Genomic DNA, 226,489 nt, shown 5'->3' on the forward strand with positions numbered 1-226,489 from the left:
GCGTCGGCCCGATCGACCTGGCCCGGCTCGGTGAGAAGCTCGGCCGCGCCGACTGGCCGGCCGCCGCCCGCTTCCTCCGGGAGTACGTCGCCGTGCTCGCGCTGCGCGACGTCAGCAACCGGGGCTCCATCGCGTACGACCCGGCGGAACTGGTCCGGGCGGCCACCGGGCTGCTGCGCGACGACGAGGAGTTGCTCGCCGCCGAGCGCCGCCGGCTCTCCCACGTCTACCTCGACGAGTTGGCCGACACCGACCCCGCCCAACTGGAGTTGCTCTCGGTCATCGCCGGCGGTGGCAAGTCGCTCGTCGCGTTCGCCGACCCGGACTCGTCCACGTACGCCTTCCGGGGCGCCGATCCAGCCGGCGCGGCGACGTTCCCGCACCGTTTCCGGACGGCCTCCGGTGCGCCGGCCGCGCAGGTGCTGCTGACCACGTCGTACCGGGCCGGGCCGGCTCTGCTCGCCGCGATCGCCCGACTGGGTCGCCGGCTACGAGGCCCGGCCGCGCACCGTCGGCTGCACCCCCTGCCGGACGCGCCGCCCGGCGTGGTCGAGGTGCACACGTTCCGCTCGGCGACGAGCGAGGCCGCCTGGCTGGCCCACGCGCTGCGCTCGGCCCACCTGCTCGACGGCGTGCCCTGGTCACGGATGGCGGTGCTGGTGCGGTCCACCGCGTTGCAGCTGCCCACCCTGCGCCGGGCGCTGCACGCTGCCGGCGTACCCACCGTGGTGCACGGTGAGGATCTGCCCCTGCACCTGCAACCGGCGGTCGCGCCGCTGCTGCTTCTGCTGCGCTGCGCGCTGGAGCCGGAACGACTCGACGAGGAGGCGGCCGTCGCGCTGCTGCACTCCCCGCTCGGCGGGGCCGACCCGCTGGCCGAGCGTCGGCTGCGGCAGGGCCTGCGAGCGATCGCGTTGGCCGGCGGTGACCGCCGCCCCTCCGGGGATCTGATCATCGAGGCGTTGCAGGACCCGGAGGAGCTGGGGAGCATCGACAGGCGCTGGGCGGAGCCGGCGCAGGCGGTGGCCGGGCTGCTTGCCGTCGCACGCGAAGCCGCCGCCCGGCCCGGTTCGACCGCGGAGGATGTGCTCTGGGCCGTCTGGCACGGCAGCGGTCTCGCCGAGCGGTGGGCCGGCGCGATCAACCAGGGGCGCCCGGAGGCCGGCGAGGGTGACCTGGCCCGACGACGGCGGGCCGAGGCGGCCGACCGTGACCTGGACGCCGTGCTGGTCCTCTTCGACGCGGCGGCCCGGTTCACCGATCGGTTGCCGGGCGCCCGCACCGAGGTCTTCCTCGACCACGTGCTCGCCCAGGACCTGCCGGCCGACACCATCGCCCCGACCGCCGACCGGGGCGCCGCGGTGCGCCTGCTCACCGCACACGCCGCGAAGGGCCTGGAATGGGACCTGGTCGCGGTGGCCGGCGTACAGGAGGGCATCTGGCCGGACCTGCGGCTGCGCGGCAGCCTGCTCGGCTCCGAGCGACTTGTCGACGTGCTGGCCGGCCGGTCGGTCGACGGCGCGACCGCGGCCAACGTGGTGGGTCAGACCTCGGCGTTGCTTGACGAGGAGCGCCGGCTCTTCCACGTCGCCGTCAGCCGGGCCCGGCACCGGCTGCTGGTCAGCGCCGTGGCATCGGTCGCCGTCGGTGGTGACGACCACGAGGAGCAGCCCAGCCGGTTCCTGCACGAGCTGGGCCCGAGCACCCCGCCGCCGAGCACCCCGCCGCCGAGCACCCCGCCGACGAACCCGCCGAGCACGCCGCCGACGCCGACCCCGCCGAGCCCGTCGTCGACGCCGTCCACCCCGCCGCCGACAGAGCCCGGCCCGGCGCCCGGTCCCCGTACCGGATCGGTTGGCGGCGGCACCGGGGGAGCTGTGGCGGGCGAGACCGGCGACGAGGAGCCGGACCGCCCCGGGGCGCTGCCGGTGACCCGTCCACCCCGGGCGCTCACCCTGCCGGCGTTGGTCGCGGAGCTGCGTACCGCCATCACCGACCCGGCCGCTCCGGCGGCCCGGCGGCGCGCCGCGGCGGCGGAGCTGGCCCGGCTCGCCGCCGCTGGGGTGCCCGGCGCGCACCCCGACGACTGGTGGGGCCTGCGCGTGCTCTCCGACGACCGGCCGCTCGTCGACGACGGCGACCCGGTGCGGGTCACCCCGTCGGCCATGGAGAGCGCGCTGCGGTGCAGCCTGCGGTGGCTGCTGGAGCGGCACGGCGGCAGCGGCCCGACGAGCACCGCGCAGGGTGTGGGCAATCTGGTGCACGCCGCCGCGATGCTTGCCGAGGACGCCAGCGCCGACCGGGGCGCGCTGCTCGACTACGTGGCGGCCCGGTTCGACGCGATCGAGCTGGCGGCCCGGTGGATGGCCGGGCCGGAGCGGGAACGCGCCGAGGCGATGGTCGACAAGTTGCTGCGCTGGCTGGCCACCAACCCGCGTCGGCTGCTCGCCATCGAGCACGAGTTCGCCGTCCGGCTGGACGACCCGAACCGGCCCGTCGACCTGACCGGCCGGGTCGACCGGCTGGAGGTCGACGAGGCCGGGCGACTCGTGGTGATCGACCTGAAGACCGGCAAGTCCACCGCGGTCACCGGCACCGACCTGGCGGAGCACCCGCAGCTCGGTGCCTACCAGGCGGCGGTGGAGGCGGGGGCCTTCGCCGAGTTCGGTGACGAGTCCGGGGGCGCCGCGCTGGTGCAACTCGGCACCTCCGCGAAGGACGCCCGCGAGCAGAATCAGCCGGCGGCCAGCGAGGGGCCGGCGGCCGGCTGGGCGACCGCGCTGGTCCGGCGCACCGCCGATACGATGGCAGCCGCCACGTTCGCCGCGGTGGCCAACTCGAAGTGCCGGGTCTGCCCGGTGCGTACCAGCTGCCCGGTCTCCGGGCAGGGGCGCCAGGTGGTCGAGCCGCCGGCCGTCCGTCCTCCGGAAAATCAGTGAGGGGCGAGGAGTGACCCAGCCCACCCTGTTCGGCGCTGGTCCCGCACCGACGCCCCGGCTCGCCGACTCCGGCCCCCGGTACACCCCTGTGGAGCTGGCCAAGCTGCTGCGGTTGCCGGCGCCCACCCGGGAGCAGGCCGCGATCATCGCCGCCCCGGTGGAGCCGCTGCTGGTGGTCGCGGGCGCCGGGTCGGGCAAGACCGAGACGATGGCCTCGCGGGTGGTCTGGCTGGTGGCCAACTCGTACGTGCGGCCGGAGCAGATCCTCGGGCTGACGTTCACCCGCAAGGCGGCCGGCGAGCTGGCCCACCGCGTACGGACCCGGCTCGACCAGCTGATCCGCCGCCTCGGTCGGCAGGGCCGGGACCCGCTTGGCGACCCGCTCGCGGGTGAGCCCACCGTCTCCACCTACCACTCGTACGCGGGGCGGATCGTCACCGAGCACGGGCTGCGGGCCGGCTACGAGCCGTCCACCCGGCTGCTCACCGAGGCGTCCCGCTGGCAGTTGGTCGACCTGCTGGTGCGCAACTACGACGGCGACATGTCCGAGGTGGACCGGATGCCGAGCACCATCACCGACGCGGTGCTGGCCCTCGCCGGGGAGTTGGACGAGCATCTGGTCACGCCGGACGAGCTGGCGGCCTGGACCGGTCGGTTCTTCGCCGAGGTGCAGTCCCGGCCCGGCCGGGTCTACGCCGACGTGCGCAAGGCGCTCACTCTCCAGCAGACCCGGTTGCGGCTGTTGCCCCTGGTGCGGGCGTACGCCCGGCGCAAGGAGGACTTCGAGGCGATGGACTTCGCCGACCAGCTCGCCCGGGCGGCCCGGGTGGCCCGGGATCACCCGGCGGTCGGCGTGATCGAGCGGGACCGCTTCCGGGTGGTGCTGCTCGACGAGTACCAGGACACCAGCCACGCCCAGGTGGTGTTGCTCAACGCGTTGTTCGGTGGTGGGCACCCGGTGACCGCGGTGGGCGACCCGTGCCAGTCGATCTACGGCTGGCGGGGGGCCAGCGCGGGCACCCTGGACAGGTTCCCCACCGAGTTCGCCCGCGCCGACGGTGAGCCGGCCCCGGCACTGGGGCTGACCACGAGTTGGCGCAACCGCCCGGAGATCCTCCGGGTGGCGAACGCGCTCTCCACCCCGCTGCGGGCGGCGGGTGCCCGGGTGCCCGAGCTGCGCTCCGCGCTCACCGTCCGGGACCCGATCCCGCACCGCAGCCCGGGTGGCGCGGCCGGTGGCACGGTGCACTGCGCCATGCTGACCACGTACGCCGACGAGGCCGACTGGATCGCCGACAGCGTGCTTGCCGCCTGGCGCGGGGCCGCCGGGATGCCGGGCGTCGCCCCGGAGCACATCCCGGTGGTACGGCGCCCGACGACCGCCGTGCTGGTCCGGGTCCGCAGCCAGATCCCGGCGATCGAGTCGGCGCTGCGTGCGCGCGGCCTCCCGGTCGAGGTGGTCGGGCTGGGCGGCCTGCTGGACACCCCCGAGGTCCGCGACGTCGTCTGCACGCTGCGGGTGTTGGCCGACCCGACCGACGGCGCCGCGCTGCTGCGGCTGCTCACCGGCGCCCGTTGGCGGATCGGCCCACGTGACCTGGTGGCGTTGCACCGGCGGGCCCGGGCCATCGCGAAGGCCCGGCGACAGGTGGCCGCCGACGACGACTCCGAGATCAGCCCCGACCTGTTGGACGAGGCGACCCTGGTGGAGGCACTGGCCGACCTCGGGCCGGCGCAGGCGTACTCGGCGGAGGGCTTCGCGCGGCTGCGCGCGTACGGCCGGGAGTTGGCGTTGCTGCGCTACCGACTGGACCAGGCGCTGCCGGATCTGATCGCGGACATCGAGCGCACGATCGGCCTGGACGTGGAGGTCGCGGTGCGGGCCGGCCGGGACGGCGCCGGCGACGCGGGCCTGGCCCGGGGGCATCTGGACGCGCTCGGTGACGTGGCGGCCCGGTTCAGCGGGGAGACCCCCGGCGCGACCCTGTCCGGCTTCCTGTCCTACCTGGCCGCCGCCGAGGACGAGGAGCGTGGCCTGGCGCCGGGCGAGGTCGAGGTGGTGGAGGGCGCGGTGCAGGTGGTCACCGCGCACGCGGCCAAGGGCCTGGAGTGGGACGTGGTGGCGGTGGCCGGGCTGTGCCGTGGGTCGTGGCCGGGGCCGGTCCGCAACTCCGATCACTGGCTGGGTGGGCTGGGCGTGCTGCCGTTCCCGCTGCGCGGTGACGCCGACGGGCTGCCCGACCTGGCCCTCGACGAGGCGGGGGACCAGCGGGCCGTGGCCCGGGCGGTGACCGACTTCGTCGACGCGTGGCGGGCCCACGACGAGCGGGAGGAACGCCGACTGACGTACGTGGCGGTGACCCGCCCACGCCGGCTGCTGCTCTGCTCCGGTTACTGGTGGGGGGAGGGCACCAAGCGACCGCGAGGTCCGTCGGTCTTCCTCCGTGAGGTGTACGACGCCTGCCTCGACGGCGGGCCGGGGCACCTGATCGACGCGTGGGCGCCGGAGCCGACCCCCGACGCGACGAACCCGACGGCCGAGGTGGTGCTCCGCGCGGAGTGGCCGGCCGACCCGCTGGGCGGCCGGCGGCCGGCGTTGGCCGAGGCTGCCGGGTTGGTGCGTCGCCTGATGGCCGACGGTCCGACGGCGGCGCTCCCCGGACCGGTCGGGCCGGTGCTCCCCGGGCCGGTCGGGCCGGTGCTCCCCGGACCGGTGACGGCGGTCGTGCCATCGGTGGCGTCGGAGGTCGGGTCGCCGGTTGGGTCGGAGGCCGGACCAGCCACGCCGGGTGGGCCGGTGCCGGCCGAACCGGTCAGGCCGGCGGAGGACCCGGAGGTGGCGCGCTGGCGGCGCGAGGCGGACCTGCTGCTGGCGGAGCGCGCCGAGCTGACCCGGCTCTCCGGTGCGGTCGAGGTGGCTCTGCCCGGGGCGCTGAGCGTCACCCAACTGGTTGCGCTACGGCGTGATCCGGCGGCGCTGGCCCGTACGCTGCGTCGCCCGGTGCCCGCCGAACCCAACCCGTACGCCCGTCGGGGCACCGCCTTCCACGCCTGGTTGGAGCAGCGCTTCGGCGCCGACCGGCTGTTGGACCTGGACGAGTTGCCGGGTGCGGCCGACGCCGATGCCGCACCCGACGAGGCGCTCGTCGAGCTTCAGGAACGGTTCCTGGCCAGCGAGTGGGCCGACCGGGCGCCGGTCGAGGTGGAGGTGCCGTTCGCCACGGTGATCGCTTCAGTGGTGGTGCGGGGTCGGATGGACGCGGTCTTCGCCAGGCCGGGCGGTCGGTTCGACGTGGTCGACTGGAAGACCGGCGCCCAGCCCACCGGGCCGGCGGCCGACGTGGCCGCCGTGCAGTTGGCCGTGTACCGGCTGGCCTGGGCGGAGTTGGCCGGTGTGCCGGTCGACCGGGTGGGTGCGGCGTTCCACTACGTCCGGCACGGGGTGACCGTGCGACCTGCCGACCTGCTGGATGTGACAGGCCTCACGGCCATGATCGCCCAGTTGCCCGAGGATTCTGCCCACCATTGACCTCTGCGGGGAAAACCGTGGTAGGTTGACCGGGTTGCAGTTTTGGTTACCAGAGACTCTGTGTGCGCCTGGCGGGATTGTGGCCCCAGGCGCTCTTTGTTGTGTCCGGAGTTCTCCGGGCGGGGCGACCAGAAGCGACAGGCGATTCGCGCATCCCCGCGCGGAGCGCTCCTCTTCGGGCACGCAACACGTGCGTGTCCGACGTTCCGTCAAGGAGACGAAACACATGGCTATTGGCACCGTGAAGTGGTTCAACGCTGACAAGGGCTTCGGCTTCATCACCCCCGACGGCGGCGGCGCCGACGTTTTCGCCCACTTCTCGGCGATCCAGTCCTCCGGCTACCGGAGCCTGGACGAGAACCAGCGGGTCGAGTTCGAGGTGACCCAGGGTCAGAAGGGCCCGCAGGCGGAGAACATCCGCCCGCTCTGATCTTCGGATCGGTCAGCATTACCTGTCGCGCCCTCCGGGTGTGACGGTGACGGGACCGGCCCGCCCCGCTGTCGCCTGCCTCCGCAGGCGACGGCCCGGTGGCGGGCCGGCCTGTACTCCCTTCGGTTCGTGCTTGTGAGTCCTGGCGGCCTTCTTCCGCCGGTTGACAGCGCCGACTTCGGCGCCCTCCCTCGACACGTGCCGCGTCGAGGAAGGCTTCCGCATGACCACAGTTATTCCCACTTTCGCTTCTTCCGGTCTGGCACCGGCGCTGCTCACCGCGCTGACCGCGCAGGGCATCACCGAGCCGTTCCCGATCCAGTCGGCGACGCTGCCCGACTCGCTCGCTGGCCGGGACGTGCTGGGCCGGGGTCGTACCGGCTCCGGCAAGACCCTCGCTTTCGGACTCCCGCTGCTGTCCCGCACCGCCGGCCGTAAGGCGCGGCCGGGCCGCCCGCTGGCCCTGGTGCTGGTGCCGACCCGCGAGTTGGCGCAGCAGGTCACCACCGCCCTGGCCCCGTACGCCCGTGCCGTCGGGCTGCGCTGCGCCACCGTCGTCGGTGGGCTGTCGCTGCAGCGGCAGGCGGACGCGCTGCGCGCCGGTGCCGAGGTGGTCGTCGCCACCCCCGGCCGGCTGCACGACCTGATCAACCGTGGCGACGCCCGGCTCGACCAGGTCGAGATCACCGTGCTCGACGAGGCCGACCAGATGGCCGACATGGGCTTCCTGCCGCAGGTCACCAAGCTGCTGGAGCAGGTCGCGCCGCAGGGGCAGCGGATGCTCTTCTCGGCGACCCTGGACGGCGGCGTGGACCGGCTGGTCCGCCGTTTCCTGAGCAACCCGGTCACCCACTCGGTCGACCCGGGCACCGCGACGGTCACCGCGATGACCCACCACGTGCTGCACGTCGACGCCGCAGACAAGCCCGACGCGTTGACCCGGATCGCCGCCCGTGAGGGCCGCACCATCCTGTTCATGGGCACCAAGCACCGCGCCGACCGGCTGGCCCGCCAACTGCTCGCCAAGGGGGTACGCGCGGCCGCGCTGCACGGCGGCAAGTCCCAGCCGCAGCGCACCCGGATTCTGGAGCAGTTCCGCAACGGTCAGGTGACCGCCCTGGTCGCCACCGACGTGGCGGCCCGTGGCATCCACGTGGACGGCCTGGACATGGTGGTCAACGTGGACCCGCCCACCGAGGCGAAGGACTACCTGCACCGTGGTGGCCGTACCGCCCGGGCCGGCGAGTCGGGTTCCGTGGTCACCCTGGTCCTGCCGGAGCAGCGCCGGGACGTGTCCCGGCTGATGGCCACCGCCGGCATCCGGCCCGAGTCGGTCCAGGTGCGCGCGGGTGACGGAGCGTTGGCCCGGGTGACCGGTGCCCGTGAGCCGTCCGGTGTGCCGGTGACCATCGTCGCCCCGCCGGCGCCCGCTTCCCGGGCACGTACCTCCGGCGGCGCGTCCACCGAGGGTGGCGCCCGGCCGGCGCACCGCGCGTCGGGTCGGTCCCGTCGTCCGCGTCGCCCCCGTACCGTCTGATCTTCTGCGCGTCGACCGACCCGTTCCGCTTCGGCGGGGCGGGTCGTTTCCGTCTTCCGGGCCGTTCGGCTGTCCGCGCCGCCCGATCGGTCAGCCGGCTACGCCGGGCGGCCCTCTCTGCTGAGTCGGTAATCAGCATCGGCGGGGTCGGCTGGCCGACTGTGCCCCGGGCGGTCGTGGTCGAGGCTGACCGTCGGGGGAAGTCGGGTCGGGGGGCCCGACTCGGAGGGGGTGACCATGGCGGGCGAAGCCGGCTCGGGCGCACTGCGTGAACTGCTCATGGTGGTCGCGCTCGCGCTCGCCGGGTTGTTGCTCGCCATGGTCGCGGCCTTCGCACCCTGGCACGCCACCCCGGCGGGTAACGCTCCCGCCGGTCTGGTGGAGCTGCACAGTCCTGGCGACCCGGGCCTCGGCCCGGCCACCGCACACGTGGGCTGAGCAGCGACCGGTCTACCGGCGTCGGCGGAGGGGCAGGCCCGGTCAGGATCGGTACGGTATGTGGTCGGGTCGGCGGGGCACCGACCCGACCACATCCCCCCGCGCCCCGCGCCCCCGCGCCACCCACCGCGCCGATCTTGCAGTTTCTGTTGTCGGTACGGGCCGGTATGCCCCTTATGCCGCGACAGCAAGTGCAAGATCGCGAGGCAGGGGCAGGGGCAGAGGCGGGGGCAGGGTGGGGCAGAGGCAGGGGTGGGGTGGGGTCAGCCGGGGGGTGCGGGGGTGGGGGTGACGGGGGCTTGGGTGAGCAGGTTGGTCAGGGTGGTGCTGTCGACCACCGTGGCGATCGCCCCGTGCACCGCCAGCCAGACGTCGGTGAGGCCCGCGGCCACCCCGTGATAATCGGCCCGCTCGGCCGGTAGGCCGCGCACCGTGGTGAGCGAGCCGCCGACCGCGCGCAGCACGTCTCCGACGGTGATCTCGTCGGGCGGGCGGGTCAGCGCGTACCCGCCCTCGGCGCCGCGATGGCTGTGCAGCAGGCCGGCTCGGCGCAGGTCGAGCAGGATGCCCTGGAGGAAGCTGAGCGGGATGTCCTGCATCTCGGCCAGGCTGGCCGCCTTCACCAACTCGCCGCCGTCACCACCACCCGAGGCGGCGGCGACGGCGAGCATCGCCCGGAGCGCGTAGTCGCTGCGCGCGGAGACGAACACGTCACTGACCAGCCTGGTCCAGTACGCCCCACCGCCGCCGGATCGCCTTGTCCGCGGCGCCGAACGCGGCGTCCACGACGAGGCCGACCACCAGGATGACGATCATCGTGGAGAGCAGCCAGGGCGCGTCGGACAACTCCCGCGAGTAGGTGAGTTGGGCGCCGAGCGAGGTCTGCGAGATGCCGACGACGAGCAGCTCACCGGCCATCAGGCTGCGCCAGGAGAACGCCCAACCCTGCTTGAGTCCGGCCACGATCGCCGGCAGGGCGGCCGGTGCGATGACGTATCGGTAGAGGTTGAGCCCTCGGGCACCCAGGTTGCGGCCGGCGCGCAGCAGCAGCGGCGGCACGTAGTCCACCCCGGAGATCACCCCGTTGGCGATGGACGGTGCCGCGCCGAGCACGACCACGAAGAAGATCGCCTTCTCGCTCAGCTCGAAGAGCAGGATGGCCAGCGGGAACCAGGCGATCGAGGGCATGGTCTGCAACGCGGTGATCATGGAGCCGATGGCAGCTCGCAGCACGGTGGACCGGGCCACCGCGAGGCCCAGCAACAGGCCGACGGCGACCGAGAACACGTACCCGAGGGCGGCCCGGCGCAAGGTGGTGAGCAGGCCGTCCCAGAGCTGCGGACCCTGTGCCTGGGCCACCAGCTCGCGGCCGACCTCAAGTGGCCCGGGCAGCGAGTACGGGGGCTTCCATCCGGAGAGGACCACGAGTTGCCAGGCGGCGATGGCGATGGCCAGGGCGGCGAGCTTGGGCCAGGTGGCGGCCCATATCCGGGCACCCCGGGAGACCTCCTTGTCCCGGCCGGCGATCTCCAGCGCGTCGAGGCCGGAGATCTCCGCGTCGGTACGCGCCGAACTGGTGAGGGTGTCACTGGCCATGGCGGCCCACCTCCGTACGGAGTCGCTCGGTGACCTCGGCGGCGATGGCGGCGACCTCGGGGGAGTCGATCCGACGAGGGCGCGGGATGTTCACCTCGGTGGAGTAGATGATCCGGCCGGGTCGGCTGGAGAGCAGGATGATCCGGTCGGCCAGCCGGGCCGCCTCGCGGACGTTGTGCGTCACGAAGAGCACCGAGAGGTTGCGCTCGGACCAGATGCGTTCCAGCTCGTCGTGCAGGATGTCCCGGGTCATCGCGTCCAGGGCGCCGAACGGCTCGTCCATCAGCAGCACCGGCGTGTCCAGGGCCAGCGTGCGGGCGAGTGCGACGCGCTGCCGCATGCCGCCGGAGAGTTCGTGGGGGCGCTTGCGGCCGAAGTCGGCCAGGTGCACCGTCCGCAGCAGCTCGGCCACCCGCTCGCGGCGTTGGGCCCGGGGGAGTCGGCGCAGCTTGAGGGGCACCTCCACATTGGCGTCGACGGTCAGCCACGGGAAGAGCGCCGGCTCCTGGAACATCAGGCCCGGGTTGGCGTCCCCGGCCAGGGTGATCTGCCCGCCACTGACCCGGTCCAGCCCGGCCACCAGGTTGAGCAGGGTGCTCTTGCCGCAGCCGGACGCGCCGACCAGACAGACGAACTCGCCGGGCGCGACGTCGAGCGACACACCGTCCAGGGCCAGGACGGCGTTCGCCCCGCGCCCGTACACCTTTGTCACGCCGGAGAGCGCGACCGCGGTGGTCGCGCTCTGCGGCGTCGTCGTGGTCGACGTCATGGCTGGACGACCTCGGGCTTGCCGGCGGCCTTCAGCGCGTTGTTCAGGTACTTCAGGTCGTACAGGCCCTTGAGGTCGACCGGCTCGGTCAGGCCGACGTCTACGGCGTGGTCGAGCCCGGCCTTGAGTGAGGACGGGATCGGGTCGTTGGTGAACTCCAACGTCGGCCACGCCTGCTTGATCAGCTTGAGGTCCAGCGGCTTGCCGGTGATCTTGCCGATCGCGTCCGAGATGGCCTGCTGCGCCTCGTCCGGCTTGGTGTTGACGAACTCGTTGGCGGCCACCTGGCCGTCGACGAGCCTCTGCACCACGTCCGGGTGGGCCTTGAGGAACTTCGTGCTGACCAGCAGGTTGGTGATCACGAACTTCTTGTCCGGCCACAGGTCGCGCTCGTCGACGAGGACCTTGCCGCCGGCGTTGAGCAGGCGGGAGACGAACGGCTCGGGCACCCAGGCGCCGTCGATCGCGCCGCTGTTGAACGTCTCGATCGTCTGGGCGTTCTCCTGCGGAACGATCTTGACATCACCGCCACCCTCCTTGGTGGTGGTGAGGCCCTGCTGCTTGAGCCAGTAACGGATCGCCACGTCCTGGGTGTTGCCCAGCTGCGGGGTCGCGATCTTCTTGCCCTTCAGGTCCTGCGCACCGGTGATGCCGGGCTTGACCACGAGCGCCACGCCGCCGGAGGCCGCGCCGGAGATGACCCGGACGGCCTCACCCTTGGACTTGGAGAAGGCGTTCACGGTCGGGTTCGGGCCGATGTAGGTGGCGTCCAGCGCACCGGAGAAGACCGCCTCGATGGCGGCCGGGCCGGCGTTGAAGGTCTTCGGGTCCAGCTTGACGTCGCTGCCGAGCTTCTCCGCGAAGATGCCCTTCTCCACGCCGACCACCGCCGGCGCGTGGGTGATGTTGGGGAAGTAGCCGAGTCGCAGCGTCACCGGGCCGGAGCTGCCGCCGGCGCCGTCGCTGTCGTCGCCGCACGCGGCGGTGCTGCCCAGGGTCGCCGCGCCGACCACGGCGAGGGTGGCCAGGGTGACCATCCGGCGCAGGGGGAGCCGTCTCATCGTCCATCCAATCCGCAGTATTCCTACTTAGTTGGTAGGAAGAGTGGGCCAGGCTGCGGTCAGCGTCAAGGCTCATCCACATTGCGGGATGGCGCGTCTCAGTTATGTCGGTATTTCCTACCAGCTTGCTAGGGTAATCGGCGTTCGGTCACCGGCAGAGAGGCGACTTCGCGATGACCTTCCACTGGTTCCTGCCCACCTCCGGTGACGGTGACCAGGTGGGTGCCGCCACCGTCACCGCCGGGGCCGCGAGGCACGACCGGGCCGCGACGGTGGCCTACCTGGCCGAGGTCGGCCGGGCCGCCGAGACGAACGGGTTCGCCGCGGTTCTCACGCCGGTGGGCGCCGGCTGCCCCGACCCATGGATCGTCTGCGCGGCGGTCGCCCAGCACACCGAGCGGCTCGGCATGCTCGTCGCGGTCCGGGCCGGTTTCGCGCTGCCCACCCTGATCGCTCAGCAGGCCGAGGCGTTCCAGGCCGTCTCGGGTGGCCGACTGTCGCTGAACATCGTGACCGGGGGTGACCCGGCCGAGCAGCGGGCGTACGGCGACTTCCTCGGGCACGACGACCGCTACGCGCGCACCGGCGAGTTCGTCGAGGTGCTGCGCCGCGCCTGGTCCGGTCGGCCGTTCGACTACGCCGGGGCGCACTACCGGGTCGACGGTGGGGGCCTGGCCACCCCGCTCGCCACCCCGCCGCCGGTCTACTTCGGTGGTGCGTCCCCGGCCGCCGAGACGGTGGCCGCCCGCCAGGCCGACGTGTACCTGATGTGGGGTGAACCGCCGACGTCGATCGCGGCGCGGGCCGCCCGGGTCCGGGCGCTAGCCGCCGAACAGGGCCGCACTTTGCGTACCGGCCTGCGGCTGCACGTCATCGCCCGGCCGACCAGCGCCGAGGCGTGGGCGGAGGCCGACCGGCTGCTGGCCGGAATGAGCCCGCAGCGGATCGCCGCAGCCCAGGCCCGGTTCCGCCGGATGGACTCGGTGGGTCAGGCCCGGATGGCGGCGCTGAACGCCGGCCGCACCGACGGCCTCACCGTCGCACCGAACCTCTGGGCCGGCGTCGGCCTGGTCCGCGAGGGCGCCGGCACCGCGCTGGTGGGCAGCTACGCCGAGGTCGCGGCCCGGATCGACGAGTACGCCGCGCTCGGCGTCGACGAGTTCATCCTCTCCGGCTGGCCGCACCGGGAGGAGGCCGAGCGGGTCGGCACCGAGGTGCTGCCCCGTGTCCGCCCGGCACCCGAGCGGCATCACACGGCTGGTGATGAACGGTGCGTGGGGGCGCGGTAAGCCTCGCTCGACGAGGCCGCACCGGCGTGGGTTATCCCTCGGCGGTGGGACGGCTGTGCACCACCAGCTCGTCGATCTCCAACCGGCCGACGCGCAGCTCCCGCACCACCGCCCGGCGGATCGCCAGCCGCCCGATGACCAGTGCCCCGACGGCCACGGCACCGATTGCCACCGCCCCCACGGCGAGGGCGCCGAGCGACGCCGCGCCCACAGCCTGCGCTCCGGTAGCTGCCGCGCTCGTCGCCGTCGCGCCGCTCGCGCGATCCCCGGTCAACCGCATCAGGCGTGCCTCTCGTTTCATCCCCCCATTGTCCCCGTACCGCCGGTCGCCCGCTTCCCACCGGTCCCGGACGTCACCCCACCGCCCGCGCGCGCCGTCTCACCCTCGCGGCGGCGGCAGCTCCGGGAGGTCGCGGGTGGCGGCGGTGTCGACGCGCTAGGGTCGATCCCGTGGCGGCGCGGAGATCCAGAATTCCAGCGACGAAGTATCCGGTCGAGCGGTTCACCCTCGACAACGGCCTGCGGGTGGTGCTCACCCCCGATCGCAGTGCCCCGGTGATCGGGGTGGCGGTCGTCTACGACGTCGGCATCCGTTCGGAACCGGAGGGGCGCACCGGCTTCGCCCACCTCTTCGAGCACCTGATGTTCCAGGGCTCGGAGAACCTGGAGAAGCTGGCCCACTTCCGGCACGTGCAGGGCGCGGGTGGCACCTTCAACGGCTCCACCCACCTGGACTACACCGACTACTTCGAGACGCTGCCGAGCAACGCGTTGGAACGCGCGCTGTTCCTGGAGGCGGACCGGATGCGCGGCCCCCGGCTGACCGAGGAGAACCTGCGCAACCAGGTCGACGTGGTCAAGGAGGAGATCCGGGTCAACGTCCTCAACCGGCCGTACGGCGGCTTCCCCTGGCTGACCCTGCCGCCGGTCATGTTCGACACCTTCCCGAACGCCCACGACGGCTACGGCTCCTTCGACGACCTGGAGTCGGCGACCGTCGCCGACGCCGCAGACTTCTTCCGCCGCTACTACGCCAGCGGCAACGCCGTGCTGGCCGTCAGCGGCGACATCGACGTGACCGAGGCGACCGAGCTGGTCAACCGGCACTTCGGCGACGTGCCGGCCCGACCGGCACCGCAACGGCCCGACTTCACCGAGCCCGACCTGACCACCGAACGCCGCACCTCGTACACCGACGCCCTGGCACCGCTGCCGGCGGTGGCCGGCGCCTGGCGCGTGCCCGACCCGGTCACCGACTTCGCCGGCTACCTGCCGTACGTGGTGCTGGCCGAGGTGCTCACCGACGGCGACGCGTCGCGGCTTGTCGAGCGGCTGGTGCAGCGCGACCGGATGGTGACCACCCTCGGTGGTTACCTCGGCTTCATGGGTGACCCGTTCGACGTCCGCGATCCCACCGCACTGCTGTTGCAGGCGCACCTGCCACCCGGCGGCGACGTGGACAAGGTGCTGCGCACCATCGACGAGGAGCTGGACCGGCTGGCCACCGACGGGTTGACCGACGGTGAACTGGCCCGCACCCAGGCCCGGATGGCGACGCACCTGCTGCGCGACACCGACGCGGTGCTCGGCCGGGCGTTGCGGATGGCCGTGCTGGAGCAGCAACGCGGCGAGCCGGGCCTGCTCAACGAGCTGCCCCGGCTGGTCGGCGAGGTCACCGAGGAGCAGGTCCGGGCCGCTGCGGCCACCCTGCGCCCGGAGCGCCGGGCCGCGATCGAGGTCATTGCCGGAGGCGCCAGGTGAGCGCGAGGAGTGAGCCGGTTTTGCGAGCCCCGCAGTCGCGAACGAAGGTGACACAGTGAGTATCGCTACCGCTCCTGCCCACCCGCGTGCGTTGCCGCCGCTCGGTCCGAACCGCAAGCTCAAGGTGCCCAAGCAGGCCGAGCGCACGTTGCGCAACGGTCTGACCGTGATCGCGGTACGCCGGCCCGCTGTGCCCCTTGTCGAGCTGCGGCTCTGGGTGCCGTTCGGCCGGGTGCACCTGGCCCGTGGCGCGATGCTCTCGCAGACCATGCTCTCCGGCACCGAGTCGATGAGCAGCGTGCAGATCGCGGCCGAGCTGCAGAAGGTGGGTGGCGGCCTCTCCGCGGGTGTCGACCCGGACCGGTTGATGCTCTCCGGTGCCGGCCTGGTCACCGGTCTGGACCGGATGCTGGAGCTGCTGGCCGAGGTGCTGACCGGCGCCAGCTACCCCGCCGACGAGGTGGCCACCGAACGGGACCGGCTCGTCGACCGGATCCAGGTGGCGCAGAGCCAACCGGCGCACCTGGCCCGGGAGGCGCTGCTGAAGCGGATCTACGGCCGGCACCCGTACGCGACGCAGACGCCGGAGCCCGACCAGATCCGAGCCGTCCGACCGGCGGCGCTGCGTACCCTGCACGCGGAGCGCGTCCATCCGAACGGCGCGCAGTTGGTGCTCGTCGGTGACGTACAGCCGGAGAAGGCTCTGGACGCGGCCGAGCGGGCGCTCGGCGGCTGGTCCGGTGCCGGCCGGGTGGCCGAGCTACCGGCGACCCCGCCGCTGGAGCCGGGGCCGCTGCTGCTTGTCGACCGGCCCGGTGCGGTGCAGTCCTCGCTGCGGATCGCGCTGCCGGCGGTGTCGCGTACCGACGCCGACCACGCGCCGCTGCAACTGGCCAACCTGATCTTCGGCGGCTACTTCTCCTCCCGCTGGGTGGAGAACATCCGCGAGGACAAGGGCTACACCTACGGCCCGCACTCGGTGATCGAGCACTCCGTCGCCGGGTCGGTGTTTGTCGCCGCCGCCGACGTGGCCACCGAGGTCACCGGCCCGGCGCTGCTGGAGACGACGTACGAGCTGGGTCGGTTGGCGTCGCTGCCACCCAAGCCCGAAGAGTTGGAGCAGGCCCGGCAGTATGCTCTCGGCACCCTCCAGCTCGGCATGTCCACCCAGGCCGGTCTGGCGGCGTTGACAAGCGCGTACGCGGGCAACGGTCTGCGCCTGGACTTCCTGGCCGAGTACGCGGCGAGGTTGGCGAAGGCGAGCATCGACGACGTCGCGCAGGCGGCGGCCCGGTACCTGGCGCCGGCTCGGGCGGCGGTCGTGGTGCTCGGCGACGCGGAGCGGGTCACCCCGGGGCTGGCCGCGCTGACCGCGGTTCGGGTGTGAGCGGGGAGGCGGCACCGCCGTTGGCGCGGTCCACGCTGGATCGGGCCGCGCACCGGCGGGGAGACTCGCAGTGGTTGACCGAGGCGTGGCTGCGCGCCCGGGTGCTGCTGCTCGACTCCGCCGACGATGGCCGGACGCTGGCCCGCACGGAGACGTCGCCTCCGACACTGGTGCTGTTCGGGGCGGGCGACGTGCCCGCCGGGTCCGAGTCGACGGCGATGTTCCTGGGTGTCGAGCCGGACGGGGTGCCGGTCTTCGCCGTCGACACGCCGCTGCCGGTGATCCCGGGGACCCGGGCGGTCCACCTCCGGGAGGTGGGCCACCTCCTCGCCGACCGGGAGGCAGGCATCTTCACCACCGCGTTGGCGCTTGCCAACTGGCACACCCGGCACGGTTACTCGACCAGCACCGGCGCTCCGACCGCGATGGACGAGGCCGGCTGGTCCCGGGTGGACCGCAATGGTGGGCGGATCTGGCCGCGTACCGACCCGGCGATGATCGTGCTCGTCCACGATGGTGTGGACGGCCCGGATGGCCGCTGCCTGCTCGGCAACAACGCCGGCTGGCAGGGCACCCCGGACGGTCGGCGCTACTCCTGCCTGGCCGGCTACGTGGAGCCGGGCGAGTCGGCGGAGGCGGCCGTGCTGCGCGAGGTCCGCGAGGAGGTGGGCGTCGGGGTCGAGCGGATCGGGTACGTGGGCAGCCAGGCCTGGCCGTTCCCCGGCTCGCTGATGTTGGGCTTCCTGGCCACCGCGAACCCGACCGAGCCGGTGCGGGTCGATCCGTCCGAGATCGCGTACGCCAGGTGGTTCTCCCGGCGGGAGATCGGCGCTGCCCTGGCCGGGCAGACGGTGGATGTGGGCGACGGGGCCCGGTTGATCCTGCCGCCTCCGTCGTCGATCGCGCTGTTCCTCATTCACCGCTGGCTGGACGGCTGGGTGGACGCCGACCGCTGAGCACGGTCCCGACCCGTGGCCGCCGTTGCCGCGGCGGTCACGGGCCGGGAACACGGGCCGTCGTGGTCGGTGGGTGCGAAACGCGGCGGGGGAGCCGGCCGACCACGACGGACGACCTGGAATCAGGTGCCGGCGCGGCCCGGTTTGTGGCGGAAGGCGGGCCGCGGCTCGATCAGCGGAACGACCTTGACCCGTTGCTTGCCGGCGCGGACCGCGCCGACGGCGGCCAGGGCGCGGGCCAGCAGGAGCGCGGCGTCCCGGTCTTCGGCGTGCACGATCTGCCGGCGCGGCTCGGGCGTGGTCGTCTCGTCGCGAAGCCGATGGCCGTCCGCCCAGGCGGCGGCGATGTCTCCGTCGGCGACGGCGCGGATGTCGGTGCGAACGATCAGGAACCGCATGAGGGTCTCCGGATGAACCGCGACGGATGAGCCAGTGTGGAAGTTCCACGTTCTCGGGGCCATGTTACGCCCCGTGTTCGTCTCAGCAACTGAAACGCGCCTATCGGTTTCGAGCCTCGTCCGATCGGCGGATGGCCCTTCAGCAGGGCCGACGGCTCGCACAGCGACGGGGCCGCCGGCAGTGTGCCGACGGCCCCGTACCAGCGACCGAATCAGTTCAGATCGAACTGGCCCTGCTTCGCTCCGGTGATGAAACCGAGCCACCCGGCGCGGTTGAACAGCAGCACGGGGCCGCCGCGGTCCTTGCTGTCGCGCAGGGCGACCGCCGACGGTCCGGCGGCGAGCGGGGCGACCTCCACGCAGTTGGAGGTCTGGCTGCGGGTGCTGGTACGCCACGGGGCGTCCGCCAACGAGTGGGCGGAGACGGACGGCGTGTTGCGGATGTCGTTCATGGTTCTGCTCCTGATGTGCAGCGATCCAATGGGTCGAGTGGTGCTGCACGTCCTGACGGTGGGTCCCCCGTGGATCACCGATCCGTCAGTCGCCCCGACTCCCGGCGGCGTTGGGTCGGCGCCGTTGCCGGCCCGAACGCCACTGTGGATGGGGGCGTCGCCTCGGTCAGCCGTCCCGTCGCCTCGATCAGCCAGGAGAGGGTGTCCGAAGCGTCAAGTGCCGCCGTGCATAGCCACTCGAACACCACTTTATAGCGATTTAGCGTGATTGACTCGGTCGACATGACGTCGGTGAACCCACCTTCGATGGCCAATGTCTCCGGATCGAGGGGATCGGCGAACCGATAGACGGAGAAGGCGGTCGGCGGAAGGTACCAATTTCCGACAGGCGTGTCGCGGAGCAACACGTGTAGAGCCACGTTCGGTAACAGAGCCAACTCGCAGAGTTGAAGAAGTTGTTCGTGCAGCACCTCCGGCGGCCCGGCTCGTCGGCCGAGAGCCGCCTCCTCCAAGACTGCGGTGTAGCGGGGAGGGTGCGGCTCCCGGGTCAGCAGCGACTGGCGGGCCAACCGCGCCTGCACCTCGGTCTCCGGCTCGTCGCCCGGCTCCGGCTCGCCCGCGCCCGCGTTGACCTGCCGGGCCGACATGATCCGGAGCTGGGCGTACCCGGGGGTCTGCAACAGGCCCGGCACCAGCACCGGGTTGTACTCGGAGATCTCCGCGCAGCCCGCCTCCAGTTCGGCCCAACCGCGCTGCTGCTGTGTCATCACCGGGAAGTTCTTCAACCAGCCGCGCATGTCGCCGGCCTCGTTGGTGATGCCCAGCAACTCGTCGTGCAACGCCTGGTCGGCGCCGTAGAGGTCGAGCAGGTCGCCGACGTCCTGCGGGTCGGGTCGGCTGCGGCCGTTCTCCAGGCGGGACAGTTTGGACGCGGAGGCCCAACCGATACGCTCGATGACCTGATCGCCGGTGAGGCCCGCGGCCTCGCGCAGGCGGCGTAGCTCGATGCCCAACCGGCGACGACGCAGGATCGGGCTGGGTGCGGCAGGAGGCACAGTGTCCTCTTTCCCGTCGACCGCCGCAGACGCGACGGTAACTGTATGAAATTCGCCCCCCACGGTCAGTATGGACGGCGCGACCAGTGTCGGAGGTTCCGACAAGGGCGTGTCTTGCGAAAATCGGACCACGGGAATGCCGGATGACGACGGACCCGCGGTCGCGGCCCGTCGACCTCGCCCATCTGGGCACGCCATCCGGAGGGACCCCATGCGCACGATCCTGCGCCGACCCGACTTCCGCCTGCTCTTCGTCGGCCTGCTGGCCAGCATGACCGCCGAGTCGATCCTGCTGCTCGCGCTCGCGATCTGGGTCAAGGATCTGACCGGCTCCAACGGGCTTGCCGGCGCCACCATCTTCGCCGTCATCGCGCCGATGACCCTGGCACCGCTTGTCGGCTGGTTCGTCGACCGCCACCCGCGTCGACAGTTCTTCGTGGCCGCGAACGTGGTGACCGCGGCCCTGCTCGCACCGTTGTTCACCGTCCGCGACGCGGGTGACGTCTGGATCGTCTACCTGGTCGCCGCCTTCTACGGCCTCTCGTCGATCACGCTCGGCGCGGCGCTCAGCGGGCTCATCCGCGAGTTGGTGCCGGTCGAGCTGCTGGCCGAGGCGAACGGCGTGCTGCAGACCGTACGCCAGGGGATCCGACTGATCGGCCCGCTGGTGGGCGCGGCGCTCTACGCGGCGCTCGGCGGGTGGGCGCTGGCCGCCATCGGCATGGTCGGATTTCTGACCGCGGCGGCGGTGGTGACCGCACTTCCCACCCCGCGACCACTGCCGCCGACGGTACGACTGCGGTGGCCGGCCGAACTGGGCGCTGGTCTGCGGCACCTGGCCGGCGAGCCGGCCCTGCGGCGGGCTCTGCTCGGCTACGGGCTCGGATCACTGGTGATGGGCTTCAGCGAATCGCTCATCTTCGCCTACGTCGACCAGGGGCTGCACCGGGATGCCGCATTCGTGGGCGTGCTGGTCACGGTGCAGGGCGTGGGCGGGCTGCTCGGTGGGCTCTGCTCGGCGACGCTCGTCCGCCGGCTCGGAGAGGTCGGCACGCTTGCCGCGGGTGTCGCCTTCTTCTCGCCGGCCGCGCTCGCGCTCGCGTACCCCGATCTGCGGCTCGGGTTCGCGGCGGTGCTGCTGGCCGGGGTGTCGCTCCCGCTGACGATGGTGGGGCTGCACACGCTGATCCAGCGTCGGACCCCGCCCGCGCTTGTCGGCCGGGTCGCCGCAGCCACCCAGGCGGTGATCAGCGGGCCGCAGGCGTTCTCCATCGGCGCGGGCGCCCTGCTGGTCGGCCTCCTGGACTACCGGCTGCTGTTCGTGCTGGTCGGACTGGCCACCCTGGCCGCCGGAGGCTACCTGTGGCGGGGCCGGCACCTGAGCGCGCCGACGGCCGTCCGACCGCCGACACCACCCACCCGCCCGACGCTCCCGGCACCCCGCCGACCAGCCGAGGACGCCGACCGACGAGGGCTTGCGGCACCCGCCGACCGTCGCCACCGTGACCCGTACCCGAACACGACGAGCGGCCGCCCCGGGTGGGGCGGCCGCGCACCGAGGATGAACCGACAGATCAGGCGGTGAGCGTCTCCAGGTGTTGCTTGACCTGGGTGATCGAGGGATTCGTCAGGGCGCTGCCGTCGGCGAAGCGCAGGGTCGGCACCGTCTGGTTGCCACCGTTGACGCTCATCACGAACTCCGCAGCCTTCGGGTCCTGCTCGATGTCGACCACCTCGTACCCGATGCCCTCCCGGTCGAGCTGCGACTTCAGCCGGTGGCAGTAGCCGCACCAGGGGGTGGAATACATCGTCAGCATGGTCGGATCCTCCAACTCCTCCGGCCGCGGCTTGCGGATCAAGCCGAGGCTGTTCGCTGCAACGCTGGGAGGAGCTGAGATGATTCCTGGTTGTGGTGGTTCACTCAGCGTCGGAACAGGTGCTCGCCGGGCTGGACCCGGAGCAACGCTCCGCGGTGACCGCACCCGCCGGGCCGGTCTGCATCCTGGCGGGCGCCGGCACCGGCAAGACCCGGGCGGTCACCTCCCGAATCGCCCACCGGGCGCTCTCCGGTGAGATCTCCCCCCGGCACGTGCTCGCGGTCACCTTCACCGCCCGCGCCGCCGCCGAGATGCGACACCGTCTCACCCTGCTCGGTGCACAAGGTGTCCAGGCACGGACGTTCCACGCCGCGGCGCTGCGGCAGGTGCGGTACTTCGCGCCCCGGCTGCTCGCCGGCCGGGCCATGCCCGAACTGCTGGACAGCAAGGTACGACTGGTCACCCTCGCCGCCGCCCGGGTCGGCCTGCGTGCCGACCGGGCCGCCGCCCGGGACCTGGCCGGCGAGATCGAGTGGGCGAAGTCGTCGCTTGTCGAGCCGTCGGAGTACGTGGTGGCTGCCGCCGGCGCGCTGCGCGACACCCCGCACGAGCCGGCGAAGGTGGCCGACGTCTTCACCGCGTACGAGCAGCTCAAGCGCGCGAACGGCGTGATCGACTTCGAGGACATGCTGCGCGCCGCGGTATGGGGCATCGAGGAGCACCCGGACGTCGGCGAGCAGGTCCGTGGCCAGTACCGGCACTTCGTGGTCGACGAGTACCAGGACGTCAACCCTCTTCAGCAGCGGCTGCTGGACGCCTGGCTGGGCGGTCGGGACGACCTGACCGTGGTCGGGGACGCCAGCCAGACGATCTACTCGTTCACCGGGGCGACCTCCGCGTACCTCGTCGACTTCCCCCGCCGGCACCGCCGCGCCACGGTGGTCCGGCTGGTCCGCGACTACCGCTCCACGCCGCAGGTGGTCGGGCTGGCCAACGCGGTGATCTCGCAGGCCCGGGGCACCGAGGCGCGCCTGCGGCTGGAGCTGAGCGGCCAGCGCCCACCCGGCCCCGAGCCGGACCTGCGGATCTTCACCGACGAGCCGGCCGAGGCGAACGCGGTTGCCGCGCGCTGCCGGTCGTTGATCGACGCGGGCACGCCGGCGAAGGAGATCGCCGTGCTGTTCCGGGTCAACGCGCAGTCCGAGGCGTACGAGAAGGCGCTCACCGAGGCCGCGGTGCCGTACGTCGTGCAGGGCGCGGAGCGGTTCTTCGAACGGGCCGAGGTGCGCCAGGCGATGGTCGCGCTGCGGGCCGCCACCCGGTCCATACCCGGCGAGACACCGTTGCCGGCCGCCGTCGTCGAGGCGCTCACCGCCGTCGGCTGGGCCCCGGACGCACCCCCGGCCGGTGGCGCCGCCCGCGAGCGGTGGGAGGCGCTGTCCGCGCTGGTCCAGCTCGCCGAGGAGTACGCGGCCACGCCCGAGGTCGTGCCGATCGGCGAGGCCGCCTCGGTGGAGCGCCCCGTCACCCTCACCGACTTCACCGAGGAGTTGGCGCGCCGGGCCGCCCAACAGCACGTGCCGACGGTGGACGGAGTGACGCTGGCGTCCCTGCACTCCGCCAAGGGGTTGGAGTGGGACGCCGTGTTCCTGATCGGGCTCGCCGAGGGCACCCTGCCCACCACGTACGCCAAGACCGTCGAGCAGGTCGAGGAGGAGCGGCGGCTGCTCTACGTCGGGATCACCCGCGCCCGCGAGTGGCTCTGGCTGTCGTACGCCGCGGCGCGCTCGCCGGGCGGACGGGCCCGGCGGCCGTCGCGGTTCCTGCCCCAACTGGACCGCTCCGGCGGCACCGAACGGGCGACCGGCGGCAGCGGCCCGGCCCGCCGTCCCGAGCGGCGGCGAACCCAGATCGTCTCCTGTCGGATCTGCGGCGCGACCCTGCTCGCCGGCCCGGACCGCAAACTCGGTCGCTGCCCCACCTGCCCATCCGACATCGACGATGAGCTGCACGAACGACTGCGCGAGTGGCGGCAGCGGGTGGCCGGCGCGCAGAAGGTCCCGGCGTACGTGGTCTTCACCGACGCGACGCTGATCGCGTTGGCCGAGCGGCGACCGGGCCGGTCGGAGGAGCTGATCGCCATCGCCGGTATCGGCCCTCGCAAATTGGGCCTCTACGGCGAGTCGGTGCTGGCCCTCGTGGCTGGTGCCGGGGTGGACGATGTCTGCCCGGAGAAAACTTTCGAAATCTCGTCGTAAATTCGTTTGCCCTCGCCCCGGCGCGAGGAATAGCCTCAGGACACACCACGCGAGCGGCGCCATTCCGGCTGCTCACGAGGTTGGTCCAGTCGATACGAGGAACGTGAGGGAGGTGGCACCCGTGAAGATCTTCACCTATGAGCGTCTGACGGCGATGCCGTCTGTCTGCGCTCCGCTGTCGACTGTCCGGGTGGCCCTCGCGGCTGCACGACCGTCGGTTCCGCAGGTGCACCAGGTTCAGGCCGAGCTGACCCTGACCGTCGCGCCCGCTGGAGTCGAGGGGACCAGTGGCTTCACGGGCAATGGCATCCGGGTCGCCAAGAAGCGCATGGATGTCCGCGGCGTTCCACCTCGAGGTAAACCGGTCTGACCATCAGACACCGGCTCACCTCGAGGCCGCGGAACCCGCTTACCGGGATCCGCGGCCTCAGTTTTTCGCCCGCCGTAAGTACGTCGGAATGCGATCCACGAGATCGAAGTGAGAGAGAGGTGACCGGGAGATGAGTCTGGCGTTGGCCCCCCTCGACATGAGCGTCGAGCTGGAGGCGAACCTGCCCTGCCGGAAGTTCGACCCTGACCTGTGGTTCTCCGACTCGCCCACCGAGCTCGAGCTGGCCAAGTCGCTCTGCGGGGACTGCCCGCTGCGCGTCGAGTGCCTGGCCGGAGCCGTTGAGCGAGCGGAGCCCTGGGGCGTCTGGGGCGGCGAGATCTTCGAGCGTGGCGCGGTTCTCCCGCGTAAGCGGCCCCGTGGCCGTCCGCGTAAGGAGGACGTCGCCCGTGACGCCGAGCTTCGGGTCCAGGCCGAGGCGCGTCTGGCGGCCAGTGGGCTGTCCGAGGTGCGTGGCGCGGTCCGGCTGGCAGCCTGACATGTTCCCGACCCGTTCCAACGACGCCGGTGTCACACCGGCAGTGAGTGAGAAAACGATGTTGAACATTCCGAGTGGAGCCTTCGAGATGCAACTACTCCACGAAGCGTTGACCAGGGCTCGAATGCGCCGGCCTCAGGCCGGTCGTACCACCACGAGCACTGAGGCAACCCGATCCGCCCGTACCGTCGCCATGACCGGCCGCAGCCAGGCGGCCCGCGACCTGGGCGTTCTCTAGTACCAACCCACGCAGAAGGGCGGGTGCCGACAGGCACCCGCCCTTCCCCATGCCGTCAGGCGTCCGAGCCCCAGCGTGGTCAGCCGCCCCGGCTTCGGCGCGGTCAGGCGCCCTGGCTTCGGCGCGGTCAGGCGACCGGGGCGAAGCCGGGCAGCCAGCGCTCCAGGATGCTCCGGTACGGGGCCTTCGCCTCCAACTGGCAGAGCACCCCGATCGACCCGAGCGTGACCCGGTGGATCAGCAGGTACGACGGTGGCAGGTTGAGCTGCCTGCTCAGCTGGTACGTGGGGGAGCGAGGGCTGGCCAGTCGACCAGCCTCGGCCCGGAGCCAGGCCCGGGTGAACCGGAAGCCGTCCGCAGCGATGGGCTCCAGCATGGGGCGGATGAAGTCGAGCACACCCTCGGCGTCGATCTGCTCGGCCGAGCCGATGAACCCTTCCGACCGCAGCCCTGCCACGACCTCGTCGGCATCGCCGCGCAGGGCTGTCGCGGCGATACGACCGATCGGCTCCGGGGTGCCCTCCGGCATCCGGGCCACCGCACCGAAGTCGATCACCCCGAGCCTTCCGTCGGGGAGCAACCGGAAGTTGCCCGGGTGCGGGTCGGCGTGCAGCAGCCCAGCCCGCTGTGGCGCGGAGAGGTGCAGGGTGGCCATCAACCGGCCCGCCTCGTCCCGCTCCTCCTCGGTGCCCTCGCGGATGATGTCGGCAAGCGGGGTGCCCGTCACCCATTCGGTGACCAGCACCCGGGGGGCGGAGTTGACCACCTCCGGGATGAAGATCTCCGGGTCGTCGGCGTACGCGGTGGCGAAGGCGCGCTGTGACTCGGCCTCCAACTCGTAGTCCAACTCCTCGGTGATCCGCTCGCGTAGCTCGGTGAGGAGCGGCTTGACGTCCAGGCCGGGCTGGATGGCCCGGAACATCCCGCCGAGACGGGAGAGCTGCTTGAGATCGGCGAGCAGGGCGTCGCCGGCCCCCGGATATTGGATCTTGACCGCCACGTCGCGGCTGTTCGGAGCACCCGACTCGTCGAACCCCGGCTGGCGCCACCGGGCCCGGTGCACCTGGCCGATGCTCGCGGCAGCGGCCGGAACGTCGTTGAACTCGACGAACAGGTCCCGCCAGTCGGGGCCGAGCTGCTCGGCCAGCACCTTGTGCACGCTCGCGGCCGGCAGCGGCGGCGCTGCCTCCTGCAACTTCGTCAACGCCTGCCGGTATGGCGCGGCGATCTCCTCCGGCAACGCCGCCTCGAAGACCGACAGCGCCTGGCCGAACTTCATCGCCCCGCCCTTGAGCTGGCCCAGCACGCTGAACAGTTGCTCGGCGGTGCGCTGTTGGATCTCCGCGGAGATCACGTCGGAGGCGAGCCCGGTGACGCGCTTTCCCATGCCGAGAACGGTCCGGCCGGCGAAGCCGAGCGGCAGGGCGGCGAGCTTGGCGGTGCGGGACACGGCGCGGCGCGGGATGTCGGTCACCCGGTCATTGTTACCGACCGGAGGGCCTCGGTGCTGCTGTGCGGCTGGGCTGGTGCGGACACTCGGCCCCGCGAGCACCCACACGTCGGGTGCGGCGGCCAACCCCGACGACGGAAACGACCGGCGCCGGTGACCTCCATGGCCCCACCCAGCGTGTCCGGCTGACCCCCGTCGAGCTGCGTCAGTGCCTCGGCCAGCGCGTACCCGCAGGCGGCGAGCAACGTGCCGGTCGTTCCGGCGGCTACCGGGTCGGCGGCGGCCAGTTGAGCGGCGAGCCTCGGCCAGTCCGGGTCGCGATCGGCCCGGTGCAGCTCGACGCAGTGCAGGCAGGGCCCCGCGGGCGGGCGGACCAGCGGCCCGATCACCGGTACGCCCTCGCGCAGCGTGACCAGCAGATGGGGCTGCCGGCGTTGGGTGAGGCCGGCGGCGAGCAGCGCGGGAGGCCGGTCCGTGCCGAGTTGGATCACCAGATCGATCCGCCCGGTGCGACTCGGGTGGGTGCCGGTGCCCGGTGCGACGCGGTCGACCGCGGCCCGCACCGCCGGTGCCAGCGGGCGACCCAGCTCGGTGGCGGGGATGCCCGTGCCGATCAGGTCGACGGAACGGACCGGGCCGGTGAGCTGGGGGATGACCTGCCCCACGCCGGACTGGGCCAGCGCCACAGTCAGTGGCCCGCCGAGCGCTCCAGCGCCGCTGAGCAGGACGCGGGCGGCCCGTCGCCGCCGCAGGACCTGCGCCGGCGTGCCGGGCAGTCGGGCGGCGGCCAGGGCGAGCGCGCCAGCCTCCGCCGCGAGCCGGGCACGAACCGGCCCGGTCAGGTCGCGGGGGAGCAGGCTGTGCGCGGGCACCAACAGCCCGGCGGCCCGCAGGGTATCGATCAGGGTACGTGCGTCGTCGGCGCTGACCTGGGCGGTCGCCGCCTGGGCCAGCACGGTGCGCTCACTGCGGGTGCCGTCGAGCAGGTCGAGCAGGTGAGCGGCGCGGGGGTTGGCCAACTCCAGCAGGACGGCCGGCCCGGGGCCGACGCCGAGTTGGAGGGTGTGCCGGTCCCGCCAGAGCCGGTTGAGACCGGGCAGCAGGGTGGGGCGGGGCAGTACGGTGCGGCTCATGGTCACCAATCGTGACCGCGACTTCGCTTTCGGTCGATCGTTGTCCACAGGTGGCCGAGCCGCTGTCCAGCGCTATCCACAGGATCTGGCTGGTTTTCCACAGGCTGCCGTCCGTGTTGTCGGTCACCCGACAGGCCATCGACGCTCCTGGTCGGCAACGGGGGCGGGGTGGCCACCGGCCACCCCGCCCCCGTTCACCCGTTCGGGTCAGACCTTGGCCTTGCCCAGGATGCGGTTCACTGTTGTACCGCATACCGGACACTTGCCCTTGGCCATGTTCATTCCGGTCTTCGAGACCTCGACGTGCCCCTCGAAGTCCCGCTTCTCCTTGCACTTCACGCAGTAACCGTTGTAGGTCGTCTGGGCCTGGTCGGCCACGGTGCCCTCCTCGTCTCGTCCGCCGGTCAATGCCGTCCCGGCGGGGTGCCCGGCGGCGGGCCACACGGGGCGCCGGCGCTGGGTCTCACTCCGCGGCCACCTTCGTGACCGCTGGTCCGCGGACCCTACCCAGGTCTGGGCAGTTCCATGTCAGCTGTGCATCGACACTGTGAGCAAGTCGACGTCGAGAGTGTGCATGGCGAAATAGGTCGGATAAGTCAGTTTGGCGGGGACACGCCGACCAAACCCTGACAGCCACCCGTGCGAGTGCCCCCGCGGCGGCATTCGGGACGGTGATCACCTACGGTGGGGAGGTGCCGTGCGCCGGCGCCATCGGCGTTCACGAAGGGTGACGAGGTGGCGCGATGGCGCTTCGGTCAAGAAATTTTCGGGACGCCTGGCGACCAATCACCATTTTCTGGGCGCGTGTCGTGCGGTTGACTCTTGCGGACCCCTGGTCAGTGGGCTTTAGCTTTCCTTCGTGACACGTAGTCGAGGCTGCGCGGCCCAGTGATGGCGGGGGCGCGCAAGCCGGTCGTCGAGGTGCGGCGCAGCCAGCGTCGACGACGCACGGTGTCCGCGTACCGTGACGGTGAGCGAGTGGTCGTCCTCATCCCCGACCAGTTCTCCCGCGCCGAGGAGAGCGAATGGGTCGACCGGATGCTCGCCCGGCTCGCCGCCCGAGAGGGGCGCCTCGCCCGCTCCGACGCCGAACTGGTGGCCCGCGCCAACCGGCTCATCGAGCTCTACCTCACCGGGTACGCCACGAAGGCGGTGCCCGCCAGTGTCCGATGGGTCACCAACCAGAACGGCCGGTGGGGCTCCTGCACGCCGGCGGACCGCAGCATCCGAATCTCGCACCGCGTTCAGGAGATGCCCGAATGGGTGATCGACTACGTGTTGCTCCACGAGTTGGCGCACCTCATCGTGCCCAGCCACAACGCTCGGTTCTGGTCGCTGGTCGGCCGCTACCCGAAGGCGGAACGCGCCCGCGGCTACCTCGAAGGGGTGGCCGCCGCCTCCGGCGCACCCCTGCCCACCTGATCCGTACCCTTCCGCACCCCGTCAGCGTCGGGTCGAACGCGGCCTGAGGTGCTGTTGACCTGGGTCCGGGGCTTGCGGGTGTCGGGCGCTGCCTGATCTGCGACCGGCCTAGATCCACTCGTGTTCCTGAACAACGCGCTGACAACGACCCTCGGATACCGCGACTTCAAGGAATCCGAGTGGATCATGCCGCCGCACGCCGCCGGGTGGGTCGGGCCGGGTGGGGTGACCGTACGGGGCGGGGCGCTAGGGTCGGGGGATGGCGCGACGGGTGGTGGTGGCATTACTCGGGCCGGTGCACTGGTCGCCGCCCGGCGTCGACCTGGCCGCATGGCGGGCGGCACTCGCGGAAGACGTCATCGACCTGCTCGCCACGCTCAACGAGGTGGAGGTCGCCGTCGCGGTGACCCCGGTCGACCGGGCTTTGGCCGATGCGCTGGTGTGGCCCGGCACGGCCGTGTACGAGGTGGCCGCGCCGACGCCGAACGCTGTCTTCGCCGCGCTGGAGGGGTACGACCAGGCGGCCGTGCTGGTCGGTGACGTGCCTGACCTGCCCGCCCTGACCGTCGGCAAGCTGCTCCGCCCGCTCACCACCCGGCCGGTCGCGGTGGCTCCGGTCGAGGGCGGCGGCCCAGGTCTGCTCGGGGTCGCGGTACGACTGCCCGCGCCGGACTGGCTACCCACACTGCACCTGGACTCGGCGACGCCTGTCGACGCGCGCGCCAACGCTCCGCGCCCGGGTGACGTGGCCGTCACCGCTGGCTGGCGACGACTGCGCGGCCCGGCGGACCTGGCCACGCTGGACCCGGCCTTCGAGGGTTGGGACGCGACCCGCGCCCTTCTCTCCGGGGCGGGTCGACCTGCCTGAACCGTCAGCCTGCGGCCGACGACGACCCGAGAACTGCCCGGCGATCAGTCCACCCGAAGCGGCCACCCCGCCGGCCCGGGTGACCAGGCGGGCCCGGCTACCAGCAGGCTCCGCGCCACCCGGGCAGCCCTGCACGAACGCACGCCGGGCCGGGGGACGGCTAGGCCAGGGTGCGATCAGCAGGCAGCCTTGCGGCGGCGCGGCGCGGGGCGGGCGGCGCGGGGCGGGGCGGGCGGCGCGGGGCGGGCGGCGCGGGGTACCAGGGTGCCCGTTGTCGATCATTCGGGCACCCTGGCACGACAGGCCGTGCGCGGACGTCAGGACTTGGCGTCGCCCTCAGGCTCATCCGACTGACCCGACGGACCGGACTCATCCGACGGACCCGACTGACCGGGGGCCTGCTCCTGCACACCGCCCGGGGCGGTGAAGTCGAAGCTGTCCAACTCGCTGAGGTCCATGTCGTTCATCGCGAAGGCGACCGGGTCGGCGAAGTCGTCGTCCGACGGGAGCAGGTCCGGGTGGCCCCAGACCGCGTCGCGGCCTTCGATGCCGCGGTGCTGGGTGAGCGCGGCCCAGAGCGCCGCCGCCTCGCGCAGCCGGCGGGGGCGCAGCTCCAGACCGACGAGCGCGGCGAAGGTCTGCTCGGCGGGCCCGCCGGCGGCACGCCGACGGCGGAACGCCTCGCCCAGTCGGACGACGTTTGGCAGCCGGTCGCTGGCGGCGCTGTCCACGACGTGGCACACCCACCCCTCGACCAGGGCCAGTGCGGTTTCCAGCCGGGCCAGTGAGGCCTTCTGCGCCGGGGTGTCCTCCGGAGTGAAGATGCCCTCCAGGGCGATCGCCTGCATCGACTCAGGGTCGGTCGGGTCGACCCGACCCATGGCCTCCTCGATCGCTTCCCGGTTGACCCGGATGCCGGAGGCGTACATCTCGACAGCGCTGAGCACGTGCCCGCGCAGCCACGGGACGTGCTGGAACAGCCGCTGGTGGGCGGCCTCGCGCAGCGCCACGTAGAGGCGGACCTCGTCCTCGGGGAGTTCCAGGCCCTCGCCGTACGCCCGGATGTTGGCCGGGATGAGCGCGGCCGTGCCGGCCGGGCCGAGCGGCAGCCCGATGTCGCCGGCGGAGAGCACCTCCGCGGCGAGCGAGCCGAGGGCCTGGCCGAGCTGACCGCCGAAGAGCGCGCCACCGAGGGAGGCCACCATCGACTGCATCGGGCCGAGCTGGGCGCGCGCCTCGGGTGGCACCAGGTCGCCCATCGCACCGACCATCCGGCTGGCGACGGGGTCGCAGAGCTTGCGCCACACGTCGAGCGTCTTGAAGATCCACTCGTTGCGGTTCCACGCAACGGGGTTCTGGATGCCGGTGGGCCACGCCGAGGCGGGCTCCAACCACAGGTCGGCGAGGCGCAGCGCCTCCTCGACCGCGTTGCGCTCGTACATCGACACCGCCGGGTCACCGGCGGCCGCGAGTTGGCTGGCTGCTACCTGCCGGGCCAGGTCCCAGTTGACCGGCCCGCTGCCCGGCGCCGAGAGCAGGTGCTGCAACTGCGACATGAACTGCTGCATCTGCGCGGGATCGTTGGGGTCTGGTGGCTGCCCACCCGGGAGCGCGAAACCGAACGGAATATCAGGCACGACACCTACGGTACGCGGACCGCGCCCCAGGTAGCCGCCGCTGGCGTTGCGCTGAGGGCGAAGTCGCGCGGCGCATCCGACGGGTGGCCCGCGCCCGGTCGGTACGCTCTGCGGCATGAGACGTCGTGGCCTGACGGTCCTGCTCGGTGCCCTGTTCACCGCCCTGCTGAGCATCGGGGTCCTCCGGGTGCCGATTCCGTACGTGGTGCTGGGCCCGGGGCCGACGGTCAACACCCTCGGTACCGAGGACGGTAAGGAGGTCATCCAGGTCTCCGGTCGGGAGACCTCGACCTCGGCCGGCCAGTTGCGGCTGACCACGGTGGGGGTGCAGCCCACGGTGCGGTTGCGGGGGGCGATCGCGGGCTGGTTCTCCGACGACGAGGCGGTGGTGCCACGTGAGCTGGTCTACCCGCCGGGGGAGTCGACGGAGCAGGTCGAGCAGCGCAACGCCGAGGACTTCAAGGCGTCGCAGACCAGCGCGGAGACCGCCGCGCTGCGGGAGTTGGGCTTTCCGGTGCAGGTGGTGGTCAAGACGGTGGCCGCGGACGGTCCGGCGGCCGGTGCGCTGAAGACCGGCGATCTGATCACCTCGGTCGACGGCCAGCCGGTGCCGATCGCCGCGAAGGTCACCGAGCTGGTCCGGGCCAAGCCGGCGGGCACGGCGTTGACGATCGGCTACACCCGCGACGGCGTGCCGGCCACCGCGACGGTGACCAGTCAGGAGAAGGACGGTCGACCCCGCATCGGTGTCGAGATCGATCAGCAGCAGCCGCACCCGTTCACGCTCGGCATCGACCTGGGTGACATCGGCGGGCCGAGCGCCGGTCTGATGTTCGCCCTGGGGATCGTGGACAAGCTCACCCCGGCCGATCTCACCGGCGGCCAGATCATCGCCGGCACCGGCACCATCGACGACGAGGGCGCGGTCGGCCCGATCGGCGGGATCGCCCAGAAGCTCGTCGGCGCCAAGCGCGCCGGGGCGAAGGTCTTCCTGGTGCCGGCGGACAACTGTGCCGAGGCGGTCCGCAATCCGCAGCCCGACCTGCCGCTGCTGCGGGTGGGTTCGCTGGACGAGGCGATGACCGCTCTGGAGACGTTGCGCGCGGGAGGTCAGCCGACGCGTTGCTGACCGATGTGACCGTGCCCCGCCACGCTCAGGAACACCCCGTACTCTGGGTGCCCTGGTCGGAGCTGATCATATCGAGCGTGCGGAGCCAACAGTGGTCATGCGTAGCAGCAGCCCCCTCCCGAGGATGAGCCGGCGCGGGCGCGTCACCATCGCGGTCCTGGTCGGGGTCTTCGTGCTCTTCACCCTGCTCGGCTGGGGTGTTCAGGCGTGGACCGACTGGCTCTGGTTCGACGAGGTCCGCTACACCGAGGTCTTCACCGGCGTCCTGCTCACCCGGTTGGTGCTCTTCCTCGCCATCGGTCTCGGCATGGCGGTGATCGTCGGCGGCAACCTGTGGCTGGCCTACCGGTTGCGCCCGCGACTGCGTCCGCACTCGGTGGAGCAGGCGACGCTGGAGCGCTACCGGATGGTGCTCACACCTCGTCTCGGCACCTGGATCGCGCTGACCGCCGCGGTGGTCGGGCTCTTCGCCGGTCTCTCCGCGCAGAACCGGTGGAACCAGTGGCTGCTCTTCCGCAACGGCGGTGACTTCGGCATCAAGGACCCGGAGTTCGGGGTCGACGTCGGTTTCTACGTCTTCCAGTTGCCGTTCTGGCGCTACCTGCTCGGGGTCGCCTTCACCGCCGTGGTGCTGGCCGTGATCGGGGCGCTTGCGGTGCACTACCTGTTCGGCGGGGTCCGCCTGCAGGGCGTCGGTGACCGGATGAGCAACGCCGCCCGCGCGCACCTGAGCACGCTCGTCGCGGTCTTCGTGCTGTTGAAGGCGATCGCGTACGTGTTGGACCGGCGGGCGATGCTGCTCGAGTACAACGAGGGCGCCAAGTTGTACGGCGCCGGCTACGCCGACGTCAACGCGTTGCTGCCGGCGAAGGAGATCCTCGCCTACATCTCGATCGTGGTGGCGATCGCGATCCTGGTGTTCTCCAACGCCTGGATGCGGAACCTGGTCTGGCCGGGGATCTCGCTGGCGCTGCTCGGTGTGTCCGCGGTGGCCATCGGCGGCATCTACCCCTGGGCGGTGCAGACCTTCGAGGTCAAGCCGAGCGCCAAGGACAAGGAGGCGCCGTACATCCAGCGCAGCATCGACGCGACGCGGGCGGCGTTCGGGTTGGGGGCCACCGAGACGACCCCGTACGCGGCGAACAACCTCACCCCACCGGGCAACCTGGCCACCGACACGTCCGTGGTGTCGAACGTGCGGCTGCTCGATCCGCAACTGGTGAGCGAGACGTACACCCAGCTCCAGCAGGTGCGTGGCTTCTACGACTTCGGCCCGAAGCTGGACATCGACAGGTACGGGGTGAACGGGAAGGTCTCCGACTACGTGGTCGGCGTCCGGGAGATCAACTACGGCGAGTTGACCGACCAGCAGAACACCTGGATCAACAGGCACACCGTCTACACCCACGGGTACGGGTTGGTGGCCGCCCCGGCCAACCAGGTGGTCTGCGGTGGGCAGCCGTTCTTCGTCTCCGGTTTCCTCGGTGAGAAGACGCAGGAGGCGTGCTCCTCGCAGACCGAGCAGATCCCGGCCAAGCAGCCGCGCATCTACTACGGCGAGCGGATGGCGGCCGACGACTACGCCATCGTCGGGCAGTCCGACCCGAACAAGAAGGCCGAGTTCGACAGGCCGGTCGGTGAGGGTGGCGGCGAGTCCTACACCTACACGGGTGAGGGCGGCGTGGAGATCGGCTCCTTCGCCCGGCGGCTGCTGTACGCCATCAAGGAGCAGGAGTCGAACTTCCTGCTCTCCGAGGCGATCAACGACGACTCCAAGCTGCTCTACGTGCGTAACCCGCGGGACCGGGTGGAGAAGGTCGCGCCGTTCCTCACGCTCGACGGCGACCCGTACCCGGCGGTGGTCGACGGTCGGGTGCAGTGGATCGTCGACGGCTACACCACCGCGGCGTCCTACCCGTACGCCGAGCGGGTCAACCTGCAGACCGAGACCACCGACGAGTTGACCAACCGGGGCACCTTCCAGCTGGCCCGGGAAGACGTCAACTACATGCGCAACTCGGTGAAGGCCACGGTCGACGCGTACGACGGCACGGTGAAGCTCTACGAGTACGACGACACCGACCCGGTGCTCAAGGCGTGGAACAAGGCGTTCGGCGGCGACCTGGTGCTGCCGAAGGCGGAGATCCCGGTCGAGTTGAGCGAGCACCTGCGCTACCCGGCGGACATGTTCAAGGTGCAGCGCAACCTGCTCACCAAGTTCCACGTGACCAACCCGGGTGACTTCTACTCCGCACAGGACTTCTGGCAGGTGCCCAACGTGCCGGACGCTCCGGACAGCGGTCAGAAGCAGCCTCCGTACTACCTCTTCACCCAGTTCCCGGGGCAGCAGAGCCCGCGCTTCCAGCTCACCTCGGCGGTCACCCCGAACGGCCGGCAGAACCTCGCCGCGCTGATCTCCGGGTCGTACGTCGACGGGAAGCCTCGGCTGGAGGTACTGGAGTTGCCGGATCAGACCCGGATCTCCGGCCCGGTGCAGGTGCACCAGCAGATGACCAACAACGCCAACATCCGTCAGCAGCTCAACCTGCTCTCCAGCAACCAGGCGCAGGTGCAGTACGGCAACCTGCTCTCGTTGCCCTTCGCCGACGGGATGCTCTACGTCGAGCCGGTCTACGTGAAGAGCAACCAGCAGGACGCCTACCCGCTGTTGCAGAAGGTGCTGCTCTCGTACGGTGACGGCGGTTCCTTCGTGGCGCTCGCCGACAACATCAACGACGGCATCAAGCAACTGGTCGAGCAGGGCAAGAAGGCCGGGCAGGGCACGTCGCCGCCGCCGACGACCGGGGGCAACCCGACGACCCCGACGCCGACGCCCTCGGGCACGCCCTCGGGCGCGCCGACGCCGACGCCGACCCCGAGCGCCGGCACCCCACCACCGGCCGGTGACCTGGCCGCCGCCGCGGACCGGGTGCAGACCGCGATCACCGAGGTCCGGGCCGCGCAGACGTCAGGTGACTTCGAGCGTTACGGGCGTGCGCTGAAGGCGCTGGACGAGGCGCTCACCGCGTTCCAGCAGGCGCAGCAGGCCGCCGGTGCGCCAGGTACCAGCCCGAGCGCTGGCGGCTGACCGGACGCGCCGGGAGTTCCCCGCCGAGCCCCCGTCGTTCGGACCACCTCAGGTCCGTACGGCGGGGGCTCTGCCATGTCCACGCCGACGACGCGCTGCGGGAGCTGCGGCAGGCCGTACGCGGTTGTCCCGACCAGAAACTGCCCGAGGACGGCAGGACGTGGCGACAGCGGCTGCTGACCCCGGGGGCGTACGGGGACGAGTCGGTGCTGTTCGAGATGCGCTCCCCGATGCCGGACGGGATGGGTGAGCCGGGCACGGAGGAGGTGCGGCTGGTCCGGGCGGTGCGGATCGGCGACGTGGTGACGGTGCTCTGGGAGCAGGGTTGGGAGCACACGGCGGTGGTGCGGTCCCAGGTCGATGCCGACAGCCGGCGGGCGGTCGCGGCGATCGAGACCTGGCTGGGCTGACAACGGCCCAGGTCGGAGGCGCAGCCCGTGGTCGGTATCGGAGTCGTTTTGCGGTGCCCCGGGTCGGTGCGCTACGGTTATCGAGCCGACGCGGGGTGGAGCAGCTCGGTAGCTCGCTGGGCTCATAACCCAGAGGTCGCAGGTTCAAATCCTGTCCCCGCTACGACAGAACCATCAGTTCGAAGCCCGTCTCCGGGTCACCGGAGGCGGGCTTTCGACATGTCCGGGTGTTGAGCCGCAGCGGTTGCCGACCCCCGCTGATCATCGCCGGGGCCTGTGGGTTAGTCTTAACGGGCCGACGCGGGGTGGAGCAGCTCGGTAGCTCGCTGGGCTCATAACCCAGAGGTCGCAGGTTCAAATCCTGTCCCCGCTACAACTGAAAGTGGTATGAGTCCGGCCCCCACGCTGTGGGGGCCGGATTTTTTGGTGCCGCTGCGCAACGAGGCCCGAAGGGCCGGCACCTCGTCGGCGCCGGCCCCCGCTGGTCCTACCGCAGCCCGAAGGCCCGGGTGACGGTCTGGGTGACGCCACCACCGTTGCGCTGCTTGGCGGTGACCCGGATCGACACGAACTCGGCCCGCTGCGGTGCGTTCAACGACGCCTGCCAGGTGCCCTTCTTCTCCCGCAGGTCCTGCCGCTGCCAGGTCGCCCCGTCGTCGTAGGAGATCTCCAACCGGAGTGACGACACGGCGTCCCGGGCCGCGGCGCTGCCCACCACGACCGGCGTGATCGCGAAGGTGGTTCGGCGCTTCGTCCGACCCGAGAGGTCCACGTCCGTGCCGTAGTCCAGTTGGACCAGCGGAATGGCCTGCACCTCCGTGCTGCCGCCGGACACGAAGCTCCACTCGGTGTGCGTGGCCGTCGAGTACGGGCTGAACTCCGGCTTGCCAGTGGTCTCGACGACCAGCCGGTACGGCAGTTTCTCCGGCGACAGTTCACCCGCGCCGACCTCGGGCCAGCCGTCGAACCGGGTCAACTGCTTGTCACCCTGGTAGAACGTGGCGACCTGCGACATGCTGGCCCCGCCGCTGTGTGCGGCACCCGCGTCGCCGAACCCCTGGATGTACGCGCTCATGGCGGTCTCCCCACGGAACGGGATCTCCGTGCTGAGCAGCCGGGGTCGGGTGATGGGCCCGAAGAACCGGTCCTTCTGGACACTGCCCGGTCGGTAGGCGATGGCCTCCGTGTTGGACCGCGCCCAGTCGACGACGTCGGCGTACTGCATCCACCTGACGCCGCCGCCCGCGGAGACCCAGTCGGTACGCGGCCCCGGCGCGACCGGCTCGAACGGGAACGGGCGTGCCGCCGCGTACTCGTACGGCGGGAAGTCCATCCGGGTCTCGGTGGACTGCTTCCCCGGGGGTGGGGAGAAGGTGAGGTCGATCCGGGCGAGGTTGCCCGGGTCGGTCCTGGCGGACGGGTCCTTCGGCACCCCGCCCCGGTGGTAGTCGACCAGGTCGTACAGGTACTTCGCCCGGGGGTGGGCGACCACGACCAGTCGTACCGGGTTGCGCCCGGCGGCGGCGATCTTCTGGATCAGCGCTTCGCCCTCGTCCATGGTCACCGAGGCCACCGGGATCGGGCCGGTCGTCACGGCGTCGGGGTTGCCGTACCAGTCGCTCTTGCGGCCCGCCCGGTCGTTGACCACGACGAGCATCGCGGCGCCGGCCGTGTGCGCCGCTGCCGCCTGATCGGCCGGGGTCACCGAGTCGTTGCCGCGGACGACCACGGCCCGGCCCCGGGCGGAGAGGCCGGCGTAGTCGGCGGTGCCGCCGTCGCCCGCGAAGACCGTGTCCAGCCGCGAGGTGCCGTCGGGCAGCGGCGGAGAACCGGGCTGCGCGAGCGGGTCGCTGAGCTGCCGGCCGTGGTAGCTGATCGCCAACGGCGTCTGCTCGGCGCGGATGCGGGTGGTGAAGACGAAACTGCCCTTCTTCACCTTGCCCCCGGTCGGCAGCGCCCAGAGGCTGTCGTAGAGGGCACCCGGCCAGAAGGTCTCCCGCAGCGCGCTCCAGTCGGTGGGGGTCGGTTCGCTCGCGGTGAACGAGCGGTAGACGTCGATCCTGCTGTTGACGACGGCGGTCGGCTGGGGTGTCGCCACCTTCACCTGGCGGGCCTTCGCGGCGTCGAGTTCCACCACCCGGTTGGTCGACAGGTCGACCTCGGGAGCGGTGAGCATCGCCAGCCCGAGGGAGCGGGGCCCGCGCAGACCCTGCACGTCCGCCGCGGTGACGACCGTGTAGGAGCCGGGCGCCAGGCGGGCGGTGAGCTTCCCGTCCGGCACCCACATGAAGGTGGACCCGGTCTCGGCGTTGACGACCTCGACCTCGCCGCTCATCGGCCGGCCGGCGCGGTCCTTCAGGTGGATGGTGAGGTCGTACTTCTTGGACTCGACGGCGACCCCGACGGCGGTGTGCACCTGCCCGGCCGCGAAGCGGGCCGTGACCTGGGCGGAGTGCCTGCCGGCGGGAAGGCCGGCCGGGGCGACCACCACGTCGACAGTCGCGCTCGCGCGGGCGGGCACCGTGACCCGGTCGGTGGTTGCCGTGAACGTCTGCGCGGGGGAGGTGCCGGGGTCGACCGAGAGCGCCAACGCGATCGGACTGTCCGTCGTGTTGGTGTAGGTGATCGTCCGCTTGATCGGCTGTGGGGTGCTGCCCCAGCCGACGAGGCCGGCGTCGACCGAACCGGTCGCGAGGATCTGATCCTGGTGGTAGGCGGCGGCGACGTTCAGTCGACCACTGCCGGCCTGGTAGGCGGTGTAGGCGGGCGTGCGGACGCTGGTGCCCATCAGCGCGTCCTTGATCTGCCGCGCACTCCAGGTCGGGTGCTTCTGCACCAGCAGGGCAGCCGCCCCGGCGACGTGCGGTGCCGCCATCGACGTGCCACTGTCGACGCGGTAGTAGCCCTCACCCCAGGCAATGTGCTGCGAGCGTGCCGCCAGCACGTCCACACCCGGGGCGGTCATGTCGGGCTTGAGGGCCTCGTCGTTCGTTCGGGGCCCGACACTTGAGAAGTCCGCCAGGTGGTCGGAGGTGTCCACCGCGCCGATGGTCAGCGCGGCGTCCGCGGTGCCCGGCGCACCGAGGGTGTACGGATCTGGGCCACTGTTGCCGGCGGCGACGACGAAGAGGGCGCCGGTCTCGGCGGTCAGTTGGTTGACGGCCTGGCTCAACGGGTCGTCCTGGGTGTGCCAGGCGCTCACCCCGAGGCTCATGTTGATCACTTTGGCGCGCTCGGCCCGCGCGGCCCACTCCATCCCCGCGATGATCCCCGAGATCGGCCCGCTGCCGTTGTCGTCGAGGACCTTGCCGATCACGAGGTCGGCGTCGGGGGCCACACCTCGCTCCTTGCCGCCGGAGGCGGCGCCCGTCCCGGCCACGGTGGAGGCGGTGTGGGTGCCGTGCCCGTTCCGGTCGATCACGTCCTGGCCGGGGATGAAGCTCCGGGAGGCCACCACCCGGTCGGCCAGGTCCGGGTGGGTGGTGTCCACACCGCTGTCCAGGACGGCCACCCGGACACCGCCGCCGGTGCCACCGGCGGCCCACGCCGCGGGTGCGCCGATCTGGGCGGTGGTGTCGGCCAGGGTGGCCTTCGCCAGGCTGTCGAGCCACACCCTGTCCACGCCGGCCGCGAAGGCGGGCACCGACGTGGCACCGCTGCGCGCCGACGCCGTCTGGCGTTGGGTGAGGGCGGACCAGAAGTCCGCGGCCTGCGTTCGGCGGGCACGGATCGCCTCACCACGGACGGAGGGCAGCTCCAGCCTGGTCTGCGCGCCCGGCAGGGTGGTGCCGGTCCTGAGCTTCGCCGACCCGGTCGTCCGGGTGACGATCAGGGGGAGTTCCGGGGCCCGCGCGTCGTCGTAGCCCACGGCGATGAGCCGGGTGACGTCGAAGAGCTGCTTGTCGAGTCGACCGGTGGCCAGGTAGGGCAGCGCCTCGTCCGGGTACACGTAGGTGTCCCGGCCCTCGGTGGAGATGCGCACGGAGCCGGTGGCGCCGGGCGCGCGCGTCACGTCCACCGAGGGGGTTGCGCCGTGGACGCCCGGGGTCACCGTCACCCGGTCGCCGGTGATCAGTGTGACCGTTACCGGCGTGCGGTCCGCGTTGCCGCTCGGTGCGGCCCCGTGCGGCGGAGGCGGGGGCGGTGGGGCGCCGTGCGCCGCCGTGGGGGTGAGGAGAGCGGCGACGACTGTGACGCCGACCGCTGCCGCCGCAGATCTTCGGGTACGAGAGATCCGCGGACCGTCTACAGAGTTGACCATGAGGCGATCCGATCACCTCAGGACATTCATGTAAAGATCATCATCTTTGCCGGGGCGTTGCGAGCACGTTGCGCGTCGGCCGGAGAGCCCGCAGGATCCCGTCCCGTGATTCGTCGCGGACCGACGTGCCGAGGTTGCGCCCTTCGGCGAGGATGGGCGCATGTCTTCATTCACTAAGTGGTGGGGCCGCCTGAGCGCGGTCTTCGGTGCGGTCGTCCTCGCGGTCTTCGTGCCCGTCGCGGCCTGGGCGTCCACGGGCACCGGCGAGATCGTGGTAGAGGCCGTCAAGCGGCGGGGCCGCAGCGGCTTCGGCGTGCTCCCGCTGCTCTGCTGCCTGGTCGTGGTCGCGATCGTCGTGTTCCTGGTGCTGCGTCTCATGCGCAACCGTCGGGGTGGCCCGCCGCGCTGACGAGGCCCGGAGACGCCGGAGGGTCACCAGCGGCCGGTTCCGGTCTGGCCGCCGGTGCTCACCGCCGCCAGGGCCGCGATGGCCTGGGACAGGAAGCGCGCGGTGGCCTCGCGGGTCCCGTCACGACGGACGCGGATCCGCTCGGCGGCGGCGACCAGCAGGGTGCGTACCTTTGCGTGCCCCTGAGGTGGCGGTGCCGGCGCCGGCCCGAGCAGGTCGGCGATGCTGGCGCCGAACTCTGCGGCACGTCGCTGGGCCGGGTCGGTGATGCTGCCCTCGGCGTAGCGGCGGACCGCAGAGCTGGCGTTCAGGCCACGCTCGTGACCGAGGACGGTGCCGACCTCGCCGTTGGTGGTCAGGAAGTTGATGACGTCGGCGACCACGTCCGGGTGACGGGTGCCCCGGAACGCCGCCCAGTACATCGACGCGCGGGCCCACTGCGCCCCCGGCGGGCCGGGGAAGCCGACGATGCCCAACTCGGACTCGGTGAGTCGTTGCAACTCCGGTAGCTGGTGCGACCAGGCGAAGGAGGCGGCGGTCGCCCCGCTCACCACGAGTTGTCGGGCCGGCTCGCCGCTGTCGGCCTGCTCGACCAGGGCCGCGCTCGGCGTGGCCCGCCCCCGGCGGGCCCGCTGCCACAGCTCGAACCACGCGATCAGCTCGTCCGCGCCGAAGCCGAGCTGGTTGCCTCGGTAGAACTCGCCGCCCTGCGCCCGCAACCAGAGCCAGAGCGCCCGGTAGTCACCCGACCCGTCCATGGTGCCGGCCACCCGGCCGTCGCTGGCCTCGGTGACCTGAGTGGCCCAGGAGATGTAGTCGGGCCAGGTGATCCCGGCGCGCGGCTCCGGCATCTGCAGCTCGCGCAGCAGGTCCCGGTTGAACACCACGACGGCGTGGGTCTGCCCCGCGGCCACCGCCATCGTCCGCCCCTCCACCGTCCCGTAGCGGATCAGACCCTCCGGCAGGCCCTGGAGATCCATGTGGCGGTCGGTGAGGTCGAGGAGGATTTGACGGTGGGTGTACTCGGTGAGCATGGCGTCGTCGATCTGGATCAGATCCGGTACGTTCCCGCCGCCCGCCTGGGTGGCCAGCCGGTCGTAGTAACCGTCCGCGCCCTGCCAGGTGACCCGGAAGGTGACCCGGGGGTTGCGGTCCGAGTAGAGCCGCAGCGCCTTCTCAGTCAGCTCGGCCCGCTTGGTGCCACCCCACCAGAAGACCGACAGCTCGACCGGCCCGTCCTGGTCCGAGGGGGTGGCGTCGTCACTGCACCCCGCCAGCCCGCCGGACGCGAGAAGGGGCACGCCGAGCAGCGCGCTGAGCAGTCTGCGCCGGCCCGGGTCGGCACCGAGGCGGTCGAGCGGGGGTCGAACAACGGGCACGGGGCTCTCCTGCACCTACGGGGGTGGCGGTCGGACCATTCACGCAGGCAGCGCACGAAGGTGTCAACGTCCGTCCGGTCACCCTCGGCTGGGTGGTCGAATCAGGCCCTCGCAATGTCACGTGGTGTACTAGGGCGCGTGGAACTTCTGCACTCGGGCAAGGTCCGGGACGTCTACGCCGACGGCGAGGACCTGATCCTGGTGGCCTCGGACCGCATCTCGATCTACGACGTGCCGCTGCCGACGCCGATCCCGGACAAGGGCCGCCTGCTCACCGCGCTCTCGCTCTGGTGGTTCGAGCAGCTCGCCGACCTGGTGCCGAACCACGTCATCTCGGCCACCGACGTGCCCGCCGAGTTCGCCGGGCGGGCGATCCGCTGCCGGCGGTTGGACATGGTCCCGGTCGAGTGCGTCGCCCGCGGCTACCTGACCGGCGGCGGTCTGCGGGAGTACGAGCAGACCGGCACCGTGTCCGGCGTACGTCTGCCGCGCGGGCTCGCCGAGGCGTCGATCCTGCCCGAGCCGATCTTCACGCCGTCGAGCAAGGCGCCGGCGGGTGAGCACGACGAGCCGATCACGTACGACGACGTGGTGGCCAAGGTGGGCGAGGCCACCGGCGAGCGCCTGCGGCAGATCACCCTCGACATCTACCGGCGCGGTGCCGAACTCGCCGCCGACCGGGGCATCCTGATCGCCGACACCAAGATCGAGCTGGGTTGGGCGCCGGACGGCACCCTGGTCCTCGCCGACGAACTGCTCACCTCCGACTCGTCGCGGTTCTGGCCGGCCGAGTCGTACCAGCCGGGCCGGGTGCAGTTCTCCTACGACAAGCAGTACGTGCGGGACTGGGCCACCGGCAGCGGCTGGAACAAGCAGGCCCCGGCCCCGGACGTGCCGGCCGAGGTCATCGAGGCGACCCGGGCCCGCTACGTCGACGTCTACGAGAAGCTCACCGGCAACCGCTGGGAGTGACCGCTCACTCCACCCAGTCGAGGGTGCGCTCCACGGCCTTGCGCCAGTTGTGCAGCTCCCGGTCGCGCAGGTCCGGTGCCATCGCCGACTCCCACTGCGCGTCGGAGCGCCACTGGGCCCGCAGGGTGGCCAGGTCCGGCCAGAAGCCGACCGCCAGACCTGCCGCGTAGGCGGCACCCAGGCAGGTGGTCTCGGTGATCCGGGAACGGACCACCGGCACGTCGAGGACGTCGGCGAGGAACTGCATGAGCAGCTCGTTGGCGGTCATCCCGCCGTCCACCCGGAGCCGGCGCAACGCCACGTCGGAGTCGGCGTTCATCGCGTCGACCACCTCGCGGGTCTGCCACGCGGACGCTTCCAACGCGGCCCGCGCCAGATGCCCCTTCGTGATGTAGCCGGTCAGACCGGCGATCACACCGCGGGCGTCGCTACGCCAGTGCGGGGCGAACAGCCCGGAGAACGCCGGCACCACGTAGCAGCCGCCGTTGTCGTCGACCGTCCGGGCCAGCTCCTCCACCTCGGCGGCGGTGGAAATCAGCCCGAGGTTGTCCCGCAGCCACTGCACCAGCGAACCGGTGACGGCGATCGCGCCCTCCAGGGCGTACGCCGGTGGTTGGTCCTTGATCCGATAAGCGACCGTGGTGAGCAGGCCGTGGGTCGACGGGACCGGGGTGGCGCCGGTGTTGAGCAGCAGGAAACTGCCGGTGCCGTAGGTGCACTTCGCCTCGCCCGGCTGGAAACAGGTCTGCCCGAACAGGGCGGCCTGCTGATCACCGAGCGCACTTGCCACCGGCACCCCGGCGAGCACCCCGCCGGCCGTGCCGTACACCTCGGCGGAGCAGCGGATCTCCGGCAGCATCGCCGCCGGGACGCCCATCACGTCGAGCAACTCCGGCGCCCAGTCCAGGGTCGTGAGGTCCATCAGCATGGTCCGGCTGGCATTCGTCACGTCCGTGACGTGCTCGCCGGTCAGCTTCCAGACCAGCCAGCTGTCCATGGTGCCGAACAGCACCTCGCCGCGCTCGGCACGCTCGCGCAGGCCGTCGACCTCGTCGAGCAGCCAACGCAGCTTCGGCCCGGCGAAGTAGGTGGCCAACGGCAGGCCCGTGCGGGCCCGGAACCGCTCCTCGCCGTACGCCGAGGCAAGCTCGCGCAGCAGCGGCCCGGTCCTGGTGTCCTGCCAGACGATGGCGTTGGCCAGCGGGCGGCCGGTGGCCCGGTCCCAGACGACCGTGGTCTCCCGCTGGTTGGTGATCCCGACAGCGGCCAGGCCGGACGGGTCGGTGCCGGCCGCCCGCAGCGCCTCGGCCACCACCTGCTGGACGTTGTCCCAGATCTCCTCGGCGTCGTGCTCCACCCAACCCGGTCGGGGAAAGATCTGCCGGTGCTCGCGCTGGGCCACGGCCACGATGTCCCCGGCCCGGTCGAAGACGATGCACCGCGAGGAGGTGGTGCCCTGGTCGATGGCGGCGACGTACTGGGGGGTCACCGCAGCACCGTACCCGGACTGCGGCGTGGTGCGACAGGCGTGACCGATGGGTTCCGGCCCGCCGCGGGTCGGCGTCACGGGTTCCGGCCCGCTGCCGTCGGCGGCCGTCCGCTTCGCCTACGATGTGCGAACGTGCGTGACATCGCCGTTTTCAGTGGAACCGCCCATCCCGACCTGGCCGCCGAGATCTGCGCCCACCTGGGGGTGCCCCTGCACCCGGTGCGGGTCTCCCGGTTCGCGAACGACTGTCTGGAAGTCCAGTTGCAGGCCAACTGCCGGGAGCGGGACGTCTTCCTGATCCAGCCGCTGGTGCCGCCCGTGCAGGAGCACCTGGTCGAGCTGCTGTTGATGATCGACGCCGCCCGGGGCGCCTCCGCCGGTCGGATCACGGTGGTGCTGCCGCACTACGCGTACGCCCGGTCGGACAAGAAGGACGCACCCCGGATCTCCATCGGCGCCCGGCTCGTCGCCGACCTGCTGGTCTCGGCAGGCGCGGACCGGGTGCTCGCGATGACCCTGCACTCGCCGCAGGTGCACGGCTTCTTCAGCGTCCCGGTCGACCACCTGCACGCGCTGCGGGAGTTGGCCACCCACTTCCGGCGCTACGACCTCAGCAACACCGTCGTGGTCTCGCCCGACCTGGGCAACGCCAAGGAGGCGGCGGCCTTCGCCCGGCTGCTCGGCACACCCGTCGCCGCCGGGGCGAAGCAACGGTTCAGCGACGACCTCGTCAAGATCAGCGCGGTGATCGGCGACGTGACCGACCGGGACGTCATCGTGCTCGACGACGAGATCGCCAAGGGCAGCACGGTGGTCGAGCTGATGGAACACCTACGCGGCCTCAAGGTCCGGTCGATCAGGCTCGCCTGCACGCACGGCCTCTTCTCCGGCGACGCGTTGCAGCGGCTCAGCGACCAGGACGGCGTCCTGGAGATCGTCTGCACCAACACGGTCCCCATTCCGGCCGCCAAGCGGGTGCCCAAGTTGCAGGTCCTGTCGGTTGCCCCCGCCCTGGCCGAAGCGACGCGCCGAATCCACAACGGAGAGTCCGTCTCCGCCCTCTTCGCCTGACCCACCCGCGCGGACGCCCGCGCCCCCTGCCCCCTGCCTCGCTCCTGGCTTCCGCGCTGCCTGCCCTGGCCTGCTCCCGCGCGCTGCGTGCCTGGTTTGCTCCCGCGCGCTGCGTGCCTGGTTTGCTTCCGCGCGCTGCGTGCCTGGTTTGCTTCCGCGCGCTGCGTGCCTGGTTTGCTTCCGCGCGCTGCGTGCCCTGGTTTGCTTCCGCGCGCTGCGTGCCTGGCTTGCTCCCGCGCGCTGCGTGCCCTGGCTTGCTGCGTGCCCTGGCTTGCTCCCGCGCGCTGCGTGCCTGGTTTGCTTCCGCGCGCTGCGTGCCCTGGCTTGCTCCCGCGCGCCGCGACTGCGTCGTGCCCGTCCCGGCCCTCGCCCTGCTCTGCGCCCGTCCCCGTCGATCTTGCAGTTTCGGTCGTCGATAAGCCTGGAATGCCCTTTGCGTCGGGACAGTAAGTGCAAGATCGCGGCGGACCTTGGTCGATCATGGAGTTGTGGTGCCTGGTTTGGCATTACTCGTGGACTTTGTCGCCCACCACAACTCCATGATCGACGGGGCCGGGCCGGGCCGGGCCGGGCCGGGCGGGGCTAGGCGCGGCGGGGCGTGGCGGGATGGAGCGAGGGCTGGGCTAGGCAGAGGCGGAGCTGGGCTGGGCTGGGCGGGGTGGGGTGGGATGGGGGCTGGGCTGGGCTGGGCGGGTTTGGCTTGTGGCCGCTCGCCCTGACGTGGGGCAGAGGGGGCAGGGCAGGGCAGGGGTTGGTGCGGGGTGGGGGTTAGTTTGCGGTGGGGTTCTGGCTGCTCAGAGCGGTGGTGATGCGGACGGTGGTGCCGGCGGTGCCGGTGACGACCTCCATCGCGTCGGTCAGCTCCCGGGCCAGCCAGAGGCCCCAGCCGCCGGCGGTGTCCGGGGCCGGCCGGGTGCGGTCACCGAGCCGCTGCGCGTTGATCCCGTGCCCGTGGTCGGCGATCTCGCAGACCAGCACGTCCGACTCCCGCCAGAGCCGCAGCCAACCGCGCCCGCCGCCGTGTCGTACCGCGTTGGTGATCAGTTCGTTGATCGCGAGCACGAAGTCGTCTAGCCCTTGGCCGGTGAGGCCCGAGGCGTACGCGCAGGAGGTGACCGAGTGTCGAATCTCGGTCACCTGGGCCTGGTCAAAGGCCTCGGCGATCAGGAGGGCAGGTTCGATGGGCACAACCGTACGCGGTGCGTGCGGATCTGCGTTCGTCATGGGCCCGTCCCGGCGGCGCATCTCGGAGTCTTTCGCGGCTTTTCCACCGTACGTCAGGGTTTCCCGAACCGCACTCGCTGCTCGTCGTGTGGCGTCCCGGTTGTGGCATCCTGACCGCCATGCCGTCGCCGGGTGGGTTCGAGGTGCCGCTGTGGCGTGCGCTCGCCGTGTTCCGACTGGCCTCCCTGGCGTACGTCTGCGCGCTCGCGGTGCGCGACGCCGACAGGTACGCCCACCCGTACGCCGTCGGTGCCCTGATCCTGCTGATGGTGGTCTGGACCGGGGCGACCGCGGTCTGTTACGCCCGCCCGGCCTGGCGGCGCTGGCCGCTGCTGCTGGCCGACCTCGGGGTGGTGGTGGCAATCGTGCTGGCCACTCCCTGGGTGGTCGGTCGGACGGCGCTCACCCAGGGCGTACCCACTCTGGGGGTGGCCTGGATGGCGGGCCCGGTGCTGGCCTGGGCCGTCTCCGGCGGCCGGCGGCGGGGCACGGTCGCCGCGTTGCTCGTCGCCGGCGCGGACCTGGCCACCCGGGAGCGGATCGGCCAGTCCTCGTTCACCGGGGTGATTCTGATGCTGCTCGCCGGGGTGGTGGTCGGGCACGTGGCCCGGCTGGCCGCGAGCGCCGAGGAGCGCCTGCAACGTGCGGTGGAGTTGGAGGCCGCGACCCGGGAGCGGGAGCGGCTGGCCCGCGACATCCACGACTCGGTGCTCCAGGTGCTGGCGCTCGTGCAGCGGCGCGGCGCCGACCTGCCCGGGGAGGCCGGCGAGTTGGCTCGGCTGGCCGGCGAGCAGGAGGCCGCGCTGCGGTCGCTGATCGCCGGTGGCGGCCCGGCGGCCGGCAACCTTGCGGACGGGGGCGCGGCGGTGGACCTGCGGAGCCTGCTCGGCCGGTACGCCTCGGCGGCGGTGGCGCTCTCCGCCCCGGCCACTCCCGTGCCGCTGCCCCGGCGGGTGGCCGGAGAGTTGGCCGCGGCGACCGGTGCGGCCCTGGACAACGTTGAGCGGCACGCCGGTGGGCGGGCCTGGGTGTTGATCGAGGACGAGGGGACGACGGTGACGGTGTCGATTCGCGACGAGGGGCCGGGCATCCCGGACGGCCGGCTGGCCGAGGCGGCCGCCCAGGGTCGGCTCGGTGTGACCCAGTCGATCCAGGGTCGGGTGGCCGACGTGGGCGGGTCGGTCCGGATCGTGTCCGCCCCCGAGGCGGGTACCGAGATCGAGCTGAGCGTGCCGAGGTCACCGCGGTGAACCCGGTCCGGGTGATGGTGGTGGACGACCATCCGATGTGGCGGGAGGGGGTGGCCCGGGACCTGACCGAGGCCGGCTTCCTGGTGGTGGCGACAAGCGGTGAGGGGCGACAGGCCATCCGGGTGGCCGCAGCCGCCCGGCCCGATGTCGTCGTCCTCGACCTGCAACTACCGGACATCTCCGGCGTCGAGGTGATCCTGGGCCTGCGCGCGGTGTTGCCCGCCGTACGGGTGCTGATGCTCAGCGCCAGCGGCGAACAGCAGAGCGTGCTGGACGCGGTCAAGGCTGGGGCCACCGGTTACCTGGTGAAGTCGACAGCGCCCGCCGAGTTCCTGGAGGCGGTGCACCGCACCGCGGCCGGCGACGCGGTCTTCACCCCCGGCCTGGCCGGGCTGGTGCTCGGCGAGTACCGCCGGCTGGCCGCCGGACCGGGGCGGGGGACCGGCCCGGCCGACGCTGCCGAACCGACGGCGCCGCAGCTCACCGAACGGGAGACGGAGGTGCTGCGGCTGGTGGCGAAGGGGATGTCGTACAAGCAGATCGCCCAGCGGCTCGGCCTGTCGCACCGGACCGTGCAGAACCACGTCCAGAACACCCTGGGCAAGCTGCAACTGCACAACCGGGTCGAGCTGACCCGGTACGCCATCGAACGCGGCCTGGACGACTGAGCAACCGCCAGGCTGGGCGGGCGTCAGGCTGGGCGGGCGTCAGGCTGGGCGGGCGTCAGGCTGGGCGAACGTCAGACCGAGCGCGGCGGTTCCGTCTCGTGGATGGCCAACTCCTCGGCGGTCGCGCCGCCCCCGGCCGATCCGGCGTCGTACGCCACCGAGTCGGTCTCCTGGTCGGTGTGCGACCCCTCGTCCGGCTCCACCAGTCGACCCACCGTGGCGTCGGCCACCGTGCCGAGCTGGCCGTGGTCGTAGAGGGAGACGGGCGAGTTCGGGTCCGAGGTCGGCCCGGGATCCATGACGTCGGCGTCCAACTGGGCCTCCGCCGCGGCTTCCAGGTTGTCCGCCTCGAAGGCGATCTTCGGGTCGATCGTGCCGGCCAGCGGGTCGTCCGCGGGGCGCTCGTAGACCTCACGGTCGAGCTTGTAGTCCAACGACTCACCGTCGAGCTGCTCCTCGGCGGTGGTGCCGAACCGGTCCACCGCCACCGGCGTCCGGTCGCCGGGCAGCTGGGCTGGGTCCGGGCCGTCCGCCTCACGCCCGGTGAGGACGTCGTCGTTTGCGGTCGAGTCGTCATCGGCGGTGTCGGGCAGCCCCTGCGCCTCGGTGTCGGACACGGGGGTCGGGTACTCGTTGTCGCGCATGTCTGATCACTACCCGCTGCCCTCCCGCCGTAACCGGGCGAGCCCCGGTGGCACGGCGTGGAACCGGGCGTCGAGCGCGAAAGACCCCGTCAGGCCGCTTCGTCGTCCGGGTGCAACACACACCAGACGACCTTGCCGTCCGGTACGGCGGTGCTGCCCCAGCGGCGGGTCACCGTGTCGATGAGCAGCAGGCCCCGGCCGCCGGCCAGGGTCGGCGGCGATATCCCGCCGAACGTCGGCCGGCGCGGGGAGTGGTCGCGGACCGCCAGGTGCAGGGTGTCCTCCCCGGGCGCCAGCCGTACCGTCATCGGCGTCCGGGCGTGCGCCACCACGTTGTTGACCATCTCGGTGATCGCGATGCACGCCGGGTCGGTGAGCGTCGTCATTCCCCAGCGTGCGCAGCCGGTGGTGACCAGCTCGCGCGCCTGCCGGGCGGCGCCGACAGCCGGGGCCAGGTCGGCGGTGAGCACGGCCGCCATCGGTGCGGCCGCGAGCGCGGCCAGCGCGCCGTCCACGGTCGGCCAGGTCGGTACGCCAGCCACCGTGGTCGGCCCGGCCTGCCCGGTGTCCGGGTCGGCGGGCCCGTCCACCGCCGGGTCAGCGACCAGCAGGTCGGCGGCGGGCCAGTCGGCGGTCTCCCGGCGGACGTCGGCGAAGACGCCCCGCCCGACGGGGTCGACGACCCGCAGGCCGGTCACGTCGACGACCACCGGGCCGGGCCGGGCCACCAGGCGGGCGAGCAGCGCGCCGTGTACCCCCTCGGCGGCGGCGGCGTCGAGCACACCGGTCAGCCGGACCACCGCCGACGACTCGTCGACTTCCACGAGACAGCTCGACATGATCGCCTCATTGTGCGCGCCGGTGACGGTGAGCGCATTCGGGCGCTCGACATCGGCCATCATCGGTCCGACCGGGAGCGGCGGTTGATGGCGGCCAGGGTGCCGACAGCGGTGCCGGCGGCGGCCAGACCGAAGGCTGCGGTCATCCGCACCAGCTGTCGTCGTCGACCGTGCCAGCCCCCGTCCACGCGCGCCTGGGCGTCGGCGTCGAACACGTTGCCGCTGCTGTCCACCCGGGTGCCCGGGCCGAACTGGGTGCGCTGGGCGTACCAGCCCAGGGTGCGCTCCACGAGCGCCGGCGCCAACCGCCACTGCAGGCCGAGCATCCGGGCCGCACCACCGGCGTACGCCTCGCGGCGGGGTCGGCGCAGCAGCCGGACGATGGTCTCGGCGACCACCTCCGGTGGGTAGATCGGGGGAGGTGGCACCAGCTCCCGACCGGTGTGGTTGCCGGAGTGCCGGAAGAACGGGGTGTCGATGGTGGCTGGCAGCACGGTGCAGACGGAGATCTGCCCGCGCCCGGTGACCCGCAGCTCCTGGCGGACGGTGTCGGCCAGGCCACGGATGCCGTGCTTGGTGGCGTTGTACGCCGACTGGTACGGCATCGCGACCTCGGCCAGCACCGAGGCGTTGTTGACGAGCACGCCGCCACCGGCGGCGCCCAGGTAGGGCAGGGCCGCCTTGATGCCGTGCACCGTCCCGAGCAGGTTCACCTCAAGCACCCGGCGGAACTCGGCGACCGGGATCTCGTCGAACAGACCCACGGCGCTCACCGCCGCGTTGTTCACCCAGGCGTCGATCCGGCCGAACTCGGCCGCTGCGTGATCGGCCAGCCGCCGCACCGACTCCAGCTCGGTCACGTCGGTCGGTACGACAAGTGCCCGTCCGCCCAACGCTCGGCAGTGCTCGGCGACCTGTCGCAGGGCGGGCTCACTGCGGGCGGCCAGCACGACGGCGGCACCACGGCGGGCCAACGCATACGCGGTCGCCGTGCCGATCCCGCTGGACGCGCCGGTGATGACCACTGTCGAATCGTCGAGGTTGCGGGTCAGCGGCATTCCTGAGCGGTACCCCCGGCCGGAGCTGGTCACACCGCCGACGGCCTGTCGATCATCGTCGAATCGACAGGCCGGGTGCCGCATGTGCTTGCCGTGGCGCAAGTGTCGGTGGCACTCGCGCTGACTCTTCCTGATCTGCCAGGTTTGGGCTCAGCGTGGCGGGGTTAATGGGACGCTCTGACCGGGAGGACCACCGCCGATTGAAGATCGCAGGGAGGTGACCCATGCGCGTCGGCCTCGTCTGCGCGCACGCCAGTTCCTATCGCCACGCCGACGGTCCGCCGGTCGGCACCCGACAGCACATCGCGCGGGTCGCCGCCGAGCTGGCCGAGCGAGGCCATGACGTCCGGCTCTACGACCGCCGGGACGACCCGGCGCTGCCGGCGACGACGACCGTCGACGGCTACCAGGTGCACCAGGTGCCCGCCGGCCCGCCCACCCCACTGCCCACCGCCGAGCTGATCCCGCACGTGACGGAGGTCGGCCGTTGGCTCGCCGACGAGTGGTCGGGCGCCTGGCGACCCGAGGTGGTGCACGGGCACTACTGGGTCGGTGGCCTGGCCGCCGCGCACGCCGTCCGGGAGACCGACATTCCGGTGGTGCAGACGTTCCACTCGCTCGGCGTCGAGCAACTGCGCCACCTGGGCGGCCACTACGACGGGCCGGGGCAGCGGATCACTCTTGAGCGGGCGTTGACCCGTGCGGTCGACATCGCCGTGGCGCAGTCCAACGACGAGGTCGACGAGTTGACCCGGATGGGTCTGCAACGCAGCTCCGTGGCGTTGGTGCCGGCCGGCGTCGACATCGAGCAGTTCCACCCCGACGGCGAGGCCGCACCGCGCGAGCAGCGGCCCCGCATCCTCTCGGTGGGTTCGCTCGCCGCCGGGCACGGCCAGGACGACCTGATCCGGGCGATGCGGCTCGTCGGTGACGCCGAGTTGGTGATCGCCGGTGGCCCGCCGGCCGACCAGTTGGCCAACCACGCCGAGGCGCGGCGGCTACGCGAGCTCGCCGAACAGATCGGCGTCGTCGACCAGGTACGGCTGGTCGGGGCGGTACCGCACGACCAGATGGCCACCTGGTACCGGTCGGCGGACGTGGTCGCCTGCACGCCGCACTACTCGTCCGCCGGGCGGGTCTCGCTGGAGGCGATGGCCTGCGGGGTGCCGGTGATCGGCTATGCGATGGGTGGCCTGGCCGACGCCGTCGTCGACGAGGTCACCGGCCGTCTGGTGCCGCCCGGTGACGTACGCGCCCTCGGGGTCTCGATGCGCCGGCTGCTCGCCGACAACGCCGGTCGGTTCGCGTACGGGCACGCCGCGGTGGACCGGGTGCGCAGCAGCTACACGTGGGAGCGCACGGCCGGCGCGTTGGAGCGGCTCTACGAGCGGGTGGTGAGTCGCCGCAAGCCCGTGGAGGCCTGAGCGGGGGCGGTGCCGGGCGGCGCGGCGCGTCAGCCGGGCCGGCCGGCACCCACCATGGCGGGGTCCCGGTGGCGGGCCACCGAGCGCTGCTGCTGCGGTTCGGCGTACCGGGTCAGGCCGATCACCGCGGTCAGGGTGACCAGGAAGCCGACCGCGGCCAGCCACTCCCGTCCCGGCCAGATCTTGTCGTTGAGCAGCAGCAGGCCGACGATCGCGGCCGGTACCGCGCCGGCCGCGTCCATCGCGGCGACCGCGGCGGTCGTCGAGCCGCGCTGCATGGCCAGACCGAGCAGTAGCTGGCCGACGATCGAGTGGGCGATCAGCAGGTAGAACAGCGGGTCGGCGAGGAACGCCTCGGCGGACGGCGCGGACGCCAGCGGTCGGGCGGCGACCGCGGCCGAGCTGAACGCCAACCCGGCCAGTGAACCGAGGGCCACCGAACCCGGGGCCCCGTGCAACCGGACGGCGAAGACACCGAGCACCGCGATCACGCCGAGCGCCACCAGCAGGGCGATCGAGCCGGCGGTGCCGAGCTGCTTCGACGGCGCCGGCCGGGCGGACAGCACCAGCGCGGTGATCCCCGCGAAGAGCAGCGCCAGCAGCACCACCTCCGCCGCTGGTAGCCGCCACTTCAACACCAGCACGCCGAGGATGGCGGTCACCCCGAGCCCGGCGGCCACGCTCGCCTGCACGAGGAACAGCGGCAGGTCCCGCCGGGCCAGGAAGGCGAGCACGAACCCACCGATCTGACAGCCGAGGCCGACCAGGTACGTGCGGTGCCCGGCGAGACGCAGCAGCAGGCCCGGATCGAAGGTGTGGTGCACCGTGGTGCGGGCCGCCGCCACCGACTGGAGCAGGTTGGCGAAGCCGTACGCGACGATCATCGCCGCGAGGAAGCACCAGCCGGAGGAGACCACCTGGCGAGGATAGAGGTTGCCGGGGGTCAGCGCTCGGCTGGCCGATTGAGACGGGCGAGGATGTCGTCGTGCAGCACACCGTTGGTGGCCACCACGCTGCTGTCGGTGCCCGGAGCGCCGGTCGGCGACGGTGTCCCGTCCAGATCCGTCACCGTGCCACCCGCCTCCGTGATGACCGGCACCAGCGCGGCCACGTCCCACAGCGACAACTCCGGTTCCACCATCACGTCCAGTGCGCCTTCGGCGAGCAGCATGTAACCGTAGAAGTCGCCGTACGCCCGGCTGCGCCAGCCGTCGCGCAGCAGGTCGAGCATCGCGTCGAGCCGCCCGGCCCGCTCCCACCCGGTCAGCGAGGAGTAACAGACGCTGGCGTCCGCCACCCGGCCCACCGCTGACACGCCGATCCGCTCGCCGTCGGCGGGGCCCGAACCGGCGTACGCGCCCGCGCCCGCACTTGCCCACCACCGTCGACCGAGGGCCGGGGCGGACACCACGCCGACCGCCGGCCGGTCGCCGTCGTAGAGCGCGATCAGGGTGGCCCAGACAGGTACGCCACGGACGAAGTTCTTGGTGCCGTCGATCGGGTCGATGATCCACCGCCGGCCGTTCTGGTCGGCGGAGGGCTGCGCCCCGTACTCCTCACCGAGCAGCCCGTCCGCCGGCCGGTGCTCGGCCAACAGGGCGCGGATCTCCCGCTCCACCGCGGTGTCCGCATCGGACACCGGTGTCAGGTCGGGCTTCGCCTCGACGCGCAGGTCGAGCGCGCGGAATCGGTCCGTGGCGATGGCGTCGGCCCGGTCGGCGAGCACGTGGGCGAGGGCGAGATCGGCGGCGTACCCAGTCATGCCGGCAACCTAGCCCACGCCCGACGGGTCACTCGTCGGGCCCGCGCCGGTCACCCTCGCCGGGCCCGCGCTGGTCGCTGTCACCGCGCGCGTCACCCTCCCCGGCGCGGGAGGCGAGCAACCGGCGGTACGAGGCCAGCCGGCGCGGGTCCGCCTTACCGGCGGCGACCCAGGCGTCCAGCCCGCACTCGGCCTCGTCCGCGGTGTGCGGGCAGTTGGGCGGACAGTCCACGGTGCCTTCGACCAGGTCCGGGAAGCCGTGCAGCAGGCTGTCGGCCGAGACGTGCGCCAACCCGAAGCTGCGGATCCCGGGCGTGTCGATGATCCAGCCCGGGTCGGTGTCGACCCCCGGCACCGGTGGCAGCCGTAGCGCCACCGCGCTTGTCGAGGTGTGCCGGCCCCGGCCGATCGCGCTGACCACGCCGACGGCGCGCAGCGCGTCCGGAACGAGGCGGTTGACGAGCGTCGACTTGCCCACCCCGGAGTGCCCCACCAACACCGACACCTTGCCGCTGAGCAGCGTACGGAGCGCGTCCAGGTCGGAGTCGGGGCGGTTCAGCACGTACGGCAGCTCCAACTCGGTGTAGTAGCCGAGCACCTCCTCCGGCCCGGCCAGGTCGGCCTTGGTGAGGCAGAGCAGCGGCTCGACGTCCGCGTCGTACGCCGCCACCAGGCAGCGGTCGATGAACCCGGTGCGCGGCGGCGGATCGGCCAGCGCGCTGACGATCACCAACTGGTCGGCGTTCGCCACCACCACCCGTTCCAGCCGGCCCTCGGCGGTGGTCTCGTCGTCGTCAGCGGTGCGGCGCAGCACCGAGCGGCGCTCGGCGATCCGGACGATCCGGGCGAGCGCGCCCTCCGCGCCGGACGTGTCACCGACCAGGCTCACCCGGTCGCCGACCACCACCGACTTGCGGCCCAACTCACGGGCCCGCATGGCGGTGACCGTGGGCAGCTCCGCGCCGACCACGCCGCGCTCGGCCCCGGAGATCACGCAGGTGTAGCGCCCCCGGTCGACGGCGATGACGAACCCGTCGACCGCGTCGGCGTGCTGGGGGCGGGTGCGCGTACGCGGCCGCGACGACTTTCCGGGCCGGACCCGTACGTCGTCCTCGTCGTACTCCCGCCGTCTGGTCGCCAGGACCTGTCCCCTTCTCGCGTCAGCTCTTAGTGAGCGTCCGGAAACCCCGCAACGGCTGCGGCGGGCCCAGCCGACGACCGGCGGCGTTGGAGTTTGGTCCGGATACAACACCGGTATCCGGACCAAACTCCGCCTTGCCGGATCGCCGCCTGGACTCCGCCTCGCTCGTCACGGGGTTTCCGGACGCTCACTTGCCGGTCACCATCGCTGACCATAGTGCCGGGAACTCGGGCATGGTCTTGGAGGTACACCCCACGTCATCCACCTCGATGCCCGGCACGGCCAGCCCGGCCACCGCGGCGGCGTGCGCCATCCGGTGGTCGTGGTAGGTGCGGAAGGCCCCGCCGCGCAGCGGGCGGGGGCGGATCTCCAACCCGTCAGGTGTCTCGGTGATGTCCGCCCCGAGCCCGCCGAACTCGCGGGCGAGCGCGGCGAGCCGGTCGGTCTCGTGGCCGCGGATGTGCCCGACACCGGTGAAGACCGACGGCGAGTCGGCGAGCATGGCCAGCGCGGTCAGCACCAGGGTCAACTCGCCGACGTCGGACAGGTCGGCGGTCAGACCGTGCACCACGCCGGTGCCGCGGACGGTCAGCCCGTCGGTGGAGAGGCTGACCTCGCCGCCCATCCGTTGCAGCAGCGAGCGGAGCTGCTCGACCGGCTGCCCGCTGCTGCGCGGCCAACCCTGCAGGGTCACCTCGCCGCCGGTGACGAGTGCCGCGGCGAAGAACGGCACGGCGCCGGAGAGGTCGGGCTCGATGTCCCAGCCGCGCCCGGAGAGCGGGCCGGGCTCGACGGCCCAGACGTCGGGGGTGCTGTCGTCGACCGCTGCGCCGGCGGCCCGCAGCATCCGCACCGTCATCCGAAGGTGCGGCGCGGAGGGCACCGGCGGCCCGACGTGGCGTACGACGACACCCCGGTCGAAGCGCGGAGCGGCGAGCAGCAGCCCGGAGACGAGCTGGCTGGAGGCGGACGCGTCGATCACCACCTCGCCCCCGGTGACCCGGCCGGTGCCGAGCACGGTCAGCGGGAGGCTGCCGGTGCCGGTGACGTCGATCCGGACGCCGAGCGAGCGCAGCGCGCCGACGAGCGGGCCGAGCGGCCGGGTGCGGACGTACGGGTCGCCGTCGAAGGTGACCTGCCCGTCGGCCAGGCCCGCCACCGGCGGCACGAAACGCATCACGGTGCCGGCCAGCCCCACGTCGACGTGGGCGGGCCCGACCAGCGGGTGCGGTCGGATCAGCCAGCGCTCGTCGTCACTTATCGACACGTGCGCGCCCATCGCCCGCAGGCCCGCGGCCATCAACTCGGTGTCGCGGGCGCGCAGTGGCCGGGCCAGCGTCGACGGGCCGGCGGCAAGCGCGCTGAGCACCAGGGCCCGGGCGGTCATCGATTTGGAACCGGGCAGGCGCAGCGTCGCCGCCACCGGGTCGGATGCGGTCGGTGCGGTCCACGGCTGCGGCGGCCGGGTCGCGGTCAGGTTCCCCACGGTTACATTCTGCCGTGTCGGCGGGTGGGTGGCGGCGTCCGGCGTTCGTACTCCCGGTTGGCGGGACAGCCGACGGGGCCTCCGACGCGTTAGCGTGTGCCCCATGTGCGGCAGGTACGCGACGACCCGGAGTTCCGGCGAGCTGAGCGCGCTGTTCGAGTCGTCCGACGACTCCGACGGCCTGGTCCGCACGGACCACAACGTCGCGCCGACCGACCCGGTGCCGCTGGTCCGGGTCAGCCCGGAGGGGCACCGCAGCCTCTGTGTCGGTCGGTGGGGGCTGTTGCCGCACTGGTCCCGGTCCGCCTCGGGGGCGGCCCGCATGATCAATGCGCGGGCCGAGACGGTGGCCACCAGTCGGGCGTACGCCGGCTCCTTCGCCCGTCGCCGCTGTCTGGTGCCGGCCGACGGCTGGTACGAGTGGGTCCGGCTGCCCGACGGCGGCCGGCAGGCGTACTTCATGACCCCCCGGGACGGCTCGGTCCTCGCCCTGGCCGGCATCTGGGCGGTCTGGGAGTCTGCGGCCGAGACCCGGCTGACGTTCAGCGTGTTGACCACCGCGGCGCTCGGCGACCTGACCGAGGTGCACGACCGGATGCCGGTGCTGCTGCCACCCGAGCGTTGGTCGTCGTGGCTCGCGCCCACCGACGAGCCGGAGCGGCTGCTCACCGCGGCGTCAGCGGAGCAGTTGGCGGGGTTGGAGATCCGCCCGGTGGGTGCGGCGGTGGGCGACGTTCGCAACGACGGCCCGCACCTGACCGCGCGGGTGGCGGTGGCGCCGACGGTGACTCCGCAGGAGTTGACGCTGTTCTGACGTCGCCCTGCATTGTCGGTCACCGATTTGCCAGGATTACGCGCGATTCGTCTCCTGGCTGTTCAGTCATGTTCCCGGCAGACCCTTGTCCCGGCGTCGCGAAGTGCGATAGAACACAGCGCCGGTAGTGGCTGCTGTTCCGCACGGGGCGGACGGCGTGCACAGATCTTGCCGGTCCCACGGGGGAGGTGGGTGGATGACAAGGGCACGTATGCCGCGCCCGCACGAGGTGGCAGCGGCGCGGCGAGATCCGCGACTGCTGCGGGCAGTGCGAGACCGGCAACAGGACGACGCGTGGCGCACCAGGGGCACCTGCCAGAGCGTCGATCCGGAGACATTCTTTCCGGCACCGAACGAGCCGGCGGACGCCGCCGTCGCGCTGTGCCGCAGTTGCGACGTGCAGGGGTCCTGCCTGGCCTGGGCCCTCGACGTCGGCGACTGTCACGGCGTGTGGGGCGGCACCACGCCACGGGAGAGACGGGCGATGCTCGTCGCCTGGCGTGGCGAGGTCGACCCCGATCCGGACGCCATCGACGACCCCGGTCCGCCGGTGCGCGATCGTCTGCTCGCCCTGGTCCCGCTGAGCTGATCGGCGGTCGGGTTCGCACCCGCGGCCCGCTCGGCGACGCAGAATAGGCCGGTGCCAGTCAGCAACGAGATCGACACCCCGCGCGGTCTGGCGCGGGTGGACACCGACCTGCCGGGCCGTCCGGCCACCGCCCTGCTCGTCCTCGGGCATGGTGCGGGCGGCAGCGTCGACGCGCCGGACCTGCTCGCGGTTCGGGACGCGGCGGTCGCGGCCGGCCTGGCGGTGGTTCGGGTGACCCAGCCCTACCGGGTCGCCGGTCGACGTGCGCCGGCCCCGGCAGGTCACCTCGACGAAGCCTGGGTGGCGGTGCTCGCCGCGCTGCGGGAGCGGTACGCCGACGTTACGACGGTGGTGGTGGGCGGGCGTTCAAGTGGTGCCCGGGTGGCGTGCCGGACGGCCCGTGCGGTGGGCGCGGTGGGTGTGGTCGCGTTGGCCTTTCCGCTGCACCCGCCGGGCCGTCCGGAGCGCTCACGGGCCGCCGAACTGGACACCGGCCTGCCGACACTCGTCGTCAACGGCGACCGGGACCCGTTCGGGATGCCCGAGCCGGGGGCGGCCGTGCAGGTGGTGAGCCGCGCCGGTGAGACGCACGATCTGCGCCGGGACCCGCCCGGCACCGCCGCTGCGGTGCGCGACTGGCTGCACGCCCAGGGTTGGGCGGACAACTGACCGGCTCGCCGGTGGGACCGTTTCCAGCGCGGGCACGGGTCGTTGCATCCGATGGTGCCGCCGGCCCGATCAGGGCCGGTGACACCAGTCCTCCCAGGCCCTTCCTGGTCCCAGCGCCGGCCGCCGTCGGGGCCGGGACCAGGAACGGGAGAGCCGGCCGGAATGCCCCACTGGTCATCTCGCGTTACAACCCCCGGACGACTTTTCTGCGAGGGGGGTGACCGGTGCCAACCGAGACACGAAGCCTGGAACGGGACGAACGGGACGCCCGGCAGCTGAAGCGGCTGCTGGATGGCCCGGAGTGGCCCGCTACGGCGGGACCGGGCGGGGTGGGTGCGGTGAGCACGGGCACACCGGCCGGAAGTGAATCTGCGGGCAGGTCCGTGCGCGTATCCTCGGCGGGAAAGCATCCGACGCGAGGGGATGTGCGGTTGACCACCGAGAAGACGGACGAGCGCAGGGCCCGATTCGAACGGGACGCGATGCCATTCGTCGATCAGCTCTACGCTGCTGGGCTGCGGATGACACGCAACCCGGCGGATGCCGAGGACCTGGTCCAGGAGACCTACCTGAAGGCGTACGCGGCCTTCCACCAGTTCGAGCAGGGCACGAACCTGAAGGCCTGGCTGTATCGGATCCTGACCAACACCTACATCAACTCCTACCGCAAGCGGCAGCGCCAACCGATCCAGGCGCCCACGGAGGAGATCACCGACTGGCAGTTGGCCGAGGCCGAGTCGCACACCTCGAGCGGGCTGCGCTCCGCCGAGACGGAGGCACTGGACCGGCTTCCGGACAGTGACGTCAAGGAGGCCCTCCAGCAGTTGCCGGAGGAGTTCCGCCTGGCCGTCTACCTCACCGACGTCGAGGGCTTCTCCTACAAGGAGGTCGCCGACATCATGGGCACACCGATCGGCACCGTCATGTCGCGTCTGCACCGGGGCCGTCGTAATCTGCGCAAGCTGCTCGAGCGCTACGCGGGGGAGCGGGGCTTCAGTGCGGCCCGCTCGTCGAAGGGCTCGACCGCCGCTGCCGGCCGGGAGGTGTGACGTGAGCTGTGGGGAGCCGCACGAGACGGACTGCCGCGAAGTGCTCGCGGAGGTGTATCTCTACCTGGATCTGGAGTGCGCCGACGAGCGCCGCTCACTGATCCGGCACCACCTGGACGAGTGCGGGCCGTGTCTGCGCGAGTACGGGCTGGAGCAGGAGGTGCGGGCGCTGGTGGCGCGTTGCTGTGGCAACGAGACCGCGCCGGACGAGCTGCGCGAGCGGCTGCGGGTCAAGCTCACCGAGCTGGTGGTCTTCGAGACCAGCGACTCCCGTGAGCTGGCCGACTGAGCGGCTGAGCTGGCCGACTGCGCGTCGGCGTGAGCTGGCAAGACCGGTGGCCCGGGTCGATGTCGACCCGGGCCACCGGCGTACCCGGCCTCGGCCGGCTGAGCGGCGACGGGCCGCCGGCCCGTCGATCCGGTCAGGAGTTGGGACGCTTGCCGTGGTTCGCGGCGCTCTTCTTACGAGCCTTCTTCTTCCGGGACTTCTTCGCCATGCTGACCTCCTCGTGATGGGTCGGATCCGTCCTGCGCGCGACCTCGGCGCCGATGCAGCCACCGGTGGTCCGGCGTCGGGTCCGACCCGCTGATGGTAGTGCGGTCGGCACCCGTGGCCTTCCCCAGGGCGGGCCTGCCATCCCGGCTGTGCCGCTGCGCACCCATCGCCCGTCGACCCATGATTGGATACATCGGCAGGCACGTCGCGAAGAGGGAGGGCCTGGACATGGCCGAGGAGATCCGCGCCGAGATGGTGGCCAACGTCTGGAAGGTCGTCGCCACGGCCGGTGACACGGTGGCCGAGGGTGACACCCTGGTGATCCTCGAGTCGATGAAGATGGAGATCCCGGTCATCGCCGAGTCCGATGGCGTGCTCCAGCAGCTCGCCGTGCACGAGGGCGATGTCGTGCAGGACGGTGACCTGATCGCGGTGATCGCTTGACCGGCTTACGGGTCCGGCTGGCCGAGCCGGTCGACTTCCCGGCGGTCGCCCGGCTGACGGTGGCCGCGTACGAGGCGGACGGTCAGCTCAAGGGCGAACACGGGTACGGCGAGGTGCTTGCCGACGTGTCGACCCGAGCCGCCAGTGGCGCGGTGCTGGTCGCGGTCGACGAGGTGACCGAGGCGGTCCTCGGTTCGGTCACGTTCGTGCTGCCGGGCACCCCGTACGCCGAGCTGTCCGGGCCGGGTGAGGCGGAGTTCCGGATGCTCGCGGTCGACCCCGGCGCCCAGGGGCGGGGCGTTGGCGCCACGCTTGTCGAGGCGTGTGTCGACCGGGCCACCGGGTTGGGCTGCACGGCGGTGGTGATCTGCGTCCGGGCCGGGATGGCCGATCCGGCGCATCGGCTCTACTCGCGGCGCGGGTTCGTCCGCGCGCCGGAGAAGGACTGGTCGCCGGCGGCGGGGGTCGACCTGCTCGGCCTGCGGCTGGAGCTGACGCACGGCTGAAACGCGCCGTCAGCCTGCCGTTGCGGGCTCAGCTCTCCTCGTCGGGCACCCCGATGGCGGCGAGCAACTCGTCTGCCACCTCAAGGGCGATCTTGCGGCGTTCGTCGTCGCTGATGTGCGGTGCGCGCAGCGCGAACCAGCTGCCGTGCACCGCGAACAGGGACAGGGTGGCGCGCAGTTGGGCTCTGGGGGAGTCGTCGCCCCGGCAGAGCGCGTCAGCGAGCGTCATCATCCGGCCGCGCATCTGCTGGCCGGCGACGAGACTCTTCAGCACCGTCTGGTTCTGCTCGAAGAAGCGCATCACCGAGGGCATCTCGCCGCCGAACATCGTCTCGGCGTAGCGGGCGACCAGCTCGCGCCGGGTGTCCAGGGTCGCGGGCCGCGACTCGGCCCAGGCGGTCAGCGCGTCGATCTGCTCCAGCCGGTCCTCGACGAAGCTGGCGACGATGTCGTCCTTGCTCTTGAAGTGGTAGTAGAGCGCGGCCTTGGTGACGTTGAGGCGCTCGGCGATCTCCCGGAGCGAGGTCTTCTCGTAACCCTGCTCGGTGAAGAGTTCGAGCGCGACGGCCTTGATCCGTTCCCGCGTTCCGCCGCCTGTGCTCTCGCTCACCCACACCCTCCAAATGGCTTGACCGGTTGCTCGTACCCAACTTACCGTGCGGCTAGTAAGGTGACTAGCCGGGCGGCAAGTAAGTACGACAATCCTCGGGGGGAGCTTACCCATGACTCAAACACCACAGGCCGGCACGCGACCCAACAACATACGGGTGGTGCTGTTCGGTCTGATGATCGCGATGATGCTCGCGATGCTCGACAACATGATCGTCAGCACGGCGCTACCGCGGATCGTGAACGAGTTCGGCGGCCTCAACCACTTCACCTGGGTGGTCACCGCGTACGTGCTGGGCACCACCGTCTCCACCCCCATCTGGGGCAAGCTCGGAGACCTCTACGGCCGTAAGTCGGTCTTCCTGACCTCGGTCGTCGTCTTCCTCGTCGGCTCGGCCCTCTGCGGCATGGCCGGCTCCGGCATGCTCGGTGGCCCGGAGGACGGCATGGTCCAGCTCATCGCCTTCCGGGCCGTGCAGGGCCTCGGCGCCGGTGGCCTCATGGTCGGCGTGATGGCGATCATCGGTGACCTGGTCCCGCCCCGCGAGCGTGGGCGCTACCAGGGCATGATCGCCGGCATCATGGCCATCGCCATGGTCGCCGGACCGCTTGTCGGTGGCTTCATCACCGACCACCTCTCCTGGCGCTGGGCGTTCTACGTGAACCTGCCGCTTGGCGGTGTCGCGCTGCTCGTGCTGATCACCACCATGCACCTGCCGAAGTACCGCACCGAGCACCGGATCGACTGGCTCGGCGCCGGGCTGCTCTCGATCGGCATCACCGCGATCGTGCTCGTCACCACCTGGGGCGGCAACGAGTACGACTGGACGTCCCCGCAGATCTTCGGCCTGGCCGTGCTGGCTGTCGTCGCGTTGGTGGCGTTCGGCCTCGTGGAGCGCCGGGTGCAGGAGCCGATCCTGCCGTTGGGGCTCTTCGCCAACCGCAACTTCGCGTTGATCTCGGTGATCGGCTTCCTGCTCGGCTTCGCGATGTTCGGCGCGATGAACTTCCTGCCGCTGTACCAGCAGACCGTGCAGGGCGCGTCGGCGACAAACAGTGGTCTGCTGCTGCTGCCCCTGATGTTCGGCATGCTCGTCGTCTCGCTCGTCGTCGGCCGGGCGATCACCAAGAACGGCAGGTACCGGGCGTACCCGATCATCGGTGGTGTGGTGATGGCCGGCGGCATGGTGCTGCTGTCCATGCTCGACACCAACACCAGCAAGCTGACGTCGTCGCTCTACATGGTGGTGCTCGGCGTCGGCATGGGCTTCCTCATGCAGACGTCGATGCTGATCGCGCAGAACAGCGTCGAGCAGAAGGACCTCGGCGCGGCCAGCGGTGCGGCGACGTTCTTCCGGTCCATCGGCGGATCGTTCGGCATCTCGTTGTTCGGCGCGATCTTCGCCAACCGGCTGGCCAACTCCGAGGGCGGCCGGGCCTTCGGCGGCGATTCCGGCGGCGGCGGGGTCGATCTGGACAAGCTCAAGGAGCTGCCCGCGCAGGCGCGCGAGTTGGTGCTCGGTGGTCTCGCCGACGCGATCTCGCACGTCTTCCTCTGGGCGGTGCTGTTCACGGTCGTGATCCCGGTGCTTGCCTGGTTCATCAAGGAGATCCCGCTGCGCACCGCGAACGAGGCACCGCCGCAGGCCACCCCGGAGGAGGACGCCGAGGTCGCCCTCGGCAAGGCCCCCGTCGGGTAAACCCACCTTCCCCCCGCGATCTTGCACTTTGTGCGGGTGCACAAGCCCTGTTTGCGACAAAGCGCCAACAGTAAGTGCAAGATCGCGGGGGAAGGGGTGGGGCGGGGCGGGTCAGCTGCGGCGGTTCAGGCGTTGCCAGAGGCGGCGCAGCGGGTTGCGGGGGCTGGGAAGCCTGGGTTTGTGGGCGTTCAGCAGCTCGGTGGCCAGCGTGGCCGTCGCCGGGTCCAACTGCGGAGCGGCGAGCGCCAGGTGCGCCAGCGAGACAGCGATCGGAACCGGTCGGGTCCGTGCCACGGCAGCCGCGTCGGCAAGCCGCTCCGCCACCACCCGGGCCACGTCCGGGCGCACCGCGGGATCCACCCAGGCGGCCGTGACCAGGGCGAACAGCGCCGCCTCGGTGACCCAGTCCTCGACGCCCCAGATCAGATCGAGCAGCACCCGGCGTCGGGTCGAGCCCTCCCACGGCTCGTCGGTGCGGTGGTGCAGCAGCCCGAGACAGGCCCACACCTGCACACCACGGACCCACACCGACGGGTCGTGGGCCGCCAACAGTCGACCCACCGCGTTGGCCGGCGCCGGTGGCGGATGCACAAGCAGGCCGAGCAGGTCGGCCAGGTCGAGCCCGGCCAACCCGACCGCCGCGTCGTACGCCGCCGGTGGGTGCGCCCACGCCGGGTGGGCGACCTGCCCGATCCGTTCGACGGCCGCCGCCGAGGGTGCCGCCAGCGCGGGCGTGGGGACGGCGTCCACGTAGTGCCACAATCGCTGAGCGGACGCCCGTCGGGGCTCGCGCGGGTCGGGCTCAGGTGCGCCGACGACCTCGATCCGCAGCCCGGGAGCGGTGGAGATCGCTGTCCCGACCGCGCTCGGCGGGGCGGCGGCGGGTAGGCGTACCTCGGCGCCCAGGCCGTTGTCGTCATCGGCCACCGCCTGGCGCATCGCGTCGAGCAGGGGCCCGCCGGCCGGGGTGAGCTGGCCCAGCCAGGGCCGCCCCCGGCAGCACTGGGCCAGGTCGCCGTGCTCGTGGCTGTCGTCCGGGTGGTCGCGCACGAAGTCGGCGAGCGCGACCAGGTGGGCGAGGTCGCCGTCGCGGAGGTGCCGTAGCCGGTGCGCGGTGTGCACCGCGCAGTCGAACGACGGGTCACGCGCCAGCGCCCGCTCGGTCCACTCCAACGCCTCGTCCAGCCGGCCGATCTCGGCCAGGGTGCCGGCGATGTCCGCGTAGATCGCCAGGTCGTCGGGGTCCAGCTTGACGGCCCGACCGAGGGCCGCGAGGCCGTCGCGGGTCCGGCCCGAGCTGCGGTACGCGTACCCGAGCCACACCTCGCCCATCTTCGAGGGCTGCGCGCGTACCCCCCGGGTGGCCCAGCGGACCGCCAGCTCGACCTCGCCGAGGCGCCGAGCCAGCGCGGACGCCGCGCCCAGCAGCAGGCCGTGGTCGGGGTGCACGGTGGCCGCGTTGCGGGCGAGCGTCAGGTACGGGGTCAGCGGGGCCCGGCCGACCCTCGGCACCGGGTCGGGCAGCGCGGCACACACCTGCATGAGGACGCGGGCGACGTGCTCCGGGTCCAGTCGTTCGGCCAGCTCGGGTGCGGTGACCCAGGGCACGCCGGCCCACTCGGTGCTGGGCGCGTACGCGGTCGCCGCGGCCAGCAGTTCCAGCCCTTCGGCGGGGCGGCCGGCGGTGGCCAGCAGGTGGGCGCGGGCGACGACCGCACCGACGAAGGTGTGGTGGTTGAGGGGGAAGAGGTCGAGGCCCCCACCGTTCGTCGCGGCGAGCCGGGCCAGCGCCTCGTGCACCTCGGGGAGGGTGGGAGCCTGCGCCAGGGCCCCGGCGAGGTGGCCGGCGGCGTGGTGCAGGTCGCCCTCGTCGAGGGCCAGCCGGGCCAGCGCCAGCTCCTCCGTCGCGGAGAGCGCGGGGTCGTCCGTTCCCTCGGGCACGTCGTCCTCTCGTCCGGGCTAGACCGGGTACATCGGGGAAAGCGTAGTTGATATTGAGATCAACTGGTGATCACCTGCGCAGTCCTGCTCGTTAGATTGCTGAGACACGCTTAAAAGTGCAAGACTGAGCAAGAATCGCGCGGCAACCGCGCAGGGGGAGGGGTTTCCGTGACACGTGCAGGGGCTGGAATGGCCGCCGACATCGACGAGCAGCCGGCTGGCTACGCGCGCCTGCTCTCCGCCGCAAACGCCGCCGAGATCGCCCGGGTGGCGGCGGTCATCGCCGAACGTCGGCCGCGGCACGTGGTCTTCACCGCGCGGGGCACCTCCGATCACGCGGCGCTCTACGGGGCCTACCTGACCGAGATCCGGCTCGGCCTGCCCGCCGGGCTCGCCTCGCCAAGCGTCGTCACCCTGTTCGGTGGCCGGCCCGACCTGTCCGACGCGCTCGTCGTCGGAGTCAGCCAGAGTGGCGGCTCGCCCGACCTGGCCGAGGTGCTGCGCGCCGCCCGAGCATCCGGCGCGCTGACCCTCGCGGTGACCAACGCCCCCGACTCGCCCCTGGTCGACGTGGCCGAGCTGAGCGTCGACATCGCCGCCGGGCACGAGCGCGCGGTGGCCGCCACCAAGACGTACACCGCCGAGTTGCTCGCCCTGCTGATGCTCGTGGAGGGGATCCGGGCCGGCGACGGTGTGCTGCCGAAGGCCGAACGGGAGGCGCTCGACATGCTGCCCGAGCTGGCCACCCGCACCCTGGCCGACGGCACCCCGGCCCAGCTCGCGCCCCGCTACCGCTTCGCCCGTCAGCTCGTCACCACCGGCCGGGGGTACGCGTACCCGACCGCACGGGAGGCCGCGCTCAAGCTGATGGAGACGTCGTACCTGCCGGCGCTCGCCTTCTCCGGGGCCGACCTCCTGCACGGTCCGCTCGCGATGACCGACCCGGAGGTCCCGGTGCTGGCCGTGGTCGGCTCCGGCCCCGGCGGGCGGTCGATGGGAGAGGTGCTGCCCCGCCTCGGTGAACGTCGCGCCGACGTCGTGGTGGTCGGCTCCGCCGACGTGCCGGGCGCCACCCGGCTGGCCGTCCCCGAGGTCGACGAGCGGTACGCACCGCTGCTGGACATCCTGCCGATGCAGCGGTTGGCCCTCGCCCTCGCCCTCACCCGAGGCGAGGACCCGGACGCGCCGCGCGGGTTGAAGAAGGTCACCGCGACGATGTGAGGCGCGGCGTGGCACCCTGGTCATCGTGTCCACGCTGCGCGACCTCGCCGAGGAGCACACCCATCTCCGTCCGGCCGACATCGACCACCTGCACCGGATCGCCGGCGACTGGCAACTGCTCTCCGATCTCTCCTTCGCTGACCTGCTGCTCTGGGTGCCCGTCGACGCCGACGGCACGTTCCTCTGCGTCGCCCAGGTTCGTCCGACCACCGCGCCGACCGCCTACCAGGACGACCAGGTGGGCCGGATCGTCGGCGGCTCGGAGGTCGCCCACCTCGGGGTGGCGTACTCCCAGGGCCGGATCTGGCGCGAGGGCGACCCGGTCTGGTACGGCGACGTACCGGCCCGGCACGAGGCGATCCCGGTCCGGCTGCGTACCGCCGAGGGGGAGGCCGGCGAGGTGATCGCCGTGGTGGGACGGGACACCAACCTGTCCACCGCGCGTACGCCCAGCCAACTGGAACTCAACTACCTCACCACGGCCGACGACCTGGCGCAGATGATCGCCGACGGCACCTTCCCGCCGCCGAGGCATCCCGGCGAGACCACCTCCGCGCCCCGGGTAGGTGACGGTCTGGTCCGGCTCGATGCCGGCGGCAAGGTCACCTACGCGAGCCCGAACGCGCAGTCCGCGTACCGCCGACTGGGGTACGCCTCCCACCTCGTGGGGGAGGACCTGGCCGCGCTGCACCGCCGGCTGGCCGGCGATCCGTTGGAGGGCACCGAGGCGGCGAACGGCATCCTGGCCGCGCTGCGTGGCGAGGGACCGCCGCGACGGGAGATCGACGCGCGGGGCGCCACGATGCTCACCCGGGCGCTGCCGTTGATGCCGGCCGGGGTGCCGATCGGAGCGCTGGTGCTGGTACGGGACATCACCGAGGTCCGCCGCCGGGACCGGGCCCTGATCACCAAGGACGCCACGATCCGGGAGATCCACCACCGGGTGAAGAACAACCTCCAGACGGTGGCCGCGCTGCTGCGTTTGCAGGCCCGCCGGGTGGCGATGCCGGAAGCGCGGGTCGCGCTCGAGGAGTCGGTCCGTCGGGTCGCCTCGATCGCCCTGGTGCACGAGACACTCTCGATGTCCAGCGACGAGGCGGTGGAGTTCGACGGCATCGTCGACCGGGTGGCCAGCGCGGCGACCGAGGTCGCGGCCACCGAGGTGAGCGTCGGCATGCGGCGGCGGGGCAGCTTCGGGGTGCTGCCGGCGGAGATCGCCACCTCACTGGTGATGGTCCTCAACGAGTTGCTGCTCAACGCCGTCGAGCACGGCTTCCCGCCGGCCGACGAGGCGGATGAGCTACCCGTGCCCGCGCCCTCCGGCATGGTGCCGGTCGCCGCTCCCGAGGTCGACCCGTCGTTGCGACCCGAGGTGGTGGTCTCGGCGCACCGGTTCCGCAAGATGCTGCACGTCTCGGTGACCGACAACGGGCGTGGCCTACCCGCCGACTTCGACGCCGAACGCGGCAGCCGGCTCGGCCTCCAGATCGTCCGAGCCCTGATCACCGGAGAGCTGCGCGGCACCATCGAACTGCGCGCCGGCGCCAACGGCGGCACCGAGGCCGTGCTTGCCGTCCCGCTGGCCCGCACCGCTCAGGACGGTCGCTCCCAACCCTGACCCGCCCTGCCGCCTCCGATGGGACGGGGTCCGCAGCGAGAGCGAATGTCGGGATGGGCGTGATGCCTCTCAGTCATCAGGATGACTGAGAGGCATCAGGCGCATCGAGGTGGGCGGGCCCGGTCGCCGGCCGGCACCCCGGGGTCGGGTCAGCGGTCGGGGCGGCTGGTCAGCAGGGCGACGGTCAGGCCGGGGCGCTGCCAGACCTGGGTGACGGTGAAGTCCGCACGCAGCGCGTCGCCCTTGGCATCGGGCACGGTGGCCAGGGGCTGGGCGTGTCGACCGGAGACGACGAGCCACACCCGTGTCGTACCGGCGAGGCACTGTGCCGGCTGCGGGCACTCGGCGGCCCACAGGTCGCCGCGACGCACCTCGTCCTCGGTGACCAGCACGTCGCGCGGCGGGTCGTCGAGGTGGTACTCGATGCCGAGGTCGAGAAAGAGCCAGCTGTGCCGGGGTGAGTAGACCACCGCGTCCCCCGGGCGCTGACCGTCGGCGATCACCCGCGCCGCCCCGGCGTAGTCCACCGGCGCGCTGCGCGGCCACTCGTGGGTCCGTCGCAGCGCGGCCTGGTCGGGTAGGCCGAGCAGGCCGGCCAGGACCACCACGACGAGGGCGGCCGGCGCGGCCACCGCGGCCAGCGCCGCGCCCGCCAGCAGGCACGCGAAGGGCACCACGAACACCAGGTATCGGGGCACCCACAGGGGTACCACGGTGCCGGCGACGAAGAGCAGCAGTACGGGCAGCAGCACCGCGCTGACCGGCAGCAGGGCGCGACGCCCGAGCCGGGCCGCGCCCAGCGCGGCGACCCCGACCAGCAGGCCACCGACCACACCGCTCTGGGTGACGCCGCCGGGCAGCGCGGTCAGGTCGTCCAATCGGGCCAAGTGCACCCAGTTCAACTGCCGGGACTGCTGGGTCCGGGCCTTGACCAGCAGCGGGCCGGCAAGCAGCGCGACCGGCACCACCGCGACCAGCCACCGCCACACCCGCCGGTCCCGTGCACCCGTGGGATCGGCCGCAGCCGGGCCGCGCCACCAGGCGATGACGACGACAAGTGCGTGGGCGGCGAGCAGGGTGAGCGCGATCAGGTGGATGAGCCCGAGGGCGGCGACGGCGGCGGCGTAACCGGCCCAACGGGCCCAGCTCGGGCGACGCAGCGCGGTCACCAGCAGCACCGTGGCGAGCACGGCGAGCATGGTGGCCAGCGCGTACGGGCGAGCCTCCTGCCCGTACCGGGAGGTGCCGGGGAGCACCGCGAACAGCAGCCCGGCGAAGAGACCGGCACGCCGGTCGGCGAGTTGGGCACCGAGCACGGCGAGCAGCCCGGCGGCCACGGTCATCGCGACCACCGCCGGTGCGCGCAGGGCGATCGTGGAGTCGCCGACGAGAGTGGTCCAGCCGTGCATGAGCAGGTAGTACGGCCCGGTGGCGGCGTCGATGGTGCCGGCCAGCCGGGCCAGGTCACCGGGCGACCGGGTGGCCGCGCTCCACGTCGCCAGCTCGTCGCGCCAGAGCTGGGCCGAGCCCAGCCCGGTCACTGTCACCACCAGGGTCACCAGCGCCGGGGGCAGCCAGACCGGCAGGCGGCGCAGGTTCTCCCACACCGCCCCGCCCGACCTCTCGGACAATTGCCCCACGGTCCGAGCCTGCCACGGCCACCCCCTCCATGGGCGTCAGCCGGCGACCGCGTCGCACCACCTCACCACGCTGCGGGACAACGGCCTGATCGCCGGCGTCCGACAGGGGCGGGTGGTGCGTTACGCCCGAACTGTCCTCGGTGACCAACTGGTTGGCTGAGCGCTGGCCCGTGATGTGGGATCCCGCACGCGGACATTGGCCGGCCCCCTTGGGGTGTGGCAGCATGGGCCCATGACCGCCGCAGTCGTCCGCCGCTTCGTGGCACGCCGCCACGTCGATTACGGCCGCGTGCGCAGCGCGATCTGTCCGGCCTACTGACGACGCCCGACCAATCCGTCTCGGGCGCGCTCCGCGCCGGCTGTCTGAAGACACCGTTGTCCCGCCCGCTCGCGCGGGCCGGCCGCCGCGCCCCGCGTATCCCGAGGCACAGCAGACAACGGAGGACGCCGCGATGGCGGTCAGCAGCATCCCGGCCCGTTCCGAGGACCCGACGGCTCGCCCGACCCGAGCGCCGCGCCGGCCACGGGGTGAGGGTCAGTGGGCGCTCGGCCACCGCGAGCCGCTCAACCCCAACGAGCGGATCAAGAAGGACGACGACCCGCTCAACGTCCGGGCCCGGATCGAGAACATCTACGCGCACCGCGGCTTCGCCTCCATCGACCCGCAGGACCTGCGGGGTCGGTTCCGCTGGTGGGGCCTCTACACCCAGCGCAAGGCGGGCATCGACGGCGGGCGCACCGCCGTGCTGGAGCCGCACGAGCTGGAGGACGAGTTCTTCATGCTCCGGGTCCGCATCGACGGCGGGCAGCTCAGCCTGGCCCAGCTTCGGGTGATCGCGGACATCTCCCGGGAGTTCGCCCGGGACACCGCCGACATCACCGACCGGCAGAACATCCAGTACCACTGGATCCGGGTCGAGGACATGCCGGAGATCTGGCGTCGACTGGAGTCGGTCGGCCTGCAGACCACCGAGGCGTGCGGTGACTGCCCGCGGATCGTGCTGGGCAGCCCGGTCGCCGGAGTGGCCCGCGACGAGCTGCTCGACCCGACCCCGGCGGTCGACGAGATCGTCTCCCGGTACGTCGGTGACAAGCAGTTCTCCAACCTGCCCCGCAAGTTCAAGACGTCGATCTCCTGGCTGGTGGACACCCCGTACGAGTCGAACGACATCGCCTTCCTCGGCGTCGACCACCCCGAGCACGGGCCCGGCTTCGACGTCTGGGTGGGCGGGGGTCTCTCCACCAACCCGATGCTCGCCAAGCGGCTGGGCGTCTGGGTGCCGCTGGCCGAGGTGCCCGACGTGTGGGCCGGGGTGGTCGGGATCTTCCGCGACTACGGCTACCGCCGGCTGCGTAACCGCGCGCGGTTGAAGTTCCTGGTGGCCGACTGGGGCGTGGAGCGCTTCCGCGAGGTACTGGAGAAGGAGTACCTCGGCCGCACGCTGCTCGACGGTCCGGCGCCGATCCTGCCGTCGAAGCCGGTCGACCACGTGGGCGTGCACGAGCAGGCCGACGGGCGGCACTACGTGGGCGCCGCCCCGGTGGTCGGGCGGGTGTCCGGCGCGCAGCTCAGCCAGCTGGCCGACGTGGTCGAGGCGCACGGCAGCGACCGGGTGCGGCTCACCCCGTACCAGAAGCTGCTGGTGCTCGACGTGCCGTCGGAGCGGACGGAGTCGCTCGTCGACGCGCTGCGCGGGATCGGCCTGGAGGCCCGGCCGTCCGCCTGGCGGCGCGGCACGATGGCGTGCACCGGCATCGAGTACTGCAAGCTCGCCATCGTCGAGACCAAGGCCCGCGGCGAGGAGCTGGTGGCCCGGCTGGAGCAGCGGCTGCGCGACTTCGACGCGGACATCTCGATCCACATCAACGGCTGCCCGAACGCGTGCGCCCGCACCCAGGTGGCCGACATCGGGCTCAAGGGTCAACTGGTGGTCGGCCCGGACGGCCGCCAGGTCGAGGGTTTCCAGGTGCACCTGGGCGGCGGGTTGGGCATGGCGCAGGGGCAGACCGCCGGGTTCGGTCGCAAGCTGCGCGGTCTGAAGACCACCGCCGAGGAGCTTCCGGAGTACGTGGAGCGGCTGGCCCTCCGCTACCTGGCCGGTCGGAGCGAGGGCGAGACGTTCGCCAACTGGGTGATCAGAGTCGACGAGGAGGAACTGCGGTGAGCAGCGAGAACCGAGCGGCACCCCTGTACTGCCCGTACTGCGGCGAGGAGGACCTGCGGCCGCACGAGGCGGGGCACGGCGCCTGGGAGTGCCACGCCTGCACCCGGGTCTTCTCGGTGAAGTTCACCGGGCTGCTCAGCCGGGCGGTGACCTCATGAGTCTCGTCTCGGCCGCGAACCTGCGCCTGGTCGGTCCGGGTGGCTCGACGCCGGCCGACCCGGCCCGGCGCAGCCCGGACGAGCTGCGGGTCCTGGCCGAGCGGGCAGCTCGGGACCTGGAGGGCGCACCGGCGTTGGAGATCGCCCGCTGGGCGGCGCAGACCTTCGGTGCGCGGTTCTGCGTGACCAGCTCGATGGCCGACGCCGTGCTGGCGCACCTGGTCTCCCGGGTGGCCCCCGGGGTGGACGTGGTCTTCCTCGACACCGGGCTGCACTTCCCCGAGACGCTGCGGGTCCGCGACGAGGTCGCCCGGACGCTGCCGGTGAACGTCAGGTCGATCCGGCCCCGACTCACCGTCGGCCAGCAGGACGGGCAGTACGGCCCCCGGCTGTTCAACAAGTCGCCGGACGACTGCTGCCAGCTGCGCAAGGTGGAGCCGTTGGAGCGGGCACTGACCGGGTACGACGCGTGGGCCGCCGGTCTGCGGCGGGACGAGTCGCCGAGCCGGGCCAACACTCCGGTGGTGACCTTCGACGCGCGCCGCGGCAAGGTCAAGGTCAACCCGATCGCGGCCTGGTCGCAGCAGGACGTGGACGCCTACATCGCCCGGTTCAACGTGCCGGTGAACGAACTGTTCAAGCAGGGGTACGGGTCGATCGGCTGCTGGCCGTGCACCCGCCGTACGAAGGCCGGCGAGGACGCGCGGGCCGGTCGGTGGGCCATGTTCGAGAAGACCGAGTGCGGTCTGCACGTCTGACCTCCCCGGCGACGACCCCGACCGGCCCATCGGTGGCCGGCGGGGCGGCCCCGGTGGTGCTTGTCGCGCACGGCAGTCGTGATCCACGAGCGGCCGATGCCACCCGGGCACTGGCGCGGGCGGTGTCGGCGGCCCGGCCGGGCACCCAGGTCCTGGCGAGTTGGTTGGACCACACCGAGCCGGGGCCGACCCAGGTGCTGCGTGACCTGGCGGAGGCCGGTCATCGCCGGGCGGTGCTGGTGCCGCTGCTGCTGACCGCCGCGTACCACAACCGGGTGGACATTCCGGCGGCGGTCGCCGAGGCGGCGCGGTCCGGGCCACCACTCGCGGTACGGGTGACGGACGTGCTCGGCCCGGCGGGCGACACCCCGGATGCCGCGCTGTTGGCCGGCCTGTCTCGCCGGCTGGGCGAGACGGGTCCGGGCCACTTCGACGCGTTGGTGCTCGCCGCCGCGGGCACCCGGGACGCGCGGGCACGTCGCTCGGTGGGTCGGGTCGCCGATGCGCTCGGTTCGCAGTTCGGGGTGCCGTGTCGGGTGGCGTACGCGTCGGCGGCGCCACCACTGGCCGGTGTGGCGGTGTCCCGGCTACGGGCGTCCGGCGCGCGGCGGGTCGCGGTGTCCGCGTACTTCCTGGCTCCGGGGTTGTTCCACGACGCGGTGGCGGACGCGGCCCGGGGGGCGGGTGCGGTGGCGGTGGCCGCGCCGTTGACCGACGCACCGGAGCTGGTCCAGTTGGTGCTGCGTCGGGTCGACGACCGCCCCGGGCCGGCGTCGACGGGCTGACCCGTGCCGGCCCGGTGATCCGGTGCCGGACAGCGGAACGCCCCGGCGGGCGAACCCACCGGGGCGTACAGCGTGTCGTTGGGGATCAGGCGGAGTGAGCGCGCAGCACCCGGAGACCGCCGCGCCGCTTCACGGCGCGCCGCTCCTCCTCGCTCATTCCGCCCCAGACGCCGGCGTCCTGACCAGACTCGAGTGCCCACTGGAGGCACTGGTCGGTCACGGAGCAGCGCCTGCAGACGGCCTTGGCCTGCTCGACCTGCAGGAGAGCAGGTCCAGACGTCCCGATCGGGAAGAACAGTTCCGGGTCCTCGTCGCGGCAGACACTATGGTGACGCCAGTCCATGGCGGCAACACTCCTCATTCTGGATGGGTGGCAACAATTGCTTGGTCGTGCTTTTCCTATATGCATCCGCAGTGCCGAGGTGACAGTTAGCGTTCGTCCATTCGGCAGTGCGTGAGCAGGCTGTCAGCGCCGGGGACCTGCTGGAACAGCTCAACCTGACGAGCATATCCAGCCAATGTCCCGGTAACTCAAGTTCGCTTGTGAATACTTTCACGAACAGTCGCGATGTCAAGGGTGACGCTCGGAAAAACTCCGGGCGGTGAGCAAGCCCACAACCCATTTGTCCGGATACCAGTGCTTTCCTGGTTACCCGCCGTGCCACAGTCGAGGATCAATATAGTACAGTCCGCGTGACATTGCTGACATTTCCGGCACCGTCCTCGGTGTGGCGGCGACTGTGTCGATCGGTTGTGGCCACCGCGTCGACCAAGGGCAGTACCCCGAGACCTAGCAGATTACTCTCAGTGCGGCCGGAACGGAGGTGAATCTGACTTTCTCCCGCTCGCCAAGATAGTCCCCGTCCAGCTGGAACGCCTGCGGCCGGCTGGAGACCAGCGTGAACTCCGCTGTGTCATGGAGTCGTAACACCTGACGACCGCGAGGATCAGGTTCCCGGGACAGGAACTGCGTCACCGTCCGTGTTGTGCTTGCCACCCGGAGCTGACGCAACGCCAGCACGTCGAGCCCGAGATCGAACGACGCCGCCGGGTTCGGGTTGACCTCCCGGTCGCCCAGGTACGTCCAGGGCGCCGTGTTCTGGATGATGACGGTGGCCAGCTCGGCCTCCGCCGGCTCGCCCGGACGTTCCAGGACGATCGCCGGGTGCCGCCGGTCCGAGGCGAAGAAGTACTGGTTCATGATCGACCGCAGGTAGAGCGACGGCGTGGACACCCGCCCCTTCCGTCGGGCCTGCTCCACCCGGTGGATCACCGCGGCGTCCAGGCCGAACCCGGCGCAGAAGGTGAAGTAGCGGTCGTCGGCGAGGCCCAGGCCCACCGTCCGGCTCCGGCCCAGCCGCAGCCCCTCCAGGATCATGCTCGTCGCCTCCGGCCACTCCCGGGGCAGACCCACCGCGCGGGCGAACACGTTCGTGGAGCCACCGGGGACGGTCGCCAGCGCGGGCAGTCGCTCGGCCATCGGGGCATTGCCGGTGCGAGCCGGCGGCTCGGCCGTCATCAGGCCGTTCACCACCTCGTTCACCGTGCCGTCGCCACCGAGGGTGACGACCAGGTCGACCCCCTCGGCGGCTGCCTCCCGGGCCAGCGCCACCGCGTGGCCGCGCCGACGGGTGTAGCGCACGCTGAGGTCAACTTCGCTGCGCAGCGCCCGGACAAGCACGTCCCGGCTGCGTTCGCTAGTGGTGGTGGCCTTCGGATTGACCACCAGGACGGCCCGCATGGGCGGCACTGTACCTTCCGGCAGCCCGGGTATCGTGGCGCGCGTGACCATCGACTCGGACCCGATCCCCGTCACGCTCCGCTGGGCGGCACGGCTGCTCTGGGCGGAAGCGGCCGTCGTCGGGCTGATCGCCGTCTGGCTGGTCTGGGCCGACCTCACCGCCACCCGCACCGACCTGCTGGCGGCGTTGCTGGTGACCGTGTTCGCGATCGGGGCGGCGGTGGCGCTCTGGGCGCTGGGCCGCGCGCTGTTGCGCCGTCAGGCGGGCGCACGGGCCCCCGCGATCGTGCTTCAGCTGATGCTGCTGCCGATCGGATGGTTCATGATCCAGGCTGGTCTGGGCTGGCTGGGCGTGCCGCTGATGGCGCTCGGCCTGGGCGTGGCCTGGCTGCTGGTCTGCCCTCCGACGACCCGCGCCCTCGGCTTCGAGTGACCGCGCCGGAGCGGCGGGCCGGTCAGTAGCCGCCGGAGCGGCGGGTGAGCAGCGCGATCGTGGCCCGACCGTCGGTCGACGTGGCGGACGCCGAGGTGGTCAACGCGGTGAGCACCTTCCAGGCGAAGGACGACTCGGCGGGCAGGGTGGCGCCGCGCACGGTCGGCACGGTCACCTCGACGGTCAGTGCGTCGTCGGTGACCGCGAAGCGGCACTCCAACTCGGCGTCGCGGGTGGCGATGGCGAGCAGCATGGCGCACGCCTCGTCGACGGCGATCCGCAGATCCTCGATCTCGTCGAGCGCGAACTGCAACCGGGCCGCGAGACCTGCGGTGGCGGTGCGAAGCACGCCGAGGTAGCCGCCGTCGGCGGGCACCGTGAGGTGCACCACGTCGTCGTCGGTCGCTGGCTGGCCAGTCAGTTGAGTCACGCCTCATCCCCCCGGTCGGGGACTCTACCCGGTCAGTCGCCCGTACGCGTGCCGGCGGTGGGGGCACGGTCGGCCAGCTCGCGGAGCGCGTCACCGCTGAGCCGGTAGGGAACCCACTCGTTCAGCTGCTCGGCGCCGATCGACGCGTAGAACCCGGCGGCCGGATTCCAGTTGATCATCCACCACTCCAGCCGCCGGTAACCGCGCCGTACGCAGATGTCGGCAAGGGCGGCGAGCAGCAGTCGACCGGCCCCGGTGCCCCGGGCTGCCGGCCGGACGTAGAGGTCCTCCAGGTGGATGCCGTGCACGCCGGCCCAGGTGGAGAAGTTGAGGAACCACAACGCGAAACCGACCGGCTCGTCGTGCTCGTCCACCGCCACGTGACCGAAGAGCGCCGGAGCGGGACCGTGGAGGGCCGCGCTCAACTGGTCGGTGGTGAGGTGGCACTGCTCCGGGGCGCGTTCGTACTCGGCCAACTCGTGCACCATGGCGACGACGGCCGGCACGTCCTCGGGACGTGCCGGCCGGATCGTCGGAATGACCGGAGAGGTCACGCCTTCTTGGTCTCCCAGAAGATCTTCGAGATCTCGTCGATCTTCGCGAGCAGCTTGTCGGCGGTGGCCGGGTCGAGGCTGCCCTTGACGCCACCGGCGCCGGCGAGCTTGGTGGCCTCGTTGAACAGGCTGTGCAGGTTCGGGTACTTCTCGAAGTGCGGCGGCTTGAAGTAGTCGGTCCAGAGCACCCACAGGTGGTGCTTGACCAGCTCGGCGCGCTGCTCCTTGATGATGACGGCGCGGGTGCGGAACTCCGGGTCGGTGTTCGACTGGTACTTCTCGCAGATCATTTTGACCGACTCGGCCTCGATCCGGGCCTGGGCCGGGTCGTAGACACCGCACGGCAGGTCGCAGTGAGCGCTCGCGGTGACGCGGGGCGCAAGGATGCGCGGAAGTCGCATCAGGATCCTCCATGGGAAGTTTGCGATGATCAAAGGCGACATTACTCCTGGGAATGCTCCCCGGACCGGGTGGAGGTGAAACCAATGGCCGCCGATCACCCGGCTGAGGTGCCCCGGTTGCGGAGGCCACTGGCCCCCGTTCTGGTGACCGGGCCGTCCATGGCGCCGACGCTGCGGCACGGCGACGCGGTGCTGGTACGCCCCGACGGCCGCCCGACCCGGGCCGGCGACGTGGTGGTGGCGGTCTTCCGGACCCGGCCCGATCTGCTGGTGGTCAAGCGTGCGGTCCGGCCGCAGGACGGCGGCTGGTGGCTGCGCGGCGACAACGACCTGATCACCGACGACTCCCGCGCCTACGGGGTGGCCGACGTGCACGGGCGGGTGGTGGCCCGCTACTGGCCGCGCCCCGGACGGGTGCCTCGACGCCAGTTATGACCCTGCTCACATCAGGGGCGTGGTGCCGACACTATGCTCGGAAAGTGCCCGGGTGACCCCCCGCACCGCGTGCCACCGCTCGCCGCCCACCTCGCGGCGGGCCCGGCCGCCTCACATCTGCGTCGACAGATCCTGGAGTCACCATGTCTTCGTCCACCGTGGACCCCGCTGATCCCGTCTTCCAACTGCACCGGGGCGGCAAGATGGCCGTCACCTCGACCGTGCCGCTCACCAGCCGGGAGGACCTCTCCCTGGCGTACACCCCGGGGGTGGCCCGGGTGTGCGAGGCGATCGCCGCCGACCCCGCCCTGGTGGACGACTACACCTGGGTGTCGCACACGGTCGCGGTGGTCACCGACGGCTCGGCGGTGCTCGGGTTGGGCAACATCGGCCCGCGGGCCGCGCTGCCGGTGATGGAGGGCAAGGCGGTGCTGTTCAAGCAGTTCGCCGGCGTGGACGCGGTGCCGGTGTGCCTGGACACCCAGGACGTGGACGAGATCGTCGCGGTGGTGCGGGCGCTGGCCCCCTCGTTCGGCGGGATCAACCTGGAGGACATCAGCGCACCGCGCTGCTTCGAGATCGAGCGTCGGCTCGACGAGGCGCTGGACATCCCGGTCTTCCACGACGACCAGCACGGCACGGCGATCGTGGTGCTCGCCGCCCTGCGCAACGCCGCGACGCTGCTCGACCGCAAGCTCGGTGACCTGCGGGTGACGGTCAGCGGGGCGGGCGCGGCGGGTGTGGCCGTGACGAAGATGCTGATCGCCGGGGGTGTCGACCCGGACCAGGTGGTGGTCTGCGACTCCAAGGGGATCATCGGCCGGCACCGCACCGAGCTGACCGGCACCAAGGCGGAGCTGGCGGCGAGCACCAACGCCGACGGCCGCCAGGGCGACATCACCGAGGCGCTGCGCGACGCGGACGTGCTGGTCGGGGTCTCCGGCGGGCAGATCCCCGAGGCGGCGGTGGCCGGCATGGCACCCGGTGGCATCGTGTTCGCGCTCGCGAACCCCACCCCCGAGGTGCACCCCGAGGTGGCCGCCCGACACGTCGCGGTGGTCGCCACCGGGCGCAGTGACCACCCCAACCAGATCAACAACGTGCTGGCCTTCCCCGGGGTGTTCCGCGGTGCGCTGGATGCCGGTGCCACCCGGATCACCGAGGCGATGAAGGTCGCCGCCGCCGACGCCATCGCCGGCGTCGTGGCCGAGTCGCTGACCGCCGAGGCGATCGTCCCGTCCCCGCTGGACCCGCGCGTCGCACCGGCCGTGGCCGAGGCGGTCGCCGAAGCCGCCCGGCGCGACGGCGTCGCCCGCCGGTAGCCGGTACGCGCCCCCGGGTCGCGCCCAGGCCCGGCCCGGGGCACGCTGGCCCGGCCCGGGGCACGCTGGCCCGGCCCGGGGCACGCTGGCCCGGCCGCACGCCTTCTTAACGAGCGCTCAGCTTGTTACCGTGCCGATCATGCGTGCTGCCTTTGCCTCCCGTTTCGACGACGCCGACCCGCTCGCCGCGCTCACCGTCGGCGAGCAGCCCGAGCCGACCCCGCCGGACGACGACTGGGTGACCGTGCAGGTGCGGGCCACCTCGCTCAACCACCACGACCTCTGGTCGCTGCGCGGCGTCGGCCTCACCGAGGCCCAACTGCCGATGACCCTCGGCTGCGACGCGGTCGGGTCGGACCCGGAAGGCCGCCCCGTGGTGGTGTACCCGGTGGTCGTCACTCCGGGAGACCCGCGCGGGGTCTCCATCCTCTCCGAGCACTTCTCCGGAACGCTCGCCGAGCGGGTGGTCGTACCCCGATCGAACCTGATCCCGCTGCCCGACGGCATGGCGGCGACCGACGCGGCGTGCCTGCCCACGGCCTGGCTGACCGCGTGGCGGATGCTGACCACCAAGGGCCGCGTCGCGGACGCCGACAGCGTCCTGGTCCAGGGCGCCGGCGGTGGCGTGGCCACCGCGGCCGTCGCGCTCGCCGTCGCGATGGGCAAACGGGTGTACGCGACCAGCCGCGACGCCGCCAAGCGCGACCGGATCTCGGCCCTCGGCGCCACCGCCTACGAGCCCGGCGCGCGGCTGCCGGAACGCGTCGACGTGGTGATCGAGACGGTCGGCGCCGCCACCTTCGACCACTCGCTGAAGTCGGCCGCGCCAATGGCCCGGATCGTGGTCTCCGGCGCGACCGCCGGCCACGAGCCCACCGTCAACCTGCGCCGGGTCTTCGCGATGCAGTTGGAGATCCTGGGTACCTCGATGGGCACGCCCGGTGAGCTGTACGAACTGCTGGAGTTCTGCTCCGAGAGCGAGGTGCGCCCGGTGGTGGACAGCGTCGTCCCGTTCAGCCGGGTCGAGGACGCCTTCGCACGCCTGCACTCCGGCGACGCCTTCGGCAAGGTCGTCATCGACCACGAGGCCTGACGCCCACCTGCGCTCGCCCCGCGCCGCGCCGCGATCCGCGCAAGATCCGCGGGGTGCGGGGTGCGCGGGATCAGAGGTGGTCGTCGAAGGTGGCGATGTCGCCGCGCGTGGCGTCGGTGGAGATGCGCTTCTTGGCGTCGGCGTCGCCGTAGAGCGACCAGCGCAGGAACTCGACAGACGTGTCCGAGACGACCCGCAGCGTCGCGCCGTCGCTGAGCAGCGCCCGCCCGTGGTCGCCCTTTGGCAGGCTCAGCATCGCCTTGGGCCAGGGCACCTTGTCGTAGGCGGCTTTGCCCGCCGCGTACTCGACCACCTCGTCCAGCTCACCGTGCACGAACAACTGCGGCGCGGCCGCGCCGGCGAACGCGGTGCCCACGCCGAGCGCCGTGCCCGCGAAGACCACGCCCGAGTCCAGCCGCTCGTCCCGGCTCGCGGTGAACAGGCCGATGGTGGTCACTCCGCCCGCCGAGTGCCCGGCGGCGGCCACCCGCTCGCCGTCCAACCGGCCGCGCAACGCGTCGCCGGCCTTGCCGTCGAGCGCCAACACCTGGTCCAGCGCGTACGACACGTCGGCTGGCTGGTTGAGCACATCGAGGACGTTGTTGTCCGCGCCCCGCGAGGTGTGCGGGAACGTCGGCGCGGCCACCACGAAACCGGCCGCCGCCCAGCGGGTCAGCAGCGTGGCGTAGTCGTCAGGTCGCCCACCCAGGCCGTGACTGAACATCACCACTGGGAACCGGCCGTCCGCCGCCGTCGCGGACCGCTTGGCCGCGCCGCCGGACTGCCCGGCCGCCGGGTACCAGAGCGTCGTCGGCAGCGCTCGGCCGTCCCGGTTCAGCTTGAGCTGGCGTACGCCGACCGCGAAGGCGCGCTGCGGGGCCTTGCCGGCGGGAACCTGCGGCGTCGGCGTGGCGGCGGTGTTGGGCTCGGCCGGCGGTGCCTGCTCGCTACGGCTCGGGCGGTTGTCCGCGGAGCAGCCGACCAGCCCGGCCATGAGGACGGCGCTGGCCAGCAGCGCGGGGGTGACGCGACGTGGCATGAATCCGATTGTGCCTCGCCCCGTGGACCCGCCCGGCGAACTTCGGCGCGGTGTGCCCGCCCGCTCACCCACAGTTCAGGGGGAGTGCCGGGTCGCCGGGACGAGGTCGCGCAGGCGGGCCAGGTCGTCGGCGTCCTTCGGACGGCGGGCGCGCTCCGGCATCCAGACCGGGTACATCTGCTTGAACTCGACCTGCGCCGCCACCGAGATGGTCGGCACGGTGAGCGGGCCGATCCGGCCGGGCGGGGCGTCCAACATGCCGGCGGGCAGCGGGGTGCCGGCCCACGGTCCGGAGCCCACGGTCGGCCCACCGGTGGCGTCCCGACCCAGGTAGGCGATGCTGACCTCCACGTCGCCGGCGAACAGGTCGAGTTGCAACTCCACCGGCAGGCGCGGGTCGGGCAGCCAGCCCCGGGCCAGCAACAGGTCGGCCAGCCGGTCGGCGTCGTCACGCCAGCAGTACCAGTCGACGTCGACGTGCGGGCGGCTCACCGCGCCGAGTTGGAAGTCCATCGCCCAACCGCCGCGCAGCCACACCGGGATGCCGTTCGCCCTTGCCACCTCGACCAGCTCGGCGATGCTCGCCAACTGCCGACCCGCGAGATCGTCCATCGGACGACCGTACCGGCCTCGACAGGGTCAGTGGGCCGGGCGGGACTCGTAGCGGGTCAGGGTGGGGGAGTGGGCGTCGGTGGGGAGCCGGTCAGCGGCGGCCCGGTCGCCGTAGAGGGTCCAGCGCAGGAAGTCGGTGGTGGTGGCGACGACCGGGGCGAAGCCCGGGTGGCCCGGCGTGAGGTACGCGCCGTGGTCCTGGCCGAGCAGACTGAGGAACGCGGCCGGTCCGGGGGTACGCGCGTACGCGGCCCGGCCGACCGTCACCGGCACCACCGGATCGGTCGTACCGTGCACGAAGAGCACCGGCGCGGACGGTCCGGCGAAGCTGCCCGGCAACCCGCCGCCAGCGATCACGATCCCGGCGCGCAGCCGGGCCGGGTGGCCCGCACTGAACATGCCGGACGTGGTGAAGCCGCCCGCCGAGTGCCCGGCGGCGGCGACCGAGGCGAGGTCGAGGTGCCCGGCGAGAGGATCGGTCCGGCTCCGGTCGAGCCTGCCCAGGTGCCGGATCAGCCGCCAGGCGTCGGCCGGTTGGTGGCGTACGTCTGCCCGGGTGAAGTGCGCGGCACCCTGCCTGGTGTGCGGGTACGCGGGTGCGGCCACCACGAAACCGGCGGCCGCCCAGCGGGTGGTCAGGCCGGCGTGCAGCTCCGGCAGGCTGCCCAACCCGTGGCTGTAGATCACCACCGGGAACCGCCCGGTCGCCACCTGATCGGCCGACGCCGGGAACCAGATCGTCACCGGCAGGGGGCGCGCCGAGCGCGGATCGAGGGTGAGCGTACGCACGCCGACGGCGTACGACCCCTCGGGCGCCCGACGCGTCGAGACCTGCGTGGTGGCCCCGCCCGCCACGGCCGGCGCACAGCCGGCCAGCAGCGCGCTCACCAGTACGGCCATCAGCCGGCCCGCCCCCATCGTTCCACGGTAGGTGCCCGGCCGGGCGTGGCGTCCCCGCCGTCCGGCTCGGGTGCAGCGCCACCCGGTCGGGTCACCTCCGCCGGGCGGGTCCACCCCTGGGACGCCGTGGGCCGGGGACTGTGCCGCGTGACCAGCTTCGCTAGGGTCACCGACATGCCTGAGAACTACACGGACCCCAGCGGCAACACCGAGGCGTTCCGCGCCTTCAACCAGACGCCTGAGGCTGGAGCGTCGACGGAGGCCCCGTCCCGACTGCCGCTCATCATCGGTGCGGCAGTGGTCGTCGTGGTGCTGGTGGCACTCGTCGCCTGGCTGGCGACCGGCTGACGTGATCGCCTGGTTGGCGACCGGCTGACGGATTCGCCTGGTTGGCGTATCGCTGAACGGGCTGCACCGACTCGCGCGCACCCTCGGGCCTCCCGGGGGTGCGCGCCCTGCGGTCAGGCCGCGCCGACGACGTCCCGGGTCTGCCGGGCGATCTCGCGTTCCTCGTCGGTGCGGATGACGCAGACGCTCACCTCGGCGCCGTCGGGCGAGATCAACCGGTCGCCGTCGCCGTCGTTGCGCGCGTCGTCGACGGTGATGCCGAGCCGGCCCAGGCCGGCCAGCACGGCGGCCCGCACCGGCGCGGCGTGCTCGCCGACCCCGGCGGTGAAGGTGACCGCGTCGACCCGGCCGAGCAGGGCGTAGTACGCCCCGACGTACTCGGTGATGCGCCGGCAGTACACGTCGAAGGCCAGCGCCGCAGCCGGGTCACCGGCCGCCCGCCGTTCCAGCACCTCGCGCATGTCGTTGACGCCGGTCAGCCCGAGCAGGCCGCTGCGGTGGTTGAGCAGGTCGTCGATGTCGTCCACGGACAGCCCGGCCTCCCGGCGCAGGTGGAAGATCACCGTCGGGTCCACGTCGCCGCTGCGGGTGCCCATCACCAGCCCCTCCAACGGGGACATGCCCATCGAGGTGGCGACGCTGCGACCGTTCGCCACCGCGCAGGCGCTGGCCCCGTTGCCCAGGTGCAGGGTGATCGTGTTGACCTGCTCGTACGGGCGACCCAGCAGTTCGGCGGTGCGCCGGGACACGTACGCGTGGGAGGTGCCGTGGAAGCCGTACCGCCGGATGTCGTACCGCTCGGCGGTGTCCCGGTCGATCGCGTACGTCGCGGCGGCCTCCGGCAGGGTGTGGTGGAAGGCGGTGTCGAAGACGGCGACCTGCGGCACGTCCGGCAGCGCCGCGCGGGCCACCTCGATGCCGGCCAGGTTGGCCGGGTTGTGCAGCGGGGCGAGCGGCACCAGGTCCTTGATCGCGGCCAGCACCGCGTCGTCGACGAGCACCGGCGCGCTGAAGGTCCGGCCACCGTGCACCACCCGGTGCCCGACCGCCGCCAGCCCGGTCAGGTCCAACCCGTCCAGGATCCGTCGGACCGCATCGGCGTGGTTCGCCGGGCCGCCACCGGGCTCACCGATCCGCTCGACGGTGCCGTGGTCGAGGGCCTGCTCACCGTCGTAGCGGCGCCACTTCACCGACGACGACCCGCAGTTGAGCACCAGCACGCGACTCACGACGCCTCCTCGGTGGCCGCCTGGATGGCGGTGATCGCCACCGTGTTGACGATGTCCGGCACTCCCGCGCCCCGGGACAGGTCGTTCACCGGCCGGCGTAGGCCCTGCATGACCGGGCCGACGGCGACCGCCCCGGCGGAGCGCTGCACCGCCTTGTACGTGTTGTTGCCGGTGTTCAGGTCCGGAAAGATGAAGACCGTGGCGTGGCCGGCGACCGGGCTGCCCGGCAACTTCGTCGCCGCCACCGCCGGGTCGATCGCCGCGTCGTACTGGATGGGTCCCTCGACCAGCAGGTCGGGCCGGCGCTCCCGGACGAGCGCGGTGGCCGCGGCGACCTTCTCCACGTCCGCGCCGGCGCCGGAGCTGCCGGTGGAGTACGACAGCATCGCCACCCGGGGTTCGATGCCGAACCGGGCGGCGGTGTCGGCCGACGAGATCGCGATGTCGGCGAGCTGAGCCGCGTCCGGGTCGCGGTTGACCGCGCAGTCGCCGTAGACGAGCACCCGGTCGGCGAGCAGCATGAAGAAGACGCTCGAGGCCACCGAGACGTCCGGCAGCGTACGGATGATCTCGAACGCCGGCCGGATGGTCGCGGCGGTGGTGTGCGTCGCTCCGGAGACCATGCCGTCGGCGCGGCCGGTGGCCACCATCAGGGTGCCGAAGTAGTTGGGTTGCGCGACGATGTCGTGCGCCAACTCGGCGGTCACGCCCCGGTGCGCGCGCAGCCGGGCGTACTCGTCGGCGAAGTCGTCACGCCACCCGCTGGTGACCGGGTCGACCACCTGCGCGTCGCCGAGGTCGATGCCCAGCTCACGGGTCCGCCGGGCGATGTCGTCCGGTCGACCGAGCAACGTCAGCTCGGCCACTCCCCGGCGCAGCAGGATCTCCGCCGCCCGCAGGATCCGCTCGTCGGAGCCCTCCGGCAGGACCAGGTGCCGGGGCTTCGAGCGGGCCCGGTCGATCAGCTCGTTCTCGAACATCAGCGGGGTGACCCGTGCCGACCGGCTGACCCGCAGCCGGCGGGCCAGGTCGTCGGTGTCCACGCAGCGCTCGAACGCGCCGAGCGCGGCCTCCACCTTGCGGGGATTGGCGGTGCTGGGTCGGCCTTCGATGCGACTGGACGCGGCCACCGTGTCGTAGCTGTCACTGGCGACGGAGAGCACCGCCAACCCGGTGTTGAGCCCTTCCACCAGCCGCATCACCCTGGGGTCGGGCTGTTCGCCGAGGGTGAGCACCAGCCCGGCCACCGAGACCTGCCCGGCGACGTGCGCGGCGCTCGCGGCGACGAGCAGGTCGGCTCGGTCCCCAGGGGTGATCACCAGGGCACCCTCGGTGAGGTGGCCCAGCACGGTCGGCACGTGCCCGGCGCCGACCACGAAATCGAGCACGTCGCGACCGAGCGCGGCGTCGTCCCCGGCCAGCAGGGTGGCGCCGAGCGCCGCCGCCACCTCGGCCACCGTCGGCGCCGACACGCTCGGCACCTCCGGGATGGCGTACGCGGGCACCGGCAGGTCGGGCAGCGTCATCGGCTCGGAGACCCGGTTGGCGATCACCGCGAGCACCGTCGCGCCCAGGTCGGCCAGATCGTGGTACGCCCCCCGCACGGCCGCCGCGACCGCTGCCGGCTCCTGCCCGAAGCCGTCCACCACCGGCACCACCACGCTGCCGAACTCGGTGGCCAGCCGGGCGTTGAAGGCCAGTTCCCTGGGGTGCGCCGGGTCGCCCGGCTCGTCGAAGTCGCTGCCCACCACGACCACCGCCGGGCACTGCCGTTCCACCGCCCGGTAGCGCTCCACGATTGTGGAGATCAGCTGCTCCCGGCGACCGTCGGCGACCAATGCCGTGGCTTCCGAGTAGCTCGCCCCGGCCAGCTCGGTGAGCGGCACCTCGACCCGGTACCGCTCACTGAGCAGGGCGAGGATCGGGTCCTGGCCGCTGGAGGCCACCAGTGGCCGAAAGACGCCGATCCGCCCGACCTGGCGAGACAGCAGCTCCGCCAACCCGAGGGCGATCGTCGACTTGCCCCCGCCAGACCCCACGCTGGTCAGATACACACTCCGAGCCACAACCCCACCCCCTGCCCGATGATCAAGAAGTTTGCGTCACGTCCGGCCCCCATGGTGACCGTAAGCTCTTGATCACCGTGGGTGGAACCGGATCAGGCGTCGTCGTCGTCGGGGTCGTCCAGGCGGGCCAGGTAGGTGGCCAGGCGTTCGATGGGGGTTTCGAAGTCGGGGTTGAGGTCGACGAAGTCGCGCAGGCGCTCGCCGAGCCACTCCAGGGTCACCTGTTCTTCGCCCCGGCGCTCGACCAGCTCCTCGATGCCACGGTCGGTGAAGTACATGGGTACGTCCTCGTGCTCGGCCCGGCTCGAACCGGGCGGTGGTGGGCGGGTGGTCGACCGGGCGACCGGACCGACGAGAGCCGGGGCAGGACCGTGGTGAAACGGCCCTGCCCCGGCTCTCGTGCTCGGGTCAGGTCACGGGCGGGGGAGAGCCGCCTCGATCAGCGCGTTCTGCTCGACCTCGTGGGTCTTGGCCGAGCCGACCGCCGGGGCGGCCGCGGCCGGGCGGGAGATCCGCCGCAGCCGAACGTCGGTGAGGTGCTCCAGCAGGTTGAGCGCGACGAACGACCAGGCGCCCTGGTTGGCCGGCTCCTCCTGCACCCAGGCGAAGTCCTCCGCGTTCGGGAACTGCGCCAGGGCGGCCCGGATCTCCTCGACCGGCAGCGGGTAGAGCTGCTCGAGCCGGAGGATCGCGGTGTCGGTGACGCCGCGCTCCTGCCGGGCCTGGAACAGGTCGTAGTAGACCTTGCCGGAGCAGAGCAGCACCCGCTTCACCGCCTCCGGTGCCGGGGCGGCCGTGTCGCGCAGCACCGGCTGGAAGGTGCCGGTGGTGAAGTCCTCCACCGACGAGACGCAGAGCTTGTGCCGCAGCAGCGACTTCGGCGTGAACACCACGAGCGGCTTGCGCTTGGGCGACAGGGCCTGGCGGCGCAGCAGGTGGAAGTAGTTCGCCGGGGTCGTCGGGATGGACACCCGCATGTTGTCCTCGGCGCACATCTGCAGGAACCGCTCCGGCCGGCCGGAGGTGTGGTCCGGGCCCTGACCCTCGTGGCCGTGCGGCAGCAGCAGGGTGACGGCGGAGCGCTGGCCCCACTTAACCTCACCGGACGAGATGAACTCGTCGATCACCGACTGGGCGCCGTTGACGAAGTCGCCGAACTGGGCCTCCCAGGCGACCAGGGCGTTGATGTTCTCCACCGAGTAGCCGTACTCGAAGCCCATCGCCGCGTACTCGCTGAGCAGTGAGTCGTGCACGAAGAACCGGGAGCGCTCGCCGTCGCCGGTGAGCGACTTCAGCGGCAGGTAGTCGTCGCCGGTGCGGGAGTCGACGACCGAGGCGTGCCGCTGGACGAAGGTGCCGCGACGCGAGTCCTGACCGGCGAGCCGGACGGTGACCCCGTCGTGCAGCAGCGACCCGAAGGCGATGATCTCGCCGTAGCCCCAGTCGATGTTGCCCTCGACGGACATCTTGGCCCGCCGGTCGAGCAGTTGCTGGATCCGCTTGTGCGGGGTGAAGCCCTCGGGCAGGTTGATGTGCGCCTCGCCGATGGCCTTGACCACCGACGCGTCGGTGGCGGTGTCGACCTGCGGCTCCGGCTCCTCCTCGCGGCGCGGCCGGTTGAGCTGGCGCGGGGCCGAGGCGGCGTCCCGGGTGGCCTTGAAGACCTTCTCCAGCTGCGCCTGGTAGTCGCGGAGCAGCTCCTCCGCGTCCTCCACGGTGATGTCGCCGCGACCGATCAGCTCCTCGGTGTAGAGCTTGCGGACCGAACGCTTCGAATCAATGATCTTGTACATCTGAGGGTTGGACATCGACGGGTCGTCGCCCTCGTTGTGCCCGCGCCGGCGGTAGCAGACCATGTCGATCACGACGTCCTTGTTGAACGTCTGCCGGTACTCGAAGGCCAGCCGGGCCACCCGGACCACGGCCTCCGGGTCGTCGCCGTTCACGTGGAAGATCGGCGCCTGGATCATCCGGGCCACGTCGGTGCTGTAGAGGCTGGACCTGCTGTATTCCGGGGCGGTGGTGAAGCCGACCTGGTTGTTGACCACCACGTGCACCGTGCCGCCGGTGCGGTAGCCACGCAGTTGCGACAGGTTGAGCGTCTCGGCGACCACGCCCTGCCCGGCGAAGGCGGCGTCACCGTGCACCGCCAGCGGCAGCACGGTGTAGCCCTCGAGCTTGAGGTCGATCCGGTCCTGCTTGGCCCGGACGATGCCCTCAAGCACCGGGTCGACGGCCTCCAGGTGCGACGGGTTGGCCACCACCGACACCTTGACCGCGTGCTCGCCGTCCGGGGTGGTGAACTTGCCGTTCTGGCCCAGGTGGTACTTCACGTCACCGGAGCCCTGCGTCGAGCGCGGGTCCAGGTGGCCCTCGAACTCCGAGAAGATCTTCTCGTACGGCTTGCCGACGATGTTCGCGAGCACGTTGAGCCGACCCCGGTGGGCCATGCCGATGACGACCTCGTCCAGCCCGTTCTCGGCGGAGGACTCCAGCACCTCACCGAGCAGCGGGATCAGCGACTCGCCGCCCTCGAGCGAGAAGCGCTTCTGGCCGACGTACTTGGTCTGCAGGAAGGTCTCGAACGCCTCGGCGGCGTTGAGCCGGTTGAGCACGTGCTTCTGCTCGTCGGCGGACGGCTTTTCGTACTTGCGCTCGATCCGTTCCTGGACCCAGCGCCGCTCCTCCGGGTCCTGGATGTGCATGTACTCGATGCCGACCCGGCGGCAGTACGAATCGCGCAGCACGCCCAGGATCTCGCGCAGCTTCATCCGCTGGCGGCCGGCGAAGCCGTTGACCGGGAACTCGCGGTCCAGGTCCCACAGGGTGAGCCCGTGCTGGAGGACGTCCAGGTCGGGGTGCTTGCGGATCTTGAATTCCAGCGGGTCGGTGTCGGCCATCAGGTGACCGCGCACCCGGTACGCGTGGATCAGCTCGTGCACCCGGGCGGTCTTGTTGATCTGACCCTCGGAGTTGACCGCGACGTCGCGCATCCAGCGCACCGGCTCGTACGGGATGCGCAGCGCGGTGAAGATCTGGTCGTAGAAGCCGTGCTCGCCCAGGATCAGCTCGTGCATCACCTTGAGGAACTCGCCGGACTGCGCGCCCTGGATGATCCGGTGGTCGTACGTGCTGGTCAGCGTGATGATCTTGCTGACCGCCAGCTCGGCGAGAGTTGCCTCGGACATCCCCTGGTAGGGGGCCGGGTACTCCATCGCGCCGACGCCGATGATCGCGCTCTGCCCCTGCATGAGCCGCGGCATCGAGTGCACCGTGCCGATGCCGCCCGGGTTGGTCAGCGAGATCGTGGTGCCGGAGTAGTCCTCCATGGTCAGCTCGTTGCGCCGCGCCCGCCGGACCACGTCCTCGTACGCCTGCCAGAACTGCCGGAAGTCCATCTGCTCGCAGCCCTTGATGGAGGGGACCACCAGGTTGCGGCTGCCGTCCGGCTTGGCCAGGTCGATCGCGATGCCGAGGTTGACGTGTGCCGGGCGGACCACCGCCGGCTTGCCGTTGGCCTCGGCGAAGGAGTTGTTCATCTCCGGGTGCTGCACCAGCGCGCGCACCATCGCGTAGCCGACCAGGTGGGTGAAGCTCACCTTGCCGCCCCGCCCACGGGCGAGGTGGTTGTTGATCACGATGCGGTTGTCGACGAGCAGCTTGGCCGGGACCGCGCGCACGCTGGTGGCGGTGGGCACGCTCAGCGAGGCGTCCATGTTCTGGACGATCTTCGCGGCGACGCCGCGCAGCGGCGTGGTCTGCGGACCGTCGGCGGTCGGCGCGGCGGCCTTGGCGGCCGGCTTGGCCGGGGCGGCCTTCTCCGGCGCGGCCTTCGGGGTGGCCGGCGCGGCGGGCTTGGCCGGCGCCGACGGGGCGGCGGCCGGCTTGCTCGCGGTCGCCGGCTTGGCCGGGGCGCTGGGCTGGGCGACCGCTGCGGCTGCCTCCGGCTGACCGTCCGGCTCGGGCGCGGCGGCCGGCTTGTTCGCCGACTCGGCGCCGCGCGGGGTTGCCGCGCCCGGTGCCGGCTTGTAGTCGGCGAAGAAGTCGTGCCAGGCCGAATCGACGCTCGATGGGTCAGCGAGGTAACGCTGGTACATCTCCTCGACGATCCACTCATTCGGGCCGAAACCCGCCAGTGGGTTCTCCTGCGAAGTCTGCTGGGTCGACACGGCCGGTAATCGCCTCTTTCACGCGGGTTTGTGTGGCACGCGGTGCGTCCGGCGCGCCCGATTAGGAACGCGGACCAGACGGTTCCCAGGCTACGCCGTACCGATCCCGCAGGCATTTCCGCCTCGGTCCCGTGGCCGGTTTCACAGAAGATGCCAGAAGTTCACAGACCGCTGCGCGCTCTCCCGACGCCTGCTAAGGGGAACCGGGGTGGCGGCCGCACGGCCGCCACCCCGGTGCCGATCAGGAGATGTCGCGCCGGCGCATCAGCAGGGTGCCGACCACGCCGGTCACCACCGCGTACCCGATGAGCACGGCCGCGCCGGCCCAGCGGGGCGGGTTGCCCGGGATGTCCGCCCCGGTGACCATCAGCGACGAGGCGAGCGACGGCACCAGCAGTTGCAGGTTGTTGATCCAGTCACCCCAGCGCTCGGCCAGGATGCTGATCACCACGATGGCGCCGATCGAGCCGCCCAGGTAGAGCAGGATGCCGGTCACCGTGGCGCCGATCTGGCTGCGGATCAGCACCCCGATGCCGACGCCGAAGACCGCCCAGAGCAGGTACGCGAGCAGGTTCAACCCGATCGCCCGCCAGGCGGCCTCGTTGCCCAGTTGGGATTCCACCCCGACCGCGTTCAGCACCGCCGAGCCGGCGACCAGGTTGAACACGGTCGTGACCAGCCAGAACAGCAGCGCCAGCACGCCCGCGGCAACCAGTTTGGCGGTCATCACGGCGGTGCGGTGCGGGTTGGTGAGGAACGTGGTGGTCACCGTCTGGTGGAAGAACTCGCTCGTCACCACGATGATGCCGAGCAGCATCACGATCAGCAGACCGAAGAACTGCCCGGTGGTGAAGAGGTTCGACGAGAGCGCGTCCGGGTGGGCCGCCGCCGTCAGGGTGTCCATCTGGTCGGGCGGCACGTCGCCGAGGTTCCCGCTGGTCAGGGTGTCGGCCTGCAGCCAGTTGATGAGCAGGGTGAGCGCCCACAGCGGCAGGCTGATCAGCGCGAAGATCCACCAGGTGTTCGTGGTGCGGATCTTGAGTAGCTCGGATCGGACGAGGTTCATCGGATGCCCGCCTTTCCGGCCGTCAGCTCCAGGAAGACCCGTTCCAGGTCGGGCCGTTCGGTGGTCAACTCGTGCAGCTCCACCCCGGCGGTCAGGGCGGCCCGGCCGATCGTCGGGGCGTCCACCCCGGCGACGAGCAGCACGCCGTGCTCGTCGGTCTCGATTGTCGCCGACTGCGCCTTCAGCGCCGCGGTCAGCGCCTCGGCCTGCGGGGTGCGCACCCGGACCCGGGCGCCCTGCGCCATCGACCCGAGCACCTGTTCGACCGGACCCTGCCGGACCAACTGCCCGGCCGCGATGATCACCACGTCGTCGGCGAGTAGCTGCATCTCCGACAGCAGGTGGCTGGAGACCAGCACGGTGCGGCCCTCGTGGGCGAGGTTCTTGAGGAACCCGCGCATCCACCGGATGCCCTCCGGGTCCAGGCCGTTGGCCGGCTCGTCGAGGATCAGCACGCGAGGGTCACCGAGCATCGCGGCGGCGATACCGAGGCGCTGCTTCATGCCCAGCGAGTAGCCCTTGAACTTGCGCTTCGCCGCCGGGCTCAGCCCGACCAGGGCCAACGCCTCGTCGGCCCGCTGCCTCGGCAGACCCGCGGCCGCGCAGATCACCCGCAGGTGGTTGATGCCGGTGCGGCCCTTGTGCGCGCTTGACGCCTCCAGCACCGCTCCGACCTGCCGCAGCGGGTCGGCGAGGTCGGCGTACCGCTGCCCGCTGATGGTGGCCGTGCCGGCGGTCGGCGTGACCAGGTTCAGCAGCATGCGCAGCGTGGTGGTCTTGCCGGCGCCGTTCGGGCCGAGGAAGCCGGTCACCCGCCCCGGCGCCACGGTGAAGGACAGGTTGTTCACCGCCCGCACGCTCTTGTACTGCTTCGTCAGACCGGACACCACGATCTGACCGTCGCTGGTGGGGCTTCGCTGCCCGTCAGTCATCGTTCTCCTCCCGTGGGGGGCGTCGAGTACGCCGTGGCACAGCGTGACGGGCCGTGGCAACAAGGTCAATCAGGCGCGGTCGCTACGTTCGCCTCCGTCGCGCGGTGGAGGGGGCTCATCCCTGCGGACTACGACCGGGATTCAGCGGGCGATCCAGGTCGCCCGGGCCGCGCCGAGCAGCACGCCGTCCGGGCCGTACAGGCTGGTGTGCACAAGCGCCTTGCGTCCATCGACACCCTGCAACGCCCCGGTCACCACGCACTCGTCGCCCGGCGCGGGCAGCGCGGTGACCACGGCGGCGATCCGGCCCAGCAGGTACGGGCGGCCCGGCGCGAGCACCGCCCAACCACCGGGGCAGTCCAGTGCCGCCCAGACCGTGGCCCCGCTGACCTGCTCGGGTGCGCGGAACGGCGCGGCGGTCCGCCCGTCCGGCAGTCGGCCCGGGAAGATCCGCAACCCGTCGGCCCGCTGCGGCCCGCAGACGTAACAGTCGGGGAACGGATGCTCGACCAGGCCGGGATAGCGGGCGGCGGCGGCCACCGCCGTGTCCAGGTCCACCGGGGGTACGACGGCGTCGACCACCCCGGCCGGGCGCACCTCGGCCACCAACTCGCCGGCCGGATCCCGGACCTCGCCGTCGAGCAGGGTCAGCTCGGTCTCCAGTGGTGGTGGCCGGCGCAGCGTCACCTCTACCGCCCCGCCACCGCCCGCCTCGGCGGCGAAGACCCCCGCGCTCCAGCCGCCGTTACCGGAGCCGGCCGGCCCGTTGTACTGGGATTCGATGCGCATCGTCGGCCTCCGGTGGGGCGTGCCGGCGTCGTCGCCGGGCCGTACCGCAGCCTCGCACGAGCGCGATGGGAGCCATCTGCCGGCCGGCGTTCATCCTGCCGACACCAGTGGTCCCCGTGAATGGCAACCGGGGCCCTTACACAGGTCCCATGGCCGTTCTGCATGCCGCTGACGCACCCCTGAAGACCAGCGGATACACCCTGCTGATCGCCGACGACCCCACCCAGGTCGCGGCCGCGCAACGCCTGCGCCACGAGGTGTTCGCCACCGAACTCGGCGCCACCCTCCTCTCCGGCGAGGTGGGGCTGGACGTGGACCCCTTCGACGCGTACTGCGACCACCTGATCGTCCGCGAGGACAGCACCGGCCAGGTGGTCGGCACCTACCGGCTGCTGCCGCCGGGGCGCACCACCCGGCGCTACGCCGAGGACGAGTTCGACCTGAGCCCGCTCGACCCGCTCCGCGGCGACCTGGTCGAGGCGGGTCGGTCCTGCGTGCACCCGGACCACCGCTCCGGCGCGGTGATCAACCTGATGTGGGCGGGCATCGTCCGCTACCTGCACCTGCGCGGCTCCCGCTGGCTCGGCGGCTGCGCGTCGGTGCCGGTGGCCGACGGTGGCCGGACGGTCGCCGAGGTCTGGACCCAGGCCCGGGACCGGCACCTGTCACCGCCGCCCCTGCGGGTCCGCCCACTACGGCCCTGGTTCACCGAGGCGGCCGCCGCCGGCCCGGTCACCACTGCCCCGGCCGGGCGGGTCGCGGTTCCGCCGCTGCTGCGGGGCTACCTCCGACTCGGCGCGTGGATCTGCGGTGAGCCGTCGTACGACAGCGACTTCGGGTGCGCGGACTTCTACGTCCTCTTCTCCCTGGACCGGATGAACCCGCGTTACCTGCGGCACTTCCTGGGCGGGGAGCAGCGGTGACCACCGTGCCGCGCGACCTGTGGCGGCCCGCCTCGGGCTGCGACGACGACTGCCTGCCGGCGGCCGACGAGGTGCCCACGGTGCCGGTGGCCCGCCGGGTGCTCCGGCTGGTCGCCGCGCTCGGCATGCTGCTGGCCGGGATCGTGGTGGCGCTGCTGGTGCCCGTACTTCCGGGTCGGGAGCGTCAGGCGCTCGTCAGCGGATGGGCGCGGGCCACCGCACGCGCCTTCGGCGTCCGCCTCGTGGTCCGGGGTCGGCTACCCCGGCGGCGGGCGCTGCTGGTCGCCAACCACGTCTCCTGGCTGGACATCCTCGCCGTGCTGGCGGTCGCGCCCACCCGGATGGTGGCCAAGAAGGAGATCCGCTCCTGGCCGATGGTCGGTCTGCTGGCCGCGGCGGCAGGCACGGTCTTCGTGGACCGCTCCCGGCCGCTGGCGCTGCCGAGGACCGTCGACCGGGTCGCCGACGCGCTGCGCGCCGGTCGGTCGGTGACGGTCTTTCCGGAGGGTACGACGTGGTGTGCCGGGGACGGCGCCACCGACTGCCGCCCGGGTGGGGGTTTCCGGCCCGCGACGTTTCAGGCGGCCATCGACGCGGGCAGCCCGGTGGTGCCGCTGCGGCTGACCTACCACTGTGCGGCGACCGGGTCCACCACCACGGCAGCCGCGTTCCTCGGTGCCGACACCCTGCTCCGCTCGATGGCGCGGGTGCTCATGGCCCGGGATCTGGTGGTCTCGGTGACGATCGCCGGGGCACTGCACCCGGCCCGTGACGCCGATCGGCGGTTGCTGGCCCGGGCCGCCGAGTCGGCCGTACACCTGTTGCCCACGGGTGGGGCGGCGCGGGCCCGGCTGCGGGCGGTGCCGACGGCGACCCCCGCCGTGCCTCTGCCGATGCCGGTCAGCGACCAGGAGTTGGACCTGGCAGCCTGAGCGCCCCCCGGCGCCGGGTGCCCGTGCCGGGTGCTCTTGCCCCGCGCCGGGTGCCCGCGCCTGGCGGGACCGCCGAGCAATATCCGCGCAACGTCGGGGATGTTGCTGCCTCCGGCTTGGTTGAGGCAGCAACAACAGGGATGTTGCGCGGATCTTGGTGCGTGGGCGCGGGTGGGGTCGCGACAGTCTTGTGATGTCGCGATGTATCGCGTTACATTCTCTCCTGATCGGCGTGCCTCCCGCGCGTCGTCGAGAGGGGGACGCCATGGCCGGATGGACAATCGAGAGCCCGCAGCGGCTCACCCTGGACGCTCCGGTCACCCGGCTGGACGTCCGACTGATCAGCGGGCGGCTCAACGTGGTCGCCGCCGACGGGCCCACCCGGATCGACGTCACCCAGGTCGACCGTCGGCCGGTCCTGATCGACCACACCGACGGGCGGCTCAGCATCCGCCAGGAGCGCGGTCGGGGCTGGTCGGACGTCCTGCGGTGGCTCCGGATGATCCACCGCTACCCCCGGGTGGACGTCTCCATCGCCGTGTCCGCCGACGTCCTCGCCGATCTGGGGCTGGTGGCCGGCTCGGTGGTCGCCTCCGGCCTGCGCCGGGACACCACGGTCCACGTCGTCGCCGGTCAGATCACCCTGATGGGGCTGCGCGGCAGCACCTCCGCGAAGCTCACCTCGGGGCCGGTGGAAGCCCTCGGTGTCCGCGGCGACCTCACCCTGGAGACGGTCTCCGGGGAGGTGATCCTCGCCGACAGCGCCGCCGACCGGGTGCGGGCGCAGACCGTCTCCGGGGCCATCACCTGCGACCTGGACAACCCCCGGCGCAGCGACATCGGCCTGACCACCATCTCGGGCAGCATCACCGTCCGGGTCCGGGCGGACAGCGACCTCGCCGTCCGGCTGAACACCGCCTCCGGCCGGATCACCAGCGGCTTTCCGCAGCTACGCACCTCGACGTTCCCGCTGCCGAGCAGCGAGGGGGTGCTCGGCAGCGGGGACGGTAAACTTTCGGCTTCCGCGACCTCGGGGAGCATCGCCCTGCTCGCCCGAACGGTCGACGACGACGGGGAGGGGCTGCGGTGACCACCGTGTTCAGCCACGGGCGGCTCCGGCTCTACCTGCTCAAGCTCCTCGACGACGGCCCGAAGCACGGCTACGAGCTGATCCGCCTCCTGGAGGACAGGTTCCTCGGGCTGTACGCGCCGAGCGCCGGCACCATCTACCCCCGCCTGCAACGGCTGGAGGCCGAGGGTCTGGTCAGCCACACCGCGGCCGGTGGCCGCAAGACGTACGACATCACCGACGCCGGCCGTGCCGAACTGCGTCAGCGGGCCGGCGAGTTGACCGCGCTGGAGACGGACATCGCGGCCGCCGTGGCGGATCTCTCCAGCCTGGCCGGCGAGATCCGCAGTGAGGTACGCGGATCGGTGCGCGATCTCAAACGCGAGCTGAGCGAGGCCACCAGGCAGACCCGGCGGGCCCGGTGGGAGGCGCCCGCACCGCCGCCCCGCTCGGCGTCCACGGCCGGAGGGCAGGCCGAGCTGCTCGACGAGTTGGACGGGCGGCTTGCCGCCTTCACCGGCGAGGTGGGCCGGCTGGTGCGTGCCCGGCAGTTCAGCGACACTCAACTGCGCACCGCGATCCGGCTGCTCGACGGCGCCCTCGACGGGCTGCGTCGCCTGCTGCGCTGACCGACGTTCGCCGAACGACCGGCGACTCACAGCCTTTTTCCAGGAAGCGTCCAGCGCTGGCGCAGTGACGTCACCGATGATGGGCGCATGCCGGCTACCCAGACCGAGGCGCGACTGCTCGTCGTCGAGGACGACCCCAACATCCTCGAACTGCTCTCCGCGAGCCTGCGGTTCGCGGGCTTCGACGTGGCCACCGCGACAAGTGGCAGCGCGGCGCTCCACGCCGCCAAGGACCACCGGCCCGACCTGGTGGTGCTCGACGTGATGCTCCCCGACCTGGACGGCTTCGAGGTCATCCGGATGCTCCGCGAGGGCGGCACGCGTACCCCGGTGGTGTTCCTGACCGCCCGGGACGCCACCGACGACAAGATCCGTGGGCTGACCCTGGGTGGCGACGACTACGTCACGAAGCCGTTCAGTCTGGAGGAGTTGACCGCCCGGATCCGCGCCGTGCTGCGCCGCACCACGACCGGCGAGCAGGCCCCGTCCCGGCTCACCTTCGCCGACCTGGAGTTGGACGAGGAGACCCACGAGGTGCACCGCGCCGGCCAGCGGGTGCAGCTCTCGCCGACCGAGTTCAAGCTGCTGCGGTACCTGATGCTCAACGCCAACCGGGTGCTGTCCAAGGCGCAGATCCTCGACCACGTCTGGAACTACGACTTCCGGGGCGACGACAACATCGTCGAGTCCTACATCTCGTACCTGCGGCGCAAGGTCGACACCACCCAACCCCGACTGATCCACACTCTCCGCGGGGTGGGGTACGTCCTGCGCAAGCCGGCGGCGTGAACGCGGTCCAGCAGGCGAAGGGGCGGGTGCGCAGCGTCCCACTGCGGATCAAGCTGGTCGCCTCGGTGCTCGCCCTGGTCTCCGGCGCGCTCGTGGTGATCAGCGTCTCGACCGCGTACTTCCTGCACAGCTACCTGGTCGACCAGATCGACCTTGAGCTGCGCGACTCGGCGGGCCGGATTCAGTCGATGATGCCCTCGTCGAACGTCGTCTCGCTGCCGAGCGACTACGTGGTGGTGCTGACCAGCACGACAAACGGCCAGGTGAACAACTTCGCGTACGACAAGTCCCGCTTCACGACGGAGGACCTACCGCCGTGGCCCAGCGACGCGGCCGGGTTCGAAGCGCAGGAGAAGGCCCAGGACGGCAAGCCACGGACCGTCCGCGCGCGGGACAGCTCGCTGCGCTGGCGAATGCTCTACACCGAGCTGCCGAACGGCCAGAAGGCGGCGATCGGCGAGCACCTGACCGACGTCGACTCCGCCGTGAAGCGGCTGGCCTGGATCGACCTGCTGGTCGGGGGAGCGGTGCTGATCATGCTGGCCTCGGTGGGCGCGGCGATCGTCCGGACCAGCCTGAAACCGTTGGTGGAGATCGAACGCACCGCCGCCGCCATCGCCGGCGGTGACCTGACCCGCCGGGTGCCCGACCCGGAGGAGGGCCAGGCCGAGCCGACGTCGGAGCTGGGCCGGCTCTCCCGTGCGCTGAACGCGATGCTCACCCAGATCGAGGCGGCCTTCACCGCCCGAGCCGCATCGGAGACCTCGGCGCGCTGGGCGGAGAGCACGGCCCGGAACGCCGCCGCCGCAGCCCAGGCGTCCGAGGCGCGGGCCATCCGCTCCGAGGAGCGGATGCGGCGGTTCGTCGCCGACGCCTCGCACGAGCTGCGGACCCCGTTGACCACCATCCGTGGCTTCGCCGAGCTGTACCGGCAGGGCGCGGCCCGCGAACCGGAAGAGACCGCCGGCCTGCTGCGCCGGATCGAGGACGAGGCGTCCCGGATGGGGCTGCTGGTGGAGGACCTGCTGCTGCTCGCCCGGTTGGACATGGAACGGCCGCTCTCACTGACCCCGGTGGAGCTGCCGGTGCTCGCGTCCGACGCCGTGCAGGCCGCCCGGGCGATGGCACCGGACCGGCGGCTCGAGCTGGAGATCGCGCCCGAATCGGGGCCGCTGGTCGTCTCCGCCGACGACGCGCGGCTGCGGCAGGTGATCGGCAACCTGGTCACCAACGCGCTCACGCACACCCCACCGGAGGCCGAGATCCGGGTACGGCTGCGCGCCGAACCGGGCGGCTTCGCCGTGGTGGAGGTGGCCGACACCGGCCCCGGCCTCTCCGCGGAGCAGGCGGAACGGGTCTTCGAGCGGTTCTACCGGGCCGACGCGGCCCGCACCCGACGGGCCGACGGCAACACCGGCACCGGCCTCGGCCTGGCCATCGTGGCGGCGCTCGTCGCCGCCCACCACGGGTCGGTCGAGGTGGCCGAGACACCCGGCGGCGGGGCCACCTTCCGGGTTCGGCTGCCGCTGCTGCCGCAGACTGACGGCGCGGGCGAGTGACTTTCAGCCAACTTCCAGGACGGTTCCAGGTTGATTGCAGTGCCGAGGGAGAAGGTAGTGCCATGACCGAGTTCGAGTCCGACCCGCAGCGCCGGCCGGCCCCCACCGACGCCGAGCCGTCGCACCCCACCGCCGAGCTGCCGCGCGACGAGCGCGTGCAGTCCGACTCCCCGACCACTCCCGTACCGGTCGTCCCGACCGGTGCCGAGTCGACCACGCCCGCCGGCGACGCGGGGACGACGGCCGCGACGCCCGCCGACGACGCGCCGACCACCGCCGTCACCCCGGCCGGGTACGCCGGATCCGCCGCGCCCGCTGGTCCGCCGCCCGCCGCGCAGCCGACCGGGTACGAGCCGTCGACAGGTTACGAGCGTCCGGCCGTCACGCCGTCCGCGCCGCCGTACCCCGTCTCCGGCCACCCGCAGCCCGGCCAGCCCGGCTACCCGCAGCCTGCCCCAGGCCACTACCCCGGTGCCCCCTGGTACCAGGGCCAGCAGTCCGGCTGGGCCGGCGGGGGCCAGCCGGGCATGCCGTACGCCCAGCACCAGCAGCACCCGGGTCAGCACCAGCAGCACCCGGGCCAGCCGGTCCCGCCGTGGGGCCCGCAGGTCGCGCCGCCCGGCAGCGGTCCCCGGCCCGGTCGGATCGCCAAGTTCGCCGGTGCCGGCGTCGCGGTGTTCGCCCTGATGCTCGGCTCCGGCGTGGCCGGTGGGGCGCTCGCGCTCGCGCTCGACGGCGATGGCGGCGGCATCACCCGCACCTACACGGCAGCGCCGGTGATCAACGGTGCCGACCTGCCGAAGATCGCCGCCTCGGTGCAGGACAGCGTCGTCTCGATCACCACCGACAGCGGTGAGGGCTCCGGCGTGGTGCTCAGCGCCGACGGTTACGTGCTGACGAACAACCACGTGGTCGCGTCCGCCGCGGGCGACGCCGTGCGGGTGGTCTTCGCCGACGGGAAGACCGCCGACGCGAAGATCATCGGCACCGACCCGAAGACCGACCTGGCCGTGGTGAAGGCCAACGGGGTGAGCGACCTCAAACCGGCAAAGTTCGGTGACAGCGACGCCATGCAGGTCGGCGACCAGGTCCTCGCCCTCGGCAGCCCGCTCGGCCTGCAGGGTTCGGTGACCTCGGGCATCCTCAGCGCCCGGGACCGCACCATCCGGGCCGGCGAGGGCCAGCCGCAGGACCCGACCCAGCAGCAGCGCCAGACCGTCAGCTCGATCTCCGGCCTGCTCCAGACCGACGCGCCGATCAACCCCGGTAACTCCGGTGGCGCGCTCGTCAACACCCGGGGCGAGGTGATCGGCGTCAACACCGCCATCGCGACCTCCGGGCAGAGCACCGGCAACATCGGCGTCGGGTTCGCCATCCCCAGCAACAAGGCCAAGGACGTCGCCGGCAAGCTCCAGCGCGGCGAGAAGGTCAGCCACCCGTCGCTCGGGGTCGGCGTCAACCCGGCCGAGGGTGGCGGCGCGCTCGTCGCGTCGGTCACCCCGGGCAGCCCGGCGGAGAAGGCCGGCTTCCAGCGCGGCGACGTCGTCACCCGGTTCGGCGACAAGCCGGTCAACGACTCGGACGACCTGGTCGGCGCGGTGCAGGCCGGCAAGGTCGGCGACCGCGTCGAGGTGCAGTTCAAGCGCAACGGTGTCGAGAAGTCGGTGACCGTGACGCTCGCCGAGACGGAATGACAGCCATCTGAACCTGCTTCCTCCCTCCGGCGGCGGGTGGCGGGGCCGAGGGGGTCGGCTCCGTCACCCGCCGCTCTTTTCCGCCCGGACGGCGGTTCACCCGGATCGGGTGAACCGCCGTCACCCGTCCGCCCGGCAGGTTCGGTGGGCGAGAAGTCGGCGACCGCACGCGGGAGGTGCCATGACCGAGGTGGTGGGTGTCCGCGACGACACGCGGATCCAACGCGACGTCCTGGCCGAGCTGGCCTGGGACGCCCGGGTGCAACCGAACGAGATCGGGGTGACCGTCGAGCAGGGCGTGGTCACCCTGACCGGGTTCGTGGACGGCGCCGCTCGCGGCTGGGCGGCTACCCGATGCGCCCAGCGGGTTCGGGGCGTACGGGCGGTGGCCGACGAGATGGAGGTGCGGCTGCCGGGCACCCCCGGGCGTACCGACGCCGAGATCGCCACAGCGGCGTCCCGGGCGTTGGAGTGGGACAGCTTCGTGCCCGCCGAGCGGCTGGACGTGACGGTGGCCAACGGTTGGCTGATGCTGCGCGGTGAGGTCGAGTTCGGGTGGCAGCGGCGGGCCGCCGAGGGCGAGGTACGCCGACTCGACGGCGTACGGGGGATCACCAACCTGATCGAGGTACGACCGGCGGCGCCACCTGACGCCGAACGGCTGCGGCGGGACGTCCAACGGGCGCTGCTGCGCACCCTCGGCGGCGAGCGGGTGACCGTCGAGGTGGACGGCGACACGCTGGTCCTCGCCGGGGTGGTCCGTTCCTGGTGGGAACGCGACCAGGTCGAGCGGGTGGCGTGGTCCGCACCCGGGGTGCGGGTGGTGCACGACCAACTCCTGGTCGGCGGGTGATCGTCCGCCGTGTCCGGTTTACCCGGGACGCCACCGGGAAACCGCCGCCGACCGTCTCGACCGGCGGTGCCGCCGCACCGGGGAGCAACGGGGAGGACTCACTCGTGGCCGTGAACCACCCGCCTGCGGGCCGCCCCGACGAGCGGTCGCTGCGCATCGCGATGGTGGTTCCGCCGTGGTTGTCCGTACCGCCGCCCGGCTACGGCGGCCTTGAACAGGTTGTCGCCGCCCTGGTGGACGCGCTGTGCGGGCAGGGGCACTCGGTGACCCTGTTCGGTGCCGGTGGTGACCACGGCACGGCCGCCGACGGTTTCGTCTCGACAGTCGCGGAGGTCCAGTACGAGCGGCTCGGCGAGTCACTGCCCGAGCTGGCCCACCTGGCGCGGGTGAAGCGGCTGATCAACCCGGCCGACTTCGACGTGATCCACGACCACACCACGATCGGCCCGTTGGTCGCCGGCCGCCGGGCCGTGCCGACGGTCGCGACGGTGCACGGAAACCCCGTCGGGGAGTACGGCGACGTGTTGAGCGACATCGACGCGGGCGTGGCCCTGGTGGCGATCTCGCACGCCCAACGCCGGCTGAACCCGAACCTGCCGTGGGCCGGCACGGTGCACAACGCGCTGGACATCCGCGGCTTTCCGCGCAAGCACACACCGGGCGCGGGGCCGGTGCTGTGGCTGGCCCGGTTCAGCCCGGACAAGGGCCCGGACATGGCCATCCGGGCGTGCCGGGCCGCCGGGTTGCCCCTGGTGCTGGCGGGCAAGTGCAACGAGCCGGCCGAGCGCCGCTACTACGAGCAGGTCGTCGCCCCGATGGTCGACGAGGATGTCACTGTCGTACTCAACGCCGATCGGGCGGCCACGCTGCGGATGCTCGTCGACGCCCGCTGTCTGATCATGCCGATCCAGTGGGACGAGCCGTTCGGCATGGTGATGCTGGAGGCGATGGCGACCGGCACCCCGGTGGTCGCACTCGACCGGGGTGCGGTGCCGGAGCTGGTCCGCCCGGGGCTAACCGGCCTCGTCGTCGAGCGGTCCGAGGAGCTACCCGCCGCGTTGCTCGCGGCGGATCGAATCGACCCGGAGGACTGCGTGGCGCACGTCGCGCGGAACTTCTCCGTCGAGCGGATGGCGAGCGACTACGCGCAGGTCTACCGGCGCTTCGCCCTCAGTCGGCACGGCGTCCGTGAACCGGCCCGGGTGCCGGTGCGCTGACCCGCCGTTTCGCCGGGTCAGGCCCCGGTCGCGCCCAGCTCGGCGATGGCGGCGTCGAGCCGCGCGGCGTACGCCGGACTGATGCCGCCCTCACCGAGGCGGACGGCGACCTTCGTGCGGAGCCGGGCCACCGGCGGTGCCAGCTTCTCCCGGCCCGAGCTGACCGCCACGGTCAGGTTGCGCAGCTCGTTGCGCAGGTCGAGGGCCACGTCGTCGCGGATCTCGCCGGCGCTCAGCCCGGCGCCGATCAACCCGTCGACCCGGTTGGCGGCCTCGGTCAGGGTGCCCGGGCTCGAGGTGGGCGTCGCGGTGGTCGGCTTCGTCGTGGGTGCGGGGGTCGTCGGGGTCGACGTGATCGGCGCGGACGACTCGGGGGCCGGCGGGTCGGTCGACGGGGGCGTCACCGGGCCGGTGGAGGGCTGCGCCCGGCGGCCCGGCTGCTGTTCGGGCAGCAGGGCCACCCCGGCCAGCGCCAACCCGACGGCCAGCACCAGCAGCAGCACCAACCGCCGCCGCGACCAGCCCGACCCGGTCGTCGGCTCGGCCGCGCCGACGGAGGACCCGCCATCCGATGTGTCGCCATCCGGCCGCGTCGCCACCGGGACGCTTGCCGTCGCGACGGCTGGCGGCTGCGGTGGCAGCGGCTGGGTGGGCACCCGGACGGTCGCGGTCGGGGGCTCCGCGGGCAGCGAGTGCTCGCGGAGCGTGGTGGCGACCTGCCGGGCGGTCGGCCGGTCGGCCGGGGTGCGGGCGAGGCTGCGCAGGCAGATCTGGGCCACCGCCGGGGGCAGGTCCGGTAGGTCGGCGAGGGTCGGTGGGGGACCGGTGGCGAGCGCAGTGCTGAGCTGCTCCCAGGTGTCCGCCGGGTAGGGAACCCGGCCGGTGAGCGCCTCGTGCAGCAGTACGCCGAGCGAGTAGACGTCGGTGGACGGCTGGGCCGGCGCGCCGTCGAGACGTTCCGGGGCGACGTACGCCGGGGTGCCGAAGGTCTCGCCGTCCTCGTCCTCGTCGGGTGCGCCGATCCGGGTGGCGATGCCGAAGTCGAGGACCTTGACGCCGGTGGCGGTCATCATCACGTTGGCCGGGGTGATGTCCCGGTGCACGATGCCGAGCCGGTGCGCGGCGGCCAGCGCGTCCGCGACCTGCGCGCCGACCTGGACCGCCTCGGGCCACGGCAGCGGCCCCTCGGTCAGCCGCAGCTTCAACTCCTCGCCGGTGAGCAGCTCCATCACCACGAACGACGTGATCGAACCGTCCGGGTCGACCGTCTCGCCGTAGTCGTGCACCGAGGTCAGGTGCGGGTGCACCAGCTGGGCGGCGGCCCGTGCCTCCTCGCGCACCATGCCCCGGAAACGCGCGTCGGCGGCGAGTGCCGGGGCGAGCACCTTGAGCGCGACCACCCGGTCCAGGACCTCGTCCCGGGCACGCCAGATGACCGACATGCCGCCGGCGCCGATCTGGTCCAGAAGTCGGTATCTGCGAGCCAGCAATCGGCCCGGATGCAGTGCTGCCTTCACGGATCGCACCTGCCTCAGGGGTGGGAGCGGTATCAGGTTGCGCGAATGCGATCGGCCTGTCAACGCCGTCGCCGCCGACCGTCGGTGGACGGTGCCTACCGTGCGCCGACCGCCGGCCCGACGGCCGGCGGCGGGCCCGTGCCAGGATGAGAGGCATGGCGGCGGGACCGGTGGCGTTCGTGCTCGGCGGCGGGGGAGTGCTCGGCGCGGTCGAGGTCGGCATGTTGCGCGCGCTGTTCCGCGCCGGCATCCAACCCGACATGGTGCTCGGCACCTCGATCGGCGCGGTGAACGGCGCGCTCGTCGCCGCCGACCCGTCCGAGGCGGTGACCGACCGGCTGGTCCGGCTCTGGGCCTCACCCGAGGCGAGCGAGGTGTACGGCGACTCGGTCGCCAGGCAGTTGCGCCGCTTCGCCGCCCGCACCCACCTGCACTCACCCCGGCCACTGCGTCGCCTGTTGGAGACCGAGCTGGGGGTGGACACCACCTTCGCCGACCTGCGGGTGCCGTTCCGGTGCTGCGCCGCGCACATCGAGCGCGCCGCCGAGCACTGGTTCGACAGTGGTCCGGTGGTGCCGGCGGTGATGGCGTCGGCTTCGGTGCCGGGCCTGCTCCCGCCCATGCAGATCGACGGCGCGCACTACGTGGACGGCGGGATCGTCAACTCCATCCCGATCGGCGAGGCGGTGACCGTCGGCGCCCGCCGGATCTACGTCCTGCAGGTGGGCCGGATCGAACGGGAGCTGACCCCGCCCCGTCGGCCGTGGGAGATCGCCCAGGTCGCGTTCGAGATCTCCCGCCGGCACCGGTTCTTCCGGGAGATGGCGGCGCTGCCCGAGGGGGTGGAGGTGCACGTCCTGCCGACCGGCGGGCTGAACCCCCGCGACGACACCCCGTGGGCGTACCGGGACATGGCGGCGGTGGGACGGCGGATCAGCCGCGCGTACACCGCCTCCCGGCGGTACCTCGCCACCCACCAGGAGCGGTGATGCCGCTGCCTCCCCGGTGGCTGCGCCGGCTGCTGCTCGCACCCGCCGTCGTGCTGCTCGCCTTCTTCGTGGTCACCACACTGCCGGTCTGGGCGCTGCTCGCCGCAGCCGCGTCCCCGCTGGTCCCGGGCCGTCTGCGTCCACTTCGGCTGCTCTGGATCGGCTGCTTCTACCTGGTCTGGGACGCTGCCGCGCTGATCGCGCTCTTCCTGCTCTGGGTCGTCTCCGGCTGCGGCTGGCGGACCCGGTCGCCGGCCTTCCAGCGCGCGCACTACGTGCTTGCCGGCTGGTTCCTGCGGGTGTTGTTCTGGCAGGCGCGGTGGACGCTGCGGTTGACGATCGACGTGGTGGGCACCGACCCGGACACTGCGCTACCCGGCCGACCCGAGCTGGTGCTCTGCCGGCACGCCGGGCCCGGCGACTCGTTCATCCTGATCCACGGGCTGGTCAACTGGTTCCACCGGGAGCCACGGATCGTCCTCAAGGACAGCCTCCAGTGGGATCCGGCCATCGACGTGCTGCTCAACCGTCTGCCCAACCGGTTCATCGCGCCGACCCCGGAGCGCGGCGAGGAGACGGTACGCCAGGTCGGTCACCTCGCCTCCGGCCTGGACGACAACGACGCGTTCGTGATCTTCCCCGAGGGCGGCAACTTCACTCCCCGGCGACGCCTGCGCGCCATCGCCCGGCTGCGCTCCCTCGGCCTGGAACGGATGGCCCTGCGCGCCGAGCGGATGCGCCACGTGCTCGCCCCGCAGCCCGGTGGGATGCTCGCCGCGCTCGACGCCGCACCGGACGCCGGGGTCATCTTCGTCGCCCACACCGGACTGGACCGGATGCTCACCGTCGCCGACGTGTGGCGGGAACTGCCGATGGACAAGCGGATCGTGATGCGGTTCTGGTCCGTGCCACCGGAGGACGTGCCGACCGGACGGCAGCAGCGCATCGACTGGCTCTTCGACTGGTGGGCGCAGATAGACGCCTGGATCGCCGCTAACCGGTGAGCGCGAGGAGTGCAGCGAAGCGGAGCCCCGCAGTCGCGAGCGAAAGCGAGGTCCGGTGAGCGCGAGGAGTGCAGCGAAGCGGAGCCCCGCAGTCGCGAGCGGAGGTGAGGTCCGGTGAGCGCGGCGATGCGGAGCGTAACGGTCGCGAGCGAAAGGCGGGCTCAGCGCCGTATGTCCGCGTAGGGTGCGGGCGTGGACGAGATCTGCGTGGTGACAACGGTGGTGGACGCTCGTGCGGTCGCCGACGTGCTGGCGGCCGCGGCCGTCGCCGGCAGGCTCGCCGCCTGCGCCCAGGTGGGTGGTCAGGTGGACAGCACCTACTGGTGGCGGTCCGGGATGGAGACGAGCACCGAGTGGTCGGTGCAGTTCAAGACCGCGCCCGACCGCCTCGCGGCTCTGCTGGACCAGATCCGGGTCAGCCACCCGTACGAGGTGCCGGAGATCCTGGTGTCCAGGATGGAGAGCGGCAACCCCGACTACGCCACCTGGGTGTACGAGCACACCCGATCCTGAGTACGCGCACTCTGGGTCGCGCCCCGGCCGGGTGTCGATGATGACCGGGTGGACGACGACACCCGTTACCCCTGCCCCGCCTGCGGCGCACCGGCCGACCTGAGCGCCGGGTGTTCCGGCTGCCGGCGCGCACCCGACCCGATCGCCGCCGAGGTGGTCCGGCTGAGCCGGGAGGCCGCCGAGCTCACGCCGAAGGTGGAGCAGGCGCGTCTCGCGTACACCGAGTTGGCCGGACGGCTGACGGCCGTGTCGCGGCGGCGGGCCGAGCTGGCGGCGGTCGTCCGTGCCGGGTTGGCGGCCCCGGTCGTGGCGCGGCCGGCGTCCGTGGCCGGGCCGGTGCCGTCCATCGGACCGGGTCCCGGGGTGGCGGCGGGTTCGCGGCCGGGTGCGGCGGAGGCCTCGACCCGGACGGTCCAGGGTCTGCTGTTCGTCCTCGGTGGACTGTTGCTGAGCACCGCTGCGGTGGTGTTCACCGCGGTCGCCTGGGCGGCGGTGGGGGTCGGTGGGCGGGCGTTGATCCTTGCGGCGTTCACCGCGCTCGCGCTCGGCGTGCCGCTGCTTGCGGTGCGCCGAGGGCTGCGTGGTACGGCGGAGACGTTCGCCGCGGTGGGGTTGCTGCTCGTGGTGCTCGACGGTTACGCGGCCTGGTCGGTGGACCTGGCCGGGGTGGCCGGCTGGCCGGGCAGTCGGTACGCCGCGCTGGTCGGGGGGGCCAGCGCGGCGGTCGCCGTGGCGTACGGCAGGTGGAGCGGGTTGACGGGGCCGTGGTTCGCCGCCCTGGTGGCCGCCCAGCCGGCGTTGCCGCTGCTCGCCGCCGAGGCGGGGTTGGGTGCGGCGGGGTGGACGCTGGTCCTGCTCGGGGTGGCGTCGCTGAACCTGGCCGTGCTGGCCGTGCTGCGTGGTCGGGGAGGGGCGGCGCAGCTCGTCGGCCGGGTGCTGGCCGGCGCGGGTCACGTCGGCGCGCTTGTGGGCGCGTCGGCATGCGCGGTGGTGCCGCTCGTCGGTGGTCGGGCGGGGGGCTCGCCACTGCTGGCCGGGGTGCCGCTGGTGCTTGTCGCGCTCACCGGGCTCGGTGCGGCCCGGCTCGTCGGGGGGCGGGCGCTGCGGGCGGTGGCGGCCGGGCTGCTGGTGCCGGTGCTCGCCGCCGCCCTGCTGCGACCGGTGGCGGAGTTGCGGCCGTCCCTGCTGCTGCTCGCGGCGGCGACGGTGGCGCTCGGGTTGGCCGCCACCGTGCGGCTCCTGCCGGCGACGGTCGGGGCGGCAGCGGACGGTGGTGGCGGTCGGTGGACCGGCCCGCGGGCCGGTGCGCTGTTCGTCGCGGCGGGCACGGCGCAGGTCACCGTGCTGATCACCATCGGGCTGGCGGTCGCCGCCGTCGGCCGGTCGCTGCCGCCGTGGGACGGGGCCGGGACGGGGCCGGACCTGCGCTGGGGCTGGCAACTGGCACCTGCGGTGGCGCTGGCGATCGGCGCGACGGCGCTCCTGCTGCCCCGTACCGTGCGGGGGGTGCTCGGCACGGCCGGTGCGGTGGCGGTGCTGTTCGCCGCCCCGGCCGGCTGGACGGCCGCCTGGCCGCAGGTGGTGGCCATCGACCTGATCGGCGGAGTCACGCTGCTGCTCGCCGTGCTGGCCCGCCCCGGCGCCGCGCCTGTCGCTCTGCGCACCCGGGCGCTCGGCGGGGCCGCCCTGCTCGGGCACGGGCTGCTGGTGGCCCTTGCCGCCCCCGTCGGTGCTCTGGTGGCGCTCGGCGTGCTCGCCGTGGTCGGGCTGGCGCTGGCCGTACCACGGGGGGCCGGGGCGTACCGGGAGGTGGCCGGCGTGGGTCTGCTGGCCGGGCAGCTCGCGCTGCCCGGGATCGCGGCGGTGGCGCTGTTCGCCACGGGCGCACCGCCCTGGTGGCAGGCGCGGCTCGCGCTGGCCGCCGCCGGGCTGTCGCTTGTCGCGGCGCTGGCGGCACGTCGCCACCGCGGGGAGCTGATCGGGTACGCGGTGACCGGCGCGGTCGTCGCGGTGATCGTGCCCGGCCTCGCGCCGCTGGTCGTGGCGGGGGACGAGCCGCTCGTGCTGTACGCCGCGCTGGGGGCGCTGGGCCTCGCGGTCGTCGGCTACCTGCTGGCGTCGCCCAGTGCCCCCGGCCAGGTGGCTCTCGGAGACCGGTCGGCCGCCGGCGGACGTGGGTCGGCCTGGTCGGCGTTGGTGTTGGCGGCGGGCGGAACGCTCGCCGCGGTCGCCGTCCTGGCGGCGCTGCCGACGGTGCTGGCCGCGCTCGTGTCGCCTCCCGGCGGCCGGGGTCGGGTGTGGTCGGGGGTGCCGACCGTCGTCGCCGACCCGTCGGTGCTCCCGGTCGGGTTGGCGCTTGTCGTGCTGGCGGTGGCCGCAGCGCTGGCCGGACGACGGGCCGGTGCGCCGGTGCCGGCCGTGCTGCCGTTCGTCGCGGCGGCGCTGCCCGTGCTGCTCGTCGCGATCGGCGCGCCGTGGCCGGTGCTGCCGACCGCCGTCCTGCTCGCCGGCCTGACCGCGCTGCTGTTCACCGCGCTTGCCGCGACCCGTCCGGCGCTCACGCCGGTCGCCGCGCCGGTGGGCGTGGTGCTGGTGGCCTCCGGGGTGCTCGGCCTGCTGGCCACCCGGGCCGGGACGCTCGCGGCCGAGGGGGTGCTGCTGGTGGCGGCGGTCGTGGTCGCCGTCGGGGCGCGCAGGTTCGAGGTACGGGTCACCGGTGCGCTCGCCGCCGTCGGCGCGGCGTCCGCGCTCGCGGTGACCGCCCCGCTCGCCGGTGGGCTGCCGCTGCGGGCTGCCGCGTACCCGCTGCTGGCGGTGGCCGCGCTGGTGCTGGCCGCCGCCGCGCTCACTCCGGCGGGGATCCGCCTGGGACGCGTCCTGGACGCCGCCGCGCAGGCCGTCGCGCTGGTGGCGGCGGTGCTCGCCGTCGACGTGGCACGGCACCTCGCCACCGTCCTCGTGCTCTGGGGCATCGCCGTCGCGCTGCGGCTGCTGCGCAGGGGGGAGCCGGCCGGTCGGCGGTGGGCGTTCGCCGGGATCGCCGCCGGCAGCGAACTGCTCGGGGCCTGGGTGCTGCTGGCCGCCGGCGGGGTGACCGTGCTGGAGGCGTACACCCTGCCGGCCGCGGCCCTCGCCGTCGGCGCGGGGCTGCTGGCGCTGCGTACCCGGCCAGGGCTGACCAGTTGGCCGGCTCTCGGCCCAGGGCTGATCGCGGCCCTGCTGCCCAGCCTCGTGTCGGTGCTTGTCGGGCCGGACCCGCAGCCGTGGCGGCGACTGCTCCTCGGCGCGGCGGCGACCGGCGCGGTGCTGGCCGGCGCGACCCGCCGCTGGCAGGCGCCGGTGCTGCTCGGCGGCGGTGTGCTGACGCTGCTGGCGCTGCACGAGGTGGCCCGGGGCTGGGACCTGCTGCCCCGGTGGATCTACCTGGGGGTCGGCGGGCTGGCGCTGGTGGGGCTCGCCGCCACGTACGAGCGGCGGCGACGTGACCTGGCCCGACTGCGCGCCGCGGTGGGCCGGCTCGGCTGAGCCGAACCCGTAGGGGTAGGGCCTGCCCTACCCCTCATTCGGGGGCTGTCGGGGTTACTCAGCGCTACCACCATCGGGAGACTCGACAGTGAGCCCGCACCACCGTGGCACGGGCGCAAGCGGAACGGGGGCAAGCGATGGCGCTCGGAGCGGTGGCGGAACCGCCGGTACGACGGCGAGGTAGTGACTACGCACAGTTGTCCCGACGGATCAGTCAGGCGGGCCTGCTGGAGCGGCGCCCCGGCTGGTATGCCACCCGCATCGTGCTCACCCTCGGTGCCTTCGTGGCCGGCTGGGTGGCCGTGTTCCTGCTCGGCGACTCCTGGTGGCAGCTTCCACTCGCAGCCCTGATGGCGGTGGCCACCACGCAGGTCGCGTTCCTCGGCCACGACGCCGGGCACCGCCAGATGTTCCGTCGGCGCGGGCCCAGCGAGTTGGTGGGGCTGTTGGCCGGCAACGCGACGGTCGGGCTCAGCTACGGCTGGTGGGTCGACAAGCACAACCGGCACCACGCCAACCCGAACCACGAGGACGAGGACCCGGACGTCGGCGCGGGCGCCCTGGTGTGGACGTACGAGCAGGCGCTCGGCACGCGGGGTTTTGGTCGCTGGCTGGCCCGGCGGCAGGCGTACCTCTTCTTCCCGATGCTCCTGCTGGAGGGCCTGAACCTGCACGTGGCGAGCATCCGGGCGATCGTCGGCCGGGAGCCGAACGGCGGGTACACCGTGCCGATGCGGCACCGGGCGGCCGAGGCGGCGCTGCTCATCGCGCACACCGTCGGTTATGTCGCGCTGCTGCTCGCGGTCATGTCCCCGGTCAAGGCGCTGCTCTTCGCCGTCGTGCACCAGGCGTTGTGGGGCCTCTACATGGGCTGCGCGTTCGCGCCGAACCACAAGGGCATGCCGATGCCCACCGCCGAGGACGAGCTGGACTTCCTGCGCAAGCAGGTGCTGACCTCCCGCAACGTACGCGGCAGTCGACTCGTGGACACCGCGTTGGGTGGCCTCAACTACCAGATCGAGCACCACCTCTTCCCGAACATGCCCCGCGCCAACCTGCGCCGGGCCCAGCCGATCGTCCGGGCCTACTGCGTCGAGCAGGGCATTCCGTACGCCGAGACCGGGCTTGTCGAGTCGTACCGGCAGGCACTCGGTCACCTGCACGAGGTGGGGCGGCCGCTGCGCGGCTGAACACACCAGGGGGAGGGCGGGGGCGATGCCGGACGGCACCGCCCCCGCCTGCGCGTACCGGGTCGATCGACACCCCGCTACCGCTGGTCGATGCCGGCCGTCGTCCCCGGTAGGGTCGGCGCATGGCAGACCTGCTCACCGCGGAAGCGGTGCGAGACGAGCTGGGCGGGCTGACGGGCTGGTCCCCGACCCGGCGGATCGACGACATCGTCCGGAGTGCGGCATGAGATTCGAGATCAGCAAGGTTCTGGATGCCATCGAGGGGCGGGTCTGCACGGACCCGTCACTGGCCCGGGCCGTGGTCGACCTGGCCGAGGTGATCCGCTACCAGGACATCGACGGTGGCCGGCCGGCAAGCCTGCTCCGCCTCGGCATGGTCATCGACGCGCTCTCCCGCGAGTTGGAGGAGGACAGCGTCCAGGTCTACGCGGTGGTGCACCGGGCGTTGCTCTCCGACGCCGACCTCACCTCCAACGAGCGGATGGTCGTTCGCCGTTGGGCCGACGACGGGCTCGTCGAGGTGCTCGACAACCCGGGGGACCGGATGCTCGAGGTCGCCGACCTGCTCGGGCTGCCGTTGCTCAGCCGGGTCCGCTTCGACGGGCTGCGTGGTCGGTTCCCGTGGCTTGTCGAGCAGCCCGGTCGGGTGGTGGCTCCGGTGCCGGGTGCTGGCGGGCCGGCGTTCATCGCGCACGTCGGTGGCGGGCACGCGCCGGTCGCCGGCAAGCGGTCGCCGACCGGGGTGAAGCTGCTGGCCCGTCAGTGGCGTTGCCCGGAGTCGGGCTGCGCGCTGTTCGGCGGCGGCGGTGGGGGTGGCGCGTTCGCCGACCTGGCCGGGGGTGCTGACCGTAGCCCCGCCGCGCAGCCGCCGCCCGCGCTGCGCAACGGCGTGCCCACCTGCCCCCGGCACGGCGTGCGGCTCGGTGACGCCGGCCCACGTCCGCGTACCGAGGTGCTGGCGGTGCGGGTCGGCGGTCTGGTCCGGCGGCGGTTCGTGCTCAGCGAGGACCAGCCGATCGTGGCTGGTCGGGCTCCCGAGCAGGACGGCGGCATCATGCTCGGGCAGTGGCTCAACGACGAGGCGCGGCGGTGGATCAGCCGTGGTCACGTCCGCTTCGAGCTGCGGGTCGGCGAGGTCATCGTCACCGACGTCAGCACCAACGGCTCCGGCATCCGGCCGGCCGGTTCGATGACCGAGTCGGACCGGATCCCGCTGGCCCCTCAGCAGTCCCGGGTGCTTGGTGAGAACGACATGATCGAGCTGTACCCGGGGGTGCAGATCGGCCGCGCCGAGGAGCTACCCACCGGCGCACCGTTCACCCCGACCTCGGTGATGGCCGAGGCCCCGACGATGGCGATGCGCCTACCTCGTCCCTGACGCGGCGAGATCCGCACACGTACAGGGAAAGTGCTGCCTCAGATGGTGTCGAGGCAGCACTTTCCCTGTAGTTGCGCAGATCTCGGCCGGTGCGGTCCGTCAGCCGGCCAGCACCTCGGCGAGCGCGGTCACCGCCAGGTCGATCTCCTCCTCGGTGATCACCAGGGGTGGGGCGAGGCGGATGGTGGAGCCGTGGGTGTCCTTGGCGAGCACTCCACGGGCGGCCAGCCGCTCGCACGCCTCGCGACCGCTCATCAGCGCCGGGTCGATGTCCAGACCGGCCCAGAGGCCCCGCACGCGTACCCCGACCAGGCCCTTGCCGACCAGCCCTTCCAGGCCGGCCCGCAGCCGCTCACCCAGCTCGGCCGAGCGGCGCTGGAACTCGCCGGTGGCCAGCAGTCGGACCACCTCGATCGCCACCGCGCAGGCGAGCGGGTTGCCGCCGAAGGTGGAGCCGTGCTGGCCGGGCTTGAGCACACCGAGCACGTCGGCGTTCGCGGCCACCGCGGAGACCGGCACGATGCCGCCGCCGAGCGCCTTGCCGAGCAGGTACATGTCGGGCACGACGCCCTCGTGGTCACAGGCGAAGGTCTTGCCGGTACGCCCCAGACCCGACTGGATCTCGTCGGCGATGAACAGGACGTTGCGCTCGGTACAGACCTGTCGCACGCCCGGCAGGTAACCCTCCGGCGGCACCACGACGCCCTGCTCGCCCTGGATGGGCTCCAGCAGCACGGCGACGGTGTTCTCGTCGATCGCGCCGGTCAGCGCATCCAGGTCGCCGTAGGGCACGACCGTGAAGCCCGGGGTGTACGGCCCGAAGTCGGCGCGGGCGTCCTCGTCGGTGGAGAAGCTGACGATGGTGGTGGTGCGGCCGTGGAAGTTGCCCTCGGCGACCACGATGTTGGCCTGCCCGGCGGGCACCCCCTTGACCTGGTAGCCCCACTTGCGAGCCACCTTGATCCCGGTTTCGACCGCCTCGGCGCCGGTGTTCATCGGCAGCACCAGGTCCTTGCCGCACAGCTCGGCCAGCTCCCGGCAGAAGTCGGCGAACTGGTCGTGGATGAACGCCCGGCTGGTAAGCGTCAGCCGATCCAGTTGGGCGTGCGCGGCGGCGATGAGCTGCGGGTGCCGGTGGCCGAAGTTCAGCGCGGAGTAGCCGGCCAGGCAGTCCAGGTAGCGGCGGCCGTCCACGTCGGTGAGCCAGGCGCCCTCGGCGGAAGAGATCACCACCGGCAGCGGGTGGTAGTTGTGCGCTGTCCAGCGCTCGGCGTCCCGGACCGCTCCCGGCGTACGCAGCTTGTCGTCCACGATCACTTGCTTGCCTTTCCCTGACGGAGTCGCAGCGTGCAGCACTTCGGTCCGCCGCCGGCCTTACGTAGCTCGGACAGGTCGACCCCGATGGTTTCGTAGCCCCGGTCGCGCAGTTTGGCGGCCAGGTCGGTGGCCTGCGCGGGCAGCACCACGTGCCGGCCGTCGCTGACCGCGTTCAGGCCGAGCACCTCGGCGTCGGCCGAGGTGGCGTGCACCGCGTCGGGGAAGAGCCGACGCAGCACGGCCCGGCTGCCGGCGGAGAACGCCTCGGGCAGGTACGCCACGGTCCGCTCGTCGAGCACGGTCAACGCGGTGTCCAGGTGGTAGAAGCGCGGGTCGACGAGCTGCATGGTGATCACCGGGTAGCCGAAGACCTCCTGCAACTGGGCGTGCGCGGCGTGCGCCGTGCGGAAGCCGGTGCCGGCCAGCAGGTGGTCGCCGGCCAGCAGGACGTCGCCCTCGCCCTCGTTGACGTGCTTCGGGTCGTACATCTCGAAGCCCGCGGCCTCGAACCAGGCCCGGTACGCGGGCGCCTCGTCGGCGCGCTGCGGGTCCCGGAACTGCACTGCCATCGCCTTGTCGTCGATCACGGTGCCGCCGTTGGCGGCGAAGACCATGTCGGGCAGGCCGGGCACCGGAGTGATCTCCTCGACGGTGTGGCCCAGGTCAAGGTACGTCTGGCGTAGCTGCTCCCACTGCCGGACGGCAAGCGCGGCGTCGACCGGCGCGGTCGGGTCCATCCAGGGGTTGATGGCGTAGTCGACGGCGAAGTACGTCGGCCGGCACATCAACAGGCGCTGGCTGGTGGCGTCCATCGTCATTGTCCTGCTCCCAGGGGTCGGGCGCGCCCGGCCACCGTGGCCCACGGGCTGGCGCCGTTGCTCAACGGTATGCGGCCTCAGCGGCAGGATCCACCACCGAGAGTTGCGCAGAACGTAGATCCGTTGCGTATGAAGGGCCATCTGCTGTGATTCGTTGCGTTTCAGCGTGAGGCGTCGGATGGTGCGCCGGAGGCCGGGCGGTCGGGGGCCGTGGGTTTCGTTCGCAGCCTTTGCTCTGCTGCCTTATCTGCACCACCAGGCAAGGGCACCCTCGGCAACGAGTAGTGGATCCGCCGGCCACCTGCCCGCGCCACACGAGAGACCCCTGGCGGTCGCCTGCTCGCGGCACACGAGAGACCCCTGCCTGCCACCTGCTCGCGCCACGCGGCGGACCCCTGCCAGGCGCCAGACGGCGGACGCCTCCGGGCCACCTGCCGGCCGCCTCGGGCACCCGGTGGCGCATATAAGGCAGCAGAGCAAAGGGGGCGGCGGACGTGGTTTCCCGGACCTGGACCCAGGGAGGTGAGATCCCGTTCGACGATTCCGAGTCGGAACCGTCGTACCCCGGAAACACTTCAGGGGCGGCGAACCGCCGCCCCTGAAAGGGTGTCTCCCGGCCGGTGAACCACCGGACTGGTCGGGCTGCCGGCGAACCGCCGGCTGTTCGCCGGTGCATCACCGGCGAGCGGAACAGTGCCCGCTAGAAACGATCCACAAACTGTGAGTCAAGCCACTCGCGGAAACGCGACACCCAGTCGCCGTCGGTGGTCGGCCAGTCGAACTGGCCGGTCATCGCGAGTACCCCGATCACGACCGCTGCCAGCCCGATCAGCACGCCGAAGAGCGCGTCGGTAGTGCCGGCGACGTGCCGACGGCGGGTGGCCATCAGGCCGAGCACCGCGAGCACCGCACCGAACGCGCCGAGCCCGATGCCGTACCCGGCCAGGGTCCCGCTCAGCACGAACGTCGCACCGACGACCGAGACGATCAGGCCGAGGGTGGCGAGCAGGCTGGCCCGCGGCTTCGGGCCGCGCGTCACCGGCGGCTCGGGCGTGGTCGTGCCCGGGGCCGGGGAGACCGGGCGGTCGGAGATGTCGGGCCGCCGGGTGGTGCTGTCGACGTCGGCGTCCCGCTCGGCGGTGCGCGTCGTGGTCGCGACGGCGGAGGGCACGGGCTTGGTCTCCGCCTTGTTGACGGTGCCGGTGCGGGCCTCGGGCGCGACCGGGTGGGGGCTTCCGTTGCTGGGCTCGGGTGCCACCGGAGGAGTGCTGCCGTTGCTGGGTTCGGGTGCCACCGGGCGACCGGTGCGGGGCTCGGCCTGGACCGGTCGCGCGGTGGCGGCTCGGGCCACCGCCGCCCGCTCGCTGGCCCGTCGCTCGGCCTCGCCGACCCGGCCGTCGGCGCGGTAGTCGGCGGGGTCGTCGGACTGGCCGGTTGCGGTGACCGGGGTGTCGCGGCCGTCCACGCGGCCGTCGAGGTTCTCGTCCGACGTCGGTGCCGGCTCGGACCGGCGGGACAGCGAAGGAATTCTGACCACTACACACCTCCTGATGAATGCGTGGTGGCCGACGGAAAGGGTGGCACCCACGCGGTGTCGCCCCTCGAATACCCACCTGGGCGTTTCCTGACACCAATCCTGGGTACGGCCACCCGGACCGGCGCGGGCGGTCTGTCCGGCGGGGGCGCGGTGCCGCTGCCGCCTGGCCTGTCAGGCGGCAGCCGCGTCGTGGACCGCCCTGGCGAGGTGCGGCCCGAGGGTACGGCTGAACGTCCCGGTGATGTGCCCGACGGTGTCCCGGTAAGTGATCACGTTGCCGATCACGGCCGGGCACGAGGTCGCGTCGCAGAAGTACTGCCGCAGGTCCACCAGTTCGACGCCAGGCACCATCGCGGCCGCCGCGACGAGAGCGTCGGTCTCGGCGTACGCCCGGGACACAGGGGTGGCGCAGTCGTGGTCGAGGACCGAGAAGTTGACCCGTCGCACGCACTCCAGGGCCGCCTCGGAGACGCCCGGATTGTCGGCCACGACAACGATCTTCGTCCCTCGCGCGGCGACCGGCTTCCATGCCTCCGCGTACATCCGCGACACCCAGTCCTTGTCCGGCGCGGTCTTGTGCCGGGCCGCGGTGACGATGACGATGTCGTACTTCGGGCCGGTGGCCAGCCGCTGCTGAATCTCCTTCATCGTCTCGTCGCAGGTGCTGCCGGTGCCGGACCGGATCCATTGGCAGCCCCAGCCGACGTAGCTGTCGAGCTTCCAGCCGTACGTCGCCAGTTGGGTCCGAAGCCCCGGCAGCAGCATCGCGGCGTGGCTGTCGCCGAGCAGCGCCACCGAGGTGGTCCCCGGGCCCGACTCGCCGTAGGTGCAGGTGCGCATCGGTTGCCGCTCAGCGATCCAGCAGTCGAAGGCGCCGGCGGTGTCCTTCGTCAGGTCGGCCGGGGCCGGCAGGATGAAGTTGCCCTGCACCGACGGGCAGCCGAGGCTGGCGTCCCGGGCAGCGGCACCGAGGCAGCGTTCGGCACCAGCGGGCGGCTTTGCCTCCGCCGGCGTGGTGTTCCACACCGGCGTGGCCGCCGCGACGGTCACCGACACCACGAGCGCTGCGGCGACCAGGACTGGCCGCAGGACGGCGGTGAGCCCACCGGGCCGGCGTGGACGCGGCGCCCTGTGGGTGGGGATCCGCGAGGCCGGCTGGGTGGCGGGCGCCGTCCCGGTCGCCGGGCGGCGGCCCCAGGTCGCCTTGCGCAGCGGGTCTTCCACGCCGTGGTACCCGACGACGGAGAGTGCGGTGATGAGCACCGCCGCGGTCAGGTAGTAGGCCACGCTGTCGCTGGGCATGAGCGCCGCGAGGAGCACGACGACCGGGAAGTGCCAGAGGTACAGCGAATAGGAGATGTCGCCGACGTAGCGGCTCACCGGGTTGGTCAGCGGCCACAGGTACGGCTGGTCACCCCCAGCACCGGCGGCGATGACGAGGGCTGTGGCGAGCACCGGCAGGGTCGCCCACGGCGCCGGGAAGCCGGGCGTCGCCGGCACGAGGAAGAGCGAGGCGACGATGCCGGCCATGCCGAGCCAGCCGAGCAGCGTACGGCCGGCCACCGACCGGATGGCAAGAGCGCTGCCGAGGACCGCGACGAGCGCCCCGACCCCGAGTTCCCAGGCGCGGGAGAACGTGGAGAAGTACGCCACGGTCGTGTCGGTACGGGTCTCCCACATCGCCCATGCGAACGAGGCGACGGTGATCGCACCAATCGTGGTGCCGACCGCCAGCCGCCGTGCACGCGGACCCCACGCGAAGCGGCGGACCCCGAACAACAGGATGCCCAGCATCAGCCAGGGCCAGACGACGTAGTACTGCTCCTCGACGGCGAGGGACCAGAAGTGCTGCACCGCCGACGGCGGCAACCCCTCCTGGAAGTAGTCGGTGCCTTCGCGGGCGAACCGCCAGTTCGCCATGAAGAAGAACGAGGCGACCACGTCACGAACAAGCTGACTGAACCGCACGGCGTCGAGCAGGAAGGACGCCGCGACGACGGTGCTGACGAGGACAAGTATCGACGCCGGGATGATCCGCTTGATCCGGCGGACGTAGAAGCCCCGGAACGAGATGGTCCCGGTGCGATCGTGCTCGCGCAGCAGCAGCGACGTGATCAGATAGCCGGAGATGACGAAGAAGACGTCGACGCCGACGAACCCGCCCGACGGGTACCGCAGGAGGTGGTCGGCGATGACGGCAAGCACCGCGACCGCTCGCAACCCCTGCACGTCTGGGCGGAACGTGGCCGGCTTCGCGGTCGGCGCTGGACCGACCGGATCGGTCCGCTGCTGCTCGTACGTCGTGTGGCCGACCGACATCGGACCGTTCTCCCCCCGCCCGTGGTACGCCGAGACATCGGCGGAACCGCTGAGAGTATGCGGCATGCGCCAACGCGGTGGAAGCCGTGAGCGGTCGGCGGCGTACGTCGGCTCTGTCTACCTGCTGTCTATGCTTGGCACCCGTGCCAGAGGGACACACCATCCACCGCTTGGCGGCCCGGCACGCCGAGCTGTTCGCCGGGGACAAGCTGCACGCCGCGAGCCCACAGGGGCGTTTCGCCGACGGCGCTGCCCGGCTCTGCGGGACCGTGCTGGAGGGCACCGAGGCGTACGGGAAGCATCTGCTGCACCACTACGCCGGCGAGCTGACTCTGCACGTACACCTTGGTTTGTACGGCAAGTTCACCGATGGGTCGGGGGAGCCGCCCGAGCCGGTCGGGCAGGTGCGGCTGCGGCTGGCCAGCGACCGGCACTGGCTCGACCTGCGCGGTCCGACGGCCTGTGAGCTGCTCACCCCACCCGAGGTGGCCGCGTTGCGGGACCGCCTCGGGCCGGACCCGCTGCGTGCCGACGCCGACCCGGAGCGGGCGTACACCCGGATCGCCCGCAGCCCCACCCCTCTCGCCGCGCTGCTGCTGGACCAGTCGGTGGTGGCCGGCACCGGCTTGATCTTCGTGACCGAGGCGCTGTTCCGGGCCGGGCTTCCCCCGACGATGCCGGGTCGCCAGTTGACCAGGGCCGGCTGGGACGCGCTCTGGGACGACCTCGTCGGGCTGATGCGGCTCGCGGTCACGCACGGTCGGATCGACACGGTCCGCGACGCGCACCTGCCGGAGGCGATGGGCCGGCCGGCGCGGGTGGACCGGCACGGCGGCGAGGTGTACGTCTACCGCCGCCCGGGGGCACCCTGCCACGTCTGCGGCACCGAGGTCAGTCGCGGTGAGCTGGCCGGCCGCAACCTCTACTGGTGCCGTACCTGCCAGGCCACCTGATTCCCGCACCCCGCGCTGCGCCTCAGCCACCGTCGAGCAGCCAGTGGACCACATCGATCTTCTGTGGAAAGACGGTGCCGTCGGCGACGCCCCAGGCCAGCGTGTGCCCGATCGTCCAACCCCTGGCCCGGTCCCGGTCCAACCCCAGGTCGGTGCTGAGCCGGTCCAGTCGGCGTCGAACGGCGGCCGGCGAGTGGCCCAGCTCCGGGCCGCGGATCATGGGTACGACCGAGAACTCCCGTTCCCCGGTCAGCGGCTTCGGGTCGATCGCCAGCCACGCCCCTCGGTCGGCGAGCCCGTCGGCGGCGAGGATGTTGCCGGCGTGCAGGTCCTGATTGACAAGTACCTGCTCACCCTGGCTCGACGCCAGGCCGCTGAGCAGGTCGAGCGCCGCGTCGAGCAGCCGCCGCTCGTACGGGCGACCGGCCCGTTCCCAGGCCCGCGGCATCCGGTCGACCCACCCGGCGGCCTCCTGGACCAGCGAGGTGAACGGCGCGCCTGCCGGTCGCCAGAGCCGGGGAAGCAGCCCGATCACCGCGCCCAGCGCTTGGTCTGGCGGCAGGTCGTGCAGGGGAGTGCCCGGCTGGCAACGTTCGAGCAGCAGGGCGCGCCGGGCGGGGTCGTGGGCGAGCAGACGGATCGCCGCGTCGCCGTCCCAGTGCACCAACGCGTCGGCCTCGTGCCGGCTCTCCTCGTCGGGGTACTGCAGCTTCAGCACCGCCGCCCTGCCGTCGGGCAGGTCGACGGGGAGCGCCAGCGAGGCGTACGCCTGTCGGAAGGGCGGGCCGAGCCGCAGCGACCACTGCTCGGCGCACTCCGTCAGCCAGGTCGGGAGTGTGGCCAGCCAGGCGCGGCCGGCGGGTGACCCGCGTACCCAGTCGAGACCCTCGGGTAGATCCAACTGGCCCTCCTGAGCCGTGCGGCGGTTCGTGTCGGCTGGTGGGTGGCTCAGCCGGGTCACGGCGTTCCCACGCCGGTCCATTGTGACTAGCGTGGACGGGTGCAGATTGGCGTGAACGTACCGAACTTCGCCCCGGGCACCGATCCTGACGTCCTGCGACGGTGGGCGCAGACGGTGGAGGGTCTCGGGTTCGACCTGTTGATGGTCTCCGATCACATCGCGGTCACGCCGGACGTGGCCGAGCAGTATCCGGCGCCGTTCTACGAGCCGTTCACCACCCTGTCCTGGCTGGCCGGTGTGACCAGCCGGGTTCGGCTCGGCACCACCGTGCTCATCGTCCCGTACCGGCACCCGCTGCTCACCGCCCGGATGGCGGCGAACCTCAACCGGCTCAGCGGCGGCCGGCTCGTCCTGGGCGTCGGTGTCGGCTGGGCCCGGCAGGAGTTCGAGGCGCTCGGTGTCCCGTTCCGGCAGCGCGGTGCGCTGACCGACGAGTACCTGAACACCATGCGTACGGCCTGGGAGGACACCGGGGACTACGACACGGGTGCGATCCCGATCTGGGTCGGTGGCAACAGTGAAGCCGGCATGCGCCGCGCTGTCCTGCTCGGTGACGCCTGGCACCCGCTGCGGGTGACGCCGACGCGGCTGGCCGAGGCGGTCGGACGGTTGACGGAGATCGCCGACGAGTTGGGTCGTCAGGTGCCCGCACTGGTGCCCCGGATCGCGCTCCAGGAGACCCGGGAGCCGATCGCCGCCCCGGACCGGCTCGCCGGTGTCGGCACCATCGATCAGATCGTCGCCGACCTCGACCAGCTTCGCGCGCTCGGTGCCGAGACGGTGGTGCTGGACCCGTTCAACGGCGACCTGACCGAGATCCGCCAGCCCGAACGCGCCTGGCGAACCCTTGCGGCCGTGGCCGCGTACCGCACATCCCAGGAGGAGCGATGACCCCAGACGACGAGAAGTTTCTCCGCCACGCCGTGGCGATCGCCAGCCGCGCCGGGGCTTCCGGCGAACGGCCGTTCGGCTCGCTGCTCGTCGACGCGGACGGCGTCGTCCTGGTCGAGGACCACAACACGGTGGTCTCCGATGCGGACATCAGCGCCCATCCGGAGCTGAAGCTGGCCCGCTGGGCGGCTCGGGAACTCTCTCCCGAGGTGGCGGCCGGCACCACCATGTTCACCAGTTGCCAACCCTGCCCGATGTGCGCGACGGCGATCGAGCGCTCCGGCCTCGGGCGGGTGGTGTACGCCCTGTCGACCGAGCAGTTCGAGGAGGTCAAGCCGGCCACCCCGGCGCTGCCCCCGGTCCGTTACGAGGGGCCGGCGCTGTTCGACGAGGCGCGTCAACCGATCGACGACTACTACTGACCGGAGTTGTCCGGGGGCGGTGTGACGCAGCCGGAATTGACAGTCGGCCGGCTGCCGGAGCAGGGTTGAGGCGTGACAACGATGTCAACGGACAAAAGGGAAAGGGTTGTCGCGTGATCCTCTCCCGGCCGCACCGGTTCGCGGTGTCCCGTTGACGGTTTTCCGGCGCGGACCTGCTCCGTCCGCCGATCCTGGCCGTATGTCCCTTTCCTACCCGACGGTGACCAGCTGAAATGACCGACGTGCCCCGATCCGACGCCGAAGCGACCCCCGCTCCCGCAGGGTCGCCAGACCTGCCCGATCTGGACGAGTTCCTCGTCGACCAGACCCGGAGGCTGCTCGACACCGCCCGCCGCTCGGTCCGGCCCGAGGGCGGCTTCTGGTGGCTCACCGACGACCGCACCCCGGATCGCGGCGAACCGATCCACACCTGGATCACCTGCCGGATGACCCACGTCGCCGCCCTCGCCCACCAGGGCGGCGACCCGGACGCCGCCGCCCTGGTCGACCACGGAGTCGCCGCGCTCAGCACGCTGCTGCGCGACGAGCGGTACGGCGGCTGGTTCAGCGCGGTGGACCAGCAGGGGGCGCCCGTCAACGACCGCAAGGCCGGCTACGACCACGCGTTCGTGCTGCTCGCCGCCTCCAGCGCCGCACGCGCCGGACGCCCCGGCGCGGACCTTCTGCTCGCCGACGCGCTTGCTGTCGTACGGGACAGGTTCTGGGACGACGACGCCGGCGCGGTCCGTGAGTCGTGGAACCGGGACTGGACGGTCACCGAGGACTACCGCGGCGCCAACAGCAGCATGCACATGGTCGAGGCGTTCCTCGCCGCTGCCGCCGCCACCGCCGACGCGAGTTGGGCCGACCGGGCCCTACGGATCGCCACCCACCTCGTGCACGGTGAGGCGGCCCGGCACGACTGGCGGCTGCCCGAGCACTTCACCACCGACTGGACGGCGCTGCCCGACTACAACCGGGACCAGCCCGCCGACCCGTTCCGGCCGTACGGCTCCACCATCGGGCACTGGCTGGAGTGGGCCCGGCTGCTGCTGGAGTTGGAGGCGGTGCTGCCGCAGCCACCCCGCTGGCTGCTCGCCGACGCCCGCGCCCTGTTCGCCGCCGCCATCCGTCGCGGCTGGGCTGTCGACGGCGCGGACGGCTTCGTCTACACCATCGACTGGGACGACCGGCCGGTCGTGCGCTCCCGGATGCACTGGGTTCTCGCCGAGGCCATCGGTGCGGCGGTCACCCTGCACCGGCGCACCGGGGACGCGGTCTACCTCGACTGGTACCGAACCTTCTGGGCGTACGCCCGCCGTAGCCTCGTCGACCGGACCGGGTGGCGGCACGAGTTGGACGCGCAGAACCTGCCCGCCGACACGGTCTGGCACGGCCGACCGGACGTCTACCACGCCTACCAGGCGGTCCTTCTGTCCCGCGCGGCCGACGGCCTCGGCGGCCCCGGCCCGCTCGCACCAGGGGAGGTGACCGCGTGATCGTCGTCGCGGGTGAGGCACTGATCGATCTGGTCGTCACCGCCGAGGGACAGCGGGCCGTGCCCGGTGGCTCCCCGGCCAACGTCGCGGTCACCCTGGCCCGACTCGACCAGCCGGTACGACTGCTGGCCCGGCTGGCCAGCGACGACCACGGTCGGCAACTCGTCGAGCACCTGAGCGCCAACCGGGTGGGCCTGGAATGGGCGGTCCGTGCCGAGGAGCCCACCTCGGTGGCGGTGGCCACCCTGGACGCCGCAGGGCAGGCCAGCTACGAGTTCCGGCTGGCCGGCGCCGCCGACTGGCAGTGGACGCCGCAGGAACTGCCCGAACTGGCCGGGTCGCCGGCGGTCGCGCTGCACAGCGGGTCCCTCGCGCTCGCGTTGGCACCCGGCGCGGAGGCGCTTGAGGGCCTGCTCGCCCGGGAACACCAGCGGGACGGGCTCACCGTCTCCATCGACCTCAACCTGCGGCCGAGCATCGTCACCGACCGGGCGGCGGAGCAGGAGCGGGTACGCCGGCAGATCCGCCTCGCGCACCTGGTCAAGGCCAGTGACGAGGACCTGGCCTGGCTCTACCCGGACCGTTCGGTGGCCGACGTGATGACCGAGTGGCGTACGGCCGGGGTGTCCTGCGCCGTGGTGACCCGGGGCGGGGAGGGCGTCTGGCTGCTCGCGCCCGACGGCTCGCTGCACGAGGAGCCAGCGGTGCGCACCACGGTGGTCGACACCGTCGGCGCCGGCGACTCGTTCACCGGCGGCCTGCTCGCCGCGCTCGCCGACCTCGACGCGCTCGGTGACCGGCCGGCCGACCGGCTCGCCACGGTGACCGGCCCGCAGTGGGGTGTGGTGCTCCGGCAGGCGGCCACGGTGGCCGCGCTGACCTGCGCCCGCCGAGGCGCCAACCCGCCCACAAGAGCGGAGCTGAAAGCCCTCCTGACCCCCACGACCTGACCCGCGCCGCCGCCGGCACGAGCACCGGCACCGGCACCGGCACCGGCACCGACACCGGTCGATCATGGACTTGTGGTGGGCGTTCAACACCGCTTTGCGGCATATGTGAGGCACCACAAGTCCATGATCGACGGGGCGGGCAGGGCGCGCCGGGGCGGGCAGGGCGCGCCGGGCCGAGCAGGGCGGGGCGGGGCGCGGGCGGGTTGGGCACGGGCGGGTCGGGCAGGGCGAGGGGGGCCGGGCAGGGCCGGGGGTCAGGTCAGGCCGCGTTTGAGGAGCTTGGTGGGGAGGACTGTCGTGGTGGGCGGGGTGTCGTCGCCGGCGATTCGTTGGAAGAGGCGCTCGGTGGCCACCTTGGCCAACTCCCTGGTGTCGTAGGCGACGACGGTCAGCGGTCGGGGCATCAGGTGGGCCAGCTCGAAATCGTCGAAGCCGACCAGGGCGGCGTCACTGCCCCGTCGGTGCAGCTCCTGGAGCGCACCGACGGTGAGTCGGTTGTTGGCGCAGAAGAACGCGGTGGGTGGTTCCGGTAGGTCGAGCAACGCGGCGACCGCCCGCCCGGCCTCCTCGGGAGCGATGAGCCGCTCGCGGACCAGCGACTCGTCCGGCTCGACCCCGGCGGCGGCGAGTGCCGCCCGTGCCCCGGCCAGCCGCTCACGCATGGTGGGCACACTCGGCGCACCCAGCAGCAGGCCCACCCGTCGGTGCCCCTCGTCGAGCAGCGCGCCCACCCCGGCCTGGCTGCCACCCCGGTTGTCCAGCAGCACGGCGTCGGCTTGCAGCCCCTGCGGTGGCCGGTCCAGGAACACCACGGGCATGCCCAGCTCGACCTCACGGCGTAGGAACGAGTGGTCGAGGCCCGCCGGCACCACGAGCAGACCGTCGACCCGGCGCTGGGTGAAGTCCTGGAGCAGGGCGCGTTCCCGCTCCGCGTCCTCCTCCGACGAGGCGGTGATCAGCATGGTGCCGTGGGCCGCCGCGATCTCGGCGGCGACGCTGGCGATGGTCGCGTAGAACGGGTTGGCGATCTCCTCGATGAGCAGCCCGACGGTGGCGTTGAGCTGCCGGGAGCGCAGGTTACGAGCGATGTCGTTGCGCCGGAAGCCCAGTTCGGCGATGGCGGCCAGCACGCGGCCGACCAACTCCTGCCCCACCGGCTCGTCGTTGACGACCCGGGAGACCGTCTTCAGGCTGACGTCGGCGCGCCGGGCCACGTCGACCATGGTGGGACGCCGACGTACGGTCGGCCGGATCGGGGTCTGCGTCACGGGGTGGTCCTCCACGGCGGGCGCGGGTCAACGGTCGAGGGCGGCGAGCGCGTCGACCGCTTTTCGGGCGGCGATGAGCACCGGATCCCACACCGGCGCGTACGGCGGAGCGTAGCCCAGGTCCAGTGCCGTCATATCGTCCACCGTCATGCCGTTCCACAGCGCCACGGCCAGTGTGTCGATCCGTTTGGCCGCCTCGGACCAACCGACGATCTGCGCGCCGAGCAACCGGCCGCTGGGTCGTTCGGCGATCAGCTTGACGGTCATCGGTCGGGCACCGGGGTAGTAACCGGCCCGGTTGGTCGACTCGGCGATCACCGAGACGAACTCGAAGCCGGCTGCCGTGGCTTCCCGCTCACGCAGGCCGGTCCGGCCCACCTCAAGGTCGCAGACCTTGGTCACCGCCGTGCCGATGACGCCCGCGAAGGTGGCGTACCCGCCGCCGATGTTGATCCCGGCGACCCGGCCCTGCTTGTTGGCGTGCGTGCCGAGCGGCACGTGCACCGGCAACCCGCTGACCCGGTGCAGCGTCTCCACACAGTCGCCGGCAGCCCAGACCCCGGGCAGCCCGGGCACCCGCATCCGGCGGTCGACCCGGATCGCGCCGGTCGGCCCGAGGGGTAGGCCGGCCGCCTCGGCGAGGGCGGTGTTGGGGCGTACGCCGAGACCCATGACCACGACGTCGGTCGGAATCGGCCCCTCGGCGGTGACCACGGCGGACACCCGGCCGTCCCGTTGTTCCAGGCCGCTCACCGGCAGGCTCGTGCGGATCGTGACGCCGAGACCGCGCATGGCGTCGGCGACCAGTTCGGCCATCTCGGCGTCGACGGTGGCCATGGGCTGCTCGCCCGCCTCGACCAGGGTCACCGAGAGGCCGCGGAGGATCAGCGCCTCGGCGATCTCGACGCCGATGTACCCGCCGCCGACCACCACGGCCCGGCGTGGCTGCGGGTCGGCGTCCAGCCACTCGCGCAGCGCCGCACCGTCGTCGAGGGTCTGCATGCCGAACACGCCGTCCGCGTCGGTGACCGCCCATGGCGGCTTCACCGGAACCGCGCCGGTGGCGTACACCAGGTCGTCGAAGCGTTCGCGGACCTCGCCGCCGCCGGTCAGGTCCTGGGCCACCACCTCGCGGCGGTCCAGGTCGATGGCCGTGACCTCGTGGCGCATCCGGACGTCCATCGCGTACTCGGTGCGGAACGTCTCCGGGTCGCGGGCGATCAACGCCTCGGGGCCGGGCACCAGGCCGCTGATCCAGTACGGGATGCCGCAGGCCGAGTAGGAGGTGAAGTTGCCCCGCTCGAAGACCACGATCTCCAGGTCGTCGCGGTTGCGGCGGCGTCGGGCCTGGGACGCCGCCGACATTCCGGCGGCGTCCCCGCCGATGACGATCAGCCGTTGCGCCACGGACTCATCCTGTCACGTGGTGATCAGCCGCGGGTCTGCCGTGCGACGTCCTGCACCACGTCGGTGAGCCGGCCGGTGCGCTCGAACACCGCGCGCTGCCGTGCCGCGCCGCTGCCGTGCCGGCGCAGGCCGCCCAGCAGGTCGGTCACCTCGGCCCAGTCGCCGTGCTGCTCCAGCGCCGGGCGCATCCGCTCCACGAAACGGTCCAACAGCTCCCAGGCCGGGCGCAGTTCACCGTTGGTGACGTCGACGGCCTCGCCCTCCAGGCCGTCGTGGGCGGCCCGCCAGTGCGCCCCGACCAGCAGGTGGTGGTCGGTCTGCAACGCCGGCCGGCCGGCCTCGACATCCGCCATGGCGGTGGCCACGAGCGCCCGGACCAGCGCGGCGACGAGCACCGCGTCGTCCACCGACGGGCAGACGTCGCCGATCCGCAGTTCCACCGTCGGGTACTTCGCCGACAGGCGGGCGTACCAGTAGAGCATCCCCTCGTCGAGCATCACCCCGCTGGAGATCAACTGGCGGATCAGCCGCTGGTAGTGCTCGTGCGACTCCAGGAACGGCGTCGGTGCCACCGACGGCCAGCGCTCCCACTCCACCGAGCGCCAACTGGCGTAGCCGGTGTCCTCGCCACGGGAGAACGGCGAGTTGGTGGTCACCGCGTGCAGCATCGGAAGCCACGGCCGTACGTGGTTGAGCACCTGCACGCCGGTGTCCGGGTCGGGCACCCCCACGTGCACGTGCATGCCGTTGTTGCCGGGGCCGGGGACGAGCAGCCGGAACCGCTCGATCATCCGGTCGAAGCGGGGCTTGTCCACCACAGGTGGGACCGGGCCGTCCACCGGGCCGGTGCCGATGGCGAGCAGGCGTACGCCGGCCCGCTCGGCGGCGTCGGAGAGCGCCCGACGCAGGACGCCGAGGGAGTGTCGGATCGAGGAGAGTTCCAGGCCGGGCGGGCTGCCGATCTCGATCTGACTGGTCTGGAACTCCCGCTCCACCTGCCCGCGCAGTTCGGCCGGAACCTGCTCCATGACCAGGTCCACGGCCGGGACCGCGGCCCCGGTGTGCGGGTCGACGAGCAGGAACTCCTCCTCGACACCCACGGTGAGCAACCCGGTGGCCGCAGCCCTGTCGCTGAGCGCCTCCGCCACCTGACCGGTCATCGACATCACCCGTCCGTTCCTACCGTTCGCGGTCCGTCCGCGTCGGTCCCTCGCCTGGTTACCCAACGTGGTGATGCCGGGAAACGTGGCGGCGTCACGTCGTGCCCGGGGCGGGCCGTTGGTTTCGGCCGGGCGGGGTGACAGCGGGTGCCGGATCAGCGACCGGCGGTCACCGACCGCCGGTCGTCGCGTTCCCGGCGCTTGCGGACCTTACGGATCACCCAGCTGACCACCATCACGACGAAGACCGCGACGATCGCGTAGTTGAACCAGTCGCTGTAACGCGCGACGTCCTGCCAGCGGCTCCCCAGCGCGTAACCGGCCCCCACGATGAGACCGTTCCACACCCCGCTGCCGATCGTGGTGAGCAGGATGAACTCACCCATCGGCATCCGGTTGGCCCCGGCCGGCACGGAGACCAGGCTGCGGACCACCGGCACCACCCGGCCGATCAGCACCGCCCAGCGACCGTGCCGCTCGAACCACTTGTCGGCCTTCTCCAGGTCGTCGCTGTCCACCAGCGGGATGTGGTCCAGCCAGCGCTTGAGTCGCTCCTCACCGAGCGCCGCGCCCAGCCAGTAGAGGACCAGCGCACCCACGAGCGAGCCGACGGTCGCGGCCAGCACCACGACGAAGACGTTGAACTTGCCCTCGTGCGCCAGGAAACCGGCGAGCGCCAACACGATCTCACTGGGGATCGGCGGGACGATGCTCTCCAACGCCACCAGCAGCGCCACGCCGACCGGGCCCATCACCTCGATCACCGAGGCCACCCAGCCGGTCAACCCGGTGAACTCGGACGGGTCGCCAGCCTGGGCGTACGCCATGGTCGTCCTTCCGGTCGGCTCCTGGGGATCGGAGGGTCATACCCACCTGGGCCGGACCTACACCTCCGGGTGCAGCGCGGTGTCCGCCGGCCCCTGCCGCCAACCAGTGAACACCACCCGTAGACCGGCGCGGGACGGCGCGCAGCAGAACGGGCCGGCCGTCGCGTCGGCGGCCGGGTCCAGCGGGGCGAGCCGGACCAGTCGCCACGGCTCGTCGTCGGCCCGGGCGCGGACGGTCAGCGCGTCGCCGGCGCGGCTGACCCGGACGGTCACCTCCCGGCCCGCCCACTCCGGCACCGGCCCCACCGACCAGTCGGAGAACTCGCGCGTCACCACCGCGCCGAGCTGCGCCTCGCCGTCACTGACCTCGACACCGGCCTTGGTCCAGGTCCGTTCGTCGACGCGGACGAACGCTCCGGCCTGGTCGAACTGGGCCGAGAAGTCGAGCCGGAAGCTCACCTCCATGGCGGTGCCCACCGGCAGCGGCGCCAGCAGGGCCGGGCCGTTGTCGTGCACGAAGCCGTAGCTGGTCCGCCGCCAGAAGTCGCTCTCCGCCGCCGGCTCGACGACCAGCTCGCCGGCCGGGCCGTCCTCGACGCGTACCGGTGGGTGCAGCCAGCGGCCCCGGGACCAGTCCAACAGTTCGCTCGGCGGTACGAGGTCGTTCTCCATGTCGGGCACGGTAACCCACGGCGGTCGCCGGTCGGCCCGGCTGGTTTGCCGCGGTGATCAACTGGAGAGATTTCTTCGGCATGGGTGACCGTTGGTATTCCGAAGCCGTCGTCTACTGCCTCGACATCGACACGTTCGCCGACTCCGACGGCGACGGGGTCGGTGACATCCGTGGGTTGATCGGGAGGCTGGACTACCTGGCCCGACTCGGGGTCACCTGCCTGTGGCTGCACCCGATCCACCCGTCGCCCAACCGCGACGACGGCTACGACGTCACCGACTTCTACAACGTGGACCCGCGCTTCGGCACCCTCGGCGACTTCGCCGAGCTGCTGCACCAGGCGCAGAACCGGGGCATCCGCGTGATCATCGACCTGGTGGTCAACCACACCTCCGACGAGCACCCGTGGTTCCAGTCCGCCCGCTCCTCGCCGGACTCGCCCTACCGGGACTGGTTCGTCTGGTCCGACACCGAGCCGGCCGACCGCCACCAGGGCATGGTCTTCCCCGGTGAGCAGGACGAGACGTGGAGCTACGACCGGACCGCCAAGGCGTGGTTCTACCACCGGTTCTACAAGTTCCAGCCGGACCTCAACTTCGCCAACCCCCAGGTCCGTGACGAAGTCAAGAAGATCATGTCGTTCTGGCTCCAGCTCGGCGTCTCCGGCTTCCGGATGGACGCGGTGCCGTTCATCATCGAGCTGACCGAGCCGGGCAACCCGAACTCCCCGAAGGACTTCGAGTTCCTCACCGAGATGCGTCAGCACGTCCAGTGGCGCCGCGGCGACGCCGTCCTGCTGGCCGAGGCGAACGTCGAGCCGGACCAGCTCCCCACGTTCTTCGGCGACACCAGCGGCTCCGGCAACCGGATCCACATGCTCTTCGACTTCATGCTCAACGGGCGGCTCATGCTCGCCCTGGCCCGCGAGGACCCGGAGTCGCTGATCGAGGCGCTGCGCGACACCCCAAAGCTGCCGGTCGGCGGGCAGTGGGCCACCTTCCTGCGCAACCACGACGAGATCGACCTGTCCCGGTTGACGACCGAACAGCGCAACCAGGTGTACGCGAAGTTCGGCCCGGACGAGAACATGCGCATCTACGACCGGGGCATCCGTCGCCGGCTGGCCCCGATGCTCGGCAACGACCGGCGGCACCTCGAACTGGCGTACGCCCTGCAGTTCTCGATGCGCGGCACGCCGGTGCTGCGCTACGGCGAGGAGATCGGGATGGGCGAGGACCTGTCGCTGCCCGGTCGGGAGGCGATCCGTACCCCGATGCAGTGGTCGTACCAGCCGAATGCCGGCTTCTCCACGGCAGACCCGGAGAAGCTGGTCCGTCCGGTGATCGACAAGGGTGAGTTCGGCTACCAGAACGTCAACGTCACCGCCCAGCGGGGCGACTCGAAGTCGCTGCTCGCCTGGTTCGAGCGCATGATCCGTACGCTGCGGGAGGCCCCGGAGATCGGCTCCGGCTCGACGACCCACATCGACGTGGCGATGCCCGCCGGAGTGCTCGCGCACCGGGCCGACGGGCCGACCGGGACGATGGTCTTCCTGCACAACCTGGGCACCGACGACGTCGAGGTGGACCTCAGCAGCCTGGAGTCGGAGGCCGACCTGCCGATCGACGTGCTTGCCGACCAGGGCTACGGCGAGTTGGGCAAGCTCGGCGCGGTGAAGGTCTCCGGCCACGGATACCGGTGGATTCGCCTATGCCGAGGGTCGGCCTGTTGACGTTAAGCTCCTCCGATCGACCCCACATTACCGGGAGGTAATCATGTCGGAGGAGTCCCGCGTCGCCATCGTCACCGGAGCCGCACGTGGCATCGGCGCGGCCACCGCCCGACGGCTGGCCGCCGACGGAATGGTCGTCGCCGTGGTCGACATCGAGGAGGCGGCCACCAAGGAGACCGTGGACGCCATCGCCGCGGCCGGCGGCCGGGCGCTCGGGGTGGGCGCCGACGTGTCCGACCGGGACCAGGTCGAGGCGGCGGTCAGCCGGGTCGCCGCCGAGCTGGGCGCGCCCACCGTGCTTGTCAACAACGCCGGCGTGCTCCGCGACAACCTGCTGTTCAAGATGACCAACGCCGACTGGGACACGGTGATGGGTGTGCACCTGCGCGGCGCGTTCCTGTTCAGCCAGGCCGCCCAGAAGCACATGGTGGACCGGAAGTGGGGGCGGATCGTCAACCTCTCCAGCACCTCCGCGCTCGGCAACCGGGGTCAGGCGAACTACGCCGCCGCCAAGGCCGGTCTGCAGGGCTTCACCAAGACGCTCGCCATCGAGTTGGGCCCGTTCGGGGTGACGGTGAACGCGGTCGCGCCCGGCTTCATCGTCACCGACATGACCGCGGCCACCGCCGCCCGCATGAAGGTCGACTTCGACGACTTCCAGAAGCACGCCGCCGCCGAGATCCCGGTCCGTCGTCCGGGCCGGCCGGAGGACGTCGCGCACACCATCTCGTTCCTCGCGAGCGAGGGCGCCGGCTTCGTCTCCGGTCAGGTCATCTACGTCGCCGGCGGCCCGCGGGACTGACCCCGTACCCCGGACGAGGGCGCTCCCCAGGACGGGGACGCCCTCGTCGCCGGGGCCCGACCTGATGGTCGCCGGGTCCTCGCCCGGTCCCTGTGGTCGCCGCCCTGTGGTCGCCGGGTCCTCGCCGGCGGGTCAGGCGGGTGCGCGGCGGGTGCGCCAGAGCCAGATCAGCCCGAGCACCGGCAGCACCAGCGGGATGTAGCCGTACCCGCTGCCGAACTGCGACCAGACCGTCTCGTCCGGGAAGAGTTCCTTGTCGGCCAGGCTCAGGATGCCGACCACGACCACCCCGACCAGCTCCACGGAACAGCACGCCAGTGCCACCCGTCGGCCGGCGTGCCCGGCGCGGGCCAACCCCACCGCGGCCACGATGTAGATCAGCGCGGCCAACCCGGAGAGCAGGTACGCCACCGGCGCCTCGTCGAACTTGGTCGCGATCTGCAGTCCCGCCCGACTCGTCGCCGCGATGGCGAAGAGCAGGTAGACCGCGATCAGCAGCCGACCCGGCCCGGAGTTCGTACGCTGTCGAGCCGGCCCTGCCTCAACCACCGAGCACCTCCCAGGTCTGCTGCAGGCGGACCACCACCACCGGGGCCACCAGACAGACCGCGCAGACGATCGCCGAGCCCCAGCGGGTCGGCTCCATCCGGGCCAGCACCCAGGCCAGTGGCGGCAGGCACACGAGCGTGACCAGATAGCCGAAGAATGCGCCGGGCTCGCCGGGCCGATCCCCGCCGCCGACCGCGACGAGCGCCAGCACGGTCAATACCAGCAACGCCACTTCGAGTACGGCCAGACCGACGACCTGCACCCGGTCCGGTGGCCGGTGGCGTACCGCCGCCACCAGCGCCCACACCGCGACGAGCAGTGACAGCACGATCGGCACGGTCGCGACGATCCCGTCCACCGGTGAGTCGGCGCCCACGCTGGTCACCGGAGACGCCCGGTCGTTGCCTCGGTCACCGGCACAGCCTACTAACCGTCGTAGTAAAGGGCTGCCCTGCCTCTCCGTATGTGACGTGTGCTCCCGCCTGCCGCTCCGGTGCCCACGCGTCTCGCGCGGCGTCAGTGCCCGGCTTGCAGCCAGTAGACCGAGACGGCAAGCAGCGGATCCGGGCCGTCGTTCCGAATCTGGTGCGGCACCCTGCTGTCGATCGCCACGACGTCTCCGGCCCGCAGGACGGCCGTCCGGTCGGCGAACGTCAAGGTCCCGACCCCGGACACGATGACCCACACCTCACGGGACCGATGAACGTCCAGGTCATTGGAGGTGTTCGGGGCCACCGACCAGCGAGCGACCTCGAACGGGGCGGGCGCCGTCGACGGAAACGGCAGCAGCGCCCGGTGCACGGGGCCGCCCTCGGTGAAGTCGTACCAGTGGTCGAACGTCACGACACCGCTGGTGGTCGCTGGATTCGCGGTCTCCATGTCGTCGAGACTGCCGCGCTCCACCTGGGGTGTCTGGCGGCAATCGGACCTGAGGCTGCCGAGAATGGCTCGGGCGGTGCCCGGCGGACCCCGGGTGCCACCAGCCCTCGGCGGCTCGCCCGCAGCCCCGCAAGCGAGGGTGAGCTGCTTCGATTGGTCGAACCCGCCGCCGTCAGGACCGCCGGGGCGACTAGCGTGGATCACGTCCGTGGCGTTGCCACGGTGCGGGGAAACAGCGGAGGTACACGTGCTGCGGTTCGGCTTGTTCGGCACCGGTCACTGGGCTATCGAGACGCACGGGAAGGCGCTGCACGCTCATCCCGACGCGGAGTTGGTCGGGGTGTGGGGTCGCAACCCGGAGCGCGCCTCCGCGCTCGCCGAGCGCTACGGGGTGCCCGCGTACGCCGACGTCGACGCGCTCATCGAGCAGTGCGAGGCGGTCGCTGTCGCCCTGCCGCCCGACATCCAGGCCGACATCGCGGTCCGGGCCGCCCGCGCCGGCCGGCACCTGCTGCTGGACAAGCCGCTGGCGCTCAGCGTCGCCGACGCCGACCGCGTGGTGGCCGCCGCCGACGAGTCCGGGGTCGCCTCGGTCGTCTTCTTCACCCAGCGGTTCCAGCCGAACGTGACCGCGTTCCTCGCCGCCACCGCCGCCGCCGGGGGCTGGCAGCACGGCCGGACCACCGCGTTCGCGTCGATCTTCCAGGACGGCAGCCCGTACGGCGGCTCGTTGTGGCGCCGCGAGCACGGGGCGCTCTGGGACATCGCCCCGCACGCCCTCTCGATCCTCCTGCCGGTGCTGGGTCGGGTGACGCAGGTGGCCGCGATGGACGGGCCGAGCGGGATGGTCCACCTGCTGCTCACCCACGAGGGCGGTGCCACGAGCAGCGCCTCGCTCTCCCTGGACGCCCCGACCGAGTCGATGGCCCGGGAGTTCGTCTTCTACGGCGAGAACGGCATCGAGAACGTCCCGTACGGCGAGAACGACGCCGCCACCGCGTTCGGCGTCGCCATCGACCAGCTCATCGAGCAGGTGCGGGCCGGCACCCGGGACCACCGCTGCGACGTCCGCTTCGGCCGCGAGGTCGTCACCATCATCGCCGCCGCCGAAACCGCCCGAACCCAATCCCGCACCATCCCCGTCCCCCACCCCTAACCCAACCCCGAACCCCCACCCCCCCCCACCCCCCCACCCCCCATTTCTGCGGTGATCAAGAGGTTTGCGTCACGACACGCCGGTCGGCATGACGCAAACGTCTTGATCACCGCAGGCATGGCGGGTGGGGGTGGGGTGGGGGGGTTCGGGGTGGGGGGTTGGGGTCGGTTCAGGTGGGGGTGGAGAGGGCTGCGTTCAGCTCGTCGGGGGAGTCGAACTGGTCTGCTGGTAGGGCCTGCAGCATCTGCAGCATTGCCGTGCTGGCCCCGTTCTCCTGGCCCCAGCGGATCAGGTCCTCCCGGGAGACCGGGTAGTCGAGCCCGGCCAGGTACTCCTGCAACTGCACCCCGGTGACGGTCATGTCGGGCGGCTACCCGATCGCGGTGGTCGTACACCGGCTGGGTTGGCACCCGCGACGGGCCCGGCGGCCGGCGTGTCGGCCCGCGACGCGCCCACGGTTTGCCGCAGCGGCGGCCGGGTAGCCGCTGGCATGCTGGTTCAGCGGCTCGGCGCGCCGAGCGATTTCGACCCGTTGCTGGAGCGCGTGCGCGACGCCCGGGTGGTGATGATCGGTGAGTCCACCCACGGCAGTTACGACTACTACCGGTTGCGTGAGCAGCTCACCCGCCGGCTCATCGCGGAGTGTGGTTTCTCCTTCGTCGCGGTGGAGGGTGACTGGCCCGACTGTGATCGGGTGCACCGTTCGGTGACGGCCGCCCCGGGTGGCGCACTCGAACCGCAGCTCGCACTCGACCAGTTTGAGCGATGGCCGACCTGGATGTGGGCCAATGCCGAGGTGGCCCGGTTCGCGAGCTGGCTGCGGTCCTGGAACGTGGAGCGGCCGGAGGAGCAGCGGGCCGGGTTCCACGGGCTCGACGTGTACAGCCTCTGGGAGTCGATGCAGGCGATCTTCGACTACCTGGGGGAGGAGGACCCGAAGTCACTCGAGGCGGCGCAGGACGCGTACCGGTGCTTCGAGCCGTACGGCAAGAGGGTCGAGGAGTACGGCGCGGCGAGCCGGTTCGTCTCCGCCCGCTGCGAGGAGGAGGTCGTCCGGTTGCTCGCCCGGACCCGTGAACACGCCCTCTCCGACGGCCCGGACCGCTTCTCGGCCTGGCAGAACGCGGAGGTGGTGGCCGGTGCCGAGCGCTACTACCGGGCGATGGTGGCCGGCGGGCCCGACTCGTGGAACATCCGCGACACCCACATGCAGGACACTCTGGACCGGCTGCTGGACCACTACGGCCCGGATGCCCGGGGCATCGTCTGGGCGCACAACACGCACGTCGGGGATGCGCGGGCCACCGACATGGCCACCGACGGGATGGTCAACATCGGTCAGTTGGCCCGGGAGCGGCACGGCGAGGACGCGGTGACCCTGGTCGGCTTCGGGAGCTACCGGGGCACGGTGATCGCCGCACCCCGCTGGGGGTCGCCGCCCGAGGCGATGGTGGTGCCCCCGGCCCGGGAGGGGTCGATCGAGCGGCGGCTGCACGAGCTGATGCCGGAGCGGGCGGTGTTGATCTTCGGCGGCGAGGACCAGCCGGGCTGGGTCACCGACACCGTGGACCACCGGGCGATCGGGGTGGTCTACGACCCGTCGTTCGAGTCCTGGGGCAACTACGTGCCGACACGGCTCGGCGACCGCTACGACGCGTTCATCTGGTGCGACGACACCACAGCTCTGCACCCGCTGCCGGTGCCGGCCGTCCCGGGCGAGATGCAGACCTACCCGGCCGGCGTCTGACCCACGGTCGGCCGCACCCGCCGATCCCGACGCACCTGACCCACCCGGCGCACCTGACTGCGTCGATCATGGAGTTGTGGTGCTGGACGAAGGCCTCTGATCGGGGCACGACGGGCACCACAACTCCATGATCGACGGCGTGGAGCGGGGGCGGGTCAGACGTGGGTTGGGGTGCGGTCCTCGAGGTGGGAGCGCAGGCCCTCGCCTTCGATGTCCACGTTGGGCAGGGCGCGGTCGAGCCAGCGGGGCAGCCACCAGGCGCGGTCGCCGAGTAGTGACATCACCGCCGGGACGATCGTCATCCGGACCACGAACGCGTCGATGGCGACGCCGATGGCGAGCGCGAAGCCCATCGACTTGATCACCGGGTCCTCCAGGAAGACGAAGCCCCCGAAGACCGACATCATGATCAGCGCGGCGGCCGTGACGACCCGTGCGCCGTGTCCCATGCCGCTGATGGTGGCCTGGCGGGCCGTTTCACCGTGGACGAAGTCCTCCCGCATCCGCGACACCAGGAACACCTCGTAGTCCATGGCGAGCCCGAACAGGATGCCGATGAGCAGGATCGGCAGGAAGCTGATCAGCGGGCCGGGCGTGTCCAGGCCGACGAGGTCGGCGAGATGCCCCTGCTGGAAGACGGCCACCGTGATGCCGAACGTGGCGGCGACGGTGAGCAGGAAGCCCAGCGCCGCCTTGATCGGCACGAGAAGCGAGCGGAACACCAGCATCAGCAGCAGCACCGAGAGCCCGACCACCAGCAGCAGGTAGACCGGCAGCGCGTCGGAGAGCTTCTCGGAGACGTCGATGCCGATCGCGGTGACGCCGGTGAGCAGCACGTCCGCGTCGGAGATTCCGCCCACCGCGCCTCGGATGTCGTGCACCAGGGTCTCGGTGGCCTCGTCGGTCGGGCCGGTCTTCGGCACCACGCCGAGCAGCGCGGTCCGGCCGTCCGGGCTGAGCTGCGGCGGTGCCACCGCGAGGACGTTCTCGGTGCGCTGGAGCAGGGCGGTGACCTGCGGTACGGCGGCCGAGGTGGCCTGTGGCGTGTCACCGGCGACCACCACCGCGAGCCGGCCGGTGAAGCCCGCGCCGAAGCCCTCGACGGTCAGGTCGTTCGCCACCCGGGCGGGTGAGCCGACGGCGGCCGTCGCGGCGCCCGGCAGGGCCAGCCGCATGTCCGGCGTGGGCAGCGCGAGCAGCCCCAGGCCGAGCAGACCGACCAGGATGACCGGTACGCGGAAGCGGGTGATCATCCGTGCCCAGCGGAAGCCGAACCGGTTGCGCTCCTCGGTCGTGGTCGTGGTCGTCGTCGGCGCGGTCGGCCGGTCGGTGACATCCGAGTCGTCCTCGTCGGCGGTGGCGGCGGTGGCGGTGGGCACGGCGCGCAACCGGCGGGGCAGCACCCGACGGCCGGCGAAGCCGAGCAGCGCCGGTTGGAGGGTGATGGCGACGAGCACGGCGACGGTGACCGTGCCGGCGGCGGCGAGACCCATCACGGTGAGGAACGGGATGTCCACCACGGCGAGCCCGGCCAGGGCGATGACCACTGTCGCGCCGGCGAAGACCACGGCCGAGCCGGCGGTACCCACGGCCCGGCCGACCGCCTCCTCCGGTGACAGGCCGTCGAGCAGGTTCTGCCGGTGCCGGGAGGTGATGAAGAGCGAGTAGTCGATGCCGACGGCGAGACCGAGCATCAGCGCCAGGATCGGTGCGGTGCTGGTGAGCTGGACGGCGCCGCTCAGCGCGAACAGTCCGGCCATGCCGGCGCCCACGCCGATCAGCGCGTTGAGCATCGTCATGCCGGCGGCGACCAGGGAGCCGAAGGTGATGATCAGGACGATCGCGGCGACAAGGACGCCGAGCGCCTCGGTGGAGCCGATCTCCGGCTCGCCGCCGAGCACCTCGCCGCCCGGTGCGACCTGCCAGCCCTGTGCCTTGGCGGCCGCGCCCACGTTCTCGTACGCCTCGCGCTGCTCGTCGGTGACGTCGTCCCCGCCGGTGGCGAACTGGACCTGGACCAGCGCGTACCGGCCGTTGGGTGAGACCGCGCCGACCTGGAGCGGGTTGACCGCGCCGACCACACCGGGCAGTGTCGACGCCTGCTGGACGAGCTCCTGCACCACGGCCTGACCCTGCGGGGTGGCCAGCTGGCCGTCGGCGGGTGCCTTGATCGCGATGGTGCCGGTGGCGCCGCTGGCCGCGGGGAACTGGTCGGCCAGCAGGTCGAGCGCGCGCTGGCTCTCGGTGCCGGGCATGGTGAAGTTGCTCGCCGTCGGGCCGCGCAGGGTCGCCGCGGCCAGGCCGGCGACGACGAGTACGACGAGCCAGAGCGCGACGACGAGCCGTCGCCGGCGCAACGCGCCCCGGCCGAGCCGGTAGAGCAGGGTGGCCATCAGGAGTCCTTGTCCTCGGTCGTGGGTGGATGGGGCAGGGGTGTCTCGACGGGTTCGACGGCCCGCCGGGCGAGGGTGAGCAGGGCGAGGCGCAGTGCGTCGTCGGGGATGTCGGCGAACTCGGCGCACGCCTCGGAGATGCCGGCGAGCAGCACCAGCGCGGCGATCCGGGCACCCGGCCGGTCGGAGTGCCCGGCGAGGGCGTCCCGCAGCCGGTCGGAGATCTGCTGGATGTGTGCGAAGGCCGGCTGGCACAGCAGCTCGGGGAACTCGCCGCGCAGTACCGCGATCTCCTGCCGGAACCGGACCGCGAGGTCGACGAAGCCCTGTGCGGCGACCTCCTGGGCGGCCGCTCCGGTCAGGCCGATGAGCTTGTCGTCGAGGTCGCGCAGCACGCCGATCGCGGGTGCCATCAGCTCGGCCAGCAGGGCTTCCTTGTTGGCGAAGTGGTAGAGCACGGTGGCCTTGGAGCACCCGACCTCGCGGGCGATGTCCTGCAGGGAGGTGCCCCGGTAGCCGGTCACCGTGAACCTCCGCGCCGCCGCGGCGAGGATCTCGCCGTGCGTGTCGGGTACCGCTCTGACCATGCCCGGCCCACCTCCCGCAGACCAGCATGCCTGACCGATCGGTCAGACCCTGACCGATCGGTCAGGCAGAAGCGGTGGCGTTCACCACACCCCGGCGCGGTGTCAGTCGGCGTGCTCGGCGTCGTACCTGGTCCGCGCCTCGGCGATGGCCCGGCGGTGCCGCTCGGCCCAGCTGGTCAGCGCGACAAGTGACTCGTAGAGCTCCAGCGCCATCGGGGTGGCGGTGTATTCGACCTTGGGCGGGACGGTCGGGTAGACCGTGCGGTGCAGCAGGCCGTCCCGTTCCAGGTTGCGCAGCGTCAGGGTGAGCATCCGCCGGCTGATCCCCTCGATGTGCCGCTCCAACTCGGTGAACCGCACAGGTCCGTGCGAGGCGGCCACGAGGATGCCGATGCTCCACTTGCCGCCAACCCGGTCCAGGACCTCGCGGACGGTGCACGCCCGAGCCTGACCCGGGGTGAACGGCACGTTCTCGGCCGCGCAGGTCAGCTCGGCCTGCACCAGCTCGGACACATCGCTGTTCCTCTGGGACATCAAAGTGCCTCCTTCCGCTCCGGTTCATGGTCACAGACGATGACCTCGGTAACAAACCGTGCACCAAGGAGGAAGCTCGTGGAACGTGGCGTCCCATCCCGCTGGCCGGCTCTGCTGGTGCTCTGCGCCGGCAGCCTGATGATCATCCTGGACGGCACCGTCGTCGCGGTGGCACTGCCCGCCGTGCAACGCGACCTGGGCTTCACCGCCGCCGGTCTGGCCTGGGTCGTCAACGCGTACCTCGTGGCATTCGGCGGGCTGCTGCTGCTCGCCGGTCGGCTGGGCGACCTGCTCGGACGGCGGCGGGTCTTCCTGGCCGGCGTAGCGCTCTTCGCAGTGGCCTCGTTGGCCTGCGCCGTCGCGACCGGGCCGGCCCTGCTGGTCGGCGCGCGGTTCGGGCAGGGCGTCGGCGGGGCGCTGGCCATGGCGGTGAGCCTCGGCATGATCGTCCGGCTCTACCCCGAACCGGTCGAGCGGGCCCGTGCCATCGCCGTCTTCAGCTTCACCGGCGCGGCCGGTGCGTCGGTCGGCACGGTCGCCGGAGGGGTGCTCACCCAGGCCGCCGGCTGGCGGACGATCTTCCTGGTCAACGTGCCGATCGGTGCGGTCATTCTGCTCGTCGCCCGGCGCCGGCTCCCGGCCGAACGGGGGATCGGCCTGCGGGCCGGCCTGGACCTGCCCGGCGCGTTGCTGGCGACCGGCGGGCTGATGGCCGCCGTGCTGGGCATCGTGGGGGCCGGCGTACACGGCTGGGCCAGCCTCCGGACGCTTGGCGCGGTGGCCCTCGCGGCGCTGCTGCTGGGCGGGTTCGCGCTGCGTCAACGGGTGGCGACGACCCCGCTGGTGCCGTCCCGGGTGTTGCGCGTCCCGGGTCTGGTGGCGGCGAACGCCGTGCAGTTCCTCATGGTCTGCGCGTACTTCGGGTTCCAGTTCCTGCTCGCCGTGGAACTGCAACTGGTGTTGGGGTTGGACGCCGCCGCGACCGGCTGGGCCTTCCTGCCCACCCCGGTGGTGATCGCCGTGGTCTCACTCGGCCTGGCCGGTCGGCTGATAGCCAGGTGGGGTGCCCGGACCGTACTGCTGGTCGGGCTCGTCCTGGCGACCGTCGGCTTCCTCCTGCTCGCCCGGCTCCCGGTCGACGGCGTCTACGTGGTGGACGTACTCCCGGCGATGTTGATCTTCGGGGTGGCCGGCGGCCTGACCCTGCCGGCGGTCACCACCCTGGCCATGGCCGGCGCGACCGACACGGACGCCGGGCTCGCGTCCGGCCTGGCCAACACCACCCAACAGGTCGGCGGCGCGGTCGGCCTGGCCGCGCTCGCCACCCTGGCCGCCGCCCGCAGCGACGGCCTGCGGGCCGTCGGCTGGGGCGAGGCCGCCGCGCTTGCCGGCGGCTACCGGACCGCCTTCGCCGTGGCCGCCGGTCTCGTGGTCGCCGCATGGCTGGTGGCGCTGACCACCCTGCCCCGCCGCCCGGATGGGCCGGCGTCGGCCGCCGACCCGTCCGGCCCGGCGACTGTGGGTGCCGGAACCGATCCGTACCGAAGCGCCGCGTCCGGTTGACCGACGGCGGTACGGCCGCGAGGGTGGTCGGGTGACCAAGGCTGACGAGACCCGGGACGGCGTGGCCCTGACCAACCTGGACCAGCCGCTGTCCGACCGCGACGACGCGACGAAGCGTGATCTGGTCGACTACCTCGACGCGGTCGGCGACCGGATCGTCCCGCACCTGCGGGGCCGGCCGCTCTCGGTGATCAGGGTCCGCCCCGGCCAGCCGCCGTTCATGCAGAAGAACCTGCCCCGCTACACCCCGGACTGGGTCCGCCGGGCGCCGGTCTGGGCGGAGGCCTCGCACCGGGAGATCTCCTACGCCCTCTGCGACGACCGCCGCACCCTGCTCTGGTTCGCCAACCAGCGGGCGGTGGAGTACCACCCCACGCTTGCCACCGTGGCGGACCTGCACCGCCCGACCCACCTGGTCCTCGACCTCGACCCACCGGACGGCGACGGGTTCCGCGCGGCCGTGGACGCCGCCCTGCTGGTCCGTCAGGCGCTCGCCGACGCCGGTCTGGCCGGCGCCGTCAAGACCAGCGGGGCCAAGGGCGTGCACGTGTTCGTTCCGGTGACCGACGAACCCACGGCCGAGGAGTTGGCCGCCGCCACCCGGGCGCTCGCCGTCCGCGCCGAACGGCTCGACCCGGCGCTGGCCACCACGGCGTACATCAAGGAGGACCGCGGTGGCCGGGTCTTCGTGGACGCCACCCGGGCGGGCGGGGCGACGGTGGCCGCCGCGTACAGCCCCCGGCTGCGCCCCGGAATGCCGGTCTCGTTTCCGGTCGACTGGGCCGACCTGACCGAGGTGACCCCCGCCGACTTCACCATCCGGACCGCGCCCGCACTGCTCGCCGACGCTGACCCGTGGGCCGCGCTGATGCCGGCCCCGCAACCACTCCCCGCCGATCTGGTCACCGAGGGGCGGACCATCCCGGTCGCCCGGGTACAGGCCATGCACGAGGGCAAGCGCCGGGCCCGCGCCCGCCGCGAAGCCGGCTGACCGCCCCCACCCGCGCCCGGCGAGCGGGGGCTGACCTGCTCCGACGACCTCCGCTCGCGCCCGGCGCGCGGCCGATTGTCGGTGGGTTGTGGCACGATTTCCCAGGTGAGCAGCAAACCCGACGCGACCCAGCGACTGGGCGACCTGGCGCGGCTGCGCCGGGTCCGCGACCGGATCGACCGGGAGTACGCGCAGCCGCTTGACGTCGAGGCGCTGGCGCGTGGCGCGCACATGTCCGCCGGGCACCTCAGCCGCGAGTTCCGGCTCGCCTACGGCGAATCTCCGTACAGCTACCTCATGACCCGGCGGATCGAGCGGGCGATGGCCCTGCTGCGCCGTGGCGACCTGAGCGTCACCGACGTCTGTTTCGCGGTCGGTTGTTCGTCGTTGGGCACCTTCAGCACCCGCTTCACCGAGTTGGTGGGCGTGCCGCCGAGCGTCTACCGGCGGCAGGCGGCTCAGGCGACGGCGGGGATGCCGTCGTGCGTGGCGAAGCAGGTGACCAGACCGGTCAGGAATCGAGAAGCGCGGGTCACCGCGGCGCGACTAGCGTGACCAGCATGGACATCACCATTCACTCGAGCTTCCTGCCGCACACCGACCCGGAGGCATCCCTGGCCTTCTACCGCGACATCCTCGGCTTCGAGGTCCGCCTCGACGTCGGCTACGAGGGGATGCGGTGGATCACGGTCGGGCCGGTCGGCCAGCCCAGCACCGCAATCGTCCTGCACCCGCCGGCCGCCAACCCCGGCATCACCGACGACGAACGGCAGACCATCCTCGAACTGATGGCCAAGGGCAGCTACTTCGGTGTCAACCTGGCCACCACCGACCTCGACGCCACCTTCGCCAAGCTGGAGGCCAGCGACGCCGAGGTCGTCCAGGAGCCGACCGATCAGCCGTACGGTGTGCGCGACTGTGCCTTCCGGGACCCGGCGGGCAACATGGTCCGCATCCAGCAAGTCCGCTGAGTCCGCGCGCCCGACAGATGGAGACCCGATGAGCACGGCCACCCAGCCGTCCACCCCGCACGTCGCCGACAGCCACGACCTGATCCGGGTGCAGGGCGCGCGGGTGAACAACCTCAAGGACATCAGCGTCGAGATTCCGAAGCGGCGGCTGACGGTGTTCACGGGTGTCTCCGGCTCCGGCAAGAGTTCGCTGGTGTTCGGCACCATCGCGGCCGAGTCGCAGCGGATGATCAACGAGACCTACAGCGCCTTCGTGCAGGGCTTCATGCCGACGTTGGCGCGGCCCGAGGTCGATCTGCTGGATGGCCTGACCACGGCGATCATCGTGGACCAGGAGCGGATGGGCGCCAACTCGCGCTCCACCGTCGGCACCGCCACCGACGCCAACGCGATGCTGCGCATCCTGTTCAGCCGGCTCGGTCAGCCGCACATCGGCTCGCCCAACGCGTACTCCTTCAATGTCCCCTCGGTGAAGGCGACGGGCGCGATCACCGTCGATCGTGGTGCCGGAAAGACCAAGACCGAGAAGGCGACCTTCAACCGACTCGGTGGCATGTGCCCGCGGTGCGAGGGCATGGGTGCGGTGACCGACATAGACCTGTCCGCGCTCTACGACGACAACCTCTCGCTCAACGAGGGCGCGATCACCATCCCGGGTTACAGCATGGAGGGTTGGTACGGCCGGATCTTCCGTGGCTGCGGCTACTTCGACCCGGACAAGCCGATCGCCAAGTTCACCAAGCGGGAGCTGCACGACCTGCTCCACCGGGAGCCCACCAAGATCAAAATCGACGGGATCAACCTGACGTACGCGGGCCTGATCCCGTCGATCCAGAAGTCCTTCCTCGCCAAGGACATCGACGCGTTGCAGCCGCACATCCGCGCCTTCGTGGAGCGCGCGGTCACCTTCACCACCTGCCCGGACTGCGCCGGCACCCGGCTCGGCCCGGAGGCCCGGTCGTCGAAGATCAAGGGAAAGAACATCGCCGACGCGTGCGCGATGCAGATCAGCGACCTGGCCGCCTGGGTACGCGAGATCGACGAGCCGTCGGTGGCCCCGTTGCTGGCGGGCCTGCAACACCTCCTCGACTCGTTCGAGGAGATCGGGCTCGGCTACCTGTCGCTGGACCGGCCGGCGGGCACCCTCTCCGGCGGCGAGGCGCAGCGCACCAAGATGATCCGCCACCTCGGCTCCTCGCTCACCGACGTCACCTACGTCTTCGACGAGCCGACGATCGGGCTGCACCCGCACGACATCCAACGGATGAACGAGCTGCTGCTCCAACTGCGCGACAAGGGCAACACCGTGCTCGTCGTCGAGCACAAGCCGGAAGCCATCGTGATCGCGGACCACGTCGTCGACCTCGGGCCCGGCGCAGGAACGGACGGCGGCACGGTCTGCTACGAGGGCAGCGTGCAGGGCCTACGGGCCAGCGGCACCATCACCGGCCGCCACCTCGACGACCGGGCGGCCCTGAAGCAGGCGGTGCGGACGCCCACCGGCAAGCTGGAGATCCGGGGCGCAACGGCAAACAACCTGCAGGACGTGGACGTCGACGTACCCCTCGGGGTGCTCGTCGTCGTGACCGGCGTCGCCGGCTCCGGCAAGAGTTCACTCGTGCACTCCTCGATCCCCGCCGGCGCGGGTGTGGTGTCGATCGACCAGAGCGCCATCCGCGGCTCACGGCGCAGCAACCCGGCCACGTACACCGGGCTGCTCGATCCGATCCGCAAGGCGTTCGCGAAGGCCAACGGCGTGAAGCCGGCGCTGTTCAGCGCCAACTCCGAGGGTGCCTGCCCGAGCTGCAACGGTGCCGGCGTCATCTACACCGACCTGGGCATGATGGCCGGCGTCGCCGCACCCTGCGAGGACTGCGAGGGCAAGCGGTTCCAGGCGTCGGTGCTGGAATACCGCTTCGGCGGGCGCGACATCAGCGAGGTGCTCGCGATGTCGGTGACGGAGGCGGAGAAGTTCTTCGGTGCCGGCGAGGCGCGTACGCCGGCAGCGCACGCCATCCTCGACCGACTCGCCGACGTCGGGCTCGGCTACCTGAGCCTGGGGCAGCCGCTCACGACCCTCTCCGGCGGGGAGCGGCAACGGCTCAAGCTGGCCACCCACATGGCCGAGAAGGGCGGCGTCTACGTCCTCGACGAGCCGACCACCGGCCTGCACCTGGCCGACGTAGAGCAACTGCTCGGCCTGCTCGACCGACTCGTCGACGCCGGCAAGTCCGTGATCGTCATCGAGCACCACCAGGCGGTCATGGCGCACGCCGACTGGATCATCGACATCGGCCCCGGTGCCGGCCACGACGGTGGCCGGGTCGTCTTCGAGGGCACACCCGCCGACCTCGTCGCCGCCCGTTCCACTGTCACCGGCGAGCACCTGGCGGCGTACGTCGGCGGCTGAACGATCTCCCCGGCGAGCCTTGTCGATCATGAAGTTATTGCTCCGACACGCCGACGTGGGCGCCAGTAACTTCATGATCGACGGTGTCGCGTGGGGGCCGGAGTCGGGGTTGGGGCCGTCAGGCGGGTTGGATCCGGCGGGTCAACCCGGGGAACAGCCGCAGCGCGTTGTCGCGGTTGATCGCCGACCACGCCGCGCGGTCCAGTGCGGGATCGCGGTCAAGATCGTCGGTGATGACGCCGACCTCGCCGTCCGGACGCGACGCGAAGTCGGTGCCGTAGAGGATCTGGGTGCGGCCGACGGCCTTCAGCAGCGTCGGCATCGAGTACGGGGAGGCAGGCTGCGCCGTGTCGTAGTAGAACCGGCGCAGTGCCCTGCGGACGGTGGCTGGGTCAGCGAACTCGCCCTGACGGCCCTGCGACTCGGCCCGTCCCGCCAGGTACGGCAGGAAGCCACCGGCGTGGGACAGGATGATCGACAGGTCGGGATGACGGTCCAGAGTGCCGGAGACGATGAGACTCAACGCCGCCCGGGTGGAGTCGAACAGGAAGTCGGCCAGTGAGTTCGGCACCCCTGGCAGCGCGAACGTGGTGTCGGGCAACGCGTCCGGATGGATGAACACCACAGCGCGACGCCTGTTGAGCTCCTCGAACAGCGGCTCGAACGCCGGGTCCCCGACGTACCTGCCGCCCGCGCTCGTCATGAGGATGACACCGTCGGCGCCAAGCGAGTCGAACGCGTACCGAACCTGCTCCAGCGCCAGATCGAGGTGCAGCGGCGCGACGTTGGCGAAGAATCCGAACCGCTTCGGATGCCCTGCTGCGAGTTGAGCGTACGACTCGTTGACGACACGTACTCCTTCGGCGGCGAGTGCACGGTCCGCGAAGGCCGCCGACGGCACCGGTGCCGAGAGTATGGCCGTTTCGATGTGGTTCTGGTCCATCATCCGCAGCGCGCCGGCGGTGGTCCAGTCCGCCCACTCCGGCCACGCCTCCGGGTCGGCCGGAAGCAGGCCGCGACCGATCGCCCACTCACGCATGTCCTCCGGCAGCGCGTGGTGATGGGTGTCGATCCGGCGCACCGGCCGTCCTCCAGCGTTGTCGGCCCACACCACCGGGGCGGACACCAGCCCAACGCCACCTGCCACGGCGGCGGCACCCGCAGAGCGCAGGACCGACCGCCGGTTCATCGATGAATACACTGTCAACCTCCACGGTGTCGTAGCGAACGTGCTCCACGGTGGCCCTTCCGAGCGGGCCAACACATCCGTGGAAGGAGTTCGATACGGCAGTCGATGGTTGATCGATCCGGTCGTCGGATCGACTTTCGGCCGACTCCGCGTCGCACCTTTCGTCCGAGGTGGCGCGGTGCGGGGATCGCCGGGGGCGGTTTTTGTGGCTCAGTCGAGCAGGCCGGCGTGGTGAGCGAGGATGGCCGCCTGGACGCGGTTGTTGAGACTCAGCTTGGCGAGGATCCGGCTCACGTGGGTCTTCACCGTCGCCTCACTCATGTAGAGCGTGAGAGCGATCTCGGTGTTCGTCAGACCGCCGCCCACGGCGACCAGCACTTCGTGCTCCTTGCTGGTCAGCACGGAGAGCTGCCGCGCGTAGTCGCTACGCCGATCCGGCCTCGGGGCGGCGAACATCCGCAGCAGCCGACGGGTGATCCGCGGCGAGATCATCGCGTCGCCGCGCGCCGCGCTACGCACCGCGGCGATCATCTCCTCGGCCGACGCGTCTTTGAGCAGGAAGCCCACGGCGCCGTGGCGCAGCGCCTCGTGCACGTACTCGTCGAGGTCGAACGTCGTGAGCACGACGACACGTGGCGCGGGATCGAGCTGCGCCAACCGCTCGGTCGCCGTGAGGCCATCGCCTCGAGGCATCCGGATGTCCATCAGGACCACATCGGGGCGCGTCGTCCGAGCGAGGTCGACTGCTTCGACGCCGTCGGACGCCTCGCCGCTCACCGTGATGTCGGGCACCGCCTCCAGGATGGCGCGCAGCGTCGAACGAACCATCCACTCGTCGTCGGCGATCAGCGTCCTGATGGGGCCGGCCGCGGAGGTCACTCCACTCCTCCCCGGCGGATCGGCACCTCGGCGATCACCTCGAAGCCGCCGTCGGCGGTGGGACCGGCGGTGAATTCCCCACCGACCAGGCGTACCCGCTCGGCAAGGCCGAGCAGCCCGTGGCCGCCGGCAGGCAGCGAGGCATTCTGGACGACCGGTCGGCCCCGGCCGTTACGCACCGACAGCCGCAACAAGCTTGGCGTCTGCTCGACACGGACGTGGGTTCGCGCCGCCGGGGCGTGTTTGCGGACGTTCGTCAGCGCCTCTCGGACGAGTCGGTAGGCGGTGTGTTCGACGAGCAACGGGGGCCGTTCTGCCGCCGGGTCCACCACGTCGAGAAGGACGGGGATGCCGATCGTCCGTGACTCCTCGATCAGGGCGGCGAGATCGGCGAGCCCACGCTGGGGGGCGAGGGGGGCGTCGCCGTCGTTGCGCAGGACCCCGACGAGGGAGCGGAGTTCGGTGAGCGCTTCGCGCCCGGTGGCGCCGATCTGCCTCCCGATGGCGACCGGGTCTCCGCCAGTCGACGCCTCCAGAGCCGTGGCCTGCAACACCATCAGCGACACCCGGTGGGTGACCACGTCGTGCATGTCCCGGGCGATCTCGGCCCGTTCGTCACTGCGGGCACTGGCGATGCGTTGCTGCTGGTCGCGTTCCAGGCGTCGCGTCCAGTCCCGGACGCGTTCCACCAGCTCCTGTCGGGTACCCACGTACATGCCCAGCAGGACCGGTGCGACGCACACCGCCGTGGTGATCGGGATCGACCCGTCGGCGCCGGCGAAGCGCCAGATCGGAACGCCGACCAGCACCGTCGACACCAGCGTTCCGGCGGCGACCCTCGGCCACTGGGCGCGCTCGGCCAACGAGTACAACGCGACCGCGACGGCCAGGTGCGCCGACACGACAGCGTTCGCGAGTAGGGACGCGGCCAGTAGCACCAGCGGAAGCCTGCGCCGCCACCTGGTCGACAGCCCGACGCCGACGGCGAGCGGAACGCCGAGCCACAACGGGGGGAATCGGGTGTCGAGGCCGGTGAGTGTCGGCCCGAAGAAGTCGTTGGTGCCGAACTCGCCGGTCGCCGTGAAGATCGCGACAACGAGGCCCAGGGCGCTGTCGACGACGGTTCGGTGACGGTACCAAGGTGCCGCCAACTGGAGGTGCTGCGCAGTCATCGTGCTCCAGAGTAGGTGACCTGGCCGGCAGTGGTCGTCAGCAGAAAGTTGTACGCGGTGCGGCCAACCATGGCGGATGTGATGATCTGGTTTCCCGCAACGGACGACGCCATGCGCCGCGCCACTGGCGAGGCTTGTCGGATGCTCATCCGAGAACGGTTCCGTCGACGGCTCGATCCCAGGAATCTCCAGGTTGGCTTCGGCATCTTCGCGCTCCTCGCGGGGCTCCTGATCGCCCTGCGCCAGGACGCTCCCCATCCCCTGTTCCAGGTCGCCGGCGTGGTGGGGTACGCGAGCGCCGCGGCGCTCTCCTTCGGCGGCTGGTTCGCTCTCGGCCGGGCGGCGACCGCCCCGCTGACCCGACGGATCCTGATCGTCTTCCACCTGCTCTTCGTGCCCGCCCAGTTCCTGTTCCTGCTGGCCCACCAGGCGCCGTGGCTGGGGATGCTGCTGTCAACCATGATCACGGTGGGACTGAAACCGCGGTTCCCGCGGCTCGGGCGGACGACGCGCAAGGTGTGGCTCGTACTGCACGTCGGCCTCAGTGTCGGCTGGCTCGGCGTCGCCCTCGGGATGCTCGTCCTGTCCATCGTGGGACTGACGACGGACCGCCACGAGTTGCGGCACAACGCGTACGTCCTGGTGGAGACGTTCGACAAGGCGTTGGCGATCCCGAGCGTCTTCCTGGTGCTCGTCACCGGTGCGGTGATCTCGCTCGGAACGCCCTGGGGACTGGTCAGACACCGGTGGGTGTTGACCAAGCTGATCATCGCGCTCAGCCTGCCGATCCTCGCCACGTTCGAAGGCACGTGGAGCGAGACGCTGACCGAGCGCACCGGGGACCCCGCTGGCGAACCGGGTGGGACCGGGATCCTGCTGGTCTGCGCGCTGGCGCTGTTCGTCGCGCTGCTCTGGTTCGCGACGATCCTGTCCGTCTTCAAACCCGGTGGCAGGACGCGCTGGGGGCGCGCGTCGGCCACCCGTGCGCCGACGGCGTCGGTGCTGTCCGCGTCGCCCTCGGCGTCCCACAACCGGCCGTACGGCGGTGCAAGCCGCTGACGGCCGGACACCGCCGGGTACGCGAGTAAGACCCCTGACCGTTTTTCCTGGTCAGGGGTCTTTTTGTGCTGATCAGCGGTTTCTTAGCAAGTGTGCCCCCGGCAGGATTCGAACCTGCGCCCCCGCCTCCGGAGGGCGGTGCGAGCCACGGTCGCACTCTATGCCTGACCTGGGCGAGTGCCGGCAGTTGCGCGGTAGCGCGAGCAATCTTGGCACGCATGTGGCACGGAGTGCCGGCCAGTGGCCTGAGATTCTGATGCCTGACGCGCACCAGCAGCGCGGCATCGAGGAAGTTGCACACGTCTAACGTACGGTTAGACCGTGACAACACGCCTACTTGCTGGTCAGGTCTTCAAAGTCGGCGGACTGCCCGACATCACCTATAACCCTCGGACACAGCTTGGACTGGAAGAGATGGTCCAGGACTACCTCGATGAGAGGCACCGCATCCTGTCCATCTCGGGCCCCACGAAGACCGGCAAAACGGTCTTGGTCCGAAGGGTACTGCGAGATCTTGAGGCAGTCAGAGTTTCTGGTGGCGACATCAAGAGCGCGGCGGACCTGTGGATCAACGTCGGTGACGACCTTGGGCTACAGACGGTTTATGAGAGCAGTCGCCAGTACACAGACACCGAGACGCGCACCGTGACCGGCGAGTTGCAAGTACCCGCTATCGGCAAGGCGTCGCGAGCGGGTCAAGAGTCGGTGGCCACAGCCATGGCCGATAAGACTGGCAGAAGCAGGCCGATCGAGGTGGCGGCACGGCGAGCCCTCAGGGAGTCGCTGACACCCCTAGTTATTGACGACTTTCACTATATACCTGTTGAAGTTCAGACGGAAATCGTTCGCTCCCTCAAAGATCTGGTCTTCGACGGGCTGCCCGTGATTGTCATCGCGGTGCCGCACCGGGCGTACGACGTGATCCGGGTCGAGAGGGAAATGACCGGCCGTGTCCAACAGATGAAGATTGACTTTTGGTCCCAAGATGAGTTGCGTGGCATTGCGAGCAAAGGCTTCACAGCACTCAACGTGATCGATGAGTCTGCGGTAATTGGTGAACGCCTCGCCCGGGAATGCTTCGCCAGTCCTCATCTAATGCAAGACTTCTGTCTGCAATCCGTTAAGCAGAGTGGTATTAGAGAGCGCCAAGAGAGTCCAACGCTCCTCCAAGAGCCACTGTGGGATTCGTTCTTCCAGGAGCGCTCGACCGCCGCCTCAAAGACAGCATTCGACATGCTTGCTAGGGGGCCGCGTCAGCGCACTGACCGGAAGCCGAGACGTCTCAAGAACGGCATGGTCGTGGATATCTACGGTGCCGTGCTGATGGCGATAGGCCGCACTGGCCCGCTTACAAGCATTTCATATGAGACTCTCCGTGCCGCCATGCGAGATATCGCTGGGGAAGAAGCCCCTCGGGGGCAGGAAATTGCACGGATTCTCGACGAGATGTCGAAGATTGCGCGAGATCAGATCGACGGCGAACCCGTAGTCGATTACGACACGAAACTTACCACTCTGCACATCTCCGATCCGTATTTCGCCTTCTTCCTCCGTTGGAGGGCGGCGTCAGAGCTTGCTGAGCGTACTACGGTTCAAACCATGTTTCCGGAGTCGGAAGCGAAGACTAGCAACCAAGCTGTTCAGATTTCTCCGGCTCAAAGGATTCCGGAACCACGTAGAGCAAAATCGATCCCAACCTCCAAGTTCAAGGGCATCGGCAATAGGCGACGCAAGGGTCGGCGATGAGTCGCCTAGATTAGAGCTCGGGGCCATGCTTCCCAAGCGTCCGCGAGAATTTCGCCCAATGTGGATCTCTTTGGGGTCCAATCGAGCGCGGCCTCGGCGCGGCTGACGTCGGCGATCAGCTCCGGCGGTTCAGGCTTAGGAGGTTGCCGGTGGACGGTCACCGGGTGGCCGGTGATCTGTTCGGCAGTGGCTACCACTGTGGCCATGCTCGTTCCGATGCCTGAGCCAAGGTTGATGGTCTGGCTAGCACCTGGCGAGCAGACGGGCAGAGCGAGCCGGATTGCGGTGGCGACGTCGGCGACGTGTACGAAGTCCCGCACCGCCGCCCCGTCGCCGTTGAGGGTTACATGGTCGAGTTCTCCGGTGATCGCGCGGAAGACGTTCGGGATGATCCGCGCGCGGTCGGTATCGGTGACGCCGTCGACGGCCCCGGCGATGTTGAAGGGCCGGAGGATGACCGCGCCGACGGCTCCGGTCGCCGCGTACGCCGCGACCATGTGCTCAGCCGCGACCTTCGACGCCGCGTATGGGCTCTCAGGGTGCGGGTCGAGGTCTTCGGACAGTGCGCCGTGGTGCTGCGACCCGTAGACGATGTTGGTGGAGGCGAAGACCAGAGAAGCCGGCGCGGTGGTCGTCCGCGCGGCGTCTAGGGCCATGAGCAGATTCAGCGTGCCGGCCGCGTTGACATCGAAGTAACCCAGCGGGTCAGCGAACGAGTCCCGCCCGCTGGTCAACGCGGCAAGGTGTACGACTCCGTCGTACCCGCCCTGCTGAACGATCTCGGAGACCCGCGCACGGTCCCGAATGTCCCCTGTCACCAGCTCGACGCCGGACGGTGCGGTTCGAGCACCGCGACCCCGGGTCATGACCGTGACCCGGTGCCCGGCGGCAAGCAGGTCGCGGGCTACGGCGCGGCCGAGAAATCCCAGGCCACCAGTTACCAGTGCATGCACGTCAGCTTCTCCCCAGGATCGTGCGGCGGTGTTCCCACGCGAGTTCAAGGCATCCGGCCGCCGCCGGTGCCAGCCGCCCGCTGGCGGTCAGTTCGTCGATGGTGTGCCGGGTGAACGGCAGCGCCGAGGTTGGCCGTACCCGTCCGGTCTTGACCACGGTTCCCTCATCGTTGGAATCGACCATGTCGGCGAACAGGTGATCGTAGGTGGGGCCGTCGTACACCGCGACGGTCAGAATCTCGCCCCACAGGGTGAGTGCGTCGAGCGCGACGCCGAGGCAGAACACCCGCACTCCGCCGGACGTATACGCGCGGTCGAAGGCTGCCAGTGGTTCCGCGCTGTAGTCCGCCGGTTCGCCGTCGCCGCCGTGCTCGGCACTGCCGAGGAATTCCTCGCTGTACTCCCGCATCATGTTGCGCCACAGGTCGAAGTCGGCCACCTGAGCGGCAGGCAGGACGCTCGATGGCTGGAACACTCCCGCCGGCATGATGTGCAGCATTCCCCCGGCTACGGCCACGTTGCCGGCTGCGCGGTTGTGCAGGACGAAAGACGCTCCGTCGTCGTCTACCCGGAGGGTTAGCGTGTCGGTTGACGGCGCTGTCGGTCGACGGCTGGGCATGAACGGGTCGCCCACGAGCCGCCGGAAGCCCAGGTTTCGCCAGGATGCCGGCAGGATGCCGCTCCCATCGCCGGCTACGTGGTACATCGCCATTTCATGCGCGAGCGCTTCCGAGACATCGACACCGCCGAAGTAGGTGCCGGTAGTGAACGTGAGCGCACGATCGGACTGGCTCCAGTCGACTCCCGCGAGGTGCCACGCGAGCCGGTTCTCAAACAGCCGCGGCTGTTCAACATCCCGCAGGGCGAGGCTGTAGCGCTGGTGCCGCCGCCCGTCCGACGCCAATGGCCGTACGCCGGCCGCCGCGTCCTCGGTTCCAGTGACCAGGGGCGCGGTTCCCTCCGGGGCGAGCCCGATTCCGAACTGCGCCAACTCGACCGGGGTCGACGGCAACCATTGCGGTGCCGCAATCAGGCCGCTGTCGCCTACGCGGTGCTCCACGTCGTAGAGGCGCGCGGCCTCACGGGCGAGCTGCACCCGATGAATGTTCAGCTTCCGCCGGACCGCTCGCCACTCTTCCTGGCTATCCTCGGCCTGCGGGTGAGACACCGGATCTTGGTAGATCGCGAAACCTCCGGAATCGTTCTCGGGACTGTCGCGCTGTTGGAGCGTGACGCGCTGCCTGGTGAGTCCAAGATCCTGCACGGAGACGCCGAAGTGCTCCGCAAGGAGTTGCCGGTAGAGCGCGGACGGGTAGGTGATCCCCCGCTCCCACCTGCTGACCTGATTGGCGGTTACGGCCAGTCTCTTCCCGCGCGCCGCACCTAGGCGGTTCAACCCATCCGCCACGTCCTGCTGAGTCTCGCCCGCCGCGTCGCGGAGGTTGTACAGGGCGAAATTCGGGGTAGCATCCCTGGCGCGAGCAGGCACAACGGCCCTCCTTCGCTGACGTAGGCACCCGCCGATGCGCAACCGCGCCTAGTCGATGCCTAGTGGACGACGGTTACCCGGCTGATGAACGGCGTTCGGATGCGCGTTCGGAACTGGTGTCCTTATCGCCATGACCGACATCGACCGCCATCCGCTCCACAGCATCCGCGAGCCGCCGCACCTCGGCGTGCAACTGGTCCAGCCGCGCGAGTACCAGCGACGAACTGTCCGCCCGCGCCGCGCCCCCGCCACTGTTTGGCGGTGGGTCCCCGGTCAGCACGGCACGAAGGTAGTCGTCTGGCCAGCCGAGGGCCTGCGAGATCGCGGCGAGCGTGCGCGCCGAGCGCTTGCGGGTCGCGGTTGCCTTTTGCAGCTCCCGCAGGGTGGCAACCGACACCTTGGACCGCTCGGCCAACTCCTGCTGTGACAGCGGCAAATCGGCCATCCGGCCGTTGATTGCGCTGGCCACAGCCTGCCAATCCTCCACCCGATGCCTCCCTGTCTGACTGCTTGATCCGCTGATCCTAGTCCTCCCCACCTCGTTGACATCGCACAATTTCAGCGCTAATTTTAGCGCTGAAATTAGCTACACCGGCCGGCAGGCAGCCGGGGAAGGCAGCCCCTCACGGAGCTGCGCGCCCACGAGCCTCCGCGTAGTCGTTCGTTGAGAACCGAATAGCAGGAGCGCCGCGTGGATTCGTCTGCGGCATTCCCGCCTTGAGCCACACGGTGGCCGACCCCGGTGTCTTCCCGGGCGAGCGGGGCGAGCGGGCCGGGTCTGGCGCGCGGCATGGACTTCTGCCTCTTGATTCCTGTTCGCCTCGGGGTGCGGCCGGTCTGGTCGCACCCCGGGGCTTTCCCCCACGTCATCGACTCACCGGAGGTTCCCCCGTGCGCACGCACCTTGCCCCCATCGCCGCCGAACCGACCGCCGTCGATCTGGCTGCGATCGACGCGGAGTGGCCGCTGATCGCGGCCGAGCTGGACATGTTGGACGCCGAGATCACGCTGATCTACGCCGAGGACCACGGCGGCCCGTCGCCGCTGGACTGGCGCCGGCTGCGCCGGGCCGAGAGCCGCGTTACCCGCGCCGCCATCGACACCGCTACCCGTATCGACCCGCGCCGCGCGGCCTGATGGCCCGCATCCGCGCCGCCTTCCACGACCCGGACGGCACGCGGTACGGCATCCCCACCTACTGGTGGAAGGGTGCCCCGCCCGGCTACGCCACCCGCCGTCAACTGACCGCCGCCGGCCTACGCCCCGGTGGTCAACCCGTCGCCGCTCAGGTGCTCTGGCGCGGCGTCGGCGGCACCCGCACCGCCTACCTGTACCGGGTTGACCTGGCCGCGCCGAAGCGCACCGCGACCCCCGCGCAGCGCGCCGCGATCGGCAAGGCACTCACGGCCCGCCGGACCTGCCGCACCTGCCACACGGTGCGGCCGTACTTCATCCCGCGCTCGCTGGGCGAATGCCTCGCGTGCGCCTTCCCCCAGGAGGACGCAGCATGACCGCCCCCGCCATCAACGGCACCAAGTACCCGCAGCCCGTCGACGAGCTGCTACCCGCCGCCCGCACGCTCAGCAAGGAGTTGGGCGAGGTTCCCTCGCGCAACCGGCTCATGACCGAGTACCGCATTGGCGCACCGAAAGCGACCGAGCTGCGCACGCGGCTGATCGAGGAGACGGCCCGGGAGAAGATCCTCGCCCGAGACGCCATCGCCTACAACCTGGCCCGGGGCGGCACGGGCGGCGCGACTGACGCCGACGTCGCCGACGCGGCCCGCCGGGTCGCGGCCGACCCGACCGCATCGGACTTCCTGCGAGAGACCGCCCGGGAGGCGCTTGCTCGGCTCGACCCGCACCCGCTGCCGGCCCCGGTCGTACCCGAGCCCGCGCCGCCGGCCGAGCCGGACCCGACGCCCCCGCCGGAGATCACCACCGCCGAGCCGGTCACCGAGGTCACGCCGGTCAGTCACCCGAGCACGCCCACCCCGCCCGCGCCGCCCCGGTCGGCGGTGGTGTGGCCGGTGGTGCTGCTGGCCCTGCCCGCGTTCGTCGCCATCTGGTCCGGGTGGGTCGGGTTGGGCGGACTCACCGGGTTCGGCATCGTGCACCCGCTACCGGGCATCTGGGACAGCTTCTCCATCAACAGCGCGATCACCCTCCCGATCGGGGTCGAGACGTACGGCGCGTACGCCCTCTACGTGTGGCTGTCCGGTCGGGTGCCCGAGCGGGCACGTCGGTTCGCCAAGTGGTCCGCCCTCGGCTCCCTCGCCATCGGCGCACTCGGGCAGGTCGCCTACCACCTATTGGAGGCAGCCGGGGTCACCTCGGCCCCGTGGTGGATCACCACCGCCGTTGCCTGCCTCCCGGTCGCGGTGCTCGGCATGGGTGCCGCACTCGCGCACCTCGTGCGCACCCACGACTAACCCCCGCACACCCCACTAGCCCACCTGCCGAAAGGACCCAGTGACCGATGAGTGAACCCTTCCCCGCGCCGGCTGACCTGCCGATCGGCACCGTCATCACCAACGGCGGTTTGATCGCGCAGAAGACCGGCCCGTCCGACCGTGACCCCTGGCCGTGGACCTGCGACGCCGTTGTCTACTCCGACGAGTGGGCCGCCACCGTCATCACCAACGGTGCCCACGTCACCCTGCCGCCGCCCCGCCGCCCGCGCCGGATCTGGCACCTGTTCAACGCCCTGACCCTGGTCAACCTCGTGCTCATGTTCACCGCCGACGACACCGCCAGCCGCGTGCTGCACGCCGTCGCGGTGGTCGCGTTCGCGGTGGCCACCCTCGCGACCCGCCCGCCACGCCCCGACTGGCGTTCCTGACCCCGCCCGGCGGCACGGCCCTCGTGGCCTCGACAACCCGTGCCGTGCCGCCGGCCCTCGACCCCCGACCCTCACGGATCAGATGGAGGAACACCCATCATGACCTCCCCCCGAGACGATGACCGATTCGACTGGCACGCCGCCGAGCGTGACCTGACCGATCCGACCACCGGCGGGCCGGATGCCGAGGTGCTCGACCTCGACGCGGCCCGCGCCGCCCGCACCCCCGACCCGGACGACGACGGCGGGCCGCTGCTGGTCGACTCGCCGGCCGCGCAGCGCTCACCGCGGTTCACCCTCGACGGCGTTCGCGCCGGCCAACGGCGACCGATCCTGCCCGCCTGGTTGCGCTCGCGCACGGAGCTGCGCGACGTGATGCGCTGGGCAGTCGGGCACCTCCTGCACGCCACCGGCTACCACGCGACCCGGCTGCCGAAGTACGCCGCCAAGCTCGCGCTCCGCGCCCCGGGCGGCGGGTGGCGGATGGTGTCCGGGGCTACCCGGTGGCTGTTCGACTGGGAAGGTGAGCCGCACCGGCAGGCCACCTCCCCGAGCAAAGACGGAGAGCTGTACCTGAAGCTGTCCAAGCAGCGTGACCGGCGGGTGCGGTGGCGCGGCATCGTGGTCACGTTCTCCCTCGCGGTCATGCTGGCTGGTGGTGTCGCGGTGGCACTCGCGCCGCTGTGGGCGCGGTGGGCGGTGCTGGCGCTGCTGGTCACGCTGTGCGGGCTGCTCGGCCAGCCGGCCGACAAGCCGCTACTCGATACCGCCGTGGTGGTGCCCCGGGTTGCTCGGCTCACTTCCGATGTGGTGGTGCGCGCCCTGGCCGTGCTGGGCATCTCCGGCATCAGTCAGGCCATCGCGAAGCAGGGGCACCGGGCGATCGGTTTCACCGCGCCGATCGTGCGTGATGGGCCCGGTTGGCGGGCGGACATCGACCTGCCCCCGGGTGTGACGGCCGGGGACGTGATCGAGCGCCGTGACCGGCTCGCTGCCGGCCTGACCCGCCCTCTCGGGTGCGTGTGGCCGGAGGGGCAGCCGGAGGTGCACCCGGGCCGCCTGCTGCTGTGGGTGGGCGATCAGGACATGGCCGCGACTAAGCCCGCCGTCTGGCCGCTGCTCAAGGGCACGGGCGGGTTCGACCTCGGTCGGCCGGTGCCGTTCGGCACCGACCCGCGCGGGCGGGTCATCTCGTTCGAGCTGCCGTACACCAACGTGTTGATCGGGTCGATTCCCGGCTACGGCAAGACGGCCGCGACGCAGGTTCCGCTGCTGGCCGCAGCTCTCGACCCGTACGCGGAGCTGTGGTGCTTCGACTTCAAGGGCACCGGCGGACTCGACCCCTTGGAGAAGGTGTCCGCCCGGTACGCGTCGGGGCAGGACGACGACACCGCCGAGAAAGGGCTGTTGGCGTTGCGGGAGCTGCGCAAGGAGTGCCAGCGCCGTGCCGCGATCATCAAGGGTCTCCCGAAGGCGGTGTGCCCGGACAACAAGGTCACCCCGGAGCTGGCCCGGCGCAAGAAGCTCGGCCTTCACTGGCTGGTGGTGGCCCTCGACGAGGTGCAAGAGCTGTTCTCCCACGCGGAGTTCGGCAAGGAGGCCGGAGAGCTGGCCGAGAAAATCATCAAGCTCGGTCGCGCGCTGGGCGTCATCCTGGTCGTGGCGACGCAGCGGCCGGACGCTAAGAGCCTGCCCACCGGGGTCAGCGCGAACGCCGGTACGCGGTTCTGCCTGCGGGTCATGGGCCAGATCGAGAACGACATGATCCTGGGCACGTCGGCGTACAAGAACGGCATTCGGGCGACCATGTTCGCCAAGAAAGACAAGGGCGTCGGGTACCTCGTCGGCGCGGCCGACGACGCGCAGATCGTGCGCACGTTCTACATCGACGGCCCGACCGCCGAGAAGGTCACCGAGCGGGCGCGTGCCCTGCGGGAAGCGGCCGGGACGCTGACGGGACACGCGATCGGGCAGACGCCGGCTACCCCGGCGGCGCGGCGAGACACGCTGCTCGACGACATCCTGACCGTGTTGCCGGCGACTGAGCCGAAGGTGTGGGCCGAGACGCTGACCGAGCGCCTAGCCGAGCTGAACGCCGACGCGTACGGGGAGCTGACCCGCGATCAGCTCACCGCCGCGCTGAAGCCCTACGGCATCTCGACCGGGCAGGTGTGGGGCACCGACCCGGCCACCGGCAAGGGCGCGAACCGGCGCGGCATCGAACGCCAGCACATCACCGACGCGGTTGCGGAGCGTAACAAGCGCCGGGGTGACAAAGCCGCCTAAGGCGGACAGTGATCGGCCGCTAGGTCTAGCGCCACCCTCCGCTAGACCTAGCGGCCCCGCTAGCAACCAATCCCAATCCTGGCCAGCGCCCTAGTTCCTAGCGGCGTCAGCCCTCTGCGCTCTTGTTTTGGCCTGTGGAGGCATTCCATGACCCCCATCCTGCTGCTCGCTAGCCTCGCCATCCTCGGTTACGCAGCGTGTTACCTGGCGGTGTGTGCCGCGTCCCCGTGGGGACGCTGCCGACGCTGCCACGGTGCCCGCTTCCACCGCACCACGATCGGAACCCGCCGCGACTGCCGGCGCTGCGACGGCACCGGCATCCGCGTCCGTACCGGCCGACGGCTGATCGACTTCATCCGCGCTGAATACCGCGACGGCCACCCATGACCCGCCGCCGCGACGGGCACACCGAGTGGTGCGGCAAAGACCACCGCTGCAACCTCGGTGAACACCGCTCCGACGACATCGTGGTTGACGTTGCCGGCCGCTCCCGCGCGGTGCTGGTGCGGGTGCGCACCGCCGCCGGGCGGGAGCACGCCGAGGTGCGCGTCAGGGTCGCGCTCGCGCCGGGCGAGGTGGCCGCGCGGCGGCAGTTGCTCGGGCTGCTCGATGACCTGCGGGAGACCGTGACCCGCGCTGCCATCGCGGGTCGCCCCCGACCGGGGCGGGCCGCCTGATGCCCGCCGCGCGCCGCGACGGGCCGTCGCCGCGTGACGCCCGGCTGTCCGGGTTGGAGGTCTGGCTTACCGGCACGCCCGCCGAGCTGGACGCCGTCACGGCCGCGCTGGTCGACGCCGGGCACCTCACGCAGCACGGCACCCGCCGACCGCTGACCGGCAGTGACGCCGGCCGCTACCGGCTCTATCTGCGGCTCAACGTCGCCACCGGCACGAAGCGGCCCACCGGCAGCCCGGACACCTCCGGCGGCGCACTGATCGACCTCGCCACCGCCCGCGCCCAGCGCCGCCCCGCCTGACTCCGTTCCCCCGAACCGTGGGAGATCTCCATGCCTGACCTAATGACCGCCGCGCTTGCGCACGCTGCGCGCGGCTGGCACGTCTTCCCCCTGCGCCCCGACGACCAATCCGACACCCCGGATGCAGCCAAGCGGCCCGCCTTTCCCAACCGCTGCACCGCCGAGCACTGCCCCCGCACCGACCCGCGCTGCCGCGCCGCCGGCCGCCACGTCGGCTGGGAGGAACGCGCCACCACCAACCCCGACCGCATCCGCCGGGCATGGTCGACCCGCCCCTACGGCATCGGCATTGCCTGCGGCCCGTCCGGGCTGGTCGTAGTCGACCTCGACGTGCCCAAGCACCCCGACGACACCCCGCCAACACGGTGGGCCGGCGCGAGTGACGGCCTCGACGTGTTCGCCACCCTCGCCAACCAGCACGGCGGCATCGACGCCACGTACACCGTGACCACGGCCAGCGGCGGCAGCCACCTCTACTACCGCCACCCCACCACCGGCCCGGCGTTGCGCAACACGACCGGCGACCGGGGCGGGCTGGGCTGGAAGGTCGACACCCGCGCCCACGGCGGCTACGTGGTGGGCGCCGCAAGCACCGCCGCCGGCCACCCGTACACGGTGGCGTTGGACTGCGACCCCGCGCCACTGCCCCCATGGGTCGCCGGGCTGCTCGCCCCCACCCCGCGCACCGCGCACCGGCCCGCACCGGTGGCGCTGCCGGCGGATCGGCGCGGCGCGTACCTTGCTGCCGCGATCCGCCGGCAGGCCGACCACCTTACCGCCGCACCCGAGGGGCAGCGCAACCACGCCCTGTTCACCTCCGCTATCGCGCTCGGGCAGCTGGTCGCCGGGGGAGCGCTCACCGACGCCGACGTGACCGCCGTATTGGAACCGGCCGCACTGTCCCTCGGCCTGCGCGCCCGGGAAGTCGCCCGCACGATCGCATCCGGCCTGCGGACCGGGGCGAACAACCCGCGCACCCTGGCCGGGGTAGGGAGGGCGGCGGCATGACCCGGTTGCAGGTCGGCTCCGGCCCCGAAACGATCCGCGTACTCAAGGCCGCGCTGGTCGACGGGCTACTTCCCGACACCTACGTGTCCGCCGGTTCCCTGGTGCACATGGAAGCCGTGTCCGGTGGGCTGGCCACCGCCGCCGATGAAGACTCGCCGCTGCCGGTGTCCGCGAGCATGGTCAACCCTGCCGGGCTGGCCGGGCTGCTGGCCGAGCACGCCTACGTGTACCGGCTCAAGACCCGCAAGAGCGACACCGGCGACCCCGAGGTCTACGAAGACGAGGTGACCCCACCTCGGGACATCCTGTCGTCCGTCCTAGCAGGCAAGACGTGGCCCGGGGTGCCGCCGCTGCGCGGGATCATCGGCGCTCCGGTGCTGCGCCGCGACGGCACCCTGCTCCAACAGCCCGGCTACGACCCGGCGACCGGCCTCTACCTGGCGTCCAAGGTGGCGTTGCCCCCGGTGCCAGATGAGCCGACCCCGCAGCAGGTCGACGAGGCGCGCACGTTCCTGCTGGATCGGTTCCTGCGGGACTTCCCGTGGTCCAGCCCGGCTGACCGGGCCAACTACGTGGCGCTGCTGGCCACGCCGATCCTGCGGCACTTCACCCGCTCGTTGACCCCGTTCGCGCTGATCGACGCGACCATGCCGTCATCCGGGAAGACGATCCTCACGGCCGGGCCGGGGATGCTCTACGGGCAGCGCGTCATGACCTGGGCCTACTCCGATGAAGAGTTGCGCAAGTCCATCACGGCGGTGCTGGCCGAGCAGGTCGGGGTGGTGATCTGGGACAACCTGGCCGAGGGAACCGTCATCGACTCCGCCGTGCTCGCTCAACTCGTCACCTCCGGCGTGTGGTCCGACCGGCAGCTAGGGGCATCGCGCAACGTCGCCACCGTCAACGATCGGCTCTGGATGGCCACCGGCAACAACCTGCAAGTCGGTGGAGACATGGCGTCTCGTACGGTTCGGGTGCGCCTCGACCCGGACATGCCTCGCCCGGAGCTGCGCGATCAGCGCGGGTTCGGTATCCCGCACCTTGACCAGTGGATCACCGACCCGGCGAACCAACTCACCGTGCTGTGGCACCTGTTGGTGTTGGTGCTCGACTGGACGCGCCGGGGTGCACCTCGGGTGTCGGGGTTGTCGATGCGGCAGTTCACGCCGTGGGCGCAAGCCCTTGGCGGGTTCCTGACGCATCACGGCATCGACGGTTTCCTGACCAACGCCGCTGATATTCGTGAGATCGATGAAGACGAAACGCGCTGGCGCGCGTTCCTCACTTGCTGGCACGACCGCCACGGCGGCCGTGCGATGACCGCCGCCGAACTGCGGCAAGACGGCGAGCCCATGCACCTCGGCAGCGACATCAGCGACCCGTGGGATGGGCAGTTCATCACCACCCACAACGGGCGGCTACCCAACCCGCTGCAACTCGGCCGACTCCTGACCGGGCAGGCCGGACGGTGGCGCGGTGAGCACGTCGTCCGGGCCGGCCGCAATGACCGGGGGGATCGGTCCGTGTTCTGGGTCGAGCGGCACGAGGGGTGAAACCCGCTGAACCATCTCCGCATCTCCGCAACGCCGCAACGACCCCCTACCACCTGGGGAAACACTCTGCGGAGATCAGAACCATGAGGATCATCGATCTCCGCATCTCCGCAACCAACTGCGGAGATCCCGGCTCTTTGCGGAGAAGACCCCTCACCACCTCCGACCATCTCCGCAAGCATTTGCCCAGCTCACAGGCATGTTTGCGGAGATGCGGAGATGCGGAGATGGTTCAGCCGCTCTGGCGCAGCACAACCGACCGGCCGCGACGTAACCACGAACGCGGCCCGCTGAGAGCCACACAGCCGCTCCGGCCCTATGCCTTACACCAACCCCGCCCCGATTTGCGTCTACGGCGCTCTCAGCGGGCCGCCCTACGCCTCTCTGCCGCGCCGCGACACCGACCCTTCTCGGCTTGCTCGTGTGAGCCGGAGGGCCATCAGCGTTCGAATCGGGGCGTTGCGCGCCCCATCGTGGAAGGACGCCCTATGGCCACCCTCGCCAACCGACACCTCACCATCTCCGATGTCTGCGACGACCTTGGGATCAGCCGGTCGACCTTCTACGACTGGCGCGCAAAGCGCAAGGGTCCGCCCGCTCGCAAGCTGCCGAACGGAGAGATTCGAATCGAACGACGCGACTACGAATCCTGGCTTGAATCGCTCTATGAGGAGGCCGCTTGAATACCACCTTTGACGTGCGTATCTGGTCCACCGAGACGTACGACGGGAAGAAGGGACGCACCTACCGTGTTCGCTGGCAGGTTGCCGGCCAGCGGCGCAAAGAAGTGTTCAAGACAAAGGCTCTCGCGGAGAGCTTCCGATCTGAACTGGTAACGGCTGCCCGAAAGGGTGAAGCATTCGACGTTGAATCGGGACGTCCGGTCACCATGCGACGCGAAACAGTCACCATGTCGTGGTATGACCTGGCATGTTCGTTCGCCGACATGAAATGGCCGCACGTGGCTGCCACGACTAGACGCACTCACGCCGAAGCGCTGACCGCGCTTACCGTGCTCATGCTGACTGATGGAAAGGGGCGGCCGGAGGGCAAGTTGCTTCGCCATGCCCTAGGCCGTTGGGCCTTCAACACCGCCCGCCGCAACGCCGAGGACATGCCCCCAGAGGTGACGAAGGTACTCAGTTGGGTGAAGCGGAACACCCGTGGCGTGGCAAGCCTTAGCCGCCCGGAAGTGCTGCGGCCGGTGCTGGATGGCCTCACAGTGCGACTCGACGGCGCACCGGCCGCGCCGAGCGTCATCAGTCGCCGCCGAAAGATTTTCAACACGGCGATCGAATACGCAGTGGAAAGACGTGCGCTGCTGGCAAACCCGCTGCCGCAACTGAGGTGGAAGCCGCCAAAAACAGTTGTAACGATCGACAGGCGATCAGTAGCTAACCCGGTTCAGGTGCGGACTCTGCTGAACGGGGTCCGAGAGCAGGGGCGCATCGGGCCGCGCATGGTCGCCTTCTATGCCTGCCTGTACTACGCGGCTATGCGACCGGAGGAAGCCGTTCGCCTCGCAAAGCCGAACCTTCACCTACCGGAGAAAGGTTGGGGAGAATTCACGCTCGACGGAGCCAACCCGCACGCGGGCCGAGAGTGGACCGACAGCGGAAAGAATCGGGACAGCCGCCAACTCAAGCAACGCGCCCGGGGGGAGACGCGAACGGTTCCCTGCCCGCCCGAACTAACCGCAATTATTAATACCCACATCGAATTGTTCGGCTACGGCCCGGATGGCCGGTTGTTCGTGGGGGAGCGAAACAAGGAGGAATTGCCCAAGGGGACGATCAACCGCGTATGGCGGTGGGCGCGTGCCGCCGTGCTCACGCCCGAGGTCTACGCCTCCCCGCTGGCACGCACCCCGTACGACCTTCGGCATGCTGCGGTGTCGACACAGCTCAACGGGGGAGTACCGCCGACTCAGGTAGCCGAGTGGGCTGGGCAGTCGGTGGAGGTGCTGCTCAGGATCTACGCCAAGTGTCTGGACGGCGGTGAGGCCGCTCTCCGGCGGCGCGTCGAACGAGCGTTCGGCCACGACTGACCGAGCCCCGAACTTTGGCACGTATATGGCACAGACACCCGCCACGGGCCGCTGACGGCCGGACACAGCCGGACACACGACTAAGGCCCTTGACCGGGTTTCCCCTGGTCAAGGGCCTTTTCGTGCTGGTCATCGATGGTGCCCCCGGCAGGATTCGAACCTGCGCCCCCGCCTCCGGAGGGCGGTGCTCTATCCCCTGAGCTACGGGGGCTCAGCGACTGGAGAAGACTAGCAAACGTCCTCCTCGTACGCCGAATCGGTATCGGGTGAGCCGATCGTGTCGGCGACCGGCCCACCCGGCGCTCAGGCGGCGACGATCGCCCGCCCGCAGCTGGGCAGCGGGTGCAGGACGATCCGGCGCGGCAGCCGTCGCGGCCACTCGTTGCGCGGCCAGGACCCGTCCACGATCAGGTGCACGGTGCGCTGCTCCTCGCCGCTGAGTCGCAACACGAAGTCGCGGGGGAGCGGCGGGTCCACCGTCGGCGTGGTGATCATGAAGCGCACCCGACCGCGGGACGAGACGGCGGAGATCACGTCCGCCGCCGGCATGGTGCCGCGTAGCCGGACCCGGCCGATCCAGTAGACCTCCGCGAGGTGCTCCTGGGCGGCCCGGGTGATCGCCGGGTACTCGCTGCGGACCCACCGCTCGACCGCGCTCACGCAGAGCCCGCAGGCCCGTTCGCGCGGCTCCCGCGGACCCAACCCCCAGGCCCGCAGGTACGCCCCGACCGCCCCGGCGTCCAGCGGCAGGTCGAAGCGCCGCTGAATGAGCGTGGTGAGGCTCTGCCGCGTCCACAGCTCCTCGTCCAGGTCGAACTCGTCGGGGTGGACGCCCCGCAGCATGTCGATCAACTCGAGTTCCTGTTCGCGGCTGAGCATTCCCGGCTCGCCCTGCCGCTGTCCGCGACGGACGGCTGCCACCGCCCCGTCACCACCGATGGTGTGGCGTCGGCACCAACTGGTGACCGAACGCCGTGCGTCTCTGAGTGCAACCCCCACGTCTTGGGCAACGAGCCCGAATCGCAACTGGTCACGATATGTGGGGAGAAAACTCTCTAAGCAACGTAATCGCCTGTGCCTCGCAAAACGGCCACAAGCGACGAAGCAGGACATTCGGGTCATTGGGGTGTCCCGGTCGCTCGTGATCGACTCGGGTTCCTGAATGTCGGGGCGTCTCGATCGCGTGGACCGCGCGCCTTCCTGCAACCCGAGTCGATCAAGACCGCACGAGCGGCGTGGGGTGGGCTGGGGCGGACGTGGTGCGGCCCGCGCCACCCACCACCGGCGGGGGACGCGGGCCGGGTGCCCGTGCGCTCGGTCAGCCCTTGGCTTGCGCCTGGAGCTGCCGGAGGTTGTTCAGCTCGCTCTGCTGGGTGTTCTTCATGGTCTGGGCCACCCGCACCACCTCGGCGTTGTCGGTCTCGTCGAGCGCCGCGTCGATCATGTGGATGCCGCCCAGGTGGTGGGCGTACATCAGGGTCAGGAACTGTCGGTCGACCTCGATGCCCTGGGCGTCGCGCAGGGCGGTCATCTGCGCGGGTGTGGCCATGCCCGGCATCAGCCCGTCCTTGACCGTGGCGCCGTCGGACATCCACGACATCGGCGGGTTCGACCCGGTGGGGCTGAGACCCCACTCGCGCAGCCAGGTCTGCATCGCGCCGATCTCGCCCTGCTGGCCGGTGGCGATGTCGACGGCGATCTGCCGCACCTCGGGGAGGGTTGCCGACCGGTACGCGATGAGGCTCATCTCCACCGCCTGCGCGTGGTGGGTCGTCATGTCCCGGGCGAAGCCCGCCTCGACCGAGGCGTCACCGGGTCGGGTGAGCCGTGGGGTGAGCAGGCCGCCCGCGTAGCCGAGGAGCAGCCCCACCACCACCATGATGGCGAGCGCCAGCACGCCGTAACGCGCCGGCTGGGCCCGGCCGCCCTCGTCCGGGGCAGCCGGGGTGTCGTCGTACTCGCTGTCGGTGGTGGTGGGGGCGGTCATCGTGGTCCTTACTGGGTGGGCTGCTGCTGGAGCTCACGCGGCGTGGTGCCGGTGGCGGTGATGCCGGTGTTGCAGAGCGCCGTGGGGCCCTCGACGGAGGCGTTCACCCGCAGGTCCTTGATGAACTCGTCGATCCGCGAGTCGTCGGCGTTGTCGACCTTGAGCTGGTAGCCCCAGGCCTGCAGGGAGATCGGCTTGTCCAGGCCCTCGTACGGGCTCATCAGCGTCTTCTCGACACCGCGCACCTTGCCGGCGAGCTTGTCGACCTGGTCCTTGGGCAGGTCGGGGCGGTAGGTGATCCACACCGCGCCGTGCTCCAGGCTGTGCACCGCGTGCTCGCTGGCGATCGGGGCGTCGTACACGTCACCCATGCAGTTCTGCCAGGCGGCGTTGTGCACCCCACCCACCGGTGGCGAGTACTTGTAGGTCAGCGGGCCCGACTTGTGCGACTCGTAGTCGAGGCTGTCCTTGTCGGTCTTGCGGATGTTGACGATGCCGTCGATGGCGTCGGCCCGCTTGTCCCACGGCTTGGAGCCCTGGAAGGACGCCCAGGCGCCGTACCCGATGATGCCGGCGGCCAGCACGCCCACCGCGACGAAGAGTGCGATGGGGCCCCACGCGCGGCCCTGGCTCACCTTGACCGGGGTGACCGGCTTGCGCGGGCCCTTGCCGCCGGCCCGGGGGGAGCCCGTCGGCTTGCCGGAACCGGCCTTGGCGCCGGACGCCGGCCGGCCTGCGGCCGGCTTCTTGCCGGTGCTGACCACGGTCGGGCGGCGCTCAGGGCCACCCGGGGTGCTGATGCTCATCGTGCCTCGTCAAGTCGGTCGGTCAGGGGAATGGCGGGCCGGATGACGCGCAGGGGAGCCGCCGAGTGCCCGAGTCTACCCCCGATAACATGGTTGGGTGACTCCTGCAGAACTAGCCTCGGTCGTCCTTGCCGCCGCCCACGCCGTCTTCGAGCAGCGGGGGCTCGACCGCGCCGCGCTGCCGGCGAGCACGGTGGTGGAGCGACCGCGCAACCCCGAGCACGGCGACTACGCCTCGACGCTCGCGCTGCAGTTGAGCAAGAAGGTGGGCGTCCCGCCGCGGGAGCTGGCCACCGCCCTGGCCGACGAGCTGGGTCGGGCAGCGGGTGTCAAATCGGTGGAAATTGCCGGGCCGGGCTTCCTGAACATCCGGCTCGACGCGGCCGCCGCCGGTCAGCTCGCCCGGGTGATCGTCGAGGCCGGCGCGGAGTACGGCCGCAGTGACCGGCTCGCCGGCGAGAAGATCAACCTGGAGTTCGTCTCGGCCAACCCGACCGGGCCGGTGCACATCGGCGGGGTCCGCTGGGCGGCCGTCGGCGACGCGCTGAGCCGGCTGCTGCGGGCCACCGGTGCCGACGTCGGCACGGAGTACTACTTCAACGACGCCGGTTCGCAGATCGACAGGTTCGCCAGGTCGCTGCTCGCCGCGTCGAAGGGTGAGCCGGCGCCGGAGGACGGCTACGGCGGGGCGTACATCGCCGAGATCGCCACCGAGGTGCAGGCCCGCCGGCCGGAGGTGCGCTCGCTCGACGACGACGCCGCCCAGGAGGTCTTCCGGGTCGAGGGCGTCGCGCTGATGTTCGACGAGATCCGTACCTCGCTGCGCGACTTCGGGGTGGAGTTCGACACCTACTTCAACGAGAAGGACCTGCACGACCGGGGTGAACTCGACCTGGCGCTGAACCGGCTGCGCGAGCAGGGGCACCTGTACGAGTCCGAGGGCGCGACCTGGCTGCGCACCACCGACTTCGGCGACGACAAGGACCGGGTGCTGCGCAAGTCCAACGGCGAGTGGACGTACTTCGCCGCCGACTGCGCCTACTACCTGGACAAGCGCGAGCGCGGCTTCGAGCGGGTCGTGATCATGCTGGGTGCCGACCACCACGGCTACATCGGCCGGATGAAGGCGATGTCCGCCTGCTTCGGCGACGACCCGGAGCGCAACCTGGAGATCCTCATCGGGCAGCTGGTCAACCTGCTGCGCGACGGCGCCCCGATGCGGATGAGCAAGCGGGCCGGCACGGTGATCACCCTGGAGGACCTGGTCGACGCGATCGGCGTGGACGCCGCCCGGTACGCGCTGGCCCGCTACTCCAGCGACTCCCCGATCGACATCGACATCGAACTGTGGACCCGGGCGACCCGCGACAACCCGGTCTACTACGTGCAGTACGTCGCCGCCCGGACAGCGGGCGTGGCCCGCAACGCCGCCGAGGTCGGGCTGGTTCCGGGCGACGCCGACACGTTCCGCCCCGAGCTGCTCGCCCACGAGAAGGAGAACGAGCTGCTCAAGGCGCTCGCCCAGTTCCCCGCGGTGGTGGCGACGGCCGCCGAACTGCGGGAGCCGCACCGGGTGGCCCGTTATCTGGAGGAGAGCGTCGCCTCCTCCTACCACCGCTTCTACGACAACTGCCGGGTGCTGCCGCTTGGCGACGAGAAGATCACCGATCTGCATCGCGCACGGCTCTGGCTCAACAACGCCACCCGCACGGTGATCGCCAACGGCCTGTACCTGCTCGGCGTCGCCGCACCCGAGAGGATGTGATCGCGTGCGAGCGCGAGGAGTGAGCGTGCGAGCCACGCAGTCGCGAAGCGGAGACAACCAATGAGGGCTCATGAGGCTGGTGCGCTGCACGCGGACATCAGCAACCGGGGGCCGGCGTGGCTGCGTACCCCGGAGGACGTCAACGCCCTGCTGCCGACGCTGTGGCCGCGCAGCGTGACCCGTGGCGCGGACGGCGCGGTCGCCGTCGCGGGCCTCAGCGTCCGCGACATCGCGGCCGAGTTCGGCACCCCGGTGTACGTCCTCGACGAGGACGACCTGCGGTCGCGCTGCCGCGACTTCCGGGCGGCCTTCCCGACCGAGGACATCTTCTACGCGGGCAAGGCGTTCCTCTGCCGGGCGGTGGTCAAGATGATCGCCGAGGAGGGGCTGCACCTGGACGTCTGCACCGGCGGCGAGCTGGCCACCGCGTTGTCGGCCGGGATGCCGCCGGAGCGGATCGGCTTCCACGGCAACAACAAGTCGGTAGCCGAGCTGGGTCGGGCGCTCGACGCGGGGGTGGGCCGCATCATCGTCGACTCGTTCACCGAGATCGACAGGCTCACCGTGCTGGCCCGCGAGCGCGGGGTGCGGCCCCGGGTGCTGGTCCGGGTGACCGTGGGCGTGGAGGCGCACACCCACGAGTTCATCGCCACCGCCCACGAGGACCAGAAGTTCGGCTTCTCCCTCGCGGGCGGCGCCGCCGCGAACGCCGCCTTCAAGATCCTCGATGAGGACGTGCTGGAGCTGCGCGGCCTGCACTCGCACATCGGGTCGCAGATCTTCGACGCCAGCGGCTTCGAGGTGTCGGCCCGTCGGGTGCTCGCCCTGCAGGCGCAGATCCGCGACGCCCGGGGGGTGGAGCTTCCCGAGCTGGACCTGGGCGGCGGCTTCGGCATCGCGTACACCACCCAGGACGACCCGGCGACCCCGCAGGACCTGGCCAAGCGGCTGCGCAAGATCGTCGACTCGGAGTGCGCGGCGGAGAACCTGGCCGTGCCGCACCTGTCGATCGAGCCGGGCCGGGCCATCGTCGGGCCGGCCGTGTTCACCCTCTACGAGGTCGGCACGGTCAAGGAACTCGACGGCATCCGGACGTACGTCAGCGTCGACGGCGGGATGAGCGACAACATCCGCACCGCCCTCTACGACGCGTCCTACTCGGCCACACTGGCGTCGCGCGCCTCGACCGCGCAGCCGTTGCTCGCCCGCGTGGTGGGAAAGCACTGTGAGTCCGGGGACATCGTGGTGAAGGATGAATTCCTGCCCGCCGACGTGCAGCCCGGAGATTCTGTCGCAGTGCCCGGCACCGGCGCCTACTGCCGGAGCATGGCCAGCAACTACAACCATGTGCCCCGGCCGCCGGTGGTCGCGGTGCGCGGCGGCCAGGCACGCCTGATCGTCCGGCGGGAGACCGAAGAGGACCTGCTCGCATTGGATGTTGGATGACGTCACCTGTGCGCTTGGCGCTGCTCGGCTGTGGCACTGTCGGCCAGGAAGTGGTCCGGTTGCTGCACGAGCAGTCGGCCGACCTGACCGCGCGGATCGGCGCTCCGCTGGAGATCGCTGGCATCGCCGTTCGTCGGCTCGGCCGCGACCGGGGTGACCTGCCGGTCGACGAGGACCTGTTCACCACCGACGCGCTCGGCCTGATCAAGCGCGACGACGTGGACGTGGTGATCGAGGTGGTCGGTGGCATCGAACCGGCCCGGAGCTGGCTGGTCGAGGCGTTGCGTGCCGGCAAGAGCGTGGTCACCGCCAACAAGGCGCTGCTCGCCGAGGACGGCGTGGCCCTGCACGAGGCGGCGGCCGAGGGCGGTGGCGACCTTTACTACGAGGCGTCCGTGGCCGGGGCCATCCCGCTGCTGCGCCCGCTGCGCGAGTCGCTGCACGGCGACCGGATCAACCGGGTCACCGGCATCGTCAACGGCACCACCAACTTCATCCTCTCCGCGATGGACGCCACCGGCGCCGGCTTCGCCGAGGCGCTTGAGGAGGCCACCGCCCTGGGGTACGCGGAGGCCGACCCGACCGCCGACGTCGAGGGCTTCGACGCGGCGGCGAAGGCGGCGATCCTCGCCTCGCTGGCGTTCCACACCCGGGTCGGCGCGGCCGACGTGCACCGCGAGGGCATCACCGAGGTGACCGCCGCCGACATGGCCAGCGCCCAGGCGATGGGCTGCACGATCAAGCTGCTCTGCATCGCGGCCCGGGGCGTCGACTCCGCCGGACGGGAGACGGTGAGCGTCCGGGTGCACCCGGCGATGATCCCGCGCAGCCACCCGCTGGCCAGCGTCGGCGACGCGTTCAACGCGGTGTTCGTGGAGGCCGACGCGGCCGGCCAGTTGATGTTCTACGGCCGGGGTGCCGGTGGTGCGCCCACCGCGAGCGCGGTGCTCGGTGACGTGGTCGCGGTGTCCCGCAACCGGCTCGCCGGGGTGCGCGCGGCAAGCGAGAGCGCGTACGCGGACCTGGCGGTCCGACCGATGGGCGAGGCGCTGACCCGCTACCACGTGAGCCTGGACGTGGCCGACCGTCCGGGTGTGCTGGCCTCGGTGGCGGGCGTGTTCGCCCGGCACGACGTGTCGATCGCGACCGTGCGGCAGGGCTCGGCGGGCGGGCCGGCGGGCCGCGACGGCGACGCCGAGTTGGTCATCGTCACGCACGTCGCTCCGGACGCCGCACTCGCCGCGACAGTCGGTGAGCTGCGCGGTCTGGACATCGTCCGGTCGGTGACGAGTGTGCTGCGGGTCGAGGGCGGCGCCTGACTCGTTGGACCATCGACGGGGCTGCTCGCGCGTCCCGCCAGGTGGGTAAGCCCGGGTCTGCCCTCGACAGCTCGGGCAACGTGGTCCAAGGTGGCCCCGACGAGGTCGGCGCACGGTGCCAGAGGCGAGGAGAGCGACATGTGGCGGGGTCTGATCGAGGCGTACCGGGACCGGCTGCCGGTCACCGCGGCCACGCCGGTCGTCACGCTGCACGAGGGGAACACCCCGCTGTTGCCGGCGCCGGTGCTCTCCGCCCGGCTCGGTTGCGACGTGCACCTCAAGGTCGAGGGCGCCAACCCGACCGGCTCCTTCAAGGACCGGGGGATGACCCTCGCGGTGTCCAAGGCAGTCGAGGCCGGCAACAAGGCCATCATCTGCGCCTCCACCGGCAACACCAGCGCCTCCGCCGCGGCGTACGCGGCCCGGGCCGGGCTGACCTGCGCGGTGCTGGTGCCGCAGGGCAAGATCGCGTTGGGCAAGCTGGCCCAGGCGCTGGTGCACGGCGCGAAGTTGCTCCAGGTGAACGGCAACTTCGACGACTGCCTGGCGACGGCGGCCAAGCTGGCCCAGGACTACCCGGTCGCGCTCGTCAACTCGGTGAACATCGACCGGCTGCACGGCCAGAAGACCGCTGCCTTCGAGATCGTCGAGGCGCTCGGTGACGCGCCCGACATCCACTGCCTGCCGGTCGGCAACGCCGGCAACATCTCCGCGTACTGGATGGGCTACGCCGAGGAGCAGGCGGCCGGCGCCACCACCCGGGCCCCGAAGATGTACGGCTTCCAGGCCGCCGGTGCGGCCCCGATCGTGACCGGCCAGGTGGTGCCGGAGCCGTCGACGATCGCCACCGCGATCCGGATCGGCAACCCGGCGAGCTGGACCAAGGCGTTGGATGCCCGGGACACCTCCGGTGGCCTGATCGCGTCGGTGACCGACCGGGAGATCCTGTCGGCGTACCGTCTGCTCGCCCGCGAGGTGGGGGTCTTCGTCGAGCTGGGCAGCGCGGCAAGCGTGGCCGGCCTGCTGCAGCAGGCCGCGGCGGGCGCGGTGCCGCCCGGTTCCACGGTGGTCTGCACGGTGACCGGCCACGGGCTGAAGGACCCGGAGTGGGCGATCTCCACGGCGCCGGCGCCGGTGACCATCGCGAACGACCCGCTGGCTGCGGCCCGCGCCCTCGACCTGGCCTGAGCGACCACCGCCCGGGGGGCGGGCCTGCGGTCGGCGGGACAGCGTGGGGGCGGCGGGTGCCGGAAGAGGCGAGTCCGGCACACTTTCCGGTATCCCCGCCCGCATTCTCGTTCAGGAGTGAACCAGGCCGATGTCGCTGCTCGCCAGATTCAGCCTCGCCAACCGAGGGCTGATCGCCCTCATCGCGGTGGTGACCACGGTGTTCGGAGCGTTCGCCGTTCCGTCGCTGAAGCAGCAACTGCTGCCGTCGCTCGAGTTCCCGGCCGCGTTCATCGTGGCCCCCTACCCCGGCGCCGGCCCCGAGATCGTCGAGTCGCAGGTGACCGAGCCGATCGAGAACGCCCTCCAGGGCATTCCCGGTCTTGACAAGATCACCTCCACGTCCCGCGAGGGCGCGGCGACGGTCCAGGTGACGTACGAGTTCGGCACCGACCTCGACGACGTGGTCAACAAGATGCAGACCGCGCTGAGCCGGATCGACGCCCAGCTTCCGGAGAGCGTCGACCCGCAGGTCATCGCGGGTAGCACGGACGACCTTCCGGCGGTGGTGCTGGCCGCGGCCGGCGCGGCGGACGAGCGGGCGCTCGCCGAGAAGCTGCGCGCGACCGTGGTGCCGGAGCTGGAGGGCATCGAGGGGGTACGCACGGTCGAGGTGACCGGCACCCGCGACGACGTCGTGGTGCTCACCCCGGACCCGGCGAAGCTTGCCGCCGCGAAGGTCCCGCCGACGGCGATCGGCGCGGCGCTGAAGACCAACGGCGTGGCGGTTCCGGCCGGTGCGGTGACCGACGGCGGGTTGGCCCTCCCGGTGCAGGTCGGCACGCCGATCGCCACGCTCGAGGACCTGCGCGGCATCGTGGTCGTCCCGGGGGCGGCGCCGGTCCGCCTCGGTGACGTGGCGACGGTCGAGCAGCAGCTCGCTCCGGCCACGGCGATCACCCGTACCAACGGCAAGGACAGCCTCGGCATCGCGGTCACCGCAGCGCCCGACGGCAACGCCGTGCAGATCTCGCACGAGATCCGCGACCGGCTCGACGACCTGAAGGACGCCGCCGGCGCGGACCTGACGGTGGTCTTCGACCAGGCGCCGTTCGTCGAGAAGTCGATCGAGTCGCTGACTACCGAGGGCCTGCTGGGCCTGGTGATGGCGGTCATCGTCATCCTGGTCTTCCTGCTGTCGGTGCGCTCGACGGTGGTCACCGCGGTCTCCATCCCGCTCTCCGTGCTGGTGGCGCTGATCGCCCTGTGGATCGGTGACTACTCGCTCAACCTGCTCACGCTCGGGGCGTTGACGATCGCGGTCGGCCGGGTGGTGGACGACTCGATCGTGGTGTTGGAGAACATCAAACGACACCTGGAGTACGGCGAGGAGAAGCGGCACGCCATCATCACCGGCGTCCGGGAGGTGGCCGGCGCGGTGACCGCCTCCACCCTCACCACGGTGGCGGTGTTCGCGCCGATCGCGCTCGTCGGCGGGTTCGTGGGCCAGCTCTTCGCGCCGTTCGCGATCACCGTGACGGTGGCCCTGCTCGCCTCGCTGCTGGTGTCGCTGACCGTGATCCCGGTCCTCGCGTACTGGTTCCTCAAGCCGCGCGGCGGCACCCCCGACGACGAGGCGGTACGGCACGCCGCGGAGGAGAAGGAGCTGCGCAGCCCGTTGCAGCGGGCGTACCTGCCGGTGATCGGGTTCGCCACCCGCAAGCGGTCGACCCGCTGGATCACCGTCGGGCTCGGCCTGCTGGTGCTCTTCGCCACCTTCGGTCTGGCGCAGAAGTTGGAGACCAACTTCCTGGACGACTCCGGCCAGGACACTCTCAACATGAGCCAGGAGCTGCCGGCCGGCAGTGGCCTGGCGGCCACCGACGCGGCGGCCAAGCAGGTCGAGGCGGTGCTGTCCCGCACCGACGGCGTCGGGACGTACCAGGTGACCGCGGGTGGTGGGGACAACCCGTGGGCGGGCGGCGGCGGCAACAACGTGGCCAGCTGGTCCCTCGCTCTCGACGGCGACACCGACGCCAAGCAGATGCGTGAGGTGCTGCGCAAGGAGTTCGCCCAGCTCGGCGCGGGCGTGGGTGAGATCAGCTTCGGCGGCGGGCAGGAGGCGTCGACGAGCCAGCTGGAGGTGATCGTCCAGGCCAGTGACCCGGAGGTGTTGACCCGGGCCGCGGAGGAGGCGCGGGCCGCGATGGCCGGCGTCCCGGACGTGGAGGATGTCTCCACCAGCCTGGCCGAGCGGGTGCCGAGGGTCGACGTGACTGTCGACCGGGTCGCCGCCGCCCGGGCCGGGCTCACCGAGGCAGCCGTGGGGCAGCTCGTGTCGCAGGCGTTCCGGGGAGCGCCGCTGGGCCAGGTCGCGCTCGATGGTCAGCAGCAGAACGTGGTGCTCCGGTCGGGTACGCAGCCTCCGCTGACCGTGGAGGAGCTGCGGGCGCTGCCGGTGGGCCCGGTCAAGCTCGACGACATCGCTGACGTCACCCAGGGTGAGGGCCCGCAGCAGGTCACCCGGATCGACGGTGAGCGCAGCGTGTCGGTCACCGGCGCGGCGACCGGCTCGAACCTGGGCGCGACGAGCAAGGAGCTGCAGAAGCGGCTGGACGGCATCGACGTGCCGGGTGCGAGCTTCACCATCGGTGGTGTCAGCGCCGATCAGGCGGATGCCTTCGGTGACCTGGGCCTGGCGGTGCTGGTGGCGATCGCGATCGTCTTCCTGATCATGGTGGCCACGTTCCGCAGCCTCACCCAGGCGCTGATCCTGCTGATCTCCATCCCGTTCGCGTCGACTGGTGCGATCGGTCTGCTGCTGGTCACCGGTACGCCGCTCGGTGTGCCGGCGCTGATCGGTGTGCTGATGCTCGTCGGCATCGTGGTGACGAACGCGATCGTGTTGCTCGACCTGATCAACCAGTACCGGGCGCGGGGCATGGGGGTTCAGGAGGCGGTGGTCGAGGGTGGCCGGCGCCGGCTGCGTCCGATCCTGATGACGGCGGTGGCGACCATCTTCGCGCTGCTGCCGATGGCCTTCGGGTTGACCGGTGAGGGCGGCTTCATCTCCCAGCCGTTGGCGGTGGTGGTGATCGGTGGTCTGCTCAGCTCGACGCTGCTCACGTTGATCCTGGTGCCGACGCTTTACGCGATGGTCGAGCACACCAAGGAGTCGCTGCGGGGGCGGCGTGCACGGCGGCGCTCCGGCACTCCGGCGGTGACCACGACGGAGACGGACGAGACGCCGACCCCGAACCAGGTCGCGGTGCCGAGCGGTGCGCCGGCCCCGGCGGAGGCCGAGGCGGCGCAGCCGACCGGGCGTCCCGCGCCGTCGGCCGCGCTTGTCGAGGGTACGGACCAGTTCGAGGTGCTGCGGCTGCCCCGTAGCCGTACCTCGCCGCTGCCTCCGGCGGAGCCGACCGAGTAGGTCGTCGTGCAGTACGGTGCGCCCCCGGCGGGATTCCTGCCGGGGGCGCTCCGGGTTCATTCGCCGGAAACACTCCGACCCGACCGCCCCACACCTTGTGTGACTTCTTGCATACTCCTCGTAGATGACTGGGGGTGTGGGTGGAGCGGGGTGGGCGGACGGCCGAGGGCGCGACCGGGTGGGGGCGACGCGACCTGCTGCGTCGTGGCCTGCTGGTGGCGAGCGGTGTGGCCATCGGCGCGGGCACGTCCGAGGCGTGGTGGATCACCCATCGCCGGATGCCGGTCGCCGGTGGCCCCGCGAGTGCCACCCTCGGCAACGGCCAGCAGGATGTCGGCTCCGGCGCGCTGGAGGCGGTCTGGTCGGGTCGGACCACCGAGCGACTGGTGGCCCTCACCTTCGACGACGGCCCGGCACCACAGTGGACGCCGATGGTGCTCGACACCCTGGCCGAGCACCGGGTTCCGGCCACCTTCTTCATGGTCGGTAGGCAGGTCCGCAGGCACGCCGACGTCGTCCGCGGCCGGCTCGCCGGCCACGAGGTGGGCAACCACAGCTGGGACCACCGGGACCTGGCCGAGTTGGACGCCACCGAGGCGTACGACGACCTGCACCGCAGCCACGATGCGATCGCCGAGCTGACCGGGGTGCCGCCGGTGCTCCTCCGCCCGCCGTACGGTCACCTGGGCGGGGCGGTGCTGCACGCGGCGGCCCGGCTGGACTACCGGCTGGTGCTCTGGTCGTTGCAGATGGTGGAGCGGGAGTTCCCCGGTGACCCGGCCGGCCACGCCCGGCGGATCGTGGCCGAGGTCCGACCGGGAACGATCGTGCTCGGCCACGATGTGGGGGCGCACCGCCGGCTGGTCGCGCTGCGCGGGCTGACCGACATGATCAACGGGCTACGGTCCCGCGGTTACACATTCGTCACCGTTTCCGCGCTGCTGGGAGCGGGTGTGGCCTCGACGCCGACCAGGTAGGGTCGCGCTCCGTGGCGTCCACCCTCTCGGTTCTGACCGGCAATCGGAGCTTCCGCAACCTCTTCCTCGCCGAGTTGGTGGTCTTCGGCGCCGACTGGTTCGTGATGGTTCCCCTGTTGGTGCTGCTGCCGCACCTGACCGGCAGCGGGGTCTGGGGCGCGCTGGTGTTGGCGGTGGACACCGGCATCGTGGCGTTGCTGCTGCCGTACACCGGCACGATCGCCGACCGCTTCGACCGCCGGAAGGTAATGATCTGCGCGAACGTGGCCGCGCTGGTGGGCGTGTTGTTGCTGCTCGGCGTGCGGAACGCGGGAACGGCGTGGCTGGCGCTGGTAGCGATCGGTGTGGTCGCGGTCGCCAAGGCGTTCTACTCGCCGGCCGCACAGGCCGCGCTGCCGAACGTGCTGGAGCCGCACGAACTCGCCGCCGGCAACGCCGTCGCCGGATCGGCCTGGGGCACCATGACCGTGGTCGGCGCCTCGCTCGGTGGCGTGCTCAGCACCGCTGCCGGTCCGTACGCCTGCTTCTGGGTTGCGGCGGCGGGCCTGGCGGTGGCGGCGGGCCTCGCCATGCGGATCCGCCGGCCCCTGCAGGCACCCCGCGACGCCGACCAACCGGCCCAGCGGACCTGGTCGGCCGTCCGCGAGGCGCTCGGCTACATCGGTCACCGCCCCCGGGTGCTCGCGCTTGTCACCGTGAAGTCGGCGGTGGGCCTGGGCAACGGCGTGCTGACCGTGTTCCCGTTGCTTGCCGGCGTGTACGGCGTCGGCCCGCTCGGTGCCGGCCTGCTCTTCGCGGTCCGCGGCGCGGGAGCGTTGGTGGGGCCCATCCTGATGCGCCGGGTGCTGACCAACCGGGCCTGGCTGCTGCCCGGGCTGGCGCTGTCCATGTCGCTCTATGGCCTGTCCTACCTGGGCACCTCGGTGGTGCGCTGGTTCCCGCTGGTGTTGCTGCTGGTCTTCGTGGCGCACTTCGCGGGTGGCAGCAACTGGGTGATGTCGAACTTCGCCCTGCAGGGCGAGGTCCCGGACCGGTTGCGTGGTCGTGTCTTCGCCACCGACATGATGCTCGCGACGCTTGCGATCTCGGTGAGCCAACTGGCGGTGGCCCTGGTGGTGGACTCGGTCGACGAACGGGTGGTGCTCGCCGGCTGCGGTCTGATCACCCTGGTGTACGCGGTCGGCTGGCGGATCGCCACCCGTCGGCTCTCGCTCACCGATCCGGCCGTCGAGCCGGTTCCGGACCCGGCGAGCTGAATCCGGCAGTCCCAGGCAGCGGGCGCGGCGCCGCATAGTCGGTGCCGAGCCCTAGCATGAGCGCGTGCCGACGAACTTCACCGCCGGGCCGGTCCGGGTCCGGACCCCCGCGACCAGCGCCAACCTGGGCCCGGGCTTCGACGCGCTGGGTCTCGCCCTCGGGCTCTACGACGACGTGGCCGCCGAGGTCACCTCGGGTGGTGTCCGGGTGACAGTGACCGGGCAGGGCGCCGGTGAGCTGCCCGACGACGACCGCCACCTGGTCGTGCAGGCCATGCGCGCCGCGTTCGACGTGCTCGGGGCCCACCCCGAGGGGCTGAGCGTGGAGTGCGTCAACCGGATCCCGCAGGCGCGTGGGCTGGGCTCCTCGTCCGCTGCGATCGTCGCCGGGGTGTTGCTGGCCCGTGCCCTCGTCGTCGACGGGGAGCAGCGCCTCGACGATGCCGGCGCGCTCCGGCTGGCCGCCGAGATCGAGGGCCACCCCGACAATGTGGCACCGTGCCTGCTCGGCGGTTTCACGGTGGCCTGGTCCGAGCCGGGCGGCGCCCGGGCGGTCTCGCTGCCGGTCGCCGACGCGGTGCGGCCCACCGTCTTCGTCCCGACGGAACGCGGATTGACCGCGATCGCACGCGCGGCGCTGCCGGCCACCGTGCCGCATGGTGACGCCGCGTTGACCGCCGGGCGGGCAGCGCTGCTGGTGCACGCGCTCACCACGGACCCGTCCCTGCTGCTGCCGGCGACCGTCGACCGACTCCACCAGGATTACCGCGCAGCCGGGATGCCAGACACATCTTCCCTGGTCAGCGCGTTGCGAGCGGCAGGTGTGGCGGCTGTGGTCAGTGGGGCGGGGCCAACTGTGCTGGCGCTCAGCGAGCCTCCACCGGGCTTCCCAGTGGGAACAGACTGGGAGATCTGGCAGTTACCGATAGACGTCAGCGGCGCGCGGGCCGCACGGGGTAGACTTGGACACGCCGAGCGGGGCCCTGTTGCCGCAGGTCGGAAGAGTTGATTACGCTCTAGACCTAGCACAGCCGCGAAGCACGCGATCTCCTGCGGGGCGGCGCACCCCCGAAGCTCTCGGCGGTCAGCCCGTCCACCCCTGCCAAAGGCCCACGCCGCACCGCAGTTTCCACAGGTCGCCGCAGACGGCGAGACCTGCTCACCGACGTTGGTGAGTCGGGATACCGACCGGCTGCTGTGTCACAGACTCCCGCGACGCGTCCTTGCGAGGCGGGTGCACCGAGGCCGCCCGGCCACCTGAGCTCCGACTCCGGGCAGTCCCGGCCTTATCGAGGGAAGGATTCCATTGAGCGACACCACCGACGTGACGTCGGATGTTTCCAACGTCGCTGGCGATGCCACCACCGCCGCTCCCGCCCGTCGTCGGCGTAGCGGCACCGGTCTGTCGGCGATGCTGCTGCCAGAGCTGCAGAGCCTGGCTGCGTCGCTCGGCATCTCCGGCACGGCTCGCATGCGCAAGGGCGAGCTGATCGCCGCGATCTCCGAGCGGCAGGGCGGCAACGCCGCCGGGACCCCTCGACCACGGGCCGAGGTCGCGGCCGCGGCCGCCCCGACCCGTGAGGGGGTGCGCGCCGAGGTGCGGGAGACCGCCGACCGGCCGGCAGCCGAAGGGCGTGCCGAGCAGGCACCAGCCGAGCCGGCCGCCGAGACCGAGGGCCGTAGCCGTACCCGGCGGAGCCGGACCGCGACGGCGGAGGCCCGTGCGACCGAGGCGCGTCCCGCCGAGGCCCGTGCGACCGAGGCCCGTGCGACCGAGACGCGTGCGACCGAGACGCGTGCGACCGAGACGCGCACCGACGAGGCGGAGACCGGCGAGCGTGCCGACCGTGGCGAGAACCGCCGCGACCGTGGCGAGCGCGCGGACCGTTCCGAGCGTGCCGAGCGTGCTGACCGTGGGGACCGTTCCGAGCGTGGCGAGCGCGCGGACCGTGCCGAGCGGGGCGAGCGTGCCGAGCGGGGCGAGCGTGCGGACCGTGGCGAGCGTGCGGACCGGGGCGAGCGCGCCGAGCGGGGCGACCGCAACGACCGGGGCGAGCGCAACGACCGTAGCGAGCGTGCCGACCGGGGCGAGCGCAACGACCGGGGCGAGCGTGCCGACCGCGGTGAGCGGGCCGAGCGCAACGACCGACCGGATCGCAACGACCGCAACGACCGCAACGACCGTGGCCAGCGCGTCGAGCGGGACAGCGACGACGACGACGAGGGTGGCGGCCGGCGCGGCCGGCGCAGCCGTTTCCGGGACCGTCGCCGCGGGCGCGGCGAGCGCACCGAGGGTGGTGCCGAGACCGGCGGCCGTGAGCCGCAGGTCAGCGAGGACGACGTGCTCGTCCCGGTGGCCGGCATCATCGACGTGCTCGACAACTACGCCTTCGTACGGACGACCGGCTACCTGGCCGGCCCGAACGACGTGTACGTCTCGATGTCCCAGATCAAGAAGTACGGCCTGCGCCGCGGTGACGCGATCACCGGTGCGGTGCGGGCAGCCCGCGAGGGTGGCAACAGCGGTGACCAGCGGCGCGACAAGTACAACCCGCTGATGCGGCTGGACACCATCAACGGGATGGAGCCGGAGGAGGCGCGGCGTCGTCCGGAGTTCTACAAGCTCACTCCGCTCTACCCGCAGGAGCGCCTGCGGCTGGAGACCGAGCCGCACATCCTGACCACCCGGGTCATCGACCTGGTGATGCCGATCGGCAAGGGTCAGCGGGCACTCATCCAGTCGCCGCCCAAGGCCGGTAAGACGATGGTGCTGCAGGCGATCGCGAACGCGATCACCCGCAACAACCCGGAGTGCCACCTGATGGTGGTGCTTGTCGACGAGCGGCCTGAAGAGGTCACCGACATGCAGCGGTCGATCAAGGGCGAGGTCATCGCGGCCACGTTCGACCGTCCGCCGCAGGACCACACCACGGTGGCCGAGCTGGCCATCGAGCGGGCCAAGCGCCTGGTCGAGCTTGGACACGACGTCGTCGTGCTGCTCGACTCGGTGACCCGGCTCGGTCGGTCGTACAACCTGGCGGCGCCGGCCAGCGGCCGGATCATGTCGGGTGGTATCGACTCCACCGCGCTCTACCCGCCGAAGCGCTTCCTCGGCGCGGCCCGCAACATCGAGAACGGCGGGTCGCTGACCATCATCGCCACGGCGCTGGTGGAGACCGGGTCCATGGCGGACACGGTCATCTTCGAGGAGTTCAAGGGCACCGGCAACGCGGAGTTGAAGCTGGACCGGAAGATCGCCGACAAGCGGACCTTCCCGGCCATCGACATCAACCCGTCCGGTACGCGTAAGGAAGAGGTCCTGCTCGCACCGGAGGAGCTGGCCATCATCCACAAGCTCCGGAAGGTACTGCACTCGCTGGACTCGCAGGCCGCGATGGATCTCCTGCTGGACCGGCTCAAGCAGTCCCGCACGAACATCGAGTTCCTGATGCAGATCGCGAAGTCGACGCCGGGGGAGTAACCATCCCCGGGTGACCACGAAGGGGCACGGCCGTCGCGGCCGTGCCCCTTCGCCATGTCCGGTGCACCGGGCACTGTCCCTGTGCCCCCGAGCCAGGTCCGGGGTCCCGAGCGCTGTCCGGTGTCCCGAACCCTCAGAAGTCGCCGTCGGCCACCTGGAAGACGGTGAGGCCGAGGGATCGCCACATCTGGACCACCTGGACGCGGTCGTCGAAGACGCCGACCACCCGGTAACGGGCCCGGATCTCCCGGTCGTAGATCTCCCGTTTGACGATCGAGTCCTTCCGGGAGTCGCCGACGGCACGCAGGTGCAGGCCCAGGTAGGGCACCCGTACGTGCCGGGCCAGCCACGCCTCGGTGGCGGCGCGGGCAGACGCGTCCCGCCCCGAGCAGAAGACCACCCCGTACCCGGCGGCGTGCATCGCCCGGACCGCAGCGATCACCGCTTTGTTCGGGTGGTCCTGGCCCACCCGGGTCATGTCGTACGGGCTGCGGGAGACGGCGAGCGCGACGGTGCCGTCGATGTCCACCAGCACGATCTCCGACGGGTCGGTCGACGGCGGGTGCACCACAGCGGGGCCTCCGGTGCGGGCCGTCGGCACCGGCAACGGCAGTGTCCGCCCCCGCAGGTAACGCTCGTGCAGCCGGCGGATCGCGTCCGCCCCGACCTGCTCGTCGGTCGGCCGCGCGGCGTCGCGGCGCAGGCAATCGTCAAGTGGCACGTCGGTGAAGTCGTGCACCTCGAAATCCGCGCCGTGGCGGGCGGCCAGGTCGACCCAGCCCCGCAGGGTCCGCGCACGCAGGTTGGTGTCGTCCACGCAGACGTCCGCGCCGGCCCGCAGCAGCGCCTCGACCTGAGCCTGCTGTACGACGGTCACCTGCGCCTCGGCCCACCGGGTGAGAAGCCGCTCGCCGTGCAGCATGCGGCGCAGGTCGTCCCGGTTGACCCGCGAGACGGACGGCTGGAGGGTTCGGGCGAACGTCGTCTTGCCCGACGCGGGCAGGCCCCGGGTGGCGATCAGGCGGCTCATGCGCGGCGCACCTCCGGCTCGACGCGCGTACCCCCGACGGGGTACCCGGCGATGGGCCGCCGGGTGCGCGAATGCCCGGTCAGTGGGAGGGAATGCGGACGGGTAGGCACGTGTTGACGATGCCGGACGAGGTGTGCGGCCCGATTACCGGGTCGGCTCAGGCCCATGGCACACTGGTCAATCGGCCACCGGTTCCGGTTCACGCCCGAGCCCGTCGCGTACGGCGCGACGAGCGGTGACGGCGACCCGGCGACCACCAACGAGAGGACCGAGGCGAGATGAAGGCAAACATCCACCCGGAGTACGTGACCACCGAGGTCACCTGCTCCTGTGGCAACACGTTCACGACCCGCAGCACCGCCAAGGGCGGGGCGATCCACGCCGAGACCTGCAGCGCCTGCCACCCGTTCTACACCGGTAAGCAGCGCGTTCTCGACACCGCCGGCCGGGTCGCGAAGTTCCAGCAGAAGTACGCCAAGGTTCAGGCGAAGAAGGCCAAGTAACTCCTCGTTCGGCGCCCGCGTCCGGTTTTCCACCGGACGCGGGCGCCGTCCGTGTTTTTCCCCCGTTTTCCGCCCGGCCGCTGGCCTGCCGCCCAGCCGGGTCGTCGCGCACCGTCGAAGGAGCATCCGCAGCATGAGCAGCGAGCGTCTGGCCGGCCTTCTCGACGAGTACGCGGAGCTGGAGAAGCGGTTGGCCGATCCGACCATCCACGCCGACCAGGCCACCGCGCGCAGGGTCGGCCGCCGGTACGCGGAGCTGGTGCCGCTGAACAAGGCCGCCGCCGAGTTGGAGCAGGCCCGCGCCGATCTGGCCGCGGCCCGCGAGCTCGCCGCCGAGGACCCGTCCTTCGCGGCTGAGGCGGACTCCATCGCCGGGTCCCTGCCGGTGCTGGAGGAGCGCCTCGCCGAGCTGCTCATCCCGCGCGACCCGCACGACGCGAAGGACGTGATCGTCGAGATCAAGGCCGGTGAGGGTGGCGAGGAGTCCGCGCTGTTCGCCGGTGACCTGTTGCGGATGTACACCCGGTACGCCGAGCGGCACGGCTGGGTCACCGAGGTGATCGACGCACAGGACTCCGACCTCGGCGGGGTCAAGGACGTCTCCCTGGCGATCAAGACCAAGGGTGTTCCGGACGGCGGCAACGGCGTCTGGTCGCGGCTCAAGTGGGAGGGTGGCGTGCACCGGGTGCAGCGTGTCCCGGTGACCGAGTCGCAGGGCCGGATCCACACCAGCGCCGCCGGGGTGCTGGTGCTGCCGGAGGCCGAGGACGTCGACGTCACGATCGACCAGAACGAACTGCGCATCGACGTGTTCCGCTCGTCGGGCCCCGGTGGTCAGTCGGTGAACACCACCGACTCGGCGGTGCGGATCACCCACCTGCCGACCGGCATCGTGGTCTCCTGCCAGAACGAGAAGTCCCAGTTGCAGAACCGGGAGCAGGCGATGCGGATCCTGCGGGCCCGGCTGCTCGCCGCCGCGCAGGAGCAGGCCGACGCCGCCGCCTCGGACGCGCGCAAGGCCCAGGTGCGCACCGTGGACCGTTCGGAGCGGATCCGCACCTACAACTTCCCGCAGAACCGGATCACCGACCACCGGATCGGTTACACCGCGTACAACCTGGATCTGGCGCTCGGCGGCGAGTTGGACGGGGTGCTGGACGCGCTCACCGAGGCCGACCGGGCCGCCCGGCTCGCCGGCGACACCGAGCTGACCCGCCGCTGACCGCGAGCCCCACCACGGCCCTGGTCGGTCCGCTGACGGCGAGTGCCCGCGAACCCACGACGGCCCTCGTCGATCATGGAGTTGTGGTGGGTGGATTGTCGTGTCGTGGGGGTTTCGTGGGGCACCACAACTCCTTGATCGACCCCGGCGGGGCGATCAGCTCGCGCGCGGGCGGGTCTTGGCGCGGAGCATCTCGCGGTCGGCCTGCTCGAACGCGACGCTGAGCGCGTCGCGCAGCCCGCTGCCACCGGAGACCTCGGCGAAGCCGATGCTCACCCCGACCGGGGTGCCCGGCACCAACGACTCCCAGTCCTCCAGGCGGACCGCGGCCTCGATCCGGCGTGCCACCTCGGTGGCCTCGGTCATGCCGGTGTCCGGCAGGACCACCACGAACTCGTCGCCGCCGTAGCGGGCCACGAAGTCGCCCCGGCGCATCACCCGGTTGATCACACCGGCGATGCGTTGCAGCACCAGGTCGCCCGAGTGGTGCCCGTGCCGGGTGTTGACCGCCTTGAAGCCGTCCAGGTCACAGACGCCGATCACCACCCGTTCGCCACGGGTGACCACGGCGGTGATGTACCGCTCCAGCCGGCGACGGTTGGGTAGCCCGGTGAGCGGGTCGGTCAACGCCTCGCCCTCGAAGCGCGCCGCCTCGCGGCGCATCTCCTCGTGGTCGATGCGAGCGGCGATGCCGTCGATGTAGACGTCCCGCAGCCGGTCGTTGCGCTGCGCGGCGAGTCGGAACGCCAGCCGGTCGGCCCGGTGTGCCGCCAGGTGGTCCCCGGCGCGGGTCAGCGCGATGCTGCGCAGCCGGGCCGGCTCGGCCGCCCCGAGCGTCTCGTTCGACACCTGGACGGTGTCCAACCGGGCTACCGCCTCGATCGGCCGGCCGTCGGCGACGGCGAGGCACACCTGCCCGAGCTGACGCAGGTCGCGGGCGCGGGCGCTGTCCCCACCGTGGCTGATCAACCGGGTCGGCTCCGGGCCTTCGGTCGCCACCTGATCGCCGAGCGCGGCCTGTCGGGCCGCCGCGTAGCCGTACGCGGCGAGGCTGCTCGGGCGTAGTTGGCCGGCCCGGCCGCTGCGCACGAAGCGGACCAGATCGGCGGACACGTCCCGGAGCACCCGCAGGCACCCGTCGCTGTCGCCGTTGTGATCCAGGGCCACGGCGTTGCGCAGCCGGATTCCCGGCGCGGCGAACGTCTCCTCGGGGATCCCGGCGGTCAGCCCGAGCTGTCGGGCCCTCTCGATGGCGCCCAGGGCGTACCCGTGGAAGCTGAGGTAGCTGTAGGCCATGGCCAGGTCGTGCCAGCCCCAGGCGGTGTCGCGGTCCGGGTCGGCGACGGCGCCCAGCGCCCGGGCCGCTCGGACGAGGTGCATGACGCAGCGGTCGAGTGCCCCCTGGTGGTGCGCGGCGAGCGCGGTGAGCGCGTTGAGGTGACCGTGCAGATAGGGCTCGGCGAGGTCGCGGACCGCCGCGGACGCCTCTTCGATGGCCCGGGTGAACTCCGCCGTCCGACCGAGATTGATCAGCGCGGAGAGGCGCTGCACCATGGCGTCCGCCCGCGCCGCCGGGTCGTTGGTGGTGCGGATCACACGCTCCAGCAGGACGTACGACTCCGCGGAACGGCTGGCCTCCTGCAACGCCCGGGCGTGCGTGAGGGCGTCAACCTGGTCATCGACCCGGTCGAGCCAGCCCACCAGCCAACCTCCTGTCGTGCGCGCCTGGGCGCACCTGTTCGTCGCGTCGCCCGCGACGCTTCATGATTATGTCGTGAGTACTTTACCGCAACACCCCCCCGAAGGGACAGGCCCCATCCGGCCGTCCGCCGCGGTGGCCCGGGCGGCCCGCGCGCTCGCCGCCGCCGGGGTCGGCTCGGCCCGGGTGGAGGCCGAGGTGCTGACGGCGTACGTGCTGGGGGTTCCCCGGGGTCGGTTGGCTCTCGCCGACGCCCTCGGTGACGACGAGTTGGCGCGGCTCGACGAGCTGACCCGTCGTCGCGTCGCGCGTGAGCCGTTGCAGCACCTGACCGGTCGGGCCGGGTTCCGGCACCTGGAGCTGTCGGTCGGCCCGGGTGTCTTCGTGCCCCGGCCGGAGACCGAGCTGTTGGCCGGTTGGGGCGTCGAGCAGGCCCTGGACCGGCCCGACCCGGTGGTGGTGGACCTGTGCAGCGGCTCCGGCGCGATCGCCCTGGCGGTTGCCCAGGAGGTGCCGGGGGCGCGGGTGATCGCGGTGGAGCGGTCCCCGGCGGCGCTGGCCTGGTTGCGGCGCAACGCGGCGGAACGGGCGGCGGCGGGGGACCGGCCGATCGAGGTGGTCCAGGCCGACGTGACCGCCCCGGACCTGCTGGCGGAGCTGGTCGGCCGGGTGGACGTGCTGCTCTGCAACCCGCCGTACGTGCCGGACGAGGTGGTGGTCCCGCCGGAGGTGGCCGGGCACGACCCGGCGGAGGCGGTCTTCGGCGGCGCCGACGGCCTGGTGGTGATCCGGCCGGTCGTCGCCCGGGCGGCCGTGCTGTTACGCCCGGGGGGCGGGTTCGGCGTCGAGCACGACGACACCCATGGCGCCGCGGTGCCCGACCTACTCGCCGAGGACGGCGGCTTCACCGCTGTCGCGGAGCATCTGGACCTCACCGGGCGTCCCCGCTACGCGACCGCGTCCCGACGGGCGGACGGCCAGCACGCCCCGATCGGGGCGGCGTGGCAGACTGACTCCTCGTGATGCTCTACGACTGCCGATCGCCCGCCGATCGGGACCGCGGCATCGCTGCGGCGATCGAGGCGGTCAAGAACGGCGAGCTGGTCGTTCTCCCGACGGACACGGTGTATGGGATCGGCGCTGACGCGTTCACCCCGTACGCGGTGAAGGCGCTGCTCGATGCCAAGGGCCGGGGCCGGCAGATGCCGCCGCCGGTGCTGATCGGCTCGCGGCACACCCTCGACGGGCTGGTGTTCTCGCTGCCCACCGCCGCACGGGATCTGGTGGAGGCGTTCTGGCCGGGTGCGCTGACGATCGTGGTCGAGCACTCGCCGAGCCTGCAGTGGGACCTGGGCGACAAGACCGGCACCGTGGCGGTGCGGATGCCGCTGCACCCGGTGGCGCTGGAGGTGCTGCGCGAGACCGGCCCGATGGCGGTCTCGTCGGCGAACAAGACCGGCCAGCCGGCCGCGGTCACCGCCGATGAGGCGCGTGACCAGCTCAGCTACTCGGTGCGGGCCTATCTGGAGGCCGGGCCCTGCCCGGACCCGGTGCCCAGCACGATCGTGGATCTGACCGGTGAGGTGCCGCAGTTGCTGCGGGCCGGGGCGATCCCTTTGGAGAAGCTGCGCGACGTTGTTCCGGATCTCGTCGACGGTCGGGCGGTCTGAGTGCCCCCGTTCACGGTTCTGCACGTCTGCATGGGCAACATCTGCCGCTCGCCGATGGCGGAGCGGCTGCTCGCCCTGGCGGTGCGGGAGCGGCTGACCCGGCGCACGCAGGACCCAGCCCTGGCCGAGGAACTGGTGCACAGCCACAGCGCCGGTACGGGCGGCTGGCACGCGGGCGAGGAGATGAACCCGCCGGCCGCGCGGCAGGTCACCGGCCGTGGTGGGGACGTGGAGGGGTTCGCCGCGCGCAAGCTGCGCTCGGATCACATCGACGCCGCCGACCTGGTCCTGACCGCCACCGCCGACCAGCAGGAGTACGTGGTGGCGCTTCGTCCGGACGCGGCGGCCCGCACGTTCGTGCTCGGCGAGTTCGGCCGGCTGCTGGCTGCGGTGGACGCTGCCGCGCTGCCGCCTGGTGACGCCACCCCGGAGGCCGTGTACGCCCGAGGGGTGGCCCTGGTGGCGGCGGCTCACGAAGCGCGGCTGGGCACCTCGGCGCTGCCCACCGATGATCTGGACGACCCGTGGGGTCGTGGCGACCAGTGCTTCAGCCGGGTCGCCGACGAGATCGAGGAGACGGTCCACCCGCTGGCCGGCGTGCTGCTGCCCTGAGCACGGTGCGAGTTTCCTCCGGGTTTGCCCAAAACCCGGGGCTAAAGGGGCGTTCCGGGTCATTCTGAACGGGTCCTAGCGTGACCGGCTCCTGCGGGGAGAGCTGATGATCCGGGCCCGACTCGAGAAACTGCTGACCGTGGTGATCGCGGGAGTGCTGGCCGGGCTGGTGCTGGCCGCCGCCGCCCTGCCCGCCGCCATGGTCTTCGGGATCGGCTTCAGCGCCCTGTCGACGCCGTACTCGGAGCTGCCCAACACACTCCGTACGCCGCCCACCGCGCAGCGCTCCAACCTCTACGCCAACGACGGCACCACCCTGATCACCTCCTTCTACCAGGAGGACCGGGTGGACGTGCCGCTGCGCGAGGTGGCCCCGGTGATGCGCCGGGCGATCGTGGCCGCCGAGGACGTCCGGTTCTACCAGCACAGCGGGGTCGACCTGCGCGGCGTGGTGCGCGCGTTCACCGTCAACAAGCGCGACGGCCACACCCGGCAGGGCGCCTCCACGCTGACCATGCAGTACGTCCGCAACGTGCTCAGCAACGACCCTCGACTGACCGAGGCGCAGCGGGACGCCGCCACCGAACTCACCACCGTCCGCAAGCTCCAGGAGATGCGGTACGCGCTCGCGTTGGAGCGGGAACTCGACAAGGACGAGATCCTCACCCGCTACCTGAACATCGCCTACTTCGGTGCCGGGGCGTACGGCATCGCGGCGGCCAGCAAGCGGTACTTCTCCCGGTCCCCGGCCGAGTTGACCCTGGCCCAGGCGGCACTGCTCGCCGGCCTGGTGCGTTCGCCGGACAGCGACGACCCGATCAACGGTGACGCCGACAGCGCGGTGGCCCGGCGGTCGTACGTGTTGGAGCGGCTGGTGGAGTCCGGGCAGGTGCCGGCCGACGCGGCGGCGGCGGCGCGCGCCGAGCCCCTGCAACTGCGACCCAGCGAGACCCCGAACGACTGCACCGGCGTGCCCGACGCGCACAACGACTGGGGCTTCTTCTGCGACTGGTTCACCCGCTGGTGGAGCAGTCAGTCCGCGTTCGGGGCGACCGCCGACGAGCGGCAGCGCACGTTGCGTCGGGGTGGCTTCTCCATCGTGTCGTCGCTGGACCCGGGGGTGCAGCGAACCACCACCGAGCAGGTGTTGCGGATCTACCCGAAGAACACAGCCGAGGCGGTGCCCACCGCGGTGGTGCAACCGGGCACCGGGCGGGTGCTGGCGATGTCGGTGAACCGGGCCTACAGCGTGGCGGACAACCCGGTCGGGCAGAAGAACCGTCCGAACACCGTGAACCAGTTGATCGCCGGCGGCGGCGCCATCGAGGGCTACCAGGGCGGCTCGACGTTCAAGCTGTTCACCCTGCTGGCCGCGCTGGAGTCCGGCCTGCCGCTCTCGACCGACTTCGTGGCACCGACCCAGTTGCTCACCCGCTTCCCGGTGACCGGGCAGGCGAGCTGCGACGGACGGTGGTGCCCGGCGAACGCCAGCCCGTCGTCGATGGACGGTCCCCGCACCATGTGGAGCGCGTTCGGCCGCTCGGTGAACACGTACTTCGCCTGGCTCACCGAGAAGGTCGGCGCCGACCGGGTGGTCGAGATGGCCGAACGGCTCGGCATCGTCCTGCGGGCCGAGTCCGATGCCAAACTGGCCCGCTACGGGGCGAAAGACTGGGGCCCGTTCACGCTCGGCGTGGCGGCGACCACCCCGCTGGACCTGGCCACCGCGTACGCCACGGTGGCGGCCGAGGGGACCTGGTGCGCACCGCTGCCGGTGGTCTCGATCACCGACTCGGGGGGCCGGCCGGTCGACGCCGCGAAGCCGGACTGCCGACAGGTGCTCGACGCCGACGTGGCCCGGGCAGCCACCGACGCGGCCCGCTGCCCGGTCGGTGACCAGTCGATGTACGGGCGCTGCGACGGTGCCACCGCACCCGGCCTGCGGGCGAAGCTCGGCCGTCCGGTGGCCGGCAAGACGGGCAGCTCGGAACGGTACGAGACGGAGACGGTGGTGGCATTCACCCCGCAGCTGGCGGTCGCCTCGATGGCCGCGAACCCGGACGACCCCCGCGACGCGGTCGGTCAGGCGGTGCAGGCCCAGATGGTGAACGCCGTCGGCGAGGTGCTCGCGTTCGCCCTACGCGACCAACCGATCCGCGACTTCGTCCCGCCGAGTCAACGAACCGCCTTCCAGCCCCAACCCCAAGCCGGCAACTAACCCACCCACCCACCCGCCCCCGCCCGCCCCGCCCCGCCCGCCCCGCCCCGCCCGCCCCGCCGCCCCGCCCAACCTCGCCCTTTGGCGGGCCTCCCCTCACCCTCCGCCCCACCCTGCGGCCCGCCGATCTTGCACTTGCTGTCGTGACAAATAGTGCATAAGCCCACTAGTCGGCAACACAAAGTGCAAGATCGCGGGGGGATGGGAGGGGTGACGCGCGAACCGCGTCGATCATGGACTTGTGGTGGGCGTTAGGTGCGCAAAAGACCCTTTTGCGGGGCACCACAACTCCTTGATCGACGCTGCAGCACGCGGCGACGCGGCGCTGCGCGACGCTGCGCGACGCTGCGCGACGCGGCGCGGGGCTGGGTGGGTTGTTAGCTGGGGTTTTGGGCGTTGCGGGCTATGTTGCGGGCCATTCCGCCGAAGACCACCGCGTGGAAGGGTGCCACCGATCCCCAGTAGGCGTGCCCGGCCAGGCCGCGCGGGAGGAAGACCGCGCGTTGCTGGTAGCGGCTGCGGCCGCCGTCGGTCGGGAGGACCCGCATCTCCAGCCAGGCCCGGCCGGGTAGCCGCATTTCGGCGCGTAGTCGCAGCAACTCGCCGGGGACGATTTCCTCGACCCGCCAGAAGTCCAGCGCCTCACCGACCTGGAGTCGGTGTGGGTCGCGTCGACCCCGTCGTAGCCCGACCCCGCCGACCAGCCGGTCCAGCCAGCCTCGGATGGACCAGGCCAGCGGGAACGAGTACCAGCCGTGTTCGCCGCCGACGCCTTCCACGACCCGCCAGAGCGCCGCGGGTGGGGCGTCCACGGTCCGCTCCCGGACGTCGGTGTAGACGGTGCCGCCGGACCAGTCCGGGTCGCTGGGCAGCGGCTCGGCGGGCGCGTCCGGGCCGCTCGCGGTGGACCAGCGGGTCTCCACCTGGGCGTCGCGTACCTTGGCCAGCGCCAGCGCCACGGCCTCGTCGAAGTCGGTGAGCCCGCCGGGCGGGTCCGGGACGTGGCGGGCGATGTCGTGTTCGTGGGCGACCGCCTCGTGGATGAGGCTCTCCACGAGCGGGCGGGCGATCTTGTTCGGCACCGGGGTGATCAGGCCGACCCAGTGCGAGGAGAGCGACGGGGTGAGCGGGCGGACCGGCACGATGATCCGCCGCCGCAGCCCGGCCACCCGCGCGTAGCGCTGCATCATCTCGAGGAAGGTCAGCACGTCCGGCCCGCCGATGTCGAAGCCCCGGTTGACCTCGGCCGGAAGGTGGGCGCAACCGGCCAGGTAGTGCAGCACGTCGCGGACCGCGATCGGCTGGATCCGGTTGCGGACCCAGCGCGGAGTGATCATGGCAGGCAGCCGCTCGGTCAGGTACCGCAGCATCTCGAACGACGCCGAGCCGGATCCGATGATCACTGCGGCGCGGAGCACCGCGGTGGGCACCCCGCTGGCGAGCAGGATCCGGCCCACCTCGGCGCGGGACCGCAGGTGCGGGGAGGGGACCTCGGCGTCGGTCGCCGGCTCCGGCCCACCCAGGTAGACGATTCGGCGTACGCCGGCCGCGCGGGCCGCCGCCGCGAAGTTGGTCGCCGCCGCCCGGTCGACCGCCTCGAAGTCGGACCGGCCCAGCGAGTGGACCAGGAAGTACGCGACGTCCACGTCGGCGAACGCGGCGGCGAGCGTCTCCGGTCGGCTCAGGTCCCCCTCGACGATCTCGGCCGCCGAGGCCCAGGGCACGTCACGCAGCCGTACCGCCTTGCGGGCGAGGCAGCGCACGGTGTGCCCGTCGGCGAGCAGCAGCGGCGTCAGCCGCCCGCCGATGTAGCCGGTCGCTCCAGTGACGAGGCATCTCACAGGTTCCAGTGTGCGGCCCCCTAGACTCGTTCGCTGTGGAGACCGAGACGAGCACCTTCTGGGGGCCGGATTTCGCGCAGCTCAGGGCCGTTGACCCGGAAATCGCGGGGGTGGTCCTGGGCGAGTTGGACCGGTTGCGGAGCGGCCTGCAGCTCATCGCCAGCGAGAACCTGACCTCGCCGGCGGTGCTGGCGGCGCTCGGTTCGACGCTCACCAACAAGTACGCCGAGGGTTATCCGGGCCGGCGCTACTACGGCGGCTGTGCCGAGGTGGACCGGGCCGAGGAGATCGGCATCGAGCGCGCCAAGGAACTCTTCGGGGCGGAGCATGCCAACCTCCAGCCGCACTCCGGGGCGAGCGCCAACCTGGCCGCGTACGCCGCCCTGGTGCAACCGGGCGACACGGTGTTGGCGATGGACCTGCCGCACGGCGGCCACCTCACCCACGGCAGCCGGGTGAACTTCTCCGGCAAGTGGTTCCACCCGGTCGGCTACCCGGTCCGGCCGGACACCGAGCTGATCGACTACGACGAGGTCCGGGACCTGGCGCGGGCGCACCGACCCAAGCTGATCATCTGTGGGGCGACCGCCTACCCAAGACTGATCGACTTCGCGCGGTTCCGGGAGATCGCCGACGAGGTCGGCGCGTACCTGATGGTGGACGCCGCGCACTTCATCGGCCTGGTCGCCGGCCGGGCGATCCCGTCCCCGGTGCCGTACGCCGACGTCGTCTGCGCCACCACCCACAAGGTGCTGCGTGGCCCCCGCGGCGGCATGATCCTGTGCCGCGAGGCGCTGGCCCAGCGGATCGACAAGGCGGTCTTCCCGTTCACCCAGGGTGGCCCGCTGATGCACGCCGTCGCGGCCAAGGCGGTCGCGTTGCGCGAGGCCGCCCAGCCGGAGTTCCAGACGTACGCCCGGCAGGTGGTCAGCAACGCCCAGGCGCTCGCCGCCGGGCTCGCCGACGAGGGGATGCGCCCGGTGTCCGGTGGCACCGACACCCACCTCGCCCTGATCGACCTGCGGGAGCTGGGGGTGACCGGCACCGAGGCCGAGCGCCGCTGCGACGCCGCGTCGATCACCCTGAACAAGAACGCCATTCCGTACGACCCGCAGCCCCCGATGGTGGCCTCCGGCATCCGGGTGGGCACCCCGAGCGTCACCACGCAGGGGATGCGCGAGGGGGATCTGCGCCAGGTGGCCACGTTGATCGCCCGTGCGGTGCGCACCGATCCCGGGGCTCCGGGCGGGGCAGACGAGTTGACCCGGCTGGGCGCCGAGGTTGCCGAACTGGTCGCGGCTTTCCCGGCGTACCCCCGTGGCTGAGCCCGGGGTGGTCGAGCCGGTCAGCGACAGGCGGTGGCGGTTGCGGCACCTGCCGGTGCTGTTGGCCGCGTCGGCGGCGCTCGCCGTGGTCGCCGCGGTGGTGGGCGCGGTGACCGGTGGCGCGACGGCTGCGCTCGGCGCGGCGGCCGGTGTGGGCGTCACGGTGCTCAGCTACACCCTCACCACCGTGGTGTTGGCCCGGGCCGACCGGGTCAACCCGCAGTTGCTGCTGCCGCTCGGGGTGGGGCTGTACGTGCTGAAGTTCAGCGTGCTGGGTGGGGTGCTGGTGGCGGTCGCGTCGACCGGCTGGGCCGGGTTGATCCCTCTCTGCCTCGGCATCGTCGCCGGGGTGGCAGTGTGGACGGCGGTGCACCTCTGGTGGCTGACCACGGTGCACGCTCGTCGGACGCACGACTGACCTGGCGGGTCGTCCCATCTTTCGGACGCGCGGCAATGTGTCGGCCTCCGGTCATTTTCCGACGGGCGGAAGGGGAGTAGCGTGCCCACAGACGACGGCGCCCACGAGAAGCCCACACAACGACGGTTGTGCGGGGGGTGAGGCACAGCCTCGTCTTCCCGGCTGATATCGTTCGCCCCGTCATGGCTGGTGACCAAACCCCCCGTCCCGCCGGTGAACCGGACGATTATCCGTCCGGCGCCGGTCAGGGTTGGACCGCGCTCAGCTACCTCATCGGAGGAATGCTCGTGTGGGGTTTCATCGGCTGGCTGGTCGACCAGTGGCTCGATACGGGTGGCATCGCCACCGGGATCGGCGTCGTGCTCGGCGTGACCGGGGGGATCATCCTCGTCGTCCGTCGGCTCGGCACGCCTACTTAGGAAGGGACACGGTGTTCGGACAGGCGAACGTTCTGGCAGCGGGCCAGGCGGCATTCCCACCCAGCGTGGACGACTTCTACCTGCCCGCGATCGTGCCCTGGGGCGCGGAGAACGCCCCGTGGTTCACCAAGTTCACGTTGATGATCTGGCTCGCGGTCGGCGTTTTGATCATCTTCTTCCTGGCGACCTATCGGAACCCGAAGTTGGTGCCGACCAAGAAGCAGTGGTTCGCCGAGTCGATCTACGGCTTCGTGCGGAACAACATCTCGGTCGACATGATCGGGCACCAGGGCGTGCGGTTCGCTCCCTACTTCACGACGCTCTTCTGCTTCGTGCTGCTGACGAACGCGTTCGCGATCATCCCGTTCTTCCAGATCTCGCCGAACTCGCACATCGCCTTCCCGGCGATCCTCGCGGTGATCAGCTATGTGCTGTTCAACTACATCGGCATCCGGCACCACGGGTTCGGCAAATACTTCAAGCACGCCCTGATCCCGCCGGCACCGTGGTACATCCTGCCGCTGCTGATCCCGATCGAGGCGTTCTCGACCTTCATCATCCGGCCGTTCTCGCTCGCCGTTCGTCTCTTCGCGAACATGTTCGCCGGCCACATGCTCCTGCTGGTCTTCACGCTCGGCGGCTTCGCGATGCTCAACGCCAACGCCTGGCTGGCGCCGATCTCGGTGGTCTCCTGGGTGATGACCGTGGCGCTGACCCTCCTCGAGGCGCTCGTCATCGTGTTGCAGGCCTACGTCTTCACCGTGCTGAGCGCCAGCTACATCCAGGGCGCGCTCGCCGAAGAGCACTGATCCACCGCACCAACCGTTGTCGTCCCGCGTGAGAGTCACGCGTGATAACCAGGAGGAACCACTAATGGATTACGTCGCCGCGGTAGAGGGCAGCACCGCCGCCATCGGCTACGGCCTCGCGGCCATCGGCCCGGGCATCGGCGTTGGCCTGGTCTTCGCCGCCTACATCCAGTCGACCGCCCGGCAGCCCGAGTCGTCGCGCATGACCCTGCCGTACGTCTGGATCGGCTTCGCCGTCATCGAGGCGCTCGCGCTGTTCGGCATCGCCTTCGGCTTCATCTGGGCCGGCTGATTCCGCCCCTTCCGACCGGGAGGTCACCCATGTTGTTCCTCCTCGCCGCCGAGGGTGGTGAGTCAGACCACAACCCGATCATTCCGATCTGGCAGGAGATCGTGGTCGGCACGGTCGCCTTCGCCGTGCTCTGCTTCGTGCTGATGAAGTTCGTCTTCCCGCGCATGGAGCAGACGTTCCAGGCTCGGGTCGACGCGATCGAGGGCGGCATCAAGCGCGCCGAGGCCGCCCAGGCCGAGGCGAACCAGCTGCTCGAGCAGTACCGTGCCCAGCTCGCTGAGGCGCGGACCGACGCCGCCAAGATCCGTGACGACGCTCGGGCCGACGCCGAGGGCATCCGACAGGACATCCTCGCCAAGGCGCGGGAAGAGTCCGACCGGGTCATCCAGGCGGGCAAGGACGCGCTCGCCGCCGAGCGGGCCACCATCGTGCGCGAGCTGCGCACGGAGGTCGGCACCATCGCGGTGGACCTGGCCAGCAAGATCGTTGGCGAGTCGCTCGCCGACGAGGCACGGCGTAAGGGCACCGTCGACCGGTTCCTGAGCGGTCTCGAGAGCACGGGGGCCCGCTGATGCAGGCCGCCAGCCGGGAGTCGTACAAGGTCGCGGCCGAGCGCCTCGACGCGTACGTCCGCGGCGCGGAGCCGTCGGCGGTGGCCTCCACCGCCGACGCCATCCTCTCCGTGGCGACCCTGCTGCGGCGTGAGCCGCGGCTGCGCCGGGCGCTCTCCGAGCCGGCCCGCTCCGGCGAGGACCGCGGAGCGCTGCTCGGCGACATGCTCGGCGGGCGGATCGGCGCGGACGCGCTCGACCTGCTCGTGTCGCTGGTCGCCGGCCGGTGGTCGGCACCGTCGGAGCTGCTCGACGGCACCGAGCGGCTGGGCGTGGAGGCGCTGCTGGCCAGCGCCGACAAGGCCGGCGAGTTGGGCGAGGTCGAGGACGAGCTGTTCCGCTTCGGCCAGGTCGTCTCCGGGCAGTCGGCGCTGAGCAACGCGCTCGCCGACCCGGTCGCCCCGGTCGAGCAGCGGGCCACCCTGGCCCGCGAGCTGCTCGCCGACAAGGCCCGCCCGGTCACCGTCCGCCTCGTCGAGGCGGCGCTCGGCGGGTTCGGGGGACGCTCCTTCAGCGGGGCGCTCACCCGGCTGGTCGAGCTGGCCGCCGACCGGCGTGACCGGCAGGTGGCGTACGTGACCGTCGCGGCCCCGTTGAGTGACGAGGACGAGCGCCGGCTGGGTGCGAGCCTCACCGCGATATACGGTCGAGAGGTCTCCGTCAAGCAGACGGTCGACCCCGCCGTTCTCGGTGGCGTGAGCGTCCGGGTCGGTTCCGACCTGTACGACGGCACCATCCTGCGCCGCCTCAACGAGACCCGCAACGCTCTCGCCAAGCGCTGACGGCTTCGCCGCCCAGCAATGCGGTGGTTCCGCCGCCTCACCGTTGGGGCGGCTCCGCCGCCGCAGCGCCCGGATTGACAGACGCCATTCGGACCGGTTGGTACTAGGTATCCCGGGCCCCTGAATTTTAAGGAAGCAGAGGATGGCCGAGCTGACCATCTCGACGGAGGAGATCCGCGGCGCCCTGGAGCGCTACGTCTCCTCCTACTCGTCCGACGTCTCCCGCGAGGAGGTCGGCACCGTCGCCGACACCGGCGACGGCATCGCCCACGTCGAGGGCCTGCCCTCGACCAAGACCAACGAGCTCCTGGAGTTCGAGGACGGCACGCTCGGCGTGGCGCTGAACCTCGACGTCCGGGAGATCGGCGTCGTCGTGCTCGGTGACTCCGCCAAGCTGGAGGAGGGGCAGCGGGTCAAGCGCACCAACCGGGTCCTCTCGGTTCCGGTGGGCGACGCCTTCCTCGGCCGCGTGGTCAACGCGCTCGGCCAGCCGATCGACGGGCTCGGCGACATCGCCGACGAGGGCTACCGCGAGCTGGAGCTGCAGGCTCCCAACGTGATGTCCCGGCAGTCGGTGTTCGAGCCGCTGCAGACCGGCATCAAGGCCATCGACGCGATGACCCCGGTCGGTCGCGGTCAGCGGCAGCTGATCATCGGTGACCGGAAGACCGGTAAGACCACGGTCGCCCTGGACGCCATCCTCAACCAGCGGGACAACTGGCGCACCGGCGACCCGAAGAAGCAGGTCCGCTGCATCTACGTCGCCATCGGCCAGAAGGCCTCCACCATCGCCTCGATCAAGGGGCAGCTGGAGGAGGCGGGCGCGCTGGAGTACACCACCATCGTCGCCTCGCCGGCGTCCGACCCGGCCGGCTTCAAGTACCTGGCCCCGTACACCGGCTCGTCCATCGGGCAGCACTGGATGTACGGCGGCAAGCACGTTCTGATCGTCTTCGACGACCTGAGCAAGCAGGCCGAGGCGTACCGCGCCGTGTCCCTGCTGCTGCGTCGCCCGCCGGGCCGTGAGGCGTACCCGGGTGACGTCTTCTACCTGCACTCCCGCCTGCTGGAGCGCTGCGCGAAGCTCTCCGACGAGCTTGGTGGCGGCTCGATGACCGGTCTGCCGATCATCGAGACGAAGGCCAACGACATCTCGGCGTTCATCCCGACCAACGTCATCTCGATCACCGACGGCCAGATCTTCCTGGAGACCGACCTGTTCAACCAGGGCGTCCGTCCGGCGATCAACGTCGGCACCTCGGTCTCCCGGGTTGGCGGCGCGGCGCAGGTGAAGCCGATGAAGAAGGTCGCCGGTTCGCTGCGGCTCAACCTGGCCCAGTACCGCGAGCTGGAGGCGTTCGCCGCCTTCGCCTCCGACCTGGACCGGGCCTCCCGGGCCCAGCTGGACCGCGGTTCGCGCCTGGTCGAGCTGCTCAAGCAGCCGAACTACTCCCCGTACCCGGTGCAGGAGCAGGTCGTCTCGGTCTGGGCCGGCACCGAGGGCAAGCTCGACGACATCCCGGTGGGTGAGGTTCGGCGCTTCGAGTCGGAGTTCCTCCAGTACCTGCGGCACAAGCACCAGGGTGTGCTGGCCGGCATCGCCGACAACCAGTGGAACGACGAGATCATCGGCTCCCTGGACAGCGCCATCGCCGAGTTCAAGCAGGTCTTCCTCGGCAAGGAGGACGAGCGCAAGATCAACGACGCGCCGGCCGCCCCGCTCGAGGGCGACGAGAACCGCGAGACGGTGACCCGCTTCCGCGACGGCGCGACCGACCGCCCGGCCGAGAGCTGATCCCATGGCGGCCCAGGTACGCGTTCTTCGTCAACGGATCCGCTCGGCGAAGTCGATGAAGAAGATCACCAAGGCGATGGAGCTCGTGGCGACGAGCCGGATCGCCAAGGCCCAGGCCCGGGTGCAGGCGTCCCTGCCGTACGCCCAGGCCATCACCGGCGTGCTCACGGCGCTGGCGTCCAACGCGCGGATCGACCACCCGCTGCTCACCCCGCGCGAGCGGGTGCGGCGGGCGGGCGTCCTGTTGGTCACCAGCGACCGTGGCCTGGCCGGCGGCTACAGCTCCAACGCGATCAGGATGGCCGAGTCGCTCGTCGCGCGGCTCAAGGCGGACGGTAAGGAGCCGGTGCTCTACGTCATCGGGCGTAAGGGCGTCGGGTTCTACCGGTTCCGTGACCGGCCGATCGAGGCGAACTGGACCGGCTTCAGCGAGCAGCCGTCGTTCGAGGACGCGCGTACCGTCGGTGAGACGCTGATCAAGGCGTTCACCGCAGGTGCGGACGACGTCGACGGCGGTGCCGGGGCGGACGGCGTGCTCGGCGTCGACGAGTTGCACATCGTCTACACCGAGTTCAAGTCGCTGATGACGCAGAACCCGGTCACCAAGGTCATCGGTCCGATGCAGGTCGAGGACCGGCCGCGCTCCGAGGGGCTGCTGCCGGCGTACGAGTTCGAGCCGGAGGCGGAGGCGCTGCTCGACGCGCTCCTGCCGAGGTACATCAACACGCGGATCTACGCGGCATTGATCGAGTCGGCGGCGAGTGAGTCGGCGGCACGGCGGCGGGCGATGAAGAGCGCCACCGACAACGCCGAAGAGATGATCGAGAAGTACACGCGTGAGATGAACTCGGCCCGTCAGGCCGGCATCACCCAGGAGATCAGCGAGATCGTCGGCGGCGCCAACGCGCTGGCCGCGTCGGGAAGTGAAGTGTGATGACTGTATCGACTGCGGCTGGGGGACCAGCCGAGACCAAGACGGCCGCGGGTCGCGTGGTCCGGGTCATCGGCCCGGTCGTCGACGCCGAGTTCCCGCGCGACGCCATGCCGGCCCTGTTCAACGCCCTGAACGTCAACGTCAGCCTGTCCGGCGGTGACAAGACGCTGACCCTGGAGGTCGCCCAGCACCTGGGTGACAACCTGGTCCGCGCCATCTCGATGCAGCCGACGGACGGTCTGGTCCGCGGCGCGGAGGTGCGTGACCGCGGCGAGCCGATCACGGTGCCGGTGGGCGACGCGGTCAAGGGCAAGGTGTTCAACGCGATCGGCGAGGTGCTCAACCTCACCGAGGGCGAGACGTTCGAGGCCGACGACAGGTGGGGCATCCACCGCAAGGCCCCGGCCTTCGCGGACCTGGAGCCGAAGACCGAGATGCTGGAGACCGGCATCAAGGTCATCGACCTGCTCGCCCCGTACGTCAAGGGCGGCAAGATCGGTCTGTTCGGTGGCGCGGGCGTCGGCAAGACGGTGCTCATCCAGGAGATGATCACCCGTGTTGCCCGTAACTTCGGTGGTACCTCGGTCTTCGCCGGTGTGGGTGAGCGCACCCGTGAGGGCAACGACCTCATCGCCGAGATGACCGAGTCCGGCGTCATCGACAAGACCGCGCTGGTCTACGGCCAGATGGACGAGCCGCCGGGCACCCGGCTGCGGGTGGCGCTCTCCGCGCTGACCATGGCCGAGTACTTCCGGGACGTGAAGAAGCAGGAGGTGCTGCTCTTCATCGACAACATCTTCCGCTTCACCCAGGCCGGCTCGGAGGTCTCCACCCTGCTCGGGCGTATGCCGAGCGCGGTGGGCTACCAGCCGACCCTGGCCGACGAGATGGGCGAGCTCCAGGAGCGGATCACCTCCGTCCGGGGCCAGGCCATCACCTCCATGCAGGCGATCTACGTGCCGGCGGACGACTACACCGACCCCGCTCCGGCCACCACGTTCGCCCACCTGGACGCGACCACCAACCTGGAGCGGTCGATCTCCGACAAGGGCATCTACCCGGCCGTGGACCCGCTGGCGTCCTCGTCCCGGATCCTCGCCCCGGAGTTCGTCGGCCAGGAGCACTTCCAGGTCGCCACCGAGGTGAAGCGGATCCTGCAGCGTTACAAGGACCTGCAGGACATCATCGCCATCCTCGGCATCGAGGAGCTCTCCGAGGAAGACAAGATCACCGTGGCCCGGGCCCGGCGGATCGAGCGCTTCCTCTCGCAGAACACCTACGCGGCGGAGCAGTTCACCGGCGTGCCGGGCTCGACGGTCCCGATCAAGGAGACCATCGAGGCGTTCCGCAAGATCAGCGAGGGTGAGTACGATCACTTCCCCGAGCAGGCGTTCTTCATGTGTGGCGGTCTCGAGGACCTGGAGCGCAAGGCTGAGGAGCTGATGAAGGGCTGACCTGCCCCCGTCATCCGATCTGTAGCAAAAAGACTGCCCCGGCAATGCCGGGGCAGTCTTTTGTTCATGTTCGCGTCTTACCATCGTCGCGGTCCGTTACTCGTGGTCGTCACTCCCCAGGCTCCCGAGCTACGGTCGTTCCGCGCGCTCACCTGAACGAGCGTTGATCTTTGCAACCTTTCGACGACGTGCGCCCGTCTTCTCGTCGTGGGCGTAACGAACGGAGATGCTCGTGGGTAAGGCCGGCAAGAGTGGCCGCAAGCCGTCCATCTGGCGGGGTGTGCCGCGGTGGGCCAGGATCTGCACGGTGTTCGGCACCGTGCTGACCGTGCTCAGCGGCGCGGTGCTGGTCGGCACCGAGGTGCTGATGGCCCGCTACGAGGGGTCCGTCGGCAAGGCCGACCTCTTCGGTGACCAGGCGGCGGGTGCCCAGGCGAAGAAGAGCGACATCAAGGGGCCGCTCAACATCCTGCTCGTCGGCATCGACCCACGTACGCCGACGGCCGCGCCGCTCGCCGACTCGATCATGGTGCTGCACGTGCCGGCGTCGATGGACCGGGCCTACCTGTTCTCGCTGCCTCGTGACCTCTACGTGCGCATCCCGGAGTTCAAGAAGGCCAACTTCCCGGGCGAGACCACGAAGATCAACGCCGCGATGTCGTTCGGCAGCAAGGTGCCGGGGGCCAACCCCGACGCGGCGCGGGGCTTCGAGCTGCTGGCCACCACCGTGCAGAAGGTCACCGGCATCAAGCGGTTCGACGCCGGCGCCATCATCAACTTCACCGGCTTCCAGAAGATCGTCGACGCCATGGGTGGGGTCGACATGTACATCGAGCGGGACGTGAAGTCCGAGCACAAGCAGCCGGACGGCAAGCCACGGCCGGGCAACACCCGCGGCGAGGGCTACGTCGGCCCGCAGGCGGTCTACAAGAAGGGCAACCGGCACCTGAGTGGGTGGCAGGCGCTGGACTACGTCCGGCAGCGCTACCCCAAGAACGGTGTACCGGATTCCGACTACGGTCGGCAGCGCCACCAGCAGCAGTTCGTCAAGGCCATGGTCGGCCAGGCGTTCAGTGCCGACGTGGTGTCCAACCCGATCAAGCTGGACAAGGTGCTCCGTGCCGCCGGCCAGTCGCTGATCTTCAACGGGCGGGGTAACAGCGTGGTCGACTTCGGGCTCGCGCTCAAGGACATCCGCCCCAACACCATCGAGATGATCAAACTGCCAGGTGGCGGCGTCTTCGAGGGTAAGAGGTACCTGGGCGAACAGTTCCAGGAGGGAGTGCCGGACTTCTTCACCGCCCTGCACAACGAGCAACTCGACCCGTTCCTGCTCGAGCACCCGGAATTCGTGAACAAGGCCAAGTAACCCGGCCGGCGTTGTCGCCACCCGCGTTGGGCGCGCCGCATCGTCAGGCTAGACTTTCGGCAATCCGTAGCCGCAGCAAGGAGACAGCGTGGCACAGCAGCTTCACGTCGAGCTCGTCGCCGTCGAGGAGAAGGTCTGGTCCGGTGACGCCGAGATGGTCGTCGCCCGGACGACCGAAGGCGAGCTCGGTGTCCTGCCGGGGCACGCGCCGCTTCTCGGCCAGCTCGCCGAGCCCGGCCAGGTGCGCATCAAGCTCGCTGGCGGCGAGCAGGTCGCCTACGAGGTGGCCGGTGGCTTCCTCTCGGTGAGCGCCGACGGTGTCACCGTGCTTGCCGAGAGCGCAACCCCGGTCTCCGCGCAGAGCCGCTGAGCCACACCGGGGATGGAGATCGTCGAAGGATTCGGAATCGGCGTTGTCGTCATCCTCGGCGCGCTTCTGATCCTCTTCGTCCGGCGAGCTCTGGTCACCCGCAGCGGTGGCATCATCCGGCTCAGCGTCCGGGTCTCCACCATGCTCGACGGGCGGGGCTGGTCGCCCGGCTTCGGCCGGTTCGTCGGCGACGAACTGCGCTGGTACCGGATGTTCAGCTTCGCGATCCGACCCAAGCGGGTGCTCTCCCGTAAAGGGCTGGCAGTGGAACGCCGCCGGTTGCCCGAAGGTCAGGAACGGTTCTCCATGCCGGCCGACTGGGTGATCCTCCGCTGTACCAGTCACCACGCACCGGTGGAGATCGCCATGGCGCGATCGACGGTCACCGGCTTCCTCTCCTGGCTCGAGGCCGCCCCTCCGGGGGCGGTCTCGCCGCGTATGGCCTCCCAGGACTGGCCGGCTGCCTGATCTGCTCCTCGGTGGTTGCTCCTTCGGGCTCCCCCGGAAACCCTGTCGTGCCGCTGTGCGTCGGTCCGGCGCGGTCTCTGATCACCTGCCGTCACCGTCATCGGCGGGCAGCATCCATGCAGCCTTCACCGCGAGGAAGCGGCGGCACCAGCAGATCTTGGACACTTACCGTCAGCGCTGAACGGAAAGTGTCCAAGATCTGCGAGGTCTGGTCGGCCCAAGGCGCCGACGGTGGTTGCCCTGGCCGTGCGGGCCCGCCCTGGCCGTGCGGCCGGTCCAGGCTGAGGAGCCGGCCCTGGCTACGCGTGGTGGCGGCCAGATTGGGAACCCTCACCTCGACGTGGTGCGGTGCGCCGACGTTCAGCGCTTGCCGCCCGGCACCCATAGCACATCTCCTGCCGGATTTGCCGTTCTTGACAGGATAAAGAGCAGATCGGAGAGCCGGTTGAGATACTTTGCCGGGAGCGTGCTGGTTCGTTCCGGATCGTGGCTGACCAGAGCCCACGCTGCCCGTTCGGCACGCCGGGCGACGGTTCGCGCCACGTGCAGCAGTGCCGCGCCAGCGGTGCCGCCCGGGAGGATGAAGGAGTCGAGCTTGCTAAGGCGCGCGTTGTACTCGTCGCACCAGCCCTCCAGGCGCTCGACGTACTCCTCGGTCACCCGCAGTGGCGGGTACTTCGGCTCCGGCTCGACCGGGGTGGACAGGTCGGCGCCGACGTCGAACAGGTCGTTCTGCACCGACGCCAGCACGCCGCGAAGGTCCTCGTCGAGGTTCCCCAGCGCGAGTGCCACGCCGATCGCCGCGTTGCACTCGTCGACATCCGCGTACGCGGCGATCCGTGGATCGGTCTTCGGCACCTGCTCGTTGTTGCTCAGCCTGGTCATGCCGGCGTCGCCGGCCTTGGTGTAGATGCGCGTGAGGTGGACGGCCATGACGCACAGCCTACGGATTCCCGACCTGACGATCCCGGCGCGGCCCGGGAGCACCGCCGATTGGCCGGTGGTGGTGGGCCCCGGCGACGCCGGCGATCCGGCGGTCAACGACGTCGACGTCATCCGGGTCCGCGGTGATGCCCGACTGACGGGCACCGTACATGTGGTGGGTGCCAAGAACTCGGCGTTGAAGTTGATGGCCGCCGCGTTGCTCGCACCGGGCCGCAGTGTGATCACCAACGTTCCAAGGATCACCGACATCGCCATCATGGGCGAGGTGCTGCGCCGGTTGGGCTGCGACGTCCAGTTCGACGCGGACGACCCGGTCGACCCGATGGTCGCTCGTGGCGGCGTGGCCCGGTCCCGGTCGGTGACGATCGACGTACCCGAGCAGCCGGGCGCGGAGGCCGACTACGACCTGGTCCGACGATTGCGCGCCTCGATCTGCGTGCTCGGCCCGCTGCTGGCCCGTCGGGGGTACGTGCGGGTGGCCCATCCCGGCGGCGACGCGATCGGGTCGCGGGGGTTGGACATGCACATCTCCGGGCTGACCCGGATGGGTGCGGAGATCTCGGGTGAGCACGGGTTCGTCATCGCGTCCGCCCCGCACGGGCTGCGCGGCGCGGACATCGTGCTTGACTTCCCGAGCGTCGGCGCGACCGAGAACCTGGTGATGGCGGCCGTGCTGGCCCAGGGCACCACGATGATCGACAACGCGGCCCGGGAGCCGGAGATCGTCGACATCTGCACGATGCTCAGCCAGATGGGTGCGCGGATCTCCGGTGCGGGCACCTCCACGTTGCGGATCACCGGTGTGCCCGGCCTGCGTCCGGTGCGCCACGCCACGGTGGGGGACCGGATCGTCGCCGGCACCTGGGCTTTCGGCGCGGCGATGACCAGGGGCGACGTGACGGTGACCGGGTTGGACCCGGCGTACCTGGAGGTCGCGCTGGACAAGGTGGTCGCGGCCGGCGGCCTGGTGGAGACCCGCGGGGACGGCTTCCGGGTACGGATGGACGAGCGGCCCCGCGCGGTGGACGTGGTGACGCTGCCGTACCCCGGCTTCGCCACCGACCTGCTGCCGATGGCGATCGGGTTGGCCGCGGTCAGCGACGGCGCCTCGCTGATCACCGAGAACATCTTCGACGGCCGGTTCATGTTCGCCAACGAGATGATGCGGCTGGGTGCGGACATCAAGACCGACGGGCACCACGCGGTGGTCCGTGGACGGGAACGGCTCTCCGGCGCACCGGTGCAGGCGACCGACATCCGCGCCGGCGCGGGGCTGATCATCGCCGGGCTGTGCGCGCAGGGGGTCACCGAGGTCTCCCACGTGCATCACGTGGATCGGGGTTACCCGGACTTCGTGGCCGACCTGCGTGCGCTCGGGGTGGCGGTCGAGCGGGGCACCACGCCCGAGGAGCCGGCACTGGAGATCTGACCCCCACCGCCGCTTAGTCATCGTTCAGGCTCGCCGACTAGGGTGCAGACAGGCACTCAATCGCAGCGAGGGAGAAGCAGATGGCGGGTCGACTCGCGGTCGTCGGGGCCGGGTTGATGGGTTCCGGCATCGCCCAGGTGGCGGCGCAGGCGGGCTGGCAGGTGACGCTTCGCGACCTGGACGACGCGGCCACCACCCGTGGGCTCGGCGGCATCCGGAAGTCGTTGGAGAAGTTCGCCGAGAAGGGCAAGATCGAGGCGTCCGAGGTCGAGGCGACGCTGGCTCGGATCACCCCCACCACCGAGCTGGAGGCGGCGGCGGACGCGGACATCGTGGTCGAGGCGGTCTTCGAGCGGCTGGAGATCAAGCACGAGGTGTTCCGCGCCCTCGACAAGATCTGCAAGTCGGACGCGGTGCTCGCCACCAACACCTCGGCCATCCCGGTCACCCAGATCGCCGCGGTGACCGAACGGCCCGAGGCGGTCGTCGGCACACACTTCTTCTCTCCGGTGCCGATGATGCAGCTCTGCGAGCTGGTGCGCGGCTACAAGACGAGCGATGCGACGCTCGACACCGCGCGGGCCTTCGCCGAGGAGATCGGCAAGACGGTGGTGGTCGTCAACCGGGACATCGCCGGCTTCGTCACCACCCGGCTGATCTCCGCACTGGTGATGGAGGCGGTCAAGCTGGTGGAGTCCGGCGTGGTGTCCGCCGAGGACCTGGACACGGCCTGCCGGCTGGGCTTCGGGCACGCGATGGGCCCGCTGGCCACCACCGACCTGACCGGCGTGGACGTGCTGCTGCACGCCTCGAAGAACATCTACACCGACACGGCCGACGAGAAGTTCTTCCCGCCGGAGCTGCTCCAGCGGATGGTCACTGCGGGCGACCTGGGCCGCAAGACCGGCAAGGGCTTCTACACCTACTGAGACGCGCAGCCGCAGGGGGCCCGTGCGCGGGCCCCCACGGTCAACTCAGCCCGGGGTGGCCAGCGCCGCCGCGACGAAGTCCAACGCGCTCGGAATGACCCCACCCCAGTAGCGGAAGTCGTGCCGGCCGTCGGCGTACGCGGCGTGGGCGGCCGGCTCCGGCAGGGCCCGTTCCAGCGCCCGTACGTCGTCGAGCAGGTCGTCCTGCCGGCCGCACCACAGACCCAGCGGCGTGCCGCGTAGCCGGTCGACACCGCCGAAGACGGCATCGCCGGGCGCGACGGCGGGGGAGAAGGCCGCCACCGCCCGGAGCAACCCGGGCCAGGTCTCGGCGAGCAGCAGCGCACCGAAGCCCCCCATCGACCAACCCCAGGCCGCCAGTCGGGTGGTGTCGAAGTCCCGCTCGGCGCACCAGGCCGGCAGTTCCTCCCGCACCATCCGTTGGGGGTCGTCCCGGCCGGCGGGGCGCCAGGAGAGGCGGTCGCCTGTCGCTCCGGCGAGCACGAACGGTGGCGCGCCCCGACGTACCGCGTCGGTCAGGAAGCGCCCCAGGCCGAGCCCGGGGAAGTCCCGAGCGGTGGTGGACGCCCCGTGCAGCACCAGGCAGACCGGCAGACCGCGACCGTCGCCGTGCCCGTCCGGGACAGCGGTGTAGAAGTCGACCGAGCGGCCACGTGCGGCGGACGGGCGGCTGATCAGTCGCTCGTCGCCGGCCGGCGCGTCCGGGGGGACAGGTCGCGCCGGCGACGGGCGGATGAGGTCGCGGGCCGTCCAGCCGACCCCCAGGGCCAGTGCCGTCGCCCCTGCCCCGGCGAGCAGGAGCCCGCGCCGGGTCGGTCGAGCTGCCATCGACAAAGTCTGGCAGCCCGGGCCGGATCAGGGGACCCCGGAACGGCTCAGCCGTCGCGCTTGGTGGTCCAGCGGAAGGTGGTCAGGCAGAGCACCAGGCCGATCACGCACCACAGGGCCAGCACCACAGCCACCCGGCCCAGCTCGAACGAGCCGCCCGGCTCCTGGGCGCCGAAGCTCTCCGGCAGGAAGACCGACCGCAGCCCCTGGCACATCCACTTGAGCGGGAACAGCGCGGCCACCTGCTGCATCCAGGTGGGCAGGTCGGTGAAGACGAAGAACACCCCGGAGATGAACTGGAGCACCAGGGAGACCGGGGTGACCACCGCGGAGCCGCTGCGGGCGGTGCGGGCCAGCGACGAGATGGCGATGCCACACAGGGTGCAGGCCGTCACGCCGAGCGTGGAGACCCAGCCGAAGGTGAGCCACTTCCCGGCGGTGCCCGGCAGGTCGAGGTCGAACAGCGCCACCGCGAACGCCAGCAGCAGCGCCGTCTCGGCGATGCCGATCACCACCACCATGATCACCTTGCCGGCGAACCAGACCCACTTCGGCATCGGCGTGCCCCGGTAGCGCTTGAGCACGCCCCGGTCCCGCTCGATCGGGATCCAGATGCCCAGGTTCTGAAAGCTAACCGTCAGCAGGCCGGTCGCGATCATGCCGGTGATGAAGTACTGGGTGAACTTGACCCCGCCGCCGATCGTCCCGTCGAAGATCGACGCGAAGATCAGGATCATGATGATGGGGAAGCCCATGGTGAAGACCACCGACTCCCGGCTGCGCAGGAACTGGGTGATCTCCAGTCGGCCCTGGCGCAGGGCGAGCGCGCCGGCACCCGGCCGCCGGCCGCGGGTCGCGGTGACCGGCATGGCCGGCGTCGTCGTGGTCGTCATCGCGCGTGTCCGATCATGGTGAGGTAGACGTCCTCCAGGGTCGGTCGGGTCACCGTGAGCCCCGGGACCTCGCCGCCGTAGCGCGCGGCCAGATCGGCCACGAAGGCCGTCGGCGTCGCGCTCTGTGCGCTTTCGAACGCCCCTTCCGGGGTACGCCAGGAGACCGTCGCAAGCGCCTCCTGCCGACTGCCCAGCCGGTCGGGTGCGGCGACCTCGACGAGTCGGCCACCGGCGATCACGCCGACGCGGTCGGCGAGGGCCTCGGCCTCGTCCAGGTAGTGGGTGGTGAGCACGATCGTGGTGCCGGCTGCGGCGAGATCGCGGATCAGCTCCCAGAACTCACGGCGAGCCTCCGGGTCGAACCCTGTGGTCGGCTCGTCGAGGAAGAGCAGCTCGGGACGGCCGACGATGCCCAGGGCCACGTCCAGGCGGCGCTTCTGCCCACCGGAGAGGGTGTGCGTCCGGGCTTTCGCCTTGTCGGCCAGCCCGACCCGCTCGATCACCTTCGCCGGGTCGTCGGCGTCCGGGTAGAAGCCGGAGAAGTGCCGGATCACCTCTGCCACGGTCAGCTCGTCGAACTCGCCGGTGCCCTGGAGCACGATGCCGACCCGGGAACGCCAGTCGGCGTCGGGGCGGGCCGGGTCCGTGCCGAGCACGGAGACCTCACCGGCATCCCGGTGCCGGTAACCCTCAAGGATCTCCACCGTGGTGGTCTTGCCGGCGCCGTTCGGGCCGAGCAACGCGAACACCTCGCCGCGGTGGACGTCGAGATCCACGCCCGCCACGGCCACGTTGTCGCCGTACGCCTTGCGTAGCCCTCGGACCGAGATGGCCAGCTCGTCATCCATGCCGTCAAGTGTGCGTCCTGGCGGCGACGGGCGGGTGCCCGGGGTGTGGCGGTCCGCGCCACCGCGGGCGCTTGCCACCCGGACGTCCCCGACATGGACCTGTGTGGTTTTCCACAGCTCCTTTTACTGAACGGTAACTTAGACTCCGGCCATGGACGAGACGCCATACCCGGGGCGACTGCCCGAGCGGGACCGCCCGTGGGTGATGCGCACCTACGCCGGCCACTCGTCGGCCGCGGCGACGAACGCGCTCTTCCGCCGCAACCTGGCGAAGGGGCAGACCGGCCTGTCGGTCGCCTTCGACCTGCCCACCCAGACCGGGTACGACCCGGACCACGAACTCGCCTCCGGCGAGGTCGGGCGGGTCGGGGTGCCGGTGGCGCACCTCGGCGACATGCGGGCGCTCTTCGACGGTCTCCCGCTCGCCGACACGAACACCTCGATGACCATCAACGCCCCGGCGATGTGGCTGCTCGCCCTGTACGGCACGGTCGGGCTGGAGCAGGGCGCCGACCTGGCCCGCTGCGCCGGCACCACCCAGAACGACATCATCAAGGAGTACCTGTCCCGGGGTACCCACATCTTTCCGCCGGCGGCGTCGCTGCGGCTCACCGCCGACGTGGTGGCGTACACGCTGCGCGAGATGCCCCGGTGGAACCCGGTCAACATCTGCTCCTACCACCTCCAGGAAGCCGGCGCCACGCCCGTGCAGGAGGTCGGCTTCGCACTTGCCACCGCCGTCGCCGTGCTCGACGCCGTGCGGGACTCCGGCCAGGTGCCGGCCGAGCGGATGGGCGACGTGGTCCAACGGATCTCGTTCTTCGTCAACGCCGGGGTGCGCTTCGTCGAGGAGATCGCCAAGATGCGCGCGTTCGGCGTGCTCTGGGACGAGATCACCCGCGATCGGTACGGGGTCACCGAGCCCGGACAACGGCGGTTCCGCTACGGCGTACAGGTCAACTCGCTCGGCCTCACCGAGGCGCAGCCGGAGAACAACGTCCAGCGCATCGTGCTGGAGATGCTCGGTGTGACGATGTCGCGCGACGCCCGCGCCCGAGCGGTCCAGCTGCCCGCCTGGAACGAGGCGCTCGGCCTGCCCCGCCCGTGGGACCAGCAGTGGTCACTGCGGATGCAGCAGGTCCTGGCGTACGAGTCGGACCTGCTCGAATATCCCGACCTCTTCGCCGGCTCGCACGTGATGACCGCGCTCGTCGACGAGGTCGTCGCCGGGGCGCGGGTCGAGTTGGACACGGTGCTGAAGCTTGGCGGTGTCGTCTCCGCCGTGGAGTCCGGCTACCTCAAGAGCGCGCTCGTCGCGTCACTCGCCGAGCGCCGTCGGCGGATGGAGTCCGGTGCCGACGTGGTGGTCGGGGTCAACCGGCACACCGAGACCGAGCCCTCCCCGCTGACCGCCGCCGGTGCGGGGGCCGTCGAGCAGGTCGACCCCGCGGTCGAGGCGGCCGCCGTGGCGGGCGTACGCCGGTGGCGGGCCGACCGCGACGCGGCCGTCGTCGACGCGGCGCTGACCCGGCTCCGCGCGGACGCCGCGACCACCACCAATTTGATGCCGGCGACCCTTGAGTGCGTGCGGGCCGGGGTGACCACCGGCGAGTGGGCCGGCGCGCTGCGCCAGGTCTTCGGCGAGTACCGGGCCCCGACCGGCCTGGCCGGCGCCACCGGCGGCGGCGGGGAGCCGGGCCTCGCGGCGGTCCGCGAGCGGGTCACCGCCACCGCACGGGAGCTGGGTAGCGGCCGGTTGCGGCTGCTTGTCGGCAAACCCGGCCTGGACGGGCACTCCAACGGCGCGGAGCAGATCGCGGTACGCGCCCGGGACGCCGGCTTCGAGGTCGTCTACCAGGGCATCCGGTTGACCGCGGGGCAGATCGTCGCCGCCGCCGTGGAGGAGGACGTCGACCTGGTCGGGCTCTCCGTGCTCTCCGGGTCGCACCTGGCCGCCGTGCCCGCGGTGCTCGACGGGCTGCGTGCCGCCGGCCGGGCGGACCTGCCGGTGGTGGTGGGCGGCATCATCCCGGCCGGTGACGCGGACACCCTCCGGGCGGCCGGGGTCGCCCGGGTCTTCACCCCGAAGGACTTCGCCCTCACCGACATCATCGACGATCTGGTGACGGTCATCCGTCGCGCCAACGACCTGCCCTGACCAGGCGCTGTCCCGGCAGGCCGCCGGCCGGTGCGGGTCAGCGGCCGGCAGGTCGCCGGCCGGTGTGGGTCAACGGCCGGCGTAGGTCATGCAGTCGGCCATGTCGTTGTCCGGGCCGACCCTGATCGACGACGCGTGGCACTCCAACTGCTCGTTGTGCCGGCAGTCGGCGCGCTGGCAGGCGCCCACCTGCGCGATCAGGCTCTCCACGCCGCCCCGCACGGGCGACTCGACGAAGGTGTGGCAGTGGGCGTGATCCATACTGCCGATGGTGATCGCGAAGGCGTGGCAGTCACCTGACTGGTTGTACGCGCACGCGGCGACCACACACTCCTGGACTCGGGGCATCTCCAACGCTGCGGTCATGCCGACCTCCTCTGGGCTCTTGCCCCGACACTAGGCTTTTGTCGGCCCCCGCAACCCCGGTATCGCGGGCCGCCGATCCGCCGCCCAGCGTGATCGACTCGGGCTTCCGGAACGCGGGGTGTCCCGCTGCGGGCATGGCCCGGTTTCCAGAAACCCGAGTCGATCAAGCGTCAGACGCGGAAGCCGGCGGCGCGGGCTGCCTCCCGTTCGCGGCGTCGTTCGCCACGACGGCGGACGAACCAGAAGGTGAAGAACGCCAGTCCGACCAGGAAGACCAGCACCAGCACCGGCAGGATGATCGCCACCAGGGAAACCACCACGCTTGTGGCGTCCTCGGCGGTGCTGGCGACCGGAGCGCCGATACCGGCGGTGGTCGCGTTGATCACTGGGCGGGCCGCGGACTTGAGCAGGTGCACGCCCAGCGCCAGCAGTACGCCGGTGACCACCGGCACCCACTGGTGCGACGAGAAGAAGCTCCCCGGATCGCTGACCGTCACCGTCTCCGACGAGGAGCCGGCGCCGAAGGCCAGGCCACCGGCGGTGGGCCGGACCACGGTCTGCACCACGTCGTTGACGTGGTCGACCACCGGCACCTTGTCGGCGACCATCTCCACCGCCAGCAGGACGGCCATGATGGCGATGACCCAGCCGTTGCCGAGCCAGGTCCAGCCGCTGGGCAGGTCGATCAGGTCGGTGTAGCGGCCGAGCAGGCCGAGGATGAGCAGGGGTATGTAGGCGTTCAGCCCCGCCGAGGCGGCGAGACCGGTGCCGGTGAGGACTTCGAACACAGTCTCAGCATCGCATCGACGCGCCAGTGCCGCTCACTGGCGACATCTGGGTGCTCGGCTACCCTCGTCGGGTGCGGTTGGTCATTGCGAAGTGCTCGGTGGATTACGTCGGACGGCTCTCGGCTCACCTGCCGCCGGCCACCCGGTTGCTGATGGTGAAGGCGGACGGGTCGGTGTCCATCCATGCCGACGACCGGGCGTACAAGCCGTTGAACTGGATGAGCCCGCCGTGCCGGCTGGAGGAGGCCCCCGGTGTGTGGCGGGTCGTCAACAAGGCCGGCGAGGAGCTGCGGATCACCCTGGAGGAGGTCTTCCAGGACACCTCGTACGAGTTGGGTGTGGACCCCGGCCTGCGCAAGGACGGGGTGGAGGCGCACCTCCAGGAGTTGCTGGCCGCCAACCCGGGTGTCCTGGGTGAGGGGTTCACGCTGGTCCGCCGCGAGTACATGACCGCGATCGGCCCGGTCGACCTGCTCTGCCGCGATGCCAACTCGGGCGCGGTCGCCGTCGAGGTGAAGCGGCGTGGCGACATCGACGGGGTGGAGCAGTTGACCCGCTATCTCGAGTTGATGAACCGTGACCCGCTGCTCAGCCCGGTCGTCGGCGTCTTCGCCGCTCAGGAGATCAAGCCGCAGGCCCGGGTGCTCGCCACCGACCGGGGCATCAGGTGCGTGGTGGTGGACTACGACAGGCTGCGCGGCATCGTGAAGGACGAGCTGACCCTCTTCTGACCGGCGCCCTACCCGTCGCGTACCGCGATCAGCGACTTCGGCAGGCCGAACACCCGCTCCACGAGCATTCTCGAGTCGGGGAAGTAGTGGCGCATCTGCGAGCGGTCCAACAGCTCGGTCCAGAGCACCTGGTGGATCGCGGCGTCGTGGCTGCGGGTGGGCTTGTGCCCCAACGGCCAACGTTGGGCGAGCGCGGTGCGCAGGCGTACCGGCAGGAACTGCATTCCCGGCGCGATCCAGTGTGGCTCGATGGGGAAGTAGCGGTAGGGCGTCTGCACCCAGTGCCGGTCGGCGAGTGCGCGGGCGGCAGCGGCGAAGCGAAGGCGGCGCTCGTGCCCGCCCACGTGCTCGAGCACCGAGTTGGAGAACACCAGGTCGTAGCTGCCCTTGGTGAGGTGCGCCGGCAGGTCGCAGGCGTCGGCCTGCTCGACGTGGGCCCAGTCCGGAACGGCGGTGGGCGGCTTCTCCAGGTTGACGACCGTCACGCGGGCCGGTCGGACGCTGGCGCGGTGCCAGGTGCCGAGCCGGCCGCCGAGGTCGACCACGTGCATGTCGCTGATGTCGGGGAAGGTGCGCGCCAGCCAGTCCGAGCGGTGCCGACGCCGTCGGGCGCTCCACGACTGGTCACTGTCGACAAGGCGGTAGCGCAATCGATTGGGGCCCATTTAACGCAATGTACCGCCGCGACCACAACGTACAAACATGTGGATGTACCGATCATCGTTGATGATCGGTAATCTGACACTCACCTGCCGTACATGACCTTGATGGCTTTCACGAGCCGGGCCACGTCGGTGGGGGTGCGGTCGAAGGTCATCGACGGCAGCAGCGACCGCGCACGACGTCGGGTGACCGCCTTGGCCCGACCGAACTCACGCAGGCCGTCCTCGCCGTGGATGCGCCCGAAGCCGGAGTCGCCCACGCCGCCGAACGGCAGGGTGGACATGCCGGCGAAGGTCAGCGTGGAGTTGATCGAGGCCATGCCGGAGCGCAGCCGCCGGGCGATGGCCACCGCGCGCCGCCGGCCGAAGACCGAACCACCGAGGCCGTACGACAGGGCGTTGGCGCGGGCGACGGCCTCGTCGGCGTCGCGGACCCGGCTGATGGTCAGCGTGGGACCGAAGGTCTCCTCACGGACGGCGGCGGACTCCTCCGGGACGTCCACGAGCACGGTGGGGTGCACGTAGGGCGGCTGTACGGCGTCCGGGCCGCCGAGCACGGCGCGCCCGCCGGACGTGATCGCGTCGTCGATGTGCCGGCGGATCACGTCGATCTGCTTCGGCATGGTGATCGGGCCGATGTCGGTGCCCTCCGGCCCGACCGTCAACCGGCCGGCGCGGGCGACCACCTTGTCGACGAAGGCGTCGAAGACGGCGTCGACGGCGTAGACCCGCTCGATGCCGATGCAGGTCTGGCCCGCGTTGGTCATGCCGCCCCAGACGCACGCCTCGGCGGCCGCGTCCAGGTCGGCGTCGCTGTCGACGATCATGGCGTCCTTGCCGCCGCCCTCGATGAGCACCGGGGTCAGCGTCTCGGCGCAGGCCGCCATCACCCTGCGGGCGGTGGCGGTGGAGCCGGTGAAGGCGAGCTTGTCGACGCCGGAGCGGCACAGCGCCGCGCCCACCTCGCCGAGCCCGTGCACGGCGGTGAACACCGGCTGCTCGGGCACCACCTCGGCGAAGCTGTCCACCAGCCACTGGCCCACGGCGGGCGTGTATTCGCTCGGCTTCAACACCACCGCGTTGCCGGCGGCGAGGGCGTACGCGGCGGAGCCGATCGGCGTGAAGACCGGATAGTTCCACGGCCCGATGACGCCGACCACGCCGTGCGGCTGGTATTCGAGGTGCCCGGAGAACTCGGCCAGGATGAGCCGGGACCGCACCCGTCGTGGGCCGAGCACGCGAGAGGCGTTGCGGGCGGCCCAGTCGATGTGCTCGATCGCGGTGACGATCTCCACGATGGCGTCGGCGACCGGCTTGCCGCCCTCGACGTGCACCAACTCGGCCAACTGCTCGATGCGCTTGGCGAGCAGGGCACGCCACCGCAGCATCCGTTCGCGGCGGCCGGTGAAGCCGAGACCGGCCCACCACTCGCCGGCGGCGCGGGCGCGGTCGACGGCCTGCCGTACGTCGGCGTCGCTGGCGACCGGGAGGCGGCCGGCCTCCGCGCCGGTGGCGGGGCTGGTGGAGACCAACTGGCCCGCCTCGATGAGCGGAACGCCCGGGACATGCACTGCCGTCATGGCGGAAGTCTAGACCCGAGGATTACTCGCCGGTAGGGTCCCGATTCCCGGCCGTGGGACCGGCGTCGCACCCACCTGACCGATCGTTGATCAGTGCAGGTCAGCGCGTTGGTAGCGAAAACGACTCGCCGAATCGTCGAACGGCAGATGGCCGGGAGGTGACGAGAGGCTGACCGGCCGGTCGGTATTGACGATTACCGTCTGATGGCAAGCTGACGCGCGGAGTGACGGTGCGGGGTGGAGGGCTGACTGTCCATGGAGGAACATCCAGAACTGATGCCGCTGTTGACGGTCGCGGGTGGACCGATGCGCGGAGCGAGCTTTCGCATGCGGCTCGATTCACAGGTGATCGGCCGCGCGCCGACCAATCAGGTGGTCATCAACGACCCGCACCTGAGCCGTCGTCACGCCGAGGTGTGGCTGGCACCGGAGGGCCCGTCCCTGCGGGACCTGGGCTCCACGAACGGCACCTGGCTCAACGACCGACGGATCAACGAGGTGGAACTCCTCTCCGACGGTGACGTGATCCGGCTGGGCCGTACCGAGCTGCGCCTGTTCGATCCCGGGGTGGCGCTCACCGATCCGGTGGGGCTGAGCTTCGGCCCGGCCCGGCGGGACGTCCGGCCGACCCTGCCGCTGCCGCTGGCCACGCCGCCGGGTACCCGTCGCTGAACCCTGGCGGTCGGCCACACCGGGCAGCCCCGCCGGGTGGCGGTCCGATACCTGGACCGGCGGGATCCCGCGTGGCAGCATGCCGCGGATGGAGACCGAGCGGCGCACCGTGACGGCGAACGGCATCACCCAGGCGGTCCGGGTGGCCGGCCCGCGGGACGGCACGCCGGTGCTGCTGATCCACGGCAACTGCTCGTCCGCGCTGTTCTGGGAGCCGCTGGTCCGGCGACTGCCACCGACGCTGCGGGTGGTCGCCCCCGACCTGCGGGGGTACGGCGACTCCGCGACCGCCCCGGTGGACGCCACCCGGGGCCTGCGGGACTTCGCCGACGACGTGGCAGCCCTGCTCGACGACCCGACGTTCTTCGACGCCGGCGTACGCCCGGTGGTGGTCGGGCACTCCCTGGGTGGCGGGGTGGCGATGCGCCTGCTCGTCGACCACCCGCACCGGGTGGGGGCGTTACTGCTCGCCGCCCCGGTCTCCCCGTACGGTTTCGGAGGCACCCGCGACCTGGCCGGCACGCCGACCACCGCCGACTTCGCCGGCACCGGCGCCGGCACGGCGAACCCGGACTTCGTCGCCCGCCTCGCGGCCGGCGACCGGAGCGCGGACGCGCCAGCCAGCCCCAGGGCCGTGCTGCGAGCCACCTATGTGGCAGACCCCGCCGTGCTCGGTGCGGACGAGGACCTGCTGCTGGACACCGTCCTCTCCACCGCCACCGGCGAGGACAACTACCCGGGCACCGCGGTGCCGTCGGAGAACTGGCCGGGCACCGCGCCGGGGGAGCGCGGGGTGCTCAACGCGCTCGCGCCGACCTGGTTCCGGATCGCCGACGAGCTGGTGGCCGTCGCCGAGAAGCCACCGGTCACCTGGGTACGCGGGGACGCCGACGTGATCGTCTCGGACACCTCGCTGTTCGACCTGGCGTACCTGGGTTCGCTCGACCTGGTGCCCGGCTGGCCCGGCGCGGACGCCTGCCCGCCGCAGCCGATGGTCGGCCAGACCCGGGCGGTGCTCGACAGGTACGCGGCGGCCGGCGGCTCGTACCACGAGGTGGTGCTGCCCGGCTGCGGGCACAGCCCGCACCTGGAGCGTCCGGCGGAGTTCGTCGCGGAGCTGTTGGCCCTGACCAGCGCGGCGACCATTTAGGCGCGCGGCTGCGCCGTGGGTGAAATAGGCCACGGCGTCTCGACAACCAAGCGTCACGTGGCAGACTCGCGCGCATAACCTTAGCGGCCGTTCAGTGGCCGTGCGGAGTCTCTGGGGAGGCCGGTCGTGGCGCGCGAGTTCAGCACCGTCGGGGTGGTGGGGCTGGGCACCATGGGTGCCGGCATCGTCGAGGTCTTCGCCCGCAACGGCATCGACGTGGTGGCCGTGGAGATCTCCGCGCCGGCGCTGGAGCGCGGCCGGGCCACCCTCAAGGGCTCCACCGACCGCGCGGTCGCCAAGGGCAAACTCGCCGAGGCGGACCGCGACGCCCTGCACGAGCGGGTGCACTTCGCGGTCGGGCTGGACGCGCTGCACTCGGTCGACCTGGTCATCGAGGCGGTGCCGGAACACCTCGACCTCAAGCAGCGGATCTTCGCCGAGCTGGACCGGGTCTGCCGTCCGGAGGCGATCCTCGCCACCAACACCTCGTCGTTGAGCGTCACCGAGATCTCGGTCGCGACCAGCCGACCCAACCAGGTCATCGGCATCCACTTCTTCAACCCGGCGCCGGTGATGAAACTGGTCGAGGTGGTCCGCACGGTCGTCACCGCACCCGAGGTGGTCGCCGACGTCGAGGCGCTCTGCACCCGGCTCGGCAAGGTGGACGTCACCATCAACGACCGGGCCGGCTTCATCGCCAACGCGCTGCTCTTCGGCTACCTCAACCACGCGGTCGGCATGTTCGAGTCGCACTACGCGACCCGGGAGGACATCGACGCCGCGATGAAGCTCGGCTGCGGCCTGCCGATGGGCCCGCTGGCGTTGATGGACCTGATCGGCCTGGACACCGCGTACGAGATCCTGGACACCATGTACCGGCGCGGCGGGCGGGACCGCCGGCACGCCCCGGTGCCGCTGCTCAAGCAGATGGTCACGGCGGGGCTGCTCGGCCGGAAGTCCGGCCGGGGCTTCTACACCTACGAGCGGCCCGGCTCCCCGGTGGTCGTACCCGATGGGGCGACGCCGCTAGCCACGGAGTCGGCGGTCGCCGACGGCGCGCGCGCCATCACGAAGGTCGGCTTCGGGAGCGCGAGGAGTGAGCTTGCGAGCCCCGCAGTCGTGACCAAGGTCGGCTTCGGGAGCGCGAGGAGTGAGCTTGCGAGCCCCGCAGTCGTGACCAAGGTCGGCATTGTCGGTTCCGGGACGATGGCCACCGGGATCATCGAGGTCTTCGCGAAGGCCGGCTACGAGGTCGTGTCGGTGACCCGCGGCATGGAGAAGTCCGCGAAGGTCTGCGAGGCGGTGAAGACCTCGCTGAACAAGGGCGTGGTGCGCGGCAAGCTCGCCGAGACCGACCGGGACGCCGCACTGGGCCGGATCAGCTGGTCGGCCACGCTCGACCACCTCGCCGACGTGGACCTGGTGGTCGAGGCGGTCGTCGAGGAGTTGAGCGTCAAGAAGGCCCTCTTCGCGAGCCTCGACGAGATCTGCAAGCCCGGCGTGGTGCTGGCCACCACCACCTCGTCGCTGCCGGTGATCGACGTGGCGATGGCCACCCAGCGGCCGGCCGACGTGGTGGGCCTGCACTTCTTCAACCCGGCGCCGGTCATGCCGCTGGTCGAGGTCGTCCGCACCATCCGCACCTCCCCGGAGGCCACCGCCACCGCCCGCGCCGTCTGCGCCGCGCTCGGCAAGACCGGCGTGGTCTGCGGTGACCGGTCCGGTTTCATCGTCAACGCGCTGCTCTTCCCGTACCTGAACGACGCGGTGAAGATGCTCGAGGCGAGCTACTCGACGACCGACGACATCGACCACGCCATGAAGCTGGGCTGCGGCTACCCGATGGGCCCGTTCGAGCTGCTCGACGTCGTCGGGTTGGACGTCTCCCTGGCCATCCAGCGCGAGCTGTACCTGGAACTGCGCGAGCCGGGCTTCGCGCCCGCGCCGCTGCTGGAGCACCTGGTCACCGCCGGCTACCTGGGCCGCAAGACCCGCCGCGGCTTCCGGGACCACTCGCACCGCTGACCGGGTCAACGGCTGCGGGTGTCGAGCGCGTCTGCAGAGTGTGACCTTCGAGGAGTACGTCAGCAGCCGGGGTCCGGCGCTGGTCCGGCTCGCCCGGCTACTGACCGGTGACGAGCACCGGGCCGAGGACCTCACCCAGGACGTGCTGTCCCAGGCGTACGTGCAGTGGCGCAGGATCGCCCGCGCCGACCGGCCCGACGTGTACGTGCGACGGATGCTCGTCAACGCCAACATCTCCTGGTGGCGTCGCCGGTCCAACCGCGAACTGGTCGTCGACACCTTCGCCGAACGGGCGCACCGGGGCGACCTCGGCGGCGAGGCCGCCGACCGGGACGAGATGTGGCGGCTGATCCTCGGCCTGCCCGACCGTCAGCGGGCGGTCCTCGTGCTGCGGTACTACGAGGACCTCGACGACGCCACCATCGCGCAGATCCTGGACTGCTCGCCGGTCACCGTCCGCACCCACGCGATGCGGGCGCTCGCCAACCTCAGGGAGCGCTGCGGCGCCCCGGCCACCAACGGGAGCCGACCGTGACAGACCTCGACCAGCGAATCGACCAGACGCTGCGCGAGCGCGCCGAGGGTGGCGTCGACACCGACCGACTGCTGGCCACCGCGGTCACCCGAGGCCGTGCCCGGATACGCCGCCGGCGTACCACCGCCGGCACCACGCTTGGTGTGCTGGCCGTACTCGGCCTGGGTGTGGCCATCGGTCCGGTGCGTCTGCTCGACTCCGACCCGGACGTCGTGATGCCGGGGCTGGGTCTACCCGCGGACGCCCCGGTGTCCGTGGTGCCGCCCCGGGCCGACGGTGTGCCGGGCGCGGCCGACCGACCGGATCTGATCGGCGCCGACCCGCAGGTGCTGCACTTCGGGTTCGCCCCGGACCGGCTCCGGTACCTCTCCTGGACGGTGCAGAGCGGCGTGGAGATGGCACGGCTCGACGTGGCCGGACGTACGGTCACCCTGGAGCTGTCCCGGTCCACCGAGGCGCTGCCCCGACGCGCGCAGGGCCTGCCGGCCGAGCTGGTCCCGGACCTGGTCACCAACGGCGTCTTCGACGGGTCGGTGTCGCGCGCCATGGGTCCGTACGGCGTCACGGTCTGGCTGCGGCACTGGCAACCCGCCCCCGGGGTGTACGCGCGGGCCAGCGCCGTCGCCGACGACGACCGGGTCCTGTTCGACATGGCCGCCGCGTTGCGGCTCGACCAGGCGCACCACTGCGGCGGCCCGCTGCGGCTCACCGCCCTGCCGGCGGGCACCCAGGTGAACAGGTGCGAGGTGACGGTGGCGCCGTACCCGGCCGCGTTCGGTGTGCAACTGATGGTCTCCGGCACCGACGTGGGCGCGGTTCAGGTCCAGTTGCAGTACGCGCGCAGCATCGCCGGGAGCCGTACCGCGGGCAACCGGACTCTCGGGGGCAGACCGGGCTACGCCGCCCCCCAGGGTGGGGAACTCGAACTGCTCGGCCTTCCCCAGGCCCACCTGACCGCCAACTGGATGGGCGAGGGGTACGACGAGGACGACGCGGCCACCCTGTTGGGCGGGGCGCAGGTCGCCGCGCACCTGGACCGGCCCGCGACCTGGTGAGCGCTCCGGGTGGCCGTACGCTTGGTGACTGTGAGCCCCCGTCGCAATCGCCCTCGCCGGGACGACAACGCCAACCTGGACGACGACCGGGTCCGGCAGGGTGTCGCCTCGGTGCAGCAGTGGACCGACGGTGCCTGGCAGGTCCGCGGCATCGGCGCGGGGGCGTCGGTCAAGACGTACCGGTGCCCCGGTTGTAACCAGGAGATCCCACCGGGGGTGGCGCACCTGGTGGCCTGGCCGGCGGACGGCCTGGGTGACCTGACCGACCGGCGACACTGGCACAGCGGCTGCTGGCGGGCGCGGGAGCGACGCGGCCCGGCGGTGCAGCGTGGCCGGGGTTCCCCGCGCTACTGAGCTGCCCGCCCGCGCTGCGGCGTAGCGACCTGGGTCACCCTGTTCGTGCCTGGGCGGGCGGCGGCGGCGACTTCGCGACAGACTTGGGCGGTGAGCACAGCGATCCGCGCGTCGTCGATCCTGCCCGGCCACCGGGAGGACATCGAGCTGCACACCGCCGACGGTCTACGGCTGGTCGGGGAGTTGGCCCGGCCGGCCGACCGGCCGCCGGTGGCCACCCTGGTCTGCCTGCACCCGCTGCCCACCCACGGCGGAATGATGGACAGCCACGTGTTCCGCAAGGCGGCCTGGCGGCTGCCCGCGCTTGCCGACCTGGCGGTGCTGCGGTTCAACACCCGGGGCACCAGCAGTGTGCGCGGCACCAGCGAGGGGGCCTTCGACGGCGCGGTGGGCGAGCGGTACGACGTGGCCGCCGCCATCGAGTACGCGGAGTTCGCCGAGCTGCCCAACATCTGGCTCGTCGGCTGGTCGTTCGGCACCGACCTGGCGCTGAAGTACGGCTGCGACCCGACGATCGCCGGGGCGATCCTGCTCTCCCCGCCGCTGCGCTTCTCCGCCCGCGAGGACCTGGCCACCTGGGCCAAGTCGGAGCGTCCGTTGGTGGCGCTGGTGCCCGAGTTCGACGACTACCTGCGCCCGACCGAGGCGCGGGAGCGGTTCGCCGCGGTGCCGCAGGCCGAGGTCGTCGGGGTGCCCGGTGCCAAACACCTGTGGGTGGGCGACGCGGAGACGGTGCTCGACGAGATCGTCCGGCGGGTCAACCCGGCCGTCGAGGTGCCACTGCCGACGACCTGGGACGGCCCGATGGAGGCCGGCGACGTCAGCGCGTACGCCGACCGGACGGTGGCCGCCTTCGCCGACACGCCCGTACCCGGCCCGGCCGACTGACCGGCCCGTCTCCTTCGGCCGGCCCGTTCCCTTCGGGCCGGTCGGCGCTCAGCCACGTTCCTGGCGGGGCAACACCACCTCGCGCAGGATCAGTTGCAGCGCGGCCACCGTGGGGATGGCGATCAGCGCGCCCACCACGCCCAGCAGCGACACCCCGAGCAGCGCGGCCAGCAGGGCGGCCACCTCGTTGACCTCCACCGAGCGCCGCATCACCTTCGGGTAGATGAGGTAGTTCTCCACCTGCTGGTAGACGAGGAAGAAGACCGCGCAGGCGATGCCGGTGGGCAGGTCGGCGGCGAAGCCGACAAGGCTCACGATGACCGCGCCCAGGGTGGCGCCGATCTGCGGGATCAGGTCGGTCACCGCGACCACCACGGCGAGCGCGAACGGGTACGGCAGGTCGACGATCAGCGCGAAGACGAACGTGGTCGCGCCGGCCAGCACCGCGATGCTCAACGCGCCAACCATGTACGAGCCGACCTTGGCCAAAATTTCGTCACCGATCAACTGCACCCGCTGCCGTCGGGACCGGGGCACCAACGAGTAGCCAAGCGACCGCAGCTTGTCGAAATAGGCCAGGAAGTAGATCGTCAGCACCAGCACGGTAAGCGTCCGGAACACCGTGCCGAAGATCAGTTGTGCACCGCCCAGCACCCCGCCGAGCGCCCGCCCGACCGTCTGCGCGTTGGCCGCGCCCTGCACCCGCTCCACCACGTCGTACCGCTCCACCAGGTCGTTGACCGTCGGATTGCGGCGCAGCTCGTCGAGCAGGCTCGGGATCTGGTCGATGAACTGCCCCGACTGGGTGACGATCGGGGGGACCAGCGCCACCACGCCGCCGCAGATCAGCAGCACCACTGTCAACGCGACCGCCGCCACCGCCAGGCCGTGGGGCACGCCCCAGCGGCGCAGTCGGGCCACCGCCGGGTTGAGGCCGACCGCGAGGAAGAGCGCGATCACCACCAGCACGAGGATGCCGCCGGCATTGCGAATCCCCAGATAGAGGGTGTACGCCAGCAGCACGCCGAGCGCACCGGTGAAGCCGATCAGGAAGCTGCTGCGGCGCAGCGGACGCCCCGGGGTGCCGAACTTCCCGGACGGGACCGCCGGCGGCTCGTCCGGATCGATCCCCGGGGCGGGGACCGGCACCGGCGGCGGCGTCTCCGCCGGGGGTGGTGTCTCTGCCGGGGGTGGCGTCTTCGCTGGTGGTGGCGTCTTCGCCGGCAGGGGATCGGGGGTCACGTCCGGGTTGTCGCCGGACGGGTCGGGCTGCGGCACCAGGGACCTCCCGGCTCAGGCGGTGGGACGACGGGCGGCGGTCACGAATGCCCGCCACGCGGCAGGCGCGAACACCAGCACCGGGCCGGTCGGGTCCTTGCTGTCCCGCACGCCCACGACCCTGGGCAGATTGTCCGCCACCTCGACGCACTCTCCGTTGCCGCTACGGCTGGACGTGCGCCAGAGCGCGCCGGTCAGGTCCATGAGGTCACAACTTCCTTCATCAGCTCGATCGACTGGCGGCGGGACAACGCACCGCTTCTGATCATCTCCCAACGCGCCAGCAGCGTAGCCACCTCATGGTCGCCATCGACCACGAGACCGTCAATCTGGTGCTCCATGTGCCCCACCCAACCACCGTCAGCGCCTCGGGCCAGATTGAACGGTCCGGAAAGGCCGACGTGCAGCCCGGTCTCGGCCGGAACGACGTGCAGGCTGATGTGTGGTCGCTCCAGGCTGGCGACGAGGTGGGTGATCTGCTCGACCATCAACCCGCGGACCTCCTCGCCGGCACGCCGCAACACCAACTCGTCGACGACCGCGACGAACTGCGGCGGTTCCGGCTGCACCAGCAGGGACTGGCGGTCCAGGCGGGCGTGGACTCGACGTTCCACCTCGTCGTCGCTCAGCAGGTCGTCGCAGCGGATCACCGCGCGGGCGTAGTTCTCGGTCTGGAGCAGCCCGGGGATCAGCGTGGGTTGGAAGCAGCGCAGTTGGCGGGCGGTGCGCTCCGCGTCCAGCCAGGGCCGGAACCAGCTCGGCTGGCCGTCTCGCTCGGCGAGTTTGAGGAGGTAGACGAGCAGGCCGCCGGTGGTCAGCACCTCGTCGGCGCGGGCCAGGAAGAGCCGGTCCAGCGGACGTTGGCCCAGCTCC

At 71.5% G+C, this 226,489-nt stretch carries 206 protein-coding genes, 3 tRNA genes and 4 pseudogenes (2 of these 213 cut by a window edge); 129 read left to right on the top strand and 84 right to left on the bottom strand.

The window, feature by feature from the left end; translation table 11 throughout:
- The 5 genes from AB0C15_RS05280 to AB0C15_RS05300 all read left to right on the top strand — a co-directional run.
- Positions 1-2,939: the 3' portion of an ATP-dependent DNA helicase gene (locus AB0C15_RS05280; RefSeq protein ID WP_357348892.1), read on the top strand. The gene continues 637 nt to the left of window position 1, outside the view; only the last 2,939 of its 3,576 coding nucleotides appear in the window; its start codon lies beyond the left edge, outside the window; it ends in the stop codon at positions 2,937-2,939.
- A 10-nt stretch (positions 2,940-2,949) separates the two neighbouring features.
- A complete protein-coding gene (locus AB0C15_RS05285; protein ID WP_357348894.1) occupies positions 2,950-6,468 on the top strand; it encodes a UvrD-helicase domain-containing protein in 3,519 nt (1,172 codons plus the stop codon).
- A 226-nt stretch (positions 6,469-6,694) separates the two neighbouring features.
- Entirely contained in the window at positions 6,695-6,898 is a 204-nt protein-coding gene (locus AB0C15_RS05290) for a cold-shock protein (RefSeq protein WP_007464836.1), read from the top strand.
- Positions 6,899-7,121: 223 nt separating this feature from the next.
- A complete protein-coding gene (locus AB0C15_RS05295) occupies positions 7,122-8,435 on the top strand; it encodes a DEAD/DEAH box helicase (protein ID WP_357348896.1) in 1,314 nt (437 codons plus the stop codon).
- Positions 8,436-8,672: 237 nt separating this feature from the next.
- Entirely contained in the window at positions 8,673-8,873 is a 201-nt protein-coding gene (locus tag AB0C15_RS05300; RefSeq protein ID WP_357348898.1) for a hypothetical protein, read from the top strand.
- Positions 8,874-9,136: 263 nt separating this feature from the next.
- Here the strand turns inward: AB0C15_RS05300 and AB0C15_RS05305 are convergent, their stop codons facing one another.
- From AB0C15_RS05305 to AB0C15_RS05320, 4 genes are read right to left on the bottom strand one after another with little or no spacing between them, the layout of a single operon-like run.
- Entirely contained in the window at positions 9,137-9,583 is a 447-nt protein-coding gene (locus AB0C15_RS05305; RefSeq protein ID WP_357348900.1) for an Rrf2 family transcriptional regulator, read from the bottom strand.
- A gap of 1 nt (position 9,584) precedes the next feature.
- On the bottom strand, positions 9,585-10,469 hold the full coding sequence (locus tag AB0C15_RS05310; RefSeq protein WP_357348902.1) for an ABC transporter permease: 885 nt from the start codon (positions 10,467-10,469) through the stop codon (positions 9,585-9,587).
- On the bottom strand, positions 10,459-11,238 hold the full coding sequence (locus AB0C15_RS05315; protein WP_357348904.1) for an ABC transporter ATP-binding protein: 780 nt from the start codon (positions 11,236-11,238) through the stop codon (positions 10,459-10,461). The genes AB0C15_RS05310 and AB0C15_RS05315 overlap by 11 nt, the downstream gene beginning before the upstream one ends.
- Complete coding sequence (locus tag AB0C15_RS05320) at positions 11,235-12,299, bottom strand: ABC transporter substrate-binding protein (RefSeq protein ID WP_357348906.1); 1,065 nt, start codon at positions 12,297-12,299, stop codon at positions 11,235-11,237. The genes AB0C15_RS05315 and AB0C15_RS05320 overlap by 4 nt, the downstream gene beginning before the upstream one ends.
- 173 nt (positions 12,300-12,472) lie before the next feature.
- On the opposite strand from AB0C15_RS05320, the gene AB0C15_RS05325 reads away from it, so the two are divergent.
- A complete protein-coding gene (locus AB0C15_RS05325) occupies positions 12,473-13,588 on the top strand; it encodes an LLM class flavin-dependent oxidoreductase (RefSeq protein WP_357348908.1) in 1,116 nt (371 codons plus the stop codon).
- A gap of 31 nt (positions 13,589-13,619) precedes the next feature.
- Here AB0C15_RS05325 and AB0C15_RS05330 read toward each other — a convergent pair whose 3' ends face one another.
- Entirely contained in the window at positions 13,620-13,889 is a 270-nt protein-coding gene (locus tag AB0C15_RS05330) for a hypothetical protein (protein ID WP_357348910.1), read from the bottom strand.
- 149 nt (positions 13,890-14,038) lie between these two features.
- On the opposite strand from AB0C15_RS05330, the gene AB0C15_RS05335 reads away from it, so the two are divergent.
- Genes AB0C15_RS05335 through nudC form a run of 3 tightly spaced genes read left to right on the top strand, consistent with a single transcriptional unit; the run spans position 14,039 to position 17,692 of the window.
- On the top strand, positions 14,039-15,349 hold the full coding sequence (locus AB0C15_RS05335; RefSeq protein ID WP_357348912.1) for a pitrilysin family protein: 1,311 nt from the start codon (positions 14,039-14,041) through the stop codon (positions 15,347-15,349).
- A gap of 55 nt (positions 15,350-15,404) precedes the next feature.
- On the top strand, positions 15,405-16,736 hold the full coding sequence (locus AB0C15_RS05340) for a pitrilysin family protein (protein WP_357348914.1): 1,332 nt from the start codon (positions 15,405-15,407) through the stop codon (positions 16,734-16,736).
- On the top strand, positions 16,733-17,692 hold the full coding sequence (nudC, locus tag AB0C15_RS05345) for an NAD(+) diphosphatase (RefSeq protein WP_357348916.1): 960 nt from the start codon (positions 16,733-16,735) through the stop codon (positions 17,690-17,692). The genes AB0C15_RS05340 and nudC overlap by 4 nt, the downstream gene beginning before the upstream one ends.
- A gap of 122 nt (positions 17,693-17,814) precedes the next feature.
- On the opposite strand, the gene AB0C15_RS05350 is transcribed toward nudC, so the two are convergent.
- From AB0C15_RS05350 to AB0C15_RS05360, 3 genes are all read right to left on the bottom strand, one after another.
- Positions 17,815-18,090: a hypothetical protein gene (locus AB0C15_RS05350; RefSeq protein ID WP_357348918.1), complete on the bottom strand. Its 276-nt coding sequence runs from the start codon at positions 18,088-18,090 to the stop codon at positions 17,815-17,817.
- 212 nt (positions 18,091-18,302) lie between these two features.
- Positions 18,303-18,542, bottom strand: coding sequence for a DUF397 domain-containing protein (locus AB0C15_RS05355; RefSeq protein WP_357348920.1), 240 nt, complete (start codon positions 18,540-18,542; stop codon positions 18,303-18,305).
- Between the two features lie 74 nt (positions 18,543-18,616).
- Entirely contained in the window at positions 18,617-19,597 is a 981-nt protein-coding gene (locus AB0C15_RS05360; RefSeq protein WP_357348922.1) for a helix-turn-helix transcriptional regulator, read from the bottom strand.
- Between the two features lie 211 nt (positions 19,598-19,808).
- Between AB0C15_RS05360 and AB0C15_RS05365 the strand changes: the two are divergent.
- Positions 19,809-21,056: pseudogene (locus AB0C15_RS05365) on the top strand (MFS transporter); the annotation flags it as partial.
- 115 nt (positions 21,057-21,171) lie between these two features.
- On the opposite strand, the gene AB0C15_RS05370 reads toward AB0C15_RS05365, so the two are convergent.
- A complete protein-coding gene (locus AB0C15_RS05370; protein WP_139582276.1) occupies positions 21,172-21,414 on the bottom strand; it encodes a mycoredoxin in 243 nt (80 codons plus the stop codon).
- A 92-nt stretch (positions 21,415-21,506) separates the two neighbouring features.
- Here AB0C15_RS05370 and AB0C15_RS05375 point away from each other — a divergent pair, with 92 nt between their 5' ends.
- The 3 genes from AB0C15_RS05375 to AB0C15_RS05385 all read left to right on the top strand — a co-directional run bounded on the left by AB0C15_RS05375 (position 21,507) and on the right by AB0C15_RS05385 (position 24,538).
- Positions 21,507-23,672 carry an ATP-dependent DNA helicase UvrD2 gene (locus tag AB0C15_RS05375; protein WP_357348925.1) on the top strand — a complete coding sequence of 722 codons (2,166 nt, stop codon included), beginning with the start codon at positions 21,507-21,509 and terminating at the stop codon, positions 23,670-23,672.
- A gap of 121 nt (positions 23,673-23,793) precedes the next feature.
- On the top strand, positions 23,794-24,042 hold the full coding sequence (locus AB0C15_RS05380; protein ID WP_357348927.1) for a hypothetical protein: 249 nt from the start codon (positions 23,794-23,796) through the stop codon (positions 24,040-24,042).
- A gap of 130 nt (positions 24,043-24,172) precedes the next feature.
- Positions 24,173-24,538 (top strand): WhiB family transcriptional regulator, encoded by a 366-nt coding sequence (locus AB0C15_RS05385; protein ID WP_357348929.1) that lies wholly within the window; start codon positions 24,173-24,175, stop codon positions 24,536-24,538.
- Between the two features lie 365 nt (positions 24,539-24,903).
- Here AB0C15_RS05385 and AB0C15_RS05390 read toward each other — a convergent pair whose 3' ends face one another.
- The 3 genes from AB0C15_RS05390 to AB0C15_RS05400 form a co-directional block, all read right to left on the bottom strand.
- On the bottom strand, positions 24,904-26,250 hold the full coding sequence (locus AB0C15_RS05390; RefSeq protein ID WP_357348931.1) for an AarF/ABC1/UbiB kinase family protein: 1,347 nt from the start codon (positions 26,248-26,250) through the stop codon (positions 24,904-24,906).
- On the bottom strand, positions 26,247-27,359 hold the full coding sequence (locus tag AB0C15_RS05395; protein WP_357348933.1) for a TOMM precursor leader peptide-binding protein: 1,113 nt from the start codon (positions 27,357-27,359) through the stop codon (positions 26,247-26,249). The genes AB0C15_RS05390 and AB0C15_RS05395 overlap by 4 nt, the downstream gene beginning before the upstream one ends.
- 207 nt (positions 27,360-27,566) lie before the next feature.
- Positions 27,567-27,737, bottom strand: coding sequence for a DUF5679 domain-containing protein (locus AB0C15_RS05400; RefSeq protein ID WP_167457767.1), 171 nt, complete (start codon positions 27,735-27,737; stop codon positions 27,567-27,569).
- Positions 27,738-28,250: 513 nt separating this feature from the next.
- Here AB0C15_RS05400 and AB0C15_RS05405 point away from each other — a divergent pair.
- Together AB0C15_RS05405 and AB0C15_RS05410 are read left to right on the top strand one after the other, a co-directional pair.
- Positions 28,251-28,781, top strand: a complete 531-nt coding sequence (locus tag AB0C15_RS05405; protein WP_357348935.1) for a M48 family metallopeptidase — start codon at positions 28,251-28,253, stop codon at positions 28,779-28,781.
- 259 nt (positions 28,782-29,040) lie between these two features.
- Positions 29,041-29,649: a hypothetical protein gene (locus AB0C15_RS05410; protein ID WP_357348937.1), complete on the top strand. Its 609-nt coding sequence runs from the start codon at positions 29,041-29,043 to the stop codon at positions 29,647-29,649.
- A 317-nt stretch (positions 29,650-29,966) separates the two neighbouring features.
- Here AB0C15_RS05410 and AB0C15_RS05415 read toward each other — a convergent pair whose 3' ends face one another.
- Complete coding sequence (locus AB0C15_RS05415) at positions 29,967-31,217, bottom strand: zinc-dependent metalloprotease (protein ID WP_357349326.1); 1,251 nt, start codon at positions 31,215-31,217, stop codon at positions 29,967-29,969.
- A gap of 184 nt (positions 31,218-31,401) precedes the next feature.
- Here AB0C15_RS05415 and AB0C15_RS05420 point away from each other — a divergent pair, with 184 nt between their 5' ends.
- From AB0C15_RS05420 to AB0C15_RS05440, 5 genes are all read left to right on the top strand, one after another.
- Positions 31,402-32,415 carry a PDZ domain-containing protein gene (locus AB0C15_RS05420; protein WP_357348939.1) on the top strand — a complete coding sequence of 338 codons (1,014 nt, stop codon included), beginning with the start codon at positions 31,402-31,404 and terminating at the stop codon, positions 32,413-32,415.
- 97 nt (positions 32,416-32,512) lie between these two features.
- The gene (locus AB0C15_RS05425) at positions 32,513-35,503 is read left to right on the top strand and encodes a UPF0182 family protein (RefSeq protein ID WP_357348941.1); all 2,991 of its coding nucleotides are present in this window, start codon (positions 32,513-32,515) and stop codon (positions 35,501-35,503) included.
- A 206-nt stretch (positions 35,504-35,709) separates the two neighbouring features.
- Positions 35,710-35,913: a hypothetical protein gene (locus tag AB0C15_RS05430; protein WP_357348943.1), complete on the top strand. Its 204-nt coding sequence runs from the start codon at positions 35,710-35,712 to the stop codon at positions 35,911-35,913.
- 89 nt (positions 35,914-36,002) lie between these two features.
- Positions 36,003-36,076, top strand: a tRNA-Met gene (locus AB0C15_RS05435).
- 136 nt (positions 36,077-36,212) lie between these two features.
- Positions 36,213-36,286 (top strand) — tRNA-Met (locus AB0C15_RS05440).
- A gap of 114 nt (positions 36,287-36,400) precedes the next feature.
- Here the strand turns inward: AB0C15_RS05440 and AB0C15_RS05445 are convergent.
- A complete protein-coding gene (locus tag AB0C15_RS05445) occupies positions 36,401-40,174 on the bottom strand; it encodes a S8 family serine peptidase (RefSeq protein WP_357348945.1) in 3,774 nt (1,257 codons plus the stop codon).
- 160 nt (positions 40,175-40,334) lie between these two features.
- On the opposite strand from AB0C15_RS05445, the gene AB0C15_RS05450 reads away from it, so the two are divergent.
- On the top strand, positions 40,335-40,583 hold the full coding sequence (locus AB0C15_RS05450; protein WP_357348948.1) for a hypothetical protein: 249 nt from the start codon (positions 40,335-40,337) through the stop codon (positions 40,581-40,583).
- A 23-nt stretch (positions 40,584-40,606) separates the two neighbouring features.
- Here the strand turns inward: AB0C15_RS05450 and AB0C15_RS05455 are convergent, their stop codons facing one another.
- Positions 40,607-41,962 (bottom strand): extracellular solute-binding protein, encoded by a 1,356-nt coding sequence (locus AB0C15_RS05455; protein WP_357348950.1) that lies wholly within the window; start codon positions 41,960-41,962, stop codon positions 40,607-40,609.
- A 138-nt stretch (positions 41,963-42,100) separates the two neighbouring features.
- Here AB0C15_RS05455 and AB0C15_RS05460 point away from each other — a divergent pair, with 138 nt between their 5' ends.
- Positions 42,101-42,934 carry a phosphoribosylaminoimidazolesuccinocarboxamide synthase gene (locus AB0C15_RS05460; RefSeq protein ID WP_357348952.1) on the top strand — a complete coding sequence of 278 codons (834 nt, stop codon included), beginning with the start codon at positions 42,101-42,103 and terminating at the stop codon, positions 42,932-42,934.
- A gap of 4 nt (positions 42,935-42,938) precedes the next feature.
- On the opposite strand, the gene glpK is transcribed toward AB0C15_RS05460, so the two are convergent.
- On the bottom strand, positions 42,939-44,423 hold the full coding sequence (glpK, locus tag AB0C15_RS05465; protein ID WP_357348954.1) for a glycerol kinase GlpK: 1,485 nt from the start codon (positions 44,421-44,423) through the stop codon (positions 42,939-42,941).
- Positions 44,424-44,555: 132 nt separating this feature from the next.
- Between glpK and AB0C15_RS05470 the strand changes: the two genes are divergently transcribed.
- A complete protein-coding gene (locus AB0C15_RS05470) occupies positions 44,556-45,494 on the top strand; it encodes a ribose-phosphate pyrophosphokinase (RefSeq protein WP_357348956.1) in 939 nt (312 codons plus the stop codon).
- 768 nt (positions 45,495-46,262) lie between these two features.
- Here AB0C15_RS05470 and AB0C15_RS05475 read toward each other — a convergent pair.
- On the bottom strand, positions 46,263-46,718 hold the full coding sequence (locus tag AB0C15_RS05475; RefSeq protein ID WP_357348958.1) for an ATP-binding protein: 456 nt from the start codon (positions 46,716-46,718) through the stop codon (positions 46,263-46,265).
- Between the two features lie 119 nt (positions 46,719-46,837).
- Between AB0C15_RS05475 and AB0C15_RS05480 the strand changes: the two genes are divergently transcribed.
- The gene (locus tag AB0C15_RS05480; RefSeq protein ID WP_357348960.1) at positions 46,838-47,968 is read left to right on the top strand and encodes a DUF5931 domain-containing protein; all 1,131 of its coding nucleotides are present in this window, start codon (positions 46,838-46,840) and stop codon (positions 47,966-47,968) included.
- Positions 47,969-47,982: 14 nt separating this feature from the next.
- Positions 47,983-48,636: a response regulator transcription factor gene (locus AB0C15_RS05485; protein WP_357349327.1), complete on the top strand. Its 654-nt coding sequence runs from the start codon at positions 47,983-47,985 to the stop codon at positions 48,634-48,636.
- 71 nt (positions 48,637-48,707) lie between these two features.
- Here AB0C15_RS05485 and AB0C15_RS05490 read toward each other — a convergent pair whose 3' ends face one another.
- The 3 genes from AB0C15_RS05490 to AB0C15_RS05500 all read right to left on the bottom strand — a co-directional run bounded on the left by AB0C15_RS05490 (position 48,708) and on the right by AB0C15_RS05500 (position 51,177).
- Positions 48,708-49,280 carry a DUF5709 domain-containing protein gene (locus tag AB0C15_RS05490; protein ID WP_112583682.1) on the bottom strand — a complete coding sequence of 191 codons (573 nt, stop codon included), beginning with the start codon at positions 49,278-49,280 and terminating at the stop codon, positions 48,708-48,710.
- Positions 49,281-49,369: 89 nt separating this feature from the next.
- The gene (locus tag AB0C15_RS05495; RefSeq protein WP_357348962.1) at positions 49,370-50,179 is read right to left on the bottom strand and encodes an ATP-binding protein; all 810 of its coding nucleotides are present in this window, start codon (positions 50,177-50,179) and stop codon (positions 49,370-49,372) included.
- On the bottom strand, positions 50,179-51,177 hold the full coding sequence (locus tag AB0C15_RS05500; RefSeq protein WP_357348964.1) for an SDR family oxidoreductase: 999 nt from the start codon (positions 51,175-51,177) through the stop codon (positions 50,179-50,181). The genes AB0C15_RS05495 and AB0C15_RS05500 overlap by 1 nt, the downstream gene beginning before the upstream one ends.
- 224 nt (positions 51,178-51,401) lie before the next feature.
- On the opposite strand from AB0C15_RS05500, the gene AB0C15_RS05505 reads away from it, so the two are divergent.
- Positions 51,402-52,601 (top strand): glycosyltransferase, encoded by a 1,200-nt coding sequence (locus AB0C15_RS05505; RefSeq protein ID WP_357348966.1) that lies wholly within the window; start codon positions 51,402-51,404, stop codon positions 52,599-52,601.
- On the opposite strand, the pseudogene AB0C15_RS05510 reads toward AB0C15_RS05505, so the two are convergent.
- The 4 genes and pseudogenes from AB0C15_RS05510 to aroA form a co-directional block, all read right to left on the bottom strand.
- A pseudogene (locus AB0C15_RS05510) lies at positions 52,559-53,485 on the bottom strand (hypothetical protein). The gene AB0C15_RS05505 and the pseudogene AB0C15_RS05510 sit on opposite strands and share 43 nt — an antisense overlap.
- 59 nt (positions 53,486-53,544) lie before the next feature.
- On the bottom strand, positions 53,545-54,363 hold the full coding sequence (gene hisN / locus AB0C15_RS05515; protein WP_357348968.1) for a histidinol-phosphatase: 819 nt from the start codon (positions 54,361-54,363) through the stop codon (positions 53,545-53,547).
- A 28-nt stretch (positions 54,364-54,391) separates the two neighbouring features.
- Positions 54,392-55,387 carry a ribosome small subunit-dependent GTPase A gene (gene rsgA, locus AB0C15_RS05520; protein WP_357349330.1) on the bottom strand — a complete coding sequence of 332 codons (996 nt, stop codon included), beginning with the start codon at positions 55,385-55,387 and terminating at the stop codon, positions 54,392-54,394.
- A 304-nt stretch (positions 55,388-55,691) separates the two neighbouring features.
- The gene (gene aroA / locus AB0C15_RS05525; RefSeq protein WP_357348970.1) at positions 55,692-56,990 is read right to left on the bottom strand and encodes a 3-phosphoshikimate 1-carboxyvinyltransferase; all 1,299 of its coding nucleotides are present in this window, start codon (positions 56,988-56,990) and stop codon (positions 55,692-55,694) included.
- Between the two features lie 103 nt (positions 56,991-57,093).
- Between aroA and AB0C15_RS05530 the strand changes: the two genes are divergently transcribed.
- The 8 genes from AB0C15_RS05530 to AB0C15_RS05565 all read left to right on the top strand — a co-directional run bounded on the left by AB0C15_RS05530 (position 57,094) and on the right by AB0C15_RS05565 (position 61,557).
- Complete coding sequence (locus AB0C15_RS05530) at positions 57,094-57,804, top strand: SOS response-associated peptidase (RefSeq protein ID WP_357348972.1); 711 nt, start codon at positions 57,094-57,096, stop codon at positions 57,802-57,804.
- Between the two features lie 196 nt (positions 57,805-58,000).
- Positions 58,001-58,393 carry a WhiB family transcriptional regulator gene (locus AB0C15_RS05535; RefSeq protein WP_357348974.1) on the top strand — a complete coding sequence of 131 codons (393 nt, stop codon included), beginning with the start codon at positions 58,001-58,003 and terminating at the stop codon, positions 58,391-58,393.
- Positions 58,394-58,444: 51 nt separating this feature from the next.
- Positions 58,445-59,062: an alpha/beta family hydrolase gene (locus AB0C15_RS05540; protein ID WP_357348976.1), complete on the top strand. Its 618-nt coding sequence runs from the start codon at positions 58,445-58,447 to the stop codon at positions 59,060-59,062.
- 224 nt (positions 59,063-59,286) lie between these two features.
- On the top strand, positions 59,287-60,111 hold the full coding sequence (locus AB0C15_RS05545) for a sigma-70 family RNA polymerase sigma factor (protein WP_357348978.1): 825 nt from the start codon (positions 59,287-59,289) through the stop codon (positions 60,109-60,111).
- Position 60,112: 1 nt separating this feature from the next.
- A complete protein-coding gene (rsrA, locus tag AB0C15_RS05550) occupies positions 60,113-60,400 on the top strand; it encodes a mycothiol system anti-sigma-R factor (protein WP_030336658.1) in 288 nt (95 codons plus the stop codon).
- 59 nt (positions 60,401-60,459) lie between these two features.
- Positions 60,460-60,624, top strand: coding sequence for a hypothetical protein (locus AB0C15_RS05555; RefSeq protein ID WP_357348980.1), 165 nt, complete (start codon positions 60,460-60,462; stop codon positions 60,622-60,624).
- 205 nt (positions 60,625-60,829) lie between these two features.
- Positions 60,830-61,051: a biotin/lipoyl-binding carrier protein gene (locus tag AB0C15_RS05560; RefSeq protein WP_030490397.1), complete on the top strand. Its 222-nt coding sequence runs from the start codon at positions 60,830-60,832 to the stop codon at positions 61,049-61,051.
- Positions 61,048-61,557, top strand: a complete 510-nt coding sequence (locus AB0C15_RS05565) for a GNAT family N-acetyltransferase (protein WP_357348982.1) — start codon at positions 61,048-61,050, stop codon at positions 61,555-61,557. Before AB0C15_RS05560 ends, AB0C15_RS05565 begins: the two co-directional genes overlap by 4 nt.
- A 28-nt stretch (positions 61,558-61,585) precedes the next feature.
- On the opposite strand, the gene AB0C15_RS05570 is transcribed toward AB0C15_RS05565, so the two are convergent.
- Positions 61,586-62,173, bottom strand: a complete 588-nt coding sequence (locus AB0C15_RS05570) for a helix-turn-helix domain-containing protein (protein WP_357348984.1) — start codon at positions 62,171-62,173, stop codon at positions 61,586-61,588.
- Positions 62,174-62,279: 106 nt separating this feature from the next.
- Between AB0C15_RS05570 and AB0C15_RS05575 the strand changes: the two genes are divergently transcribed.
- Positions 62,280-63,866, top strand: a complete 1,587-nt coding sequence (locus AB0C15_RS05575; RefSeq protein WP_357348986.1) for an MDR family MFS transporter — start codon at positions 62,280-62,282, stop codon at positions 63,864-63,866.
- 111 nt (positions 63,867-63,977) lie between these two features.
- Here the strand turns inward: AB0C15_RS05575 and AB0C15_RS05580 are convergent, their stop codons facing one another.
- Positions 63,978-65,807, bottom strand: coding sequence for a tetratricopeptide repeat protein (locus AB0C15_RS05580; protein ID WP_357348988.1), 1,830 nt, complete (start codon positions 65,805-65,807; stop codon positions 63,978-63,980).
- A 189-nt stretch (positions 65,808-65,996) separates the two neighbouring features.
- On the opposite strand from AB0C15_RS05580, the gene AB0C15_RS05585 reads away from it, so the two are divergent.
- A complete protein-coding gene (locus AB0C15_RS05585; RefSeq protein WP_357348990.1) occupies positions 65,997-67,028 on the top strand; it encodes an SIS domain-containing protein in 1,032 nt (343 codons plus the stop codon).
- Positions 67,029-67,053: 25 nt separating this feature from the next.
- Positions 67,054-68,646, top strand: a complete 1,593-nt coding sequence (locus tag AB0C15_RS05590) for a histidine kinase N-terminal domain-containing protein (protein ID WP_357348992.1) — start codon at positions 67,054-67,056, stop codon at positions 68,644-68,646.
- 149 nt (positions 68,647-68,795) lie between these two features.
- On the opposite strand, the gene AB0C15_RS05595 is transcribed toward AB0C15_RS05590, so the two are convergent.
- Positions 68,796-70,286: a glycosyltransferase family 39 protein gene (locus tag AB0C15_RS05595; protein ID WP_357348994.1), complete on the bottom strand. Its 1,491-nt coding sequence runs from the start codon at positions 70,284-70,286 to the stop codon at positions 68,796-68,798.
- Positions 70,287-70,738: 452 nt separating this feature from the next.
- Here AB0C15_RS05595 and AB0C15_RS05600 point away from each other — a divergent pair, with 452 nt between their 5' ends.
- The 4 genes from AB0C15_RS05600 to AB0C15_RS05615 are packed head-to-tail and all read left to right on the top strand — an operon-like array spanning position 70,739 to position 74,152.
- Complete coding sequence (locus tag AB0C15_RS05600) at positions 70,739-72,451, top strand: nitrite/sulfite reductase (RefSeq protein WP_357348996.1); 1,713 nt, start codon at positions 70,739-70,741, stop codon at positions 72,449-72,451.
- A complete protein-coding gene (locus AB0C15_RS05605) occupies positions 72,448-72,609 on the top strand; it encodes a hypothetical protein (protein WP_165435836.1) in 162 nt (53 codons plus the stop codon). The genes AB0C15_RS05600 and AB0C15_RS05605 overlap by 4 nt, the downstream gene beginning before the upstream one ends.
- Positions 72,606-73,367 carry a phosphoadenylyl-sulfate reductase gene (locus AB0C15_RS05610; RefSeq protein WP_357348998.1) on the top strand — a complete coding sequence of 254 codons (762 nt, stop codon included), beginning with the start codon at positions 72,606-72,608 and terminating at the stop codon, positions 73,365-73,367. The genes AB0C15_RS05605 and AB0C15_RS05610 overlap by 4 nt, the downstream gene beginning before the upstream one ends.
- Before the next feature lie 53 nt (positions 73,368-73,420).
- Positions 73,421-74,152 carry a CbiX/SirB N-terminal domain-containing protein gene (locus AB0C15_RS05615; protein WP_357349332.1) on the top strand — a complete coding sequence of 244 codons (732 nt, stop codon included), beginning with the start codon at positions 73,421-73,423 and terminating at the stop codon, positions 74,150-74,152.
- A gap of 85 nt (positions 74,153-74,237) precedes the next feature.
- On the opposite strand, the gene AB0C15_RS05620 is transcribed toward AB0C15_RS05615, so the two are convergent.
- Together AB0C15_RS05620 and AB0C15_RS05625 are read right to left on the bottom strand one after the other, a co-directional pair.
- Entirely contained in the window at positions 74,238-74,495 is a 258-nt protein-coding gene (locus AB0C15_RS05620; RefSeq protein ID WP_088950012.1) for a WhiB family transcriptional regulator, read from the bottom strand.
- 447 nt (positions 74,496-74,942) lie between these two features.
- Positions 74,943-75,893, bottom strand: a complete 951-nt coding sequence (locus AB0C15_RS05625) for a diacylglycerol kinase family protein (RefSeq protein ID WP_357349000.1) — start codon at positions 75,891-75,893, stop codon at positions 74,943-74,945.
- A gap of 43 nt (positions 75,894-75,936) precedes the next feature.
- On the opposite strand from AB0C15_RS05625, the gene AB0C15_RS05630 reads away from it, so the two are divergent.
- Positions 75,937-76,326 (top strand): hypothetical protein, encoded by a 390-nt coding sequence (locus AB0C15_RS05630; protein ID WP_357349002.1) that lies wholly within the window; start codon positions 75,937-75,939, stop codon positions 76,324-76,326.
- A gap of 22 nt (positions 76,327-76,348) precedes the next feature.
- Here the strand turns inward: AB0C15_RS05630 and AB0C15_RS05635 are convergent, their stop codons facing one another.
- From AB0C15_RS05635 to sodN, 3 genes are read right to left on the bottom strand one after another with little or no spacing between them, the layout of a single operon-like run.
- Entirely contained in the window at positions 76,349-76,756 is a 408-nt protein-coding gene (locus AB0C15_RS05635; protein WP_357349004.1) for an ATP-binding protein, read from the bottom strand.
- Positions 76,757-76,788: 32 nt separating this feature from the next.
- Positions 76,789-77,310 (bottom strand): GNAT family N-acetyltransferase, encoded by a 522-nt coding sequence (locus tag AB0C15_RS05640; RefSeq protein WP_357349006.1) that lies wholly within the window; start codon positions 77,308-77,310, stop codon positions 76,789-76,791.
- Positions 77,307-77,711 carry a superoxide dismutase, Ni gene (sodN, locus tag AB0C15_RS05645; protein ID WP_030490383.1) on the bottom strand — a complete coding sequence of 135 codons (405 nt, stop codon included), beginning with the start codon at positions 77,709-77,711 and terminating at the stop codon, positions 77,307-77,309. The genes AB0C15_RS05640 and sodN overlap by 4 nt, the downstream gene beginning before the upstream one ends.
- An 84-nt stretch (positions 77,712-77,795) precedes the next feature.
- Between sodN and AB0C15_RS05650 the strand changes: the two genes are divergently transcribed.
- The 3 genes from AB0C15_RS05650 (at position 77,796) to AB0C15_RS05660 (ending at position 80,561) form a co-directional block, all read left to right on the top strand.
- A complete protein-coding gene (locus AB0C15_RS05650) occupies positions 77,796-78,146 on the top strand; it encodes a S24/S26 family peptidase (protein WP_357349008.1) in 351 nt (116 codons plus the stop codon).
- A 143-nt stretch (positions 78,147-78,289) separates the two neighbouring features.
- A complete protein-coding gene (locus tag AB0C15_RS05655; RefSeq protein WP_357349010.1) occupies positions 78,290-79,468 on the top strand; it encodes an NADP-dependent malic enzyme in 1,179 nt (392 codons plus the stop codon).
- A gap of 130 nt (positions 79,469-79,598) precedes the next feature.
- Positions 79,599-80,561, top strand: coding sequence for a zinc-binding dehydrogenase (locus AB0C15_RS05660; RefSeq protein WP_357349012.1), 963 nt, complete (start codon positions 79,599-79,601; stop codon positions 80,559-80,561).
- 70 nt (positions 80,562-80,631) lie between these two features.
- On the opposite strand, the gene AB0C15_RS05665 is transcribed toward AB0C15_RS05660, so the two are convergent.
- The 3 genes from AB0C15_RS05665 to AB0C15_RS05675 form a co-directional block, all read right to left on the bottom strand.
- Positions 80,632-81,600: a chlorophyllase gene (locus tag AB0C15_RS05665; protein ID WP_357349014.1), complete on the bottom strand. Its 969-nt coding sequence runs from the start codon at positions 81,598-81,600 to the stop codon at positions 80,632-80,634.
- 75 nt (positions 81,601-81,675) lie between these two features.
- Positions 81,676-82,212, bottom strand: coding sequence for an aminoglycoside adenylyltransferase (locus tag AB0C15_RS05670; protein ID WP_357349016.1), 537 nt, complete (start codon positions 82,210-82,212; stop codon positions 81,676-81,678).
- A gap of 27 nt (positions 82,213-82,239) precedes the next feature.
- The gene (locus tag AB0C15_RS05675) at positions 82,240-83,130 is read right to left on the bottom strand and encodes an alpha/beta hydrolase (RefSeq protein WP_357349018.1); all 891 of its coding nucleotides are present in this window, start codon (positions 83,128-83,130) and stop codon (positions 82,240-82,242) included.
- Between the two features lie 156 nt (positions 83,131-83,286).
- Between AB0C15_RS05675 and AB0C15_RS05680 the strand changes: the two genes are divergently transcribed.
- Positions 83,287-83,460 carry a hypothetical protein gene (locus AB0C15_RS05680; RefSeq protein WP_357349020.1) on the top strand — a complete coding sequence of 58 codons (174 nt, stop codon included), beginning with the start codon at positions 83,287-83,289 and terminating at the stop codon, positions 83,458-83,460.
- A gap of 113 nt (positions 83,461-83,573) precedes the next feature.
- Here AB0C15_RS05680 and AB0C15_RS05685 read toward each other — a convergent pair whose 3' ends face one another.
- From AB0C15_RS05685 to AB0C15_RS05715, 7 genes are all read right to left on the bottom strand, one after another.
- Entirely contained in the window at positions 83,574-84,689 is a 1,116-nt protein-coding gene (locus AB0C15_RS05685) for an acetate kinase (RefSeq protein WP_357349021.1), read from the bottom strand.
- A complete protein-coding gene (gene pta, locus AB0C15_RS05690) occupies positions 84,686-86,755 on the bottom strand; it encodes a phosphate acetyltransferase (protein WP_357349022.1) in 2,070 nt (689 codons plus the stop codon). Before pta ends, AB0C15_RS05685 begins: the two co-directional genes overlap by 4 nt.
- Positions 86,756-86,847: 92 nt before the next feature.
- Positions 86,848-87,033 carry a DUF6104 family protein gene (locus tag AB0C15_RS05695; protein ID WP_110561692.1) on the bottom strand — a complete coding sequence of 62 codons (186 nt, stop codon included), beginning with the start codon at positions 87,031-87,033 and terminating at the stop codon, positions 86,848-86,850.
- 135 nt (positions 87,034-87,168) lie between these two features.
- Positions 87,169-90,924, bottom strand: a complete 3,756-nt coding sequence (locus tag AB0C15_RS05700; RefSeq protein ID WP_357349025.1) for a multifunctional oxoglutarate decarboxylase/oxoglutarate dehydrogenase thiamine pyrophosphate-binding subunit/dihydrolipoyllysine-residue succinyltransferase subunit — start codon at positions 90,922-90,924, stop codon at positions 87,169-87,171.
- A gap of 241 nt (positions 90,925-91,165) precedes the next feature.
- Complete coding sequence (locus AB0C15_RS05705) at positions 91,166-91,990, bottom strand: ABC transporter permease (protein ID WP_357349027.1); 825 nt, start codon at positions 91,988-91,990, stop codon at positions 91,166-91,168.
- Positions 91,987-92,922 carry an ATP-binding cassette domain-containing protein gene (locus AB0C15_RS05710; protein ID WP_357349029.1) on the bottom strand — a complete coding sequence of 312 codons (936 nt, stop codon included), beginning with the start codon at positions 92,920-92,922 and terminating at the stop codon, positions 91,987-91,989. Before AB0C15_RS05710 ends, AB0C15_RS05705 begins: the two co-directional genes overlap by 4 nt.
- Before the next feature lie 141 nt (positions 92,923-93,063).
- Positions 93,064-93,711: a hypothetical protein gene (locus AB0C15_RS05715; RefSeq protein ID WP_357349031.1), complete on the bottom strand. Its 648-nt coding sequence runs from the start codon at positions 93,709-93,711 to the stop codon at positions 93,064-93,066.
- Between the two features lie 149 nt (positions 93,712-93,860).
- On the opposite strand from AB0C15_RS05715, the gene AB0C15_RS05720 reads away from it, so the two are divergent.
- The 9 genes from AB0C15_RS05720 to AB0C15_RS05760 all read left to right on the top strand — a co-directional run bounded on the left by AB0C15_RS05720 (position 93,861) and on the right by AB0C15_RS05760 (position 103,376).
- On the top strand, positions 93,861-94,634 hold the full coding sequence (locus AB0C15_RS05720; RefSeq protein WP_357349033.1) for a GNAT family N-acyltransferase: 774 nt from the start codon (positions 93,861-93,863) through the stop codon (positions 94,632-94,634).
- Complete coding sequence (locus AB0C15_RS05725) at positions 94,631-95,566, top strand: lysophospholipid acyltransferase family protein (protein ID WP_357349036.1); 936 nt, start codon at positions 94,631-94,633, stop codon at positions 95,564-95,566. Before AB0C15_RS05720 ends, AB0C15_RS05725 begins: the two co-directional genes overlap by 4 nt.
- A 265-nt stretch (positions 95,567-95,831) precedes the next feature.
- The gene (locus AB0C15_RS05730) at positions 95,832-96,656 is read left to right on the top strand and encodes a DUF4097 family beta strand repeat-containing protein (protein WP_357349038.1); all 825 of its coding nucleotides are present in this window, start codon (positions 95,832-95,834) and stop codon (positions 96,654-96,656) included.
- A complete protein-coding gene (locus AB0C15_RS05735) occupies positions 96,653-97,264 on the top strand; it encodes a PadR family transcriptional regulator (RefSeq protein ID WP_357349040.1) in 612 nt (203 codons plus the stop codon). Before AB0C15_RS05730 ends, AB0C15_RS05735 begins: the two co-directional genes overlap by 4 nt.
- 87 nt (positions 97,265-97,351) lie before the next feature.
- Positions 97,352-98,053, top strand: a complete 702-nt coding sequence (locus AB0C15_RS05740; protein WP_110561683.1) for a response regulator transcription factor — start codon at positions 97,352-97,354, stop codon at positions 98,051-98,053.
- Entirely contained in the window at positions 98,050-99,612 is a 1,563-nt protein-coding gene (locus AB0C15_RS05745; RefSeq protein ID WP_357349043.1) for an ATP-binding protein, read from the top strand. Before AB0C15_RS05740 ends, AB0C15_RS05745 begins: the two co-directional genes overlap by 4 nt.
- A gap of 62 nt (positions 99,613-99,674) precedes the next feature.
- Positions 99,675-101,306: a trypsin-like peptidase domain-containing protein gene (locus AB0C15_RS05750; RefSeq protein WP_357349045.1), complete on the top strand. Its 1,632-nt coding sequence runs from the start codon at positions 99,675-99,677 to the stop codon at positions 101,304-101,306.
- A 181-nt stretch (positions 101,307-101,487) separates the two neighbouring features.
- Positions 101,488-102,159, top strand: coding sequence for a BON domain-containing protein (locus tag AB0C15_RS05755; protein WP_357349047.1), 672 nt, complete (start codon positions 101,488-101,490; stop codon positions 102,157-102,159).
- A gap of 161 nt (positions 102,160-102,320) precedes the next feature.
- Positions 102,321-103,376 (top strand): glycosyltransferase family 4 protein, encoded by a 1,056-nt coding sequence (locus tag AB0C15_RS05760; RefSeq protein ID WP_357349334.1) that lies wholly within the window; start codon positions 102,321-102,323, stop codon positions 103,374-103,376.
- Positions 103,377-103,393: 17 nt separating this feature from the next.
- Here AB0C15_RS05760 and AB0C15_RS05765 read toward each other — a convergent pair whose 3' ends face one another.
- Positions 103,394-104,893, bottom strand: coding sequence for a protein kinase (locus AB0C15_RS05765; protein ID WP_357349049.1), 1,500 nt, complete (start codon positions 104,891-104,893; stop codon positions 103,394-103,396).
- Between the two features lie 155 nt (positions 104,894-105,048).
- Between AB0C15_RS05765 and AB0C15_RS05770 the strand changes: the two genes are divergently transcribed.
- From AB0C15_RS05770 to AB0C15_RS05795, 6 genes are all read left to right on the top strand, one after another.
- Positions 105,049-105,882 carry a patatin-like phospholipase family protein gene (locus tag AB0C15_RS05770; RefSeq protein WP_357349051.1) on the top strand — a complete coding sequence of 278 codons (834 nt, stop codon included), beginning with the start codon at positions 105,049-105,051 and terminating at the stop codon, positions 105,880-105,882.
- Positions 105,882-106,886: a 1-acyl-sn-glycerol-3-phosphate acyltransferase gene (locus AB0C15_RS05775; RefSeq protein ID WP_357349053.1), complete on the top strand. Its 1,005-nt coding sequence runs from the start codon at positions 105,882-105,884 to the stop codon at positions 106,884-106,886. Before AB0C15_RS05770 ends, AB0C15_RS05775 begins: the two co-directional genes overlap by 1 nt.
- A gap of 192 nt (positions 106,887-107,078) precedes the next feature.
- Positions 107,079-107,399, top strand: coding sequence for a divalent-cation tolerance protein CutA (gene cutA / locus AB0C15_RS05780; RefSeq protein ID WP_357349055.1), 321 nt, complete (start codon positions 107,079-107,081; stop codon positions 107,397-107,399).
- A 48-nt stretch (positions 107,400-107,447) separates the two neighbouring features.
- Positions 107,448-110,924 (top strand): hypothetical protein, encoded by a 3,477-nt coding sequence (locus tag AB0C15_RS05785; RefSeq protein WP_357349057.1) that lies wholly within the window; start codon positions 107,448-107,450, stop codon positions 110,922-110,924.
- Positions 110,925-111,061: 137 nt separating this feature from the next.
- Complete coding sequence (locus AB0C15_RS05790) at positions 111,062-112,114, top strand: acyl-CoA desaturase (RefSeq protein ID WP_357349059.1); 1,053 nt, start codon at positions 111,062-111,064, stop codon at positions 112,112-112,114.
- 223 nt (positions 112,115-112,337) lie between these two features.
- Entirely contained in the window at positions 112,338-113,492 is a 1,155-nt protein-coding gene (locus AB0C15_RS05795; protein ID WP_357349061.1) for an FHA domain-containing protein, read from the top strand.
- Positions 113,493-113,591: 99 nt separating this feature from the next.
- Here AB0C15_RS05795 and rocD read toward each other — a convergent pair whose 3' ends face one another.
- The 4 genes from rocD to AB0C15_RS05815 all read right to left on the bottom strand — a co-directional run bounded on the left by rocD (position 113,592) and on the right by AB0C15_RS05815 (position 119,483).
- Positions 113,592-114,806: an ornithine--oxo-acid transaminase gene (gene rocD / locus AB0C15_RS05800; protein WP_357349336.1), complete on the bottom strand. Its 1,215-nt coding sequence runs from the start codon at positions 114,804-114,806 to the stop codon at positions 113,592-113,594.
- Entirely contained in the window at positions 114,806-115,621 is an 816-nt protein-coding gene (ddaH, locus tag AB0C15_RS05805) for a dimethylargininase (RefSeq protein ID WP_357349338.1), read from the bottom strand. Before ddaH ends, rocD begins: the two co-directional genes overlap by 1 nt.
- 706 nt (positions 115,622-116,327) lie before the next feature.
- Positions 116,328-117,164, bottom strand: a complete 837-nt coding sequence (locus AB0C15_RS05810; protein WP_357349063.1) for a thrombospondin — start codon at positions 117,162-117,164, stop codon at positions 116,328-116,330.
- Between the two features lie 171 nt (positions 117,165-117,335).
- Complete coding sequence (locus AB0C15_RS05815) at positions 117,336-119,483, bottom strand: SGNH hydrolase domain-containing protein (protein ID WP_357349065.1); 2,148 nt, start codon at positions 119,481-119,483, stop codon at positions 117,336-117,338.
- A 143-nt stretch (positions 119,484-119,626) separates the two neighbouring features.
- On the opposite strand from AB0C15_RS05815, the gene AB0C15_RS05820 reads away from it, so the two are divergent.
- Positions 119,627-120,436 carry a DNA-formamidopyrimidine glycosylase family protein gene (locus tag AB0C15_RS05820; protein WP_357349067.1) on the top strand — a complete coding sequence of 270 codons (810 nt, stop codon included), beginning with the start codon at positions 119,627-119,629 and terminating at the stop codon, positions 120,434-120,436.
- A gap of 22 nt (positions 120,437-120,458) precedes the next feature.
- Here the strand turns inward: AB0C15_RS05820 and AB0C15_RS05825 are convergent, their stop codons facing one another.
- On the bottom strand, positions 120,459-121,418 hold the full coding sequence (locus AB0C15_RS05825; protein WP_357349069.1) for an aminoglycoside phosphotransferase family protein: 960 nt from the start codon (positions 121,416-121,418) through the stop codon (positions 120,459-120,461).
- A gap of 18 nt (positions 121,419-121,436) precedes the next feature.
- On the opposite strand from AB0C15_RS05825, the gene AB0C15_RS05830 reads away from it, so the two are divergent.
- The 4 genes from AB0C15_RS05830 to AB0C15_RS05845 all read left to right on the top strand — a co-directional run bounded on the left by AB0C15_RS05830 (position 121,437) and on the right by AB0C15_RS05845 (position 125,159).
- Positions 121,437-122,288 (top strand): LLM class flavin-dependent oxidoreductase, encoded by an 852-nt coding sequence (locus tag AB0C15_RS05830; protein ID WP_357349071.1) that lies wholly within the window; start codon positions 121,437-121,439, stop codon positions 122,286-122,288.
- The gene (locus tag AB0C15_RS05835; RefSeq protein ID WP_357349073.1) at positions 122,285-122,710 is read left to right on the top strand and encodes a nucleoside deaminase; all 426 of its coding nucleotides are present in this window, start codon (positions 122,285-122,287) and stop codon (positions 122,708-122,710) included. Before AB0C15_RS05830 ends, AB0C15_RS05835 begins: the two co-directional genes overlap by 4 nt.
- A 233-nt stretch (positions 122,711-122,943) precedes the next feature.
- Entirely contained in the window at positions 122,944-124,209 is a 1,266-nt protein-coding gene (locus AB0C15_RS05840) for an AGE family epimerase/isomerase (protein ID WP_357349075.1), read from the top strand.
- Complete coding sequence (locus tag AB0C15_RS05845; RefSeq protein WP_357349077.1) at positions 124,206-125,159, top strand: carbohydrate kinase; 954 nt, start codon at positions 124,206-124,208, stop codon at positions 125,157-125,159. The genes AB0C15_RS05840 and AB0C15_RS05845 overlap by 4 nt, the downstream gene beginning before the upstream one ends.
- A 254-nt stretch (positions 125,160-125,413) precedes the next feature.
- On the opposite strand, the gene AB0C15_RS05850 is transcribed toward AB0C15_RS05845, so the two are convergent.
- From AB0C15_RS05850 to AB0C15_RS05870, 5 genes are all read right to left on the bottom strand, one after another.
- Positions 125,414-126,382, bottom strand: coding sequence for a LacI family DNA-binding transcriptional regulator (locus AB0C15_RS05850; protein ID WP_357349340.1), 969 nt, complete (start codon positions 126,380-126,382; stop codon positions 125,414-125,416).
- A gap of 72 nt (positions 126,383-126,454) precedes the next feature.
- Positions 126,455-127,834 (bottom strand): FAD-dependent oxidoreductase, encoded by a 1,380-nt coding sequence (locus AB0C15_RS05855; protein WP_357349079.1) that lies wholly within the window; start codon positions 127,832-127,834, stop codon positions 126,455-126,457.
- Positions 127,835-127,857: 23 nt separating this feature from the next.
- Positions 127,858-128,994, bottom strand: coding sequence for a glutamate--cysteine ligase (locus tag AB0C15_RS05860; RefSeq protein ID WP_357349081.1), 1,137 nt, complete (start codon positions 128,992-128,994; stop codon positions 127,858-127,860).
- Between the two features lie 155 nt (positions 128,995-129,149).
- Positions 129,150-129,821 (bottom strand): DedA family protein, encoded by a 672-nt coding sequence (locus tag AB0C15_RS05865; protein WP_357349083.1) that lies wholly within the window; start codon positions 129,819-129,821, stop codon positions 129,150-129,152.
- Between the two features lie 57 nt (positions 129,822-129,878).
- Positions 129,879-130,493, bottom strand: coding sequence for a DUF1349 domain-containing protein (locus AB0C15_RS05870; RefSeq protein WP_357349085.1), 615 nt, complete (start codon positions 130,491-130,493; stop codon positions 129,879-129,881).
- 80 nt (positions 130,494-130,573) lie between these two features.
- On the opposite strand from AB0C15_RS05870, the gene AB0C15_RS05875 reads away from it, so the two are divergent.
- Both AB0C15_RS05875 and fabG read left to right on the top strand, forming a co-directional pair.
- Positions 130,574-132,226, top strand: coding sequence for an alpha-amylase family protein (locus AB0C15_RS05875; RefSeq protein WP_357349342.1), 1,653 nt, complete (start codon positions 130,574-130,576; stop codon positions 132,224-132,226).
- 43 nt (positions 132,227-132,269) lie between these two features.
- The gene (gene fabG, locus AB0C15_RS05880) at positions 132,270-133,028 is read left to right on the top strand and encodes a 3-oxoacyl-ACP reductase FabG (RefSeq protein ID WP_357349087.1); all 759 of its coding nucleotides are present in this window, start codon (positions 132,270-132,272) and stop codon (positions 133,026-133,028) included.
- A gap of 132 nt (positions 133,029-133,160) precedes the next feature.
- On the opposite strand, the gene AB0C15_RS05885 is transcribed toward fabG, so the two are convergent.
- From AB0C15_RS05885 to AB0C15_RS05895, 3 genes are all read right to left on the bottom strand, one after another.
- Positions 133,161-133,577: a hypothetical protein gene (locus AB0C15_RS05885; RefSeq protein WP_357349089.1), complete on the bottom strand. Its 417-nt coding sequence runs from the start codon at positions 133,575-133,577 to the stop codon at positions 133,161-133,163.
- A complete protein-coding gene (locus tag AB0C15_RS05890; RefSeq protein ID WP_357349091.1) occupies positions 133,570-133,962 on the bottom strand; it encodes a hypothetical protein in 393 nt (130 codons plus the stop codon). Before AB0C15_RS05890 ends, AB0C15_RS05885 begins: the two co-directional genes overlap by 8 nt.
- 131 nt (positions 133,963-134,093) lie before the next feature.
- A complete protein-coding gene (locus AB0C15_RS05895) occupies positions 134,094-134,480 on the bottom strand; it encodes a cupin domain-containing protein (RefSeq protein ID WP_357349093.1) in 387 nt (128 codons plus the stop codon).
- A 223-nt stretch (positions 134,481-134,703) separates the two neighbouring features.
- On the opposite strand from AB0C15_RS05895, the gene AB0C15_RS05900 reads away from it, so the two are divergent.
- Complete coding sequence (locus AB0C15_RS05900) at positions 134,704-135,612, top strand: Gfo/Idh/MocA family oxidoreductase (protein ID WP_357349095.1); 909 nt, start codon at positions 134,704-134,706, stop codon at positions 135,610-135,612.
- Positions 135,613-135,781: 169 nt separating this feature from the next.
- On the opposite strand, the gene AB0C15_RS05905 is transcribed toward AB0C15_RS05900, so the two are convergent.
- On the bottom strand, positions 135,782-135,973 hold the full coding sequence (locus AB0C15_RS05905; RefSeq protein ID WP_357349097.1) for a DUF2795 domain-containing protein: 192 nt from the start codon (positions 135,971-135,973) through the stop codon (positions 135,782-135,784).
- Positions 135,974-136,102: 129 nt separating this feature from the next.
- On the opposite strand from AB0C15_RS05905, the gene AB0C15_RS05910 reads away from it, so the two are divergent.
- A complete protein-coding gene (locus AB0C15_RS05910; RefSeq protein WP_357349099.1) occupies positions 136,103-137,359 on the top strand; it encodes an erythromycin esterase family protein in 1,257 nt (418 codons plus the stop codon).
- A gap of 155 nt (positions 137,360-137,514) precedes the next feature.
- Here AB0C15_RS05910 and AB0C15_RS05915 read toward each other — a convergent pair whose 3' ends face one another.
- The 3 genes from AB0C15_RS05915 to AB0C15_RS05925 all read right to left on the bottom strand — a co-directional run bounded on the left by AB0C15_RS05915 (position 137,515) and on the right by AB0C15_RS05925 (position 140,876).
- A complete protein-coding gene (locus tag AB0C15_RS05915; protein ID WP_357349101.1) occupies positions 137,515-139,752 on the bottom strand; it encodes an MMPL family transporter in 2,238 nt (745 codons plus the stop codon).
- Positions 139,752-140,339, bottom strand: coding sequence for a TetR/AcrR family transcriptional regulator (locus tag AB0C15_RS05920; protein ID WP_357349102.1), 588 nt, complete (start codon positions 140,337-140,339; stop codon positions 139,752-139,754). Before AB0C15_RS05920 ends, AB0C15_RS05915 begins: the two co-directional genes overlap by 1 nt.
- Positions 140,340-140,441: 102 nt before the next feature.
- Positions 140,442-140,876 carry a helix-turn-helix domain-containing protein gene (locus AB0C15_RS05925; RefSeq protein ID WP_357349103.1) on the bottom strand — a complete coding sequence of 145 codons (435 nt, stop codon included), beginning with the start codon at positions 140,874-140,876 and terminating at the stop codon, positions 140,442-140,444.
- Positions 140,877-140,951: 75 nt separating this feature from the next.
- Here AB0C15_RS05925 and AB0C15_RS05930 point away from each other — a divergent pair, with 75 nt between their 5' ends.
- The 5 genes from AB0C15_RS05930 to AB0C15_RS05950 all read left to right on the top strand — a co-directional run bounded on the left by AB0C15_RS05930 (position 140,952) and on the right by AB0C15_RS05950 (position 146,808).
- Positions 140,952-142,436, top strand: coding sequence for an MFS transporter (locus tag AB0C15_RS05930; protein WP_357349105.1), 1,485 nt, complete (start codon positions 140,952-140,954; stop codon positions 142,434-142,436).
- Positions 142,437-142,467: 31 nt separating this feature from the next.
- A complete protein-coding gene (gene ligD, locus AB0C15_RS05935) occupies positions 142,468-143,427 on the top strand; it encodes a non-homologous end-joining DNA ligase (RefSeq protein WP_357349107.1) in 960 nt (319 codons plus the stop codon).
- A gap of 105 nt (positions 143,428-143,532) precedes the next feature.
- A complete protein-coding gene (locus tag AB0C15_RS05940; protein WP_357349109.1) occupies positions 143,533-143,982 on the top strand; it encodes a helix-turn-helix transcriptional regulator in 450 nt (149 codons plus the stop codon).
- A 5-nt stretch (positions 143,983-143,987) separates the two neighbouring features.
- Positions 143,988-144,398, top strand: coding sequence for a VOC family protein (locus AB0C15_RS05945; protein WP_357349111.1), 411 nt, complete (start codon positions 143,988-143,990; stop codon positions 144,396-144,398).
- A gap of 28 nt (positions 144,399-144,426) precedes the next feature.
- Positions 144,427-146,808, top strand: a complete 2,382-nt coding sequence (locus AB0C15_RS05950) for an excinuclease ABC subunit UvrA (RefSeq protein WP_357349113.1) — start codon at positions 144,427-144,429, stop codon at positions 146,806-146,808.
- 118 nt (positions 146,809-146,926) lie between these two features.
- Here AB0C15_RS05950 and AB0C15_RS05955 read toward each other — a convergent pair whose 3' ends face one another.
- The 3 genes from AB0C15_RS05955 to AB0C15_RS05965 form a co-directional block, all read right to left on the bottom strand.
- Positions 146,927-147,889, bottom strand: a complete 963-nt coding sequence (locus tag AB0C15_RS05955; protein ID WP_357349115.1) for an amidohydrolase family protein — start codon at positions 147,887-147,889, stop codon at positions 146,927-146,929.
- 318 nt (positions 147,890-148,207) lie between these two features.
- The gene (locus tag AB0C15_RS05960) at positions 148,208-148,876 is read right to left on the bottom strand and encodes a response regulator transcription factor (protein WP_357349117.1); all 669 of its coding nucleotides are present in this window, start codon (positions 148,874-148,876) and stop codon (positions 148,208-148,210) included.
- The gene (locus AB0C15_RS05965; RefSeq protein WP_357349119.1) at positions 148,873-150,048 is read right to left on the bottom strand and encodes a histidine kinase; all 1,176 of its coding nucleotides are present in this window, start codon (positions 150,046-150,048) and stop codon (positions 148,873-148,875) included. Before AB0C15_RS05965 ends, AB0C15_RS05960 begins: the two co-directional genes overlap by 4 nt.
- A gap of 141 nt (positions 150,049-150,189) precedes the next feature.
- Here AB0C15_RS05965 and AB0C15_RS05970 point away from each other — a divergent pair, with 141 nt between their 5' ends.
- Together AB0C15_RS05970 and AB0C15_RS05975 are read left to right on the top strand one after the other, a co-directional pair.
- Entirely contained in the window at positions 150,190-151,107 is a 918-nt protein-coding gene (locus tag AB0C15_RS05970; RefSeq protein ID WP_357349121.1) for a hypothetical protein, read from the top strand.
- Between the two features lie 321 nt (positions 151,108-151,428).
- Positions 151,429-152,853, top strand: a complete 1,425-nt coding sequence (locus tag AB0C15_RS05975; RefSeq protein ID WP_357349123.1) for an AAA family ATPase — start codon at positions 151,429-151,431, stop codon at positions 152,851-152,853.
- A 5-nt stretch (positions 152,854-152,858) separates the two neighbouring features.
- Here the strand turns inward: AB0C15_RS05975 and AB0C15_RS05980 are convergent, their stop codons facing one another.
- The 3 genes from AB0C15_RS05980 to AB0C15_RS05990 all read right to left on the bottom strand — a co-directional run bounded on the left by AB0C15_RS05980 (position 152,859) and on the right by AB0C15_RS05990 (position 155,782).
- The gene (locus tag AB0C15_RS05980; protein WP_357349125.1) at positions 152,859-153,806 is read right to left on the bottom strand and encodes an NAD-dependent epimerase/dehydratase family protein; all 948 of its coding nucleotides are present in this window, start codon (positions 153,804-153,806) and stop codon (positions 152,859-152,861) included.
- A 1-nt stretch (position 153,807) separates the two neighbouring features.
- Entirely contained in the window at positions 153,808-155,295 is a 1,488-nt protein-coding gene (locus AB0C15_RS05985; protein WP_357349127.1) for a helix-turn-helix transcriptional regulator, read from the bottom strand.
- Between the two features lie 73 nt (positions 155,296-155,368).
- Complete coding sequence (locus AB0C15_RS05990; protein ID WP_357349129.1) at positions 155,369-155,782, bottom strand: helix-turn-helix transcriptional regulator; 414 nt, start codon at positions 155,780-155,782, stop codon at positions 155,369-155,371.
- Between the two features lie 404 nt (positions 155,783-156,186).
- On the opposite strand from AB0C15_RS05990, the gene AB0C15_RS05995 reads away from it, so the two are divergent.
- The 12 genes from AB0C15_RS05995 (at position 156,187) to AB0C15_RS06050 (ending at position 166,006) form a co-directional block, all read left to right on the top strand.
- Positions 156,187-156,432, top strand: a complete 246-nt coding sequence (locus AB0C15_RS05995; protein WP_357349131.1) for a DUF6284 family protein — start codon at positions 156,187-156,189, stop codon at positions 156,430-156,432.
- Complete coding sequence (locus AB0C15_RS06000; protein ID WP_357349133.1) at positions 156,432-156,806, top strand: RRQRL motif-containing zinc-binding protein; 375 nt, start codon at positions 156,432-156,434, stop codon at positions 156,804-156,806. The genes AB0C15_RS05995 and AB0C15_RS06000 overlap by 1 nt, the downstream gene beginning before the upstream one ends.
- Positions 156,803-157,726 (top strand): ABC transporter permease, encoded by a 924-nt coding sequence (locus AB0C15_RS06005; protein WP_357349135.1) that lies wholly within the window; start codon positions 156,803-156,805, stop codon positions 157,724-157,726. The genes AB0C15_RS06000 and AB0C15_RS06005 overlap by 4 nt, the downstream gene beginning before the upstream one ends.
- Positions 157,727-157,773: 47 nt before the next feature.
- Positions 157,774-158,136: a hypothetical protein gene (locus AB0C15_RS06010; RefSeq protein WP_357349137.1), complete on the top strand. Its 363-nt coding sequence runs from the start codon at positions 157,774-157,776 to the stop codon at positions 158,134-158,136.
- A 99-nt stretch (positions 158,137-158,235) separates the two neighbouring features.
- Positions 158,236-160,422: a cell division protein FtsK gene (locus AB0C15_RS06015; protein ID WP_357349139.1), complete on the top strand. Its 2,187-nt coding sequence runs from the start codon at positions 158,236-158,238 to the stop codon at positions 160,420-160,422.
- A gap of 147 nt (positions 160,423-160,569) precedes the next feature.
- Positions 160,570-160,809, top strand: coding sequence for a hypothetical protein (locus AB0C15_RS06020; RefSeq protein WP_357349141.1), 240 nt, complete (start codon positions 160,570-160,572; stop codon positions 160,807-160,809).
- The gene (locus tag AB0C15_RS06025; RefSeq protein ID WP_357349143.1) at positions 160,806-161,099 is read left to right on the top strand and encodes a hypothetical protein; all 294 of its coding nucleotides are present in this window, start codon (positions 160,806-160,808) and stop codon (positions 161,097-161,099) included. The genes AB0C15_RS06020 and AB0C15_RS06025 overlap by 4 nt, the downstream gene beginning before the upstream one ends.
- Entirely contained in the window at positions 161,099-161,398 is a 300-nt protein-coding gene (locus AB0C15_RS06030) for a hypothetical protein (protein ID WP_357349145.1), read from the top strand. The genes AB0C15_RS06025 and AB0C15_RS06030 overlap by 1 nt, the downstream gene beginning before the upstream one ends.
- A 30-nt stretch (positions 161,399-161,428) precedes the next feature.
- The gene (locus AB0C15_RS06035) at positions 161,429-162,406 is read left to right on the top strand and encodes a bifunctional DNA primase/polymerase (protein ID WP_357349147.1); all 978 of its coding nucleotides are present in this window, start codon (positions 161,429-161,431) and stop codon (positions 162,404-162,406) included.
- Positions 162,403-163,959: a hypothetical protein gene (locus AB0C15_RS06040; protein ID WP_357349149.1), complete on the top strand. Its 1,557-nt coding sequence runs from the start codon at positions 162,403-162,405 to the stop codon at positions 163,957-163,959. The genes AB0C15_RS06035 and AB0C15_RS06040 overlap by 4 nt, the downstream gene beginning before the upstream one ends.
- A 488-nt stretch (positions 163,960-164,447) precedes the next feature.
- Positions 164,448-164,642: a helix-turn-helix domain-containing protein gene (locus AB0C15_RS06045; RefSeq protein WP_357349151.1), complete on the top strand. Its 195-nt coding sequence runs from the start codon at positions 164,448-164,450 to the stop codon at positions 164,640-164,642.
- Positions 164,639-166,006, top strand: coding sequence for an integrase (locus tag AB0C15_RS06050; protein ID WP_357349153.1), 1,368 nt, complete (start codon positions 164,639-164,641; stop codon positions 166,004-166,006). The genes AB0C15_RS06045 and AB0C15_RS06050 overlap by 4 nt, the downstream gene beginning before the upstream one ends.
- 136 nt (positions 166,007-166,142) lie before the next feature.
- Here the strand turns inward: AB0C15_RS06050 and AB0C15_RS06055 are convergent.
- The 4 genes from AB0C15_RS06055 to AB0C15_RS06070 form a co-directional block, all read right to left on the bottom strand.
- Positions 166,143-166,217, bottom strand: a tRNA-Arg gene (locus AB0C15_RS06055).
- A gap of 92 nt (positions 166,218-166,309) precedes the next feature.
- Positions 166,310-167,005 carry a winged helix-turn-helix domain-containing protein gene (locus AB0C15_RS06060; RefSeq protein WP_357349155.1) on the bottom strand — a complete coding sequence of 232 codons (696 nt, stop codon included), beginning with the start codon at positions 167,003-167,005 and terminating at the stop codon, positions 166,310-166,312.
- A 319-nt stretch (positions 167,006-167,324) separates the two neighbouring features.
- Entirely contained in the window at positions 167,325-167,993 is a 669-nt protein-coding gene (locus AB0C15_RS06065; protein WP_357349157.1) for a DUF305 domain-containing protein, read from the bottom strand.
- 8 nt (positions 167,994-168,001) lie between these two features.
- A complete protein-coding gene (locus AB0C15_RS06070) occupies positions 168,002-168,799 on the bottom strand; it encodes a DUF3105 domain-containing protein (RefSeq protein WP_357349159.1) in 798 nt (265 codons plus the stop codon).
- 97 nt (positions 168,800-168,896) lie between these two features.
- Between AB0C15_RS06070 and argS the strand changes: the two genes are divergently transcribed.
- From argS to rho, 9 genes are all read left to right on the top strand, one after another.
- Positions 168,897-170,564 (top strand): arginine--tRNA ligase, encoded by a 1,668-nt coding sequence (gene argS, locus AB0C15_RS06075; protein ID WP_357349161.1) that lies wholly within the window; start codon positions 168,897-168,899, stop codon positions 170,562-170,564.
- A gap of 60 nt (positions 170,565-170,624) precedes the next feature.
- Positions 170,625-172,010, top strand: coding sequence for a diaminopimelate decarboxylase (gene lysA, locus AB0C15_RS06080; protein WP_357349163.1), 1,386 nt, complete (start codon positions 170,625-170,627; stop codon positions 172,008-172,010).
- Between the two features lie 8 nt (positions 172,011-172,018).
- Positions 172,019-173,329, top strand: coding sequence for a homoserine dehydrogenase (locus AB0C15_RS06085; protein WP_357349344.1), 1,311 nt, complete (start codon positions 172,019-172,021; stop codon positions 173,327-173,329).
- A gap of 138 nt (positions 173,330-173,467) precedes the next feature.
- Positions 173,468-174,517 (top strand): threonine synthase, encoded by a 1,050-nt coding sequence (gene thrC, locus AB0C15_RS06090; RefSeq protein ID WP_357349165.1) that lies wholly within the window; start codon positions 173,468-173,470, stop codon positions 174,515-174,517.
- Positions 174,518-174,647: 130 nt separating this feature from the next.
- Positions 174,648-177,926: an efflux RND transporter permease subunit gene (locus AB0C15_RS06095; protein ID WP_357349167.1), complete on the top strand. Its 3,279-nt coding sequence runs from the start codon at positions 174,648-174,650 to the stop codon at positions 177,924-177,926.
- A gap of 134 nt (positions 177,927-178,060) precedes the next feature.
- Positions 178,061-178,903, top strand: coding sequence for a polysaccharide deacetylase family protein (locus tag AB0C15_RS06100; protein WP_357349169.1), 843 nt, complete (start codon positions 178,061-178,063; stop codon positions 178,901-178,903).
- A gap of 11 nt (positions 178,904-178,914) precedes the next feature.
- On the top strand, positions 178,915-180,159 hold the full coding sequence (locus AB0C15_RS06105; RefSeq protein ID WP_357349171.1) for an MFS transporter: 1,245 nt from the start codon (positions 178,915-178,917) through the stop codon (positions 180,157-180,159).
- Positions 180,160-180,223: 64 nt separating this feature from the next.
- Positions 180,224-181,168, top strand: coding sequence for a homoserine kinase (gene thrB, locus AB0C15_RS06110; protein WP_357349173.1), 945 nt, complete (start codon positions 180,224-180,226; stop codon positions 181,166-181,168).
- Between the two features lie 297 nt (positions 181,169-181,465).
- A complete protein-coding gene (rho, locus tag AB0C15_RS06115) occupies positions 181,466-183,640 on the top strand; it encodes a transcription termination factor Rho (protein WP_357349175.1) in 2,175 nt (724 codons plus the stop codon).
- 133 nt (positions 183,641-183,773) lie between these two features.
- Here the strand turns inward: rho and AB0C15_RS06120 are convergent, their stop codons facing one another.
- Positions 183,774-184,670: an AAA family ATPase gene (locus AB0C15_RS06120; RefSeq protein WP_357349177.1), complete on the bottom strand. Its 897-nt coding sequence runs from the start codon at positions 184,668-184,670 to the stop codon at positions 183,774-183,776.
- Positions 184,671-184,948: 278 nt separating this feature from the next.
- Between AB0C15_RS06120 and rpmE the strand changes: the two genes are divergently transcribed.
- The gene (rpmE, locus tag AB0C15_RS06125; protein WP_130404116.1) at positions 184,949-185,173 is read left to right on the top strand and encodes a 50S ribosomal protein L31; all 225 of its coding nucleotides are present in this window, start codon (positions 184,949-184,951) and stop codon (positions 185,171-185,173) included.
- Positions 185,174-185,306: 133 nt separating this feature from the next.
- Positions 185,307-186,395 (top strand): peptide chain release factor 1, encoded by a 1,089-nt coding sequence (gene prfA, locus AB0C15_RS06130; RefSeq protein WP_357349180.1) that lies wholly within the window; start codon positions 185,307-185,309, stop codon positions 186,393-186,395.
- Between the two features lie 156 nt (positions 186,396-186,551).
- Here prfA and AB0C15_RS06135 read toward each other — a convergent pair whose 3' ends face one another.
- Positions 186,552-188,096, bottom strand: coding sequence for a GGDEF domain-containing protein (locus AB0C15_RS06135; protein ID WP_357349181.1), 1,545 nt, complete (start codon positions 188,094-188,096; stop codon positions 186,552-186,554).
- Positions 188,097-188,169: 73 nt separating this feature from the next.
- On the opposite strand from AB0C15_RS06135, the gene prmC reads away from it, so the two are divergent.
- From prmC to AB0C15_RS06155, 4 genes are all read left to right on the top strand, one after another.
- Positions 188,170-189,117 carry a peptide chain release factor N(5)-glutamine methyltransferase gene (gene prmC / locus AB0C15_RS06140; protein ID WP_357349183.1) on the top strand — a complete coding sequence of 316 codons (948 nt, stop codon included), beginning with the start codon at positions 188,170-188,172 and terminating at the stop codon, positions 189,115-189,117.
- A complete protein-coding gene (locus tag AB0C15_RS06145) occupies positions 189,117-189,764 on the top strand; it encodes an L-threonylcarbamoyladenylate synthase (protein ID WP_091406475.1) in 648 nt (215 codons plus the stop codon). Before prmC ends, AB0C15_RS06145 begins: the two co-directional genes overlap by 1 nt.
- On the top strand, positions 189,765-190,376 hold the full coding sequence (locus AB0C15_RS06150) for a phosphotyrosine protein phosphatase (protein WP_357349185.1): 612 nt from the start codon (positions 189,765-189,767) through the stop codon (positions 190,374-190,376).
- A 106-nt stretch (positions 190,377-190,482) separates the two neighbouring features.
- The gene (locus AB0C15_RS06155; RefSeq protein WP_357349187.1) at positions 190,483-192,594 is read left to right on the top strand and encodes a transglycosylase domain-containing protein; all 2,112 of its coding nucleotides are present in this window, start codon (positions 190,483-190,485) and stop codon (positions 192,592-192,594) included.
- A 377-nt stretch (positions 192,595-192,971) separates the two neighbouring features.
- Here the strand turns inward: AB0C15_RS06155 and AB0C15_RS06160 are convergent, their stop codons facing one another.
- Complete coding sequence (locus tag AB0C15_RS06160; RefSeq protein ID WP_357349189.1) at positions 192,972-194,435, bottom strand: SDR family oxidoreductase; 1,464 nt, start codon at positions 194,433-194,435, stop codon at positions 192,972-192,974.
- 35 nt (positions 194,436-194,470) lie between these two features.
- On the opposite strand from AB0C15_RS06160, the gene glyA reads away from it, so the two are divergent.
- The 13 genes from glyA (at position 194,471) to AB0C15_RS06225 (ending at position 205,481) form a co-directional block, all read left to right on the top strand.
- A complete protein-coding gene (gene glyA / locus AB0C15_RS06165) occupies positions 194,471-195,760 on the top strand; it encodes a serine hydroxymethyltransferase (RefSeq protein ID WP_357349191.1) in 1,290 nt (429 codons plus the stop codon).
- Positions 195,753-196,178, top strand: coding sequence for a hypothetical protein (locus AB0C15_RS06170; protein ID WP_357349193.1), 426 nt, complete (start codon positions 195,753-195,755; stop codon positions 196,176-196,178). The genes glyA and AB0C15_RS06170 overlap by 8 nt, the downstream gene beginning before the upstream one ends.
- Before the next feature lie 182 nt (positions 196,179-196,360).
- Positions 196,361-196,597, top strand: a complete 237-nt coding sequence (locus tag AB0C15_RS06175) for a hypothetical protein (RefSeq protein WP_357349195.1) — start codon at positions 196,361-196,363, stop codon at positions 196,595-196,597.
- Positions 196,598-196,608: 11 nt separating this feature from the next.
- Positions 196,609-197,406, top strand: a complete 798-nt coding sequence (atpB, locus tag AB0C15_RS06180; protein WP_278147742.1) for a F0F1 ATP synthase subunit A — start codon at positions 196,609-196,611, stop codon at positions 197,404-197,406.
- A 64-nt stretch (positions 197,407-197,470) separates the two neighbouring features.
- The gene (locus AB0C15_RS06185; RefSeq protein ID WP_074314047.1) at positions 197,471-197,698 is read left to right on the top strand and encodes an ATP synthase F0 subunit C; all 228 of its coding nucleotides are present in this window, start codon (positions 197,471-197,473) and stop codon (positions 197,696-197,698) included.
- A gap of 32 nt (positions 197,699-197,730) precedes the next feature.
- Complete coding sequence (locus tag AB0C15_RS06190) at positions 197,731-198,270, top strand: F0F1 ATP synthase subunit B (protein ID WP_196924617.1); 540 nt, start codon at positions 197,731-197,733, stop codon at positions 198,268-198,270.
- Positions 198,270-199,091: a F0F1 ATP synthase subunit delta gene (locus tag AB0C15_RS06195; RefSeq protein ID WP_355008062.1), complete on the top strand. Its 822-nt coding sequence runs from the start codon at positions 198,270-198,272 to the stop codon at positions 199,089-199,091. The genes AB0C15_RS06190 and AB0C15_RS06195 overlap by 1 nt, the downstream gene beginning before the upstream one ends.
- A 142-nt stretch (positions 199,092-199,233) precedes the next feature.
- The gene (atpA, locus tag AB0C15_RS06200; protein ID WP_357349197.1) at positions 199,234-200,886 is read left to right on the top strand and encodes a F0F1 ATP synthase subunit alpha; all 1,653 of its coding nucleotides are present in this window, start codon (positions 199,234-199,236) and stop codon (positions 200,884-200,886) included.
- Between the two features lie 4 nt (positions 200,887-200,890).
- Positions 200,891-201,820 (top strand): F0F1 ATP synthase subunit gamma, encoded by a 930-nt coding sequence (locus AB0C15_RS06205; RefSeq protein WP_357349199.1) that lies wholly within the window; start codon positions 200,891-200,893, stop codon positions 201,818-201,820.
- Complete coding sequence (gene atpD, locus AB0C15_RS06210; RefSeq protein WP_357349201.1) at positions 201,820-203,274, top strand: F0F1 ATP synthase subunit beta; 1,455 nt, start codon at positions 201,820-201,822, stop codon at positions 203,272-203,274. Before AB0C15_RS06205 ends, atpD begins: the two co-directional genes overlap by 1 nt.
- Before the next feature lie 226 nt (positions 203,275-203,500).
- On the top strand, positions 203,501-204,643 hold the full coding sequence (locus tag AB0C15_RS06215; protein WP_357349204.1) for an LCP family protein: 1,143 nt from the start codon (positions 203,501-203,503) through the stop codon (positions 204,641-204,643).
- 88 nt (positions 204,644-204,731) lie between these two features.
- Complete coding sequence (locus AB0C15_RS06220) at positions 204,732-205,013, top strand: F0F1 ATP synthase subunit epsilon (protein ID WP_030333186.1); 282 nt, start codon at positions 204,732-204,734, stop codon at positions 205,011-205,013.
- Between the two features lie 12 nt (positions 205,014-205,025).
- Entirely contained in the window at positions 205,026-205,481 is a 456-nt protein-coding gene (locus AB0C15_RS06225) for a DUF2550 domain-containing protein (RefSeq protein ID WP_030333188.1), read from the top strand.
- Positions 205,482-205,841: 360 nt separating this feature from the next.
- On the opposite strand, the gene AB0C15_RS06230 is transcribed toward AB0C15_RS06225, so the two are convergent.
- On the bottom strand, positions 205,842-206,414 hold the full coding sequence (locus AB0C15_RS06230) for a cob(I)yrinic acid a,c-diamide adenosyltransferase (RefSeq protein WP_357349205.1): 573 nt from the start codon (positions 206,412-206,414) through the stop codon (positions 205,842-205,844).
- Here AB0C15_RS06230 and murA point away from each other — a divergent pair.
- Together murA and AB0C15_RS06240 are read left to right on the top strand one after the other, a co-directional pair.
- Positions 206,413-207,855, top strand: a complete 1,443-nt coding sequence (gene murA / locus AB0C15_RS06235; RefSeq protein ID WP_357349207.1) for a UDP-N-acetylglucosamine 1-carboxyvinyltransferase — start codon at positions 206,413-206,415, stop codon at positions 207,853-207,855. The genes AB0C15_RS06230 and murA overlap by 2 nt on opposite strands.
- A gap of 80 nt (positions 207,856-207,935) precedes the next feature.
- A complete protein-coding gene (locus AB0C15_RS06240; RefSeq protein ID WP_357349209.1) occupies positions 207,936-208,784 on the top strand; it encodes a 3-hydroxyacyl-CoA dehydrogenase family protein in 849 nt (282 codons plus the stop codon).
- A gap of 45 nt (positions 208,785-208,829) precedes the next feature.
- On the opposite strand, the gene AB0C15_RS06245 is transcribed toward AB0C15_RS06240, so the two are convergent.
- From AB0C15_RS06245 to AB0C15_RS06255, 3 genes are read right to left on the bottom strand one after another with little or no spacing between them, the layout of a single operon-like run.
- Positions 208,830-209,633, bottom strand: a complete 804-nt coding sequence (locus AB0C15_RS06245) for an alpha/beta hydrolase-fold protein (RefSeq protein WP_357349211.1) — start codon at positions 209,631-209,633, stop codon at positions 208,830-208,832.
- Positions 209,634-209,680: 47 nt separating this feature from the next.
- The gene (locus AB0C15_RS06250) at positions 209,681-210,526 is read right to left on the bottom strand and encodes an ABC transporter permease (RefSeq protein WP_357349213.1); all 846 of its coding nucleotides are present in this window, start codon (positions 210,524-210,526) and stop codon (positions 209,681-209,683) included.
- Positions 210,523-211,374: an ABC transporter ATP-binding protein gene (locus tag AB0C15_RS06255; RefSeq protein ID WP_357349215.1), complete on the bottom strand. Its 852-nt coding sequence runs from the start codon at positions 211,372-211,374 to the stop codon at positions 210,523-210,525. Before AB0C15_RS06255 ends, AB0C15_RS06250 begins: the two co-directional genes overlap by 4 nt.
- 151 nt (positions 211,375-211,525) lie before the next feature.
- On the opposite strand from AB0C15_RS06255, the gene AB0C15_RS06260 reads away from it, so the two are divergent.
- Positions 211,526-213,532, top strand: a complete 2,007-nt coding sequence (locus AB0C15_RS06260; protein ID WP_357349217.1) for a protein meaA — start codon at positions 211,526-211,528, stop codon at positions 213,530-213,532.
- Positions 213,533-213,601: 69 nt separating this feature from the next.
- Here AB0C15_RS06260 and AB0C15_RS06265 read toward each other — a convergent pair whose 3' ends face one another.
- The gene (locus AB0C15_RS06265) at positions 213,602-213,898 is read right to left on the bottom strand and encodes a DUF1540 domain-containing protein (protein ID WP_357349219.1); all 297 of its coding nucleotides are present in this window, start codon (positions 213,896-213,898) and stop codon (positions 213,602-213,604) included.
- Between the two features lie 170 nt (positions 213,899-214,068).
- Positions 214,069-214,686 (bottom strand): DUF4126 domain-containing protein, encoded by a 618-nt coding sequence (locus AB0C15_RS06270; protein WP_357349221.1) that lies wholly within the window; start codon positions 214,684-214,686, stop codon positions 214,069-214,071.
- A gap of 71 nt (positions 214,687-214,757) precedes the next feature.
- Here AB0C15_RS06270 and nucS point away from each other — a divergent pair, with 71 nt between their 5' ends.
- Positions 214,758-215,417, top strand: coding sequence for an endonuclease NucS (gene nucS / locus AB0C15_RS06275; RefSeq protein ID WP_357349223.1), 660 nt, complete (start codon positions 214,758-214,760; stop codon positions 215,415-215,417).
- A gap of 8 nt (positions 215,418-215,425) precedes the next feature.
- Here the strand turns inward: nucS and AB0C15_RS06280 are convergent, their stop codons facing one another.
- Both AB0C15_RS06280 and AB0C15_RS06285 read right to left on the bottom strand, forming a co-directional pair.
- Positions 215,426-216,082 (bottom strand): class I SAM-dependent methyltransferase, encoded by a 657-nt coding sequence (locus AB0C15_RS06280; RefSeq protein ID WP_357349225.1) that lies wholly within the window; start codon positions 216,080-216,082, stop codon positions 215,426-215,428.
- 80 nt (positions 216,083-216,162) lie between these two features.
- On the bottom strand, positions 216,163-217,659 hold the full coding sequence (locus AB0C15_RS06285) for an aldehyde dehydrogenase family protein (RefSeq protein WP_357349227.1): 1,497 nt from the start codon (positions 217,657-217,659) through the stop codon (positions 216,163-216,165).
- Positions 217,660-217,965: 306 nt separating this feature from the next.
- On the opposite strand from AB0C15_RS06285, the gene AB0C15_RS06290 reads away from it, so the two are divergent.
- From AB0C15_RS06290 to AB0C15_RS06325, 8 genes and pseudogenes are all read left to right on the top strand, one after another.
- Positions 217,966-218,331 carry an FHA domain-containing protein gene (locus AB0C15_RS06290; protein WP_357349229.1) on the top strand — a complete coding sequence of 122 codons (366 nt, stop codon included), beginning with the start codon at positions 217,966-217,968 and terminating at the stop codon, positions 218,329-218,331.
- 88 nt (positions 218,332-218,419) lie between these two features.
- The gene (locus AB0C15_RS06295) at positions 218,420-219,481 is read left to right on the top strand and encodes an alpha/beta hydrolase (protein ID WP_357349230.1); all 1,062 of its coding nucleotides are present in this window, start codon (positions 218,420-218,422) and stop codon (positions 219,479-219,481) included.
- Between the two features lie 126 nt (positions 219,482-219,607).
- A pseudogene (locus AB0C15_RS06300) lies at positions 219,608-220,561 on the top strand (3-hydroxyacyl-CoA dehydrogenase family protein); the annotation flags it as partial.
- 99 nt (positions 220,562-220,660) lie between these two features.
- Positions 220,661-221,506, top strand: a pseudogene (locus AB0C15_RS06305) (3-hydroxybutyryl-CoA dehydrogenase); the annotation flags it as partial.
- Positions 221,507-221,546: 40 nt separating this feature from the next.
- Positions 221,547-222,041: a SigE family RNA polymerase sigma factor gene (locus AB0C15_RS06310; RefSeq protein ID WP_357349232.1), complete on the top strand. Its 495-nt coding sequence runs from the start codon at positions 221,547-221,549 to the stop codon at positions 222,039-222,041.
- Entirely contained in the window at positions 222,038-223,096 is a 1,059-nt protein-coding gene (locus tag AB0C15_RS06315; RefSeq protein ID WP_357349234.1) for a hypothetical protein, read from the top strand. The genes AB0C15_RS06310 and AB0C15_RS06315 overlap by 4 nt, the downstream gene beginning before the upstream one ends.
- Positions 223,097-223,126: 30 nt before the next feature.
- Complete coding sequence (locus tag AB0C15_RS06320) at positions 223,127-223,450, top strand: hypothetical protein (protein ID WP_357349236.1); 324 nt, start codon at positions 223,127-223,129, stop codon at positions 223,448-223,450.
- A gap of 90 nt (positions 223,451-223,540) precedes the next feature.
- Entirely contained in the window at positions 223,541-224,338 is a 798-nt protein-coding gene (locus AB0C15_RS06325) for an alpha/beta hydrolase (RefSeq protein ID WP_357349238.1), read from the top strand.
- Positions 224,339-224,386: 48 nt separating this feature from the next.
- Here the strand turns inward: AB0C15_RS06325 and AB0C15_RS06330 are convergent, their stop codons facing one another.
- The 3 genes from AB0C15_RS06330 to AB0C15_RS06340 form a co-directional block, all read right to left on the bottom strand.
- Positions 224,387-225,466 (bottom strand): AI-2E family transporter, encoded by a 1,080-nt coding sequence (locus AB0C15_RS06330; protein WP_357349346.1) that lies wholly within the window; start codon positions 225,464-225,466, stop codon positions 224,387-224,389.
- 165 nt (positions 225,467-225,631) lie between these two features.
- On the bottom strand, positions 225,632-225,820 hold the full coding sequence (locus tag AB0C15_RS06335; protein WP_357349240.1) for a DUF397 domain-containing protein: 189 nt from the start codon (positions 225,818-225,820) through the stop codon (positions 225,632-225,634).
- On the bottom strand, positions 225,811-226,489 hold the 3' portion of the coding sequence (locus tag AB0C15_RS06340) for a helix-turn-helix transcriptional regulator (protein WP_357349242.1). The gene runs 131 nt beyond the window's last position; only the last 679 of its 810 coding nucleotides appear in the window; its start codon lies off the right edge, out of view — the gene reads right to left on this strand; the stop codon is at positions 225,811-225,813. The genes AB0C15_RS06335 and AB0C15_RS06340 overlap by 10 nt, the downstream gene beginning before the upstream one ends.

The sequence above is a fragment of the Micromonospora sp. NPDC048835 genome (genome assembly GCF_040649995.1).
Lineage (GTDB): Bacteria > Actinomycetota > Actinomycetes > Mycobacteriales > Micromonosporaceae > Micromonospora.

What these genes read in the sequence shown, in the direction of transcription:
- AB0C15_RS05555 (WP_357348980.1), top strand. Translation starts at nt 60,460, where the DNA reads ATGTCGACCCGGGCCACCGGCGTACCCGGCCTCGGCCGGCTGAGCGGC.
- AB0C15_RS05775 (WP_357349053.1), top strand. Translation starts at nt 105,882, where the DNA reads ATGCCGCTGCCTCCCCGGTGGCTGCGCCGGCTGCTGCTCGCACCCGCC.
- AB0C15_RS05755 (WP_357349047.1), top strand. Translation starts at nt 101,488, where the DNA reads ATGACCGAGGTGGTGGGTGTCCGCGACGACACGCGGATCCAACGCGAC.
- rpmE (WP_130404116.1), top strand. Translation starts at nt 184,949, where the DNA reads ATGAAGGCAAACATCCACCCGGAGTACGTGACCACCGAGGTCACCTGC.
- AB0C15_RS05695 (WP_110561692.1), bottom strand. Translation starts at nt 87,033, where the DNA reads ATGTACTTCACCGACCGTGGCATCGAGGAGCTGGTCGAGCGCCGGGGC.
- AB0C15_RS05865 (WP_357349083.1), bottom strand. Translation starts at nt 129,821, where the DNA reads ATGGCGTACGCCCAGGCTGGCGACCCGTCCGAGTTCACCGGGTTGACC.
- AB0C15_RS05720 (WP_357349033.1), top strand. Translation starts at nt 93,861, where the DNA reads ATGGCCGTTCTGCATGCCGCTGACGCACCCCTGAAGACCAGCGGATAC.
- AB0C15_RS05790 (WP_357349059.1), top strand. Translation starts at nt 111,062, where the DNA reads ATGGCGCTCGGAGCGGTGGCGGAACCGCCGGTACGACGGCGAGGTAGT.
- AB0C15_RS05680 (WP_357349020.1), top strand. Translation starts at nt 83,287, where the DNA reads ATGCCTGAGAACTACACGGACCCCAGCGGCAACACCGAGGCGTTCCGC.
- AB0C15_RS05825 (WP_357349069.1), bottom strand. Translation starts at nt 121,418, where the DNA reads ATGGACCGGCGTGGGAACGCCGTGACCCGGCTGAGCCACCCACCAGCC.
- AB0C15_RS05945 (WP_357349111.1), top strand. Translation starts at nt 143,988, where the DNA reads ATGGACATCACCATTCACTCGAGCTTCCTGCCGCACACCGACCCGGAG.
- AB0C15_RS06290 (WP_357349229.1), top strand. Translation starts at nt 217,966, where the DNA reads ATGCGCGGAGCGAGCTTTCGCATGCGGCTCGATTCACAGGTGATCGGC.
- AB0C15_RS05320 (WP_357348906.1), bottom strand. Translation starts at nt 12,299, where the DNA reads ATGAGACGGCTCCCCCTGCGCCGGATGGTCACCCTGGCCACCCTCGCC.
- AB0C15_RS05850 (WP_357349340.1), bottom strand. Translation starts at nt 126,382, where the DNA reads ATGGTCGACGTGGCCCGGCGCGCCGACGTCAGCCTGAAGACGGTCTCC.
- AB0C15_RS05490 (WP_112583682.1), bottom strand. Translation starts at nt 49,280, where the DNA reads ATGCGCGACAACGAGTACCCGACCCCCGTGTCCGACACCGAGGCGCAG.
- AB0C15_RS05875 (WP_357349342.1), top strand. Translation starts at nt 130,574, where the DNA reads ATGGGTGACCGTTGGTATTCCGAAGCCGTCGTCTACTGCCTCGACATC.
- AB0C15_RS06245 (WP_357349211.1), bottom strand. Translation starts at nt 209,633, where the DNA reads ATGGCAGCTCGACCGACCCGGCGCGGGCTCCTGCTCGCCGGGGCAGGG.
- AB0C15_RS05350 (WP_357348918.1), bottom strand. Translation starts at nt 18,090, where the DNA reads ATGCGGTTCCTGATCGTTCGCACCGACATCCGCGCCGTCGCCGACGGA.
- AB0C15_RS06145 (WP_091406475.1), top strand. Translation starts at nt 189,117, where the DNA reads ATGCTCTACGACTGCCGATCGCCCGCCGATCGGGACCGCGGCATCGCT.
- AB0C15_RS05860 (WP_357349081.1), bottom strand. Translation starts at nt 128,994, where the DNA reads ATGACCGGTCAGGTGGCGGAGGCGCTCAGCGACAGGGCTGCGGCCACC.
- AB0C15_RS05495 (WP_357348962.1), bottom strand. Translation starts at nt 50,179, where the DNA reads ATGGCCGATGTCGAGCGCCCGAATGCGCTCACCGTCACCGGCGCGCAC.
- AB0C15_RS06005 (WP_357349135.1), top strand. Translation starts at nt 156,803, where the DNA reads ATGACCGCCCCCGCCATCAACGGCACCAAGTACCCGCAGCCCGTCGAC.
- ddaH (WP_357349338.1), bottom strand. Translation starts at nt 115,621, where the DNA reads ATGGACGCCACCAGCCAGCGCCTGTTGATGTGCCGGCCGACGTACTTC.
- AB0C15_RS05410 (WP_357348937.1), top strand. Translation starts at nt 29,041, where the DNA reads ATGGCGCGACGGGTGGTGGTGGCATTACTCGGGCCGGTGCACTGGTCG.
- AB0C15_RS05705 (WP_357349027.1), bottom strand. Translation starts at nt 91,990, where the DNA reads ATGAACCTCGTCCGATCCGAGCTACTCAAGATCCGCACCACGAACACC.
- AB0C15_RS06155 (WP_357349187.1), top strand. Translation starts at nt 190,483, where the DNA reads ATGATCCGGGCCCGACTCGAGAAACTGCTGACCGTGGTGATCGCGGGA.
- sodN (WP_030490383.1), bottom strand. Translation starts at nt 77,711, where the DNA reads ATGCGACTTCCGCGCATCCTTGCGCCCCGCGTCACCGCGAGCGCTCAC.
- AB0C15_RS05310 (WP_357348902.1), bottom strand. Translation starts at nt 10,469, where the DNA reads ATGGCCAGTGACACCCTCACCAGTTCGGCGCGTACCGACGCGGAGATC.
- AB0C15_RS05480 (WP_357348960.1), top strand. Translation starts at nt 46,838, where the DNA reads ATGCCGTCGCCGGGTGGGTTCGAGGTGCCGCTGTGGCGTGCGCTCGCC.
- AB0C15_RS06030 (WP_357349145.1), top strand. Translation starts at nt 161,099, where the DNA reads ATGCCCGCCGCGCGCCGCGACGGGCCGTCGCCGCGTGACGCCCGGCTG.
- AB0C15_RS06045 (WP_357349151.1), top strand. Translation starts at nt 164,448, where the DNA reads ATGGCCACCCTCGCCAACCGACACCTCACCATCTCCGATGTCTGCGAC.
- AB0C15_RS06095 (WP_357349167.1), top strand. Translation starts at nt 174,648, where the DNA reads ATGTCGCTGCTCGCCAGATTCAGCCTCGCCAACCGAGGGCTGATCGCC.
- AB0C15_RS05665 (WP_357349014.1), bottom strand. Translation starts at nt 81,600, where the DNA reads ATGCCACGTCGCGTCACCCCCGCGCTGCTGGCCAGCGCCGTCCTCATG.
- AB0C15_RS06175 (WP_357349195.1), top strand. Translation starts at nt 196,361, where the DNA reads ATGGCTGGTGACCAAACCCCCCGTCCCGCCGGTGAACCGGACGATTAT.
- AB0C15_RS06265 (WP_357349219.1), bottom strand. Translation starts at nt 213,898, where the DNA reads ATGACCGCAGCGTTGGAGATGCCCCGAGTCCAGGAGTGTGTGGTCGCC.
- AB0C15_RS05585 (WP_357348990.1), top strand. Translation starts at nt 65,997, where the DNA reads ATGGCCGCCGACATCGACGAGCAGCCGGCTGGCTACGCGCGCCTGCTC.
- AB0C15_RS05445 (WP_357348945.1), bottom strand. Translation starts at nt 40,174, where the DNA reads ATGGTCAACTCTGTAGACGGTCCGCGGATCTCTCGTACCCGAAGATCT.
- AB0C15_RS05415 (WP_357349326.1), bottom strand. Translation starts at nt 31,217, where the DNA reads ATGCAGCAGTTCATGTCGCAGTTGCAGCACCTGCTCTCGGCGCCGGGC.
- AB0C15_RS05500 (WP_357348964.1), bottom strand. Translation starts at nt 51,177, where the DNA reads ATGCCGCTGACCCGCAACCTCGACGATTCGACAGTGGTCATCACCGGC.
- AB0C15_RS06335 (WP_357349240.1), bottom strand. Translation starts at nt 225,820, where the DNA reads ATGGACCTGACCGGCGCGCTCTGGCGCACGTCCAGCCGTAGCGGCAAC.
- thrC (WP_357349165.1), top strand. Translation starts at nt 173,468, where the DNA reads ATGTGGCGGGGTCTGATCGAGGCGTACCGGGACCGGCTGCCGGTCACC.
- AB0C15_RS05530 (WP_357348972.1), top strand. Translation starts at nt 57,094, where the DNA reads ATGTGCGGCAGGTACGCGACGACCCGGAGTTCCGGCGAGCTGAGCGCG.
- AB0C15_RS05740 (WP_110561683.1), top strand. Translation starts at nt 97,352, where the DNA reads ATGCCGGCTACCCAGACCGAGGCGCGACTGCTCGTCGTCGAGGACGAC.
- AB0C15_RS05600 (WP_357348996.1), top strand. Translation starts at nt 70,739, where the DNA reads ATGGCGGTCAGCAGCATCCCGGCCCGTTCCGAGGACCCGACGGCTCGC.
- AB0C15_RS05325 (WP_357348908.1), top strand. Translation starts at nt 12,473, where the DNA reads ATGACCTTCCACTGGTTCCTGCCCACCTCCGGTGACGGTGACCAGGTG.
- AB0C15_RS06295 (WP_357349230.1), top strand. Translation starts at nt 218,420, where the DNA reads ATGGAGACCGAGCGGCGCACCGTGACGGCGAACGGCATCACCCAGGCG.
- AB0C15_RS05355 (WP_357348920.1), bottom strand. Translation starts at nt 18,542, where the DNA reads ATGAACGACATCCGCAACACGCCGTCCGTCTCCGCCCACTCGTTGGCG.
- AB0C15_RS05300 (WP_357348898.1), top strand. Translation starts at nt 8,673, where the DNA reads ATGGCGGGCGAAGCCGGCTCGGGCGCACTGCGTGAACTGCTCATGGTG.
- AB0C15_RS05730 (WP_357349038.1), top strand. Translation starts at nt 95,832, where the DNA reads ATGGCCGGATGGACAATCGAGAGCCCGCAGCGGCTCACCCTGGACGCT.
- AB0C15_RS05760 (WP_357349334.1), top strand. Translation starts at nt 102,321, where the DNA reads ATGGTGGTTCCGCCGTGGTTGTCCGTACCGCCGCCCGGCTACGGCGGC.
- AB0C15_RS05620 (WP_088950012.1), bottom strand. Translation starts at nt 74,495, where the DNA reads ATGGACTGGCGTCACCATAGTGTCTGCCGCGACGAGGACCCGGAACTG.
- AB0C15_RS05905 (WP_357349097.1), bottom strand. Translation starts at nt 135,973, where the DNA reads ATGACCGTCACCGGGGTGCAGTTGCAGGAGTACCTGGCCGGGCTCGAC.
- AB0C15_RS05770 (WP_357349051.1), top strand. Translation starts at nt 105,049, where the DNA reads ATGGCGGCGGGACCGGTGGCGTTCGTGCTCGGCGGCGGGGGAGTGCTC.
- AB0C15_RS05920 (WP_357349102.1), bottom strand. Translation starts at nt 140,339, where the DNA reads ATGGTCAGAGCGGTACCCGACACGCACGGCGAGATCCTCGCCGCGGCG.
- AB0C15_RS06225 (WP_030333188.1), top strand. Translation starts at nt 205,026, where the DNA reads ATGGAGATCGTCGAAGGATTCGGAATCGGCGTTGTCGTCATCCTCGGC.
- AB0C15_RS05420 (WP_357348939.1), top strand. Translation starts at nt 31,402, where the DNA reads ATGAGACGTCGTGGCCTGACGGTCCTGCTCGGTGCCCTGTTCACCGCC.
- AB0C15_RS06065 (WP_357349157.1), bottom strand. Translation starts at nt 167,993, where the DNA reads ATGACCGCCCCCACCACCACCGACAGCGAGTACGACGACACCCCGGCT.
- AB0C15_RS06255 (WP_357349215.1), bottom strand. Translation starts at nt 211,374, where the DNA reads ATGGATGACGAGCTGGCCATCTCGGTCCGAGGGCTACGCAAGGCGTAC.
- AB0C15_RS05910 (WP_357349099.1), top strand. Translation starts at nt 136,103, where the DNA reads ATGCTGGTTCAGCGGCTCGGCGCGCCGAGCGATTTCGACCCGTTGCTG.
- AB0C15_RS06260 (WP_357349217.1), top strand. Translation starts at nt 211,526, where the DNA reads ATGGACGAGACGCCATACCCGGGGCGACTGCCCGAGCGGGACCGCCCG.
- AB0C15_RS06010 (WP_357349137.1), top strand. Translation starts at nt 157,774, where the DNA reads ATGAGTGAACCCTTCCCCGCGCCGGCTGACCTGCCGATCGGCACCGTC.
- AB0C15_RS05795 (WP_357349061.1), top strand. Translation starts at nt 112,338, where the DNA reads ATGAGATTCGAGATCAGCAAGGTTCTGGATGCCATCGAGGGGCGGGTC.
- AB0C15_RS06000 (WP_357349133.1), top strand. Translation starts at nt 156,432, where the DNA reads ATGGCCCGCATCCGCGCCGCCTTCCACGACCCGGACGGCACGCGGTAC.
- AB0C15_RS05815 (WP_357349065.1), bottom strand. Translation starts at nt 119,483, where the DNA reads ATGTCGGTCGGCCACACGACGTACGAGCAGCAGCGGACCGATCCGGTC.
- AB0C15_RS05970 (WP_357349121.1), top strand. Translation starts at nt 150,190, where the DNA reads ATGCTCATCCGAGAACGGTTCCGTCGACGGCTCGATCCCAGGAATCTC.
- AB0C15_RS05835 (WP_357349073.1), top strand. Translation starts at nt 122,285, where the DNA reads ATGACCCCAGACGACGAGAAGTTTCTCCGCCACGCCGTGGCGATCGCC.
- AB0C15_RS06015 (WP_357349139.1), top strand. Translation starts at nt 158,236, where the DNA reads ATGACCTCCCCCCGAGACGATGACCGATTCGACTGGCACGCCGCCGAG.
- atpA (WP_357349197.1), top strand. Translation starts at nt 199,234, where the DNA reads ATGGCCGAGCTGACCATCTCGACGGAGGAGATCCGCGGCGCCCTGGAG.
- AB0C15_RS06195 (WP_355008062.1), top strand. Translation starts at nt 198,270, where the DNA reads ATGCAGGCCGCCAGCCGGGAGTCGTACAAGGTCGCGGCCGAGCGCCTC.
- AB0C15_RS06240 (WP_357349209.1), top strand. Translation starts at nt 207,936, where the DNA reads ATGGCGGGTCGACTCGCGGTCGTCGGGGCCGGGTTGATGGGTTCCGGC.
- AB0C15_RS05950 (WP_357349113.1), top strand. Translation starts at nt 144,427, where the DNA reads ATGAGCACGGCCACCCAGCCGTCCACCCCGCACGTCGCCGACAGCCAC.
- AB0C15_RS05425 (WP_357348941.1), top strand. Translation starts at nt 32,513, where the DNA reads ATGCGTAGCAGCAGCCCCCTCCCGAGGATGAGCCGGCGCGGGCGCGTC.
- AB0C15_RS05385 (WP_357348929.1), top strand. Translation starts at nt 24,173, where the DNA reads ATGAGTCTGGCGTTGGCCCCCCTCGACATGAGCGTCGAGCTGGAGGCG.
- AB0C15_RS05450 (WP_357348948.1), top strand. Translation starts at nt 40,335, where the DNA reads ATGTCTTCATTCACTAAGTGGTGGGGCCGCCTGAGCGCGGTCTTCGGT.
- AB0C15_RS05625 (WP_357349000.1), bottom strand. Translation starts at nt 75,893, where the DNA reads ATGCGGGCCGTCCTGGTGGTCAATCCGAAGGCCACCACCACTAGCGAA.
- AB0C15_RS05710 (WP_357349029.1), bottom strand. Translation starts at nt 92,922, where the DNA reads ATGACTGACGGGCAGCGAAGCCCCACCAGCGACGGTCAGATCGTGGTG.
- AB0C15_RS06185 (WP_074314047.1), top strand. Translation starts at nt 197,471, where the DNA reads ATGGATTACGTCGCCGCGGTAGAGGGCAGCACCGCCGCCATCGGCTAC.
- AB0C15_RS05870 (WP_357349085.1), bottom strand. Translation starts at nt 130,493, where the DNA reads ATGGAGAACGACCTCGTACCGCCGAGCGAACTGTTGGACTGGTCCCGG.
- AB0C15_RS06020 (WP_357349141.1), top strand. Translation starts at nt 160,570, where the DNA reads ATGACCCCCATCCTGCTGCTCGCTAGCCTCGCCATCCTCGGTTACGCA.
- fabG (WP_357349087.1), top strand. Translation starts at nt 132,270, where the DNA reads ATGTCGGAGGAGTCCCGCGTCGCCATCGTCACCGGAGCCGCACGTGGC.
- AB0C15_RS06205 (WP_357349199.1), top strand. Translation starts at nt 200,891, where the DNA reads ATGGCGGCCCAGGTACGCGTTCTTCGTCAACGGATCCGCTCGGCGAAG.
- AB0C15_RS05535 (WP_357348974.1), top strand. Translation starts at nt 58,001, where the DNA reads ATGACAAGGGCACGTATGCCGCGCCCGCACGAGGTGGCAGCGGCGCGG.
- AB0C15_RS06035 (WP_357349147.1), top strand. Translation starts at nt 161,429, where the DNA reads ATGCCTGACCTAATGACCGCCGCGCTTGCGCACGCTGCGCGCGGCTGG.
- AB0C15_RS06025 (WP_357349143.1), top strand. Translation starts at nt 160,806, where the DNA reads ATGACCCGCCGCCGCGACGGGCACACCGAGTGGTGCGGCAAAGACCAC.
- AB0C15_RS05840 (WP_357349075.1), top strand. Translation starts at nt 122,944, where the DNA reads ATGACCGACGTGCCCCGATCCGACGCCGAAGCGACCCCCGCTCCCGCA.
- AB0C15_RS05655 (WP_357349010.1), top strand. Translation starts at nt 78,290, where the DNA reads ATGTCTTCGTCCACCGTGGACCCCGCTGATCCCGTCTTCCAACTGCAC.
- AB0C15_RS05610 (WP_357348998.1), top strand. Translation starts at nt 72,606, where the DNA reads ATGAGTCTCGTCTCGGCCGCGAACCTGCGCCTGGTCGGTCCGGGTGGC.
- AB0C15_RS06285 (WP_357349227.1), bottom strand. Translation starts at nt 217,659, where the DNA reads ATGACGGCAGTGCATGTCCCGGGCGTTCCGCTCATCGAGGCGGGCCAG.
- AB0C15_RS05395 (WP_357348933.1), bottom strand. Translation starts at nt 27,359, where the DNA reads ATGAGCCGCACCGTACTGCCCCGCCCCACCCTGCTGCCCGGTCTCAAC.
- AB0C15_RS05675 (WP_357349018.1), bottom strand. Translation starts at nt 83,130, where the DNA reads ATGGGGGCGGGCCGGCTGATGGCCGTACTGGTGAGCGCGCTGCTGGCC.
- AB0C15_RS06215 (WP_357349204.1), top strand. Translation starts at nt 203,501, where the DNA reads ATGCTCGTGGGTAAGGCCGGCAAGAGTGGCCGCAAGCCGTCCATCTGG.
- AB0C15_RS05475 (WP_357348958.1), bottom strand. Translation starts at nt 46,718, where the DNA reads ATGACGAACGCAGATCCGCACGCACCGCGTACGGTTGTGCCCATCGAA.
- prfA (WP_357349180.1), top strand. Translation starts at nt 185,307, where the DNA reads ATGAGCAGCGAGCGTCTGGCCGGCCTTCTCGACGAGTACGCGGAGCTG.
- AB0C15_RS05715 (WP_357349031.1), bottom strand. Translation starts at nt 93,711, where the DNA reads ATGCGCATCGAATCCCAGTACAACGGGCCGGCCGGCTCCGGTAACGGC.
- AB0C15_RS05965 (WP_357349119.1), bottom strand. Translation starts at nt 150,048, where the DNA reads ATGACTGCGCAGCACCTCCAGTTGGCGGCACCTTGGTACCGTCACCGA.
- AB0C15_RS05650 (WP_357349008.1), top strand. Translation starts at nt 77,796, where the DNA reads ATGGCCGCCGATCACCCGGCTGAGGTGCCCCGGTTGCGGAGGCCACTG.
- AB0C15_RS05290 (WP_007464836.1), top strand. Translation starts at nt 6,695, where the DNA reads ATGGCTATTGGCACCGTGAAGTGGTTCAACGCTGACAAGGGCTTCGGC.
- AB0C15_RS05670 (WP_357349016.1), bottom strand. Translation starts at nt 82,212, where the DNA reads ATGGACGATCTCGCGGGTCGGCAGTTGGCGAGCATCGCCGAGCTGGTC.
- AB0C15_RS06040 (WP_357349149.1), top strand. Translation starts at nt 162,403, where the DNA reads ATGACCCGGTTGCAGGTCGGCTCCGGCCCCGAAACGATCCGCGTACTC.
- AB0C15_RS05370 (WP_139582276.1), bottom strand. Translation starts at nt 21,414, where the DNA reads ATGCTGACGATGTATTCCACCCCCTGGTGCGGCTACTGCCACCGGCTG.
- AB0C15_RS05575 (WP_357348986.1), top strand. Translation starts at nt 62,280, where the DNA reads ATGACTCAAACACCACAGGCCGGCACGCGACCCAACAACATACGGGTG.
- lysA (WP_357349163.1), top strand. Translation starts at nt 170,625, where the DNA reads ATGAGGGCTCATGAGGCTGGTGCGCTGCACGCGGACATCAGCAACCGG.
- AB0C15_RS06280 (WP_357349225.1), bottom strand. Translation starts at nt 216,082, where the DNA reads ATGGGCCCCAATCGATTGCGCTACCGCCTTGTCGACAGTGACCAGTCG.
- AB0C15_RS05750 (WP_357349045.1), top strand. Translation starts at nt 99,675, where the DNA reads ATGACCGAGTTCGAGTCCGACCCGCAGCGCCGGCCGGCCCCCACCGAC.
- AB0C15_RS05315 (WP_357348904.1), bottom strand. Translation starts at nt 11,238, where the DNA reads ATGACGTCGACCACGACGACGCCGCAGAGCGCGACCACCGCGGTCGCG.
- AB0C15_RS06070 (WP_357349159.1), bottom strand. Translation starts at nt 168,799, where the DNA reads ATGAGCATCAGCACCCCGGGTGGCCCTGAGCGCCGCCCGACCGTGGTC.
- atpD (WP_357349201.1), top strand. Translation starts at nt 201,820, where the DNA reads ATGACTGTATCGACTGCGGCTGGGGGACCAGCCGAGACCAAGACGGCC.
- murA (WP_357349207.1), top strand. Translation starts at nt 206,413, where the DNA reads ATGACGCACAGCCTACGGATTCCCGACCTGACGATCCCGGCGCGGCCC.
- AB0C15_RS06250 (WP_357349213.1), bottom strand. Translation starts at nt 210,526, where the DNA reads ATGACGACCACGACGACGCCGGCCATGCCGGTCACCGCGACCCGCGGC.
- AB0C15_RS05915 (WP_357349101.1), bottom strand. Translation starts at nt 139,752, where the DNA reads ATGGCCACCCTGCTCTACCGGCTCGGCCGGGGCGCGTTGCGCCGGCGA.
- AB0C15_RS05505 (WP_357348966.1), top strand. Translation starts at nt 51,402, where the DNA reads ATGCGCGTCGGCCTCGTCTGCGCGCACGCCAGTTCCTATCGCCACGCC.
- AB0C15_RS05485 (WP_357349327.1), top strand. Translation starts at nt 47,983, where the DNA reads ATGGTGGTGGACGACCATCCGATGTGGCGGGAGGGGGTGGCCCGGGAC.
- AB0C15_RS05295 (WP_357348896.1), top strand. Translation starts at nt 7,122, where the DNA reads ATGACCACAGTTATTCCCACTTTCGCTTCTTCCGGTCTGGCACCGGCG.
- AB0C15_RS06230 (WP_357349205.1), bottom strand. Translation starts at nt 206,414, where the DNA reads ATGGCCGTCCACCTCACGCGCATCTACACCAAGGCCGGCGACGCCGGC.
- hisN (WP_357348968.1), bottom strand. Translation starts at nt 54,363, where the DNA reads ATGACTGGGTACGCCGCCGATCTCGCCCTCGCCCACGTGCTCGCCGAC.
- AB0C15_RS06120 (WP_357349177.1), bottom strand. Translation starts at nt 184,670, where the DNA reads ATGAGCCGCCTGATCGCCACCCGGGGCCTGCCCGCGTCGGGCAAGACG.
- AB0C15_RS05330 (WP_357348910.1), bottom strand. Translation starts at nt 13,889, where the DNA reads ATGAAACGAGAGGCACGCCTGATGCGGTTGACCGGGGATCGCGCGAGC.
- AB0C15_RS05405 (WP_357348935.1), top strand. Translation starts at nt 28,251, where the DNA reads ATGGCGGGGGCGCGCAAGCCGGTCGTCGAGGTGCGGCGCAGCCAGCGT.